Source organism: Shewanella psychrotolerans (assembly GCF_019457595.1).
GTDB lineage: Bacteria > Pseudomonadota > Gammaproteobacteria > Enterobacterales > Shewanellaceae > Shewanella > Shewanella psychrotolerans.
The window spans coordinates 1,211,104-1,441,789 of sequence record NZ_CP080419.1 but is presented as its reverse complement, the minus strand read 5'-3'; the positions used below and the strand labels follow the sequence as shown (position 1 = coordinate 1,441,789).

The 230,686-nt window shown below is 44.9% G+C and carries 207 protein-coding genes, 1 other RNA gene and 1 riboswitch (2 of these 209 running past the window's edge); of the genes, 77 read left to right on the top strand and 131 right to left on the bottom strand.

Features of this window, described 5'->3' with window-relative positions; translation table 11 throughout:
* Nucleotides 1–140 carry the final stretch of a 1,4-dihydroxy-2-naphthoate polyprenyltransferase gene (locus tag K0I62_RS06435; protein WP_220070659.1) on the top strand. 736 nt of this gene lie to the left of the window's left edge, so only the last 140 of its 876 coding nucleotides appear in the window; its start codon lies off the left edge, out of view; it ends in the stop codon at nucleotides 138–140.
* A 116-nt stretch (nucleotides 141–256) separates the two neighbouring features.
* On the opposite strand, the gene K0I62_RS06430 is transcribed toward K0I62_RS06435, so the two are convergent.
* A complete protein-coding gene (locus tag K0I62_RS06430) occupies nucleotides 257–805 on the bottom strand; it encodes an aldolase/citrate lyase/malate synthase family protein (protein WP_220070658.1) in 549 nt (182 codons plus the stop codon).
* Nucleotides 806–984: 179 nt separating this feature from the next.
* Here K0I62_RS06430 and K0I62_RS06425 point away from each other — a divergent pair, with 179 nt between their 5' ends.
* On the top strand, nucleotides 985–2,517 hold the full coding sequence (locus K0I62_RS06425; RefSeq protein WP_220070657.1) for a DUF3612 domain-containing protein: 1,533 nt from the start codon (nucleotides 985–987) through the stop codon (nucleotides 2,515–2,517).
* Nucleotides 2,518–2,584: 67 nt separating this feature from the next.
* On the opposite strand, the gene gnd is transcribed toward K0I62_RS06425, so the two are convergent.
* Nucleotides 2,585–4,126, bottom strand: coding sequence for an NADP-dependent phosphogluconate dehydrogenase (gene gnd, locus K0I62_RS06420; protein ID WP_220070656.1), 1,542 nt, complete (start codon nucleotides 4,124–4,126; stop codon nucleotides 2,585–2,587).
* 219 nt (nucleotides 4,127–4,345) lie between these two features.
* Nucleotides 4,346–4,900, bottom strand: a complete 555-nt coding sequence (locus K0I62_RS06415; RefSeq protein WP_220070655.1) for a MarR family winged helix-turn-helix transcriptional regulator — start codon at nucleotides 4,898–4,900, stop codon at nucleotides 4,346–4,348.
* Between the two features lie 140 nt (nucleotides 4,901–5,040).
* Between K0I62_RS06415 and K0I62_RS06410 the strand changes: the two genes are divergently transcribed.
* Complete coding sequence (locus K0I62_RS06410; RefSeq protein WP_220070654.1) at nucleotides 5,041–6,039, top strand: NADP-dependent oxidoreductase; 999 nt, start codon at nucleotides 5,041–5,043, stop codon at nucleotides 6,037–6,039.
* Between the two features lie 72 nt (nucleotides 6,040–6,111).
* On the opposite strand, the gene K0I62_RS06405 is transcribed toward K0I62_RS06410, so the two are convergent.
* Nucleotides 6,112–6,303, bottom strand: coding sequence for a DUF3185 family protein (locus K0I62_RS06405; RefSeq protein ID WP_220070653.1), 192 nt, complete (start codon nucleotides 6,301–6,303; stop codon nucleotides 6,112–6,114).
* A 696-nt stretch (nucleotides 6,304–6,999) separates the two neighbouring features.
* Between K0I62_RS06405 and K0I62_RS06400 the strand changes: the two genes are divergently transcribed.
* Nucleotides 7,000–8,628, top strand: a complete 1,629-nt coding sequence (locus tag K0I62_RS06400; RefSeq protein WP_220070652.1) for a HAMP domain-containing methyl-accepting chemotaxis protein — start codon at nucleotides 7,000–7,002, stop codon at nucleotides 8,626–8,628.
* Between the two features lie 382 nt (nucleotides 8,629–9,010).
* On the opposite strand, the gene K0I62_RS06395 is transcribed toward K0I62_RS06400, so the two are convergent.
* Nucleotides 9,011–9,958, bottom strand: a complete 948-nt coding sequence (locus K0I62_RS06395) for an aldo/keto reductase (protein ID WP_258405095.1) — start codon at nucleotides 9,956–9,958, stop codon at nucleotides 9,011–9,013.
* Between the two features lie 133 nt (nucleotides 9,959–10,091).
* Between K0I62_RS06395 and K0I62_RS06390 the strand changes: the two genes are divergently transcribed.
* Nucleotides 10,092–10,970 carry a LysR family transcriptional regulator gene (locus tag K0I62_RS06390; RefSeq protein WP_220070650.1) on the top strand — a complete coding sequence of 293 codons (879 nt, stop codon included), beginning with the start codon at nucleotides 10,092–10,094 and terminating at the stop codon, nucleotides 10,968–10,970.
* A gap of 113 nt (nucleotides 10,971–11,083) precedes the next feature.
* Here the strand turns inward: K0I62_RS06390 and K0I62_RS06385 are convergent, their stop codons facing one another.
* Complete coding sequence (locus tag K0I62_RS06385) at nucleotides 11,084–12,988, bottom strand: propionyl-CoA synthetase (protein WP_220070649.1); 1,905 nt, start codon at nucleotides 12,986–12,988, stop codon at nucleotides 11,084–11,086.
* 334 nt (nucleotides 12,989–13,322) lie between these two features.
* On the opposite strand from K0I62_RS06385, the gene K0I62_RS06380 reads away from it, so the two are divergent.
* The 8 genes from K0I62_RS06380 (at nucleotide 13,323) to K0I62_RS06345 (ending at nucleotide 22,025) form a co-directional block, all read left to right on the top strand.
* Nucleotides 13,323–13,721, top strand: a complete 399-nt coding sequence (locus tag K0I62_RS06380; protein WP_220070648.1) for a MerR family transcriptional regulator — start codon at nucleotides 13,323–13,325, stop codon at nucleotides 13,719–13,721.
* A 114-nt stretch (nucleotides 13,722–13,835) separates the two neighbouring features.
* Nucleotides 13,836–15,005: an isovaleryl-CoA dehydrogenase gene (locus tag K0I62_RS06375; RefSeq protein WP_220070647.1), complete on the top strand. Its 1,170-nt coding sequence runs from the start codon at nucleotides 13,836–13,838 to the stop codon at nucleotides 15,003–15,005.
* Between the two features lie 93 nt (nucleotides 15,006–15,098).
* Nucleotides 15,099–16,706, top strand: a complete 1,608-nt coding sequence (locus K0I62_RS06370) for a carboxyl transferase domain-containing protein (protein WP_220070646.1) — start codon at nucleotides 15,099–15,101, stop codon at nucleotides 16,704–16,706.
* Nucleotides 16,707–16,751: 45 nt separating this feature from the next.
* Nucleotides 16,752–17,582, top strand: coding sequence for an enoyl-CoA hydratase-related protein (locus K0I62_RS06365; RefSeq protein ID WP_220070645.1), 831 nt, complete (start codon nucleotides 16,752–16,754; stop codon nucleotides 17,580–17,582).
* Between the two features lie 55 nt (nucleotides 17,583–17,637).
* A complete protein-coding gene (locus K0I62_RS06360) occupies nucleotides 17,638–19,671 on the top strand; it encodes an acetyl/propionyl/methylcrotonyl-CoA carboxylase subunit alpha (protein WP_220070644.1) in 2,034 nt (677 codons plus the stop codon).
* Nucleotides 19,672–19,673: 2 nt separating this feature from the next.
* Nucleotides 19,674–20,582 carry a hydroxymethylglutaryl-CoA lyase gene (locus K0I62_RS06355; protein ID WP_220070643.1) on the top strand — a complete coding sequence of 303 codons (909 nt, stop codon included), beginning with the start codon at nucleotides 19,674–19,676 and terminating at the stop codon, nucleotides 20,580–20,582.
* 67 nt (nucleotides 20,583–20,649) lie between these two features.
* Nucleotides 20,650–21,357 (top strand): CoA transferase subunit A, encoded by a 708-nt coding sequence (locus K0I62_RS06350; RefSeq protein WP_220070642.1) that lies wholly within the window; start codon nucleotides 20,650–20,652, stop codon nucleotides 21,355–21,357.
* A gap of 11 nt (nucleotides 21,358–21,368) precedes the next feature.
* Complete coding sequence (locus K0I62_RS06345) at nucleotides 21,369–22,025, top strand: 3-oxoacid CoA-transferase subunit B (protein ID WP_220070641.1); 657 nt, start codon at nucleotides 21,369–21,371, stop codon at nucleotides 22,023–22,025.
* Nucleotides 22,026–22,146: 121 nt separating this feature from the next.
* Here the strand turns inward: K0I62_RS06345 and K0I62_RS06340 are convergent, their stop codons facing one another.
* Nucleotides 22,147–23,721, bottom strand: coding sequence for a methyl-accepting chemotaxis protein (locus K0I62_RS06340; RefSeq protein WP_220070640.1), 1,575 nt, complete (start codon nucleotides 23,719–23,721; stop codon nucleotides 22,147–22,149).
* Between the two features lie 498 nt (nucleotides 23,722–24,219).
* Here K0I62_RS06340 and K0I62_RS06335 point away from each other — a divergent pair, with 498 nt between their 5' ends.
* On the top strand, nucleotides 24,220–25,059 hold the full coding sequence (locus tag K0I62_RS06335) for a transporter substrate-binding domain-containing protein (protein ID WP_220070639.1): 840 nt from the start codon (nucleotides 24,220–24,222) through the stop codon (nucleotides 25,057–25,059).
* Nucleotides 25,060–25,268: 209 nt separating this feature from the next.
* Here K0I62_RS06335 and K0I62_RS06330 read toward each other — a convergent pair whose 3' ends face one another.
* From K0I62_RS06330 to K0I62_RS06320, 3 genes are all read right to left on the bottom strand, one after another.
* Nucleotides 25,269–26,234 carry a carbohydrate kinase family protein gene (locus K0I62_RS06330; protein WP_220070638.1) on the bottom strand — a complete coding sequence of 322 codons (966 nt, stop codon included), beginning with the start codon at nucleotides 26,232–26,234 and terminating at the stop codon, nucleotides 25,269–25,271.
* A 65-nt stretch (nucleotides 26,235–26,299) separates the two neighbouring features.
* Nucleotides 26,300–28,696 (bottom strand): TonB-dependent receptor domain-containing protein, encoded by a 2,397-nt coding sequence (locus K0I62_RS06325; RefSeq protein ID WP_220070637.1) that lies wholly within the window; start codon nucleotides 28,694–28,696, stop codon nucleotides 26,300–26,302.
* A 233-nt stretch (nucleotides 28,697–28,929) separates the two neighbouring features.
* Nucleotides 28,930–30,150: an MFS transporter gene (locus K0I62_RS06320; RefSeq protein ID WP_220070636.1), complete on the bottom strand. Its 1,221-nt coding sequence runs from the start codon at nucleotides 30,148–30,150 to the stop codon at nucleotides 28,930–28,932.
* A 312-nt stretch (nucleotides 30,151–30,462) separates the two neighbouring features.
* On the opposite strand from K0I62_RS06320, the gene gtfA reads away from it, so the two are divergent.
* Complete coding sequence (gene gtfA / locus K0I62_RS06315; protein WP_220070635.1) at nucleotides 30,463–31,929, top strand: sucrose phosphorylase; 1,467 nt, start codon at nucleotides 30,463–30,465, stop codon at nucleotides 31,927–31,929.
* Nucleotides 31,930–32,062: 133 nt separating this feature from the next.
* Here gtfA and K0I62_RS06310 read toward each other — a convergent pair whose 3' ends face one another.
* Both K0I62_RS06310 and K0I62_RS06305 read right to left on the bottom strand, forming a co-directional pair.
* Nucleotides 32,063–33,100, bottom strand: a complete 1,038-nt coding sequence (locus K0I62_RS06310) for a LacI family DNA-binding transcriptional regulator (protein WP_220070634.1) — start codon at nucleotides 33,098–33,100, stop codon at nucleotides 32,063–32,065.
* A gap of 70 nt (nucleotides 33,101–33,170) precedes the next feature.
* A complete protein-coding gene (locus tag K0I62_RS06305; protein WP_220071298.1) occupies nucleotides 33,171–33,749 on the bottom strand; it encodes a thymidine kinase in 579 nt (192 codons plus the stop codon).
* Nucleotides 33,750–33,984: 235 nt separating this feature from the next.
* Between K0I62_RS06305 and K0I62_RS06300 the strand changes: the two genes are divergently transcribed.
* Nucleotides 33,985–34,353 carry a tetratricopeptide repeat protein gene (locus K0I62_RS06300; protein ID WP_220070633.1) on the top strand — a complete coding sequence of 123 codons (369 nt, stop codon included), beginning with the start codon at nucleotides 33,985–33,987 and terminating at the stop codon, nucleotides 34,351–34,353.
* 405 nt (nucleotides 34,354–34,758) lie between these two features.
* Nucleotides 34,759–36,915, top strand: coding sequence for a M3 family metallopeptidase (locus K0I62_RS06295; RefSeq protein ID WP_220070632.1), 2,157 nt, complete (start codon nucleotides 34,759–34,761; stop codon nucleotides 36,913–36,915).
* 84 nt (nucleotides 36,916–36,999) lie between these two features.
* Here the strand turns inward: K0I62_RS06295 and K0I62_RS06290 are convergent, their stop codons facing one another.
* The 3 genes from K0I62_RS06290 to K0I62_RS06280 form a co-directional block, all read right to left on the bottom strand.
* Nucleotides 37,000–38,568: a Na+/H+ antiporter NhaC family protein gene (locus tag K0I62_RS06290; protein ID WP_220070631.1), complete on the bottom strand. Its 1,569-nt coding sequence runs from the start codon at nucleotides 38,566–38,568 to the stop codon at nucleotides 37,000–37,002.
* A 78-nt stretch (nucleotides 38,569–38,646) separates the two neighbouring features.
* Nucleotides 38,647–38,862, bottom strand: a riboswitch (Lysine riboswitch).
* A 148-nt stretch (nucleotides 38,863–39,010) separates the two neighbouring features.
* Entirely contained in the window at nucleotides 39,011–39,934 is a 924-nt protein-coding gene (locus tag K0I62_RS06285; RefSeq protein WP_220070630.1) for an electron transfer flavoprotein subunit alpha/FixB family protein, read from the bottom strand.
* Entirely contained in the window at nucleotides 39,934–40,683 is a 750-nt protein-coding gene (locus K0I62_RS06280) for an electron transfer flavoprotein subunit beta/FixA family protein (protein ID WP_220070629.1), read from the bottom strand. The genes K0I62_RS06285 and K0I62_RS06280 overlap by 1 nt, the downstream gene beginning before the upstream one ends.
* 309 nt (nucleotides 40,684–40,992) lie before the next feature.
* On the opposite strand from K0I62_RS06280, the gene K0I62_RS06275 reads away from it, so the two are divergent.
* The 6 genes from K0I62_RS06275 (at nucleotide 40,993) to K0I62_RS06250 (ending at nucleotide 47,867) form a co-directional block, all read left to right on the top strand.
* Complete coding sequence (locus K0I62_RS06275; protein WP_220070628.1) at nucleotides 40,993–41,388, top strand: H-NS histone family protein; 396 nt, start codon at nucleotides 40,993–40,995, stop codon at nucleotides 41,386–41,388.
* 223 nt (nucleotides 41,389–41,611) lie between these two features.
* Nucleotides 41,612–44,713 (top strand): amidohydrolase family protein, encoded by a 3,102-nt coding sequence (locus K0I62_RS06270; RefSeq protein ID WP_220070627.1) that lies wholly within the window; start codon nucleotides 41,612–41,614, stop codon nucleotides 44,711–44,713.
* A complete protein-coding gene (locus K0I62_RS06265; protein ID WP_220070626.1) occupies nucleotides 44,713–45,987 on the top strand; it encodes an amidohydrolase family protein in 1,275 nt (424 codons plus the stop codon). Before K0I62_RS06270 ends, K0I62_RS06265 begins: the two co-directional genes overlap by 1 nt.
* A 79-nt stretch (nucleotides 45,988–46,066) precedes the next feature.
* Complete coding sequence (rcsF, locus tag K0I62_RS06260; RefSeq protein WP_220070625.1) at nucleotides 46,067–46,453, top strand: Rcs stress response system protein RcsF; 387 nt, start codon at nucleotides 46,067–46,069, stop codon at nucleotides 46,451–46,453.
* A 32-nt stretch (nucleotides 46,454–46,485) separates the two neighbouring features.
* Nucleotides 46,486–47,250 (top strand): tRNA (N6-threonylcarbamoyladenosine(37)-N6)-methyltransferase TrmO, encoded by a 765-nt coding sequence (tsaA, locus tag K0I62_RS06255; protein ID WP_220070624.1) that lies wholly within the window; start codon nucleotides 46,486–46,488, stop codon nucleotides 47,248–47,250.
* 2 nt (nucleotides 47,251–47,252) lie between these two features.
* Nucleotides 47,253–47,867 carry an acyltransferase gene (locus K0I62_RS06250; protein WP_220070623.1) on the top strand — a complete coding sequence of 205 codons (615 nt, stop codon included), beginning with the start codon at nucleotides 47,253–47,255 and terminating at the stop codon, nucleotides 47,865–47,867.
* Nucleotides 47,868–47,894: 27 nt separating this feature from the next.
* On the opposite strand, the gene K0I62_RS06245 is transcribed toward K0I62_RS06250, so the two are convergent.
* A complete protein-coding gene (locus K0I62_RS06245) occupies nucleotides 47,895–48,146 on the bottom strand; it encodes a hypothetical protein (RefSeq protein ID WP_220070622.1) in 252 nt (83 codons plus the stop codon).
* Between the two features lie 214 nt (nucleotides 48,147–48,360).
* Between K0I62_RS06245 and K0I62_RS06240 the strand changes: the two genes are divergently transcribed.
* Both K0I62_RS06240 and K0I62_RS06235 read left to right on the top strand, forming a co-directional pair.
* Entirely contained in the window at nucleotides 48,361–49,947 is a 1,587-nt protein-coding gene (locus K0I62_RS06240; RefSeq protein ID WP_220070621.1) for a M28 family metallopeptidase, read from the top strand.
* 198 nt (nucleotides 49,948–50,145) lie between these two features.
* Complete coding sequence (locus K0I62_RS06235) at nucleotides 50,146–51,870, top strand: AMP-binding protein (protein ID WP_220070620.1); 1,725 nt, start codon at nucleotides 50,146–50,148, stop codon at nucleotides 51,868–51,870.
* A 93-nt stretch (nucleotides 51,871–51,963) separates the two neighbouring features.
* On the opposite strand, the gene K0I62_RS06230 is transcribed toward K0I62_RS06235, so the two are convergent.
* Entirely contained in the window at nucleotides 51,964–52,233 is a 270-nt protein-coding gene (locus K0I62_RS06230) for a hypothetical protein (protein WP_220070619.1), read from the bottom strand.
* Between the two features lie 229 nt (nucleotides 52,234–52,462).
* Here K0I62_RS06230 and K0I62_RS06225 point away from each other — a divergent pair, with 229 nt between their 5' ends.
* Nucleotides 52,463–54,172: a proline--tRNA ligase gene (locus K0I62_RS06225; protein WP_220070618.1), complete on the top strand. Its 1,710-nt coding sequence runs from the start codon at nucleotides 52,463–52,465 to the stop codon at nucleotides 54,170–54,172.
* Between the two features lie 475 nt (nucleotides 54,173–54,647).
* Here K0I62_RS06225 and K0I62_RS06220 read toward each other — a convergent pair whose 3' ends face one another.
* Nucleotides 54,648–55,670, bottom strand: coding sequence for a hypothetical protein (locus tag K0I62_RS06220; protein ID WP_220070617.1), 1,023 nt, complete (start codon nucleotides 55,668–55,670; stop codon nucleotides 54,648–54,650).
* A gap of 471 nt (nucleotides 55,671–56,141) precedes the next feature.
* On the opposite strand from K0I62_RS06220, the gene K0I62_RS06215 reads away from it, so the two are divergent.
* On the top strand, nucleotides 56,142–57,272 hold the full coding sequence (locus K0I62_RS06215) for a patatin-like phospholipase family protein (RefSeq protein ID WP_220070616.1): 1,131 nt from the start codon (nucleotides 56,142–56,144) through the stop codon (nucleotides 57,270–57,272).
* A 22-nt stretch (nucleotides 57,273–57,294) separates the two neighbouring features.
* Here the strand turns inward: K0I62_RS06215 and K0I62_RS06210 are convergent, their stop codons facing one another.
* The gene (locus tag K0I62_RS06210) at nucleotides 57,295–59,244 is read right to left on the bottom strand and encodes a monovalent cation:proton antiporter family protein (RefSeq protein ID WP_220070615.1); all 1,950 of its coding nucleotides are present in this window, start codon (nucleotides 59,242–59,244) and stop codon (nucleotides 57,295–57,297) included.
* A 391-nt stretch (nucleotides 59,245–59,635) separates the two neighbouring features.
* Here K0I62_RS06210 and dgcS point away from each other — a divergent pair, with 391 nt between their 5' ends.
* Nucleotides 59,636–60,520, top strand: a complete 885-nt coding sequence (gene dgcS, locus K0I62_RS06205) for a diguanylate cyclase DgcS (RefSeq protein WP_220070614.1) — start codon at nucleotides 59,636–59,638, stop codon at nucleotides 60,518–60,520.
* Nucleotides 60,521–60,804: 284 nt separating this feature from the next.
* Here dgcS and tilS read toward each other — a convergent pair whose 3' ends face one another.
* The 17 genes from tilS to rpsB form a co-directional block, all read right to left on the bottom strand.
* Nucleotides 60,805–62,184, bottom strand: coding sequence for a tRNA lysidine(34) synthetase TilS (tilS, locus tag K0I62_RS06200; protein WP_220070613.1), 1,380 nt, complete (start codon nucleotides 62,182–62,184; stop codon nucleotides 60,805–60,807).
* Nucleotides 62,185–65,658, bottom strand: a complete 3,474-nt coding sequence (gene dnaE / locus K0I62_RS06195; RefSeq protein ID WP_220070612.1) for a DNA polymerase III subunit alpha — start codon at nucleotides 65,656–65,658, stop codon at nucleotides 62,185–62,187. It lies immediately after the preceding gene.
* A gap of 121 nt (nucleotides 65,659–65,779) precedes the next feature.
* Entirely contained in the window at nucleotides 65,780–66,421 is a 642-nt protein-coding gene (gene rnhB, locus K0I62_RS06190; RefSeq protein ID WP_220070611.1) for a ribonuclease HII, read from the bottom strand.
* Between the two features lie 2 nt (nucleotides 66,422–66,423).
* The gene (gene lpxB, locus K0I62_RS06185; RefSeq protein ID WP_220070610.1) at nucleotides 66,424–67,569 is read right to left on the bottom strand and encodes a lipid-A-disaccharide synthase; all 1,146 of its coding nucleotides are present in this window, start codon (nucleotides 67,567–67,569) and stop codon (nucleotides 66,424–66,426) included.
* 85 nt (nucleotides 67,570–67,654) lie between these two features.
* Nucleotides 67,655–68,422, bottom strand: coding sequence for an acyl-ACP--UDP-N-acetylglucosamine O-acyltransferase (gene lpxA, locus K0I62_RS06180; protein ID WP_220070609.1), 768 nt, complete (start codon nucleotides 68,420–68,422; stop codon nucleotides 67,655–67,657).
* Nucleotides 68,419–68,880, bottom strand: coding sequence for a 3-hydroxyacyl-ACP dehydratase FabZ (fabZ, locus tag K0I62_RS06175; RefSeq protein WP_220070608.1), 462 nt, complete (start codon nucleotides 68,878–68,880; stop codon nucleotides 68,419–68,421). The genes lpxA and fabZ overlap by 4 nt, the downstream gene beginning before the upstream one ends.
* A gap of 29 nt (nucleotides 68,881–68,909) precedes the next feature.
* The gene (gene lpxD, locus K0I62_RS06170) at nucleotides 68,910–69,935 is read right to left on the bottom strand and encodes a UDP-3-O-(3-hydroxymyristoyl)glucosamine N-acyltransferase (protein ID WP_220070607.1); all 1,026 of its coding nucleotides are present in this window, start codon (nucleotides 69,933–69,935) and stop codon (nucleotides 68,910–68,912) included.
* A 6-nt stretch (nucleotides 69,936–69,941) separates the two neighbouring features.
* A complete protein-coding gene (locus K0I62_RS06165; protein WP_220071297.1) occupies nucleotides 69,942–70,436 on the bottom strand; it encodes an OmpH/Skp family outer membrane protein in 495 nt (164 codons plus the stop codon).
* A 68-nt stretch (nucleotides 70,437–70,504) separates the two neighbouring features.
* The gene (gene bamA, locus K0I62_RS06160; RefSeq protein ID WP_220070606.1) at nucleotides 70,505–72,988 is read right to left on the bottom strand and encodes an outer membrane protein assembly factor BamA; all 2,484 of its coding nucleotides are present in this window, start codon (nucleotides 72,986–72,988) and stop codon (nucleotides 70,505–70,507) included.
* A 31-nt stretch (nucleotides 72,989–73,019) separates the two neighbouring features.
* Nucleotides 73,020–74,381 carry a sigma E protease regulator RseP gene (rseP, locus tag K0I62_RS06155; protein ID WP_220070605.1) on the bottom strand — a complete coding sequence of 454 codons (1,362 nt, stop codon included), beginning with the start codon at nucleotides 74,379–74,381 and terminating at the stop codon, nucleotides 73,020–73,022.
* A gap of 9 nt (nucleotides 74,382–74,390) precedes the next feature.
* Complete coding sequence (gene ispC / locus K0I62_RS06150) at nucleotides 74,391–75,587, bottom strand: 1-deoxy-D-xylulose-5-phosphate reductoisomerase (RefSeq protein WP_220070604.1); 1,197 nt, start codon at nucleotides 75,585–75,587, stop codon at nucleotides 74,391–74,393.
* A gap of 2 nt (nucleotides 75,588–75,589) precedes the next feature.
* Nucleotides 75,590–76,447, bottom strand: a complete 858-nt coding sequence (locus K0I62_RS06145; RefSeq protein ID WP_220070603.1) for a phosphatidate cytidylyltransferase — start codon at nucleotides 76,445–76,447, stop codon at nucleotides 75,590–75,592.
* Between the two features lie 18 nt (nucleotides 76,448–76,465).
* A complete protein-coding gene (uppS, locus tag K0I62_RS06140) occupies nucleotides 76,466–77,260 on the bottom strand; it encodes a polyprenyl diphosphate synthase (RefSeq protein ID WP_220070602.1) in 795 nt (264 codons plus the stop codon).
* 81 nt (nucleotides 77,261–77,341) lie between these two features.
* Nucleotides 77,342–77,899 (bottom strand): ribosome recycling factor, encoded by a 558-nt coding sequence (gene frr, locus K0I62_RS06135; RefSeq protein ID WP_220063621.1) that lies wholly within the window; start codon nucleotides 77,897–77,899, stop codon nucleotides 77,342–77,344.
* A 47-nt stretch (nucleotides 77,900–77,946) separates the two neighbouring features.
* Complete coding sequence (gene pyrH / locus K0I62_RS06130) at nucleotides 77,947–78,693, bottom strand: UMP kinase (RefSeq protein ID WP_220070601.1); 747 nt, start codon at nucleotides 78,691–78,693, stop codon at nucleotides 77,947–77,949.
* A gap of 133 nt (nucleotides 78,694–78,826) precedes the next feature.
* Nucleotides 78,827–79,675, bottom strand: coding sequence for a translation elongation factor Ts (gene tsf, locus K0I62_RS06125; RefSeq protein ID WP_220070600.1), 849 nt, complete (start codon nucleotides 79,673–79,675; stop codon nucleotides 78,827–78,829).
* Between the two features lie 118 nt (nucleotides 79,676–79,793).
* The gene (rpsB, locus tag K0I62_RS06120) at nucleotides 79,794–80,522 is read right to left on the bottom strand and encodes a 30S ribosomal protein S2 (protein WP_220070599.1); all 729 of its coding nucleotides are present in this window, start codon (nucleotides 80,520–80,522) and stop codon (nucleotides 79,794–79,796) included.
* A 278-nt stretch (nucleotides 80,523–80,800) separates the two neighbouring features.
* Between rpsB and map the strand changes: the two genes are divergently transcribed.
* The 4 genes from map (at nucleotide 80,801) to K0I62_RS06100 (ending at nucleotide 85,973) form a co-directional block, all read left to right on the top strand.
* A complete protein-coding gene (map, locus tag K0I62_RS06115; protein WP_220063617.1) occupies nucleotides 80,801–81,598 on the top strand; it encodes a type I methionyl aminopeptidase in 798 nt (265 codons plus the stop codon).
* Nucleotides 81,599–81,676: 78 nt separating this feature from the next.
* Nucleotides 81,677–84,247: a bifunctional uridylyltransferase/uridylyl-removing protein GlnD gene (gene glnD / locus K0I62_RS06110; protein WP_220070598.1), complete on the top strand. Its 2,571-nt coding sequence runs from the start codon at nucleotides 81,677–81,679 to the stop codon at nucleotides 84,245–84,247.
* A gap of 43 nt (nucleotides 84,248–84,290) precedes the next feature.
* Nucleotides 84,291–85,115 (top strand): 2,3,4,5-tetrahydropyridine-2,6-dicarboxylate N-succinyltransferase, encoded by an 825-nt coding sequence (gene dapD, locus K0I62_RS06105; RefSeq protein WP_220070597.1) that lies wholly within the window; start codon nucleotides 84,291–84,293, stop codon nucleotides 85,113–85,115.
* Nucleotides 85,116–85,628: 513 nt separating this feature from the next.
* Nucleotides 85,629–85,973 (top strand): DUF3718 domain-containing protein, encoded by a 345-nt coding sequence (locus K0I62_RS06100; protein WP_220070596.1) that lies wholly within the window; start codon nucleotides 85,629–85,631, stop codon nucleotides 85,971–85,973.
* A gap of 128 nt (nucleotides 85,974–86,101) precedes the next feature.
* On the opposite strand, the gene purU is transcribed toward K0I62_RS06100, so the two are convergent.
* The 5 genes from purU to K0I62_RS06070 all read right to left on the bottom strand — a co-directional run bounded on the left by purU (nucleotide 86,102) and on the right by K0I62_RS06070 (nucleotide 91,061).
* Complete coding sequence (gene purU, locus K0I62_RS06095; protein WP_220070595.1) at nucleotides 86,102–86,935, bottom strand: formyltetrahydrofolate deformylase; 834 nt, start codon at nucleotides 86,933–86,935, stop codon at nucleotides 86,102–86,104.
* A gap of 28 nt (nucleotides 86,936–86,963) precedes the next feature.
* The gene (locus tag K0I62_RS06090; RefSeq protein ID WP_220070594.1) at nucleotides 86,964–88,436 is read right to left on the bottom strand and encodes a PTS transporter subunit EIIC; all 1,473 of its coding nucleotides are present in this window, start codon (nucleotides 88,434–88,436) and stop codon (nucleotides 86,964–86,966) included.
* Nucleotides 88,388–88,852, bottom strand: coding sequence for a flavodoxin (locus tag K0I62_RS06085; protein ID WP_220070593.1), 465 nt, complete (start codon nucleotides 88,850–88,852; stop codon nucleotides 88,388–88,390). The genes K0I62_RS06090 and K0I62_RS06085 overlap by 49 nt, the downstream gene beginning before the upstream one ends.
* Nucleotides 88,853–89,923: 1,071 nt before the next feature.
* Entirely contained in the window at nucleotides 89,924–90,754 is an 831-nt protein-coding gene (gene truC, locus K0I62_RS06075; protein ID WP_220070592.1) for a tRNA pseudouridine(65) synthase TruC, read from the bottom strand.
* Nucleotides 90,741–91,061, bottom strand: a complete 321-nt coding sequence (locus K0I62_RS06070) for a YqcC family protein (protein WP_220070591.1) — start codon at nucleotides 91,059–91,061, stop codon at nucleotides 90,741–90,743. The genes truC and K0I62_RS06070 overlap by 14 nt, the downstream gene beginning before the upstream one ends.
* Before the next feature lie 145 nt (nucleotides 91,062–91,206).
* Between K0I62_RS06070 and K0I62_RS06065 the strand changes: the two genes are divergently transcribed.
* Together K0I62_RS06065 and K0I62_RS06060 are read left to right on the top strand one after the other, a co-directional pair.
* Nucleotides 91,207–92,220, top strand: coding sequence for a DUF3549 family protein (locus K0I62_RS06065; RefSeq protein ID WP_220070590.1), 1,014 nt, complete (start codon nucleotides 91,207–91,209; stop codon nucleotides 92,218–92,220).
* Nucleotides 92,217–92,606, top strand: coding sequence for a DUF3301 domain-containing protein (locus K0I62_RS06060; RefSeq protein WP_220070589.1), 390 nt, complete (start codon nucleotides 92,217–92,219; stop codon nucleotides 92,604–92,606). Before K0I62_RS06065 ends, K0I62_RS06060 begins: the two co-directional genes overlap by 4 nt.
* Nucleotides 92,607–94,341: 1,735 nt before the next feature.
* Here the strand turns inward: K0I62_RS06060 and K0I62_RS06055 are convergent.
* Nucleotides 94,342–94,992, bottom strand: a complete 651-nt coding sequence (locus K0I62_RS06055; protein ID WP_220070588.1) for a GNAT family N-acetyltransferase — start codon at nucleotides 94,990–94,992, stop codon at nucleotides 94,342–94,344.
* 138 nt (nucleotides 94,993–95,130) lie between these two features.
* Between K0I62_RS06055 and K0I62_RS06050 the strand changes: the two genes are divergently transcribed.
* Nucleotides 95,131–95,361: a DUF2789 domain-containing protein gene (locus K0I62_RS06050; RefSeq protein WP_220070587.1), complete on the top strand. Its 231-nt coding sequence runs from the start codon at nucleotides 95,131–95,133 to the stop codon at nucleotides 95,359–95,361.
* A gap of 177 nt (nucleotides 95,362–95,538) precedes the next feature.
* Here K0I62_RS06050 and K0I62_RS06045 read toward each other — a convergent pair whose 3' ends face one another.
* A complete protein-coding gene (locus K0I62_RS06045; RefSeq protein ID WP_220070586.1) occupies nucleotides 95,539–95,910 on the bottom strand; it encodes a DUF3192 domain-containing protein in 372 nt (123 codons plus the stop codon).
* A 147-nt stretch (nucleotides 95,911–96,057) separates the two neighbouring features.
* On the opposite strand from K0I62_RS06045, the gene K0I62_RS06040 reads away from it, so the two are divergent.
* On the top strand, nucleotides 96,058–96,393 hold the full coding sequence (locus K0I62_RS06040; RefSeq protein WP_220070585.1) for a hypothetical protein: 336 nt from the start codon (nucleotides 96,058–96,060) through the stop codon (nucleotides 96,391–96,393).
* Nucleotides 96,393–97,166 (top strand): Zn-ribbon-containing protein, encoded by a 774-nt coding sequence (locus K0I62_RS06035; protein WP_220070584.1) that lies wholly within the window; start codon nucleotides 96,393–96,395, stop codon nucleotides 97,164–97,166. The genes K0I62_RS06040 and K0I62_RS06035 overlap by 1 nt, the downstream gene beginning before the upstream one ends.
* A 47-nt stretch (nucleotides 97,167–97,213) precedes the next feature.
* Here the strand turns inward: K0I62_RS06035 and syd are convergent, their stop codons facing one another.
* Nucleotides 97,214–97,879, bottom strand: a complete 666-nt coding sequence (syd, locus tag K0I62_RS06030) for a SecY-interacting protein (protein ID WP_220070583.1) — start codon at nucleotides 97,877–97,879, stop codon at nucleotides 97,214–97,216.
* A gap of 60 nt (nucleotides 97,880–97,939) precedes the next feature.
* On the opposite strand from syd, the gene queF reads away from it, so the two are divergent.
* Nucleotides 97,940–98,797: an NADPH-dependent 7-cyano-7-deazaguanine reductase QueF gene (queF, locus tag K0I62_RS06025; protein ID WP_220070582.1), complete on the top strand. Its 858-nt coding sequence runs from the start codon at nucleotides 97,940–97,942 to the stop codon at nucleotides 98,795–98,797.
* A 35-nt stretch (nucleotides 98,798–98,832) separates the two neighbouring features.
* On the opposite strand, the gene K0I62_RS19325 is transcribed toward queF, so the two are convergent.
* Both K0I62_RS19325 and K0I62_RS06015 read right to left on the bottom strand, forming a co-directional pair.
* On the bottom strand, nucleotides 98,833–99,687 hold the full coding sequence (locus K0I62_RS19325; RefSeq protein ID WP_220070581.1) for a 4'-phosphopantetheinyl transferase family protein: 855 nt from the start codon (nucleotides 99,685–99,687) through the stop codon (nucleotides 98,833–98,835).
* A gap of 217 nt (nucleotides 99,688–99,904) precedes the next feature.
* Complete coding sequence (locus K0I62_RS06015; protein WP_220070580.1) at nucleotides 99,905–100,258, bottom strand: RidA family protein; 354 nt, start codon at nucleotides 100,256–100,258, stop codon at nucleotides 99,905–99,907.
* Between the two features lie 171 nt (nucleotides 100,259–100,429).
* On the opposite strand from K0I62_RS06015, the gene K0I62_RS06010 reads away from it, so the two are divergent.
* Both K0I62_RS06010 and K0I62_RS06005 read left to right on the top strand, forming a co-directional pair.
* Nucleotides 100,430–101,008 (top strand): protein tyrosine phosphatase family protein, encoded by a 579-nt coding sequence (locus tag K0I62_RS06010; protein WP_220070579.1) that lies wholly within the window; start codon nucleotides 100,430–100,432, stop codon nucleotides 101,006–101,008.
* Between the two features lie 271 nt (nucleotides 101,009–101,279).
* Complete coding sequence (locus K0I62_RS06005) at nucleotides 101,280–102,134, top strand: PA4780 family RIO1-like protein kinase (RefSeq protein WP_220070578.1); 855 nt, start codon at nucleotides 101,280–101,282, stop codon at nucleotides 102,132–102,134.
* 68 nt (nucleotides 102,135–102,202) lie between these two features.
* Here the strand turns inward: K0I62_RS06005 and K0I62_RS06000 are convergent, their stop codons facing one another.
* On the bottom strand, nucleotides 102,203–103,501 hold the full coding sequence (locus K0I62_RS06000; protein ID WP_220070577.1) for a GGDEF domain-containing protein: 1,299 nt from the start codon (nucleotides 103,499–103,501) through the stop codon (nucleotides 102,203–102,205).
* A gap of 173 nt (nucleotides 103,502–103,674) precedes the next feature.
* Complete coding sequence (fusA, locus tag K0I62_RS05995) at nucleotides 103,675–105,723, bottom strand: elongation factor G (RefSeq protein WP_220070576.1); 2,049 nt, start codon at nucleotides 105,721–105,723, stop codon at nucleotides 103,675–103,677.
* A gap of 426 nt (nucleotides 105,724–106,149) precedes the next feature.
* On the opposite strand from fusA, the gene K0I62_RS05990 reads away from it, so the two are divergent.
* The 6 genes from K0I62_RS05990 to pfaD all read left to right on the top strand — a co-directional run bounded on the left by K0I62_RS05990 (nucleotide 106,150) and on the right by pfaD (nucleotide 125,230).
* On the top strand, nucleotides 106,150–106,446 hold the full coding sequence (locus K0I62_RS05990) for a hypothetical protein (protein WP_220070575.1): 297 nt from the start codon (nucleotides 106,150–106,152) through the stop codon (nucleotides 106,444–106,446).
* Between the two features lie 435 nt (nucleotides 106,447–106,881).
* The gene (locus K0I62_RS05985; RefSeq protein ID WP_220071296.1) at nucleotides 106,882–107,742 is read left to right on the top strand and encodes a transcriptional regulator; all 861 of its coding nucleotides are present in this window, start codon (nucleotides 106,882–106,884) and stop codon (nucleotides 107,740–107,742) included.
* The gene (locus K0I62_RS05980) at nucleotides 107,742–115,553 is read left to right on the top strand and encodes a type I polyketide synthase (protein WP_220070574.1); all 7,812 of its coding nucleotides are present in this window, start codon (nucleotides 107,742–107,744) and stop codon (nucleotides 115,551–115,553) included. Before K0I62_RS05985 ends, K0I62_RS05980 begins: the two co-directional genes overlap by 1 nt.
* Nucleotides 115,553–117,748, top strand: a complete 2,196-nt coding sequence (locus K0I62_RS05975; RefSeq protein ID WP_220070573.1) for a PfaB family protein — start codon at nucleotides 115,553–115,555, stop codon at nucleotides 117,746–117,748. Before K0I62_RS05980 ends, K0I62_RS05975 begins: the two co-directional genes overlap by 1 nt.
* Nucleotides 117,748–123,516: a hotdog fold thioesterase gene (locus K0I62_RS05970; RefSeq protein ID WP_220070572.1), complete on the top strand. Its 5,769-nt coding sequence runs from the start codon at nucleotides 117,748–117,750 to the stop codon at nucleotides 123,514–123,516. Before K0I62_RS05975 ends, K0I62_RS05970 begins: the two co-directional genes overlap by 1 nt.
* A 91-nt stretch (nucleotides 123,517–123,607) precedes the next feature.
* Nucleotides 123,608–125,230, top strand: a complete 1,623-nt coding sequence (gene pfaD, locus K0I62_RS05965; RefSeq protein WP_220070571.1) for an eicosapentaenoate synthase subunit PfaD — start codon at nucleotides 123,608–123,610, stop codon at nucleotides 125,228–125,230.
* Nucleotides 125,231–125,314: 84 nt separating this feature from the next.
* Here the strand turns inward: pfaD and K0I62_RS05960 are convergent, their stop codons facing one another.
* Nucleotides 125,315–127,615: a penicillin acylase family protein gene (locus K0I62_RS05960; protein ID WP_220070570.1), complete on the bottom strand. Its 2,301-nt coding sequence runs from the start codon at nucleotides 127,613–127,615 to the stop codon at nucleotides 125,315–125,317.
* Between the two features lie 121 nt (nucleotides 127,616–127,736).
* On the opposite strand from K0I62_RS05960, the gene K0I62_RS05955 reads away from it, so the two are divergent.
* Nucleotides 127,737–127,988, top strand: a complete 252-nt coding sequence (locus K0I62_RS05955) for a hypothetical protein (RefSeq protein ID WP_220070569.1) — start codon at nucleotides 127,737–127,739, stop codon at nucleotides 127,986–127,988.
* A 169-nt stretch (nucleotides 127,989–128,157) separates the two neighbouring features.
* On the opposite strand, the gene K0I62_RS05950 is transcribed toward K0I62_RS05955, so the two are convergent.
* A complete protein-coding gene (locus tag K0I62_RS05950) occupies nucleotides 128,158–128,745 on the bottom strand; it encodes a lipid-binding SYLF domain-containing protein (RefSeq protein WP_220070568.1) in 588 nt (195 codons plus the stop codon).
* A 340-nt stretch (nucleotides 128,746–129,085) separates the two neighbouring features.
* On the opposite strand from K0I62_RS05950, the gene K0I62_RS05945 reads away from it, so the two are divergent.
* A complete protein-coding gene (locus K0I62_RS05945) occupies nucleotides 129,086–129,883 on the top strand; it encodes a molybdate ABC transporter substrate-binding protein (protein WP_220070567.1) in 798 nt (265 codons plus the stop codon).
* A 222-nt stretch (nucleotides 129,884–130,105) separates the two neighbouring features.
* Here the strand turns inward: K0I62_RS05945 and K0I62_RS05940 are convergent, their stop codons facing one another.
* The 3 genes from K0I62_RS05940 to K0I62_RS05930 form a co-directional block, all read right to left on the bottom strand.
* Nucleotides 130,106–130,636 (bottom strand): outer membrane beta-barrel protein, encoded by a 531-nt coding sequence (locus K0I62_RS05940; protein ID WP_220070566.1) that lies wholly within the window; start codon nucleotides 130,634–130,636, stop codon nucleotides 130,106–130,108.
* A gap of 256 nt (nucleotides 130,637–130,892) precedes the next feature.
* A complete protein-coding gene (locus tag K0I62_RS05935) occupies nucleotides 130,893–131,645 on the bottom strand; it encodes a cytochrome b/b6 domain-containing protein (protein WP_220070565.1) in 753 nt (250 codons plus the stop codon).
* 138 nt (nucleotides 131,646–131,783) lie between these two features.
* Nucleotides 131,784–132,695 carry a choice-of-anchor H family protein gene (locus K0I62_RS05930; RefSeq protein ID WP_220070564.1) on the bottom strand — a complete coding sequence of 304 codons (912 nt, stop codon included), beginning with the start codon at nucleotides 132,693–132,695 and terminating at the stop codon, nucleotides 131,784–131,786.
* Between the two features lie 382 nt (nucleotides 132,696–133,077).
* On the opposite strand from K0I62_RS05930, the gene K0I62_RS05925 reads away from it, so the two are divergent.
* From K0I62_RS05925 to K0I62_RS05915, 3 genes are read left to right on the top strand one after another with little or no spacing between them, the layout of a single operon-like run.
* On the top strand, nucleotides 133,078–133,308 hold the full coding sequence (locus K0I62_RS05925; protein ID WP_258405094.1) for a PepSY domain-containing protein: 231 nt from the start codon (nucleotides 133,078–133,080) through the stop codon (nucleotides 133,306–133,308).
* 22 nt (nucleotides 133,309–133,330) lie between these two features.
* On the top strand, nucleotides 133,331–134,011 hold the full coding sequence (locus tag K0I62_RS05920) for a response regulator transcription factor (RefSeq protein WP_220070563.1): 681 nt from the start codon (nucleotides 133,331–133,333) through the stop codon (nucleotides 134,009–134,011).
* Nucleotide 134,012: 1 nt separating this feature from the next.
* Nucleotides 134,013–135,401, top strand: a complete 1,389-nt coding sequence (locus tag K0I62_RS05915) for an ATP-binding protein (protein WP_220070562.1) — start codon at nucleotides 134,013–134,015, stop codon at nucleotides 135,399–135,401.
* Nucleotides 135,402–135,750: 349 nt separating this feature from the next.
* Here the strand turns inward: K0I62_RS05915 and K0I62_RS05910 are convergent, their stop codons facing one another.
* The 9 genes from K0I62_RS05910 to rlmN all read right to left on the bottom strand — a co-directional run bounded on the left by K0I62_RS05910 (nucleotide 135,751) and on the right by rlmN (nucleotide 145,431).
* Nucleotides 135,751–136,059 (bottom strand): hypothetical protein, encoded by a 309-nt coding sequence (locus K0I62_RS05910; protein WP_220070561.1) that lies wholly within the window; start codon nucleotides 136,057–136,059, stop codon nucleotides 135,751–135,753.
* 512 nt (nucleotides 136,060–136,571) lie between these two features.
* A complete protein-coding gene (gene der / locus K0I62_RS05905) occupies nucleotides 136,572–138,041 on the bottom strand; it encodes a ribosome biogenesis GTPase Der (RefSeq protein WP_220061483.1) in 1,470 nt (489 codons plus the stop codon).
* A 94-nt stretch (nucleotides 138,042–138,135) separates the two neighbouring features.
* Nucleotides 138,136–139,323, bottom strand: a complete 1,188-nt coding sequence (bamB, locus tag K0I62_RS05900) for an outer membrane protein assembly factor BamB (protein WP_220070560.1) — start codon at nucleotides 139,321–139,323, stop codon at nucleotides 138,136–138,138.
* A gap of 9 nt (nucleotides 139,324–139,332) precedes the next feature.
* A complete protein-coding gene (locus K0I62_RS05895; protein WP_220070559.1) occupies nucleotides 139,333–139,956 on the bottom strand; it encodes a tetratricopeptide repeat protein in 624 nt (207 codons plus the stop codon).
* A 14-nt stretch (nucleotides 139,957–139,970) separates the two neighbouring features.
* The gene (gene hisS / locus K0I62_RS05890; protein ID WP_220070558.1) at nucleotides 139,971–141,242 is read right to left on the bottom strand and encodes a histidine--tRNA ligase; all 1,272 of its coding nucleotides are present in this window, start codon (nucleotides 141,240–141,242) and stop codon (nucleotides 139,971–139,973) included.
* 170 nt (nucleotides 141,243–141,412) lie between these two features.
* Complete coding sequence (gene ispG, locus K0I62_RS05885) at nucleotides 141,413–142,531, bottom strand: flavodoxin-dependent (E)-4-hydroxy-3-methylbut-2-enyl-diphosphate synthase (RefSeq protein ID WP_220070557.1); 1,119 nt, start codon at nucleotides 142,529–142,531, stop codon at nucleotides 141,413–141,415.
* Nucleotides 142,532–142,550: 19 nt separating this feature from the next.
* Nucleotides 142,551–143,489: a RodZ domain-containing protein gene (locus K0I62_RS05880; protein WP_220070556.1), complete on the bottom strand. Its 939-nt coding sequence runs from the start codon at nucleotides 143,487–143,489 to the stop codon at nucleotides 142,551–142,553.
* Nucleotides 143,489–144,277, bottom strand: a complete 789-nt coding sequence (gene pilW / locus K0I62_RS05875; protein ID WP_220070555.1) for a type IV pilus biogenesis/stability protein PilW — start codon at nucleotides 144,275–144,277, stop codon at nucleotides 143,489–143,491. The genes K0I62_RS05880 and pilW overlap by 1 nt, the downstream gene beginning before the upstream one ends.
* A 32-nt stretch (nucleotides 144,278–144,309) precedes the next feature.
* Complete coding sequence (gene rlmN / locus K0I62_RS05870; protein WP_220070554.1) at nucleotides 144,310–145,431, bottom strand: dual-specificity RNA methyltransferase RlmN; 1,122 nt, start codon at nucleotides 145,429–145,431, stop codon at nucleotides 144,310–144,312.
* 143 nt (nucleotides 145,432–145,574) lie between these two features.
* Here rlmN and K0I62_RS05865 point away from each other — a divergent pair, with 143 nt between their 5' ends.
* Nucleotides 145,575–146,681, top strand: coding sequence for a CNNM domain-containing protein (locus tag K0I62_RS05865; protein ID WP_220070553.1), 1,107 nt, complete (start codon nucleotides 145,575–145,577; stop codon nucleotides 146,679–146,681).
* Between the two features lie 155 nt (nucleotides 146,682–146,836).
* Nucleotides 146,837–148,573, top strand: coding sequence for a bifunctional metallophosphatase/5'-nucleotidase (locus tag K0I62_RS05860; RefSeq protein WP_220070552.1), 1,737 nt, complete (start codon nucleotides 146,837–146,839; stop codon nucleotides 148,571–148,573).
* A 21-nt stretch (nucleotides 148,574–148,594) separates the two neighbouring features.
* Here K0I62_RS05860 and K0I62_RS05855 read toward each other — a convergent pair whose 3' ends face one another.
* The 3 genes from K0I62_RS05855 to K0I62_RS05845 form a co-directional block, all read right to left on the bottom strand.
* On the bottom strand, nucleotides 148,595–149,095 hold the full coding sequence (locus K0I62_RS05855) for a GNAT family N-acetyltransferase (protein ID WP_220070551.1): 501 nt from the start codon (nucleotides 149,093–149,095) through the stop codon (nucleotides 148,595–148,597).
* 146 nt (nucleotides 149,096–149,241) lie between these two features.
* Nucleotides 149,242–149,544 carry an NrfJ gene (locus K0I62_RS05850; protein WP_220070550.1) on the bottom strand — a complete coding sequence of 101 codons (303 nt, stop codon included), beginning with the start codon at nucleotides 149,542–149,544 and terminating at the stop codon, nucleotides 149,242–149,244.
* 132 nt (nucleotides 149,545–149,676) lie between these two features.
* Nucleotides 149,677–149,895: a DUF3820 family protein gene (locus K0I62_RS05845; protein ID WP_220070549.1), complete on the bottom strand. Its 219-nt coding sequence runs from the start codon at nucleotides 149,893–149,895 to the stop codon at nucleotides 149,677–149,679.
* A gap of 481 nt (nucleotides 149,896–150,376) precedes the next feature.
* On the opposite strand from K0I62_RS05845, the gene K0I62_RS05840 reads away from it, so the two are divergent.
* From K0I62_RS05840 to K0I62_RS05825, 4 genes are all read left to right on the top strand, one after another.
* Nucleotides 150,377–151,120, top strand: a complete 744-nt coding sequence (locus tag K0I62_RS05840) for an AAA family ATPase (protein WP_220070548.1) — start codon at nucleotides 150,377–150,379, stop codon at nucleotides 151,118–151,120.
* A complete protein-coding gene (locus tag K0I62_RS05835) occupies nucleotides 151,080–151,505 on the top strand; it encodes a CopG family transcriptional regulator (protein ID WP_220070547.1) in 426 nt (141 codons plus the stop codon). The genes K0I62_RS05840 and K0I62_RS05835 overlap by 41 nt, the downstream gene beginning before the upstream one ends.
* A 185-nt stretch (nucleotides 151,506–151,690) precedes the next feature.
* Nucleotides 151,691–152,515 (top strand): M90 family metallopeptidase, encoded by an 825-nt coding sequence (locus K0I62_RS05830; protein ID WP_220070546.1) that lies wholly within the window; start codon nucleotides 151,691–151,693, stop codon nucleotides 152,513–152,515.
* A 21-nt stretch (nucleotides 152,516–152,536) separates the two neighbouring features.
* A complete protein-coding gene (locus K0I62_RS05825) occupies nucleotides 152,537–153,025 on the top strand; it encodes a nuclear transport factor 2 family protein (protein WP_220070545.1) in 489 nt (162 codons plus the stop codon).
* 35 nt (nucleotides 153,026–153,060) lie between these two features.
* Here K0I62_RS05825 and K0I62_RS05820 read toward each other — a convergent pair whose 3' ends face one another.
* The 6 genes from K0I62_RS05820 to K0I62_RS05795 all read right to left on the bottom strand — a co-directional run bounded on the left by K0I62_RS05820 (nucleotide 153,061) and on the right by K0I62_RS05795 (nucleotide 162,313).
* The gene (locus tag K0I62_RS05820) at nucleotides 153,061–154,524 is read right to left on the bottom strand and encodes an HDOD domain-containing protein (RefSeq protein ID WP_434086829.1); all 1,464 of its coding nucleotides are present in this window, start codon (nucleotides 154,522–154,524) and stop codon (nucleotides 153,061–153,063) included.
* A 416-nt stretch (nucleotides 154,525–154,940) separates the two neighbouring features.
* On the bottom strand, nucleotides 154,941–156,266 hold the full coding sequence (aceA, locus tag K0I62_RS05815) for an isocitrate lyase (protein ID WP_220070544.1): 1,326 nt from the start codon (nucleotides 156,264–156,266) through the stop codon (nucleotides 154,941–154,943).
* 130 nt (nucleotides 156,267–156,396) lie between these two features.
* Nucleotides 156,397–158,025, bottom strand: a complete 1,629-nt coding sequence (aceB, locus tag K0I62_RS05810) for a malate synthase A (RefSeq protein ID WP_220070543.1) — start codon at nucleotides 158,023–158,025, stop codon at nucleotides 156,397–156,399.
* Nucleotides 158,026–159,417: 1,392 nt separating this feature from the next.
* Entirely contained in the window at nucleotides 159,418–161,118 is a 1,701-nt protein-coding gene (locus tag K0I62_RS05805; RefSeq protein WP_220070542.1) for a GGDEF domain-containing protein, read from the bottom strand.
* A 76-nt stretch (nucleotides 161,119–161,194) separates the two neighbouring features.
* Complete coding sequence (locus tag K0I62_RS05800; RefSeq protein ID WP_220070541.1) at nucleotides 161,195–161,416, bottom strand: RNA-binding protein; 222 nt, start codon at nucleotides 161,414–161,416, stop codon at nucleotides 161,195–161,197.
* Between the two features lie 87 nt (nucleotides 161,417–161,503).
* Nucleotides 161,504–162,313: an SAM-dependent methyltransferase gene (locus tag K0I62_RS05795; protein ID WP_220070540.1), complete on the bottom strand. Its 810-nt coding sequence runs from the start codon at nucleotides 162,311–162,313 to the stop codon at nucleotides 161,504–161,506.
* A 430-nt stretch (nucleotides 162,314–162,743) separates the two neighbouring features.
* Here K0I62_RS05795 and K0I62_RS05790 point away from each other — a divergent pair, with 430 nt between their 5' ends.
* Nucleotides 162,744–163,235, top strand: coding sequence for an outer membrane protein assembly factor BamE (locus tag K0I62_RS05790; RefSeq protein ID WP_220070539.1), 492 nt, complete (start codon nucleotides 162,744–162,746; stop codon nucleotides 163,233–163,235).
* A 144-nt stretch (nucleotides 163,236–163,379) separates the two neighbouring features.
* On the opposite strand, the gene K0I62_RS05785 is transcribed toward K0I62_RS05790, so the two are convergent.
* Together K0I62_RS05785 and K0I62_RS05780 are read right to left on the bottom strand one after the other, a co-directional pair.
* The gene (locus K0I62_RS05785; RefSeq protein ID WP_220070538.1) at nucleotides 163,380–163,712 is read right to left on the bottom strand and encodes an RnfH family protein; all 333 of its coding nucleotides are present in this window, start codon (nucleotides 163,710–163,712) and stop codon (nucleotides 163,380–163,382) included.
* A gap of 24 nt (nucleotides 163,713–163,736) precedes the next feature.
* Nucleotides 163,737–164,171: an SRPBCC family protein gene (locus K0I62_RS05780; RefSeq protein ID WP_220070537.1), complete on the bottom strand. Its 435-nt coding sequence runs from the start codon at nucleotides 164,169–164,171 to the stop codon at nucleotides 163,737–163,739.
* A 206-nt stretch (nucleotides 164,172–164,377) separates the two neighbouring features.
* Between K0I62_RS05780 and smpB the strand changes: the two genes are divergently transcribed.
* Both smpB and ssrA read left to right on the top strand, forming a co-directional pair.
* Nucleotides 164,378–164,872 (top strand): SsrA-binding protein SmpB, encoded by a 495-nt coding sequence (gene smpB, locus K0I62_RS05775; RefSeq protein ID WP_220071293.1) that lies wholly within the window; start codon nucleotides 164,378–164,380, stop codon nucleotides 164,870–164,872.
* A gap of 116 nt (nucleotides 164,873–164,988) precedes the next feature.
* Nucleotides 164,989–165,344: a transfer-messenger RNA gene (gene ssrA / locus K0I62_RS05770) on the top strand.
* Between the two features lie 686 nt (nucleotides 165,345–166,030).
* Here the strand turns inward: ssrA and K0I62_RS05765 are convergent.
* The 25 genes from K0I62_RS05765 to K0I62_RS05645 all read right to left on the bottom strand — a co-directional run bounded on the left by K0I62_RS05765 (nucleotide 166,031) and on the right by K0I62_RS05645 (nucleotide 183,314).
* Nucleotides 166,031–166,228 (bottom strand): hypothetical protein, encoded by a 198-nt coding sequence (locus K0I62_RS05765; protein WP_220070536.1) that lies wholly within the window; start codon nucleotides 166,226–166,228, stop codon nucleotides 166,031–166,033.
* A gap of 1 nt (nucleotide 166,229) precedes the next feature.
* Nucleotides 166,230–166,955 (bottom strand): hypothetical protein, encoded by a 726-nt coding sequence (locus tag K0I62_RS19375; RefSeq protein WP_220071292.1) that lies wholly within the window; start codon nucleotides 166,953–166,955, stop codon nucleotides 166,230–166,232.
* A gap of 653 nt (nucleotides 166,956–167,608) precedes the next feature.
* Nucleotides 167,609–168,160: a baseplate complex protein gene (locus K0I62_RS05755; RefSeq protein ID WP_220070535.1), complete on the bottom strand. Its 552-nt coding sequence runs from the start codon at nucleotides 168,158–168,160 to the stop codon at nucleotides 167,609–167,611.
* 11 nt (nucleotides 168,161–168,171) lie between these two features.
* Nucleotides 168,172–168,543, bottom strand: a complete 372-nt coding sequence (locus K0I62_RS05750) for a hypothetical protein (RefSeq protein WP_220070534.1) — start codon at nucleotides 168,541–168,543, stop codon at nucleotides 168,172–168,174.
* Nucleotides 168,543–169,469, bottom strand: coding sequence for a hypothetical protein (locus K0I62_RS05745; RefSeq protein WP_220070533.1), 927 nt, complete (start codon nucleotides 169,467–169,469; stop codon nucleotides 168,543–168,545). The genes K0I62_RS05750 and K0I62_RS05745 overlap by 1 nt, the downstream gene beginning before the upstream one ends.
* Nucleotides 169,469–170,284 carry a phage tail-collar fiber domain-containing protein gene (locus K0I62_RS05740; RefSeq protein ID WP_220070532.1) on the bottom strand — a complete coding sequence of 272 codons (816 nt, stop codon included), beginning with the start codon at nucleotides 170,282–170,284 and terminating at the stop codon, nucleotides 169,469–169,471. The genes K0I62_RS05745 and K0I62_RS05740 overlap by 1 nt, the downstream gene beginning before the upstream one ends.
* The gene (locus K0I62_RS05735; RefSeq protein WP_220070531.1) at nucleotides 170,284–170,871 is read right to left on the bottom strand and encodes a phage tail protein; all 588 of its coding nucleotides are present in this window, start codon (nucleotides 170,869–170,871) and stop codon (nucleotides 170,284–170,286) included. Before K0I62_RS05735 ends, K0I62_RS05740 begins: the two co-directional genes overlap by 1 nt.
* The gene (locus K0I62_RS05730; RefSeq protein WP_220070530.1) at nucleotides 170,871–172,058 is read right to left on the bottom strand and encodes a baseplate J/gp47 family protein; all 1,188 of its coding nucleotides are present in this window, start codon (nucleotides 172,056–172,058) and stop codon (nucleotides 170,871–170,873) included. Before K0I62_RS05730 ends, K0I62_RS05735 begins: the two co-directional genes overlap by 1 nt.
* Nucleotides 172,039–172,383, bottom strand: a complete 345-nt coding sequence (locus K0I62_RS05725) for a DUF2590 family protein (RefSeq protein WP_220070529.1) — start codon at nucleotides 172,381–172,383, stop codon at nucleotides 172,039–172,041. Before K0I62_RS05725 ends, K0I62_RS05730 begins: the two co-directional genes overlap by 20 nt.
* Entirely contained in the window at nucleotides 172,380–174,617 is a 2,238-nt protein-coding gene (locus tag K0I62_RS05720; RefSeq protein ID WP_258405092.1) for a phage tail tape measure protein, read from the bottom strand. Before K0I62_RS05720 ends, K0I62_RS05725 begins: the two co-directional genes overlap by 4 nt.
* A gap of 13 nt (nucleotides 174,618–174,630) precedes the next feature.
* Nucleotides 174,631–174,777, bottom strand: a complete 147-nt coding sequence (locus K0I62_RS05715; RefSeq protein ID WP_220070528.1) for a DUF6890 family protein — start codon at nucleotides 174,775–174,777, stop codon at nucleotides 174,631–174,633.
* A gap of 41 nt (nucleotides 174,778–174,818) precedes the next feature.
* On the bottom strand, nucleotides 174,819–175,082 hold the full coding sequence (locus tag K0I62_RS05710) for a putative phage tail assembly chaperone (protein WP_220070527.1): 264 nt from the start codon (nucleotides 175,080–175,082) through the stop codon (nucleotides 174,819–174,821).
* Entirely contained in the window at nucleotides 175,079–175,339 is a 261-nt protein-coding gene (locus K0I62_RS05705) for a hypothetical protein (protein WP_220070526.1), read from the bottom strand. Before K0I62_RS05705 ends, K0I62_RS05710 begins: the two co-directional genes overlap by 4 nt.
* A complete protein-coding gene (locus K0I62_RS05700) occupies nucleotides 175,336–175,905 on the bottom strand; it encodes a hypothetical protein (RefSeq protein ID WP_220070525.1) in 570 nt (189 codons plus the stop codon). Before K0I62_RS05700 ends, K0I62_RS05705 begins: the two co-directional genes overlap by 4 nt.
* A complete protein-coding gene (locus tag K0I62_RS05695) occupies nucleotides 175,902–176,465 on the bottom strand; it encodes a pesticin C-terminus-like muramidase (RefSeq protein WP_220070524.1) in 564 nt (187 codons plus the stop codon). The genes K0I62_RS05700 and K0I62_RS05695 overlap by 4 nt, the downstream gene beginning before the upstream one ends.
* An 11-nt stretch (nucleotides 176,466–176,476) precedes the next feature.
* A complete protein-coding gene (locus K0I62_RS05690; protein WP_220070523.1) occupies nucleotides 176,477–176,677 on the bottom strand; it encodes a TraR/DksA C4-type zinc finger protein in 201 nt (66 codons plus the stop codon).
* 13 nt (nucleotides 176,678–176,690) lie between these two features.
* Nucleotides 176,691–177,140 carry a phage protein gene (locus K0I62_RS05685; protein ID WP_220070522.1) on the bottom strand — a complete coding sequence of 150 codons (450 nt, stop codon included), beginning with the start codon at nucleotides 177,138–177,140 and terminating at the stop codon, nucleotides 176,691–176,693.
* 30 nt (nucleotides 177,141–177,170) lie between these two features.
* The gene (locus K0I62_RS05680; RefSeq protein ID WP_220070521.1) at nucleotides 177,171–178,274 is read right to left on the bottom strand and encodes a DUF2586 domain-containing protein; all 1,104 of its coding nucleotides are present in this window, start codon (nucleotides 178,272–178,274) and stop codon (nucleotides 177,171–177,173) included.
* Nucleotides 178,275–178,276: 2 nt separating this feature from the next.
* On the bottom strand, nucleotides 178,277–178,936 hold the full coding sequence (locus K0I62_RS05675) for a phage virion morphogenesis family protein (protein WP_220070520.1): 660 nt from the start codon (nucleotides 178,934–178,936) through the stop codon (nucleotides 178,277–178,279).
* A complete protein-coding gene (locus K0I62_RS05670; RefSeq protein WP_220070519.1) occupies nucleotides 178,933–179,418 on the bottom strand; it encodes a phage tail protein in 486 nt (161 codons plus the stop codon). The genes K0I62_RS05675 and K0I62_RS05670 overlap by 4 nt, the downstream gene beginning before the upstream one ends.
* The gene (locus tag K0I62_RS05665; protein ID WP_258405091.1) at nucleotides 179,415–179,876 is read right to left on the bottom strand and encodes a head completion/stabilization protein; all 462 of its coding nucleotides are present in this window, start codon (nucleotides 179,874–179,876) and stop codon (nucleotides 179,415–179,417) included. Before K0I62_RS05665 ends, K0I62_RS05670 begins: the two co-directional genes overlap by 4 nt.
* Before the next feature lie 106 nt (nucleotides 179,877–179,982).
* Nucleotides 179,983–180,627, bottom strand: a complete 645-nt coding sequence (gene gpM, locus K0I62_RS05660; RefSeq protein WP_220071291.1) for a phage terminase small subunit — start codon at nucleotides 180,625–180,627, stop codon at nucleotides 179,983–179,985.
* Nucleotides 180,628–180,674: 47 nt separating this feature from the next.
* Entirely contained in the window at nucleotides 180,675–181,232 is a 558-nt protein-coding gene (locus K0I62_RS05655; protein WP_220070517.1) for a hypothetical protein, read from the bottom strand.
* Between the two features lie 109 nt (nucleotides 181,233–181,341).
* Entirely contained in the window at nucleotides 181,342–182,349 is a 1,008-nt protein-coding gene (locus tag K0I62_RS05650) for a phage major capsid protein, P2 family (RefSeq protein ID WP_220070516.1), read from the bottom strand.
* 62 nt (nucleotides 182,350–182,411) lie between these two features.
* Nucleotides 182,412–183,314 carry a GPO family capsid scaffolding protein gene (locus K0I62_RS05645; protein ID WP_220070515.1) on the bottom strand — a complete coding sequence of 301 codons (903 nt, stop codon included), beginning with the start codon at nucleotides 183,312–183,314 and terminating at the stop codon, nucleotides 182,412–182,414.
* A 201-nt stretch (nucleotides 183,315–183,515) separates the two neighbouring features.
* On the opposite strand from K0I62_RS05645, the gene K0I62_RS05640 reads away from it, so the two are divergent.
* Both K0I62_RS05640 and K0I62_RS05635 read left to right on the top strand, forming a co-directional pair.
* A complete protein-coding gene (locus K0I62_RS05640) occupies nucleotides 183,516–185,324 on the top strand; it encodes a terminase large subunit domain-containing protein (protein ID WP_220070514.1) in 1,809 nt (602 codons plus the stop codon).
* Entirely contained in the window at nucleotides 185,306–186,322 is a 1,017-nt protein-coding gene (locus tag K0I62_RS05635) for a phage portal protein (RefSeq protein WP_220070513.1), read from the top strand. The genes K0I62_RS05640 and K0I62_RS05635 overlap by 19 nt, the downstream gene beginning before the upstream one ends.
* Before the next feature lie 159 nt (nucleotides 186,323–186,481).
* Here K0I62_RS05635 and K0I62_RS05630 read toward each other — a convergent pair whose 3' ends face one another.
* Nucleotides 186,482–186,817: a hypothetical protein gene (locus K0I62_RS05630; RefSeq protein ID WP_220070512.1), complete on the bottom strand. Its 336-nt coding sequence runs from the start codon at nucleotides 186,815–186,817 to the stop codon at nucleotides 186,482–186,484.
* A gap of 90 nt (nucleotides 186,818–186,907) precedes the next feature.
* Nucleotides 186,908–187,954 (bottom strand): hypothetical protein, encoded by a 1,047-nt coding sequence (locus K0I62_RS05625; RefSeq protein ID WP_220070511.1) that lies wholly within the window; start codon nucleotides 187,952–187,954, stop codon nucleotides 186,908–186,910.
* Nucleotides 187,955–188,177: 223 nt separating this feature from the next.
* On the opposite strand from K0I62_RS05625, the gene K0I62_RS05620 reads away from it, so the two are divergent.
* Nucleotides 188,178–188,429, top strand: a complete 252-nt coding sequence (locus tag K0I62_RS05620) for an Ogr/Delta-like zinc finger protein (RefSeq protein ID WP_220070510.1) — start codon at nucleotides 188,178–188,180, stop codon at nucleotides 188,427–188,429.
* Here K0I62_RS05620 and K0I62_RS05615 read toward each other — a convergent pair.
* From K0I62_RS05615 to K0I62_RS05565, 11 genes are all read right to left on the bottom strand, one after another.
* Nucleotides 188,353–188,565 (bottom strand): hypothetical protein, encoded by a 213-nt coding sequence (locus K0I62_RS05615; RefSeq protein WP_220071471.1) that lies wholly within the window; start codon nucleotides 188,563–188,565, stop codon nucleotides 188,353–188,355. The genes K0I62_RS05620 and K0I62_RS05615 overlap by 77 nt on opposite strands.
* Nucleotides 188,566–188,786: 221 nt before the next feature.
* Nucleotides 188,787–189,047, bottom strand: a complete 261-nt coding sequence (locus K0I62_RS05610; protein WP_220070509.1) for a PapB/FocB family fimbrial expression transcriptional regulator — start codon at nucleotides 189,045–189,047, stop codon at nucleotides 188,787–188,789.
* Nucleotides 189,047–189,283 carry a hypothetical protein gene (locus K0I62_RS05605; RefSeq protein ID WP_220070508.1) on the bottom strand — a complete coding sequence of 79 codons (237 nt, stop codon included), beginning with the start codon at nucleotides 189,281–189,283 and terminating at the stop codon, nucleotides 189,047–189,049. Before K0I62_RS05605 ends, K0I62_RS05610 begins: the two co-directional genes overlap by 1 nt.
* Complete coding sequence (locus tag K0I62_RS05600; protein WP_220070507.1) at nucleotides 189,270–191,555, bottom strand: replication endonuclease; 2,286 nt, start codon at nucleotides 191,553–191,555, stop codon at nucleotides 189,270–189,272. Before K0I62_RS05600 ends, K0I62_RS05605 begins: the two co-directional genes overlap by 14 nt.
* On the bottom strand, nucleotides 191,555–191,812 hold the full coding sequence (locus K0I62_RS05595; protein ID WP_220070506.1) for a hypothetical protein: 258 nt from the start codon (nucleotides 191,810–191,812) through the stop codon (nucleotides 191,555–191,557). Before K0I62_RS05595 ends, K0I62_RS05600 begins: the two co-directional genes overlap by 1 nt.
* A complete protein-coding gene (locus tag K0I62_RS05590; protein ID WP_220070505.1) occupies nucleotides 191,809–192,009 on the bottom strand; it encodes a hypothetical protein in 201 nt (66 codons plus the stop codon). Before K0I62_RS05590 ends, K0I62_RS05595 begins: the two co-directional genes overlap by 4 nt.
* A complete protein-coding gene (locus tag K0I62_RS05585; protein ID WP_220070504.1) occupies nucleotides 192,006–192,326 on the bottom strand; it encodes a hypothetical protein in 321 nt (106 codons plus the stop codon). The genes K0I62_RS05590 and K0I62_RS05585 overlap by 4 nt, the downstream gene beginning before the upstream one ends.
* A 1-nt stretch (nucleotide 192,327) precedes the next feature.
* Complete coding sequence (locus K0I62_RS05580) at nucleotides 192,328–192,678, bottom strand: hypothetical protein (RefSeq protein WP_258405090.1); 351 nt, start codon at nucleotides 192,676–192,678, stop codon at nucleotides 192,328–192,330.
* Complete coding sequence (locus K0I62_RS05575) at nucleotides 192,675–193,145, bottom strand: hypothetical protein (RefSeq protein ID WP_220070503.1); 471 nt, start codon at nucleotides 193,143–193,145, stop codon at nucleotides 192,675–192,677. Before K0I62_RS05575 ends, K0I62_RS05580 begins: the two co-directional genes overlap by 4 nt.
* Nucleotides 193,146–193,196: 51 nt before the next feature.
* On the bottom strand, nucleotides 193,197–193,736 hold the full coding sequence (locus K0I62_RS05570) for a phage regulatory CII family protein (RefSeq protein WP_220070502.1): 540 nt from the start codon (nucleotides 193,734–193,736) through the stop codon (nucleotides 193,197–193,199).
* Nucleotides 193,737–193,799: 63 nt separating this feature from the next.
* The gene (locus K0I62_RS05565; protein ID WP_220070501.1) at nucleotides 193,800–194,006 is read right to left on the bottom strand and encodes a regulatory phage cox family protein; all 207 of its coding nucleotides are present in this window, start codon (nucleotides 194,004–194,006) and stop codon (nucleotides 193,800–193,802) included.
* Nucleotides 194,007–194,041: 35 nt separating this feature from the next.
* Between K0I62_RS05565 and K0I62_RS05560 the strand changes: the two genes are divergently transcribed.
* The 11 genes from K0I62_RS05560 (at nucleotide 194,042) to K0I62_RS05510 (ending at nucleotide 203,575) form a co-directional block, all read left to right on the top strand.
* Nucleotides 194,042–195,112: a helix-turn-helix domain-containing protein gene (locus K0I62_RS05560; protein WP_220070500.1), complete on the top strand. Its 1,071-nt coding sequence runs from the start codon at nucleotides 194,042–194,044 to the stop codon at nucleotides 195,110–195,112.
* A 64-nt stretch (nucleotides 195,113–195,176) separates the two neighbouring features.
* Nucleotides 195,177–196,151, top strand: a complete 975-nt coding sequence (locus tag K0I62_RS05555) for an FRG domain-containing protein (protein WP_220070499.1) — start codon at nucleotides 195,177–195,179, stop codon at nucleotides 196,149–196,151.
* Nucleotides 196,152–196,175: 24 nt separating this feature from the next.
* Nucleotides 196,176–196,820: a hypothetical protein gene (locus K0I62_RS05550; protein ID WP_220070498.1), complete on the top strand. Its 645-nt coding sequence runs from the start codon at nucleotides 196,176–196,178 to the stop codon at nucleotides 196,818–196,820.
* A 48-nt stretch (nucleotides 196,821–196,868) separates the two neighbouring features.
* Complete coding sequence (locus K0I62_RS05545) at nucleotides 196,869–197,756, top strand: DUF4747 family protein (protein ID WP_220070497.1); 888 nt, start codon at nucleotides 196,869–196,871, stop codon at nucleotides 197,754–197,756.
* A gap of 152 nt (nucleotides 197,757–197,908) precedes the next feature.
* Complete coding sequence (locus tag K0I62_RS05540) at nucleotides 197,909–198,346, top strand: hypothetical protein (protein ID WP_220070496.1); 438 nt, start codon at nucleotides 197,909–197,911, stop codon at nucleotides 198,344–198,346.
* Nucleotides 198,343–199,365, top strand: coding sequence for a phage integrase (locus K0I62_RS05535; RefSeq protein WP_220070495.1), 1,023 nt, complete (start codon nucleotides 198,343–198,345; stop codon nucleotides 199,363–199,365). The genes K0I62_RS05540 and K0I62_RS05535 overlap by 4 nt, the downstream gene beginning before the upstream one ends.
* Nucleotides 199,366–199,370: 5 nt before the next feature.
* A complete protein-coding gene (locus K0I62_RS05530) occupies nucleotides 199,371–199,991 on the top strand; it encodes a hypothetical protein (protein WP_220070494.1) in 621 nt (206 codons plus the stop codon).
* 334 nt (nucleotides 199,992–200,325) lie between these two features.
* Complete coding sequence (locus tag K0I62_RS05525) at nucleotides 200,326–201,573, top strand: integrase domain-containing protein (RefSeq protein ID WP_220070493.1); 1,248 nt, start codon at nucleotides 200,326–200,328, stop codon at nucleotides 201,571–201,573.
* A 59-nt stretch (nucleotides 201,574–201,632) separates the two neighbouring features.
* Nucleotides 201,633–202,391 carry a hypothetical protein gene (locus K0I62_RS05520; RefSeq protein WP_220070492.1) on the top strand — a complete coding sequence of 253 codons (759 nt, stop codon included), beginning with the start codon at nucleotides 201,633–201,635 and terminating at the stop codon, nucleotides 202,389–202,391.
* Nucleotides 202,392–202,500: 109 nt separating this feature from the next.
* Nucleotides 202,501–202,764 (top strand): helix-turn-helix transcriptional regulator, encoded by a 264-nt coding sequence (locus K0I62_RS05515; RefSeq protein WP_220070491.1) that lies wholly within the window; start codon nucleotides 202,501–202,503, stop codon nucleotides 202,762–202,764.
* Nucleotides 202,765–203,020: 256 nt separating this feature from the next.
* The gene (locus K0I62_RS05510; RefSeq protein WP_220070490.1) at nucleotides 203,021–203,575 is read left to right on the top strand and encodes a YagK/YfjJ domain-containing protein; all 555 of its coding nucleotides are present in this window, start codon (nucleotides 203,021–203,023) and stop codon (nucleotides 203,573–203,575) included.
* A 59-nt stretch (nucleotides 203,576–203,634) separates the two neighbouring features.
* Here K0I62_RS05510 and K0I62_RS05505 read toward each other — a convergent pair whose 3' ends face one another.
* From K0I62_RS05505 to K0I62_RS05490, 4 genes are read right to left on the bottom strand one after another with little or no spacing between them, the layout of a single operon-like run.
* Nucleotides 203,635–206,862, bottom strand: coding sequence for a type I restriction endonuclease subunit R (locus tag K0I62_RS05505; protein WP_220070489.1), 3,228 nt, complete (start codon nucleotides 206,860–206,862; stop codon nucleotides 203,635–203,637).
* Nucleotides 206,863–206,878: 16 nt separating this feature from the next.
* Nucleotides 206,879–207,808 (bottom strand): COG2958 family protein, encoded by a 930-nt coding sequence (locus K0I62_RS05500; RefSeq protein ID WP_220070488.1) that lies wholly within the window; start codon nucleotides 207,806–207,808, stop codon nucleotides 206,879–206,881.
* On the bottom strand, nucleotides 207,808–209,022 hold the full coding sequence (locus K0I62_RS05495; RefSeq protein ID WP_220070487.1) for a restriction endonuclease subunit S: 1,215 nt from the start codon (nucleotides 209,020–209,022) through the stop codon (nucleotides 207,808–207,810). The genes K0I62_RS05500 and K0I62_RS05495 overlap by 1 nt, the downstream gene beginning before the upstream one ends.
* On the bottom strand, nucleotides 209,012–210,715 hold the full coding sequence (locus tag K0I62_RS05490) for a class I SAM-dependent DNA methyltransferase (protein ID WP_220070486.1): 1,704 nt from the start codon (nucleotides 210,713–210,715) through the stop codon (nucleotides 209,012–209,014). Before K0I62_RS05490 ends, K0I62_RS05495 begins: the two co-directional genes overlap by 11 nt.
* Nucleotides 210,716–211,207: 492 nt before the next feature.
* On the opposite strand from K0I62_RS05490, the gene K0I62_RS05485 reads away from it, so the two are divergent.
* Nucleotides 211,208–211,600, top strand: coding sequence for a group I intron-associated PD-(D/E)XK endonuclease (locus K0I62_RS05485; protein WP_220070485.1), 393 nt, complete (start codon nucleotides 211,208–211,210; stop codon nucleotides 211,598–211,600).
* 324 nt (nucleotides 211,601–211,924) lie between these two features.
* On the opposite strand, the gene K0I62_RS05480 is transcribed toward K0I62_RS05485, so the two are convergent.
* From K0I62_RS05480 to K0I62_RS05465, 4 genes are read right to left on the bottom strand one after another with little or no spacing between them, the layout of a single operon-like run.
* The gene (locus K0I62_RS05480) at nucleotides 211,925–213,028 is read right to left on the bottom strand and encodes a 5-(carboxyamino)imidazole ribonucleotide synthase (protein ID WP_220070484.1); all 1,104 of its coding nucleotides are present in this window, start codon (nucleotides 213,026–213,028) and stop codon (nucleotides 211,925–211,927) included.
* Nucleotides 213,028–213,510 (bottom strand): 5-(carboxyamino)imidazole ribonucleotide mutase, encoded by a 483-nt coding sequence (gene purE, locus K0I62_RS05475; RefSeq protein ID WP_220070483.1) that lies wholly within the window; start codon nucleotides 213,508–213,510, stop codon nucleotides 213,028–213,030. Before purE (K0I62_RS05475) ends, K0I62_RS05480 begins: the two co-directional genes overlap by 1 nt.
* A gap of 9 nt (nucleotides 213,511–213,519) precedes the next feature.
* The gene (locus K0I62_RS05470; protein ID WP_220070482.1) at nucleotides 213,520–214,452 is read right to left on the bottom strand and encodes a sodium-dependent bicarbonate transport family permease; all 933 of its coding nucleotides are present in this window, start codon (nucleotides 214,450–214,452) and stop codon (nucleotides 213,520–213,522) included.
* A 1-nt stretch (nucleotide 214,453) separates the two neighbouring features.
* A complete protein-coding gene (locus tag K0I62_RS05465) occupies nucleotides 214,454–214,702 on the bottom strand; it encodes a hypothetical protein (RefSeq protein WP_220070481.1) in 249 nt (82 codons plus the stop codon).
* Between the two features lie 143 nt (nucleotides 214,703–214,845).
* On the opposite strand from K0I62_RS05465, the gene K0I62_RS05460 reads away from it, so the two are divergent.
* Nucleotides 214,846–215,787: a LysR family transcriptional regulator gene (locus K0I62_RS05460; RefSeq protein ID WP_220070480.1), complete on the top strand. Its 942-nt coding sequence runs from the start codon at nucleotides 214,846–214,848 to the stop codon at nucleotides 215,785–215,787.
* Between the two features lie 69 nt (nucleotides 215,788–215,856).
* On the opposite strand, the gene K0I62_RS05455 is transcribed toward K0I62_RS05460, so the two are convergent.
* The 4 genes from K0I62_RS05455 to hpf all read right to left on the bottom strand — a co-directional run bounded on the left by K0I62_RS05455 (nucleotide 215,857) and on the right by hpf (nucleotide 217,807).
* Nucleotides 215,857–216,252: a DoxX family protein gene (locus K0I62_RS05455; protein WP_434086828.1), complete on the bottom strand. Its 396-nt coding sequence runs from the start codon at nucleotides 216,250–216,252 to the stop codon at nucleotides 215,857–215,859.
* 41 nt (nucleotides 216,253–216,293) lie between these two features.
* Entirely contained in the window at nucleotides 216,294–216,716 is a 423-nt protein-coding gene (ohr, locus tag K0I62_RS05450) for an organic hydroperoxide reductase Ohr (protein WP_220070478.1), read from the bottom strand.
* Nucleotides 216,717–216,903: 187 nt separating this feature from the next.
* Entirely contained in the window at nucleotides 216,904–217,161 is a 258-nt protein-coding gene (locus K0I62_RS05445; protein ID WP_258405089.1) for a TIGR02450 family Trp-rich protein, read from the bottom strand.
* Nucleotides 217,162–217,450: 289 nt separating this feature from the next.
* Nucleotides 217,451–217,807: a ribosome hibernation-promoting factor, HPF/YfiA family gene (hpf, locus tag K0I62_RS05440; RefSeq protein ID WP_220070477.1), complete on the bottom strand. Its 357-nt coding sequence runs from the start codon at nucleotides 217,805–217,807 to the stop codon at nucleotides 217,451–217,453.
* Between the two features lie 439 nt (nucleotides 217,808–218,246).
* Here hpf and K0I62_RS05435 point away from each other — a divergent pair, with 439 nt between their 5' ends.
* On the top strand, nucleotides 218,247–218,753 hold the full coding sequence (locus K0I62_RS05435; protein WP_434086839.1) for an OsmC family protein: 507 nt from the start codon (nucleotides 218,247–218,249) through the stop codon (nucleotides 218,751–218,753).
* 392 nt (nucleotides 218,754–219,145) lie between these two features.
* Here the strand turns inward: K0I62_RS05435 and K0I62_RS05430 are convergent, their stop codons facing one another.
* The 8 genes from K0I62_RS05430 to K0I62_RS05395 all read right to left on the bottom strand — a co-directional run.
* The gene (locus K0I62_RS05430; protein ID WP_220070475.1) at nucleotides 219,146–222,448 is read right to left on the bottom strand and encodes a S41 family peptidase; all 3,303 of its coding nucleotides are present in this window, start codon (nucleotides 222,446–222,448) and stop codon (nucleotides 219,146–219,148) included.
* A gap of 309 nt (nucleotides 222,449–222,757) precedes the next feature.
* The gene (locus K0I62_RS05425; protein WP_220070474.1) at nucleotides 222,758–223,465 is read right to left on the bottom strand and encodes a hypothetical protein; all 708 of its coding nucleotides are present in this window, start codon (nucleotides 223,463–223,465) and stop codon (nucleotides 222,758–222,760) included.
* 4 nt (nucleotides 223,466–223,469) lie between these two features.
* Entirely contained in the window at nucleotides 223,470–224,012 is a 543-nt protein-coding gene (locus tag K0I62_RS05420) for a sigma-70 family RNA polymerase sigma factor (RefSeq protein ID WP_220071288.1), read from the bottom strand.
* Nucleotides 224,013–224,668: 656 nt separating this feature from the next.
* Nucleotides 224,669–225,178, bottom strand: a complete 510-nt coding sequence (purE, locus tag K0I62_RS05415) for a 5-(carboxyamino)imidazole ribonucleotide mutase (RefSeq protein ID WP_220070473.1) — start codon at nucleotides 225,176–225,178, stop codon at nucleotides 224,669–224,671.
* Nucleotides 225,179–225,819: 641 nt separating this feature from the next.
* Nucleotides 225,820–226,437, bottom strand: a complete 618-nt coding sequence (locus K0I62_RS05410) for a transglycosylase SLT domain-containing protein (protein ID WP_220070472.1) — start codon at nucleotides 226,435–226,437, stop codon at nucleotides 225,820–225,822.
* A gap of 474 nt (nucleotides 226,438–226,911) precedes the next feature.
* Nucleotides 226,912–227,340, bottom strand: coding sequence for a hypothetical protein (locus K0I62_RS05405; RefSeq protein ID WP_220070471.1), 429 nt, complete (start codon nucleotides 227,338–227,340; stop codon nucleotides 226,912–226,914).
* Nucleotides 227,337–228,926, bottom strand: coding sequence for a glutamate--cysteine ligase (gene gshA, locus K0I62_RS05400; RefSeq protein WP_434086827.1), 1,590 nt, complete (start codon nucleotides 228,924–228,926; stop codon nucleotides 227,337–227,339). Before gshA ends, K0I62_RS05405 begins: the two co-directional genes overlap by 4 nt.
* A 178-nt stretch (nucleotides 228,927–229,104) precedes the next feature.
* Nucleotides 229,105–230,686: the 3' portion of a M16 family metallopeptidase gene (locus K0I62_RS05395; protein WP_220070470.1), read on the bottom strand. The gene runs 1,253 nt beyond the window's last position; 1,582 of the gene's 2,835 nt are visible here — the last part of the coding sequence; its start codon lies off the right edge, out of view — the gene reads right to left on this strand; the stop codon is at nucleotides 229,105–229,107.

Below are 230,686 nucleotides of genomic sequence, written 5' to 3'. Positions count from 1 at the left end.
CGTTGATTTTAGCCAGAAAATTAAATAGCGAATTTAGCCAGAATTCAGGTGAAGCGTTAAATCCGTTACTCGGTCAAACGGCTAAACTGACGATTATTTTTAGCACTCTCTTTAGCATAGGCTTAGCCTTTAGCTATTAATGGCAAAGTACAAACCCGATAAATGAATTAGGCCTGTGTAATCACAGGCCTTTTACTACGCTTGTTTTACAGCAAAAATTAAGCAATCTTTAATTTCAGCAGTTAGCAATATGCCATCACAAGTCGTATTCGTTACCATCTTTAGAGGTAAATTGCTTATTACCTTTACCCGCTTGACCGCTGATGAGACTGGTCCAACTACACTGAGATGCTGCTTGATTGCTACTAACAATTGTCATCAGAGCAGCTTCAACTTGCACATCGTCAACCCCAGCAAGATCGTGACACCCGTTTTCACCACTTCGATCCAATGAGACCTCAACATGAAAACCGTTGTTTTTTAATACGATTGAACTTGGTTCACACTTATGACCCGTTAAGGCTACAAACTGTCTTGGTTGTGCAAGACCACTCTGGGTGCCATCGGCGAAAAATGCAAGAAGCTGTTTATAATAAATCACATAGCTGCAGACATCTTGATGACTACCATTACTGAGAGGGAAATATTGATCAAGAATTTGCTTGGCGTAAGCCATAGTGTCACAGCGGTGATTATCTTGATTTAATGCGTTGTTTCCATTCGTCAGTGTCATAGGCATTACCTGCTTGATGAAGTTGTAAATACTTTGGTCTAACTGATTAGTTTGTTCTGCTTGAATATTCATAGCTTCATCCTTCCAATAGTGATTTATCGCTAAAACTGGTGTTGACTGACTTGAGTGAAGAACACAGTTAACGGTTTCTCTCTTCACATCGACAATCAGTCCCGATTGCTTAATTTGTAGTCTAGCGCTTTTTTCTTTACAATTTCACAATAGAAATTTCACAATGTGAATTTTACAAAATGAAAACAAATACAAGCTTAATGAGAAAGTCACATTTTCTAGGCACTAAGATTAGAAACCTGAGAAAGCGTAATAACCTAACCATGGAAGATCTGTCTGCTCGCTGTGTGCGGGTAGATGCTGACTCTGCACCATCAGTTTCTTATCTATCTATGATAGAGCGAGGAAAACGAGTCCCCAGTGCAGGTATGCTCGCGGTGATTGCAGCCGTGTTTCAAAAAGAGGTTGATTGGTTTCTCGATGACGCACCAGAAGACCAAGCTATTACGCCAGTCAAAGGCTCTAGAGGCGGTATTAGCGGTATGGCATTAGAGCCAAGCTTTTTGTTTTCAAACGAAATATTACAAATTGCAATTCCTGAAATGTTGTCACAAACAGGCATTAGTGGTCGCCAATTTGCGCACCTTCTCATTCGTGCCCATCAGGAACATCATCAAAATCATTTCCCCGATCTTGAGAGAGCCGCTGAAGAGGTTGGGCTAAAACGGATGCCATTAAACCTTGATGATCTGCTAAGTATCGTCGATAGATTAGGGCTAAAAGTAAAATGGTTTAGCCGCGCCCCTAAAGAGATCCTCATCGAGGCTGGAGCAAGCGAACAGCACATCATCACCTCCTATTTCGAATTACCAAACAAAATTTGCCTTAATAAGCTATTAAAAAGTCACAATAATCGGCTTAAATATGATTTAGCAGTGCATATCGGTCATTGTGTTTTACACAACAAAGATGGATTAAAGAGCATCATGGTCGCGGGTCGTAGCCATGGCACCAGTTTAAGCGAAGACACATTCAATTCGCCGCCATCATCAACCGTTGATGCGCAAGACATTTTGCATGCTTGGCGTGATTTTGAATCAAGCTTTTTCGCTGGCGCATTACTTTGCCCCAAAGTTCCCTTTAGGCAGCTACTCGATCGCCATGGTTATGAAATCGATGTGGCTAAACTTGTCGGTGTGTCCCCTTCTGTCGCTATGCGCCGAATGACCGCAGTGTCCCCCTACAGCCATTGGCATTACTTCGATGCATACTCTCCAGGTAAACTTAAGGCAGTTTATCGTGGTAATGGTATCCCCTTACCTTGGGGCAATATGAGGCAAGTTGAAGATCCCTGTCAGCACTGGGCGGTGTTTAGGATGATCAATGCAGAATCGACAGGTTCATCGGCACAAATCTCAATTTTAGATGTCGCTACCGAGCCCAAAATCTACTGCTGTGAATCTATTCGCGTTAATGATCTCGCTGGGAATCCTCATGTATTGTGTGCCGGTATCGACCTCAACCCCGCCATCGAAGCCCAAGGCGGTGACGCTCAATCCATTGCCCATGAACTGAAAAAAGTCTGCGTTGATAATGGTGGCTCAGCAAACTTACCACTCAGCATTAAAACTGACATCAAGCGAGTAGCAAAAATCCTTAATATTAACTGGGTGGAGCGCGGTATCGACAACGAAGCTAGACTCATTTGCTCGCGCGGCTCTACCTGTCCGCGTAAACCTAGCTGTTACGAAAGCAGCACTTGCGGGGGCTAGCTTTAACAAAAAGACCGTCATCTAATTCAAGATGACGGCCTTTTTCTATTTTTTAACGTTGAAAAACTTAAAGCTTCTCTATCGTGCGCACGCTATGGCTCCAGTTAAGATGATACTTTTCACCCGCGGGGGCATCAACACGCTCAAAAGTATGCGCACCAAAGAAATCTCGCTGACCTTGCAACAGGTTAGCGGGCAAGGTTTCACTGCGATAACTGTCATAATACGCCAGCGCCGAACCGATACAGGGAACGGGGACGCCACTTAGAATGGCTTTAGCGACCGCTTGACGCCAATCTAACTGTTTAGACGACAAAGCGGAACTGAAACTTTCTGCCATGAGTAGATTAACCAGCTCATCCCCATTAGCTCGAGCCTCTTGATAAGCTTTGGTAATAGACTGCAAAAAAGTGGCGCGAATAATACAGCCCGCTCGCCAAATTTTAGCTATCTCAGCAAAATCGAGTTGCCATTTATTTTCAACGGCCGTCATCGCCATAAGTTGGAAACCTTGGGCATAACAAGCCACTTTAGCGCAGTAAAGGGCACTTTCTAGCTGATCGATAAACTCGCAACGCTCCGCATCCGTTAAGGCTGCAACACTTGGGCCTGCGAGTAATTGACTTAGCTGCTTACGCTGGCTCTTTTGGGTACTTACCGCGCGAGCATAAACCGCCTCGGCGATAGTTGGCGCAGGACAGCCAATTTGCAAACTGCTGACAGCAGTCCAAAGACCTGTTCCTTTTTGCCCAGCCTTATCGAGGATCATCTCAACTAATGGCTTGCCCGTAATGGGATCGGCTTGTGACAATACATCAGCACTGATCTCCATTAGATAGCTATTGAGGCTACCTCTATTCCAGCGCTCAAATACCTCGCTAATTTCAGCCGCTGTCATACCGCAGCCATCACTTAACAATTGATACGCTTCGCAAATTAGCTGCATATCGGCATATTCGATACCGTTGTGCACCATTTTGACATAGTGGCCAGCACCAGCAGGACCAATATAAGTGGTACAGGGCTCGCCCTCTTTTACCGAGTGACCAGGCGCTTGACGTTCAATGGGTAAGCCTGTCGTCGGGTCGACTTTAGCCGCGATAGCTTCCCATATCGGCTTAATTCTATCCCAAGCTTTTCGGTCACCGCTTGGCATTAACGATGGACCAAAACGCGCCCCCATCTCTCCGCCCGATACAGCGCAACTAAAAAAGACAAACTGCCCCGCATATTGAGCTTCTCGCGCTACTGTGTCAGTCCAAAGGCTATTACCAGTATCAATAACGATATCGTCAGATTCGATTCCTGCAGCTAACAGCGCACCACACACACCGTCGACAGGTGCGCCAGCTGGCACAGATAACACCAAAATACGCGGTTTAGAGAGACGAGATAACATTTCAGAAAGATTGCTACATCCTTCAATTCGTTGAGATTTACCTGTAAGACGTTCACTTTCCTCCTGCTTTAATAATCCATCTATCTTATGATTATCCAGGTCGAACGCAGCTACTTTATACTCATTATCAGCGATGTTAAGGGCGAGATTTTTCCCCATAACACCTAGGCCTATCACGCCAATATCGAGTAGGTTTGAATGATTTTGCATTAGATTTTCCCCACGGGAGTCTGTACCCATCATTTATTATTTTCACCCTTATTTATCGGCTTGAAAGCGATACAATCGCTTATGCCCAACGGGTATATTTGACAGGGTCGAATAGAGCGCGATTATACAAAACTTGATAAGTTAATGACTAGGAAATATCCCCACAGAACGGGCGCTCAAGCAAAAAGTGTGTTCTGTCATGGCTCGTAAGCGAAACATCTATCGATTAAGATCTATCGTCAGCGTTAAACACAGCTCTCGCAGCTTGTCTAGCTCTTGCTCGGAAACCGTGACCTTTTCAAGTAATTGCTGCCTTAATGCTAGCGCCTGTTGCTTTAAATCCATGCCCGCTTGAGTGACGTTAATAACCTTTTTACGCTCATCGTGTTTGTCGATATTACGCACGACTAATCCTTTAACTTCAAGACGCTTCACTATAGGCGTTAACGTGCCGAGATCTAAACGAGTTAGGCCAGATAAATCTGTCAAACTGGCCCCCTCTTGTAACCAGAGTGCTTGCATCACCAAATATTGTGGATAGGTTAAACCGCACTGCTCTAACAAAGGGCGATAAGCGCGAACCAAAGCGTTCGCCGCGGTATACAAGGCAAAACAGACATTGTCAGACAAACATTGAGTTAATGGCCTCTCAGGCAACTGCGTTATAGAATCCGACTGCTCAGAAGTAAAATCAACGCCATCACGGTTACCACTGCCAGAATACTCAACATCAGCTTTAGTTTCATATTGCTTATCAATCAAAATATTACCCATAAATCAGTCGATTAAGATTTTATACCTAGTTAATCTTCACAAAAACACATTTGCTTTGCGCACAAAGCATTTGCATTACTCAATATTAATAAGTAGAGTCTATCACAATTAGTTAGCGCGCAAAGTAAAAAGAGGTTTTTATGCAAACACAACAAATTACACTTAACTCTCGTCCAGAGGGTATGCCAACAACAGATAACTTTAGCTTAGATAACGCCCTACTCCCACCGCTCAAACAGGGCGAATTCTTGGTAAAAAATCTCTGGATGTCAGTCGACCCATATATGCGTGGCCGCATGATCGATAGAAAAAGCTATGTTAAACCTTTTGTACTAGGTGAAGTACTTGAAGGCGGTGCCATTGGTGAAATCATTGAATCTAACCATAATGATTTTCCTGTGGGCGCTAAAGTCAGCAGCATGAACGGTTGGCGAACTCACTATATCACTGACGGAAGCAATCATACTGTATTACCAGAAACCCCGCTGTGTGAATCACATTTCCTCGGTGTACTCGGCATGCCAGGTATGACGGCTTGGACAGGACTTAATCGTATTGCCGAACTCAAAGCCGGTGAAACCCTTTTTGTATCAGCAGCCTCTGGCGCGGTAGGCAGCGTTGTTTGTCAGCTTGGGCTATTAATGGGAGCAAAAGTAGTCGCCTCTGTAGGGTCAGATGAAAAAGCAGACGCACTAAGAGCGATGGGAATTGAGCAGGTCATCAACTATAAAACCACTGATAGCTTAAGCGCAGCATTATTAGCTGCAGCGCCAGATGGGATCGATGTTTACTTTGAAAATGTCGGCGGCGAACATCTGTTTGCAGCACTAAACAACATGAACGACCATGGCCGCATTGCCGTGTGTGGCATGATCTCTCAATATAATGACACTGCGCCCACACCAGGACCAAGCAACCTTGCTAACATTGTGATGAAAAAACTGAAAATTGAAGGTTTCATCGTAAGTGAGCATTGGCAACACTATGGCGAATTTTCTCAGCAGATGGGAAATTGGTTGGCAAACGGCCAGATAAAAGCTGAACAAACAGTTTATGAAGGTATTGAGCAAGCTCCCGATGCGTTTATCGGTCTATTTGAAGGTAAAAACCGCGGTAAAATGGTGGTAAAACTAGCCTAATCCCATTGATAAAAAAGTTAAATATAGAAAGCCGACTCATTGTCGGTTTTCTTACTTAACAAGATGTAAACGTTATTTTAATTTAAAGATCCCCAGCAGTATACATACACCACCACCGACCATCCCTGCCCATGCTTCAAATGGCGTATCACCGCTGAATGCTCGGCTGATCTGAGAGGTTGCCGCATCATAAATGTTATAACCCCACAAAGCCAAAGCGACTCCCACAACTAAAAACAAGATACCAATATATTTACTCGCCATAATCAATCTTCCACCTTTAATACTAGATAACTAAGTCGACTATACTGATAATCAAGTGCTTGAGCCAATCTATAATTCTGCGAGCATCTTCAGTTTTTCAACTAGTAAAAAATCGGGGGGATTCGATAGCCAATATCATTACTATTAGACAAGGTGACCAGCTACTTCCACTTTAATGGCATCTATAATATCTTTACCTCGTGACGAGTCGATATCTAACTCGCACCAACCATCGGTACTCATAAACTCAACCCTATGATATATGATTACAAAATCAGACTTAGCCGGAGAAAATTGACCGAGCAACCGAAAGATCCCCATCTTCGTATTAATCCGACTAATTGAAAATTTTTTCATAGCTCAGCCTAAATACAATAAACACAGAAACAACATAACACATAGGTTATTAATAAGTTTCTATAAAGCATAAATCGCCACTCGCTTAAACCTAAAAGACTCACGATAAATAGAAAGGCTGTTTTTATTCCCAGCCTCCCAGTTCTGTCGACCTTAATAACGCATCTAAGTAAGAGAGTAACAGGCATACTCCCCTTAGATGCCTACACAAAACTACTCGTAATCAACGCTAAGTTGAAAAAAATGATAAATTATCTACAAAAAGAGCATAAGGGTTATCAAGATACGCGCTATAGTTAATAAGTGTGGTCCTTTAGCAAGCTTTTTATGGAGAAGCGTATGAAGATTAAAGACTTAAGCGTCGTGAAAAAAATATGGCTAAGCTACTTGGTTGTATTCGTAGTATTTGCGGCGGTTGCCCTATTATTAGTATTGAGCCTATCGGCATTAAACCAGAATATCAGAATGCTTACGGAAAAAAGCCTGCCTTCTGTCGCAATATTAAAGGGAATACAAGTCGACATAACCAAGGTACGTAAAGATGAGTTCTCCTTACTCCCTAACAGCGATAACCCTAAAATAGGTGAATGGCTAAAAGACCTAGATAAGTGGCGCCAAGATGTCAAAGACGGTATAACCGCCTATGAATCATTGGATCTCAACCAGCAAGAGATACGCTCATTTAAGGTATTTAAGGATACTTGGAATCAATATATTCAAGAAACCAGCACCTATAACAGCCTGCTCGGTCAAGGTGACGCTGAAAAAGCCAATCAAGTCGTATTGTCGAGTTTTGGTACCTATTCCAAAGCCCTAAGTAGTCTAGATGATACCCTTGGACTCAATGATGAGCTCGTAAAACAAATAGGTATAGACGTTCACGATGAGGCACTATCGACACAATACAGTGCAGGCATTGGCGCTGTGGTGATTATTTTGGTCATCATGCTATCCTCGACACTGCTGTCTCGAGCAATATGTCGTCCCATAGACAGAGCATTGGATTTCGCTGCAAAGATAGCTAAAGGCCACCTAAACAATGCCATCGAAGATGAAGCTCTTACCCAAGATGAGCTTGGTACTCTGCTACGTGAACTCCTTACCATGCAGACTAACCTTCACTCATTGGTATCAGAAATTAATGAGTCGACTTTCCAGCTAACGGCAGCGGTCGAAGAGGTTAGTGCTATCTCAGCACAAAATGCCTCAAGCATGCAAAACCAGCAACTAGAGCTTAGTTCGGTCGCCTCCGCAATGACAGAGATGCAAGCAGCCGTTGGTGAAGTGGCGCAAAATACCGAAGCAGGAGCCACCTCTGCCTATTCGGCTACTGAGGTCGCCAAACAAGGTACGCTTACCCTACAACAGACAATAGCCGTCATTGAGCGGGTCTCGAAAACAATCCTAGAATCAGATGAATTGGCCCAAGAACTCGAAGCAAGTTCAAACAACATCAATATGGTCGTAGATGTGATCCGTGGCATCGCCGAACAAACAAATTTATTGGCACTGAATGCCGCTATTGAAGCAGCACGAGCAGGAGAACAGGGACGAGGCTTTGCCGTGGTCGCTGACGAAGTAAGGTCTTTAGCACAGCGCACCCAAGATTCGACCTCACAGATTGTCGATATCGTTAATCAACTACAGGAAAACAGTAGCAAAATTGGTATCTCTAGCCAAGAATGCCAAAAAGGCATTGCCCAATGTGTTGATCAGGTTAACGAAGCAGGTAGTCAAATCAGTGAAATTGAGCATTCGGTAGAGAATATCGCCCAGATGAGCACCCAAATCGCCACTGCCTGTAGCGAACAAAATGCGGTGTCTGAAGATCTCAATCGCAGCGTTGATCATATCAATAATGTATCGACCGAGATGGCCGAAGGCGCCTCACAAACGGCAATCGCCTGTCACGAGATAAGTAACTTAGCCCATAACCTTAAAGCAAGGATAGAAACCTTTAGATTATAACGCCTCACCAATGCTAAATGGTCTGAATCCCGTGTTTAGTAACAGATAAGATTTTAGAGATGAACTGTTGGAGATAAAGTAAGCCGAGATGAACTCTTCAATTCCTTGTTGTGTTCATCTCAAACCTCTCATTTAGTACATGACGAGTCATATTTACGTGTCAATAACCAGTTTAATGACACGTAAATACAATTAAGTCAGAAACATAATACTTATCAGTATAACAATGTGACCGCTCAGCGAGAGTATGACACATCAGAGACAAGGTGATTGATTACTTATCCTCGCTAACTGCGTCATGCATTACCTTGACTAAAGCAGTGCTTCTGTCGTGCACAAGTCACATGGAGCATATCCACCTTGTTCTATTTATCGGTACCAATCAACGATTACCACGCACCCATGGGCTGACCTCATTGTGGTAAAAGCTCGCTAATTGTTTATGCAGTTCGCTACTTAACGCTTGTTGGTTTGCATAAAGCACGTTTTGCGCAATCTGCTGAGGTTTACTCGCTCCTGTAATAATGGAGGTGATCTGTGGATAGTCGAGCAACCAACGAATTGCCCCTTGGGCAAGAGACATAGATTCAGGCAGTAAGCATTGTAATTGCTCTACCAACATTAGTGCCTTCTCGAGTGGAAGTCCCGCAAACGTTTCACCCACATGAAAAGCCGCGCCGTCACGGTTATAGTAGCGATGATCTTGAGTATCAAATTGACGCTGAGCCGTGACTGCACCGCTAAGTAAGCCACTTGCATAAGGAAGTCGCGCAATAATACCCACATTGTTTTTCGCCGCTAAGTCGAGTACTTCTGTCATTGCTTCTTGGCGAAATATATTAATGATCAGTTGTAAACTGGTGAGGTCTGCATCATCCAAACACAGTTTAGCCTCCAGCATTGACTCGACACTTGCCCCATAATGCTTAATTAAGCCTTGCTGCTTAAACTCTTTTAACCATTGAAAAACTTCCCCCTCTTTTAACACCTCGGTGGGAATACAATGCAGCTGTATTAGGTCGATACTGTCGACATTAAGACGCTGTAGACTGGCCTCAATGCTCTTTCTTACTCCCTGTTTTGTATATTGTGCAGGAAACAGCGATGCATCTCTGCCAACCTTAGTCGCAATGTAAATATCATCATGTTGAGCCGCAAACTTACCAATAAACTTTTCACTAATACCATCGCCATAGACATCGGCAGTATCAAAAAAGCGCACTCCACTTTCATAAGCCTGTTCCAAGATGTTTGTCGCTTGTTGTGCTTCGACAGGACCAAAGTCACCACCAAGTTGCCAACATCCCAGCCCAACTTCAGTTAAGCGCATATCACTTTTTCCAAGCCTTCTACTTTGCATAGCAAATTTCTCATAATGCGGATTGTTCGCTTGAGTTTACTCCCATTGTGTTGTTTGATAATCCACGAGTATTTGAAAACATTGTTCAGGAATTTTAACTAATATGCATTCAGGAATTATGGACTTTGTCGCAGTAGTCGAAGCGGGGAGTTTTACCGCTGCTGCAGAGCAGTTAAAGAGCTCTAAAGCCAGTGTAAGCCAGCGCATAAGCGACCTTGAGTCACACTTAGGAGTGCAACTATTATTTCGTTCGACCCGAAAACTAAGATTAACCGAAGCAGGTGAACACTATTATCAAAGTTGCAAAAGAGGAATTGAACAGTTTGAGCTCGGTGCATTAGCGGCTCAGCAGTTACAACACCATTTAAAAGGTAAGATAACGATTAACTCTGTTGGTGGTATCTTTGCTGAAAACTGGCTCGCTCCTGCAGTACTCGAGTTTCAGCAACAATATCCCAATATTGAGATTAATTTAGATCTATCCTCACAACGAGAAGATCTGTTGGTCAGTCCGTTCGATATTGTGATCCGCATGGGTGAACTACCAGATTCGAGTCTACAAGCCCGAGTACTGACTCATTTAGACAGCCATATCGTCGCCAGCCCCGACTACTTGAGTGCACACAAACCCATTAATCATCCAGAACAACTAAAGGCACATCAATGTTTAGTAGGCAGTGTCGTAAATTGGCAATTTGTCAAAAATAACCGTCGACTTACAGTGCCAGTATCTGGGGCCTTTCGCTGTGCAAATGGCCATATACTCAGACAGGCAGCACTTCGGGGGCTAGGATTAATTCGCAGCCATGATATGTATTTACGCGCAGACATCGCCCAAGGACGATTAACTCCAGTGTTAGCCGACTGGCAAGTACAAGGTCAACCTCTGTGGATGGTATTTCCTCCAGCGCGATTTAGATCCGAGCGAGTCAAAGCCATGGCCGATTGGCTAATTGACTATGCTAAGCGCCACGTTATCTAAATGTTTTTATTCAACGATTTAGAGAATCTATCTAGTCTAATTTTCAACCTTATATTGAAAGGATCGAACAAAAAAGGCCAGCAGGCCCTTTTAAAATAGAGATACATCAAGCCTTATACATGTGCATCGGCGTATCCCATGCGAGTCAAGGCGTTACGCACAAGTTCCAAGGTATATGGATCTTCAATCGTCGCAGGCATATTAAAACTCTGATTGTCGGCAATCTTGCGCATGGTGCCGCGTAAAATCTTACCTGAACGAGTCTTAGGCAACTTAGGAATCGCACTCACCAGCCTAAATGCCGCCACAGGACCTATCTGATCACGCACCAGGGCAATAAGCTCTTTATAAAGCTGCTCGTCAGTTAAGGTACACCCTTTTTTGAGCACCACAAGACCGAGTGGTACCTGTCCCTTGAGCTTGTCATCGACGCCAATCACCGCAGCTTCGGCCACCTCCTCGTGTTGACACAATACCTCTTCAAACCGTCCCGTCGATAGGCGGTGACCCGCAACATTAATGATGTCATCGATACGGCTCATGATGTAAAGATAGCCTTCATCATCCATATAACCTGCATCACCAGTAAGATAGAAACCAGGATACATAGAAAGATAGCTATCTTTATAACGCCCCTCATTTTGCCAAAGGGTCGCTAAGGTGCCCGGTGGCAATGGCAGTTTGATCACCACATTGCCCGTTTGATCGGCTGGCACTTGATCGCCCATCTCATCAACAACTTGCACGTCGTAGCCTGGTACCGCTAACGCTGGAGAGCCCGCCTTAACAGGCACTGGTGCAGTACCCATCATATTGGCCGCGACAGGCCAACCAGTTTCAGTCTGCCACCAATGGTCGATTATCGGTTTGTTTAGCTTCTGTTCGGCCCAATGTAAGGTATCTGGGTCGCATCGTTCACCCGCCAAGAACACGGTTTTTAAACAACTCAGGTCAACGTCTTGCAAGAAGTCGCCATCGGGATCATCACGCTTAATGGCTCGAATCGCTGTCGGTGCAGTAAAGAAACTCTTCACCTGATATTTAGCAATCGTACGCCAGAAAATACCGGGATCGGGCGTCCCCACAGGCTTACCCTCAAATAATAAGGTCGTCGCCCCCACCAGCAAGGGCCCATAAACGATGTAGGAGTGGCCCACCACCCAACCGACATCCGATGCGGCCCAAAAAACATCCCCAGTATTGATGTCGTAGATATTTTTCATCGACCAAGCGAGTGCTACGGCATGGCCGCCATTATCACGCACCACCCCTTTGGGTTGGCCTGTAGTGCCAGAGGTATAAAGCACATACAGGGGATCGGTTGCTTCCACTGTTTGGCAGTCGATATTGGGTGCATCAACCATGGCCGATTGCCAATCTACATCGCGACCTTCCATTAAATCTGCATGCAGTTGATGACGATTAAGGATAAGGCATTGGTCCACTTTGTGGGTCGCTTGGCTCAGTGCATCATCGAGCAAGGGTTTATAGGCCACCACGCCCGAAGGTTCGATACCACAAGATGCAGATAAGATCATTTTAGGCTTGGCATCATTGATACGAGTAGCCAACTCATTGGCAGCAAAACCACCAAATACCACAGAATGAATGGCGCCAATACGAGCACAAGCAAGCATGGCATAGGCCGTTTCAGGCACCATTGGCATATAGATGATCACTCTATCGCCTTTGCTCACCCCTTGACTTGCCATGTAGCCAGCAAGTCGACTCACCTGAGCTTGTAGCTCATGGTAACTAATACCATATTCGGTGTCGGTGATCGGACTGACATACTGAATCGCCACCTGATCACCGCGCCCAGCCTCTACATGCCGATCAACGGCGTTATAGCAAGTATTAAGCTGCGCGCCACTAAACCAGCGATACATGGGCGCATCCGCATCATCGAGCACAGTGTTAAATGGCTTCACCCAATTTATCGCTTGCGCGGCATCCGCCCAAAACTCATTTGGGTTCTCAATAGATTGTTGATGTAACTGCTTATGCACTGCCTTCATATGACCATCTCCAAATAATATATAACCGCGCTAAGTGCAACGGGTCGATACCCAAGGGCGCTTAGCCAGCCACATATCGGCTTCGTTTTCAACTTGTTTGCCAATTGCGCCATACCTTCCATTATGAGGAGCCGAAGATCTTTTCCCATTAGACCTTTGCCTAATCGTCACAAATGACGACTCTCTCGTACTCGTTTCCCTTTTTAATTGGCTGAGAGTCCTGCAATCAAACGCGGTTTTGCACTCAATGATGAGATTTGACCACCTAAAATCTTTACCTTAACGTAAACTTCATATATCGTTCTATCAATGCTAATTGTTAAGGTATTTTTTGATGAGCGACAAACACAGCCCAAAGACAACATATTCAATCAGTGATTTATCAAAAGAGTTTGATATCACCACCCGAAGTATTCGCTTCTATGAAGATCAGGGCCTGCTGAAACCCAAGCGTCGTGGGCAAACTCGCATCTACGGCCTTAAAGACAGGGTTCGTCTAAAACTGATATTACGTGGTAAACGATTAGGTTTCTCTCTCGCCGAAACTCGCCGTTTATTTGAACTGTACGATGCAGACAAAAACAGCAGCACTCAGTTGCATACCATGTTGGAGCTGGTCGATGAAAAGAAAGCGGCCCTACAACAGCAGATGGACGACATCAAGGTGGTATTGATGGAGCTTAACTCTGCCGAGCAGCAATGCCGTGCGGCGTTGGACCTGCAAAGCCAATAAGCACCAACTATGGTAAGCCATACAAAGTTGACATAAGTAAAAAACATTAAAAAAAACAACACCTAAACAATTTACATAAAATAATTATAAAAATCAGACCTGTAGGACATAACAATGACTCAACTCTACTCATCTCTTAATTTTGGTCTCGGTGAAGATGTCGATATGCTGCGTGATGCAGTGCAGAGTTTCGCCGCCAATGAAATTGCTCCTATCGCCGCTAAAGTCGACCAGGAAAATGCCTTCCCTAACGAGCTCTGGCCCGTGCTGGGTGACATGGGTCTATTAGGGGTTACCGTGCCAGAAGAGTACGGTGGCGCCAACATGGGTTACCTCGCACACGTAGTGGCGATGGAAGAGATTTCACGTGCATCTGCCTCTATTGGTCTTAGCTATGGCGCGCACTCTAACCTGTGTGTTAACCAAATTAATCGCAACGGCAACGCCGAGCAGAAGGCTAAATATCTGCCTAAACTGGTGAGCGGCGAGCATATTGGCGCCTTGGCCATGAGTGAGCCTAATGCGGGTTCTGATGTGGTTTCAATGAAACTACACGCACGCAAAGAGGGTGACCGTTATATTCTCAATGGTAACAAGATGTGGATCACTAATGGCCCAGATGCTAACACCTATGTGATCTACGCTAAAACTGACCTAGATAAGGGTCCCCACGGGATCACAGCGTTTATTGTCGAGCGCGGTAGCAAAGGCTTCAGTCAGGCACAGAAACTGGACAAACTCGGCATGCGCGGTTCAAACACCTGTGAATTGGTATTTGAAGATTGTGAAGTCCCAGAAGAAAACATCTTAGGCGGACTCAACAACGGCGTTAAAGTCCTCATGAGCGGCCTAGACTACGAGCGCGTAGTCTTGTCTGGCGGCCCACTTGGGATCATGACGGCCTGTATGGATATCGTGGTGCCCTACATCCACGAGCGTGAGCAGTTTGGTAAATCAATCGGCCAGTTTCAGCTAGTTCAGGGCAAGTTAGCTGACATGTATACCGGCATGAATGCGGCAAAATCTTATATCTATAACGTCGCTAAATCTTGCGACCGTGGTGAGACGACTCGCAAAGACGCCGCTGGCGCGATTCTCTACTCTGCCGAACTCGCTACCAAAATGGCACTCGATGCGATTCAGTTGCTCGGTGGTAACGGCTATGTCAACGAATATGCCACGGGTCGCCTTCTACGTGATGCCAAATTATATGAGATTGGCGCGGGCACTTCAGAAATTCGCCGTATGCTAATTGGCCGCGAGCTATTTAACGAATCTAAATAGTTAATCGCTTATTGATGGCCGAGCGTCGCTCGGCCTTTGATGAGTGTAAATGCCTCATCAGACACCATCAGAGTTTACAAAAGGAACATTGACGTGACGCAACTGAGTAGTCGAATCAATCCCCGAAGCGATGAGTTCAAAACCAAACATCAACAGATGGCCAGTGTAGTGGCCGATCTCAAGCTCAAACTCGCTGAAATTGAACAAGGTGGCGGCGCCGTCGCGATGGAACGTCACCTTGCTCGCGGCAAATTGTCGCCTCGCCAGCGCGTCGAGAAGCTACTCGACTCTGGATCACCGTTTTTAGAGATATCCCAATTTGCCGCCTACGAGGTGTATGACGATGTAGTGCCCGCAGCGGGGATCATCGCGGGTATTGGCCGGGTCAGTGGTGTCGAGTGTATGGTGATCGCCAACGATGCCACGGTTAAAGGCGGCACTTACTATCCTCTTACCGTCAAAAAGCATCTGCGCGCACAAGATATTGCAAAGCGTTGCCACCTGCCCTGTATCTACTTAGTCGATTCGGGTGGCGCCAATCTGCCGCGCCAAGATGAAGTATTCCCCGATCGCGACCATTTCGGGCGGATCTTCTATAACCAAGCACAGATGTCAGCATTAGGCATTCCTCAAATTGCGGTGGTCATGGGATTATGCACCGCAGGTGGCGCTTATGTGCCAGCGATGGCCGATGAGTCAATTATCGTCAAAGAGCAAGGCACCATCTTTTTAGCGGGTCCACCATTAGTTAAGGCAGCAACAGGTGAGGAAGTGTCTGCAGAAGAGCTTGGCGGCGCCGAAGTACACACCAAAATCTCTGGCGTTGCCGATCACTTGGCCCAAAACGATGAGCATGCCCTCGAGCTTGCCCGTAAAGCCGTGACACGCCTCAATCACAACAAGCAAATAGAAAGCCTATTAAGCCCAGCCAAACCACCTAAGTTTGATATTAATGAGCTTTACGGCATTGTCGGCACTGATCTGAAGAAGCCATTCGATGTCAAAGAGGTGATCGCCCGTATCGTCGATGACTCAGATTTCGATGAATTCAAAGCCAACTATGGCGCGACGCTGGTGTGCGGTTTTGCCCGTATTCATGGCTATCCCGTAGGGATCGTGGCCAACAACGGCATCTTATTCTCTGAGTCGGCGCAAAAAGGCGCCCACTTTATTGAACTCTGTTGTCAGCGCAAGATCCCGCTACTGTTCCTGCAAAATATCACTGGCTTTATGGTGGGTAAAAAATACGAGCATGAAGGCATAGCCAAACACGGCGCCAAGATGGTCACTGCGGTCTCTTGTGCCAACGTGCCTAAATTTACCGTGATTATTGGCGGCAGCTACGGCGCAGGTAACTATGGTATGTGCGGTCGAGCCTTTGAACCCACCATGATGTGGATGTGGCCAAATGCGCGCATCTCTGTGATGGGTGGTGAACAAGCCGCCGGCGTATTAGCTACGGTTCGACGCGATGGACTCACTCGTAAAGGCGTTGAGTGGTCAAGCGAGGATGAAGCGGCGTTTCGCGCGCCAATCGTCGAGCAATATGACAAAGAGGGTCACCCTTACCATGCCAGCGCTCGCCTTTGGGATGATGGCATTATCGATCCAGCCCAAACACGCGATGTTGTCGGCTTAGCTTTGTCTGCCGCCCTCAATGCCCCAGTTCAAGAAACCAAGTTTGGTGTGTTCCGCATGTAAGCGGCCATTAACTTCGATTTCTTAACTTAGGCAGAGGATGCAAACATGACCGACAAGACAACACTAGAAACTGATTTAAACAATAAGTTAGATAAAGATTTTCAATACCTCAGCTGCGCCTTAAATAATGGCGTAGGCGAGATGGTGCTTAACCGCGCCGACAAACATAACGCCTTCGATGAGGTGATGATTAGCGAGATTATAGCAGCATTAGACAGCTTTGCTCGCAATGACGATTGCCAAGTCTTAGTGCTCAAGGCCAATGGCAAAAACTTTAGCGCTGGCGCCGATCTTAACTGGATGCGCAAACAAGCCAAGATGGATTTTGAACAAAACTTGGCTGATGCCAATGAGCTCGCCACCTTGATGCATGCATTGGATAGGTTCCCTAAACCGACTATTGCGCTGGTACAAGGAGCGGCCTTTGGTGGCGCACTAGGCCTTATCTGTGCAAGCGATATAGCGATTGCCAACGAGCGCGCCAGTTTCTGTTTAAGCGAAGTCAAACTGGGGTTAATTCCCGCGGTGATCAGCCCTTACGTGGTACGTGCCATGGGGCAACGCGCCTCTCGCCGCTACATGCTCACCGCCGAACGCTTTAATGCAGAAACAGCGCTAAAGCTCAATGTTATCCATGAGATAGCTGACGATCTCGACGCTGCAGCTGCGCCCATTATCACCGCTCTGCTAAGCAATAGCCCACAAGGGATGGCATGGGTGAAAACCTTGTTGTCACACTTAGAAGATGGCGTTATCGATGACAACACATTGAGCTACACCAGTGAGCGCATCGCCCGTATTCGTGTATCAGATGAAGGTCAAGAGGGACTAAATGCCTTTTTCGATAAACGTAGCCCAGATTGGAAAGCGATATGAAAACCATGATGAATAATGACCCTATTGCCAAGCCAAGCGCGGGAGTACGCTAACCATGTTTACTAAACTACTGATTGCCAACCGCGGCGAAATTGCTTGTCGCATTATCAAGACAGCCAATGCTATGGGGGTTAAAACTGTCGCCCTCTATTCCGATGCAGATAAAGATGCGCGTCATGTGGCCATGGCCGATGAATCTTTCTACTTAGGCGACAGCGCGCCGAGTGAGTCCTATCTAAAAGGCGATCTTATCCTCGATATCGCCAAGCGTAGCGGCGCTCAGGCCGTTCATCCAGGTTACGGATTTTTGTCTGAAAATGCCGACTTTGCGCGTCAGTGTGAACAAGCAGGCATCGCCTTCGTTGGCCCTGGCGCCGACGCCATTGATGCTATGGGCAGCAAAAGCGCGGCCAAGATCATCATGGAAAAAGCCAATGTGCCATTAGTGCCAGGTTACCATGGTGACGATCAAAGCGATGCAACCTTACTTCAAGCCTCGAAAGAGATAGGCTTTCCGCAACTTATCAAGGCAGCCTATGGTGGCGGTGGTAAAGGGATGCGTATCGTTGAGTCAGAAAAGGAAGCGCTGGACGCGATAAACTCAGCCCGCCGAGAAGCAGCATCTTCTTTTGGTAACGATAAATTATTAATTGAGCGCTACTTAATACAGCCCCGTCATGTTGAAGTGCAAGTGTTTGCCGACACTCAAGGCAACTGTATCTACCTCTCCGACCGTGACTGCTCTATTCAACGTCGTCACCAAAAGGTGGTTGAGGAAGCCCCAGCACCCGGTCTCACCGACAGCCTTCGCCGCGCCATGGGTGAAGCTGCCGTTGCCGCCGCTAAAGCGATTGATTATGTTGGCGCCGGTACCGTCGAGTTTCTGCTCGATACCCACGCTACCGATGAGGCGAGCAGCTTCTATTTTATGGAGATGAATACTCGTCTTCAGGTTGAGCATCCCGTCACTGAGATGGTTACAGGCCAAGACTTAGTCAAATGGCAACTGATGGTCGCCAGCGGCAGTGAGTTACCGCTGAAACAAGATGAAGTGCGTATTCACGGTCACTCGTTTGAAGCACGGATCTACGCCGAAGATCCGCAAAATGCGTTTTTACCCGCTAGCGGAAAGCTGAACTTCCTGCGAGAGCCCGAGCAAAGCCGCTATGTGCGTATCGACTCAGGCATTCGTGAAAACGATGTGATCAGTAACTTTTACGACCCCATGATCGCAAAATTAATTGTATGGGACGAGTCTCGCCCAAGGGCGCTGCAACGCTTAGTGCACGCGCTTGAGTCTTATCAAATTAGCGGTCTGAAGCATAACATCGAGTTTTTAGCCAATATCGCAGAGCATCAAGCCTTCAGCGACGCCAACTTTAGCACAGATTTTATTGAGCGTTACGGCGACACCTTAATTGGTACTAACTTAGATGCAGAGAGTAGCAAAGAGCAAAATAGCGCCCTCGCCTTTGCCGCCCTATACCATCTTTGCGCGCAAAAAGAGCTGGCGAAACTCACTGCCACCAATAGTAATGATCCCTACTCACCTTGGGGCCAAGTCAGTGGTTTTAGGCTCAACCGCAGCGGCCTTCACCAGCTCACTTTGCTGGACGACCAACATCAAATACAGCACTTAATCCTAAGTCAGATCGGCGATAGCTACTATTTAAATCTTAACGATCAAACGCTGACACTAAGCGGTGAGCTAAAACAAGATCTGCTACACGCTGAAATTAACGGCCATAAGAGCAAGATCCCCGTGAGCCGAAAAGTTGATGATTTTACGCTGTTTTTACCTTCAGGCAGCTATCACTACCGCGCGATTCAAACTGAAATTTTTGAAGAGCAAGGCAGCAGCGAAGATAAGCTTAAAGCACCGATGAACGGTACTATCGTGACTCACCTTGTCGAGGTCGGCGATAAGGTTGAACAAGGACAAGGCTTAATGGTGATGGAAGCGATGAAGATGGAATACACCATCGAAGCCCCCTTTAATGGCACGGTTGCCGCCTTCTTCTTTGAACCAGGCGAGCTCGTCAGCGATGGCACATTGCTTGCCGATGTCACACCAGACGAGGAGGATTAATCATGTCCACTAGCCTTGGCAGATACCCAAGTCAGGTAAGCCTTTTCGAGGTTGGTGCTCGCGATGGTCTGCAAAATGAACAAGCAGTCACCACGGCTGACAAGCTTACCCTTATCGACCAATTAGGCATGGCCGGTCTAAAGCGCATCGAGGTGGGCAGCTTTGTGTCACCCAAGTGGGTGCCTCAGATGGCCGATTCGGCGGATATTTTTAAGCAGTTCAATAAACGCAGTGACGTAGTCTACAGCGCGCTTACGCCCAATTTAAAAGGGCTGGAACTTGCGCTTGACGCTGGCGCAGATGAAGTGGCTATCTTTGGCGCCGCATCTCAGAGCTTCAGCCAGCGTAATATCAACTGTTCAATAGAGGACTCTATCGAGCGCTTTATCCCAGTGATGCAGGCAGCTAAAGCCAAAAACATCGCTGTACGCGGGTATGTCTCTTGTGTTCTAGGCTGTCCCTATGAAGGTGATATTGCCGTAAGTGAAGTCGCTCGCGTGGCAGAACTTCTTTACAAAATGGGCTGCTATGAGATCTCTCTCGGTGACACTATCGGTGTTGGCACGCCGGTTAACGCCCGTAAAATGGTGGAGGCCGTCGCCCAGAAAGTCCCCGTAGATAAACTGGCACTGCATTTTCATGACACCTATGGCCAAGCACTGGCTAATATTCTTGCCTGTTTAGAAACAGGCGTGAGCGTTATCGACAGCTCGGTCGCAGGTCTGGGGGGCTGCCCTTATGCCAAAGGCGCATCGGGTAACTTAGCGACAGAAGATCTGGTTTACATGCTGCACGGTTTAGGCATAGAAACAGGCGTTGATTTACCGCGTTTAATAGAGGCGGGCAACACGATTAGCCGAGCACTTGGCCGAAAAAACGGCTCTAAAGTTGCTCTGGCGCTGACCGAGTAACCCATAAGCGCGACTAGAATAAATAGATGCTCGGCGCCGAGCCTAGCATCTCTCACAGGAGATAATAATGGCAGGACTCAATAAGCTGGTTGCCAGCTACGAAGAAGCATTACACGGCCTTGAAGACAATATGACCGTGATGGTCGGTGGATTTGGCTTGTGTGGTATTCCTGAAGGACTCATTGCCCAAATGGTTAAAATGGGCACGACTGGACTCACTGCGATTTCAAACAACGCCGGCGTCGACGACTTTGGTTTAGGCCTGCTACTCAAGAGCCGTCAGATCAGCACAATGATCGCCTCTTATGTCGGCGAAAATGCGACTTTTGAGCAGCAGATGCTCTCTGGCGAACTCAATGTTATCTTGACACCTCAAGGCACATTAGCGGAAAAAATTCGCGCGGGCGGTGCAGGTATCCCAGCATTCTTTACCGCCACAGGTTATGGCACGCCCGTCGCTGAAGGTAAAGAGACGCGCGAAATAGACGGCCGTCACTATGTATTAGAGCCAGCACTGAAAGCGGATTTTGCCTTAGTCCGCGCCTGGAAAGCAGATACTATGGGTAACTTGGTGTTCCGTAAAACGGCCGCTAACTTCAATCCTATGATGGCCACCGCGGGTAAAATTACCGTGGTAGAAGCCGAGCATATCGTAGAGCCAGGAGAACTCGACCCAGATCATATCCACACCCCAGGCATCTATGTCGATCGCGTGATCCAAGGCACGTTCGAGAAGCGTATCGAGCAACGTACCGTCAAAGCAGCCACGAAATAGGAGGAAACACCATGGCGTTATCAAGAGAACAACTGGCACAACGTGTTTCCCAAGAGTTACAAGATGGCTTTTACGTTAATTTAGGTATAGGCATTCCAACCCTTGTGGCTAACTATATTCCTGATGGGATGGAAGTGATGCTGCAATCGGAAAATGGATTGTTAGGCATGGGCGAATTCCCAACGGAAGAGACTATAGATGCCGATCTAATTAATGCGGGTAAACAAACGGTAACAGCGGTACCAGGCGCATCTTTTTTCTCATCGGCAGAGAGCTTTGCGATGATCCGTGGCGGTCATGTGGATCTAACCGTACTTGGCGCTTTTGAAGTCGATGTTAATGGCTCAATCGCCTCCTGGATGATCCCCGGTAAACTCGTTAAAGGCATGGGCGGCGCCATGGATTTAGTGGCTGGCGCCGACAATATCATCGTTACCATGATGCACGCCGACAAATATGGAAACTCAAAGTTACTGCCTAAATGCGAATTACCACTCACAGGTTATGGCTGTATCAAACGGGTATTAACCGATTTGGCTTTTGTCGAAATAAAAGATGGCGCGTTTCATCTGCTTGAGCGAGCGCCAGGGGTTAGCGTCGACGAGATCATTGCGAAAACCGCAGGTAAGCTAGTGGTGCCAGAGCATGTCCCAGAGATGGTGTTTTAAGATTTATCCAGTCTAAAATCCCTAAGCCGACTTCTGTTTAAGTAGGCTAAACTCGGAATAAGCAGCAAAACCACCCAATGACATATAATGTTTAGGGTGGTTTTTTTGCGTTAAAATTGGGTTAACGATTCGCTCTTTGTACCGCTTGCGTCCAAAACTGTCTGGCTAACTGCTTAGATTCAAGCGACTTAAACGAAGTGTTTTCGCCCAACTTCTTATCCGCTTCAGATTGCCCATAACCTTCACTGGCAAGTTCACTGATCATCTGCAGTGAATCACTCACCTCATTTGCGGCAGTCGTCTGCTCATTCATTGCATTTGCACTATGCTCAGTCATCGCGTTAATTCTATCGATAGTACAGACTAACCCAGCAAACACGGCTTCGGCTTCTTTAACTAACGCTACCGCTTGGGTCGCCTGACGTTGCCCTGCTGTTAATGTTCGTGCTGCATTCGCAGTGCTTTGCTGGAATTTATTTACGATTTCATCAATCTGACGGGTTGAATCACCCGTTCGAGCAGATAACTTTCTAACCTCATCGGCAACAACAGCAAATCCGCGCCCCGACTCTCCAGCCCTTGCTGCTTCAATAGCCGCATTTAAGGCTAAAAGATTAGTTTGCTCAGCAATATTGCTGATCACTTCAAGCACCTCATTAATCGCCACGCTATCTTGCTCGATCTCTTCAACAACGCTAGCAAAATTACCCACTTCTTGGTTAAGCGCATCGATAGCCTTAACGACGGAATCGAGTTGCTGATAACCTAGCGCTACCGCCTCCTGACTGCCCTCCACATCTTCAGCCACTCGCTTTATCTGTTGTCCAAGTTCATGAAAACTCGCAGTCATCTCTTCGACAGCCGCCGCTGCTTGGGCCGTTTGCTGACTCTGACGGTCAGCCCTTTGCGCCGCTGCGATGATAGAGTCTAGCAGCACCTCGCTGTCTTTTTCGATACTGTCAGACGAGTCCGTCATTCTGCCGACTACCCCAGCGATTTCAGCAGTAACATAATCCATCGCCACTAAAATATTGCCTATCTCATCATTTCGACCAGTATAGATGTGTCTTGCCACACCATCGTTACATATCGCAAGCGCCCTCTGATTTAGCTGAGACAAAGGACTCATCACTCTGTGCAAACCAAACCAAAGTGGGATAGCCACGGCTAATGCAAGCCATGGCGAATACAAAGAACAGGCCAAACTAACTAACATTGCCATTAATGAGAACAGCTTAATTCGGGTAATAAAACTGAAAGTCGCACCATCGATTTCGTGGCGTGATGTCCCTTGTTTCAAACTATTGTAGATATCAGTTGCTCGCTCAACTTGTACTTTATTGGCTCTGCGTCTTACTGATTGATACTCTTTTATTCGGCCGTTCTCCATCACTGGCGCAACATACGCATTAACCCAATAAAATCCGCCATCCTTACAGCGATTTTTGACAATCCCCATCCATGATTGTCCCTCTTTTAGGGTTTTCCAAAGCATGCCATAAGCTTCCTTAGGCATATCTGGGTGCCGAACAATATTATGGGGTTGAGCGATCAGTTCTTGTTGTTCAAAACCACAAATCCGACAAAAATCATCATTAGCATGGAGGATATTGCCCTTTAGATCGGTTGTCGACAATAGGATATCTTCGTCAGTAAGAAGCACCTCTTTGCTAGTAACAGGCTGATTATTACGCATTGATTTCAATAATTTATTAACACTAGGGTGACTGAATATTGACGCTTTCAAACCATCTTACCTTTGATCTAGCGCAACATTATTGTATCAACAACTGTTACAGCTGTTGATTTTTTGAGCCAGATCTCATAGGGAAGTAGCTAAGAAAACGCTAAATAAGCAAGCCAATATATTATTTTTCCCTAGAAATAGATTAGTTTTTTGTAGATTTATACTGCAATAAGCATTGTAATCGTACAGACTTTGATCATCGATTAAGTTAACATCTATCGAATATTCTGCTGGCATTCAACGTTATTGCAGTGCTTATCATCTTTTAAAGGAAAATGATGTGTTGCGCTTTACTACCTAAAAGTGCGACTTATGTTTTAAATAAAAATAATAAAACAGGGCAAATAGTGGCCTGCAGTACCAACTCACTGTAACTCACCACTGAATATATACATCCAACATCACGATAATCCGTCAAAAATGTTAAAGTAAATTTTGATAAATCACATGCATAAGAAAAAAATAAATTACGCGAAAGCGACTAAGTCCTACATAACTCTCTTTATATTATTTTTTATATATTCAAGTGCCGTGCGAGCAAAGACGGTCGTTAGCGAAAAATGGCAACCACAACACCTCACGAATGGGATTGCAACTGGGTTCCCGCCCTATCAATTTTCACAAAATAGTCAAGCAAGCGGATTTGATGCCGATGTCGCTCGCTTACTCATAGGCCGATTAAGCACCTCGTTTGATTTTAAGCAAGACCAATGGGACAACATAGTTAATGAGTTAAGGTTTAACAAAATAGATCTGATTGTTGGCATGGAAGTCAACGAAATAAGATCGCGTATATTCGATTTTTCGATACCATACTATTACCGTCATGATGAGATATTTGTGCTTGAGAAAAACCAGAATATCAATCAAATAGATGACTTAGAAAATCAAGTTATTGCAGGAGATCGACATTCATACATAGAGAGTTTATGGAAACAGCAAGGCACTCTTTATCATTATCGAATCATCTCAACTCAAAGCAAAGAAGATTCGATGCAACAGCTAAGTTCAGGTAAGGTTATGGCTGCAATAATGCCAAACGCGGTAGGTCTATATTTAGCAAAGCAGCTTAATATCAAGGTCAAAACCCTAGAGAACCTAGACTCAGGCACGCCAATTGCGATTGCTGTAAAGAAAGGCAATCAATCACTGCTAAATAGAACTAACAGCACTCTTAAACAGTTAATAATAGAAGGTGAAATAGACAAACTTTACCAGAAATGGTTTTCTGAATCCTTACCTGTAATCCACAAAGATACAGTGATACCCACCAGTATAAGAAAGTGATCGACTCAGCGTGTTTTTGGGCAACTCATTCAAGGCGAATGGATGATGGAATGCTTATTCCCTTGTGAGGCCATTCAACGCAGAAGCAGGATGCTAGAGCCGAGGAGCAATTAAAGACCTTGCCTCATCAGCGCTAACCTTTAGTGCTAAATCGTCGCTAAGCGATCATATCTTTATACTAGTGGGTATTAACACTTAGCCAAACCTAATCAAAGCTGAGCAACAAGCTCCAAATGAGGCAATGAAGGGAAAGCACCTTTTTGTGAACAAGTCAGCGCCCCACACCGAGCAGCGAAATCTATAGCGCTGCGCAAACAATCACTGCTTTCCAGTCGTTGCCTGATCGACAGATGCGCTAGATCAAACTTAATATCTTTTGCTATTGCATACAAAAAACCAGCAACAAAGCTATCGCCTGCGGCAGTAGTGTCAGTCACTTCGATAGTTGGTACCGCAACGGTAAATTGAGTGTGAGAGGTGACACATTGAACCTCTTTATCACCATTGGTCACTAAGATACACTCGACACCTAATTCAATACAGTAATGCCAATACTCCTCTAACGAAACGCCTCGATTGTCAGCCAAGTAGAGTGCCTCATCACGGCTCAATTTAAGCAAATGGGTATAGCGATAACAACGCTCGACCCTCATCGCCATTAGTTTAGTATCACTCCATAAGGATGGCCGTAAATTGACATCAAAACTGACCAGCTTAGATTTGCAGTAAGCTAACTGAATGCCATAAAACGTAGCAGCAACACTTTCATCATCGGTCATAGAGTTAGAGCAAAAATGGAAAATATCGATTTGATCCCAATCGACCATATCAAAATGCTCACTACGAAATAGCATATCTGCCGTACCATTTCGGTTAAAGCTAAAAGAACGCTCTCCTGCAGAATCTAAAGATACCAGTACTGTTGCTGTTGGCGCACCGTCAAAAGGTATCAAATAGTCGGTCGCGACACAGTACTGCGCTAAAGCCTCTTGCAACATAACACCGTATTCGTCGGTACTAATGCCACCAGCAAATAAGCTTCTACCGCCCAATTTAGCAAAACCTACCGCGACATTGGCTGGTGCACCGCCCGCAATAGGTTGATGCTGGCTTCCACGGGCATCAATAGGTAATAGATCAACCAAGACCTCTCCGAAACTGAGTAATGCTGTCATCTTGTATATCCAAAAAAAGAGCCCATTTTCATGGGCTAATAGCTGAAGGAAACTAACGAATGGTGTTAAAATTCATACTTAAGTGTGGCGGTGGTAGTTCGCCCATTAATGGTTCTAGCACGAATAATATTATTATCAGGAATCGACCCCTCTTCGGCTTCTGTTATCCCAACGGTATCAAAGAGATTATTGACATTAAGCGACACAGATAACCCATCGGTTAACTGATATAGCGCGAACGCATTAACCTGTGCATAACCATCAAAAGTCAGATCATTGTTATCTTGCGCGTACGCATCGGTCGTGCCAATAACATTGACGCCAACTGAGCCACTATCAAAGTTATAACGTCCCATTAAGGAGTAAATGAAGTCGGCTTGACGTCTTGGGGTGTTACCGACCACGTCAGGATTGAGTGCATCAGCAGCAATTTCTGCGTCGGTCCAGGTTACGTTGCCCTTAAAATCAAAATCACCCACATAGTAAGCAGATTCAAGCTCAATCCCTTTCGCTTCATACTTTCGGTCAAAAAACTTTTGACTGGTTGCTTCAAAGTTTTGCTCTTCAGTTTCAGAGTAAAACGCAGTAGCAAATAGCGATAAATTGTCATAACGATACTTAACACCCAGTTCATACTGATCGACTAAATCAACCGCATCTTCATCGGCAACGGAACCATCTGGCTGCACCTTACCAAACAGCAAGCGATCGGCATTAGCCCTACCACCACGGCTTAAGCGGGCAAATGTCGCTAAGTCATCAGAGATCTGATAGTTTGCACCAAGCGAGTAAGATAAGTATCCCCAGTCATAGTTAACCGGCTGTGGATTAGCATTATCAATTGAAGAGACGCTCTTTTCGGGCTCTGAAATAACCCCATCAAGATTCATATCCACTTCTGTTTGGGTATTGCCAGCATAGTAACCACTCGCGTCACCACTATCGTAACGCACGCTGGCATCAAGGGTGAAATCTCCCAATTTAGATGAACCAGCAATATAAGGTGCTTGGATTGTGTATTCAGTATCATAGTTTCGTTGACAACAATTCCCCCAATACGGCACACCATAACCATATAAACCGTTATCAGAGTAGGAAGTGCCATCGGCACCGACAACGTTTAGCAGCGCAGCATTATTGCCTTTCACTTCCATCATGTAAGAGTTCCACATCCAACTCATACTGATGTTTTGCAATGCGGTGTAATATCCCAAAGTGATACTTGAGTCATCAAAACTTTTAGTCAATTTGATGTCATTCACAATTGAGCCAAAATCATTCATGCTCACATCGAAGGTATGAATACGCATCGCGAGATCACCCTCAAACGCTTGTCCCGCTTTGGCTCCATTAGCATAAATTAACTGTGAACCAGCCCCACCAATACTCGATGCAATTGCACTATTATTGCCTACCTCTGCTGGAAACGGCGAGATAAAGTTGCCACTCACATCAGAGAAACGAAAACGGTTTTCTACCTCCCAATCGCTACCAAGATCAAATGATGCTTCTACCCCAAAAGAGTCCACGACAGGATTCATACCATCACGTATATCGCCGCGACGTCGTTCACCATCGGGACCTAGGCTAAGTGTAGAGAGAAAATATGCTGAATGAATCGTATCTGAACTGCTATTAAACCCGGCAATAGAACTGCCATCGGAATACATTGGCATAGGCAGATACCCAATGCTTCGATCATCTAAATGTTTGAAATATAAGCGCACATAACCAGAATCAAACTCTTTCGTTAAATTGGCTTTAATCTGGCCACCTTGGTTAGCGGTATATCCAGCCTGACGCGGACCTTCACCTGTACGAACGAAACCACCAATATGGAAACGCATGGTGTCGTTAATATCGGTACCAAATTCGAAATCGGTACGATACGTATCATAATCTAAACCGACAGTAGCAGAGACACTTCCCGAGTCTGAGTCACCTGTTTTACTGATAATATTGATAATTCCACCAGGTGCATTACTGGTAGCAGTGGATGCTGAGCCGCCTCGAATTGACTCTATCGTTTGCACTGTTGAATCGATGCGTAGAAAGATATCGGCATTACCAAATGCGATGTCACCAAACTGCAGAATCGGAAGCCCATCTTCCTGAATTTGCAAAAACTTAGCACCACCAGAGGCAACAGGTAAACCACGAACGGCAATGTTAGCATTGCCCTCACCACCGGATGATTCGATCTTCATCCCCGGAATGATACGAAACGCCTCGGCAGACGAACGCGGTGAGCTCACAGCAAGTTCATCAGGTGACAAACTACTAACCGAGACACTTGAATCCATGATTCGAGTTCCACGAGCAACCCCAGTCACGACGATCCGCTCTAGGCTATCTTGTTTAACCTCAGCTTGTTGCACATCAGCTTCAGCGGCCCACAGGTTTGCGCTAACTAATGCAGCGACTGTACTCATAACAAATTGACGTGATCTATTGTTTTTCATTGTTCTATCCCCAATCATCATTCGGTGTAGCCTCATTCCTTAAGACTGCCCCCCAATTATTTTTGCTTCAGGTGGTGTTGCTCACAATTGAACTTAATCAATTAAGTAACAAGTTAGCAACTTAATTGTAAATTGCAAGCGCATTTTTTAACCTGTATGCAACCTGCATTTACGAATTACAAACCAAGCGATTGTTTTTTTTAATAGAAAAATAAATATAGTCGAACAGCATTTTAATGCTCTCCTACCGCCAATAGATGCCCAGATGGATCTCTTAGCAAATTAAATGCCGCTAAAGCGCATAATAGAAAAGCAAAGCCCGTAGCAAGATAGAAACCATATTTTACATGGCCAAAGATATCACCAACGATCCCCATCAATAGCGGTCCAAGCGCCGCGGAAAGCGCTGTAAAAAACAGGATGACACCCGCAACTGAACCATGCTGAGAGATAGGAAAGCAACTGATTCCCTTAGAGTTTAATGTTGGATAAATCATCGACATAAATAACCCCGATAACGGCAATAACACGACAGCGGCATCGATACCAAAAGACATTGCACCTAAGTAACAAAGAGCAATAACTAAGCTAAACCAGAACATCACTTGCTGCCACGCGTATCGATTTAAAATCCATCCACCTAAAAATCGACCTAAGGCTCGTAACGTAAAAAAGATTGTCAACGCATAAGTGGCGACTAACGCGAAACTTCCCTCGTAATTGAGCAACAATGTAGGCATCCACACATAGATAGCGACTTCGGTGGCCACATATAGGCCGATCGCTAATGAATAGCCTAGCGCATAAGGGTTTTTCATCATTAAGAAGGTCCCAGCTAAACTGATCTCTTGCGAAGAAGTACACTGTAATTGGGGGTACTTTACCCGATACGCCAAGGCACATAAGATCAAGCAAAATATCCCTGCGCCAAAATAAAGGTATTTCCAAGAAACGCCGCTGATCAACAGATAACTGACAATAGCAGGCCCGACCATAGCGCCCACACCGAAGAAGCCTTCAACCGTGTTCATGGTGCTTGAATGCTGCTTCGCGTCGGCAGATATGTCGCCAATCAAGCCTAACGCTCCCGTTTTAAATATGCCGATCGAAGCGCCAACCAACGCCAGTAACAATAGGAAATAGTAAAATGACTCACCCAAAGCAAACATAAAGCAAGCCAGAGCAAATAACGATAACCCCAATAAAATGGTGACTTTCCGACCAAGTTTATCGGCAAGATAGCCAAGAAATAGCCCACTCATTGCGATAAAAATCATCGGCATATAATGAAACGCGCTAGCTTGAGACATAGTTAAATCAAATTGACTAATCAACTCTGGAATGATCACCCCAACCGCATCAGAGGTCATTGCGAACATAAAAAACATCAGATAAGTCAGTAACCTTATCTTCATGTGCCTATCATGATTTAGGTTATCTAATTCAATCGCCATACTGTTCACCTTTATTTTTATCGTATTTTCAGGGTAACTAACACTAGGGTGACTCCGCCATACAGGGCCAATCACACTCGAAAGCTTTGCCATTTTTAGGGTTAACTATTAATACAGACGTCAAATGTTGCATTAAAAACAAACTATAAAAGCCTATACCTCATAGTGATAACTCCTGATCACTGAACCATATTGCGGGTATCGCAACTCAAAAATTCAACAAACACCTTGAATAATGTTTCATTTTGGTTAAATATACAACTTAATCGATTAAGTTTTTTTTCAACACTCAGATTCAATGTGGGCCATAAAATGAAGAATAAAGTGCAATTGATCACCTATGTAGATCGAATCGCTAACTCTGGATTGGTAGGACTCAAACAGGTGCTAGATAACCAGTTATCAGAACGATTTAGTGGCGTTCACCTGTTACCATTCTACTTCCCCATTGACGGCAGTGACGCGGGATTTGATCCGATTGACCACGTAAAAGTCGATGAACGTCTAGGTAATTGGGACGATGTAAAACAGATAGGTGAAGCTTACGACATCATGGCAGACCTTATCGTGAACCACATGTCAGCGGAATCAAAAGAGTTTAAAGATGTGCTGGCAAAGGGAAAGAAGTCCGCCTATTGGGACCTGTTCTTGACCAAAGACAGTGTCTTTCCAAACGGCTTAAGTGATGAAGACCAAGCAAAAATATACCGACCACGTCCTGGAAGTTGCTTTAGTACTTATCGACTAGCAGACGGCAGTGAGGTAGAGTTTTGGACTACATTTACCGCCAATCAAATTGATATCAATGTCCACTCAAAGGCTGGACAAGACTACTTAAACAGAGTGCTGGCTCGCTTTCATGAGAGTAAAGTTAATCTGATCCGTTTAGACGCGGCAGGTTACGCCATTAAGAAACCTGGCACCAGTTGTTTTATGATAGAGGAGTCATTTGAGTTTGTTGATCAATTAGCCAAGCAAGCTAACCAGCTAGGCATGACAACCTTAGCGGAAATCCACTCCCATCACATGACACAAATCGATATAGCCAAACGAGTAGACATGGTTTATGACTTTGCCTTGCCGCCGTTGATATTGCACACCTTATTTAGTCAAGACGCAACCGCTCTTAGCTATTGGCTGTCGATTGCGCCACGTAATTGCATTACCGTTCTCGATACTCACGATGGCATAGGAATTATTGATGTCGGCCCGATTAATGGAAAACCTGGCCTGTTAAACACCGCTGAAATTGATAACTTAGTCAATACCATTCACGCCAATAGCAAGGGTGAAAGCCTGCAAGCGACTGGGGCAGCAGCAAGTAACGTCGATCTGTATCAGATAAACTGCACCTATTACGACGCCCTTGGCCAAAACGATATTGATTATCTCATTGCCAGAGCAATACAGTTTTTTGCACCAGGGATCCCCCAAGTTTATTACGCTGGTTTACTCGCCATTCCTAATGATATGGCGTTACTTAAAAGGACCCAAGTCGGCCGCGATATAAACCGTCCTTACCTCAATATCGACGATATCGATAGTGCGTTGCAAAAGCCTGTGGTTAAAGCACTTTGCAAGCTAATTTCACTACGAAATAACCAAAGTGCATTTAATGGCGAATTTTCGATGAGTGGTGATCAAAACAGTTTGCAACTTATTTGGACAGAAGGACTTAATAGTGCAAAATTGGCGGTAGATTTTACAACAAAAGATGCCGAAATAGAGATGAAACAAGACGGACAAGTAGACAGGCTATCACTGGCATCCCTCTTATAAAAATCCTTATAGCAACTGCGATAAAGAGGATATCGACAGCGGATGTGTTAGCGCATCCACTGTCGGATTAACATTAATAACTAATATTAACTCGTTGCCGCCCCTTGCCTACAGCAAATTGCGGGCGATTATTTTAACAGCTAGCACCACGCACAAGCTCATAATCAAGTATTTCAGCATGATGAGCATCATCAATAAACATCTGCGCCGCTTGGCGTCCCTTCTGCTCAGAATGCTGATAAACGGTAGTCAATGCAGGAACCATACGTTGAGCCTCTTCAATGCCATCGAAGCCGACCACTCGAATGTCTTCAGGTATTCTTAACCCCCTTTGTAAGGCTTCTCGCATCACCGCCAGTGCAATTAAATCACTCATACAGAGAAAAACATTAGGCCTCGGGTTGCTGCTCAGCGCCTCTTTGGCTCCAATAGTGGCAAAGTCAGATTTGCTCTCGGGAATATTCCATACTCGATCAGGGCTCAGAGAGATCTGCTTATCACTAATCGCATCGATATATCCTTGCAACCTTTGATGGGCTATTGAAGTATCAAGCTCCATCGCATCAGAATCAAAATCATAGACTCGGCAGGTAAGATGGGTATCAAGCAAACGTAAACCTAAAATCGCAACCCTATCTTCCGTCGATTGTATTGCGAGTGAAGCAACATCATATGCACCGCGGCGATTATCTATGCTTACCGATGCACTTCGATGAATATTAAAGTCCACAGTGACCACTTTCTTTTTTATCTGCTTAAGCTGATCAACCAACACGCCATTGCGTGGGCGGCCATAACAGATAAAACCGTCCACAAAATCACTTACACCATTAACACTTTCAGCACTTCCCGAAAACAGCAAAAGATTAATTTTATGCTGTTCAAGCACTTCAGCGACCCCTTTCATAAACTTACTTGCAACCGGATCTGACACCATGTAAGACACACTATCAGACAGTACCAGCGCAACAGTATCAAACTTACCACGGCGCAGTGATCTTGCGGCCTTATTGGGGCCCAAATACCCCAGTTCGGTACAGGCAGCTAAAATCTCGTTGCGACGCTTTTCAGACAACTGATCGGGACGATTAAAAGCATTAGAAACCGTCGCATTTGACACTCCCAGCTCTTGGGCGATACTTTTTAATGTCCAATGCTTAGATTCGGTCATAGGTTATTCCGTAATTAACACGCTTACATGAGATAAACTTTAATTTTAATGAGTAAGCTGGTCTCAATCGCTAATCCCACAGGAATTCGCGAAAGTGTTTACGACACACTGACTCATAACTTTCGTTACCGCCAATGGCGACCTGTTCACCCTCTTTCATCGGCTTACCTTCACCATCTAGGCGCACCACCATGTTCGCCTTACGACCACAGTGACAAATGGTTTTTAGTTCGACTAACTTATCTGCCCATGCAAGCAGATATTGGCTACCACTAAAGAGTTCGCCTTGGAAATCGGTTTTTAAGCCGTAACACAGCACAGGGATATCTAAAATATCCACCACATAGGTCAACTGCTTTACCTGCTCTTTACTGAGAAACTGCGATTCGTCGATTAAGATGCAATGCAGCGTTTGTTGTTTGCAAACATCAGCGATCATTTCGACAAGATTATCATCACTACTAAAGACCTGAGCTTCAGTCTCTATGCCGATACGTGACGCTACTTTTCCTACGCCATAACGATCATCGATGGATGCCGTCATCACTAGCGTGTTCATACCGCGTTCACGGTAGTTATATGAAGATTGTAACAGCGAGGTCGATTTGCCTGCATTCATCGCCGAATAATAAAAATAGAGCTGCGCCAAGGTCAATATTCCTTTGATTATTTTTCTCAATAAATTCTAACATTATCTTTGTCCATTTAGCAGCGTCAAAAATGCCATGAATCCCCAGTGAGACCGAATTTAGTCAATTTTGAGTAACCGATCAAAAAGACCCGTCGAATTTGAAGTTTAGACAGGCTTAAAACTCCCTATGTCTATTGATAGAGAAAGGATGTAAGGCACAAAAAATTGAGATAGTAAACTAAAGCTAATTAACTTGTTAGCGGTTATCTTTAGGCATTTAGAGCAAGATGCTCAAGCAGAATCAATCTATCTTTATGGCCTATCGGTAAAGCCCAATAATCTAAACTTACTTTTTAACTATCAGGTGTTATTGACTAGAAATGACCGATACATAGGAGCCGATCTGCTGCACAACCGCATCGATAATGCAAAAGATCCCAGTCCATTTCGCTGGGTCACATTAGGAAATGAGCATTACGAAAACAAAGGTTATCGCCGAGCCTTAAAATATTACAATAAAGCGATCGAGCTTGCCCATACATACCTCAAGGTTATGCAGGTAAAGCAAAAACACTGTACTTACTCGGTGACCAACATCAAACTAAAGAAGCCCTTACGCTAGCATTGGAAAAGGTACATCAACCTGAACTTGAAAGACTCTACCAAGCTAAGTTAGCCGTGTTGTCACAACATTAAGCCTACCAGTGTAGGAAGTTTGACCCTAATTCAACAGTGCTCTTCACTCGTTGCCTCATAAGCGCTAAATTCTCGCTGAGCGATCACGAATTGGTATACCCGACTTAGCCTTTTACTTTCAAGCTTAACCTACCATTAAAATCGCTAATAAAATTGATTTAAGATAACCTTAAAAGTTAGAGTACAACTGTTCTTTCCTCAGAATATTAACTAATTTCAGCCTGATTTAAGTCACAAAAGATAAAGTGACACCTAACGTGTCTGCTAACCTATCTGCTAACTTGTTTACGATAAAAAATAACAAACATCAAAAGAAGGAAGTTGTTGTAACATGAAATTAAACCTTATCGCACTGGCCGTTGCTGGTACACTATCCACAACCCTACTGTTAACAGGGTGCCAATCGACGACACCCAAAGGCGAAAACACACAACAAATGTCAGTAGATCCAATTGCTGCAAATCCGCTGTTTATCGCAAGCTCACTGCAATATCAAGCGCCTAATTTTAACATCATCAAAGATGAACATTTTCAGCCCGCATTAGAACAAGGCATCAAAGAGCACTACCAACAGGTTCTCGCGATCGCCAACAACCAGGATGCTCCAACGTTTGCTAACACCATAGTGGCAATGGAAACCAGCGGCGAAATGCTCACACGCGCCTCTCAGGTGTTCTACAACCTAACAGGCTCTAACAGCAATGCAGCCCTGCGCAAGATCCAAGGCGAAATGGCGCCAAAAATGGCGGCGCACTCAGACAACATCCACCTCAATGGCAAGCTGTTCTCACGTATCGACAGTCTGTACCAGCAGAGGGACAGCCTAGGACTGACTAACGAAGAGGTTCGCCTCATTGAGGTCTATCATCAACGTTTCGTCATGGCGGGCGCCAAGCTAACCGAAGATCAAAAAGCGCAAATCCGCGTATTAAACGAAGAGCAATCTAAACTCACTAACGAGTTTAGCCAGCGCCTATTGAGACTCACCAAAGAGATCGCCGTTGTGGTCGACAATGTCGATGAGCTAAAAGGATTGTCAGACAGTGATATTCGCGCAGCCAAGGCCGATGCCAAGGCTGCAGGCCATGAAGGCAAGTACCTGCTCAACATCACCAACACCACACGTCAGCCTGTACTGGCCAAACTGGAAAATCGCGAACTGCGTCAAAAGGTATGGCAAGCTTCTGCCACCCGTGGCATGAGTGGTGAAAACGAAACGGCTTCATTGGTTTCTCGTCTGGCACAACTGCGCGCAGAACGAGCTAAACTACTGGGCTATGACAGCTGGGCCGACTACCGCCTAACGCCGCAGATGGCAAAGACGCCTGAAGCCGTTTATCAGATGTTTGGTTCTATGGTGCCAGCGGTTGTGGCTAACACCCAAAAAGAAGCCGATGATATTCAGGCGATGATCAACAAAACCGGTGGTGACTTCACACTAGCGCCATGGGACTGGGCTTTTTATGCCGAGAAAGTGCGTAAAGAAAAGTTCGATCTAGACGCCGCCGCCATCAAGCCTTACTTCGAATTTGAGCGCGTACTTAAAGATGGCGTCTTCTTTACCCTAGAACGTCTCTATGGCGTCACGCTTAAGCCACGTCCAGATCTGCCTGTCTACCATGAAGATGTGAAGGCCTACGAGATGTTTGACGCCGACGGCACTTCAATGGCGATTTTCTACGCCGACTACTTTGCCCGTGAAGGCAAGCGCGGCGGTGCCTGGATGAGTTCTTTCGTCACTCAATCTAAATTGCTGAACCAAAAGCCAGTAGTGGTCAACGTGATGAACATCAAGAAGGCCCCTGAGGGTGAGCCCACCTTCGTCAGCTACGATGAAGTCACCACCATGTTCCATGAGATGGGTCACGGTACCCATGGCATGTTCTCTAAGGTGACCTACCCTAGCCTGGCAGGTACCGCTGTATCTCGTGACTTTGTTGAGTTCCCGTCGACCTTCGAAGAGGACTGGGCTGCGCACCCTGACGTACTGGCCAACTATGCTAAGCATTATCAAACCGGTGAAGTGATCCCTGAAGCACTGCTGCAGAAGCTGCTCAAATCACGTAGCTTCAACCAGGGCTTCGATACCTTGGAATATATGGCCGCAGCGCTGGTTGACCTTGAATGGCACTCACTGAGCGCCGATACACCGCTACAGGATGTGGCAGATTTCGAAGCTAAGGCGCTGGAAAAGCACGGCATTAATATCGCCGCCGTACCACCACGCTATAAGTCGACCTACTTTGCCCACGCCTTCCCAGGCGGCTATTCGGCCAGTTACTACGCTTATATGTGGAGTGAGATCCTGGCGGCAGACGCCTTTGCCTATGTGCAAACACAGGGTGGTCTAAACCGCGAGATCGGTATGAAGTATCGCAAGACAATACGTGAAGTGGGTAACAGCGTCCCGCCGATGGAAGCTTACAAGGCTTTTCGTGGCCAAGAACCAACCACTGATGCGCTGCTTAAACGTCGCGGATTAAACTAAACGAAGCTTGTGCTTGTGAAGCAACAAAAAATGCCGCTAACTTAGCGGCATTTTTATTATCTAATACCAATTAGTATAAAGATATTAGCTAACCGGTTGGTTTGCCTTGTGGCGCAATATAAAAATACTAATCACAAACAGTACGCTACAAGTCGCTAAGCCAGCGGCAAGTGATTCGGTAAACCCAAGCACGGTATAACCACCTAAACTTATACCTGCAACAATCAGTGCATAAGGTAACTGAGTCAATACATGGTCAATGTGGTGACAGTTAGCCCCTGTTGAAGACAAAATGGTGGTATCCGATATGGGTGAACAATGATCACCAAATACCGCACCGGCTAATACAGCCGCGAGCATAGGTAGCATCATATTGGTATGAGTGCCCATTGCCATGTCTGCCGCGATCGGTAACATAATACCAAAGGTGCCCCAACTGGTGCCTGTAGAAAACGCGGTTAATCCCGCTAACACGAATAACACCGCAGGTAATAATGCAAATGGAATATTACCCGTTGCTAGGCTCGCCATATATTTACCCGTTTCCATCTGACCAATTACGCCAGCAATGGTCCAGGCAAACAATAAAATATAAATAGCAGGTAACATTGAACGCGCACCCGCAACAATACCTTTTAAGACCAGAGCCTTATCTAAGCCTTGGCTTATCACCAAAACTAACGTCGATGCTAGCCCGATAACCGCACCAAAGAAAAGTGACGATGCGACATCGGTTTTCTCAAACGCCCCAATCACACTAAAGGGCAGACTGTCGGCGGCCAGCGCATCGGCACCACTGCTAATCATGAAATAGATGGTGGCAAACACCAACACAGTAATAGGCAAAAATAGGCCTATTATTCTACCCGAATCGGCTTCAGGCAGATCGCTATTCGCCCCAGGAGGTAAGCCTTTTGACTCATCATACAGATTACCTTTTTGTGCATTAAGTTCATGCTGACGCATAGGGCCCACATCCAGTCCCATAAACGCAACACAAAGCAGTAAGAGTAAGGCAAAAATGGCGTAGAAGTTCATGGGGATCATCTGAATAAACACACTCAAATGACCCGTATCTGTAAAGCCGTGAGTCGTTAAGATACCGCCGATCAGGGCAATAATATATGCGCCCCAACTCGAAACCGGTGAGATAACACAGATAGGCGCGGCGGTTGAATCCAGTAAATAAGCTAACTTACTACGAGAGATATAATACCTATCGGTCAGAGGGCGCGCGACACTCCCCACCACTAGGCTATTAAAATAGTCATCGATAAACACCACACAGCCTAAAAACATCGTCAGCAGTTTTGCATCTCGCTTATTGCGAATATGCTGACGCGCCCAATCGGCAAAGGCTTTGGCTGCACCGCTAACGGTAATAAGCGCAGTGATCATTCCAAGTAAAATAAGGAAGCCTAACAGATAGACGTTCCAACTATTTAAAGCGCCATCATCCCAGAACAATCCAACCACCTTCTGACCCAGATACTGGCCAGTCCCCGTGATTGAATAATCGGTAATAAAGATTGCGCCTAATAGGATCCCGACCCCTAAAGACAGTAATACTCGGCGAGTAAAAATCGCCAGCAGAATTGCCACCACAGGAGGTAGCAAAGAAAGCGCCGAATCGGCGTAACTCAAAGTTGTCATTATTTTATATCGTCTTCGTTAAAATACGAATGGAGGGCAACTGAACTGGTGGGATATAGTCATAGATATTACACCTGTCCTATCAGTAGCGCTCCATAGTGATACCATGCGTCAGTATACATTCTTTTTATCTTCCAGATAAAAAGCACTATGGCAGTGCTGCCTCTATTCGATAACAGCCCCAGCAGCAAGTCTTGATGAACTTTACCACTTCGGCATCAAATCCTTTCATGTTCACTTATCGGCATCACCCTAATGAACACTACTTATATGTAATGCACCTCTACGTCTCAGGACGTCAACCAATTTCACTATCGGTTAACGTGACGCACATAAAAACACAAGCGGCTTAAAGGATGCTACCTCAAAGCCGCTCGATGTGACCCACGTCACACTAAGTTTCAAGCAAACACCAAAGTGCTCACCAACTGTTTACATTTTACTAAAGAAGTTCAAGTAACTTAGGTACGGCTTCAAACAGATCAGCCTCTAAGCCATAATCCGCAACTTGAAAGATCGGGGCTTCTGGATCTTTGTTAATTGCCACGATAACTTTAGAGTCTTTCATACCCGCCAAGTGTTGAATTGCACCCGAAATACCAACGGCAATATACAGATCTGGGGCAACAATCTTACCAGTTTGACCCACCTGCAAATCATTTGGCACGTAGCCCGCGTCAACTGCTGCGCGAGATGCACCCAAAGCACCGCCCAATTTGTCGGCTAGCTGCTCAAGGATCGCAAAATTGTCAGCACTGCCTAACGCACGGCCACCAGAAACAACAACAGAAGCGGCACCTAAGTCTGGGCGCTCAGATTCAGTCAAGGTTTGCGATACAAACTCAACATTACTGGTAAACACGCCATCGATGTTTTGCACACCTGCCGCACCATCATTGGCGACAGAGTCAAATGCACTGCAACGCACTGTCATCACTTTTATAGGATCTAAACTCTGTACCGTTGCCATTGCGCTACCAGCATAAATTGGGCGAACGAAGGTATCTTCGCTAACGACTTCAACCACTTCTGATAACTGAGCAACATCAAGCAGCGCTGCAACGCGAGGCATCACATCTTTACCCAAGCTAGAAGCTGGCGCCAAGATATGTTGGTAATCACTGGCGATAGACACCACTAAGGCTCCCAGGTTTTCCGCAATGCCATTAGCGTAAGCCGCATTGTCGGCAACCAATACAGTTCGTACACCACTAAGTTGTTTAGCCGCTTCGACTGCCGCCGCGCAGTTTTCGCCAGCAACTAATAGATCAACATCACCACCAATCGCTTGACCGCAAGCGACCACTTTTGCGGTATCTAGCTTTAGACTCGCATTATCATGTTCTGCAATTACTAGAATAGCCATTAGATCACCTTCGCTTCATTTTTTAGCTTTTCAACCAGCTCCTCAACAGAAGCCACCATCACGCCAGCCTCACGCTGAGCTGGCGGAGTAACTTTAAGCACATTTTGGTGCTGCTTAAGTGTCACGCCTAGGCTATCGATAGTCACGGTATCAAGTGGCTTACGTTTCGCTTTCATGATGTTAGGTAATTTTGCATATCGAGGTTCGTTCAAACGCAGATCGGTCGTAATAATCGCAGGTAGTGGTACCTTTAAGGTTTGCAAACCGCCATCAATTTCACGAGTCACTAATACGGTATCGCCTTCGACCTTCACTTCAGAAGCAAACGTTGCTTGAGGCATACCGGCAATCGCTGCCAACATTTGACCCGTCTGATTGTTATCACCATCGATAGATTGCTTACCCAGCATGATTAGCTGAGCCTGCTCGTTGGCTTGAATCGCATTAAGGATCTTTGCAATAGAAAGCGGCGCGAGCTCTTCATCGGTTTCCACATGAATACCACGGTCAGCACCTAATGCCATTGCTGTACGCAATTGTTCTTGGGAGGCTTTTGGGCCGATAGTTGCCACTACTATCTCAGTAACAATACCTGCTTCTTTCAAACGTACCGCTTCTTCTACAGCAATCTCACAAAATGGATTTATCGCCATCTTAAGATTTGCGGTATCGACGCTAGTATTGTCAGCATTTACCCTGACCTTCACATTTGCATCGACGACGCGTTTAACTGGCACCAATACTTTCATAAGGCTTCCTTCTTACGTCTTTATTCTGGATAAAAATAGTGCATAGCAAAACTATCACAAACTAGTGCCACTTTACGTTCTGTTTACGTTAACGTCAACAACAAGTGAGCGGAAGTTATCTTAGAATCTAAAAGTAACAAAATTAGGCTTTATCTAGTGACGAGAATGCAACCTATTTGTTATTTGAAAATATAAAATTACATCATATATCGAAATAATTATTTAATTCATTTGATAAAGAAGTTATTAGTTTCTATTATTAATCGCGTATTCATATTTACTATATATTCTCACTAGGAAATTATTAAAATGAGCGAATTTCTAGATATTCTGACCCATGGTCGTCGTTTTAAAGCTGCGGTTAAAGAGTTATCAGTTGATGACTTAAAAGAGTTAGCAGTCAAACTTGAAAAAATTATCACTGAAAAAGTTAAGCAAGCCGAAGAAGAAAATGCGGCAATGGCAGAACGTAACGCAAAAATTGAAGAGATCCGCCAACAAATGGAAGCCGTTGGTTTATCAGTTGATGATTTAGGTGTTGTTGCAACTAAATCTGTACCAAAGAAAAAGCGCGCACCTCGCCCACCTAAATATAAAATTGAAGTTGATGGAGAAACCATCACTTGGACAGGTCAAGGTCGCACTCCAACAGTATTTAAAAATGAATTAGATAAAGGCCGTAGCCTAGAAGAATTTCTCATCTAAAATGCTTTAGATAAAATGAGTGCAAGCTAAATAGCTTTCCTAACGAATATTGATGAAGCCAACTTTTTTAGTTGGCTTTTTTTAGGATTAACACAGCAAGTTAACCGCAACAATAAGACCTGCAACACATTACCACCAATACCAGTTACATCGCTTGGCAATTGTTCACAAATTAGGATAATCTTGAGCAATCCCAATAGTTCAGCTCAAAATCAACAAACCTATGTGTATTCATTCTAAATCGGCAACCGCTTGTATTGCTATGGCAACACTGGTCATCTTCAGCGCCGAAGCAAACTCACAACTTACTGATAATACCCCCAAAATTACAGCCTTAACCAATGCGACATTAATGGTTGAACCAGGGGACATCCTTAAGCAAGCTACGCTGTTAATTGAAAATAGCAAAATAAAATCAATTATTACTAATGAGCAAATACCTGACGATGCCTATGTTATTGATATGACAGGCAAGGTGATTTACCCAGGCTTTATTGATCCCTACACAGACTATGCAATTGAATTTAAATATGATCAACCAAAGGTCGCTCCGCCAATATATGAAATTAAGCGCATGGGCGGTAACGCTGAAAATGGCGCAATTCATGCTGAAAAAGAGTGGTTTAACTATGTTTACCCCAATGAAGACTCGGCAAAAACATGGTTAACCAATGGTTTTACTAGTGTGCAGACAGGAATGTTAGATGGAATATTTAGAGGACGAGCCGCCACGGTTTCTCTAGCACCATTAAAGGCCAACGATATCATTTATCGCGCGAAATCAAATCATCTATTAGCGTTCGATAAAGGCAGTTCTATTCAAGATTATCCCAGCTCCCTTATGGGAAGTATGGCGCTAATACGTCAAACACTCGCCGATGCCAAATGGTATAACGCCAACATTGATAAATCCTTGGATAAGACATCGGTCGATAATATTGAGTTTAATATCGCCCTTGAACGTTTGGAGAATATTGAACAAGAATCAACGCTTTTTGAAACCAAAGATTTAAATAGCCTTTTAAGGGCTGCAAGCTTGCTGAAAGAAAATCAGCTATCAGGAAGTCTATTAGGTAACGGAAGAGAATATGCTCGAATCGATGAAGTTAGAGCGTCAGGTTTTAGTATTATTTTACCACTTAACTTTCCTGCTGCGCCCAATGTCAAAGATGATGGCGAAGAACGTAATATCACTTTAGCGGAACTTCGTCACTGGGAACGTGCGCCAACCAATCCTTATGCATTAGAAATCGCCAAAATCCCCTTTGCTTTAACAATGCATGGAATAAAATCTGACGCTTTTTGGCCTAGGTTAAAACAGGCTATTAATGCCGGACTCAGCAAACAAACCGCGCTAGCAGCATTAACAACCGAAGCCGCTGAAATAGCTGGGATCAGTGATATTAGTGGTCGTCTCAAAGCTGGCTATATGGCTGATCTCGTCATCGCAGATGGTGATCTATTTGAGTCAGGTAAAATTGAAAGTATCTGGTTACAGGGACAAGAAAACCAGTTGATCCCCAGAGATACGCATTGGCTAACAAGTAATTACCAACTCACGCTGGGCGAGTTAACTTTAGATTTAACGGTGACACAAGGCGATAAACTGTCGGGTATATTAAGTAGCGGCGAACAAGAGATCACATTAAATGCGTTAACATATGCCAATCAGCGATTGACCTTTACCGCTGATCTCAGTGAGGCCGGTTATCCTGGCATCAATCGTTTTACCTTATGGTTCGATGATCAAGGTATTCATGGGCGTATGTTAGACAAAGACAATAGCCAACATCTGCTAGCCGGTGTCGCGATTGAAAGTGAGCAAGAGGTAAAGATTAAACCTGATCGTCCAATAAAACAGCTTGTCTCTAAACTGACTCAACCAAACGTTGCCTACGGTGTGATCAGTCAACCCGACACAGAGAAAATCCACCTTAAAAACGCCACTATCTGGACCTCGGCGGAACAAGGGATCATAGAAAATAGTGACTTACTCATCAGCCGCGGAAAAATTGAAAAGATAGGCAAGAATATCAATACTCCCTCTGGCTACCAAGTCATAGATGCAACAGGCAAACATATCACCGCTGGCATTATAGATGAACATTCCCATATCGCCCTCAATGGCGGTACGAATGAAGGCTCCGACGCCGTCACCTCTGAAGTTCGTATCGGTGATGTGCTTAATCCAGAGGATATTGCTATTTATCGGGCCCTTGCTGGCGGCGTAACCACTGCGCAGTTACTCCACGGCAGCGCTAACCCAATCGGCGGCCAAGCGCAGGTGATAAAAATGCGTTGGGGGGAAAATGCTGAAGGGATTAAATTCCAACAAGCCCCCGCAAGCATAAAGTTTGCTTTAGGCGAAAACGTCAAGCAGAGCAATTGGGGAGATAATTTCACTCGTCGCTTCCCCCAAAGCCGGATGGGCGTTAAATCACTATTTGAAGAGGCTTTCAACGAGGCTATCGCCTATGAAAAAGCGTTAACAGCCTACGATAATTTACGTTTCAGTGAGAGACGACGTCAGCTTGCACCGAAACCTAACTACCGCTTACAAGCCATAAGTGAAGTCATCAACGGACAACGTGATATCCATATTCACTCTTATGTGCAATCGGAGATCTTGATGTTTATCCGTCTAGCGGAAGCTTATGATTTTAAAGTCAGTACCTTCACCCATGTGTTAGAAGGCTATAAAGTTGCAGACGAAATAGCCAAACATGGCGCTTATGCATCTACATTCTCAGATTGGTGGGCTTATAAATTCGAGGTGTATGATGCCATTCCACAAAATACTTGCCTGATGCACAATAAAGGGGTACTCACCAGCATCAACTCGGATGACTATGAGATGCAGCGCCGCCTGAATCAAGAAGCCGCTAAATCAGTAATGTACTGCGATATGAACCAAGTAGATGCGTGGAACATGGTGACCATTAATCCAGCGAAGCAGCTTGGGATCGACGACTATGTTGGTTCAATTGAGCCGGGCAAACAAGCCGATATCGTGCTCTGGGATCACTCGCCTCTTTCTGTATATGCAAAAGTCGACAGCACCTGGATTGAGGGAAGACGCTATTTCGACAGGGCAAAAGATAAAGCAATGCAGTCTGATATCACAGCCGAACGAGCCGCACTGATCCAAGCTATCTTGACCAGCGACAAGCCCGCTGTTCCAGGCGAAACACCAATAATAGACAATGAACCGCAGTGGCACTGTGATACCCAATATGATGTTTGGCGACAGCGTTCCCACGCTCAAAAATCCAACAAAAACAATAGCCACGCACAATACCGCAGTTTACTTGGGGAGGCTAACTAATGAGATATTTCGTTCAAACTTTAGCCATCGGCCTAAGCCTAATTAGCACCTCACTATTGGCTCATGACATGGTGCCGGCAGCGCCACAAAACCAAGCCATTGTGATCAGTAATGCAACCGTACACACGGTCACTAATGGAGTCCTCGCCAGCACAGATGTTCGAATTGAAGCGGGGAACATTGTCGAAATAGGTAGCCAACTCGCAACCGAAGATGCCCAAGTCATCGATGCAACGGGCAAACATCTTTATCCAGGATTAATTGCATTAAACACCAGTATCGGCCTCGTCGAGGTTGAGATGATGCGCCCAAGTAATGACAGCTATGAAGTGGGTCAAAGTAACCCACAACTACTGGCTGTTAGTGCATTTAATCCCGATTCAGAGATCATTCCAACGGTGCGCGTCAACGGTATCACCCATGCTCAAGTGGTGCCTCAAGGAAACGCACTCGCGGGTCAATCCTCATTAGTCTCATTAGATAGTTGGACGATAGAAGATGCATTAGTTGTCACTCCAAAGCAGTTCCATCTCTACTGGCCCACTCAGGGGCGTTTAGCCATTGATGATGAAAAACGTCAGCAGCAACTTAAGCAATACCATCAACAACTAGAGTCAATTAAATCAGCACTGCAAGATGGTTATCGCTACTATCTCGCCGCTAATGCCAACAAAATCGACAAAATTGATAATCGCTGGCAGGCGATGCTGCCGCTCTATCAAGGGCAAGGGCAACTCTTTATCCATGCCGATAGCAGTGAGCAGATTGAACAAGCGATTGCGATCACCACGCCGTATCGCTTTAAGCTGGTAATCGTAGGCGGTTATGACGCTTGGCGCGTTGCAGAGCAGCTTAATGAAATTGGCGCATCGGTGATCTACCCCCATACCTTAAGCTTGCCGATGCGAAAAGATGAGCCAATAGAGATGAGCTTTAAAGTGCCTAATTTACTCAAACAAGCAGGACTACCATTCGCCCTTGGCTTTAGCTCCGACTGGAACGCGCGTAATCTTCCCTTTGCAGCAGGTCAAGCGGCGGCCTATGGGTTAAGCCAAGATGAGGCGCTTAAAAGTATCACCTTAGATGCGGCGAAAATCCTTGGCATCGATGATATGGGCGCGATAGCGGTCGGTTATAAAGCTAACATCTTACTTTCATCCGGTGACATCCTAGATCCACTATCGAGTAAAATCGAAGCCGTGTTTATTGATGGCCGCCAAATAGATCTCAATAATCGTCAACAACAACTTTATCAAAAGTACCTAAAGCGTTAGAATTTCTATTCTAAACAGTCCAATATTGGTCATCACCTGATGACCAATATTACTGCCCAACTCAAAACAGGCCCATACCATGAAAAAGACAACCCTTGCCATCACAGTGCTACTGCTAAGTGGTTGTGCCGGCGACTACGCTTTTAATAGCAACTTAAGCGGACAAGCCATAGATGACTACTTTAAAGTGGGTGACGTTGTTTTATATCAACAGGGTATGCAGCCATCGACAACCTATGAAGTAAAAGGCTTAGTCGAAGGTGAATCTTGCCAAGAACGTGCCAATGACGTGCCCGCCTCGATTGCAGATGCACGCACTATTGCTCGCCGAGCCGCCGCTCAAAAAGGCGCAAACGGTCTCATCGTTAAACAGTGCGTTATGCTTGAAGAAGCCACTAAAGCCTGCGTAACACGAGCATTATGCGTTGGCCAAGCCATACTGACGCCAACTTTAGATGCGAAGTAAATACGCTACCCTACGTTAATTGAGCCCTTTGCATGACCTTTACCAGCGAAATTCAAGCGGTGGCTATTTGCCGCACCCCATATAAACAAAAATTTGGTATTCCTCGCCAACCCGGACTAGTGACCGCTGCCCGTGGCTTTGTTGAGTTACAAGCGCCCTTTAATCATATCGATACCGTACGAGGTTTAGAGCAATACTCTCATATCTGGCTGTTATTTAGTTTTCATGAAAATCTAGCTCAGGGCTGGAAAACCACTGTCAGACCACCTCGCCTAGGCGGTAATGAAAAACTCGGCGTATTTGCCACCCGCTCCACCTTTCGCCCGAATGGCATTGGTCAATCGGTAGTCAAGCTCCATGGGATCCACCAGCAAAAAGGCAAAGTCGTATTAGAAATATCAGCGATGGATCTGCTCGATGGCACCCCAATTATCGATATCAAACCTTACATTCCTTTCTCCGATGCCATTCGTCATGCTGAAGGCGGTATCGCTCATGACGCGCCCGTGCTCGCTAACGTCATTTTTTTTGATGATGTAAAGCAGCAACTGACAAATTATGAGCAGAACCACTATCCCAATTTGCAGCAGATCATTGAAGGGGTGCTGGCTCAAGACCCAAGACCTGCTTATAAGAAAGCGAAAGTCGATCCCAAACAGTATCAGGTCGCGCTCTATGATTTAGATATCCTTTGGCGAGTAATTGAAGGGGAAATTGTGGTTGAAGCTATTCGTCCTTCGACGCTGACAACAACTGCCGATACTGAATCTGATTCGAATGCGGGTGCGAATAGTTAATTATGACCGAGCACATCGATTACCAAGCGCAGCATAAACAGCGCCTCGCCTATATGCCTTGGCTCTACTTCTCCTTAAAGCCAAAGCATTTAAGCTGGGCCAAACCTTGGCAAGATGAAATTCAGCGCCAGTTGATGGCACTAGAAACCGTGTCCATCGGAAACAATTGTTTTATCGCCGAGCAGGCGCATCTATTTGCCGAGCCAGGGCGCGACATCATTATTGGTGATCAATGTATGCTCGCCGCTGACAGTTTTTTGCATGGTCCTATCGTGCTAGGTAATGAAGTGGCGATTAATCACGGCTGCTCATTAGATGGTGGCAGTGGAAAAATTGTTATTGGCGATCAGACCCGTATCGCCAACAATGTCACCATCTACGCCTTTAATCATGGCATGTCGCCTAACAGCCCCATCTATCAACAAAAGTCGAATTCACAAGGTATCACTATCGGTAAGGATGTGTGGATTGGTGCCCAGGCAGGGATTGTCGATGGCGTCACTATTGGCGACTACGCCGTAATTGGCATGGGAGCCATAGTCACCAAAGATGTGCCCGACTATGGCATTGTTGCTGGTAATCCTGCAACCTTAATTGGCGACAGAAGAGACAAGTAATAATCAGAAAACATTATCAAAAACATGTTAGTCACGCTCGATAGCGGCGGAACCTTGAATCACCATATTGATTAGCCCCGCGTTCACATCATCGCGATTAACTTGGTTATCGTGATTGCTCGCCCGAGATCCACTATTTCGCACCATACCGTTATAAAATGCTTGATCAAAACTGTTGTCATTGGCGCAGCCTGTCAATATAAAACTGACCACGAAAAATATAGCCGCAATTGTCCCTAAACGCTGCATTGCTATCCCCCTTATCGTCATTGCTTCCATTGACGGTTAATCTTGTTCTGTGAGGTTTTGGTTCGACACATGCACTGACACCTATCGATAATAGAAACAATACCAGCATTGTGCCAAAGGCTATTGCCAGTAAGCTTGCTCAACACATATTCACCATTACTATCAAAGCGAATAGCAGTTACAATGCATTAAAAAATCACACATAAAGCAATTAAACAATAATAATCATTGAAGGAAGTCGCCTGTGAATACCTCTCGCTTATTAGGGCTACTCGGCGTGTTACTCTTGCCCGCCGCCCATGCCGCCCCATTTAATTTTGACCAGCAAAGCTATCGCCAAGATGTTCAAACCCTTGCCAGCGATGAATTTGAAGGGCGTGGCCCTCTATCTCATGGTGAAAAGTTGACCGTGGATTACCTTGAGAAAGCCTATAAATCGATGGGACTCGCACCCGGCTTTGGTGACAGTTACCGCCAGAGCGTGCCAATAGCCAAGATCAGCGCCGATCAATCCATGGAGCTGAAAATTGGCGATATGGTGTTTCACAATGGTGATGAATTTACCGCTCGCACAGAACAGGTCCAGCCTAAGGTTTCCTTGAAAGATAACGATGTCGTGTTTGTCGGTTATGGCATCAATGCGCCCGAGTATCACTGGAACGATTACGCCAATATCGACGTAAAAGGCAAGACGGTAATACTACTGGTGAACGACCCGGGGTTTGCTACTCAAGATCCTCAAGTGTTTAAAGGTAACGCCATGACCTACTACGGCCGCTGGACCTATAAATATGAGGAAGCCGCTCGTCAAGGTGCTAAGGCGGTGTTTATTGTCCATGAAACCGCCCCTGCGGCCTATGGTTGGAATGTGGTGCAAAACAGTAATACTAACGCCAAATACACCCTGGTCGATGACAACAAAAACAGCTCACATATCGGTGTCATGGGTTGGGTACAGCATAAAGTGGCGCAAAAAATATTTAACGCTGCCGGACTGGATTATGATCAGCTCAAACTGACTGCGGCAAAGCCGGGCTTTAAATCCATGGCACTTAATCTCAAAGCCAATCTTAAAATAGATAACACTATTGAACTGGCGACCTCCTACAACGTTGCAGGCCTGCTACCTGGCACCACTCAAGCTGATGAATGGTTAGTGATGCATGCTCACTGGGATCATTTAGGTAAAACGAGTCATAATGGTGAAACTCGGATCTACAACGGCGCAGTCGACAATGCCTCTGGTGTCGCAGGCGTATTGCAACTTGCGCGTCACTTCAAAGGGCTAAAAGGTGATGATGCGCCAAAACGTTCTATGCTATTTTCCGCCTTTACTGCCGAAGAAACGGGACTGATTGGGGCGCAATATTTTGCTGAGCACCCTCCCGTTCCAACGAAACAATTGGTGTCATTTTTAAATATCGATGGCATGAATGTCGGCAAAGGGGTCGATTATATTTTACGCTATGGGGAAGGCGTCTCTGAGCTTGAAAGCTACTTAGACAAAGCAGCAAAAGCACAAGGTCGCAGGGTTAAGGCCGATCCGCGTCCACAAAATGGCTTAATGTTCCGCTCAGATCATTTTGCGCTCGCCAAGCAAGGCGTACCTGGCTTAATGTTCATGAGCCTAGGTGATACCGACCCCGACTATATCGCCCATAAATATCATCAAGGTGCCGATGACTACGATCCCAACTGGGATCTTGGCGGCGTATCACAAGATTTAGCCCTTATAAGTGATATTTTGACTCAGCTGGCGAACAACGATGACTGGCCAAAATGGCTCGAAGCGTCAGATTTTAAGAAACGCCGAGCCCAAGACGGCTTATAGGATAGACTAAATAAAAGGAGACTAAGGTCTCCTTTTTTACTTTTATAACAACAGCTTTTCGCAATAATACTCATCAACACGGCAATATTCCGACCTTAGTTCTTTAGTCTATAAATGCCAATCTTCACTTGTGAGACCTCATTGGCTTTGGGTAGTGTGGTATCCATCACGGTAAAACATCTAACGCATGGAGGCTTTATGTCTGCTGTAACGACATATCCAACTGAAAACCATTTCCCCCTATCGCTAAGTCAATATAACGGGCAAACCAGTGAACCTTTAATTGAGCAAAGCATTGGTGCTTATCTCGATGAGATGGCCAATAATAATCCCGATAAGCTTGCTGTTGTCATGCATCACCAAGGTATTCGCTGGAGCTATCAAGAGTATCAAAGCCAAATCGATCAACTGGCGTCAGGATTATTGGCGATTGGCATCAAGTCAGGTGATCGCGTCGGGATCTGGTCTCCCAATAATATTGAATGGTGCCTAACCCAGTTCGCCACCGCTAAAATTGGCGCCATCATGGTGTGCATCAACCCAGCCTATCGACCCGAAGAGTTAGAGTATGCGCTAAACAATGTTGGTTGCCGCGCGATTATCTGTGCTGAAAAGTTTAAATCCAGCAACTACTTACAAATGCTGTATGAGTTAGTCCCCGAACTACACAGCGCTCTTCCTGGGCAATTGTCATCTGCCGCATTGCCCTCACTAGAATTTGTTATTCGTATGGGTGATGAGGTGTCTCCTGGGATGCTCAATTTTAATGATCTAAAGCGACCCTTGAGCGATGCCGACAAACTTGCGCTAAACGCGATTGCCGATGGTCTATCTCCCTTCGATGCCATCAATATTCAATTGACCTCTGGTACTACGGGCAACCCAAAAGGTGCGACGCTGAGCCACCATAACATCCTTAATAACGGCCTGTTGGTCGCTAACGCCATGCAACTCAGCGCTGACGACAGACTGTGTATTCCAGTACCCTTGTATCACTGTTTTGGCATGGTGTTAGGCAACCTGTCATGCATCAGTAAAGGCGCCGCGGCGATATACCCAAGCGACGCTTTCGACCCGCTAACCACCTTACAAGTCGTCGAGGCCGAAAAATGCACCGCGTTACATGGGGTACCGACCATGTTTATTGCGCAGTTAGAACATCCACGCTTTAGTGAATTTGACCTAAGTACCCTGCGCACCGGCGTCATGGCCGGCGCAACCTGTCCAGAAGAGGTGATGCGCCGCGTACAAACCCAGATGTACATGGAGCAAGTGCTCATTGGTTACGGGCAAACCGAATGTAGCCCTATTAACAACATGACCGAAATTGATTCATCGGTTGAAAAGCGGGTGACAACCGTTGGCAGAGCGCTAGCCCATACACAAGTCAAAATCGTCGATGAATTTGGTGACATACTGCCAGTGGGTCAACCTGGCGAAGTGTGCAGCCGTGGTTACTGTGTGATGCAGTGCTACTGGAATGATGCTGAAAAAACATCAGCCACTATCGACAGCGAAGGCTGGTTACATTCAGGCGATATTGGCGAGATGGACAGCGAAGGCTATGTCAAAATCGTCGGCCGTATCAAAGATATGATCATTCGTGGTGGCGAGAATATCTATCCACGCGAGATCGAAGAGAAGCTTTACACCCACCCAGATGTGCAAGATGCGGCAGTGTTTGGGGTACAGAGTGAAAAATATGGTGAAGAGGTTTGTGTGTGGATTAAAGTCCAACCACTAGCGGAGATAGATGAACAGGAAATTCGCCATTTCCTCACTGAGAAAATAGCCTATTTCAAAGTGCCAAGGTATATCAAATTTGTCGAACAATACCCGATGACTGTCACGGGAAAGATTCAAAAATTTAAGATGCGCGAACTGATGTATCAAGAGCTATATGAAGATATTAACAGTGCTTGAGCCATTAATCATCTGATGTGGTAACGTAAAAAATAGCCAGTACGCTAACATATTGGCTATTTTTCTAGGCGCTATTCGTTTTTCAACATGATGTTAGCGCAACCACTGCTCACCCACTTTTTCAATACGCTTCTCATTACGGCTTATAGAATACCCCGCTGCAAGGTAAGCATCGACACATTCATCATACTCGGCATTTGACATCTTGTTGCTAAACCCTAAGTCGCGCCAATGGGTCTCACAAAATACGGCATCATCCTGAGCATTGGTCAAGGTGGTTTTTAAGTGCGTCGATTGATACCGAGGAAACAACACCAACAGGGCAATAGTAATCGCTAACACAACTAAAACTTTTACTTTCATTTCTCTCCTTTTTATACTTAATACTCTATGTTTGATAGAAGGATAACAGTAACGTATCCCTCTCGAACAGCCCCATGATAGCTGTCAGTATTTATGTTCATCAGACTCCCTGCTTGCGAAGCAAGCGTCATAAATTAACCGAGTAATAACCGTGTCAACAAACTAGGTGACATCAACATTCAGGGTGCTAAAATGTCGGCCTATTTCATAACATAACTGGATATTGGGAATGCGAGTTAGCAAGTACCTGCTGTCAACACAAAAAGAGACCCCAGCAAACGCTGAGGTGGTTAGTCATCAATTAATGCTACGCGCGGGTATGATCCGTCGTAACGCATCAGGTCTTTACAGCTGGTTGCCGACAGGCTTACGTGTTCTGCGTAAGGTCGAAGCCATCGTTCGTGAAGAGATGAACAATGCAGGTGCTGTTGAGATCTTAATGCCCATGGTTCAACCGGCAGATTTATGGGTTGAAACTGGCCGTTGGGAAAAATTTGGCCCTGAGCTGCTACGTTTCCAAGACAGACATAACCGCGACTTCGTACTGGGCCCGACCCATGAAGAAGTGATCACAGATATCATTCGTAAAGAGGTTAACTCATACAAACAGTTGCCGCTGAACCTATATCAGATCCAGACAAAATTCCGCGACGAAGTCCGTCCACGTTTCGGCGTAATGCGCTCACGTGAGTTCTTGATGAAAGATGCCTACTCTTTCCATTTAGATCAAGAAACCATGGATGAAACCTACGAGGCGATGTACACCGCCTATAGCAACATCCTAGGTCGCATGGGTCTGGCTTTCCGCCCTGTTCTTGCAGATACAGGTTCTATCGGTGGCAGCATGTCACATGAGTTCCACGTATTAGCCAACAGCGGTGAAGACTTAATTGCTTACTCAACTGAAAGTGATTACGCCGCTAACATCGAAAAAGCAGAAGCACCAATTCCAACTGAGCCTCGCGGCGCTGCAACAGTTGAAATGAGCATTATCGATACGCCGAATGCTAAGACCATTGAAGAGCTCGTTTCACAGCACGGCATCGCTATCGAAAAAACCGTTAAGACCATTATCGTTAAAGGTGCAACCGAAGAAGCACCTTTAGTTGCGGTGATTATTCGTGGCGACCATGAGCTTAACGAAGTTAAAGTTGAAAAGCTTGACGCTGTATTAGCCCCATTTGAAATGGCAGACGAAGCGGATATCCGCAAAGCACTAGGCGCAGGCCCAGGCTCATTAGGTCCTGTCGGTCTAACGATCCCTGTCTATGTTGACCATAGCGTTAACATCATGAGTGACTTTGCCGCAGGTGCTAACCAAGATGGTAAACACTATGTGGGTATCAACTGGGTACGCGATCTACCAGAAGCACAAGTTGCCGACCTACGTAACGTTATCGAAGGTGAAGCTAGCCCATGTGGTAAAGGGACTATTGGACTGCTGCGCGGTATCGAAGTGGGTCATATCTTCCAGCTAGGAACCAACTACTCAGAATCGATGGGCGCTAACGTACTTGACGAAAACGGCAAGTCAAAAACCCTACTAATGGGTTGTTACGGTGTGGGCGTGAGCCGTATCGTGGCAGCGGCTATTGAGCAAAATAACGATGATCGCGGTATCATCTGGCCAGATGCGATTGCGCCGTTCAAGGTCGGTATCTTGCCGATGAACATGCACAAATCTCACCGCGTTAAGGATATGGCTGAGCAGCTATATAAAGACCTTAACGATGCGGGTATCGAAGTGCTGTTTGACGACCGTAAAGAGCGTCCAGGCGTGATGTTTGCCGATATGGAGCTTATCGGTCTGCCACACGTTATCGTCATTGGCGATCGCAACATCGACGGCGGCGTATTCGAATATAAGAATCGCCGTACGGGTGAAAAGCAAGATATTCCATTCGATCAGATCATCGACTTTATCAAGTCAGCCAAATAAGACTTAATCGAGACTAAAGACGCCCAGCTCATGCTGGGCGTTTTTTTATAAATGAACCGTTTAACGAGCGACAAATTGCTACTGCAACCTCTTATCATTATCTTAATCAACTCGCCACAGATTCGCTAACAGTTAACTCTGTCATTGTTTAGCCATTGCTTTGCTAAAACTCGCCTTTAGGCGTGTTTTTTACCGGCCTACTTCTGCGTTGAATGGCCTAACAAGCATTCCATTATCCATTCGTCTGAATAAGTTGCCAAAAAGACGCTGAGTAGATCGCTTTCTTATACAAATAGGTATTAACCCAAGGCGTTAGTCGCGAAATACCAAAGATTCCCTATATCTTAATTGGCATGCAACCTAGGTTAATCGTGATCTCTTTGGTCATCGTATTTAGTGCAGGGGCACATCCATTACAAGAGAGCTTAGAGAATAGTTTACGTCATCAACAATGACTGGCCTGATTTACGCTTATTTATAGTCCACGTTGACGGTTCAACTGTTCTTTACGCGCCTTAAAGTAGCTTTTACTCGGCTGAATCCATTGTGCTTGCGGTAAAGGCGCAGACCATTGTAGAACGTCTTCAGACCAGGGTCTTAATGCCGCTAAGCGTAAGAACAAACTGGAAAAAAGATATGGAACCTGCCACCAAAACAATAGATGAAACAAGTAATAACACCCCATGGTCAACCAGGATTGACTGTAATCGCGCAGATTAATGTGTAGCCAGCGTTTATGTTGATTGTTTTTAAAACGTTGCCACAAGGCGCTGCGCTGGCTTCGGAAGCTTTGCATATCAGGCACGGGCTGATCGGGCATCAACCAGCTGGCTTGAGGTTCATCCATAAACCGACGAATAGCTTCCCAATGTTCCAAAGCGAAGCCGACTATCAAGAAACCTTCGCCCTGATAAAAACAGTGTAGCGTTTTGTCCTGTTCATTATATTCGGCTAGGCGCAGGCCATAGTCACCCACTTTAATCGGTATTCCAGACGCACTAGCACCATGTAAAACACCGCTATGAACATAAGCCACCAGCGATTCCCACGCGACATAGCGAACGCTTTTACAGCCCGAAGGACGATAACATAACGCTCGTCGTTGACGGTTAAAACGAATGCAAGGGCGTTGTCGACGGCGAATAATCCGCCAAAGAAATATTAGCCCTGAAACCAGAATAACCCCTGATAATGGAAGCAGAATGAATAACAGATCCAGCCGATCGATATCGCCATCCTGCAATCCAACACCAGTAAATATAACCAAGAAAATATACAAGATAGCAATAGCCGAGCGAGCCTGAAAGGGGACATCTCTATCGACATGACCAAAGCCAATATCCATAGTCACATCATCCTGACGCAGAATCAGATTCGCTGGTAATAAAGGCTCACTGGGTATTGAGATCACAGGTTGTGGTGCTAAAAAGAATCCCGAATGCCCATCCAGAATAACCTTGTTACCTGCACATGGGGCAGATGTTAAATGAAAAATCATACAACCACTAGTGGTTAATAAAAAGACCCCATTTTGACCTTCTTACGTCAGTTTTTCCAGTATTAACCGAGGTTTATAAGCAGATATCAATCGATCTTATGAGTCGGTTTTCAGTAAAAATGAGCTAAAATAGTGGGTGTTATACTCGTCTTTGCCCTACCCCCGCTAATGTTCTTTCCTTAGCGCCTGCAATTTGCAGGCGCTTTTTATACCTAAACCGTTAAGCATGACAAACGACCAAACTAATAGAGATAGCAAGCAGCGGTACAGAAGAGTGATAGACACGTTAACGGCTTGTGACTTTCGCTAAGCAAAAATTTACCTTACTAGCTTGAACATCAATCTGCGGTCACATATTCTAAATTTATAACGCTGGTTAACCATTAATAGCAATCAGCATAAGGGGCCACAGGTCCTAACATGAGTAAACAACAGCGTATTAACACCAAAGTAGAAGCATAAGGGGCAAACTTGCCAGATAAAAAAGCGTTAGTTTTAGGCGGTGGTGGCGCGCGCGCGGCCTATCAAGTTGGCGTGCTGAAAGCGATAGTGCAATTCTATCCTCGAAATCATGGCATACCTTTCAAAATTATCTGCGGCACCTCCGCTGGCGCCATCAATGGTACTTCAATCGCTACCCACGCCTCCTGCTTTCATCTTGGGGTACGTAAACTCGAGTGGGTTTGGCGTCACTTTAATACCCATAAAATCTATCGAGCATCTTTCTCGGGGGTTTTATCACACCTAGCTAAAATGGCGTTAATGGGTTTACAAGATGAGAAGATAAACCCTGACGCCGGCAGTTTATTCGATAATGAGCCATTGCGTGAACTGCTAAATCAACTAATTAACTTTGCTCGTATTGACAGAAATATTGGTAACGGTGCGCTTCATGCACTCAGTATCGATACATCATGCTATAACTCATCACGCTCGGTATCTTTTTTTCAGGCCAATCGAGATATTGATGAGTGGGTTCGCTCAAGACGAGGGGGACAACGAACTCACCTTAACACCGAACATCTGCTCGCTAGCGCTGCCATACCATTAGTGTTCCCTTCGATAAAACTCAATCGAGGTTATTACGGTGATGGTTCAGTGCATCAGTTAGCGCCCCTGAGCTGCCCTATTCACTTAGGAGCAGAAAAAATCATGGTGATTAACTTAGAGAGCCCACATAAGCAGATACATCAAGAGTTGGAGCATCATCCTAAAACCGCAACCATTGCGGGCCATCTACTCGATACCATATTTTCAGACACGCTAAATAGCGACTTAGAACGCCTACAGCGTATCAATAGCACCTTGAAATTGATTCCAGAAGAGGCTCGCCAGCATGCGACTCTCAAGACCATCGACACTTTGGTCATAAAACCCAGTGAAGACTTGAGCCTGATAGCCGCTCAGCACTATCATGATATGCCGATGGCGGTACGAGCACTGCTACGACTTATCGGGATCAATCAACAATCGGATTCGAGTATCGTCTCCTATCTGTTATTCGAACAATCTTACTGCAGCGCATTAATTAATCTTGGCTATCAGGATGCGATGTGCCAAATAGATGAGATTAAAGCTTTTTTCGATATTGATACCAATTAATATAACATCCAGCTTAAACTGACTAACCTTGCAATAAAAAATGCTCCGCTTTCTCTATGCGTCGCGGCTTGCCCAAAATAATTAAAATATCGCCAGGTCTAATTAGCCAATCGAGATCAGGGCTCTCAACCTCTGCACCTGCACGCCTTACCGCGCGAAGCTCCACCCTAAGTCTTTCCCACGGAATATCGGCCAATGTTAAGCCAACCACTTGCGCGCCTTTAGGCAAGGCCACCGCATGAAGTAACTCTAAGGTAAAGTCGGTCTCTTCACCTGAAAAAAAACCATGCAGATACTGATAATGGTTACGCCTTTCATACTCTAAACGCTTTAAAATACGGTTCAGCGGCACACCACATTGATACAACACTTGAGACACAAGCATTAAACTGCCCTCTAAAGATTCGGGGATCACTTGACTCGCGCCAGCCACCTCAAGCTCCTCAATGCCTTCGTCATCACGGGTTCTAACCAGAATCTTTGCCTCTGGCGCTAATTGACGACAAAGCGGCAACACTTCCTCCAATACCCGAGCACCGTCAAATGTTAAGACGATTAACTTCGCGTCCTTTATTTGCGCCTGTTTTAATATGGCTCGCTTAGACACATCGCCAAAATAGACAGGTTCACCAGCACGACGCGCCTCAGAAACCCGGGTCGGGTCAAGATCTAACACTAAATATGGAATTGCCTCTGTTTTCATAAAGCGAGCGATAGTTTGGCCGACGCGACCATAACCTAAAATCAGCACGAGATCGTTGGCATGCTCAATAGTTGGGATCTGCTCAGATTCAGCTTGCTGGGACGATTTAACCCCGTGTAGGCGGCGCGCAATATCGACACTGTGCTTGACTAGCCAAGGCGCAACGGCCATAGATAACACCGCTACCACCACCAGCTTCGTGCTCAAGGTAATATCGAGCAGCTGATAATTAACAGCTAAGGCTAATACCACAAAACTAAACTCACCCACCTGTGCCAGACTAATCGCACTGGATACTGAGGTCCTAAAAGACTCTTTCGCTGTTCGAAGCAACCCAAAAACAATCAATGCTTTAGCAAGGATAACCGCGACAACTAACAGTAACACCTGCCACCAGAATGTAATGACCAAACTGAAGTCGAGTAACATGCCAATGGAGATAAAAAACAGCCCCATTAACAGATCTCGAAACGGACGAATATCCGCTTCAAGCTGTCGCTTATATTGGCTCTCGCCTAATAGCATCCCGGCCATAAACGCACCGAGAGCCATCGATAACCCAATCCATTGAGTAAAAGCCCCTGTCACCAGCGCAACAACTAATGTCGATAACACAAACAGTTCATTTGAACGCGAGCGAGCAACTTCATCGAACAGCTTAGGCAGTGCCCATTTACCAAAAGCCATCAATACAATAAATGCTAGTAAGCCCTCACCGATCGCCCAAAGGATTTGATGCCAACTAAGCACCTCGCCATCTGATGCTAATAACGGCATTAAAATGAGCAGCGGCACGACGGCTAGATCTTGGAATAAGAGCACACTGACTGACAACTCGCCATGTCGTCTTCGAAGCCATCCACGTTCATTAAGTAACTTGAGGACAATCGCTGTAGATGAAAGTGCCACTGCCGCCCCAACCACAATCGCCTCATTCAGATTAAGCCCTAAGAGCATGCAGATACACATGGTCAGTACCACGGTGACAAAAACCTGAGCACTGCCTAAACCAAATACAGTACGACGCATCGCCCATAAACGCGGTAAAGAGAATTCTAATCCGAGGGAGAACATCAACAGCACCACGCCTAACTCAGCAACTGAGTGGATCTGTTGTTGACTAAACCAATTGAAAACAGAGGGACCGCTTATTACGCCCGTTACCAGATAAGCTAAAATCGCAGGCAACCCTGCCCGCTTAAATAAGGCTATCGATACTATGGCAATGACTAACATCAACAATATTTTAATCAGAAAGCTATGTTCCATTAGGGCTCCATTTTCGGTGTTGATCGTTATAGCCTTGGCCGTTCCTATTTTCAGCGATTCCTGTACCAGCGATTTTAATTGCAGCAATGCTAAAACTTAACATTTGAGTATGTCCTACCTTATGCGCAAAGCCTCTGCATGGAATAACGAAAATGCTTTGCACACCTAACTCTGCATAACTTACTCAACACGACCTTCCCAACATAATCATCAAAAACAGACCACTTCCGTCATGTTTAAGTCCATCGTCAAAAAGCTGACAGGTTAGAAGACCAATGTAACAAAGTGATTAACTAAATGACAAATATAGATAAATCCCCCATTAAATATTAGGCATGATATTTGCTTTATACAAGCTATCACTAGTCCGATTTATTGTGGAGTAAACACTATGGACTTTGCTTTAGCGACAGAATTTTCGCCTAGCGAATTTCGATATCAACCAGAATACCGTCACTCCGGTAACGGCTCGCCAAACTTGATAACCATAATTCAGCAGCTACATGAAAGCTTAGATCCACGGACGGTATTTGCCTGCTTCGGCAAGATAATGGGACAGCATTTGCCTGTCCTAGGCATAAAACTGCACTTTAAAGAGTATCAGCTAAGCTGGGGCTCTGAGCAAGGTTTGGTTGTGAAGCAAAATGTCTCACTTGACGGCAACAAGGCATGTTTACATTATCGATTAAGTTCGCCAATGTTAACTTCACAAGCCGAACTACTTTACCAATTACAAGGGCTGCTACTACGTCCGCTCATCAATGCGATAGAGTATGAATTGATGGCACAGCAGGCGATGTATGACGCATTAACGCAATTAGGTAACCGTCATTATTATATTGAGAATCTTAAGCAATCACTGGCGCGAGTACAACGTCATGGAGAGGCATTATCCTTAGTTGTCTTAGATCTTGATAATTTTAAGCTGCTAAATGATAAACATGGACACCTTGTTGGCGACGATGTATTAAGCGTTTTTGCGCAAACTCTTAATCGAGCCATTAGAGAAAGCGATCAGGCATTCAGAATTGGTGGCGATGAATTCACCGTGATTATCCAAGGGGATGCAAAGGCTGCCAGCATCATGTGTGAACGAGTACTGAACATGATCGACAGTAATTCACTGTTAAATAAGTTTAAGGTACAAACGAGTCTAGGCGTTGCCCAGTGGCAAAAGGGAGATAGCGCATCCGATCTCTATCTACGGGCAGATAAGGCGCTCTATTCAGCTAAAGCTGCGGGACGTCGCTGCTATAGAATCAATGAGCAAAACTAACTAACTTAAACTCAGAGAATCTAAGCTCAGAAAACCTAAACTCAGAGTAACTTATCTAAGGTGATGAGAGAACTTATCCTAGATGATGAAAAAAAGCATAGCTACATCTTGAGCGGCGGGCTTTAGATTCGCTAATTAAAATCTGACATAAAAGTTTTTCAATTGCTAATAGATAGGACGCCAGAATAGGTAAAAAAGCATGGGTACGTGCATGCGCTTATCTTTACTAGCCACACGCGATTGACCACCGCCAGATCTACAACAGCCAAACCCACACAGGCAACTCACTCAACGCTCTTGATCATTTCAAATCGAAGGCCGACATCGGTGCCTAGTGCGATAAAACGTTTCTCAACCCAGTAACCAACCGCTGCAACTAACTTATCATTGAAATAGATCAGCGGAACTTGATCCCTTAGCCAAGGCGGCACCGCAAGCTCCTGCCAGAGTTTTTTTAATTCGCGGCCCTTATCACGAAAATGGGGATGACAACGTATAGCACCTGACGCGCCAAAACGAATACTCACCAGCTCGTTTGATTGTGGCAATCGCAGCCGAACCCCTTCATCACAAATGCTCGCATTAAGCTTGATGTTGTTTGCGATTTCCCAACCTTGTGACCCGTTATCGCTAATAGCGATCTCTTTAGGCATCAACTTAGGAGACGGTTGATATTTATCAATATAAAGATGATGTCGAAAACGGCGCAACACCATAGATTTAAGCCTTATTTCGACTTTAGCATCCTCTTTCGCCAGCAATAACTGAGACAAAATCTGTTTTAACTGTACCGATGATGGCATCGCAAACCCTAAAGAGTCAATAAACCCCCGTAGTAACTGCGCACGCCATAACTCACTGTGCTGCGCCAACAAGCGTAAATCTAATACTGGCTTAGCCAAATTCGGTATTTTTACTATCATGCCAGGTAAGCGAGCGCCCACCTCGTCATCAATCAGCGCTTGCTGCTCGGCGCAAAGTTGTGCGCTGCGAGAAACTGTTGCCGCAATGGCGGGCCAGCGCGCTTTTAACGCAGGTATGACATCGAGGCGTAAAAAGTTTCTATCGAAACGATTATCTTGATTACTCTCATCTTCAATATGCGCAATATGATGAAGCTTAGCGTATTCTTCTATCTCTTGGCGCTGCACGTCCAATAACGGCCTCACTAAATAAGCATGCTCAGCAAACACCTGCAATTGGCCCATCGCCGCTAATCCCTTAGGACCGAGACCACGCTTAAGTGCCAATAACAAGGTTTCCAGTTGATCATCTTGATGATGCGCGGTCAGTAGCAGATCGCCTGCCGATAACTCTTGGGTTAACGCGGCATATCGCGCATCTCGAGCCGCTGCCTCTATACTGACTCTAGGCCCTGATTCAACCTTTACCTGTTTTACCTTAATCGGTAAACCATATTGATCCGCCATCAACTCACAATGCTTCGCCCACTGAGCCGCATTAGCACTTAAACCATGATGTACATGGACGAGCAGATAATTAAGCTCTGGATGTGATTGAGCAAACTCAGCCAATCCCGCTGCCAACACTTGTGAATCAACGCCGCCACTGTAGGCAAGCACTAACTTAGTCTCAGGCGCTGGCCCAAGTTGCTCTATCAAGGCGGCGATTTTAGTTGCGGGAGAAAATGATGGAGTTTCCATTTAGAACACTATCCTAACCTTATCAGAACCCGTTAACGTCTCCAGAGCCAACATTAGCTCATCGGTGGGGTTAACCCGCCACTCATCACCAAGCTTAAATTGTGCCTTAGCCTGAGGCTGTGCATAGTTAATAATCACTGGTACTGAGCCCTGCTTCCACGGCAATAGGGCTTGTTCAAAATGGGCTAACCACTGAGTGTCAATGGCGTTAGATTCAACATCGATCTCTACCGCTTGAGCAAAGTGACTCCTTGCCTCACCCATATCGATAATATTACGCGCCGTCATACGATTACCGCCAGAGAAGTCATCGAAACTGACCTCTCCTTCAATAATCAAAATGCGGTCCTTTTCTAACAGGTGGCCAAACTTTTCAAACGCTTCGGTAAACAGCATCACCTCTAAACGGGCACTCTTATCATCTAACGTCACCAGCCCCATTTTTGAGCCACGCTTGGTCATCATCACTCGCGTAGCGACAACAAGTCCTGCGGCTTTCATGGTTTTACCCCGCTCGGTAGGATGCACGTCTTTCAAACGACCCGAAGTGTAGTGCTTCAACTCTTTAAGATATTGATTTATCGGATGACCCGTGAGGTATAAACCTAAGGTTTCACGCTCGCCTTCTAGCCAAATTTTATCAGGCCAAGGCGTACATTCGACAAACTGCTGCTTGCTATCTTCAGGTTCACTGTTGAGCAAGCCAAACATATCATGTTGACCAATAGCCTCGGCTTTTGCATGCTGATCTGCGGCGCGAATAGCCTCTGGCAGGGTGGCCATCATCGAGGCGCGATGTGGACCTAATGTATCTAAAGCGCCTGCGCAGATAAGCTTTTCAATTACCCGCTTATTCAGCTTTTTCAAATCGATACGAGCACAGAAATCAAATAGGTCTTTAAAAGGTCCATCTTGACGCGCTTTTAAAATTGAATCGACTGGCCCTTCCCCTACGCCCTTAATCGCACCGATGCCATACACAATCCTTTGGTCATCATCGACGGTAAACCTAAATAAGCCCTTATTCACATCGGGTGGTAACAGAGGTAGGCCCATGCGGTCGCACTCATCAACGAGTGTCACAATTTTATCTGTGTTATCCATATCGGCAGACATTACCGCTGCCATAAATTGCGATGGATAGTGGGTTTTAAGCCACAAAGTTTGGTAAGAAACCAACGCGTAAGCAGCGGAGTGAGACTTGTTAAAACCGTAGCCGGCGAACTTTTCCACCAAATCGAAGATCTTCATCGACAGCTCGCCATCGACACCATTATTGATGGCACCCTCTTTGAAAATACTACGCTGCTTCGCCATCTCCTCAGGCTTTTTCTTACCCATAGCACGACGCAGCATATCCGCGCCGCCGAGGGTATAGCCAGAAAGTACCTGAGCAATCTGCATCACCTGTTCTTGGTACAAGATAATGCCGTAAGTTGGTTCAAGGAGCGTTTTTAACGACTCATGTTGATATTGAGAGTCAGGGTATGACACCTCTTCACGCCCATGCTTACGCTCGATAAAGTTATCTACCATGCCAGACTGCAATGGGCCGGGTCTAAACAGCGCAACCAGTGCGATCATATCTTCGAAGCAATCGGGCTGAAGACGTTTAATCAGATCTTTCATACCGCGGGATTCGAGCTGGAATACCGCGGTGGTTTCGTAACGTTGCAACAGTCTAAATGAGGCGGGGTCGTCGAGCGGAATCGCTTCAATTCTAACTGGCTCTTTACCCTCTTTCTCTAGGCGCGGATTAATCATCTGCAACGCCCAGTCAATAATGGTTAATGTTCTCAGTCCTAAGAAGTCGAACTTAACCAGACCCGCGGTTTCCACATCATTTTTATCAAACTGGGTGACCGGATTATGACCTTCGGAGTCACAATAAAGTGGCGCGAAATCAGTGATCACCGTGGGCGCGATCACCACACCACCCGCATGTTTACCCGCGTTACGCGTCACACCTTCTAAGATGCGGCACATATCGATGAGATCTTTGACTTCTTCATCGGCATGATAAGCCTCAGGAAGCGCTGGCTCTGCCTCAAAGGCTTTAGCTAGCGTCATCCCCGGCTCTGCGGGGATCATTTTCGAAATTCGGTCAACAAAACCATAGGGATGACCGAGCACACGGCCAACATCTCGTACCACCGCTTTCGCTGCCATGGTACCGAAAGTTATGATCTGTGATACCGCATCGCGGCCATAAAGCTCGGCCACGTGATCGATCACCTCGTCACGGCGGTCCATACAAAAATCGACGTCGAAATCGGGCATGGATACCCGTTCAGGGTTCAAGAAACGTTCGAATAGTAGGTCAAACTCTAGCGGATCAAGATCGGTAATTTTAAGCGCGTAAGCCACTAACGAGCCAGCCCCCGAACCACGACCTGGACCAATAGGGATACCGTTATCTTTACCCCATTGAATAAACTCCATTACGATAAGGAAGTAACCGGGAAAACCCATGTTATTAATCACGGTCAATTCGACATCTAGCCGCTCATCATACTCGCTGCGGCGCGCAATACGCTCTTGCTCATCGGGGAACAAAAACTCAAGACGCTCTTCAAGCCCCTTCTTAGAGGCTTCTACAAGAAAGTCTTCGATTGAAAGCTCACCCGTGGGGAAGTTAGGCAGGAAATACTCTCCGAGCCTAACCGTGACGTTACAACGTTTAGCGATCTCAACCGTGTTGATAATCGCTTCAGGAATATCCTCAAACAGTTCACACATCTCATCTTGCGAGCGAAAATACTGCTGCTCACTATAGGTTTTCGGGCGACGAGGATCGGCCAGAGTATAACCATCGGAAATCGCTACGCGGATCTCATGTGCTTCAAACTGCTCGGGTTGAATAAACACCACTTGGTTAGTGGCAACGACAGGGAGTCCTTTTTGAGTCGCCAACTCTACCGCCATATGCAGGTAACGCTCTTCATCGGCACGGCCAGTACGAATTAACTCAAGATAATATCGCTCGGGGAAATGGGTTTGATAAAACTCAATCAAAGAGTCAACCTGCCCAGTATTCCCTTTTAACAGCGCCTTGCCTACATCACCATCTTTGGCGCCAGAGAGCAAAATGAGCCCTTCACTATACTTAATCAACCACTCTTGATCTATGACCGCGCGGTCTCGAATATGACCACGTAAATAGGCATCACTGATCAGCAAAGTCAGATTTTTATAACCTTCGTTATTCATGGCGAGCACTGTGATTGAACAGAACTCATCTTCAAATCCTGGCACCAGCATCGAAAAATCAGTGCCAATAATTGGCTTTATCCCCGCTCCATGGCATCCGCTATAAAACTTAACCAAACCACACAGGTTGGTCTTGTCGGTCAAGGCAAGCGCTGCCATTTCAAGTTCGCTGGCTTTAGCAAGAATAGGCTTCACTTTCGCGAGGCCATCAGACATAGAAAAATCACTGTGAACGCGCAGATGCACGAAACGAGGTTCAGACATAGTTGATAGTATCTTTTATTATTTGGGCGGGCGGATATCGCCCTTTGAGAATAACAGATTGAGATTAACAGACTCACGCTTACCAAGCTAGCCCAGCCGGTGCGGGGCTAGCAATAAGCAATTATTGCGCTTCTAAACGCTCTTTTACTGGCCGAAAACTCTTACGATGTTCGTTCAATACGCCGTGTTGCTCTAGGGCTTCGAAATGCGCTTTTGTCGGGTAACCTTTGTGCTTAGCAAAGCCAAACTGCGGGTAACGCGCATCCAGCTCATCCATCTCTTTATCACGTATCACTTTAGCGATGATCGATGCGGCACTTATACCCGCGATCAAGCCATCCCCCTTGATAACCGCATGGCTTTCAACACCGCCTTCAATACAACCCGGTACGCCAAAATCTGGCACCCGATTGCCATCGACTAATATGCGTTCAGGTCGCGCGCGAAGACCCGCCACCGCACGCTGCATTGCCAACATTGTCGCATGCAAGATATTAAGCTCATCAATCTCGTTAGGCGTTGCGCGGCCTACCGACACATCAAGTGCCTTCTCGTAGATCTCATCAAATAGCGCTAAGCGCTTCTTCTCTGACAGCTTTTTAGAATCATTTAAACCTAATATCGGGTTTTGAGGATCGAGCACCACCGCCGCTGTGACCACATCGCCGACTAACGGGCCGCGGCCCACTTCATCTACACCGGCATAATAACCGCTGCACAATACTGTCACTTGCTCTGGAGTAATATGTTTAAACGTCGCCATCTTTATCTCTTCTCCACCAAGGTCATCACAGCTTCTGCCGCTCGCTGACTTGCATTACACCGCAATTGCTCATGCATAGCGGTGAACGTTGTCATCAGTGGACGATGATCGCTGTCTAACTGGGCAGAAACCGCCTCAGCGATCTTATCTGGTGTGCAATCAACTTGAATGAGTTCAGGAATAATATCTTCCCCGGCTAATAGATTAGGTAGAGAGTATCTTTCTATCTGCATCATCCGCTTAGCAATCTTATAAGTGATCGGACTCACTCTGTAAGCGACAACCATTGGCCTTTTTACCAACATCGCCTCGAGGGTCGCAGTGCCAGATGCCAGCAAAATAGCATCGGCTGCCGCCATCACAACTCGAGATTGCCCTTCGACGAGGTGGATCTCTAGGTCGGGGGCAAACGCTTTTAACGCCTCCTCAAATTGAACTCGGCGCTGAGCATTGACTAAGGGGGTAACAAATTTAAGATCGGGATAATCTTGATGCAGTATTTTTACCGCTTTAACGAAAGGCTCTGCTAGTTGCTTTAGCTCTCCGCCACGAGAGCCAGGCAACACGGCCAAGTATTCAGCCTCAGGTTCTAGACCTAATACGGCGCGCGCCGCGCCTTTATCGCTCACCATAGGAATATCATCGGCGAGGGTATGACCAACAAACGTGCATGGTACATTATATTTATCGTAAAACGCCTTCTCAAAGGGTAATAACGACAATACCATATTGGTTGCTTTCGCTATTTTGAAGATACGCTTAGGACGCCATGCCCATACAGAGGGGCTAACATAATGTACGGTTTTAATGCCGCGCAGCTTTAGTTTTAACTCTAAACCAATATTAAAATCGGGAGCGTCGATACCAATAAAGCAATCAGGATTTAGCGCCGAGATCTCATCAATCAGGGTCTTACGCACTTTGAGTAATCTAGGCAAACGCGACAACACCTCAACAATCCCCATTACCGCCAACTCCTCAAAGGAAAATAGCGACTCAAACCCCAAGGCATCCATCTGTGGGCCGCCGATCCCAATAAATCTGGCATCAGGATATTGCTGCTTCAGGGCGCGGATCAATCCAGCGCCAAGGATATCGCCGGAAAGCTCACCAGCGACCATGGCAAATATTTTTTGTTGTTCACTCATATCTAGATTCTTTGTGCATTATTAGGTTTTCATCTTCATAAAAAAAAAGCCCGTATAAACGAGCTTTTCTTTTAAAGGCATATAGTTAGCGAATGATGCCTCGGCCAGAGTTGACCACAAAATCCATTAGCAGTTTGACCTGCTCATCTTGTACGTCTTCACCTAATTCCGCAACAGCTTCATCGATGGTTAATCCTTTACGATAGAGCGTCTTATAAGCTCGGCGTACCGCGATCTGGCTCTCTTTAGAGAAACCACGACGCTTAAGCCCTTCACTGTTAAGTCCGCGAGGTATCGCAGGTTGACCAGAAGCCATCACAAATGGTGGTACATCTTGCAGTATCAAGGAGTAACCCGCTGTAAATGCATGGGCACCAATATGAACAAACTGATGTACTCCAGTCATACCACCTAAAATCGCCCAGTCACCCACATGTACGTGGCCAGCGATAGAGGCGTTATTGGCCATGATGACGTTATTACCCACCACACAATCATGAGCGATATGGACATAGGCCATAAACAGATTGTTAGAACCAATGATGGTCTCACCCTTATCTTGGGTGGTGCCACGATGAATCGTTACCGACTCTCGGATCACATTGTTATCACCTATGATAAGACGTGTTGCCTCGCCAGCATACTTCTTATCTTGGCAATCTTCACCCACAGAGGCGAACTGGAAAATGCGATTCCCTTTGCCAATAACCGTAGGTCCTTTGACCACAACATGGGAGCTAAGGTGACAGTCGTCACCAATCTCGACATCAGCACCAATATAAGTCCACGGACCTATGGTGACATTATTGCCTATCTTGGCATCTGGATGTACAAACGCTAACTTATCGATCACTTGCTAATCTCTCTACGGGCACACATGATTTCAGCTGAACAAACTAGTTCACCATCCACCTTGGCTTCACCGGTAAACACCCCAATCCCGCGGCGTTCTTTAATCATTTTTACTTCAAAATGAAGTTGATCACCAGGTTCGACAACACGTTTGAAACGCGCCTTATCAATACCGGCAAAATAATATAGAGCATCATTTGAAGGCGCATCGCTCATCGTCTTAAATGCTAACAAGCCAGTCGCCTGAGCCATCGCCTCAAGGATCAATACACCAGGCATCACAGGCTGTACAGGGAAATGACCTTGAAAAAACGGCTCATTAATGGTCACATTTTTGATCGCATGCAGTGTTTCGCCTGGCGTAAAGTCTAGAACTCTATCGATCAATAAAAACGGATATCTGTGAGGTAGAAACTTCAGGATCTCTTTGATATCCATTGTGTTTAATTGATTTGACACTCAATAACTTCCTTAGCTGCCAAAGGCAGTTAATCATCTGATTTAACGTTTTTTTCAAGCTTTTTAACGCGCTGGAATAACTCGTCTAGCTGTCTAAATCTAACCGTATTTCGGCGCCAGACTTTGTTTTCCATCGCGACGGTAGCCGAAGAGTATACACCAGGCTCCCTGATAACACTCGTGACGTTTGTTCCACCCGAGACATGGGTACCATCTGCAATAGATAAATGCCCAGCAACAGCGCTATTACCGCCTACAATGCAATACTTACCAATTGTGACACTACCAGCAATGATTGAACCACCAGCCAATGCACTATTAGCCCCAATCACCACGTTATGGGCAATCTGTACTTGATTGTCAATAATCACACCATCATGGATTTCGGTATGGTCTATAGCGCCTCTATCTATGCTAGTACAAGCACCGACTTCGACATTATTACCAATACGTACGCCACCCGTTTGGGGGATTTTGATCCATTGACCACGCTCATTAGCATAACCAAAACCGTCGGAACCTATCACGCTACCCGAATGGATGATACAGCTCTGACCTAGGTGAACGTCATGATAGAGGGTGACATTGGCCCATAAAATTGTACCTGAACCGATAATAGAATCTTGCCCTATTACACAACCAGGACCAATCTGGACATTTTCCCCAATAATAACATTTGGACCAACTACCACATTAGCACCTATTGCTATGCCTTCTCCCAACATAGCCGAAGGATCAATTACCGCACTAGGATGGACTGATTCAGCCGCTTTTGGGGTTGAGTCCAGTAACTGGGCAACCCTAGCAAAACCAACATAAGGATCCTTAAGTACGATGGCGTTACCCTCAAAGCCTTCGGCACTCTTAGGCGACAACAACACTGCAGAAGCGAAAGTGCCTTCGAGTTGGCTTTGGTATTTAGGATTGGCTAAAAAAGAGATCTCACCGACCTGTGCATTTTCTAGCGTGGCAACACGGTTAATTTTAACCGTGTCATCACCTTGTACTTCGGCATTTAAGTGAGTGGCAATCTCTCTCAATGTGTAGCTTGTCATCGATCGTTAGCCTTTACTCAACGCTTCAACAACTTTGCTGCTGATATCTGAAGCAGGTTTAACGTAAATAACAGCACCGCGCTGAAGCACTACGTCATATTGCTCTTTCTCAGCAATTGCGCTAATCGCTTTTTGAACTTTAACTAGCAACTTGTTTTGCTCTTCACCGTTACGACGACGCATATCTTCATCAAGAGCCTTACCTTTAAGCTGTAATTCGGCTTTGATTGATTCCATCTTACGTAACATTTCAGTCTTTTGAGTTTCGCTCATCAACGCTGCATCACGTTGCTGAGTTTCAAGCATAGTGCGCAACTCGTCTTGCATCTTTTGCACACTGGCAACACGGTCACCAAATTCCGTTTTAAGGGTTTTGCTCACTTCTTCACGCTGAGGTAATTGTTCAAATACCGCTTGCATATCAACAACCGCAATTTTCTCAGCTTGCGCAGCAATTGGTGCACCTAAAAGAACCAAAACCATCATTGCGCGATTAAACATCTTATTCAAAATAAACTCCTTATTGTCAGCAAAACCTGCCGAATATTTTTATTTAAATTAGCTCTACTTTAGAAAGTTTTACCAATGTTGAACGAGAAGATTTCGGTATCGTCATCTTCATATTCTTTGATTGGCCATGCAAGACTAAATACCATAGGTCCCATAGGCGACAACCATTGTACACTCATACCCGCAGACGCACGGATACGACCTGGATCTGAGTAATCTTCTAGCTTAGCAAACTGCTCTGCTGGCAAGAATTTATATGAGTCATAGTCAAACTCGGTATCCCAAACGTTACCAGCATCAACAAAGAAACTGGTCCGTACTGAGTTGCTATAAGCCTCATCCAAAAACGGGGTCGGTACAATCACTTCTATCGTCGCTGTCGCAATAGCATTACCACCAATAGAGCGTCCATCGCTTACCGTTACACGATTAGGATCGCCTGGAAGCAAACAGCCATCACCCGACGGATCTGGTGAACAAGGTTCACTACCACGATATAAGTAGAATGAACGCGGACCGACTGAATTAGATTTAAAGCCACGTAGTGAGCTGCTACCACCAGAGTAATAGTTTTCCCAGAAGGGCAGAATTTGGTCATTTCTATCAAATTGGCCATAACCATTACCATAACCTAAACGGGCTTTAGTCAAGAATACAAAGCTGTGACTTCGGGTAATTGGCCAGTAAAAACTGGTATCGAAATCAGTCTTAAAATATTGTAGATCAGACCCAGGTACAGTCATCTTACCGCTTAAACGTTGTGATGAACCATTTGTTGGGAAAGTGCCTCGGTTTAGGGTACTGCGATACCAACCAAGATTTAGCTCGAAGTTATCGAATGCGAGATCGGCTTCTGGATCATTTATATCACGGTAAATGTTATAGAAACGCAAGGCCTGTTCATAACCTGAAATCTCAGAGATTTCGTTATGACGATAGCCTAAACCGCCGTTAATACGATTGTATTCATTGATCGGGAAACCCGAATTCAATGTAACACCATAAGAGCTATTCTTATAACGTTCTAAGTTAGCCTCATTTGCATCAAACTCACTCCAGAAAAGGCTTCCACCCAAGCTGACACCATCTTTAGTAAAATAAGGATCGGTATAAGAAATATTAACGTTTTTAGAGTATTTATTGGTATTGAGGTTTATTCCAGCCTGATTGCCTGTACCTAGGAAGTTACTTTGTTGAACACCAAACTGCAGGCTAAGACCCGATTCAGTACCATAACCAACACCCGCGTTAAATGAGCCAGAAGGCTGCTCTTTCACGTTAAAAGCAACATCGACAAGATCGTCAGTGCCTGGCACTTGAACTGTTTGAGTATCAACCGTTTCAAAATACCCTAAACGATTAAGACGTGCTTTTGATTGCTCAACTTGCGCTGAATTTAACCAGGCACCTTCCATCTGGCGGAGCTCTCGGCGCAGCACTTCATCTTTGGTGACTTGGTTACCAGTGAAGTTAATACTGCGAACATAAACCCGCTTACCCGGTTTAATATTAACGTTGAGTGTGACCTCTTTGGTCTCATCGTCAATTTCAGGAAAAGTCTTCACTTCTGGGTAGGCATAACCGAAACGACCAAGATATTTACCATACATCTCTTCGGTAAAAGTGACATCTCCGCCGTTGTAAGTATCGCCGACCTTAATAGGTAAAATCGCCTGCATCACCTCTTCGCGCCCCATCAGATCACCAGTAAGGTTAACGTCTTTCACCTTATACTGCTCACCTTCATTGACGTTAATTGTGATATAGAGTCCTTTGCGATCTGGCGTCATCGCCACCTGAGTCGAAGTGACATCGAATCGAATATAACCACGATTATGATAAAAGGTTTTGATTGTCTCAAGATCTGCTTGCAGCTTTTGCTTCTGGTAACGACGCTCACCAAAGAGATCCCACCAAGCGACATAATCTTTAAGTTCAAGCATTCCGATCAACTCGGCATCGGTAAATACGGTATTACCGACCACATTGATTTGATGGATCTCTGCCGCTAAACCTTCAGTGAACTTAAATTTAAGTTCGACACGATTACGGGGTAGATTTATCACCTGCGCTTCAACTTTGGCGCCGTATTTACCAACACCATAATAGAAATCTTGTAGGCTTTTTTCGATGCCGCTAAGCATGGTGCGATCCAAAGACTCACCGACTTTAACGCCACTACCATCAAGACTTTCTTGTAACTGCTCATCCTTAATATCTTTGTTACCCTCGAAAGAGACCACGCTGATAGTTGGACGTTCTTTTACGGTCACCACAAGCACACTTCCGTCTCGGGCGACTTCAATATGTTCAAAGTTAGTCGACGAATATAAGCTCTTGATCGCTTGTTGCAAACGCGTTTCGTCGACGGTATCTCCCACTTTAATAGGAATATTCAACAAGGCGGCACCAAGCGCAACACGTTGCAAGCCTTGCACTTGTATGTCGGTAACTTCAAATGGCTGGAATGTCTCTGCCCAACCGTTCCCTGATAAAGACGCACCGACTAATAACATCGAGGCAAAAATTTTATTCAATCTCATAGAGCACTTCTAATTATGTGTGTGTCCTTGCTCAGAGTCGGGAAAAATCATTGAAAAGGGCGATACTCATCAACATTAGCAGCATAGCTGCCCCAAATCTGAATCCAATTTCCTGTACCTTTTCTGGTACAGGCCTGCCTGTGATCACTTCGATGAAGTAATATAACAGATGCCCACCATCTAGCACGGGTAAAGGCAATAAATTAATAATGCCTAAATTCACGCTAATTAATGCTAGGAATCCTAAAAAATAAACTAACCCATAGTTAGCACTACTTCCCGCACCTTGTGCAATGGAAATAGGACCACTGAGATTCTTCACCGACACATCGCCAGTAAACAATTTGCCAATCATCTTAATGCTGACTGACACAAGTTGCCACGTTTTATCTGCAGCAACCACAAAAGATTCACCAAAGCCATACTCTAACTGAAGACGCATCTCTTCAGGCCAAGGAGCTTGATTTGGCGCCACACCAATAACGCCTTCGACACTGCCATCATCTAACGTACGCGCTTTGGGTGTAACGCTTAGCTTAAGCTGTTCACCGTTTCGCTTTACAGTGATGCTAACGGTTTTATTGGCCGAGGCTTTTATCTGCTCAACAAAGCTATCCCAATCGCGATAGGAACTGCCGTTGATAGCGATTATGGTATCGCCAACTTTTACGCCAGCCGCATGCGCTGCACCGTCATCACTAACTAAACCTAACGTCGGTGAGATCTCGGGGCGATAAATATCTAAACCTAATGAGGTGATTGGTGATTGCTTTTCCGGGTCAAACTGCCATTGGCGAGTATCGAGCAGGTAAGTACGCTCTTCACCCATCACGCCTGATAATGGTGCCAAAGTCATCGAGATTTGCTCGTCACCAATATGACCAACTAAGGCATAAGTGACCTCCTCCCAATTGCGTACACTTTGGTCGCCGATAGCAATAACCTGCATCGGCTTATTAACTTTGATGATCTCTGCGGGGGTATCGACTTGGGTCGATTCAATTACCGGTTTTAACGACGGCACGCCGATGAGATACATGATATAAAGCGCAAAAATAGCAAAGATGAAGTTTGCCATGGGGCCAGCGCCGACAATGGCGATACGTTGCCATACCGACTTTCGATTAAAGGCTTGCGACTTCAACGCTTCAGGCACATCATCAACACGCTCATCGAGCATCTTAACATAGCCACCGAGCGGGATAACAGCTAAGACATACTCGGTCCCATCGGCACCCACCTTGCGCCAGATAGCTTTGCCAAAACCGATCGAGAAGCGCTCGACCTTAACGCCGCAACGTCTAGCAACCCAAAAGTGTCCATATTCGTGCGCAGTGATCAACACACCTAAGGCAATGACAAAGGAACCTAGGTTCCATAAAAAATCCAGCATTACACTCCTCTATAACGATTGCGTGCGCTTAACATATTCAGCAGCAACAATTCGTGTTTGGCGATCAAGCGCCAAAATATCTTCAATCGTATTTAAACTCTGTTTAACCACCCTAAATAAACAGAACTCGTTAATTTTTGCTATATCAGTAAAACGAATTTTACCCTCAAGAAACGCCTCAACGGAAATTTCATTGGCAGCATTAAGCACAGTCGTCGCTTCTTGCCCTTGTTCACAGGCTTCAATTGCTAATGCAAGACAGGGAAAACGTTCAAAGTCAGGTTCAAGAAAGCTTAACTGTCCGACTTTGAAAAAATCTAAAGGTTCAACACCAGCCAAAATTCTTTGTGGATAGGCCATGCAATGAGCAATAGGGGTGCGCATATCCGGGTTCCCCATCTGGGCCAGCACACTACCATCTTTATATTGCACCATAGAGTGAATCACGCTTTGCGGATGCACCACAACCTTTAATTGTGCTTTAGTCGCATTAAACAACCAGCGCGCCTCGATATACTCAAGTCCCTTATTCATCATGCTGGCGGAATCGACCGAAATCTTACGACCCATAGACCAGTTGGGATGCTTGCATGCCTGATCGGGTGTCATCTGACTCAGGGTATCGAGATCCGAGGTGAGAAAAGGTCCACCTGACCCCGTAAGTAAAATATGGGAAATACCGGCCGAAGTGAGATCGCACACACCAACAGATTGCTGTACAGTTTCTGGCAGACACTGGAAAATGGCGTTGTGCTCGCTATCGACTGGCAACACGGTTGCCCCAGAAGCTTGCATGGCGTCGATAAACAATCGCCCTGACATCACCAGTGATTCTTTGTTAGCGAGCAGTACCCTTTTCCCCGCCTTGACCGCCGCTAGCGTAGAAGGTAAACCTGCTGCACCGACAATTGCTGCCATCACGGTATCGACCTCTGGCAAAGCCACTATGCTTGCCAGTTCATCCTCACCCGATGAAACAGTTATTGCCATATGCGCTGGTAAACGACGCTGCAATTCGGCGGCCGCTTGAGGGTCGACCATATGGGCTATCGATGGATTGTGTTTAAGACACAAATCAAGCATTTTATCAACACTGCGGTGCGCTACCAAGGTATGCACCGAATAGTCTTGAGGATTTTGCTCGATAACACTCAGGGTACTAGCACCAATGGAACCTGTGGCTCCTAGAATCACCATTCTTTGCATGGTTACATCCAAAATGCGATATAAAGTAGCGTAAACACCGGTAGCGCAGCGGTTAGACTATCGATACGGTCTAATACACCACCATGACCAGGTAAAATAGTCCCAGAATCTTTAATCTCTGCAACACGTTTGAACATACTTTCAGACAGGTCGCCCACCGCAGAAACAAAGGCAACAAATAGCGTAACAGCGATTATTAAGCCCACTTCTTGCTCTGGCGAAACATACATAATGCCAGCGACAACAATCATAGTGGTTAATAGGCCGCCCACTAGACCCTCAATGGTTTTCGCAGGACTGACATTAGGCATTAGCTTGTGTTTACCTAACGCTTTACCTGCAAAATAAGCGCCTGAATCGGTGGCCCATACTGTTAACATCACCAAGAAAACTAACGTGCCACCATAATAAGGACTCGCTTCACTGCTTAAGGCTTTTAGTGCAATAAGTGCCGTAAAACAAGGGATTAATGTCAACTGCCCAAACATGGACTTAAACATGTGACTTTTGCCCCACAAGGCGGAGCTTTTCGGGAAAGAGAGCACGAGTAATAATGAAATGGCCCACCAAATGGCGCCAATCAGCATTATGGCCATAAATATGGGATGTAAGCTACCATTCAACCAAACTTGCTCCGTCGGCACTAACATATTCAGTGCAACAAGCAGTATCCCAATCGTTAAGGTAAAACTCCACTGAGTAATATTACAGCGCTTATCAATAATGCGCCCCCACTCTTTGCCTGCGATTAAAAAGACCGCAACCAACGCCCATGAAAAATACTCCACAGGGAAAAAGAATATGGCTCCCATAACCAAGGGGATTAACCATACTGCTGTTATTATTCTATGTTTTAGCAAAACCTTCCCTCTTATTATTTAGCATTCAGCCTGTAATGTCTCAATTTGAGATCCCGTTAACCCAAAACGGCGCTGGCGTGTAGCAAATACGGCTACCGCATCTTTAAAGGTTTGCTCATCGAAATCGGGCCAAAGTACATCAGTAAATACTAACTCTGCATAGGCTGCCTGCCAGAGGACAAAGTTACTGATGCGGTAATCTCCACCCGTTCGGATCATTAAATCAACTTCCGGCTGATTTTGCATGCATAAATGCTGACTTAACGCCTCCTCAGTGAACTGACTGCTGTTCATTTCACCAGATTCAACCTTTTTGGCTAAGGTTTGTGCCGCTTGGATAATGTCCCAACGACCACCATAGTTGGCTGCAACGTTCAAAATCAAACCATCATTATCGGCGGTTTTCGCCATTGCGGAGGCAATTTGCTTTTGCAAACGCACTGAAAAACGGCTGATATCACCAATGATGTTAAGACGAACGCCGTTTTTGTGCAGCAGTTTGAGTTCTCTTTGCAACACAGTAAAAAATAGCTCCATCAACAAACTGACTTCTTTGTCGGGTCTACGCCAATTCTCACTTGAAAATGCAAACAATGTCAGTGAGCCTATCCCCATCTCTCGAGCCGTGCTTACGGCACGTCTAACAGCCTTAACCCCAGCTTTGTGTCCAATGACACGAGGCTTACCTTGAGTCTGAGCCCAGCGCCCATTCCCATCCATGATGATCGCAACGTGCTTAGGGGTAGACTGCTTTACTAGCTCTGAGAGTGTTTCATTTGAAAACTCAGTGCCAGTTTGAGGTTCGATCGACATCTATTACAACCCTTTAAAATAGCAAACGCCGTGTAGTATACCCCTACACGGCGTGTTAACTCTAGTGACTAAGCTGGGAGATTAGACTTCCATCAACTCAGCTTCTTTTGCAGCCAAAATCTCGTCAATCATTTTAACGTGAGCATCAGTAAACTTTTGAATCTCGTCTTCACTGCGACGTACATCATCTTCTGTACACTCTTTGTCTTTCTCTAATGCTTTTACATCTGAGTTCGCATCACGACGTACGTTACGTACTGCGATACGACCATTTTCAGCCTCAGCGCGAACAACTTTGATTAAGTCTTTACGGCGTTCTTCAGTTAAGGCTGGTAGCGGAATACGGATAGTTGTACCTGCTGACATTGGATTAAGACCAAGATCTGAACTCATAATCGCTTTTTCTACCACAGGAATTAGCGTCGAATCAAATACCGTTACAGCCAGTGTTCTTGAATCTTCAATTGACACATTACCCACTTGCTTAAGCGGCGTCATTGAGCCGTAATAAGACACCTTGATTGAATCAAGTAGACTTGGGTGAGCACGGCCTGTACGCACTTTAGCCATTTGAGTCTTAGTCGCTTCTACACATTTACCCATGCGAAGTTTCGCATCTGCTTTGATCTCATTAATCACGTTTAATATCCTTTTGGGTTACTAAGTTTTCGTTAGTACAAACAAATTTATTCGGCTGATTTTGCGCGGCTACTCTTGATCATCGTGCCTTCATGGTCGCCCATAATAACACGGCGCAGCGCACCAGGCTTATTCATATTAAATACTAAAATTGGCATATCGTGGTCTCTTGCAAGTGTAAATGCAGCAAGATCCATTACTTTTAATTCTTTATCGAGTACTTCGTCATAACCCATTTCGTCATATTTGACAGCCTCAGGGTTCTTCACAGGGTCGTCTGAATAGACGCCATCGACTTTGGTACCTTTAAGTACAACTTCGGCTTCGATTTCAATCCCACGTAAACACGCTGCTGAATCTGTGGTGCAAAATGGATTACCTGTACCCGCAGCAAAAATTACCACACGACCTGATTTAAGCAAACTAATCGCTTCAGCCCAATTGTAATCGTCACAGACGCCTTTTAAGGGAATTGCTGACATCAGACGAGCATTGACATAAGCACGGTGCAATGCATCTCGCATCGCCAACCCATTCATAACTGTTGCTAACATGCCCATATGGTCGCCAACAACGCGGTTCATACCTGCTTTAGCTAATCCTTCACCGCGGAAAAGGTTACCACCACCAATCACAACACCTACTTGGATACCAAGTTCAACCAACTCTTTAACCTCTTGTGCCATACGATCAAGCACTTTGGGGTCGATGCCAAAGCCTTCTTCGCCCATTAAGGCTTCGCCACTCAATTTGAGAAGAATACGTCGAAAAGCAGGTTTTGGATTTGTGCTCATAGTTATTTATCCTGATAAATGCCGATGGGTAACTTGCCAATTATATCGGAAAAAATGCGTGTTGCGGCAATCTAATTGACATAACAAAACCGCAGCGATTGCTGCGGTTTTGGGTGTATCTAAAAAGCGGCGATTACGCCTTAGAAGCAGCGATTTGCGCTGCAACTTCAGCAGCGAAATCTTCTTCTTTCTTCTGGATACCTTCACCAACTTCTAAACGAATGAAGTTAGAAACCGAAGCGCCTTTCTCTTTAAGAACTTCGCCAACAGTTTTCTTAGGTTCCATGATGAATGCTTGACCAGTAAGAGAAACCTCACCAGTAAACTTCTTCATACGACCAGCAACCATCTTCTCAGCGATCTCTTGAGGCTTGCCTTCGTTCATTGCGATTTCGATTTGAACGGCTTTCTCTTTCTCAACAACATCAGCTGGAACGTCTTCTGGGTTAACGTATTCAGGCTTAGAAGCAGCAACGTGCATTGCAATGTGCTTAAGGGTTTCTTCGTCAGCTTCACCAGTTACAACAACACCGATACGTTCACCGTGACGGTAAACAGCAAGCTTATCGCCATCGATATATTCAACGCGACGAACATTGATGTTTTCACCGATTTTAGCAACTAGTGCAACACGAGTTTCTTCAAACTGTGCTTTCAAATCTTCGATAGTGACTTTAGATGCAGCAGCAACATCTAGAACAGCGTTAGCAAATCCTAAGAAGTTTCCGTCTTTAGCAACGAAGTCAGTTTGACAGTTAACTTCTAAAAGTGCAGCGAAACCATCGCCTTGCTTGATAAGGATTGTGCCGTCAGCAGCGATGTTACCCGCTTTTTTAGCAGCCTTAGCAGCACCACTCTTACGCATATTTTCAATCGCTAGCTCAATGTCACCATTGGTTTCAGTTAGCGCTTTTTTACAATCCATCATGCCAGCGCCAGTGCGCTCACGTAGTTCTTTAACTTGGGCAGCAGTAATTGCCATTGTTAAATCCTCTATAGAAATCTCTACAAATCAAATGTGAAAAAACAGGGGCCTTAAGGCCCCTGTTCACCAATCATACTTATTGGTTAATAAGGGCGATGAAATTCATCTCGCCTTATTATTCAGCTTCTACGAAACCGTCTTGCTCAGCTTGAACAGCTAGGTCTTGACCACGACCTTCTTTAGCAGCTGCAGCAACTGACTCAGTGTACAGACGGATAGAACGCATAGCATCATCGTTACCAGGAACGATGTAGTTGATGCCGTCTGGAGAAGAGTTAGTATCAACAACAGCAACAACTGGAATACCAAGGTTGTTAGCTTCTTTAATCGCGATGTGTTCATGGTCAGCACCGATAACGAAGATAACGTCAGGTAGGCCGCCCATGTTCTTGATACCACCAAGAGACTTCTCTAGCTTCTCAAGCTCACGAGTACGCATAAGCGCTTCTTTCTTAGTTAGCTTGTCGAAAGTACCGTCGACAGACTGGCTTTCAAGATCTTTAAGACGCTTGATTGATTGACGAACTGTTTTCCAGTTAGTCAACATACCGCCTAACCAGCGGTTATCAACGTAGTACTGATCACAAGAAATTGCTGCTTCTTTGATAGCTTCGCTTGCAGCGCGCTTAGTACCTACGAAAAGCACTTTACCTTTCTTAGATGCTACGTTGCTGATAAACGCTAATGCTTCATTGAACATAGGCACAGTGTGCTCTAGGTTAATGATGTGAACACCGTTGCGAGCGCCGAAGATGAATGGCTTCATCTTTGGGTTCCAGTAACGAGTTTGGTGACCGAAGTGAACACCGGCTTGAAGCATGTCGCGCATTGAAACTGTAGTCATTTTATTACCTTAAAATTAGGGGTTAGACCTCCACGCATCCCATATCTCCGACCTAAATAGGCACCCCGGAGAACGTGTCGATACGTGTGTGATTTAGTATTTAGTAATTGCCATGTATAATGGCTGCCACATCCGCTCTTAAATCTAATGTCAGACGACAAAGTAGGTAAGAGTCAAACGTAACGGCGCGCTTTATACCATAATACCAGCGCAAACACAAATTTTTAGCGTAGCAAACGCGCCCAAAATGCAGCTACCAAAACCCAAGAGACAGCTTAATGAGTATAGTGATTAAAACAGCCGAAGAGATTGAAAAAATGCGCGCCGCAGGTAAATTGGCCGCTGACGTACTAGAGATGATAGCCCCTTATGTAAAGGCTGGCGTAACGACTAACGAACTCAACGATATTTGCGCTAAGTACACAGAAGAACAAGGCGCAATTTCTGCCCCGCTCGATTATCACGGCTTCCCTAAATCTATTTGTACCTCTATTAACGAAGTCATTTGTCACGGCATTCCGAGCGACAGAGCATTAAAAGACGGTGACATTATTAATCTCGATATTACTGTCATTAAAGACGGCTATCATGGCGATACCTCTAAGATGTTCTTAATTGGTGATGTTAGCGCTAAAGACAAGCGCCTCTGCCGCATCGCTCAAGAAAGTCTTTACGAAGCCATCAAAAAAGTGCGCCCAGGGATGAAACTAGGAGAAATTGGTACCATCATCGAGAAATATGTTAAAGGTAAGAAAACTGGCTTAGAAAAATACAGTATTGTTACTGACTATTGCGGCCACGGTATTGGCGCGGGTTTCCATGAAGAACCTCAGGTCATGCATTATAAGAATAATGATAAAACCCTATTGCGCCCAGGTATGTGTTTTACCATCGAACCCATGATAAATGCAGGTCGCCACACCAGTGTATTAGACAAAGATGATAACTGGACGGTCACCACTTCTGATGGGAAAAACTCCGCCCAATGGGAACATACTTTATTAATCACACCTACTGGTGTTGAAGTATTAACCCTACGCGAAGAAGAGGATTTTCCGCGTATCATCAACCATTAACTGCCTACATTCTGTGTTGCGGTAACTCAAGATAGCAAGTATTAATACTTGCTATCTTTATCAGATTTAAGGACAACAATGAACACAGCGCTAACAGCAAAGACCGCCTTAAAACAACAAAACCAAGAACTATTAGAGCGATTTAGCGCTGGAGAATCGGTAACCGAGCTGGTAAGTCAGCGTTGCCGATTTGTCGATGAACTGCTCATTAAGCAATGGCAATTACATCAACTCACTGAGCACCCTATCGCCCTCATTGCCGTAGGCGGTTACGGCCGTGGTGAGTTGCATCCTCAATCTGATGTCGATCTTTTATTTCTTATCGATGGCAAGCTATCTAAAGCAGGAGAAGTCGCTCTAGGAAACTATATTGCGTTTCTTTGGGATGCAGGCTTAGAAGTGGGTCATAGTGTTCGAACCTTAAATGAAACCCTAGCGCTTGGTCTTAACGATATTACCATAGCGACCAATTTACTCGAAGCACGGTTATTAAGTGGTCAGCAAACCCTGTTTAATCAACTTTATGATGGTGTACGAGAAGCTAATTTCTGGCCTGCTAGCGAGTTCTTTGTCGCTAAACGCGACGAGCAATTTGCTAGGCATGCAAAAGCCAGCGCGTTCGATCTCGAGCCTAATATAAAATCATGTCCAGGTGGCTTAAGAGATATCCAAACGATTACTTGGGTTGCCATGCGCTATTTTGCTGCTAGCTGCGCAGAAGAGCTTCTCAGCCACGGTTTTTTAGAAAAAAATGAGTTAGATGAACTGCTAGAGTGTCAAGATTATCTTTGGCGTCTGCGCTTTGCGTTGCACCTGATCTCTGGACGTGATGAAAACCGTTTACTGTTCGATCTTCAGCGCCAAGTCGCGGAACTGCTTGGTTACAAGGATGAGACCCAGCTAGCAGTTGAACAAATGATGAAACGCTACTATCGCACCGTGCGCCGAGTGATGGAATTAAACCAGATGCTATTGCAACTGTTTAAACGAGCGACACTTGGGCATACCAAAGCGTTAGAAATTAAAAAGATTGACGAAAACTATCAACGCCGCGGTATCTTTATCGAACTGCTAACACCGGATCTTTTTGATGATCCAGCTGAATTAATGGGTCTATTCTTGCAAGTCGCACGCAACTCAAATGTTAAAGCGATTTATGCGCCTACCCTACGCAGCCTGCGCCGCGCTCGACGCTCACAAACACAACCTTTGATGGAAAATGAGCGTTGTCGAGCGGTATTTCTCCAAATCTTACGTCATCCACGTGGCATAGCATCGCTATCATTAATGCATAGCCACGGTATGTTATCCGCTTATATACCCGCTTGGCGCAATATTGAAGGTCAAATGCAGTTTGATCTATTTCATGCCTATACCGTTGACGAGCATACCCACAGATTACTGCTCAATATTGATCGCTTCTCTCAATCGGAGCAAAAAGAGGAATTTCCATTAGGCGCAGTATTAATAAATCAACTTCCCAAAAAAGGGCTATTGGTACTGGCTGCTATTTTTCATGACATTGGCAAGGGACGCGGCGGCGATCACAGCAAGCTTGGTGCGGTAGATGCACAGGCGTTTTGCGATCTGCATGGCTTAAATAAACACGACGGTCGTCTAGTCAGTTGGTTAGTGGAAAATCACTTGGTGATGTCGGTTACGGCTCAGCGCCGCGATATTTCAGATCCTGACATCGTTGCCGAATTCGCCGATAAAGTGCGTGATGCGGTGCACCTGAGTTATCTTTACTGCCTAACCGTGGCCGATATCTGCGCAACCAACGAGAAAACTTGGAATAACTGGAAAGGCTCGCTATTACGCGATCTGTACTTTTCAACCCAACGGGTCCTCGCAAGGGGCAAGGAAAAACCTGTAGATATTAGAGCCAGAGTGAGAGAGCACCAAGCTAAAGCGAAAAAGGAGCTATTAAGACGCGGCATCAAAGAGAAGAGTCTAGACCTATTATGGCAGCGTTTTAAAGCTGACTACTTCCTTCGCCATCAGCCCAATCAAATTGCTTGGCATGCTGAAGCGATACTCAAACATAAGCATGACGAACCACTGGTATTGATCTCTAAGCATACAACTCGAGGCGGAACAGAAATTTTTGTTTATAGTCCAGATAAACCTAAGTTATTCGCCACGGTTATGGCAGTACTGGATAACAAGAATATAAATGTTCATGATGCCAGTATCATGAACTCAAAGGATGGTTATGCACTGGATTCTTTTGTCATTTTGGAGCAAGATGGCAACCCGGTTTCGCAAATATCTCGAATACAAGGATTGAAAAAAGCGGTCATCAAAGCATTAAATAGCGATACCGCGAAACTGCCTAAATTTAAAAAGCTACCTAGGCAGATGAAACCTTTTAGAGTTCGCACCCAAGTCAGTTTTTTGCCTACACGTAAGCAAAAAACCACCATGATGGAATTAATCGCATTAGACAGCCCAGGACTACTGGCTAAAGTCGGTGATATTTTCTATCGTTGTCAGGTGTCGCTGTTAGGCGCGAAAATTACCACTATTGGTGAACGAGCCGAAGATTTTTTCATGTTGCAAACGACAGACGGACAACAATTAGATCAAGTTCAACAAGATGAGCTTAGTGCAGCGCTAATCCAAGCGCTATCTGAGCCTAGTAATTAAGATTTAATCAGCATTCATATTTAATGATAATTGGGAGATATTAATGGAGGCTTTACGCCAACGTATTGAGGCAGCTTTTGAAGCTCGCGCAGACATTACACCTAACACAGTCGATGCGGCGATTCGTGCCGACGTAGAGCAAGTCATCAACATGTTAGACAGAGGCGAAGCTCGCGTCGCCGAAAAAATTGATGGCCAGTGGCACGTGCATCAATGGCTAAAGAAAGCCGTTCTGCTCTCTTTCCGTATCTTCGACAACGAAGTCGTCGATGGCGCTGAAACCAAATACTTTGACAAAGTGCCAATGAAGTTTGCCGATTATGATGAAGCACGCTTTAAAGAGGAAGCCATCCGCGTTGTACCACCAGCTGCAGTACGTAAGGGCTCTTACATTGGTAAAAATACCGTATTAATGCCTTCATATGTCAACCTAGGTGCTTATGTTGATGAAGGCACTATGGTTGATACTTGGGCGACCGTAGGCTCTTGCGCTCAAATAGGTAAGAATGTTCACCTATCTGGCGGTGTTGGCATTGGCGGCGTACTAGAGCCGCTACAAGCAGGCCCAACCATTATCGAAGATAACTGCTTTATTGGAGCTCGCTCTGAAATCGTTGAAGGTGTTGTGGTTGAAGAAGGCAGTGTTATCTCTATGGGCGTTTATATCGGCCAAAGTACCCGTATTTTCGACCGTGAAACCGGAGAGGTACATTACGGACGCGTTCCTGCTGGCTCTGTAGTGGTATCAGGAAACCTACCTTCAAAATGTGGCACTTATAGTTTATACGCTGCGATTATTGTTAAGAAGGTTGATGCTAAGACTCGTGGTAAAGTGGGTATCAATGAACTATTACGTATCGTTGACTAACTAACTCGAAAGATATAAAAAGCCAAGCTACCGAGCTTGGCTTTTTTAATGATGCAACTTCGCATCACCATAGATCTGAGCATTAACAAAGGTTTTGCAGGTTACACAACCCAGCGCTTTCTTTTCACATATTACAATCAAATACTTTTATTTTTCTAATTCAAGCAAAAGGTTATCATTTTTTAAGATCATCTTATACCAATCCCCTTTGATGGCAAAACAACGTCTCACCCAGTATAACCAGTCACTCTACAAGGCATAATAAACAGGCCGAACACTTCACCATATCGCCATTATGCAACATCAATCACGACTAACAAGTGACTTCACCGACGTTATCACACCACCTAAATGGAAATGCATCTCAGTTCATACATATATTGTTACCTTCAGACACACACTGATCCACTCATCACATTGAGATACATTTCGCGACAAAACACTAACAGCTTTTTAGCAAAATAGGCGCTTTACTATTACTCGATCCCAATGAAACAATGCTAGGAGCATCAAATGAAAAAGTTACTATCAATTGCTGTAATCGCATTAGCACCTTTCGCTTTTTCTACTCAAGCCGCAATGACGCCTCATATGGAAAAAACATTGATTGCCGTTTGCAAGGCCGGAGCCAGTAATAATCTAGTTAAGTTCAATGGCACAATGAAAGAATACCGCATTAATAAGCAGCGGGTATTTCCACGCCTTGTATGTAACGCTCAAAGCTTCCATCAGTTTGCCCTTAGTCAAGGCGCTGATCGCACAGCACGTAAAATAGCCCCTTATGCAACGGGTACTGTAACGATTAAAGATATAGCGATGATTTATGGAGAGGACCAAATTTTGGCGGTAAATTATTAACCTCATGTTTCTCTTTTCTACCATCGAAACACCCACATATAAAAAGAGCCTATCGGCTCTTTTTATATATCATATTTAAAAACCTAGTATTCATTTTAAAACACAGTTTGCATCACTAACATCTAAGGTTAAAAAACGACAGTTTTATTACCATAAACAATGACATCTTCCTGTAAAACGAGTTGCAAAGCCTTACTCAACACGCTCTTTTCAACATCTCGCCCACACTTAGCCAGCTCTTCGGCACTGTAACTATGATCCACAGGAATAACATCCTGCTTAATAATCGGTCCTTCATCGAGGCAATTGTTAACAAAATGAGCTGTAGCCCCAATAATTTTTACGCCGCGTTCCCACGCTTGGCGATAAGGAGCCGCACCGATAAACGCGGGTAAAAAAGAGTGGTGAATATTAATAATGCGATTAGGATACCGCTCAACAAATTCTGGTGTTAACACTCGCATATATTTAGCGAGCACAAGATAATCAGGATTGAACTTGGCAATGATGTCCATCATTACGTGCTCATGTTCATGACGAGTCAATCCCTCATGGGAGACCTCATAAAATGGAATATCAAACTTGTCAGCAAGCGGTTTTAACGTATCGTAATTACCAATAATTGCAGCAATCTCGACATCTAATCCGCCATAATAGGCTTTCATTAACAGGTCGCCTAAACAATGCGCTTCTTTAGTCACCATCACAACGATACGTTTTGTACCTTTACTGACGAGTCTCCGATGACGCTGTGCAGGCAGAACCTTATCGATATCGGCTAATAAACGCTCATCATCAAAGCGCCCTTCAAGTTCAGTGCGCATAAAGAATCGCCCCTGAGAATTATCGACAAACTCACTGTTTTTAATGATATTTAATCCGTGAGCATAACAGACGCCCGTTAACTTTGTGATTAACCCTGGCTCATCAGCACAGTCTGTAATTAACACTTTTCGTTGCATTAGTTCCTACCCTAGACTTCCCAAAAGATCACAGTTTGTGCCTATCTAAATACCGTTGTAATAAACGCCGAATACGTTCAGCCTTAGTTCCATAAACAATTTGTACACCATTGCCAAGCACCACAACACCTTTTGCATCCAAGCGGTTCAGCAGGCTTTTATCCACAAGAGAAGCGTGTTTGAGGCTTATTCTTAAACGCGTTAAACAAGCCGTCAACTCGTTAATGTTATCCTTACCGCCAACGGCTTTGATAATCGAGATAATGCCGACGGTGTTTATTCCATCGTCACTAACCCTGCCGGGAGTCTTCAAATTAAACGCTAAAATTGAAGCCCTAAAAAGCAGATAATAGATAACCGCAGTTAGCGGCCCTAAAATCCAAAACCATTCTACATTTCTGGACTGACCCATCAATAGACTAAAATCAACTAAACCATGCGAAAACACAACACTATGATGGATATCGAGCGAAATAGCGACGGCATATGCCAACCCAGTTAACATGGCATGCACAATAAATAATAATGGTGCGACAAACATAAATGCAAATTCCACCGGTTCAGTCACCCCCGTTAACCAACATGCAGACGCTGCAGACAACATAATTCCCGCCACTCTATTTCGCTCACTTTTATCAGCACATCGCCATATTGCTAAGGCGGCTGCAGGTAGGCCCCACATTTTAATCAAGTAGCCACCAGCGAGATTTCCCGCTTGAGGATCGCCAGCTAAATAGCGAGCAACTTCGCCTCTAAACACCTCAGTATCTGTAACATATTGACCCATTTCAAGATAAAATGGCGCGTTCCAAATGTGATGTAAACCAAGCGGAATCAACAATCGTTCAACGGTGCCATAAAGGGCAAATGCAAATGCAGGCTCTTGGTAAACGGCCCAGTTAGAGACTTGCTCAATCCAAATTGATAGCGGTGGCCAAACAAGTAAAAACAGATAAGCAAGCAAGATAGAGAGCGGCAACATAAGCAACGGGGCACTGCGATGCCCTTCAAAGAAAGAAAACACGGCTGGTAACCGAATTCGCTCACTTTGACTCACAGCAATACAGGTTATTACTCCTACTAATATGCCCCCAGCAATACCTGTATCTATAGTCTCGGCGCCTAGAATAGTTTGGGTTTGAATATGATGTATCTTGATCAATGCCGACAAACTTGAAAAGAAGACGCCGTAGCCAAAAACGGCACTAAAAGCCGCAATACCTTGATCACGACAAAACCCAATGGCCACCGTCACGGCAAACAACATCGGCATCATAGAAAAAATCAAGTTGCCGATGGTCAGCATCAGAATAGACGCGTTCTCTGAGATATACGGGACCGGATTGGTCGCTAAACCAATCATGACTCCTGCAGCGGGTAAAATAGCAATAGGAAGTAGCAGCGATTGACTTAATCGCTGCGCAAACTTAAACCACTGACTACTGAGTTGACCTAATCGGCCGGGCTTAGAGCGATGAGTTTGTTCCATTCTATTAACCATGCCTTAGCTTCAACTTCTGGCTCCATTGTTTCGCAAGCATCTATTTTTAACAATTCGCCGATCCTTTTCGCACCAAGTTCACTGAAGAGCTCATCGAATCTAATTCCTGCATTACAAAATGTCTCATAGCTAGAATCCCCCAACGCGATAACACCATACTCTAACTTAGGTAGATAGGGCGCCTCACTTCTAAGTGTTTCAAACCAAATGTTAATGTCATCGGGAATATCACCCTGCCCAGTAGTAGAGGTCACTATAAGTAATAATTCATCCTGCGGTGGAACAAAACCTGTTAGGGAGTCAGAGGTCATCAATGCCACTTTGCGACCTTCAGCAATTAGCTGCTCTTGCACCGTTTCCGCAACAAACTGCGCATTACCATAAACAGTTCCAAAAACTAGATTCACTTTTCTCATGTTTTACTTAGCCCTCCGCCCATTATTTACATATAATTTAAACATACTTTATTGAAAGCTTGATAGCTACACTAGGTTATTGAGTTTCAAGGATCAATTAGATGCGACATTCCAGCCGACAGAAACATCTAAAACATGTTCAGCGTAGTGCTCACATTCGACGTATGTGTTATTTCAGAACGGTTCATGCTTTAGAGCAAGACCTCTCCACCACAAAAAATATCAACAAGCAGTATATATCAGCGATAAAAGTGGCTAAATAGTCTTTAAGGGCTACTGAACTTTCGAGCTTATTATCTATTCAAATGCAATGATATCTGCGCAATGCTTGAGTAATGGTTATTGACACAGCACACTATGCCTATCGTTTTGGTGGATTGGTCAGATATGCGTGAAGGGCGCGAGTTCATTGCCCTTAGAGCCTCTATCGCCATTAAGGGACGTTCAATTACGCTCTATGAGCGAACGTTTCCCATGTGACCAATCTAACAATGGAGGCTATGCCGCCCAAGAAATTGGTCAATCTTTACCAAAAATGAATGCAGATAAAAGAGACTTTTAAGGACTTAAAACAGTCCATCTTACGGATTTGGTTTACGCCACAACCGAAGCCGTAATGCAGCAAGAATGGATACTCTGCTAATGATAGCCTTGCTGGTGCCATTGGCGTTTTGGTGGGTAGGATTCTTTGGTAAAGCACTGTAATTGCAACGACATTTTCAGGCTAATGTGCTATCGACAATGCGCACAGGGAAAGAGCAGATCCGACGGTGACACCGATACCCTATGTCAGTCGATGACCTACTCAATGCCGTTAGGAGGTTGGCAGAATTATCTCTCATTTACGGCTGTTGGGGGATGAATTATGAGGGGATCCTACAGCGCTGAGCGGTCACATCTTTATACTGATTGGCATAACTGACTTAAATAAAAGTTCAATAGCTCTTTATAAGATTAGGATAAATGGTAGGCCAAATGATGCTAATTAAATTGAATAGTTGTAGGGCGATAGCTTACTTAATATAAAACAGTGATTCGCCCTAGCAAAAATTGAGAAGCGCGATAGGATTGTCAGCAGATCAGTTGACTAGCATTTATATCTAACGCTTCATCCCCCCATCCAAACTCCCCGAATAAAGTATGCCATTCTTGCTCTAAGTCAGTTTCAACACTGATACGTAATCCAGTTCTAGGATGGTTAAAACTAAGTTTCTTCGCAATTAACCACAAACGATTAATACCAAATTGTTCTCTAATAAACCGATTCTGTTTACCATCGCCATGGGTCGTATCACCTATAATAGGATGACGTAGGTGCGCCATATGACGACGTAATTGATGTTTACGCCCTGTATGTGGCGTAAGCTTTACTAAGCAATAACGGCTAGTCGCATACCTTCCTGATGGATAGGGAATTTCGCAATTGAGCAACGGCTGATAACTTGTTTGCGCTTCCTGGGCCGCTTTATTCGGATCGACATGTTTATCGCCTAACTCATCAAACTCTTGCTTCAGCGGATAATCGAGTATATCTCCCTGTAAAATATTACCACGCACAATTGCAAGATACTGTTTTTCAACTTCTTTAGCTGCAAACTGCTCACACAGTACATTGGCCATCTCACCGCTTTTAGCAAACAATAATACCCCTGATGTAGGTCTATCTAATCGATGGACCGGAAATACATGACAACCCACTTTGTCCCGGGTCATTTGCATTGCAAAAAATCGCTCTCTCCTCGCAAGGTAACTGCGATGAACCAGCAGACCTGCGGGCTTATGAATAACCACAACATCTTCATCTTCAAACAGGATTTGAATTTCTGGCGCTTGTTCTTCAGCTAAGTCAATAGCTTGATTCTCATCAGCAAGCTGTTCATGCAATGCTTTATCTTGGTTCACTCAAACACTCATCTAATTGGTTAATAAGGGATATTAATCTGCACATCTCGGCACGATGATGCCACAGATGCTCAGCCATTGGTGCCAACGCTATGTTACTGGGTAGTGGAGCTCTCTGATCAATGATCACACTCATTTTGGGTATAAAAATAGATTGTAGCCAATGCTCAAACGGCATCGACTCACAGGCAAAAGGAGTGGTATCGGCTAAAGCTTCAACTGATGGAGGTTCATTCGCCCACAATCCCAAGGATTTTAACTCCAACTCAATTAACGCTAACTGTTTTTCAGTAAAAAGGTACAACATGACACTTTCCTGACATGAATATCGATGCAAAGTTGCGCGGGCTAATCGATATATCAGCTAATTTTCGGCAAATTATACCATCTCAATAGAGTTCTCCCTATAATAGCGCCCATTGAAATCTGTCTCTTATCCTAACGGTATCCTTATGACTGAAATCACCACTCTCACCCAATTTTTAACCACGGCAAACACCCAATTCGAAATCTATGATTTAGGACGGCGCGTACAACATATCGATAGGATAACATTTTCTCAAATAGAACAACTGACTACGCCCTATCCTTCACCAATCCAAGGTCATGCTCAATTTGCCGTAGTATTTTGGGATGCATCTGAACAGCATTATATCTGGTTCCTAAAGCTTCCTTTGGATGAAAGAGGCCTGTTATCTCCAGCGCCAAGAACCCAGTTTATTAGAATGGTATTAGAAGCGCTAGGCAGCGATCCCAGTCAACCTATGTCAGAAGCACAGCAAGACAGACTAGCCAATCACCCATTTGCCTTCAAACCTGCAGCAGAAAAACTGGCATTATTTAATGCCTTGGTCAGAAAACAGTTAGGTAAAGCAGCTTCACCACAATATGAATTTGCATACCAATATTTATCAGGACAACTGGAAAGTAATCGCTGGCAAGATGTTGGCCTTCAAGGTATTGCAGATATTTGTGCCAGAGCCGACGAGCTTGATCATAATGCCCATATCGAGCACGCATTCGACAACTGCGCAATTGAAGTTCAGATTGCACTATGCCAACAACTAGAACATTTATCGATCTCACCAGAATTAGCCGAACGTCTGTTGGAAAAGCTGTATGCTGCACCGAGCGAACACAAGCTCTATTTTATGCGCGCATTGGCGTCTCAACCACAGTACTCTAAAAAAGCTATCCAATATTTAGCTCAAATTAACACCTTAGATATTGAGGCGCTCATCACTATTGCTGGACGTAACTGGACAGCGCTAAAGGATGATCAAACTCGCACTCTTTACCTCGATGCATTAGCAAAACAAAATCAACACTTCTTTAACCAGATCTTTGCTGATATCGTAGCAATTCCAGCTATTAGAACCGAGTTACTTATAGAGCTCAGAAATCCTAATCGCAGTGCAGCCCTCTCTACCGCCATAGGCGGGCTTTTTAAGGTAACCAAAGCATGATGACAGATTTTTTATTGATTGCAGGGTTGGTGATCATCGTCGCCTTCTTCTGGCAGTTGCGACAAATGGCTGAGCTAAGCCGTGTTTTTGCCACTAGCGAGTGTAAAAAACAACGGGTTCAGCTATTAGCGATTGCCATGGAGTCTGCACGCCCCAGCATAGGAGGAACCAGTGGCCTGACATGGAAAGCGAAGTTTCTATTAGAATTTAGCACTGACGGCATCAATCAATATAAAGCATCTATTTGGATGCATGGCAAAAAAATCCAGAAAATTCAATGGCCAATTTTTCCTGAACCTGAATGGCTAGAAGCACCTGAGTCCACGGGGAAATTTGGTGGCGGCTGTGGCAGCCGAGGCGGCTGTAATAGCGGTGGTTGCAAATAGTTGTAGGGCTGTAAAGTAAGAATATAATTCCACTGAAATAGCTGATATAGAAAAAGCGCGGCTCAGTAAAGAGTCGCGCTTCCTATCTTTCCGCTAAGCTATCCTGCTATAACTGTGCTCCCTGCACCATCCTTGCGAAGATTATGCTCCATGCATCATCCCTGTTTCCATTTTTCCTTGTACCTAAGTACATTCCTTTGACTTGATAATCCTTTTACCAAGTTTGCTTCATCCATAAAGCATGTCCAAATTCTTCCCTGTGATTCCTTTCTATACACTCCGTGTATACCACCATCCTGGGCAGCAAAATGTCATCCTTGAAGATTTGGCCTTCCTTAGTCACCCAGTACTCATCCTGAGTACACTATCCTAGTAAGCTCCCTGTATGTTAACCATCCTAGTTAACATTTCAATCGTCCTGACTAATTTATCCTTAATCATTCATCCTTGAACATAATTAATTCTACTTTAAAGGCAACAACTTGATAGCATCATATCTACAAGTTTTATCTCTATATAACTTGGCTGATGAAGTTAAAGTTTATAACAACTTGTTTCAATAGAGTTTTATTTAATTATGCAGAGATATCAAACTTCATTACCGACTCATATCTCACGGTAATGTGAGAGATCTCTCACTCGCAGCCAATGCATTTACCTTAATGAGCCTACACACCGATAATGACCTTAGACTCACTTAAAAGGCAAAACAGCCCTATATTCGCTAGCTGCTTTACATGATGCTATGTGAGCTTGCTCATCGATTGCGCACTAAACGCCACGATTTTTACCGCATATAGTCTGTCTATTATTGGCAAATTTAGCGCCAGCAACGCCAGCCAGCTCTCTGGATAAGGGGTTTATGTATACATATTTCAAGACAGGACAACACAAAAGAAAAAGGCGCACTTAAAAGTGCGCCTTCATGTACTCTTTGTTAGCCTTCCTGCTATCGATATGCTCCTTGCTTCATCCTTAATGCTCTAGCATCCTGCCAGTCCAATCAATCCTTATAACATCCTAGTCAATCATCCATGCTCAGTAATCCACTTTACTGATATCCCAAATCCTTAAGGGCTTCACGCGTCATGCGTGGTATTCCATACCTTTTGCTTGAGCTTCAATCTATTTATTTACTTCCCTGACTGCAACAAAACCTGCTGCTAGAGTCAATCCTTACTCTGTCCATCACCCTTTAGATATATGACTATCCATAGTCACTAGCTAAGGTCAAACTCAAACCCAATCCATATCGTAAATCTATTATATGTGAACGCTAATAATAATAATGCCCCCAAACCAAACTACAGCAGAGCTGCTGAAGGTTTTGATTAACATAAAAAACTTTAAGAGCTTGTTATATATAAAAAATAACCTTAAAAACGATTAAACCTACATTGTAAAACAGTGCATAACTCACATCAATGTGAGAGATCTCTTACATTTAATCCAGCAATTTGTGAGATAGCTCATTATCAATGTGAATAATTGCATATTCATTTGGTCCGTGATCAAGAGCAATATGGAAGAGATAATACAAGCTTTGTTTAGCGACGTGACTCCTTCAACTTAACCCGCCATTTATCTCGGGCTCACCATTTACTTTGTTAAATAACCCAATTTATAGATTACTAGGCAGCCAATAAACAGTGCAGTGAAGAGTGTCACCATCGATTAGGTAAATTGATGTTGAGAAAGATATAAAGGATAAAAATCCCAAAAGTGATTACACTTTTTACTCACTATCACTACTCCGATAAAAAAGAAGTTCACCTTCGACACTTCCTATACTGAGCTTTTCAATTGCAGTAAATCCGAACTTTGAAAAGAGATGAGCGTGATTTTCTTGAGTAACATATACACCTATCCCATCAAGCTTAAGCTGTTCATCACACCAACTTGTCACCGCCCGAACTAAGCGACTCCCTAAGCCTTTATGTTGTTCAATGGGAGTCAGGGCAATAAACTGTAAAATACCACATTGTGTACTAGGAAGATGTTCCAATATCGAGGCTTCTTTTTTCATCAATGTTTGAGTTGAATGCCATCCTGTACTCATTAGCATTTTGAGACGCCAATGCCAATAACGAGCCTCTCCTAAAGGAACTTGTTGAGTAACAATGCATGCTAGGCCTATGAGTCGTTGATCATCAAACAAGCCAATGAGTGCCTGCTCTTCTCGCCACAATGTATGCAACTCTTCTCGAATTGCTCCTCTCAACTTCTGCTCATATTGTGCCTTGTCCCCGTTATTGAGGGCCGCGATGAAAAAGGGATCATCATGATATGCATTGTATAAAATTGAAGCGGCAACTCGTAGATCTTCAGCGGTTAAGTATACGGCTTTTAAGTTATCTTCTATGGTTTGTGGTGCCGTGGTATTCATCACAGGTTTCCTTGTTTGCGATCAACATTGTCCAATGTAACAAGGTTGTAATAAAGTGCAAACTTTAATCAGTTCGATAATTTTAAAAAAAAATAGCATACTTATTTGTATTCGGTGGTAAAAAACAAGGTGAAATTTATGGATATGAATCAACCAGACTTAACTTCCCTGTTCGATCAACTGGGACTACCCAGCAGTCAGCAAGATATAGAGACTTTTATTAGTCAACACCGTATCAAAGCATCCATTCATCTGATTGAAGCTGATTTTTGGAATGATGCGCAAAAGAACTTCCTCAAAGAAGCATTAAGTGACGATGCTTCATGGGCTGAAATCGTCGATCAGTTAGATGCTCAACTAAGGGATTAATACTGACTAAGCTTCAATACACTGTTATGTAAAACCAAATCCCGTAAGTGTTGAGTCTTTATACGACAAAGAAAAAGCAATGATATTCTGTTCAAAAAATATCATTGCTGATTCATCTACAAAAAAGGAAATCCAGCTAAATTCTGCATCTCTAAGCACATCGACATCGAAGTGGGATTACATGCTGTGATAGGCTTTTTCACCCCAACCAACGACTGCATTGTTTGCCAGTACAATCGGAGTGCACTCATCTTTAGTTGTTGTGCCATCACCTTTAGTCCGTTGAGTTCGGTAATACAAGACAGAAATCTCTTTATCTTGCTTGATGTAAGCTTCGTTAAAGTCTGCGGTCCCCATCAATGTCATCACTTGATCTCGGCTCATCCCTATACTTAATTTTGCTAAATTCGCACGATTCTGATCTTGTATTCGCTCCCAAGAATTAGCGTTATCCCAATTCCCCTCACCATCGCCAATATTTAAAACACAACCCGAGAGTGCAACGCTTGTGGCCCCTAAAAGCACCAAACTTAGTAATTTTGTTTTCACTTTAACTTCCTGTTTATCTATTATAACCAGACTCGTACAAAGCAAGGCATATGCCAAAAAACTAAGCTATTGATTTATAAAAATTAATCTCATCCTGAGTGTTTACCTAGTGTCAACATCGCTAAAATTTAAGGAATTTCACTACCTATGACTCCCATTGAACAGGTTCTCGCTGCGGCAAAAGCCATTGCCACTTCAGGAAAATCACCCAGCCTCGCACTGATAAAGTCAAAAGTGGGTAATAGCATTCCAATGCCACTTTTAGTACAAGGATTACAACGTTTTAAAGCGCTATCAAAAGCAGAAATTGAACTGTTAACCTTTGAAAATCAACAGCCCAACAGCGAAAAAATCGCTGAGAAGCAGGGTGTTTCGCTGGAAAACTTGCAACAACAAGTGCACACATTACAGCAACAGCAGCAAATATTAGTTGCTCGAATCGATGCGCTAGAAGCATCGCTAAAAAATAGAGATCGCCCTTAATGCATGTCGTAGAATTAAGATTTGAATGCTTTGACAACACGACAATTACGGCAGCAGAGCAAGCTATTAATGGTTTACTTGAAGCCTATCGCGCTAACGGCCAAGTGCTTGGCCGAGAATTTGCGGTCGCATTTAACGATGGTGAGTTTCGCGTACGTCTGCTGATGCCAGAAAAAAGCAGCCTCGCTAAGCGCTATAACAGCCCTTGGGTGGAACATGCACTGAGTCAATTGACCGAAGCAAAGTTGCTCCATCCCCGTGAAAAATATATTGGACAAGATATTAATTCTGAAGTGAGTAGTACAGAGACGCCTAGCTGGCAACTACTTTATACCAGTTACGTGCATATGTGCTCTCCACTGCGTAACGGTGATACCCTACAACCTATCCCTCTGTACCAAATCCCGGCAACATTTAATGGCGACCATAAACGCATCATAAAATGGCAGACAGAATGGCAAGCCTGCGATGAACTGCAAATGGCAGCGGCAACTAAAGCGGAATTTGCCGCATTAGAGGAACTAACGAGCTGTGTCAGCGACCTCTTCAGACGAGGATGGGATCTACGCGGACGAGTTGAGTATCTGACTAAGATCCCAACTTACTATTATCTATATCGAGTTGGCGGCGAAAGCTTTGCTACGGAAAAACAACGTGCCTGTCCTCGTTGCGGTAATACCCAGTGGCTTCTTGATGAACCGCTACTGGATATGTTTCACTTTAAGTGCGATAACTGCAGAATTGTGTCTAATATCTCTTGGGATCACTTATGATCCCAAGCGCATTGCATATCGCCTCATAAATACTTACACATAAAGGCTTACAGTTCGTTCTTGCCGCGTAAATTACGCCACATTATCTTTATTCGCTGCCAGATCCCAGGATGATCAAGTTCTGGCATCGTTTCTTCCATATTTTTTACTGGTGGACAGACTCTCGGTGTTAAAGCAGCGATAAACTCATTTAAGCTATTAGCTAACTTCTCGTGAGGCACTTGACCGGGGATCTCGATCCAAACGCTGCCGTCACTATTATCGACAACCAACATCTGATCGCTCTCATGAAGCACACCAATAAACCAAGTCGGACTTTGCTTGAGCTTTTGCTTCATCATCAGATGGCCAATCAAGTTTTGCTGCAAGTACTCAAAATCGTTCTGATTCCAAACTTGCAATAACTCTCCCTCACCCTTAGCTGAATCAAACATCAAAGGCGCGGCAAAATAATGACCATAGAAATCATTAATACAGGGATGTAATGTCATATCTAAAGCATGATTGATATTATCAAAACTCCCAGAGGTTTCGCGCCGAATCGGTTGCCATTGCAGGGCAAGATCATGATCGCTAACCTTGCCCTTGTCATCATCTATTAAGCAATCGGAACCCTCACCGTGAGGATAATATCTAGGCCGTTCACCTAACCTTTCCATATAGCTTTGGAGGTAAACCTCAAAAAAATTATCTAACGCAGGTAAAGAAGACACTTAGCAGCTACCCAAATTTTAAGTATAATATCCCTCTATTTTGACATGGAAAACAGATCGATGACACCAGTTCATGACCCATACAGCAATGCTCCAGCCTTAGCAGAATTAACCTTAGGTAAATCTACTGGTTATCAAGAGCATTATGATGCATCGCTATTACAAGGGGTACCGAGAAAGCTTAATCGTGATGCGATTAACTTAGACGCAGAACTTCCTTTCCATGGGGCTGATATTTGGACAGGATATGAGTTATCTTGGCTCAATGCTAAAGGGAAGCCTATGGTTGCAATCGCCGAGTTTTCCTTAGATGTCAACAGCCTAAATCTTATTGAATCGAAATCATTTAAGCTTTATTTAAATACTTTTAACCAAACTAAATTCGAATCAATCGAGCAAGTACAACAAACTTTAAGCAAGGATTTATCAGCTTGTGCACAGGGTGAAGTGCAGGTAAAAGTTATCGAGCCGAAACAGTTTAGCCATCAACGCGTTGTTGAACTCCCCGGTACCTGCATAGACGATTTAGATATCGAAGTCGATGATTACCATTTTACTAGCGATTATCTCATCGATAGCACTGATGACAAGGTCGTTGTCGCTGAAACTTTGACATCTAACCTACTAAAATCTAACTGCTTAATCACCTCTCAGCCAGATTGGGGTAGCGTAATGGTTCGCTATCAAGGTCCTAAAATAGATCGTGAAAAGTTACTGCGTTATTTAATCTCATTCCGTCAACATAATGAATTTCATGAGCAGTGTGTCGAGCGTATTTTCGTTGACCTCAAACAATTTTGCCATTGCGCTAAACTCACCGTTTATGCACGTTATACCCGTCGAGGCGGTTTAGATATCAACCCTTATCGTAGTGATTTCGAAAATCCACCCGAGAATCATCGTCTCGCTCGGCAGTAAGTTATAAACCTAAGCCCGCATTCAGCTGCGGGCTTTTACCACTTGTTAACTAATTGCTCAACGGTTACTTTATTTGCCACTATTTGCAACGACGCTTTAGATTCAACGCTTACCGCAAAGCGATACTCATCGTCCATATGGCCTAAAACCACTTTCCATTCATCGGCTTGCTTTTTACCCTTTTTATCATGTAAATGGAGCGATATATGGCGGTTTAGTTCTGCGAAAGGCTCGCCGTCCATCTTTATCCGCTCTGCATGGTTACTTTGTTGGTTTTGAGTCCTAAGGGTATTAAATGTAAAACTAAACGATTTAAGCGATAACGCTAACCCCAGTCCCTTCGCTTTAATATATGACTCTTTAAGTGCCCACAGATCGAAAAACCGCGCTCTCTGCTCCCTTTCAGGCAAAGCAAGCAGACTAAGGGTTTCATCATCGGTAAAATAATGATTCAAAATAGCGTAAATATTAGTGCTTGCTCGCAGCCGCTCAATATCTACACCCAGTTGCAGCTCCCGATCACTTTGAGTGATCGCCACCAGCAAATAATCACCGCTGTGACTAATATTAAATTGCAATGGATAGCGAGCAAAACAGGCCTCAGATAATACTGGCTTACCCTTTTCAAGGTAATCAAATTGCCATTCATTAGGATGTATGTTGCCTTCCGCCCCTTGTGCATAAAGTGACAAAACACCACGAAGATAACTTCTGACTAATAGTCCTTTAGCACGAGCATCTGGCTGTAAAAATCGGTCGGCTTTTGTTTCTTCATCAACGGGGAGCCAAGATCGTAATCCCTGGAGTTGCTGTTCACTAAGCTGCTGAGCGATCAATGGACAGAAATAGAGAGTGACAGGCAAGGAGTGAGACACGCAAGATGAAGCCATAGTTGAAATAATGCTCTAGAAATAGTGTGCTAAGTATAACGTTAAAGATAAATAAAAACTCTGCTTTAACAAGGCGTAACGCTTGAAACTAAGATGATATAAATATCGTCAAGACACTGACTCATTAATCATGCCATGAACCCTACTCAATAACGACTCGACAACTGGCCACGACAAATAACGATTGCAACAAGTTAAATATAAAATAAACATAGAACTAAATTGGATTAGTGGCCGCGACAAATGCAATTTCCACTAAATACTCAGGATCAGCCAGTTCAGCTTTAATACATGCACGACTTGGCGCACATCCTTGCGGTAACCATGCATCCCAAAGGGCATTAAAGGTGGCTAAATTTGCAAAGTCAGTAATATAAATCGTCGCAGACAGTAACCGAGAATGATCACTATTGAACGCAGCTAATGTGGCCTCTGCCTGCGTAAAAATTTGACTAACCTGCCCGGCCATATCTAACTCGGTGTCTGCTGCAATTTCGACAAAATGTGCAATACCATTGTAAACCGTGGCATCTGACCAGCGAGTCGTCGGATTAAGACGTTCAATTTTCATATTCTTTCCTCAAAAAGTATCCTCAAAAGAAGCTATTGTACTCGATTAGACTCTGTTGAATATCTTATAGCACTCATTGCCAAGTAAGACGCAATATGTAACGCTAAATCGCAACGGTAGCGATAGCTAAAGCGAACAATCAGCACAGAATAATAAGTCAAGGATATAAGCATGCCATCGCACATCTATTTAAGAAAACGATTAACGTCGTTTGTCACCAGCTTAACCATACTATTAGGCAGTGCTACATCTGCTCATGCAGCTATTACCCCAACATCCTTATCCAATATTAAGGCAATAAGATTTAATAGTGACACAGTGATCACCTCAGGGCTGCCAACCACGAATCAATTTGATGAATTAGAACAAGCTGGCGTCGATTTGGTGATAAACCTCATTCCAAATGACAACCCAAATGGACATAAAAATGAGGCTCAGCTTGTCGCTGATGCACAGATGCAATACGCGCATATTTCAGTAGACTGGCAACAACCCACCCTTGCAGATGTTGAGCAGTTTTTTACGATAATGGATGCCAATAAAGATAAGGATATTTTGGTTCATTGCGCTGCCAACTACCGCGCATCAGCATTCTATTATCTCTATGAAGCAACTAAATTAAATCATCCAGAAAATCAATCTATTACAATGTCACCTTGGGGAGACCTTGAAAGTAGCTTAACCGAATACCCACAATGGCAAAGCTTGATAGAAAAGGTTAAAAATAAATACCTAACTAGCACCGAATAGAAACTCCGCTTAACGAGTAATCAAAGCACGATTAGTTAATGTCAGCTTTGATTGTGTTAATTTAATTAGTAGTGATTTACGCTACGAAAATTCAAAGTCGTTTATCCTCGCGATATCAAGAGAAAATCAATATCAGTCATGAGTGACGATTAACATGTTTTAATAACATTAAACGCGTAAAAGTAGCTAGAACCACTTAAATTACCCCTAGTTCACGTTATTTAGTCTTCAAGAGGTACCATCCGGTCTTGAAGTAAGGTATAACGGCGCAATGAAAACGCCTAAACGCATACAACCACTGGTTGACGATGGTCTCGTCGATGAAGTGATTAGCCAATTAATGAGTGGTAAAGAAGCTACTGTCTACATCGTACGTTGTGGGACAGAGATCCGCTGCGCCAAAGTATACAAAGAAGCGACAAAACGAAGCTTCAAAAAGGCCGCGCAATATCAAGAAGGTAGAAAGAGCCGAAATAGTCGTCGTAGCCGAGCAATGGAAAAAGGTTCAAGCTACGGTCGCGAACAACAGGAGCAAGCTTGGCAAAATGCCGAGGTCGATGCGCTTTATAAATGTGCCGCGGCCGATATCAGAGTTCCCACCCCCTTTGGTTGTTTCGATGGCGTACTGTTAATGGAACTTATCACCGATGCTAACGGTGATGTGGCACCACGGCTCAATGACGTAATGTTAACCCCTGAGCAAGCGCTCGCCGATCACGAAGTGATGATGAGTTATATCACACGTATGTTGTGTGCCGGCATTGTCCATGGTGATCTGTCTGAATTTAACGTGTTACTCGACGATAATGGCCCGGTGATCATCGATCTCCCTCAAGCCGTCGATGCATCGGCTAACAATAATGCAAAAGCAATGCTCGAGCGTGATGTGAATAATATGACCCATTACTACTCACAATTTGCGCCAGCACTTGCGCAAACCAAATACGCTAAAGAGATGTGGGCGTTATACGAAAAAGCTAAACTCACCCCAAATACTAAGTTAACCGGTGAATTCATGGACGATACTCACAGTGCCGATGTCAATTCGGTACTAGAAGAGATCCAAGCAGCGCTCGAAGAGGAGCAAGAAAAACGCGAACGGATCAGTGAAGCCAACGAGCTATAACTCTATAAACATGAAGATAAGTGCCGTTTAGGCCCAACGAAGAATAATAAAGATGGCGCTTTGTTGGTTTACATGAATGGCGATGCCTCTCGCGCTGCACATTTCCCCTGATGTTTAACTTGATACATCGCATTATCAGCAGTGTGTATTAAGGCTTCAAAACTGTCCCCATGCTCAGGGTAATAGGCAATGCCGATACTGACGCTCACCACAACAGTCTCACGAGCACCATTAATCGTGATAGGTTGCTGAACCTTCGCCACCATCTCCTCTGCTATTCGACAAATTTCTTGGCGCTGATTGATACTATCGAGCCATACAACAAATTCATCACCACCAATACGCACCACTTGCCCTTTTCCCTGTGCGATAGCACTAAGTCGATTAGCTATATTGGTTAACACCTGATTGCCCGCTTCATGACCAAAGTTATCATTAACTTGCTTAAATCCGTCTAAATCAAGATATAACACAGCCAGTAACGACTGATTTTTCTTAGCGGTCTCAACCAATTCAGTTTCCTTAGCCAACAAATAGTGCAGCGATGGAATGCCGGTTACCGCATCATAGTGTGCCAATTGACGTAATTGCTCTTGAGCCTGCCGCGCTTGGTCAAGCGCTTCATGCAGGGGCGATACATCATATTCAGACATCAACAACAGAAAATCTCCTGTTAATGGATGGCGAGTGATACGCAAATCCAACGTATGTTTACGTATGCCAGCGGATGTCATCACCTTACAGGTCCACTGCCCACCTTGCTGCTCAATTGCGGTCTCTAGTACCTGCTTACCTTCATCCGGATCAAGAAAGCGACTAGAAAAGAAACTATGGTTGTCAGCGAAGTCTGTTCGAGAAAGATGTTTATAGGCTTCTGTCGCCGCAGGATTTTCAACTATCGGCTCACCCTCAAATGTAAAACTAGTCACTAACACACTGGTATAGCGCATCGCCTCCACCAGCAACAAATTCTCAGGTGTATCACCAAGATTAACCTCTTCATTCACATAGGCAATAATCGCACGGTGTTTATCAGGGCCAACCAACACAGCACGATGACGCATATAAAGTGTTTTGGGTTTACCATTTGGATAAGTGGTCCATGGATCAATAGTTAAACCGTTTTGAGCCGCCAACTCAAAGGTTTGTGCGGTGCGATCTTTCGCCCCTTGGGTATCCCCAGAGAGATCCTTATTGATAAGTTGTTCTAATTTATCCAGCCCCCAAAAAGCTAATGCGGCTGAGTTGCCCCACCACCAGCCATGTTTATCGAGATCAAAAATCCACACGACATCAGGGATGAGTTCATACAGCACTAATTCAGAATGATCCCGAATATGAATTAAATGAGAATAGTTTATCGTCATAAGATCAATCTTCATCCATCAAAAGTCATAAACACTACTAACAGTGCTCACAATAAAATAGAGTTCTATCTTTTGTTATAACACAAGTTTTATATCAAACTTAAACCTATAATAGATGAAAATAAAAGGAGAGCGACTGCTCTCCTTCTGCTCTATGTAACAAATATTACCTCTTACTCACGCTTGGCCTCTGCCATCAATTCCTGTTGTACGTTGTCTGGCACCACATTATAGCGACTAAACGTCATCGCAAACTGACCATCGCCACCAGTAAGTGATTTAAGTCTAGTGGAGTAATCATCCACTGTCGCTAAGGGCGCTTCGACCTCAACCTCTACCTTGCCATTCGCTTGCGCTTGAGTACCACAAATAATACCGCGATTAGCACTGATATCACCTGTAATATCCCCTACATGCTCTTGAGCAACGGTAACCGTCATCTCAACGATAGGTTCTAAGATCACTGCATGAGCTTGATGAACGGCATCTAAAAAGGCTTTCTTACCCGCCATCACGAAAGCGATCTCTTTTGAATCCACGCTATGATGCTTACCATCAAGCAATGACACCCTCACATCCTGCATCGGATAACCCGCCAAGGCGCCGCATCCCATAGCTTCCCTAACCCCCTTCTCCACCGCAGGAATATACTGACTGGGCACCGAACCGCCTACCACTTTACTCACAAATTCAAAACCCGTTCCCCGCGGCAATGGCTCGACCGTTAGCTCAACTTCACCAAATTGCCCCGAACCGCCCGACTGTTTCTTATGCCGATAGCGCGCAGTCGCCGCAGCGGTAATCGTTTCACGGTAAGCCACAGCAGGCACGTCGGTATCCATATCGACATTAAATAGATCGTGCGCTTTCTCAAGCGCAATCTGTAGATGAAGATCACCTTGGCCCTGCAAAATAGTTTGTCCTTCAGCTTCGTTTTTAGCTATGTGTAAACTGGGATCTTCCACTACCAACTTGTTCAGTACCTCTGCGATTTTCTGCTCGTCACCACGACGCTTAGCCGAAACGGCCAAACCAAAAATAGGTTGTGGCAGGTTAAGCTCCGGCAGACAAAACTCATCTTCATCATGACTATCATGCAGCACGGCACCAACAGTAAGTTCATCGACTTTAGAGACCGCACATATATCTCCAGGAATAGCCGAGGTGACAGGTAACTGTTTACCTCCTTGTAATTTAAACAAACTACTCACTTTAAACGGTTTTCGTCCATCACCAATAAAGAGCTTCATTCCCAATTGAACCGTGCCTTGGTGCACTCTAAACACCCCCATCCGACCAAAGAAGGGATCAATCGCAACTCGAAATACATGAGCCAGTACATGATCATCAGCAGCTTGTGTAACATCAACAGGTGTGGCTTTGTCGCCAAATTCTTTTAAAAACTGTGGTGGATTAGCTTCGAGTGGATTAGGACATAACTTAATAATCAGCTCGAGCAACTCTGTAATGCCCACCTCTGTTTCAGCACTAGTAAAACAGATAGGCACTAAATGCCCCATCCGCAATGCCGTTTCTAAAGGCGCATGTAATTGATCTGCTGTAAGCAACTCTCCTTGCTCTAAATACAGCGCCATCAAATTATCGTCTTCTTCCAACACTGTGTCGACCAACTCATCATGAGCGCTGGCGATATCATGAAGCAGCACATCCGCTTGCAGTTGAGGCTGAGGATGAAGATAGCAGTCAATCACACCATCTAGTTTTCTGTTAGGTAAATTCACAGGTAAACAACGATGACCAAATTTAGTTTGAATATCATCGAGTAATGCCGGCAACATGTTAGCGTTACCGTCAATATGATTAACCGCAATAAGCACCACTTTACCTTGGGCTCTTGCCGCCTCGAAAGCACGCTGAGTTATCGTCTCAATACCCGTTGTAGCATTAATGACTAACAGCACTGTTTCCACTCCTGGCAGCGGCAGCAACGCTCTACCAAAAAAGTCAGGCAGGCCAGGGGTATCGATAAAGTTAATGTGGTGGTTGTCGAAGTCGAGATTGAGAAAGGAAGGTTCAAGGCTATGGCGATGGTCTTTTTCTTGGGCAGTGAAATCAGCATGATTTGTGCCCTTGTCCACCCTGCCTTTTTGAGTGATAGCCTTACCTTTGAACAACAATGCCTCAAGCAGTGAAGATTTACCCGATCCAGTGTGTCCAAGTACCGCCAGATTCCTTATCTGTTCGGTCATAAACTCAGCCATATTGGCCTCCTTGTTTTCATGTTATCTAACTAGATAGCAGCACTAGGATTTGGCTTTATCGCGAACAAAATCGTCATTGCTGCAAATAAAAAAGGTGAGTTATCGGTTTATTAATAACCAGTATAGGCGCGTAAAGAGCTGCAGCTTTTGATCAAGATCACGGATTCACCAACCACCTTATTACCTGAAATGGTTTAAATCTAACGCGCTAATCTCATTGAAAAAATGAATGGATACTGAGACCAGAAGTATTTTGGGCGGCTCTCGACGATGTTTAGTGATTGACCGCTAGGTTTTGGTTGTCAATTTGTTCCAAATATGTAACCGTTAATACTGGCTCTGACAAGATACAACCAATGCGTAAACATCAAGAGCGCGCATCATTTTGACGGAACAATACTAATAAGATTATTTAAGGAGAACCATGTGTCTATAAAATCAATTGACGTTGTTAAAGCGGTAGGAATAACTTTATTTCTGCTGACCATCAGCGCCTGCAGCAGCACAGATAACAAACCGATGACTGAAGAGCAGCTTGCATTAAAAGCAAAAAATCAACAAAAACTTGCCGATGCGGGCTATGAATGTAGGAAACAAAAAGTAACAGGTTCGAGTATCAAGGTAAAGGTGTGTGATACACGCAAGCAACGCGAAGACCGCCAAAATTCAGATAGAGAGGCGATTAACGATATTATCCGCCAAACACCCCCAGCAAAAAGGTAATTAATCTCTGGACACGTCTTAATCCAAGTTCAGATTAATTCAAAATAAACCAGTAAGGTAAAGATAGTCAAACACTTATCTTTACCTTTTATTGAGAAGAAAATCTACTCTTCAGCTATAACATCGTCACCAGATTCCGACTCGATCTTGCTCGCTTTTATCTATCTAACCCTTATTGTAAATGAAGAAAGTTCAAATCAACTTTCAAGCACTACCCATTCTAATATAGCGCACACTTGTACGCTAAAACTGGTCTAAACAGGTGCTTTTAAGTCCCAGGAGATTGTGTTGACCTCAAACCTAATGTAGTCTGCTGTGCAAATAGCGATTCAATCACTGAGAAATACCGCCAGTTCTCTGAGTCTTCAGCTCAAAAACAGCGACATGAACCACGGTAAAGTCCCAGTAGATTATTTATGGAAACTTGCACTATCTATGGTTGAGCCTCAGAGTATTAATGCTCGTGAAAACAGTGACAAGCCGGATGACTGTACGCAAAATGTCACCGGGGTTAGGCATAAAAATGCCACCACGACTCCCGAGATGCGTCGATTCATTCAAGGATCCGACCTTCCTATCAGCCAACTCGCTAGAGTCCTCAACATCAGTGAAGCTACGGTACGTAAATGGCGTAAGCGCGATTCAATCGATAATTGTCCCAATACACCTCACCATCTCAATACCACTTTAACGCCGATGCAAGAATATGTAGTGGTCGGCTTACGCTATCAATTAAAGATGCCGCTCGACCGGTTATTAGAGGTCACTCAGCAGTTTATTAACCCCAACGTATCGCGCTCAGGACTCGCTCGCTGCCTTAAACGCTACGGTGTTTCACGTATCAACGATATAGAACGTCCCGATGTACCTGAACATTATTTTAACCAGTTGCCGATAGCCCAAAACAGCCATATCGCAACCTATACACTCAACCCAGAAACACTCGCTAAGACCCTAGCGTTGCCAGAGGCCGATGGAGACTCAGTCGTCCAAGTCGCTTCACTAACCATTCCACCCAAACTAACCGATTCAACCCCAAGCTCTGTGCTTCTCGGTATCGATCCCCACAGTGATTGGATCTATCTAGACATTTATCAAGATGGAAACACCCAAGCCACAAGACGCTACATAGCGCATGTGCTGCAACATGGGCCGTTTCATCTACGCAAGTTACTGGTACGTAATTACCACACTTTTTTACAGCGATTTCCTGGTGCAAAAATGACACACATCACACCAAACGCTGAAACTCACAACAAGACGCCTGACATTCAGGCGACCACTGGAGACTCATAATGAGCCAGACATCTAAACAAGCCGCCGAACAGCGTGACTCTCGCTTAAACAAGCGCCTTAAAGATATGCCTATCGCCATCGTTGGCATGGCCAGCATCTTTGCCAACTCTCGCTACCTGAATAAATTTTGGGACTTAATCAGTGAGAAAATCGACGCCATTACTGAGGTACCAGACACCCATTGGGATAGCGACGATTACTATGATGCCGACAAAACCAAAGCCGACAAGAGTTACTGTAAACGTGGCGGTTTTATGCCAGAAGTTAACTTCAACCCAATGGAATTTGGCCTGCCGCCCAACATCCTCGAGCTGACCGATACCTCACAGCTACTGTCGCTCATCGTCGCCAAAGAAGTATTGGCCGATGCCAATCTACCGGCGGACTATGACCGTGATAAAATCGGTATCACTTTAGGGGTCGGCGGTGGTCAGAAAATCAGCCAAAGCCTTAACGCTCGCCTGCAATATCCTGTACTAAAAAAAGTATTTAAAAGCAGCGGGATCAGCGACGCAGACAGCGAAATGCTGATTAAAAAGTTCCAAGACCAGTATATCCATTGGGAAGAGAACTCATTTCCAGGCTCTCTAGGTAACGTAATTGCCGGTCGTATTGCCAACCGTTTCGACCTTGGTGGCATGAACTGTGTTGTCGATGCGGCATGTGCGGGCTCGTTAGCCGCTATGCGTATGGCACTGAGTGAACTCGTTGAAGGTCGCTCAGAGATGATGATCACAGGTGGTGTGTGTACCGATAACTCGCCGTCGATGTACATGAGCTTCTCAAAGACACCAGCCTTTACCACCAATGAAACCATTCAGCCATTTGATGTCGATTCTAAAGGAATGATGATTGGTGAAGGCATTGGCATGATAGCGCTTAAGCGTCTTGAGGATGCCGAGCGCGATGGCGATCGTATCTACTCGGTCATTAAAGGTATCGGCTCATCATCAGATGGTAAATTTAAATCTATCTATGCGCCGCGCCCAGAAGGTCAAGCTAAAGCCCTAAAACGCGCCTATGACGATGCAGGCTTTGCGCCCCACACTCTTGGGCTTATCGAAGCGCACGGTACTGGCACGGCCGCCGGTGACGCTGCCGAATTTAGGGGCTTAAGCTCAGTTTTTGCAGAAGGTAACGACAACAAACAGCATATTGCGTTAGGGTCGGTAAAATCACAAATCGGTCACACAAAATCAACCGCTGGAACCGCTGGACTAATTAAGGCGGCGTTAGCGCTTCACCACAAGGTGTTGCCAGCGACCATCAACGTCAGCGAGCCAAATCCAAAACTGGATATCGAAAACTCGCCGTTTTACTTAAACACAGAAACTCGCCCTTGGCTGCCGCGCCCAGATGGTACGCCACGCCGTGCAGGGATCAGCTCATTTGGTTTTGGCGGCACTAACTTCCACTTCGTACTGGAAGAGTACAACAGCGAACATGCACGCACCGATAACAAGCAGAGCCAATACCGTCAGCGCAGCGTTGCCCAGAGTTTCCTCTTCAGTGGCGCAACGAAAGCAGAACTCGTAGCCAGCCTCAATAGCGCCCTCAGCGCGGCCAACAATGGCACTCGCTTAACCGACATCGCCAGCGGTCATGGCGTTCGCAAACTGGATGCGAATGCACCGCGTCTCGGGTTGGTTGCTAGCAACAATGACGAACTCATCAAGCTGATTAATCAAGCGCTGACTAAACTACAAAATAGTGACGAGGCTCACTGGTCACTGCCAGGTGGCATCAACTACCGTGAAGCAGCAATGACAGAGGGAAAAGTGGCCGCGCTCTTTGCTGGCCAAGGCTCCCAGTACCTCAATATGGGCCGTGAACTTGCTTGCCACTTCCCAGAGATACGCCAGCAATTTGTGCACGCAGACAGGGTGTTTGACGCCAACAACAAGACGCCATTGTCTCAGATTGTTTACCCTATCCCAGTATTTAACAGCGCAGATCAAAAAGCCCAAGCAGAGCTATTGACCAACACCGCCAACGCGCAAAGTGCCATTGGTGCGCTTTCTATGGGTCAATACGCCCTATTCACCGCCGCAGGTTTTGAAGCGGACATGGTCGCTGGCCACAGCTTTGGTGAACTCAGTGCATTATGCGCCGCTGGAGTGATCAGCATTGACGATTATTACAAGCTCACCTTCGCCCGCGGCGATGCAATGGCAACTAAGCTAGATGATGACGTTGATACTGGTGCTATGTATGCCATCATTACTAACACTGCCAACGATCTTGAATTACTTGAATCGACTATCAGCCAATTCGATGGCGTCAAAGTGGCGAACTACAACTCGCCAACTCAACTCGTAATTGCAGGACCTACCAGCGCAACGTCTGAGGCTGCAAAAGCGTTAAGCGATCTCGGATTCAAAGCCATCGCACTGCCGGTTTCAGGCGCCTTCCATACGCCACTGGTCGGCCATGCTCAAGCTCCGTTTGCTAAGGCTATCGATGCGGCTAAGTTTACTAAGCCACAACGTCCTATCTACGCTAATGCCACCGGCCAACAGTATCAGTCAGCAGCCAAGACCATTAAGAGTGAGCTTAAGCAACACATGCTGCAATCGGTGCGTTTTAGCGAGCAATTACAAGCCATGTATGACGCAGGAGCCCGTATATTTGTCGAGTTTGGACCAAAGAACATCTTACAAAAGCTGGTTGAGAGCACCCTTAGCGACAAGATGAGCGAACTGTGCACAGTCAGCATAAACCCAAATCCAAAGGGCGATAGCGATCTGCAACTGCGTCAAGCCGCATTGCAGCTCGCGGTGGCGGGCGTTGCACTAGAAAACCTCGATCCATATGCGGCACCAATCGCGGCCGAAGAAAAACCATCACCAATGAACATCAAGCTGACGGCGGCCAACCATATTAGCCCAGTAACTCGCGCGAAAATGGCCAAATCGTTACAAACAGGTGCGATCTCAAGTCAAATCGTTGAAGTCGAAAAAATTGTAGAAGTTGAGAAGATTGTGGAAGTAGAGAAAGTTGTGGAAAAAGTCGTAGAAAAGGTCGTTGCGGTAAACCATTCCCCTGTAAACAATGCTCCTGCATCAGCTGTAGCACCAACAGATGCTGTGGCGACGCCTACGGCAACACCTGTGAATAGCGATGCCCTAAGCCAGTTCTTTGCAGCCCAAAGCCAAGCGGCAGCGCTGCATCAACAGTTCCTATCTATTCCACAGCAATATGGTGAAACCTTCACCACACTGATGACGGCACAAGCACAGATGGCCGCATCAGGTGTCGCTATCCCTGAGAGCCTGCAGCGCTCTATGGAGCAGTTCCACCAGCACCAGGCACAAACACTGCAAAGCCATACTCAGTTCCTCGAACTGCAAGCGCAGAGCAATACCACCGCACTTGACCTATTGAGTCATGGTGCAATCGCTCTCAATCAGCCAACATCAGTTGATGCACAAATTCAGCCAGCTCCTGCTAGTACTACGGCACCAGTGATTAATCCCCCCACAGCTCCGACTGTTAGCACTGCACCACAGGTTACTGCTGCAGTTGCACCAAAAGTGGTAGCTTCAGTGGTTAGCACGCCTGCGGCCTCGGCGGCCGTTGCTGCGCCAGACGCTATAAAGCCTGTTGTTATTACGCCAGTTGTTGCAAGCCCAGTCGCTGTCCCAGCGCCAAGCAACGCACTTTCTGCTGACAAAGTGCAAGCGACCATGATGTCAGTTGTGGCTGAAAAGACCGGTTACCCAACCGAGATGCTTGAACTTGAGATGGATATGGAAGCTGATTTAGGCATCGACTCTATCAAGCGCGTTGAAATTTTAGGCACAGTGCAAGATGAACTACCAGACCTGCCAGAACTTAGTCCAGAAGACTTAGCCGAGTGTCGCACCTTAGGCGAAATTGTTAGCTATATGAATAGCAAACTGCCAGCTGTTGGTAGTGCCCCCGTTACAACAAGCACGCCTGTTCCAAGCAGTCTGACTAACGAGCAAGTGCACAACACCATGATGAATGTCGTGGCCGAAAAAACTGGTTACCCGACAGAGATGCTTGAACTTGAAATGGATATGGAGGCCGATTTAGGCATCGATTCGATCAAGCGCGTTGAAATTTTAGGCACAGTGCAAGATGAGCTACCAGGCCTGCCAGAACTCAGTCCAGAAGATTTAGCCGAGTGTCGCACCTTAGGCGAAATTGTTGCTTACATGAACAGTAAGCTGCCAGCCGTTGGCAGTGCCCCCGTTACAACAAGCGCGCCTGTTCAAAGCGGTCTAACCAACGAGCAAGTACATAGTACCATGATGTCAGTTGTGGCTGAAAAGACCGGTTACCCAACCGAGATGCTTGAACTTGAGATGGATATGGAGGCTGATTTAGGCATCGACTCTATCAAGCGCGTTGAAATTTTAGGCACAGTGCAAGATGAACTACCAGACCTGCCTGAGCTTAATCCTGAAGATTTAGCCGAGTGTCGCACCTTAGGCGAAATTGTTAGCTATATGAACAGCAAACTGCCAGCTGTTGGCAGTGCGCCAATTGCCGCGAATGCGCCGGCGGCCCTCACACCGGCCACGACTGCAGAACTTGTTCAAAGCAATCTGACTAACGAGCAAGTGCACAACACCATGATGAATGTGGTGGCCGAAAAAACTGGTTACCCGACAGAGATGCTTGAACTTGAAATGGATATGGAGGCCGATTTAGGCATCGACTCTATCAAGCGCGTTGAAATTTTAGGCACAGTGCAAGATGAGCTACCAGACCTGCCTGAGCTTAATCCTGAAGACTTAGCCGAGTGTCGCACCTTAGGTGAAATCGTTAGCTATATGAACAGCAAACTACCAGCAGTGACCAATGCGCCTGTTGCCGAAAATGCACCAGCTGCCCTAACTCCAGCCACGACTGCAGCGTCTGTTCCAAGCGCTCTGACTAACGAGCAAGTGCACAACACCATGATGAGTGTGGTGGCCGATAAAACCGGTTACCCGACAGAGATGCTCGCCCTCGAGATGGATATGGAAGCCGATTTAGGCATCGATTCGATCAAGCGCGTTGAAATTTTAGGCACAGTGCAAGATGAGCTACCAGACCTGCCTGAGCTTAATCCTGAAGATTTAGCCGAGTGTCGCACCTTAGGCGAAATTGTTAGTTATATGAATAGTAAACTACCCGCTGAAGGCTCTATGAACAGCAAGCTCGGCGCTTCATCATCAGCCGCTGCGCCTGTAACGGCAGAGCCCTTAAATGATAGGCCTGCTGCGCTCTCAAGCGAGCCCAGTGTTGAACTGCCACCTCACAGCGAGGTAGCGCTAAAAAAGCTTGATGCGGCGGAGTTAGTTAACAACTGTTTCGCCGCTAACGCTCACATTGTGATCAACGATGATGGTCACAACGCAGGTGTGCTAGCCGAGAAGCTAGTTAAACAGGGCTTACAGGTGGCCGTTGTGCGTTTGCCGGAAGGTCAACCACAGTCACCGCTAAACAGTGATATCAAAAGCTTTCAAGCTGACAGTGCCGATGAAATAGGTATTGCTGCCGTGATCAATCAGATTGAACAGCAGTTAGGCGCTATCGGCGGCTTTGTTCACTTGCACCCGCAAGAGGCACAAGCTACAGATAATAACGGCGTACAGCTTAGCGACGACAGCTTCAATCACTTGAGCCAGGCCTTCCTATGGGCCAAATTGTTGCAACCTAAATTAACCCAAGACACGGGTGCCCGACGTGCGTTCATCAGCGTCAGTCGCATCGACGGTGGCTTCGGTTATTTAGACCTTGAACAGTTAAAAACCGCAGAGCTTAACCAAGCCGCACTGGCTGGGCTCACCAAGACCTTAAGCCACGAGTGGCCAAGCGTATTTTGCCGTGCATTAGATATCGCACCAGCGCTGGATGCAAGCCGCTTAAGTGATGCCATCGCCAACGAGCTGTTTGATAGCAATGCAAGATTGAACGAAGTGGGGTTAAGCCTCAATGAGCAAGGTCAACTGCAGCGCACAGCCTTAATTGCAGGCGATGCGAGCATTAAAACAGCAAAGAGTGAGCTAAATAGCGCAGATAAAATACTGGTGACCGGGGGAGCAAAAGGCGTAACCTTTGAATGTGCCCTAGCCCTAGCTAAGCGTTGTCAGTCGCACTTTATCTTGGCGGGTCGTAGCCAACATGTGCCCCTCAATAATCTGCCCAGCTGGGCACAAGGTAAAGCGGCAAGCGAACTCAAATCAGCCGCGATTGCCCACATTATTGCCTCGGGTGAGAAACCAACGCCTAAGCAGGTAGATGCATTAGTGTGGCCAGTACAGAGCAGCCTAGAGATCAATGCGGCACTGGATGCGTTTAACGCAGTAGGTGCAAGCGCCGAGTACATCAGCATGGATGTGAGCAATACTGACTCGGTTAACAGCGCACTGAGCGCTATCACTCAGATAACGCCAATCACAGGCCTTATCCATGGTGCTGGCGTCTTGGCTGACAAACATATCCAAGACAAAACCTTAGATGAACTGGCACGGGTTTATGGCACCAAAGTCAGCGGCCTGAAGGCACTGCTTTCTGTCATCGATACCAGCCAGCTAAAACAGGTTGCCATGTTCTCCTCGGCGGCAGGTTTCTACGGCAATACTGGCCAAAGCGACTACGCCATGTCGAACGACATTCTTAATAAGGCGGCACTGCAACTCTCAGCCAAACACCCAAATGCTAAAGTGATGAGCTTTAACTGGGGACCTTGGGATGGCGGCATGGTTACCCCAGCGCTGAAGAAGATGTTTACTGACCGTGGAGTGTATGTGATCCCACTCCAAGCAGGCGCGGAGCTATTTGCGACCCAACTGCTAAAAGAGACTGGTGTGCAGCTGCTAGTGGGCACAGATATGCAAGGCAACAGCAAAAGTGACACCACCGCTAAGGAAGCGACTGTAAAAAAGCCTAATGCGGGTGAGGTGCAAGTTGCACAGCGCCCGCAGCGCGACGTCACCGCACTGACTGAAGTGACACTTAAGCGAGTGCTAAAACCTGATGCATTGACCTTTATTCAAGATCACCGCATTGGTGGCAATCCCGTATTGCCAACGGTTTGTGCTATCCAATGGATGCGCGAAGCGGCGCTTGAGCAGTATAGGCTAACGCTCATGGTGCAAGACTACAAGTTACTCAAAGGCATAGTGTTCGACTCAAGCGAGAGCCAAACCTTAATGATGCGCTTAACCCCACAATATGAAGCGGGAGCATTCAAAGGTATTAAGGCGTTAATCAGCTGTGAAGGACGGCCTCAGTATCAGGCACTATTAGTTAAAGCAGGCGACGTGCAACATAGCACTAAGCAGTTTGATGAGCTCAGCCAAGTCGTGCCAGTAACTGATAAATCCAGACTTTACAGCGACGGCACCCTGTTCCATGGTCCGCGTTTACAAGGCTTAGATAAGGTGCTGCGCTTTAATGAACACGGCTTAGTGGTTAGCTGCCAACTGCCTCATGTGGCCAAGCAAGATTGTGGCGACTTTACCCCAAGCTTAACGGCTAACGGGTGTCAGCCTTTTGCTGAAGATCTACTGCTGCAGGCGATGCTAGTTTGGGCAAGGCTAACCTATGGCGCTGCCAGTCTTCCCTCGACCATTGGCGAGTTTGTCAGTGTGTTACCGATGGACTTTGGCGACCAAGGTTATATCGAGCTCACCGTCCTTAAAACCAGCAGCCGACAGTTGGTTGCCGATGTGGCGCTGTATCATCAAAATGGCCAATTAAGCTGCATAATGAATTCGGCAAAAGTGACCATAAGCAAAGCACTTAACGGCGCTTTTGTTAACGACCAAAACATTAAAGAGGATCATGCATAGTGACACTCAATAATGGGACGCTCAATAAAGGAAGCGCAACGCAAAGCGATCGCAAGCTAGACCAAGATGAGGCGACGCCACTGCGCGTCGCCGTGCTCGTGATTAATATGGCAGACACAATGCCTACCGAACTAAGCAATGAACCTATCTTGGTGATTGAGCTTGACCGATTCACAACAAATCTTGAGATGGCGCTAGACCTTGTGGCCGCTGGTGAAGTGGTCAGCATTCAGGCACCGCACAGTAGTTTGGTACTGATGCCCGCACTTGTGGCCGCGCAGCGAAAGCTGCATCCACACGCGTACCTCGCTGGGGTGCAATATGCCAAAACAGCTGAAGCGGCATCGAGCCTCGCACTAAAACAGGCTAAGCGTGATCTAAGCGCGGTAAACTGTCAGCGCAGTATTGTCATTGGTAATGAACAAGTGAGTCATCTAGAGGTCGATCGCAATCAACTTGCATTTGACGGGCTTTGCCAACTGATCACCGATATCGCGCAGCGCACCATTACTCGAGACGATAACTCACGCCACTATTGGTTTACAGCGCGTTATCAGGCACGTGTAGCTACTCTAAATCTGCAATTTAACCCAGAAGATAATGCAATCCCTCATGCAAGCATTGTACTAACCCAAGGTACGGGTCGATTAAAAGCAAGATCCTTACTCAAGGCTCAGCGGCTATTCTTCTTAATCTCTGGCACCAGCGAAGCCGAGCTAAATCAAGGCTTATGGGCGTTAGCCGCTAAGCTAGATAGTATTAAAATGATGACTGATGATTCAAAAATCAGCTTATCTTTACTGGCGTTAATGCAGCAAAATTTACATGAGTTTGAAATCAGTACCAGTCCACGTTTTGCGCTCACGTTGCAAGCCTCTAGTATCGAGTCTCTCATGCAAGAGATTGCCAGTATGAGTGATGCGCTAAGCCAAGTGTTTAAAGAGAAAGGGCAATACAAAACCCCAGCCGGAAGCTTTTTTACGGCCGCGCCACTTGGACAACAACATCTCGCCTTTGTTTATCCTGGTGTCGGCACTGTCTATCACGACATGCTCAGCGAACTGCATCACTATTTCCCTGCGCTCTATGCTCGCTTAGAGCAGCAAGGCGACCTCAAAGCCATGTTACAAGCAGATGCGATCTATCATAGCGATAAACAGATCACAGAGCAGATGGCGCTGGGCGATATGGCGATTGCAGGCGTAGGTGCGAGTTATCTGCTGAGCAAACTATTAATGGATGAGTTTGATGTTAAGCCACAATACGCACTAGGTTATTCCATGGGCGAAGCCTCTATGTGGGCTAGTCTTGATGTATGGCAGCAGCCTCATCTCTTGATCGACAAAACCAAAAGCGATCCGCTATTTACGTCCGTCATCTCAGGCGACCTCAGTGCAGTGCGCAGCGCTTGGGGACTGACCGATAGCGATGTGATTCATTGGAACAGCTTTCTGGTGCGCTGCACTCCCGAGTCGATTCGTCCAATGCTTAAGCAATATCCACGTGTTTACCTAGCCATCACTCAAGGCGACACCTGCGTGATTGCAGGCTGTGAGCATAGCTGCCAGGAGCTACTAAAAGCTTTGGGGAAACGCGGGATTGCGGCCAATCGCGTAACGGCAATGCACACGATGCCGGCACTCAGCCAGCATGACAATGTGGTCGCTTTTTATGAGCAAAATATTGTTCCAGAAGCGGTGAGTCACCCAGTCACATTTATCAGCGCCTCCGATACAGGCAAAGGTATCGATAGGGGCGTTGGCGATGAGCAGGGGCAATTGAATCCAAAGCTGATAGCAACCTCGATTGCCGATACCTTCTGCAATAGCTTAGATTTTACCGCCCTGATCCAGAGTGCAACGCGCCAAGGCGCACGGCTATTTGTCGAAATAGGTGCCGATCGCCAAAACTGCACCCTCATCGACAAAATACTAAAAAGCAGTGACAGTGAAAAACTCATCGATAATCTGTTATCACCGTCGGCAAACCATACATCTCAGTACTGCACCGTACCGCTAAACGCCAAAGGGAGCAGCGATATCGCGACTCTGCTTAAGGCAATCGGACAGTTGATCAGTCATCGAGTCCCCGTCAGCCTGACCGTGCTGCAGCTGGGACTAAAGCGTCAATTAGCACTGCAAGAGCAGCTAACGACAACTGATGCGGCAAATACCTTATTAAAAGGGGAAGCATAATGCCTTCAAATGAAGCGCCTTCTCAACCATGTAAAATAGCGATAGTCGGGTTAGCCACCCTGTATCCCGACGCCAAAACGCCGGATCAATTTTGGCAAAACTTACTCGACAAGCGCGACTCTCGTACCACATTGAGTGATGCAAAACTCGGTGCTAATAGCAGCGACTATCAAGGTGTACAGGGCCAATCAGATCGCTTCTACTGCGACAACGGTGGCTATATTGAAGACTTTATCTTCGATGCGAACGGCTATCGTATCGGGGCTGAGCGGCTCATGGGACTCGATGACAGTTTCAAATGGGCACTCGATACCAGCCGTAACGCGCTACTCGATGCAGGCGTAGCGATGGACTCGCCGCTACTAGAGCGCACAGGCATCATCATGGGCGCACTGTCATTCCCAACCGCAAAATCGAATGAGCTGTTTCTGCCGCTTTATCACAATGCGGTAGAGAAAGCCTTGCAGACCAAGTTAGATAGCCAAAATTTTCGCCTGCATCCCTTTAATGCGCAAACCCCACACACACCATCAATCGACTGTGCTAACGGGGCGATAGCCCATAACGCTTCTAAGGTGGTCGCCGATGCACTGGGCCTAGGTCGCGTGCAGCTCAGCCTAGATGCCGCCTGTGCCAGCTCAGTCTATTCCCTTAAGTTAGCCTGTGATTACCTTGCAACGGGTAAGGCCGATCTCATGTTAGCGGGCGCCGTTTCAGGCGCGGACCCTTTCTTTATCAATATGGGGTTCTCGATTTTTCACGCCTACCCAGATCATGGATTCTCAGCCCCCTTTGATAAAAACAGCAAAGGCTTGTTTGCTGGTGAAGGAGCTGGGGTTCTGGCACTTAAACGACTCGACGATGCAGAGCGCGACGGCGATAAGATCTACGCAGTGGTCAGCGGGATCGGTCTGTCTAACGATGGCAAAGGGCAGTTTGTATTAAGCCCAAATAGCAAAGGCCAAGTAAAGGCCTTCGAACGCGCCTATCGCAGCAGCGACATAGCGCCAGAAAACATCGAAGTGATCGAATGTCACGCCACTGGCACGCCACTAGGTGACAAGGTTGAACTTGCCTCGATGGAGCAGTTTTTTGCACCACGTCTCAATGGCTCAGCCGCACCGATTATTGGCTCGGCCAAATCCAACTTAGGCCACCTACTTACTGCCGCAGGTATGCCTGGGATCATGAAGATGATCTTCGCCATGCGCCAAGGTGTATTGCCGCCCAGTATTAATATTAGCGAGGCCATTGGCTCGCCAAATGGCCTATTTGGTGCTCATACTTTGCCAAATAAAGTCACACCTTGGCCAGTAAAAACGGGCAACCATGAACGGCTTGCAGGTGTGTCGGTATTTGGCTTTGGTGGCTGTAATGCTCACCTATTACTAGAGTCTTACACCGCTAAACAGCCAAGAGCTGGAAGCGCACCTTTACAGGCGTGTAGCAACGGCTCAACTCCCGCATTTGCCATTAGCGGTATCGCCAGCCACATTGGGCCGCTTAGCACCATTAATCAACTCGATGCGACCTTACAACAAGGTCAACATGCGTTTATCGACCTCCCCAGCAAACGCTGGAAAGGGCTCGACAAGCACCCTGAACTATTAGCTAAATTTGGCATCCATGCCATTCCACAAGGGGCTTATGTTGACAGTTTTGAGCTGGACTTTTTACGCTTTAAACTGCCGCCCAATGAAGATGATCGCTTGATCTGTCAGCAACTCATGTTGATGAAGGTGACCGACGAAGCCATTCGCGATGCCAAGCTAAAGCCGGGCCAAAAAGTGGCCGTGCTGGTCGCTATGGAGACAGAGCTTGAACTGCATCAGTTCCGCGGCCGCGTCAACCTGCATACTCAATTGAAACAAAGCCTCAATGCCATGGGTGTGACACTTACAGACAGTGAGTATCAATCCCTTGAAACGATCGCGATGGACAGTGTCCTCGATGCAGCCAAGCTTAACCAGTACACCAGCTTTATCGGCAACATCATGGCGTCGCGCATCGCCTCACTCTGGGACTTTAATGGCCCAGCTTTCACCATCTCAGCGGGTGAGCAGTCGGTGAGCCGTGCCCTCGATGTGGCCGAAAATATGATGGTGCAAGAACAGCTCGATGCCGTAGTGATTGCCGCGGTCGACTTGTCCGGCAGCATTGAGCAGGTGATGCTTAAAAATGCCGTAAGCCCTATGGCAGCACCACCAAGTGATACAGGCTGGAAACTGGCTGAAGGTGCGGGCGCGCTAGTGCTTGAACCGCTTAGCCATGCAAGTCAGAGTTACGCCACCATTGAAAGCATAAACTTTGGTGCCACCAGCGCGGTTAGCCGCGTCGCCGATGAGTTACTGACACTTACAGGCACCCATGGCGCACAAATCAGTCTAGTTGAGCAGAATATTGCCCCAGGCAGCACGTTGACATGCGACCAATTACAGCAGGCCCTCCCCTTAACCCAAGCGCGTTTTGAGCAGGGTCAACAACGGCTTGGACACAGCTTTGCCGCCGCAGGTATGACGAGTCTAATCTATGGCCTGCTGCGCCTCAATCAACAACACAATCAACAAGATGAGCAAGATACAAGCCAGCATGCTGTAATTGCGAACGTGAGCGAAAATCAGTGTGCCCTCACCCACCTAAGTCAAAATGCTGCCCAGCGCACAGCACTGAGTCAGCGACTGGCTCATACCTTAGGCACCCATGCCGAGCGCAGCTTAGTCAAAGAGGTCTATTTAGGTGGACGAGATATCGTGGGTCATATCATTAACACCCCGATACCAGACCTAGACACTATCAAAGCAAAAGTTGCCCAAGGTCATTTAGCGCCAACCACTTCACGTGCGCCGCAACTGATCAGCTACCCACAGCCCGTTGCGACGTCGGCGGCAGATGCCCAAACGCCAACACAGGCCCACATTGCTAAAGCAATAGGTACCCAGAATATAATGACAAGCAAAACACCCCGCGCATTCGATGCGAGCCAATTAGAACTGTCACAAGGCGAATTAGCCGCGTTTCAGCATAACCAACAGCTCGCGCAGCAGGCGCACCTGGCTTTTCTCAAAAGCCGTGAAACAGGCCTTAAAGTGGCTGACCAACTACTCAAGCAGCAGCTTGCGCAAGCCTCGGGCGCGCCACAGTCGACTAAAATTCAACATCAAGTTCAGCATGTGGCCCCCCAAGCAGTGCTGATGCCACAGCATGACAAGGTAGAACCCTACCAAGCCCCAGTACCAGCACACAAACCATGCATCTGGGATTACCATGATCTTGTTGAATATGCTGAAGGCGATATCGCCAAAGTATTTGGCCCAGAATACGCCCCAATCGACAACTACTCTCGTCGTGTCCGCCTGCCGACCACCGACTACCTGTTAGTGTCGAGGGTGACTAAACTCGACGCCAACATAAATGAGTACAAGCCAAGTTCAATGACTACCGAATACGACATCCCAGAAGATGCGCCTTACTTGGTCGATGGCCAAATTCCATGGGCGGTGGCAGTTGAATCAGGTCAATGTGACTTAATGTTAATCAGCTACTTAGGCATTGATTTTGAGAACAAGGGAGAGCGAGTCTATCGTCTACTCGACTGCACCCTCACCTTCTTAGGCGATCTGCCACGGGGCGGTGACACATTAAGATATGATATTAAGATCAACCACTACGCCCGTAACGGCGATACTCTGTTGTTTTTCTTCTCTTATGAGTGTTTCGTTGGCGATACCATGATCCTCAAGATGGATGGTGGCTGTGCAGGCTTCTTCACCGATGCAGAGCTGGCCGATGGCAAAGGCGTCATCCGCACAGAAGATGAAATAAAGGCCCGTAACAGCGCAACTAAGCTACGCTTTAATCCGTTACTGGATTGCCCTCAAACTCAGTTCGATTACGGCGCGATCCACAAGCTATTATCGGCCGATATTGAAGGCTGTTTCGGTCCATCACATGCAGGTCCAGCTCAACCGTCACTGTGTTTTGCTTCAGAGAAGTTCCTGATGATCGAGCACGTCAGTAAAGTCGACAGAACAGGGGGGACATGGGGACTTGGGTTAATTGAAGGTCATAAGCAACTGGAACCAAATCACTGGTACTTCCCTTGTCACTTCAAGGACGACCAAGTAATGGCAGGCTCTTTGATGGCCGAAGGCTGTGGTCAGTTATTGCAGTTCTATATGCTGCACGTAGGCATGCACACCCAGACGAAAAATGGTCGTTTCCAACCACTTGAAAATGCCTCACAAAAGGTACGTTGTCGTGGTCAGGTTACTCCGCAATCGGCCCAGCTCACCTACCGTATGGAAGTGACCGAAATTGGCTTCAGCCCACGTCCTTATGCCAAAGCCAACATAGACATTCTGCTCAATGGCAAAGTGGTAGTGGATTTCCAAAACCTCGGGGTGATGATCAAAGAAGAAGATGAGTGCACCCGCTATAGCGCCCCATTAACGCTTAGCAACACAGTGCCTGCAGAGTCAGCAAGTGCTAAAAGGAGCTATCAAGGCGCATCAGTTAACGCACCGCTCATGGCGCAAATTCCTGATTTGGGCGCCGCGCCAAACAAAGGCGTGATCCCGCTGGCCCATGTAGAGGCCCCCATCACACCCGATTACCCCAATCGCGTGCCTGATACCGTACCATTTACGCCCTACCATCTATTTGAATTTGCCACAGGTAATATCGAAAACTGCTTTGGTCCTGAGTTTTCAATTTATCGCGGTATGATCCCGCCACGTACGCCCTGCGGCGATTTGCAGTTAACCACCCGCGTAGTGGAAGTTAATGGTAAACGGGGGGAATTTAAAAAGCCGTCAAGCTGTATTGCCGAATATGAAGTGCCAACCGATGCCTGGTATTTCGATAAAAATAGCCACCATGCTGTCATGCCGTATTCGGTGCTAATGGAGATCTCCTTGCAGCCTAATGGCTTCATCTCAGGTTACATGGGCACCACATTGGGCTTCCCAGGTCTTGAGCTATTTTTCCGCAACTTAGATGGTAGTGGCGAGCTGCTGCGCGATGTTGACCTGCGCGGCAAAACCATAGTTAACGACTCTCGCCTACTGTCGACGGTGATGGCTGGCACCAACATCATTCAAAGCTTTAGCTTTGAGTTGAGCACCGACGGCGAGCCCTTCTATCGCGGCACAGCGGTATTTGGCTACTTCAAAGGTGACGCGCTTAAAGATCAGCTGGGCTTAGACAATGGCAAAGTCACTCAGCCTTGGCATGTAGCCAAAGGCATTAGTGCCGACACAAAAGTGAACCTACTCGATAAAGCGGGCCGTCACTTTAATGCGCCAGCCGACCAGCCTCACTATCGCCTTGCTGGCGGTCAGCTTAACTTTATCGACAGTGTAGAAATTGTCGATAACGGTGGCACCGAAGGTTTAGGTTACCTCTACGCTGAGCGCACTATCGATCCTAGTGATTGGTTCTTCCAGTTCCACTTCCACCAAGATCCTGTGATGCCAGGTTCATTAGGCGTTGAAGCCATTATCGAAACCATGCAAACTTACGCCATCAGCAAGGATTTGGGCGCTGGGTTTAAAAACCCTAAGTTTGGCCAAATTTTGTCAAACATTAAGTGGAAATATCGCGGTCAGATCAACCCTCTCAATAAGCAGATGTCGATGGATGTCAGTATTACCTCGATTAAAGATGAAGGTGGTAAGAAGGTGATCACAGGTAACGCGAGCCTGAGTAAAGACGGTTTACGTATCTACGAAGTCACCGACATAGCCATCTGTATCGAAGAAGCCTTGTAAAAAATAGATCACTTGAGATATTTGGATACCTGCCAAAACCTCAAGTTAGACAATCGAATAAAGCATAAAAAATAATAAGGGTCTTATTTAAATGAATCCCACGACAACTAGCGACAAATTATCGCCATGGCCTTGGCAAGTAAATGATGCAGATATCTGTTTTGATACGCATGCTATGGCGGCAAAGCTGAAAGATTTCAGCCGCGCCTGCTATGTCATCAATGACAGCGATAAAGGGGTGGGCATCGCGACGCAAGCCAACCTGATGACCACCAATAACACTCAAGGTCATCCCGTTAGTGCCTTCACTCCAGCACTGGGTACCGAAAGCCTTGGCGACAGTAATTTCCGCCGCGTTCACGGTGTAAAATATGCTTACTATGCGGGTGCGATGGCCAACGGCATCTCCTCAGAAGAGCTGGTTATCGCCTTAGGTAAAGCGGGGATTCTGTGCTCATTTGGCGCAGCGGGGCTCATCCCAAGCCGCGTAGAAGCCGCCATTAACCGCATTCAAGCCGCGCTGCCCAATGGCCCCTACATGTTTAACCTTATTCATAGTCCAAGCGAACCCGCACTAGAGCGTGGCAGCGTCGAACTATTTCTTAAGCATAAGGTACGCACCGTTGAAGCATCGGCCTTCTTAGGCCTCACGCCGCAAATTGTTTACTACCGTGCAGCGGGTCTGAGTCGTGACGCCCTTGGCAACATCGTTATCGGCAACAAGGTGATCGCCAAAGTGAGCCGCACCGAAGTAGCTGAAAAGTTCATGATGCCTGCGCCCGTGAAGATGCTACAAAAACTCGTGGATGAGGGTTTGATCAGTGTCGATCAGATGGAGATGGCCCAGCAGATCCCCATGGCTGACGATATCACCGCCGAAGCCGATTCTGGCGGCCATACCGATAACCGTCCTTTGGTTACGCTATTGCCAACGATTTTAGCGCTAAAAGACGAGATCCAAGCCAAGTACCAATATCCAACGCCACTTCGCGTGGGTTGTGGCGGTGGTGTGGGCACCCCAGATGCGGCGCTCGCGACCTTTAATATGGGCGCGGCCTATATCGTTACTGGTTCAATCAACCAAGCCTGTGTCGAAGCCGGAGCCAGTGAGCATACCCGCAAACTGCTTGCCACCACAGAGATGGCAGATGTCACCATGGCACCAGCCGCCGACATGTTTGAGATGGGCGTAAAGCTTCAGGTGGTTAAGCGTGGCACCCTATTCCCAATGCGCGCTAACAAGCTGTATGAGATCTACACACGTTATGACGCCATTGAGTCAATTCCTGCCGATGAGCGTGAAAAGCTTGAAAAGCAAGTCTTCCGCTCAAGCCTCGATGATATCTGGGCAGGCACAGTCGCCCACTTTAACGAGCGCGATCCTAAGCAGATTGAGCGCGCCGAAGGTAACCCAAAACGCAAGATGGCACTGATTTTCCGCTGGTATTTGGGGCTATCGAGCCGCTGGTCAAACTCAGGTGAAGTCGGCCGTGAAATGGATTACCAGATCTGGGCAGGTCCAGCACTTGGCGCCTTTAACCAGTGGGCAAAGGGCAGCTATTTAGATGACTACCAAAAACGTAATGCGGTAGATTTGGCCAAGCACTTGATGTACGGCGCCGCTTACCTTAATCGCATCAATAGCATTATCGCCCAAGGCGTAAAACTGCCAGGTGAATTACTGCGCTGGAAACCCGTTGAACGCATGGCCTAAAGTGCGACGTGCATAACGCTAGTTCGATAGAGAGTAAAAACCAGCTTAGGCTCGTTTTTTACTCTCTAGCACTCTGTATCTTTGTTAGTTTACTGGTTGCAGCACTAAACGCGCCTGAATCGCTGCAGGCAATAAAGGCGTAGCGACTTGATCGGCATACTCATCAAACCCTGCATGGTAATAAGGCGATAGCGGATGCCCAGATTGCCCGCCAGGAATGGTGAGAACAGCTTGAGACTCAAGTCCTGGTTGCACAATAAAACGCTGCGAAGCGCCAAAGCTTGAACTCTGCACGGCTGGCATAAAGGTATCGCCAAAACCCGCCACCTTAGGCATATCGAGCAACGCACTCAACAGCGGCATCTGCTTGCTAAAAGGATGCCGAATATGCAAGGTATTGACCCTGCCCCATGCCAGATCTTGATAGTTAGCAGAGTCACTATATGTCTCTAATAAGCGTTCGGTTGAATCCACATAATTTGCTATGACAAACTCATCCCAAGAGGCATATTCCGATGCCAACCAGCTTTGCGGTTGCTCACTTAACAGCTGCCATATGGCGGGTTCTAGATAACGCTTTAAGACCGACAAGCTAAGCTCATGTTGTTGAAGCACACTTTCAACCGGCGAAAACGCTGCATCGATAAGCCGATTTCTGAACGATTTAACCAAGGTGAAACCAACAGAATCACTACAGGCACACTCTTTCCACTGTCTAAGATACTGAATATCTATAGCAAATCGTTGAGGTTGGGACATTAACGCATTAACAAGATGCTCCTGCCAGGGCCGGTAAAAATGCGCCTGATTATCGAGCTGAATGCGATAGAAATCAGCCTCGTCAAACTGTTTCTGCTGTTGTAATCGGTCGCGGATCTGAGCACTTCTTGCCCCAAGCGCGTAGCCGCCATCCCCAAAACGCAAAGCATCCTTAGTTGACATTACCCGAGCGTTTGCACTCCAAAGCAGGCCATTGTCTGGGTTATATTCTCTAGGCAATTGAGATTCATCCTGATGCCAATTAACCGCTTGTACCTCGGCCGAAGGTTGCGCTACATCAGCAGGATTGGTTCTAGCAGGTATCGCTCCTGCGGGTTGCCAACCGACATTCCCCTTATCATCGACAATCAATAGATTTTGCACTGGGACGCCAAATGTTTTAGCCAACTCAAGCCCTTGCTCTGCGCTGCTAATGGTTTCTAACCCCATTAATTCCATATCAACGGCATAATCTTGATGCGCAACCCAAGAAAGTGCGTATTGCTTTTCGCCATAGGTCTTAACTGGGCCAAAACGTGACATAGAGATCGGATAATCCACAACAGAATCGGGCAGACGAATCATTTCCTCTTCTATCGTTAGCGGCTCACTATCATCTATTGCGATCCAATCGGCAGTGTCGATATAAGCATTGGTAAAGCCCCAGGCAATCTTACCATTTGACCCCACAACAATTGCAGGAGCCCCAGGCAGAGACACACCTGTAACTTGTACATTTTGACCGACTGCATCAGGATAATTAAGCTGGGATCGATACCAAATAATCGGCACCGCAAATAAGAGATGCATATCATTGGATAACATGGCGCTGCCTGACTCGGTATGCTCGCCTGTGACCGCCCAGTTGTTGCTGCCAACCTCTTCAAGATCTGCAATCTCAACATCAAATCGATGAGCGAGCATGTTCGGTTCTATCGCTGGCATAGGTGGGGGATCTGAGGGAAATAGGCTGTTATCCAGCGCCGCCTGATAATTGGACGTCTGAGTAATAAACAGCCGCATCGGCTGACCAAATAGACGCTCGACCATAGTCAGGGTTATATCTCGATTGATGGTATTACCTTGAAGATCTAAATACATGCTATAAATAACAAGCAGGCTATCAGCAGGTTGCCACGGTTTCGGTGACGTTCCAGTTAAGACATATTCAAAAGATTTTAACCTCTGCTCAGCAATCGCCTGATTTACACCATCGCTGTAACGTGCAAGCAACTGCTGCTGAGCCGTCGGCAACTGAGCAAGGATCTGTTCAGCTCTTTTTCGCAACTGATGAAATCGATGACGCTTATCAAACTTTATTGCAGCAGGTCCGAAGATCTCAGCTAGCTCACCAGCCGAATTACGCCGCAATAGATCCATCTGGAAGAAGCGGTCTTGCCCATGGGCAAAACCCAGTGCAAAAGCCACATCTTGGCGGTTTTCTCCACGAATGACAGCAGTGCCCAAGCGATCTCTTTTGATCGTGACAGGCGCGACTATCTGGCGAACCTTTAGCTCTCCAGAAAGTTGCGGCAAACTAAGATGTAGACCGACATAAATGGCGGCTATCACTAAAAATAAGGCAGTAAGCAATCCGAGCGTTATAATTTTTATTATTTTAATCATAGAGTAACGCCAATATCCTTTTCACTTACGTTACTATATCTAAGTTAAGCAGATGTTAGAAATTCTTTTTTTAAAGGCACTCTATCATTTATTAAGCCGTCATTAAGAGCAAACCGTTATTATGGCAAAACCGAATAAGAAAGGGCCCACTAGGACTGTTGAGATCCTCTGTGGTCAGTGTAAAACTAAGTTATTTAAATACCGTAAAGATGGAAAGGGAGCATTGGTTAAATGCTTTAAAGAACGTATCGTCGAAGACTACACCCAAGTCGCCTGTATTTGCCCAAATTGTCAGCAGCGTTTTGCCAGAGAAACCTTGGTCAGAGGCGTCCCTGCTTTTAAAATCATTGGCGGAAAAGCGGTGTTGAAGTGAATCACTCTGTTTAATTTATTACAGAAAACCGAGTGCGCAATCCAATAGCTCCCCTTAAGGCTAATTCAAGGCTTTCAGATTTTTTAACTTTCGCTTTATGGGCTTGAGGATCATAGCTCAAGCCCAATAACGTCACTTAACAAAAGTGCGTTCTAACGCTTAATAGGCCCTAGTCGGCATTCTGCATAAAATCTTCACTAAAGTCGGTTTTCCAATACTTATATCCTTGTACCGTTGCCTGAGCCGCTGCACCCATCAAGTTAACTTGGTAGGTTTTTACACCATCGATATCAACAGATTGATTCACCGAAGCTTGCTCCCCGTTATCGTCATACTTTGCGCTGGCTTCAGCTTGCGCCTGCCCCTCGTAGCCAGACTCTTTAAAACGTTTTACCGCCCCCGCCTTCATAAATGCTTGGACAAATGCCACCTGCTTCCAGCCGATCCCAGCACCAACACCACCTGTCGCAAAACGATAGTATGACGTTTTGCCCTTTTCAGTAAGCACACAAACACCGCCGCCAGTAGATAATGCAAATAGATAACTATTACTGCCAGTGCAAACCACATGAGCCAATGCCCCAGCAACTGCCGGCCTTGCACCTGGATGCTCTTTATAAATTTCCTGCAACGCATCTTGAGTCGCTTTACGCGCGTTAGCTTTCTTTACTTCAGGTGTATTACCTGTTGCACAACCCGCCAATAATGTTGGAAACAATAGCGCTACAAGCACCTTTTTTGTCGAAAATGTAAACATACCTACTCTCTATTAACTGTGTCGCAAAAAACGACAAGCAAAAATAACCTATTGAAATAAAATAAATTTAGCCAACCACGCAATATAATTGATTGACAATATTATGCAACTTATCGTTTTTAATATGAGAATTTTGTGCATATTTGAGCTTGTTAATGACATCGAATAAATAAGCAAATCTAATCGTTCAATCCATTTGCCATTGCGACATTTTGTCTATCACAATCATTAATTTCGCGATCCTTACAGCAAGTTATTCATCTCATCAATAAAGGCTATTGTCGCTTAACAAGAACTAAGGTTTGATAGTTACCAATATTAGTAACAGGAATTATTGAGCATGAAACATAAATGGATTTTAAGCCCTCTGTTGCTCGCGGTATTTAGCGGCAACATTTCAGCCCGAGAAGCGCCCATTGAGTTTAGAGCCGCAGGCAGCTTGAAAGCCGCCATGACGGATATCGTCAATACATACCAACACAGTAACAAGATTGATGTTTCTACCCAATTTGCCCCCTCGGGGTTGTTGCGTAAACGAATTGAAGGCGGTGAGAAGGTTGACCTATTTGCATCAGCAAATATGAAACACCCAACCGCTTTGAACAACGCAGGTCTCAGCAGTGCAGTGGTGATGTTTGCCCGCAATAAGCTTTGTGCCTTAGCCCAACCAGAAGTAAGCGTAACACCTGCGACCTTACTTGAGCAGATGCTAAATGACACCATTCGGTTAGGCACTTCGACTCCCAAAGCCGATCCCGCCGGCGATTACGCTTGGAAAGTCTTTGAACGCGCGCAGCAGATTCAACCTAATGCTTTTAAACTACTCAGTGACAAAGCCCTACAATTAACTGGCGGCCCAACCAGCGCTAAGGCACCAGATGGAAGTAATCCGTATGCTTGGGTGATGGAAAACAAACAAGCAGATATCTTCCTAACCTACTGTACTAATGCGGTATTGGCCAAAAAACAGGTATCCAAACTGCAGATAATTGCACTACCCGATAATCTCAGCGTCGGTGCAAATTATGGCTTAACAGCGATCAAAGGTGCCAGACCTCAAGCAAATGAGTTAGCCGAGTTTATTATTTCGCCGCAAGGCCAAGCCATTCTCGCTAAGTACGGCTTCGACGCACCGTGATGGCTAATAAAAAAATGTCCCATCCTGATTTTATTGAACCAGTAGCGTTTGCTGCTGATCTTTTTTGTGTACTTGATTTGGCGTTTTCATCCCTCAAGTTTAAGTGCGGTCTAATCTCATTCGCTTTTATCTCACCACAAAAAATGCAGCCTGTTGGCTGCATTTTTAAACGAATAGATTTTTGGGCTTGATAAAATAACTCGCTATCGCGAAAACTCGACACTAGAACTGATAATGTATCCCTAAATAAACATTACCAAGATCGCTATCGACGGTTTCTTCTAGCCCGCTGGCATCTAAATCGGTATAAACCATTTCATAAGCGATTCGCACATTGACCTTGTTACTAAAAGCCATATTAAAACCAGCGCCCCACAACCAACCAATACCATCATAATCCAAATCGGCTTCAACCTTAGTGGATGCTGCACCAGCCTTAATAAACATCGAATAGGTATCATTAAAATAATGATGAAACTTAGCAGCAAGCGAGATGTAATTAGCCTTCACGTCACCATTATCAACGTAATTATCTGTCATCATATAAGCAGCTTCTAGCGCAAAATTCTTACTTGTATAATAACCAGCATATACACCATAACTTATTGCATCCTCGTCAAACTCACCCGCCTTTAACTGTGAGTTACCCGCCATAGCACCAAGATAATAACCTTTGATGTCAGCAACTGCCGATACAGGATTTGATGTCAAAGCGCCGAGCAATGTAAGTGTAAGTATCAGAGTTCGCTTCATTATTCCCCCAATGGGATATTAACAAGTACCTAACATACTAGACTAAAAATAATGAGAAATTAAGTCTTTAACGTATTAATTGTGGACCTTTTTTGTCTAACCCGATTATTGATATTTAAACCAATAAACGGTTATTTGGCTCGCCCGCTAAACTCGGACTTAATCACGTATAAAAAATTGGATACAACCTATGCTGTACCCAACTAATTAAACTAAAACAGTGCCTTTTCTTTTGATTTTTTAAGCTCAAACAATGCTAGTCTTCAGGCGGTCGATTCAAGCGTTTTTTACCCGATATCATTGCCGAAACCAAACCGGGTTGGTGCTTTATCTCAGCAACTATCACACCAGCAATATGAACTAAAATAATTAAAATCAATAAATAAACGCTATAGACATGCACTTCGCCAGCCAGAGATTTAAATGGTTTTATCTGCGCCACTTTTTGATTATCAACACCTGTCTCATCATAAGGCTTTAACGAAGCGCCATCGACACCGTTCGCCGCAATATAGTCACTAACCAGTCCACCAAGTGGCGGATAATAAATATCGGTTCCCGCACGAATAAGGCCCGTAAACATAATCGTAACCAACAGCACCATCATTGCGAATACTGCTAAATTGCCCACGGGATTGTGATGCAGATATTGCGGTGATGCTCCCTGCTTCAATTTCGCTTTATAAGCTAATACCGCTGAAAAATTTGGCAGCATTTTAGATAAACGGGCGCTATTTGAACCAATGCAGCCCCACACTAATCTAACGACCAAGTTAACAGCAAATAGGTAACCGACAACAACATGAAGCTCCTTAAGCTTAACCTTTGCTTCTAAACCACTAATCCCCAATTCACCTTTAAACAGCATAATGGCACCAATAAAAATTAGCGCCATGACACACGATACATTTATCCAATGAAACAATCGTGTAGGTCGATCCCACACTCGATAGACTTTGACTTGTTCACAACTTACTTGTTCACGACTTGCATCTTGATCCTGCGCCATATTGCCCCCTGCATATAAAGAATATCCCCCCTAATATACGCTCATATATGACAATTTTTTGTGAAATATCATTTACCTTGCAAAAAGATTATTAAGAAAAGAATAACGAAAGCTTCACTGGGCTATGTTTCATCACTATTAGTGACGAAACTTAGCCGTCACTCGCCTAGTGATGGCAACCATAAACAGAATTAGCATCCCCAATATTGATGTCACGCCCCCCGCAGTCACTTCAATAACCTCTTCATAAAAATCGCGATCGGCACTTTCTAAGGGTAAACCATAAAGCTCGTCGAGATCATCGCTGCTAACCGTTGCCACAATGTCGCTGTAACCGACCTCATATAGATCGATCAAAACATCATAGTGATCAGTTGGGTAACCTGCATGTAAGGTCGTCAACACCTCAAAATCATCATCACTCACATCATCAACAATGGTGAATACATCAGTCGTATGATAGAGCTCCCACGGGCCGCCGTTTCGACTCAAATAAAGATCAGCGTAGACATCAGCGCGCTCACCCACATAAAAGCTATGTACATCGGCATCAAATGTCACACTAAAGGTGCGGAAAAAGCCATCGTAGTCAATATCTTCAAACAAACGACTACTCGCCTCATAGATAGAGAATTCATGATAAATGCCCGCATTCAAACGCTGGGATGCCGAGCGAAGTTTCTCGGTTTTATCCCCCCCAGATTGACGCTCAGCAATCACTTGCTCGCGGGTCTTTCGTTTATCAGGAGTCAACTGAACCAGCTTAAGTTGCTCTGCAGCTAACTGCTGAGCTGCGTTCATTGGCTGCGCGGTGCGGCTAAACGGCTGCTGTTCGTCGCTCAAGCCTTGCACAATACTTACCGATACAGAGCTCATCGTATCTGTACTTTCTGCAACGGTATTTTCAACAGCGGTATTGTCGGCCGCAACCGCAAGGGGCGAACTCAAGCCAAGCAGTAAAACACTCGGTAAGATCCTTAGATTAAGCAGCGATATTGTTGATTTAAACGCCGCGACTGCGTTTTGAGTAAGCTGAGTGATTGTTTGCATAATCAATCTCCATTTTGAACTGTTATCTTATCGTTGCATCTATTAAAACCCGCCCAAAATGAACATAAGCTGAACGATAAAATATCGTAAATTCAGCATGATGATGTAAAAAGACCATTCAGCTAATATTCATTTTCATTTGGGGATAATAAAGGGTAAGCATCATTTTACGAATGCAAAAGCCATAGAAGGGATAGCGATATGACAGGAGTAAAATAAAACCTAAGTAGGTTGATATGTTTCTTATTTTTATAGGATCTTTTACACTGAGCAGACAATAGGAATACAGGTACTTTTGATGAGAATTGCACTGATATTGATAGCATCATTTTGCTTTTTGCTTCCCTCTTATGGGAATGCATCAAGCTATGGGTTATCGACGATGGCAAGTAGCATGTTAATCGCTGCTCAAAAAAACCAACCCAATCTCAGAGTCAAAAACCGTCAACAAGCGACCCAAATGGTTAAAAGCCAATACGGTGGTAAAGTGCTCAGTGTTCAATCAACTAAGGTCAATGGCAATCCTGGATATCGCGCTAAGCTGCTAAGCGCTGATGGTGTCGTTTTTTATGTATCAATTGACGCCGTAAGCGGGCAAATGAGTAGACGTTAAACTGATATCTAAGGAAAAACAAATGCGATTACTACTGGTTGAAGATGATTTAGCGCTACAAGAAAACTTAAAACAACATCTGCTTGATGCCAATTACACCTTAGATGTGGCCTGTGATGGTGAAGAGGGATTATTTCAAGGAGTAGAATACAGCTATGACGCAGCTATTATTGATGTGGGTCTACCGAAACTAGATGGCATTGCACTCATTAGCCAATTGCGTGCTCACGGTATTGAGTACCCCATTTTAATCCTAACCGCACGAGACAGTTGGCAAGATAAAGTCGAAGGACTAGATGCCGGAGCCGATGACTATCTCACTAAACCTTTTCATCCTGAAGAGTTAATCGCGCGCCTCAAAGCACTTATTCGTCGCTCAGCTGGAAAATCGAGTCCACTCATTCAAAACGGTTTATTCAGCCTCAATACCAGCAGCCATGAAATCAAAGCTGGAGAGCTGCAGATTAATTTAAGTGGCTCAGAATACAAGCTATTTGAGTATTTCATGCTCCACATTGGTGAAGTGAAATCCAAAAGTGTGCTTATTGAGCATATTTATGATCAAGATTTCGATTTAGATTCAAATGTCATCGAAGTATTTATTCGCCGTTTACGTAAAAAACTCGATCCTGATAATAAACATGGCTTAATCGAAACCTTAAGAGGCCAAGGGTATCGTATGCGACAACTGGCTAACGATTAAGATGTCGATGAAGATGGTTAACCAACCCACGAAGCTATTCAACTCACTTAGCACCCGCTTAATGCTAAGTGCCATGCTGCTTATTGTGGTGCTATTGCCCATCATAGGTCTCGCGCTTAACAACGCCTTTAAACAACAGGTAATGATTAATATTCAAGATCAACTCAGTGCCTACTTATATTCAGTGCTAGCGGTGACTGACATGGAAGATGGCGAACTGCTAATGCCTGAGCGCCTATTAGAAAACCAATTTAATGTCATCAACTCGGGGCTATATGCGTTAGTATCCGAGCAAGTAAGTAAGGCCTCTAGCAGCAAAGTGATATGGGCATCTAACTCATTTTTAGGTCTAAGTGAGCCACCGCGGTTACCTAATCCTGACGTAGGAAGTGGTGACTTTAGTCAAATCGACATCGATGGTAAAACCCATCTTATCTACAGTTTTAGCGTTCGTTTTGCAGTCGCAACTCAAACCCCATCAGATACGCCTATTACCGTGCATATCATTAAAGATTTTGCCACGGTCTCGGAACAACAACAGGCTTTCAGTCAACACCTTTGGAGTTGGTTATTGTTGCTGATGTTAGTGCTTCTCACCATTCAAATCGCTTGGTTACGCTGGACATTAAAACCCCTTGCTCGCTTTAAATTAGAATTACAATCAGTGCAGCGAGGAGAGTCATACCAATTAACGGGTCAATATCCGACAGAATTACAAGCCGTAGCCAAACAACTAAATACCTTGTTGATCACCGAACAACGTCAGCGCAGCCGCTATCGTAATGCACTCTCTGATTTAGCTCACAGCCTGAAAACCCCCTTGGCGGTCATCCAGAGCCAAAAAGAGTTAAGCAAAACCTCTATCGAGCAAGTAGAACAGATCAACCGCACCATAGGCCACCAGCTAAAACGTGCTCAAAGTGCGGCTGGTAGTGCATGGCACTTAGGGGTAAAGATTAAAGATACATCTGACAAGCTGCTACGTACACTCGCCAAAATCCACTCAGGAATTAGCCTCGACTATAGTACTCCTCCTAATGAGTTAACGGTTTTTTATGGCGATCAAAGTGATTTAACAGAGATGCTAGGCAATCTGCTAGATAACGCTTGTAAAGCAGCCAAAGCTAAAGTGACCCTGAGCATTAACGAATCCAACGACAAACTCATTATTTGCATCGAAGATGATGGCTTAGGGGTTAATCCTGAGTTACGGCAGTCGATACTCGAGCGAGGCACACGCACCGACACCTATGAAAAGGGCCATGGTATTGGTCTCGCAATTGTACGGGATCTTGTAGAAAGCTACCAAGGGGAACTGGCAATCGATCAATCTGACGCACTTGGTGGCGCGCGCTTCCAAATAAGCTTTACGCAGCAAAGTGAGCTCTAAAAATAACAAAGTGAGTTAAAGCCGCTAAAACTGCACTAGTAAAGATGTATCACATAGACCAGCAGCCTAACACCGAGTCATCAATCGCTTTAATTTAGCCCTTACTAGGAAAATTTTTAGTACAAATAAAGCAAACCTTCGCATAAAGGGGCTGGCATCTTCTACTCGGATTAATAGGAATGGAGCTCTGTATATAGAACGAACTGACGGGAGCCTACGTGTATTGTGTCCCGCTGACTTGGTTTGTTAGGTGATTTCATCGTAACAGAAACCCGGGCCGGCGGCTCCATCATGTGTAATAGGCGAGTGTAATAGGCGAGTGTTATCGCTGAGCGATAACATCTTTATACTAATTGGTTCCGCAAGGAGATGACTTATCTTTGCGATACGCGCTCTTCGCAATCTTCTCTATTGCATCGAGTCTTCGGTTGATATGTGAAAACCCTAAACCCAGCCACACTATAATGGACGAAATTAATGTGCCTTGAGCGCCATCAGTCACAAAGGGCATTAGCGTTAAAACGACGGCAAAAGCCAACAACACTTTATGCCAAGTAGGCAATTTACCAGCCACTTTTTGCCATAACTCCTGATGTTTGACCTGCTCGATATAGTCTGCACCACTGTTAAATTGCAGTTGTTCACGACGACTTTCCATGTGTCCACCTTATTATCCAATAATATCTATAAGTACACTAATTACTTCAAAAACTAATCACTTAGAGACTAATCACTTAAAAACTAATCACTTAAAAACTAATCACTTAAAAACTAATCACTTAAAAACTAATCACTTAAAAACTAATCACTTAAAACAGTAAGCAACTTAAAACAGTAAGCAACTTAAAACAGTAAGCAACTTAAAACAGTAAGCAACTTAAAACAGTAAGCAACTTAAAACAGTAAGCAACTTAAAATAGTAAGCAACTTAAAATAGTAAGCAACTTAAAATAGTAAGCAACTTAAAATAGTAAGCAACTAGTGTATTAGCCCATCGGGGCCCGTGGCAAGTCATTCGTCATCAAGGTCCATTCAACTAAATATTAAAACGCAAAGTTATCTCAATTCAAATACTCAAGACAAATAATTAAGGTAAATAATTAACCCGCAATCAACAAAAAGACCAGCTATAGCAGCTGGCCTTCGGTGAAATAATGCTAAATGATTAGACTACTTTTTACTGTCTTTAATGTGACTCATCATTCGCTTACGACGACGCTCTTGGCTCACGGTCAGCTTCTTGCTGTTCATGCCCTCAAACGGGTTGCCCCCCTCTTGGAAACGCACTTGAATAGGCGTGCCCATCACTTTGAGTGAACGACGATAGTAGTTCATCATAAAGCGCTTGTATGAATCTGGCAGCTTCTTAACCTGATTACCGTGCACCACAACGATTGGTGGATTATAACCACCCGCATGGGCATATTTAAGCTTAACGCGACGACCATTAACCAAAGGTGGCTGGTGATCATCTTGTGCCATCTGCATGATACGAGTCAGCATTGAGGTACTGACGCGGCGCGTTGCACTCTCGTACGCTTCTTGCACAGATTCAAATAAGTGTCCAACGCCAGTGCCATGTAGCGCCGAGATAAAGTGAATACGAGCAAAGTCGATGAAACCTAAACGGCGGTCGAGCTCGCTCTTAACTCTGTCTTTGATCTCTTGATCGATACCATCCCACTTGTTTACTGCAATAACCAAGGCTCGACCTGCGTTAAGGGCAAAGCCCAATAGTCCTAAGTCTTGCTCGGCGATACCTTCACGGGCATCGACGATAAGTAGCACGACGTTAGCATCTTCTACCGCTTTCAAGGTTTTGATCACCGAGAACTTCTCGACGGTCTCATGCACCTTACTACGACGACGGACACCGGCAGTGTCGATGATCACATATTCTTGGCCATCACGTTCAAGCGGAATATAGATACTGTCACGAGTGGTCCCCGGCTCATCGTAAACAACAACCCGTTCTTCACCTAAAATCCGGTTAGTTAAGGTTGATTTACCAACGTTTGGCTTACCAATAATGGCCAACTTAATCGGCAAGTCTTGCAGACGCTTTTGTTCAGCTTCTGCTTCCTCTTCGGTATATTCACGCTCTTCTTCTGGCTCTTGCTCGTCACCATCGCGAGTTAGACCTAGTGCTTCGGCATATGGCGCTAACGCATACTCGATCATGTTGGTCACGCCACGGCCTTGAGACGCCGCCATTTGGTAGACTTCACCTAAGCCTAGCGCCCAAAATTCACCGCACGCAGAATCAGCATCGATACCATCGACCTTGTTGGCAACAACAAACGTGGTTTTTTCACGACGGCGCAGATGCGCAGCAATCGCTTCATCAGCCGACGTTAAACCCGCACGAGCATCAGTTAAAAACAGCACGACGTCCGCTTCTTCGATAGCCGCAAGCGATTGCTCTGCCATACGGGTTTCGATGCCCTCTTCTGTACCGTCGATACCGCCAGTATCAACCACAATAAACTCATAACCCGATAGGTGAGCGCGGCCGTACTTACGATCCCGAGTCAGTCCAGGGTAGTCTGCTACCAAGGCATCTCTGGTGCGCGTAAGACGATTGAACAGGGTCGACTTACCTACGTTTGGTCGGCCAACTAGGGCCACAACTGGAATCATTTTCTTGCCTCTAATCTACAAATCTTTTTGAAAATCTTAAATAAAAAGCCCCCAGAACTAACGTCCAGGGGCCTTTAAAACTGTAAAGCTCGCCTTATGGAAGCGTTATTCTAGCAACCTTACCACCACGCGTCTGTACATAGATTTTATCATCTATTACTAGCGGCTGGCTAAATAAACCTGAACTATCCACTTCGACACGGCCAACAATTTTACCATTAGTACGATCGATAAAGTGTAAATAACCTTCAAAGTCACCAACAACGAGGTAATCTTTGAACACGGCAGGCGATGTCAGATCGCGGTTACCCAACTCAATGTTAGACCAGTTTTCTAAGCCATTACGTTTATCTACTGAGTAGATACGACTATGATCATCAACCACAAACAGGCTTAACCCTGACGAGACTAACTCATTAAAGCTTGAATACTTACGGCTCCAAACGATACGTCCACTGCGCAGCTCCATCGACACTAAGTTACCATTGTAACTTACCGCATATAGGTTTTCTCCGCTAACGAGGGGCTTCATATCGACATCAGCCATACGAGTAAACTCGTTACCGCCTTTAGGAGTGTAAATCGGTTGTTCCCATGCAGCTTGACCGTTATTTTTTACGATAACTGCCACTTTCCCATCAGCGGTACCGACGAAAAACCCGCCCGCTTCATAGGCCGCAGCCCCCGTTCCACGCAAGGTCAAAGTGGGAAGTTTGCTCTCGTAAGTCCACAGCTTTTCACCATCATCAACATTAAATGCCTCAAGGGTTCCAGAGCTAGTGCTAACCACAACCACATCTTCGCCCACTGTTGGCGCCGACAATAACTCACCACCCGCAACAACGTCCCAGATAGGCTCACCGGTTTCAGCGTTTAACGCAGCAAAAAAGCCACTCTCACCACCAACGAATACTTTATCTCTAGCAGCGGTAACACCTGCGGCTAAACGTGCACCATGATTTTTGGCAAGAGGTCTGTCTCTAAAAGAGTCACTAATATCGGTATCCCAAACCTGTTCGCCAGTCTCTTCGTTAAACGCAATTATTTGCCCATAACGATCAACAACAAAAAGTTTTCCGTACCTCACAGCAGGTCGAAGAGCTGAGTAATAGTCACCGACACCATGGCCGATATTGGCACTCCAACTTACTTCAGGGAATACGCTAGCCTCGATCTCTGGTAATGGACTTACGGGTTCCTCTTCAATATCATTTGAAGCACACGCAGACAATAAGCCAATGCTTAACCCGCATGTGAGTAACGTTTTGCACCAAGACTTCATGGGCTATCCTTATGCCTTATTCAGGTTATCAAGCTTCATTTGAAGCGCTGGGCTCGACGCTGCGCCACCATTATCTATAGCAGCTTTGTAGGCACTCTTCGCTTTATCTGATTCGCCTTGACGTACTAGAAAATCACCTTTTAGTTCGTCACGTTGCACCGAAAATTCTGGTGCAGAGACTTGGTCTAAAGTGGCAATAGCGGTAGCAAACTGCCCTTGCTCTGCTTGCACTCGAGCCAATCGAAGCGTTGCAACGGCGACGAGTCCTTCATCGACATTATCGGCAACCACTTGTTTCAGTGACTGCTCAGCTTTAGCTAAATCGCCCGCTTCGACAGCCGCTTTCGCCACGATCAGTTCAAGTAGTGCTTGATAGCCTTTTTGACTTTGGTAGTCTTTGGCAAAACTATCAGCCGCAGCAAGCATAGTCGAATCCGATTTAACTGAATTGCTGACCGCTTGAAAGGTTTCTGACGCTTCTTCCGCCTGAGCCACCTTATAATCTGAATAATAGTTCCAGCTATATAGACCGCCTAAACCAACAACGGCCCCGATGACAATCGAGCTGCCATAGTCTTTCCAGAACTGTTTGATAGCATCAACTTGTTGTTCTTCTGTGCTATAAATTTCCACTTTAATCTTCCCCTTTAAATCAGCTCTGCAATGTAAGTCGCTAACGAATCACGCGCAACTAATTGTTGTTCTTTGTCTTCACGCAGATATTTAACCGCCACTTGATTATTAGCAAGTTCATTCTCACCAATCACAATCGCAACGAGGGCACCGCTTTTATCGGCACGTTTCATCTGCTTCTTAACGTTACCACCGCCACAATGACTCATGACTTTAAGGCCTGCAATCTCTCTCAATTGCTGCGCAACCTTTATCGCTTCAACTCGGCAGTTATCGCCCATCGCGGTAACATACACGTCAACAGCGCCGCGGACGTCATCGGTCAGCTCAAGCGTTTCTAACATCAAAACGATACGCTCTAACCCCATAGCAAACCCGACAGCTGGCGTATCCTTACCACCTAACTGGCCTACTAGTCCATCATAACGACCACCAGCAAGCACGGTACCTTGGGCACCTAAACTATCTGTAACCCATTCAAATACTGTGCGATTATAGTAATCTAAACCACGCACTAAGCGTGGGTTAATGGTGTATTTGATACCAACTGCGTCAAGTAGTTCACATAAATGTGAAAAATGCGCCTTGCTCTCTTCGCCAAGGTAATCCATCAGCTCGGGGGCGTCGGCTAATAATGCTTGTACATCTGGATTTTTAGTATCTAGCACACGCAGCGGATTGGTGTACATACGGCGCTGGCTATCTTCATCGAGCTGCTCTTTGTACTGCTCGAGAAAAGCAATTAATGCATCACGATATACTGCTCGTTCTGCTGCATCGCCAAGAGTATTAAGCTCAAGCTTAACATGCTCGCTAATGCCTAATTTCTGCCACAGACGCGCCGACATCATCAATACTTCAGCATCAACATCTGCGGTTCCAATGCCATACACCTCAACACCGAATTGATTAAACTGACGGTAACGTCCCTTCTGTGGACGTTCGTGACGGAACATAGGTCCCATGTACCACAAACGCTGCTCTTGGTTATACAACAAGCCGTGCTCGTTGCCTGCGCGAACCGTAGAAGCCGTGCCTTCTGGACGTAACGTGAGATAGTCGCCATTACGATCGGCGAAGGTATACATCTCTTTTTCAACGATGTCAGTGACTTCGCCAATTGAACGCTTGAACAGATCGGTACTTTCAACAATCGGCGTTCTAATCTCGCTGTATCCATAAGCCGCTACGGTATCTCGTAGTACAGCTTCTAGTTTCTGCCATAAAGGACTTTGTGTTGGCAGAATGTCGTTCATTCCGCGTATCGCTTGGATCTGTTTTGCCACTGTTAACTCGTCCGAAATTAGCTATAAAAATAAAAAAGCGCCCCGCATTATAGGCGCATCAATAATAAACGCAAAACTGACGATAAACGTCAGTGACCTAGGACACAACCTCAATCTTTTACAGGGTTGCGACCCAGGAGTTTAATCACTTCAGGCTCACGCTAACAGTCTTACGACTGAGTCACGTCAGTCGCTGGAATACGGGCATTAATCGTTGCCACTTTTGCACGTATTTTTGCTTCTAATTGATCAACGATATGCTCGTTATCGAAACGCTCTTTCTGACGCACACCATTGTCAAAATATCCACTCTTACGGTTACCACCAGTAAGGCCTATATCAGACACTAACGCTTCACCAGGACCGTTAACAACACAGCCGATAATCGACACATCCATCGGCGTAACAACATCCTCTAGACGTTGCTCAAGCGCATTAACCGTAGCGATGACATCAAACTCTTGACGAGAACAGGAAGGACAAGCGATAAAATTAATGCCACGAGATCGAATACGCAGTGACTTTAAAATATCGAAGCCAACTTTAATCTCTTCAACTGGATCGGCAGCTAATGAGATTCTGAGAGTATCACCAATCCCTTCAGCCAATAACATACCTAGGCCGACAGCGGATTTAACCGACCCTGCTCTGGCACCACCGGCTTCGGTGATCCCAAGGTGTAGCGGTTGTTTAATCTGTTTGGCGAGTAATCGATAGGATTCGACTGCTAAAAATACATCAGAGGCTTTAACGCTGACCTTAAACTGGTCAAAGTTTAGCCTATCTAAAATATCCACATGACGCATGGCAGACTCGAGCAGCGCTTCTGGCGTCGGCTCTTTGTACTTGTCCATGAGATCTTTCTCTAATGAACCGCCATTGACCCCAATACGAATAGGAATATTCTTATCTCTAGCACATTCAACAACGCTGCGGATCCGCTCTTCGTTGCCGATATTACCAGGGTTAATGCGCAAACAATCGACACCATATTCAGCCACTTTTAGGGCAATACGGTAATCGAAGTGAATATCGGCAATCAGCGGGATATTAGTCTGCTGCTTAATCAACTTAAATGCTTCGGCCGCATCCATAGTCGGTACCGATACTCTAACTAAATCGGCACCGACTTTTTCTAATGCACGGATCTGGGCGACGGTGGCCTCAACATCGGTAGTACGAGTATTGGTCATCGACTGCACAGCAATAGGGGCGCCATCACCAATAGGTACATTACCCACATAAATTCGTGTCGATGGACGTCTAATGATTGGAGACTCGTTGTACATCTTAATTTACTCTTCTACTTCAAAGATTGGTGGAGCTCGTTAGTGTTAGCCGAGCAACTCTACCCTTTGGGTATTTTGTCAAATCGACACTTTCACCATTGATACTCAATTCGAGGGACTGTGGCGCACCGAGTATAATGTTAAACGGCTCTTGGCCAACAACATTAAGCTCACTTCCCGCAACTTTAAGCCCATCAACCAGCGTATTCCCTAGCGCGTCGGTCAATTTAATCCAGCAATCACCAGCTAGTTTCATCGCTACAGCAGAACCGTTGCCCTCACTAGCATCACTTTCTGAGGATGGATTAGTCGCTGTAGGTTGCTCATCAACAGTATTGGCTGAACTCTCTTGTGCTTGGTTCAATCCGCTACTCTCGGTGAGGACTTGAAGCTCAACCCCAGTCTCAGCTTCTAACGACCCCTCTGCTGGCTCAGTAGATTTATCGAACAAGGCTGGGCGGGCTTCATCAGTTTCAATTTCTGCCACTTCTTCGACAGTCAGTTTTGACAAATCAACGCCAGACATCATCTCTGATTTTTGCAGCCACCAAACAACCAACAATGCTAACAGGGTAAAAATGATGAAATAGGTCACCATCATTAACCAACCATCTCTGGCCTGACGTGTCGTTTTACGTGAAAAACTTTGCATAGTTGGCGAGTCAGCTACAGGAAAATACTGAGCCAACGCCGCGTTAACGACCTCTTTATCGAGGCTAACGATACGGGCATAGTTCTTAACGTAACCTTTGACATACGTTGCTGAAGCAATATTTGAATAATCATCGGCTTCGATGTCAGACACAATAGACGGCCGCAAATGCAACTGCTCAGCGATCTGTTCGATACTTAAGCCTTGTGTTTCGCGAGCCTCTTTAAGCAATGCTCCCAATTTGGGGGCTGCTTCCTTTATATTTTCTGCATCATCCTTGAGCATCTCAGTTTGATTATCAGTCATTAGTGCATACTTGCTCTATACTGCTTAGCCTCATAGGAAGCGGGAAATTTAGCCAGTAGTAATATACCAAATTTTCTTACTGCTTCCGAATCATTGAGGCCTTGCTCAATTTTAATTCCTAGCGCTAAACTTTGCGCCGACTCTGGCACGACTCGATGATAACGCGCTAACCCTTTTTTCGCTTCTGAATATCGACCAAGTTCCAGATCAATTTCAGCTAATTCTAATAGCGAGGTACCGCGGCGTGGATCGTAGTTCAATGCCATTTCAAAATAACGTTGTGCCTTTGGCAGATCTCCCGATTTTCGGGTACATACACCTAAGTTTTCATAACTCGATGCCGAACTGGTGTATTTGGGCATTTTAACCGCTTTGAGAAACATCTCTTCTGCTTGCTTATATTTCTCTTGCTGGCATAAAAATACGCCAAAGTTATTCATTGAATCTCCAGTGGCGTCACGGGTGTTAATGGCATCACGATAAGACTTCTCAGTCAACTCTAGTTCGCCAACTGATTGATAATAATAGGCTAGCGCAATATGCACATCTTCAAGATTTGGAGCAAATTCGAGCGCTTTATCCAAATTATATTTGGCTTGCTCACTATTACCTTTACGTAGGTAAGTCAGCCCCAACTGAACACGCTGACGCGCTGCGGCGGCATTATCAAATACTTTCTCAGTCACAGGGACATCTGTGCCGCTATAGGTTCGTTCTGTAACACAGCCTGACATCACCATAGATGTCAGGATGATCAATATCGAAATTTTTGGCTTTTTGAGCTTCATTAGCAAGCCTATCTTTTTGCAGATACAATAAGTTAGTTTATTGTGACTGAAATCTGACTATCTTGCATGCGTTTTTTCGCTAAACGTTTAGTTCTATCTCTAATATCCCCCGCAAGCTGTCCACACGCTGCGTCGATATCGTCTCCGCGCGTCTTGCGTACGATAACGGTTAAGCCATATTCCATTAGCACTTTAGAAAACCTGTCAATACGTGAATTCGATGAACGACCATAAGGTGAGCCTGGATACGGATTAAACGGAATTAAGTTAATCTTACACGGGGTATCTTTCATTAGCTTAGCAAGCTCATGGGCTTGATCTGTGCTGTCGTTAATATGATCTAACATCACATATTCAACGGTGACACGGCCGCGGTTAGCGTTTGACTTAGCTAAATAACGACGAATAGCCGCTAAAAAGTCTTCCAAAGGGTACTTTTTATTAACGGGTACTAATACATCACGCAATTCATCATTTGGCGCATGAATACTCACCGCCAAGGCCACATCTAAATTATCACCCAAGATATCGAGTGCTGGCACAACCCCCGAAGTCGATACCGTAACGCGACGTTTCGATAGGCTAAAACCAAAATCGTCGAGCATGATATCGATAGCAGGCATGACATTTTTAAGGTTAAGTAGTGGCTCACCCATTCCCATCATAACGACGTTTGAAATTGGACGTTCGCCAGTCTCTTTTTGAAACCCTAGGAAATGAGAAACGCGCCAGATCTGACCGACAATTTCAGATACAGTTAGGTTACGGTTAAAGCCTTGCTGAGCCGTCGAGCAGAAAGTACACTCCAGCGCACAGCCCACTTGCGAAGATACACACAGCGTCGCTCTATCTTCCTCTGGAATATAAACCGTTTCAACCTCTTGGCCATTGCCAACGTTAATCGCAAACTTAATGGTGCCATCGGTTGATTTTTGATAACTAGAAATTTCAGGAGCAACGATTTCGCAGCGCTCGGCAAGTTTTGCCCGTAGCGCTTTATTGATATTCGTCATCTGTTCGAAGTCACTTTCGCCAAAATGATACAACCATTTCATCAATTGATCAGCACGAAATGGCTTTTCACCCATCTCGGAAAACAATGCTCTTAATCCTTTACGATCAAGATCCAATAAATTGATCTTCTTTCCACTCATTTCGACTAACCTCAAACCAAACCTGCCACAGGGCGGCGAATTATACAGATACCAGCAAATTTTAGCCAGCAACGAAATAGACTATGATAGAATTGCGGCCGAGCTAATGTTGGCTCGTTACTCGGAGTTATTTTACCTCCCCCATGATAACCCTTATTGTTATTATCTTTTTCGCTATTGGGATCTCGTTTCTCTGTAGCGTGTTCGAAGCAGTGCTTCTATCTGTAACACCTAGTTATATTGCTACTTTAAAAGAGGAAAATCCTGCGGCAGCGGAGCGTTTAAACCGACAAAAGGCTAACGTTGAATCGCCACTGGTATCGATTTTAACACTTAATACCATAGCACACACAGTGGGTGCTGCGGTGGCTGGCGCACAAGCAGCTAAAGTGTTTGGCGATGAGATGTTAGGTGTCTTTTCTGGTGTATTAACCTTCTTAATTCTATTCTTTTCAGAAATTATTCCAAAAACATTAGGCGCGAACTATTGGCGTACATTGGCACCAAGCGTATCGCTAGTACTCGTGTGGATGGAACGCCTGACCAAACCATTAATTTGGATGTCTCAACAAGTTACTCAATTAATGGGAAAAGGTGATGATGGATCTTATATTCGCCAAGAGATGAGTGCCATGGCGAAAATCGGACACGAATCGGGCGAACTCGATGAACAAGAGTCAAAGATTTTGACTCAAATGTTGTCAGTTAAAGAGATGCCAGTTACAGCGATAATGACTCCCAGAACCGTCATGTTCAGTTTAAATGCCGAGTTGACCCAGCAAGAGTTCTCAAAGCAACATCAAAAATGTCCATTTACTCGAATTCCTATTTTCGAAGAAGACAGAGATAACATTATTGGTTATATCAACCGCAATGCGATTTTGCTTGCAGAGCGCAAGACGCCTGAAGCGTCCATATCTGTGCTAAAGCGGAACTTACTTATCGTGCCAGAAACAGCAAAAATATTGCCGTTATTCGAACTGATGATTAAACGTAGTACTAAAATTGCGATGATCGTAGATGAATATGGCAGTAACCAAGGCATTGTTACGCTTGAAGATATTATTGAGTCTTTACTAGGGCTTGAGATTGTCGATAGCAACGATCCTGTGACAGATATGCAGCAGCTGGCTCGTAAACTGTGGCAAAGGCGCATGACTCATAAAGGCATTCGCCTCTCTGATGACGGTGCCGATGGCAGTAACGATCACCTTGGTGATGACAAGCCTCAAGACATAGTCATAAAGTAAATAATCACCAACTGATCGCGATAAAGTAATTGATAATAAATCAATTACTGAGTTTACGGTAAACATCAGAACCAAGACTCAAAGGGAAGCTAATGCTTCCCTTTTTCATTTAGGCCAATTGCGCTATAATCCTTTCCCCCACAAAAGAGGCCTACATGACAGTTAGATATACCCTAAAGCTTGCGCATATTAACGACACCCATTCACATTTTGACCCATCGCGGGTGCAATTTCTGCTAACCCAAGACAATAAGCAATATGAAGTTTATTCTCAAAGCGGCGGCTATGCGCGCATCGGATATCAAGTTGAACTTGCAAGGCAAAAGGCCAATCAGGCACAGCAAAGTTTTCTGTTCCTCCATGGCGGCGATAGTTTTCAGGGAACCCTCTACTTTAGTCAGTTTAAAGGTGTAGCCAACGCCGATCTGCTAAATCGATTAAAGCCAGATGCGATGGTACTGGGTAATCACGAAATTGATGCTGGAAATGAGCCAGTTAAAAATTTCTTGGACAACATCCAATTTCCTTTGTTAGCAGGCAATATGGATCTCAGTCAAGAAGAGCTCAGCAAAAATGCGCCCCTGTCTAAGCATCCACGTTTGTATGACTATGATCATCTAACCCAAACGGCAAAAGTGCTATTAAAGCCGATTGGCGATAAACAATTGGCCATTATTGGCATCACCCTAGATCAGATGAAAGAGATCGCACGCCCCGACGACGACACCCTGTTTGCCAATGCGATAGAAACCACGGCCAATACCGTTGCGTTACTCCATCAGCAGGGAATAAAGCATATTGTCTTGCTGAGTCATCTTGGTTTCGATAAGGACAAGCAGTTAGCTACTGAAGTCGATGGCATTAGCCTTATCATTGGCGGTCATTCACATACGCTACAGGGTGATTTTAAACAACTTGGGATTAACGCTCTTCCTTATGGTGCATCGGTTAATAACACACCTATTATTCATGCTGGGAAATATGCTGAAACCTTAGGGCTTTGTGATATCGAATTTGATCGAGAAGGACATGTTATCTCCCTTGTGGGCGGTAACTATTTCATGCTTGATAGGCATTTATTAATTGAGTCTGATGAACAAATTGCAGCCGATGATTACCAACAGCTAATGAACAAACTATCCGCGCATCCCTTTATATTATGGGATGAAGAGGACGAATCAATTACCGAAGTGATTCAATCTAAATATCATCCAGCACTCACAGCACTTGAACATCAAATACTGGGATTTATTCCCAAAAATCTAGTTCACACTCGGTTACCAAGCAAAGCCTTACCCCATGGCAGTGAGATAGCCCCCTGGGTATGCAAGAGTATCTATCACGAAACTCAGCGAATAACAGATCAGGTTGATTTCGTTCTTCACAACGCTGGGGGCGTTAGGCAATCATTAAACAAAGGCGCCGTTACTATGGCCGATGTGTTAGGTCGTCTACTTCCTTTTGCATTGCCGCTGGTGAAATATCGTATTCAAGGTAAATATCTTTGTCAGGCTATCGAATCGGCGATTAACTCTGCCACTAACAACAGTATTACGGGCACAGGGGCTGGAAGTTTTCCCTACACCTATGGATTACGCTACTACTATGATGGTCGTAAAGAGAAAGGCTCTCGTGTAGTAAAGCTAGAAGTTTTAGTGTATCAAGATGCCGTAGAGTGCTGGCAACAGATTGATACTGTGGCTTTTTACTATGGCGTTTCATCGGCGTATACCGCGTCTGGTAAAGAGGGATATCAGGCATTACTCAATGCTGAGTGGCAAGAAGAGATCACAGAGCTAACGCTTCCAGAAGCCTTTATTCGTTTCATGTCTCGTGAACAGGGGCTTAATGGTCAATTAACTCCACATGTCGAATATACCAGCCACCTTTAAGTAAACGGTTAAGTTAATCGATTAGGCCAGTTGTTTCGACAAGTAGAAGGCGAGAAAAATTTCACCACACTTCTCTTGGTACCGATTGTGGTGAAATTTGAACCCCTGGGATAAAAATAGCCGTTTAGATAATTTTGACGCATCAACACTCAAGCGCGAAACAGTAGAATCTTTAGCCCATTGTTCTAATGTTTGATATAACGCGCTTGCAACTCCTTCACCCTGACGTTCTGGCAAGACGTAGAGGCTATCGATATAACCTCTGCTGTTAAAGTGGGTTTCCACATTGATAAAACCAAGACACAAATAGTCATCGCCCACCTGCAGCGCAGTATCAATCATTATCCATGCTTTGCTGCGACTCAGACGTTTATTCCAGTGATAAGCAGAACGCGGTGCTTTAGACCAGGCCTGTTTTTGCTCGGCTGAATATAATGTTTCATCAATTTCTTGCACTGCTAAGTGATAAAGCTTACTGACTTGCAATGCGTATGCTGGCACATATGGGATAACTTTATACATTAAATCACTCTATACATTGAATACCTCTACTAAGAAGAGATAAGCCATGAGTATTGTATTAACAAAAAAATAGCGCTGATAATCGATTATCAGCGCTATTTAACCAACGAATACCTGTCAGCATTAGTGTTTGTCTATATGACGTTTTACTTCTTATCGATACGACCCACAAACAACAACTCATCAAATGTGCGGTTTAATGTTTTGCTAGTAAAGTCATTCATCCACATTTGCTCTTGGACAACAACAACATCACCTTTTACCACTTCAACTTGAGGGCCTGCAGCCCAAAAGGTTTTATCTGACTCTTTAATCTGTACGTAGGTGTAACCACCCGCATTCATGGTATCTACCACCTGGCCTTCATGTACAACACCAGCAGCCCACGCACTAGAGATCCCGAGAGCTAAGGTGGCAGCAGCTGCCAAGCGAACAAGTTTAGCTATCATTGTTATTCCTTATATATTCAACGTTACTTAAACATTAAACCACGAGCTTAGTAATAAATCTCTACCGAACTAGGGGAATTAGCTTGGTAATGCTGGAGATTTAGATCAAGCTCTCATTCCCACCAATAAACATTACTCTCTGGGAACTATTAATGGTTTTAGCATTCCCTCAAGCCCATTGAGCTTAATCTCATACATCAAGGCCAACTGTTGACCTAATTTACCTTCAGGGAACCCTTCACTATGAAACCACACTAAATAAGGTTCTGGTAATTCGATTAACTTACGTCCTGCATACTTACCAAATGGCATTTTTTGATTAATCGCCTCAATGAGCAACTTATCATCCATCACTTCTATTCCTGTTCATTCGAATGAGGGTTATTGAAACATAAAGTAAAACCTAAACCTAGCGATGCTCATCAGCCGATCAAGATCACATTTCTATATATTAAATTAACCATAAAATTTAAAAATTCATAACCCAAAGAAATAAGGGTAAATCTAAAGTATGAAAATAACAGCTAAGCGGTGATAAAAAACGCTCTAAATACTGAGAAAAAGCAACAACAACCAACTGATTATTAACGGATATATAACAAACGAATCCTATCATTCTGCCACAGTGTCAAGTTTCTGCCAAACAAGGGTTTTAGTCAAGAAAATGACAAGCGCCATTAGCTAAAAAAACGTCAAAATTCATACAGTTGACCGATTGTAAAGAAACACCTAAATTGAATCTTAAGCTAACATTTGGCAAACCTAAAGCTCCTAATGCCAAAGCTATCGAACAACAAACATCGGCAATCTCTGACAGTCGAGAGGAAAAATAATGATCATACTAGTTGGCGGTGAAAAAGGTGGTAGTGGCAAAAGTTGCCTCGCACAAAATATCGCGGTGTTTCTCACCGTTGAATGCGGTGCATCAGTCATTATGGTTGACTGTGATCCACAACGGACCACCTCAGACTGGATCCAAGCGCGCAACAATAATAGCGAATTAGCTAGCATCAATTGCGTGCAACTCTACGGTAAGATCCGTAACGACTTACTTAGCTTAGAACAGCACTACGACTTTGTACTGGTCGACTGTGGTGGGCAAGATAACCTTGCACTACGTGCAACAATGTCTGTAGCTTCTCACGTGTTGATGCCCCTCAGACCTAAGCGACGCGATCTCAAGACCGTTAGCCATATGGATGATATCGTCGCAACATGTATGATGATCAACCCTAAAATGCGAGCATCATTTGTTATCACTCAATGTCCTAGCTTACCTAATCAAGTCAATCGCATTATAGAAGCGAAGGAAGTATGTAAAACATACGATATCAATGTTCTCGATGCGATCACCTATAGCCGAAACATCTACGATGACAGCGAAGAATCAGGTCTTTCCGTTATGGAAACTCAGCCTAAAGGAAAGGCGGCTGAAGAGATCCGCAGCATCGCCTGTGAAATGCTTCAAGCGAGTAGTGCAACAGAAATTCGTAACCGTCTTGCCGAACAACAGATGAACCAGCTAAGGGGTGGATATGGGACTGGCCGATCTCAAGAAAAACTCTACGCAGTCTAGTAGCACGGTAGCGTGCAGACAACTGCAGATGTCATTAAACGAGTTAATCGACGACTTTATAGATGACGCCACCCATTATGCTGAGGGGAAACCTGAACAAGTTAAAAAATTGGCACAAGTTATTGAACTTGAAACCAGATTTAATGGTTGCGCCAACGCTAAGGAGTCATTGTTAACGCAGCCGATAAAGGTGTTTCCAAAAGGAGATGCGCCTTATCGCAAAGCAACATTTACACTCAGCGAATCGGCGATTGCCCATTTAGCGGAGTTAGCCAGTGGTTGTGATATTGCAAAATCTAAATTAATTCGATTTTTAATTGAGCACCATTACTCATTAACAGAGTCTGAAAGACAACAAATAGAACAATCTATTTCAGTCGATTAAACCGTGTTCCCCCCACCCTTTTCTGGCAGCAGATTTCTCCCAACAGTTAACTCTGGGCTGCCAGCTTTTTTTTCAAGCACATCACCACATCTTCTGAGTTTCGTATTTGCGTTATTCTTCAGCTTCCGTACGTTGAAAAGTCAATATAGAGCCGCATATTAATAATATAAAATAGGGAGAATTACATGCTGGCTATTTTCATTATATTGATACTCAGCGCTACCGCTATTAGCTATATCTGGTTTAAGCCAGCCTATATCAAACGCAAACGCCAGCTAATCACAAAAATGCCTTTCCCCAGTGAATGGCGTGCAATATTGAAGCGGAGAATGCCCTATTTTCGCTTTCTTCCTACCGATCTCCAATTACAGTTAAAACAGCATATCAAGGTGTTCATTGCTGAAAAGCAGTTCATTGGATGCCAAGGGATCATCATCGACGATGAGATGCGAGTCACCATTGCCGCGCAAGCCTGTTTGTTATTGCTTAATAGAGAAACTGACTACTACCCCAAACTCAAACAGATATTGGTCTATCCAAGCCTATTTATTGCGAATCATCAGCAACATGACACTAATGGTGTGATCTGGGAAAAACAAAATATTCTATCTGGGGAATCTTGGGAATTTGGTAAGGTGATACTCTCTTGGCATACTGCTGTAGAGGATGCTGCGCAACCTTTTGATGGCCATAATGTGGTTATACATGAGTTTGCACATCAGCTCGACCAAGAAGATGGATACTCAAATGGAGCCCCCATCTTGGCAAGTTCACAAGACTATGCTCAATGGTCGTCGATCATGGCGAAAGAATATGCAAGCTTGCAATATAAAGCCAATCATCAAGAGTTTTCCATCTTCAATTATTATGGCGCCACTAATCCAGCAGAGTTTTTTGCAGTGGTAACAGAGACCTTTTTTGAGAAGCCAATAGAATTTAGCCAACTACACCCCATCTTATACCAACAGATGAGTCACTTTTTTAAACTAGATCCAGTAAACTGGCATTAATCCCCCTTAACTGGAATACATATGTTTAATCATTTTACTCGCACTCATTTAGGTCAATTACTTAAGCTTAATCTGTTCTGCATAATATTGTTATTTTCAGCGCCAAACCAAGCCGATGATAATAAACAAGCTGCCGTGGTACTTGATAACCTGCATCAGTTTGCAGCCAAGGCCGATTGGGATAACTATTTTTCTCTGTACACTGATGATGCCATTTTTATTGGCACAGACGCGAGCGAGTATTGGAATATGACACAATTTTCGCAATATGCTCGTCCAACTAAGGGATGGAGTTACGCCTTAATAGAGCGAAAGATGGTGCGCCATGATGACGTAATAGTGTTTGATGAGTTGCTTGATAGCCAATCTTACGGCGTCAGTCGTGGAACAGGAACCTTACTGCTAACAGCCAGCGGTTGGAAGATAGCGCAGTATCACTTAAGTTTCCCTATTCCTAACAAGATAGCTAAGAAAATCACCAATCAAATTAAAGCGAGTAGCAATAACTAATTCGATTATACCCTAACCTCTGTCCAGCTCTCACATTAATGACCAACTGACGCTGATAAGCACACATTGGTGAGTTGGGAAAAGTGGGTAAACAGCTCAAAATCATCGCTGGAAATCGCTCTATCTGAACAGTGCCTATCGGCATAAAGCAGACCTATCACTTTATTGTCGATAATCAATGGCGCCAACATGAAGCCTGTTTTTGACGTATGTTCAACAAGCTCCTTGTCCATGTATAAACGCCATTTATCCGACATGGGGTGATCAATAAACAAGGCTTTCCTAAGCTCAATACTTTCTGAAAATACAGTTTTCGAGAGATGAAGCTCCACGATAAACTCATTTTTCATGACATCGGTATTATCGCCAATGACAACCCTAGGCTGTAACCTTTTTCGATTTGGCGACAATAACATCACTGCGCAGCGATCCATCCCAATCCCGTTTAACACACCATCAATGGTGACAGTGATCACTTCATTGAAATTTGCTTTTGAGATAGCGCAATCGGTTAATTCACGCAATTTTTTTAGCTGCTGCGTTACATTAGGTTCTCTAACTACAACTTTATTAGTATCTTCTTCATAGGCTAACGTGAGTAGCTCTGTGCTTGGTAAAAACTCCACTAACACCTTAGCGCCATAACTGATAGCAAGTTTTTTAGTCGCATAGCTACACCGTATCATCTGCCCTTTAAACTCATCAACTTCGATGCCTAACATATCTGCGGCTTGCTTAATTCGATGATTTAATGCAACAGGATCGCTCGGCTCTGCCACCATCATTTCACTGATCTTATTGGCCAGAAAAATAGAACGAATCTCAGGAGTACGCTCATCCGGATTAGATAATGACTTAACTAACACCTCCCCCAAGCCCCAACTACGAGCAATCCCTACTGATAGTTGGGCAAACGATGTGCCCAAATATTCTCGAACAATGGCATTTGCCTCTTTACTGTCACTATCCGATAAACGATGATCCAATTGCTCAGTTATATCTCCGCCCATACTCCAAAATGCGCTTTCGCCAATGTGGTACAACAATGCGGCAATAAAAACTTCTTCTTGCAACTCTTCATCATGATCTTTCAGCATCATTTTAGCCAACATAGCCGCTTGAAACGCCCGCCCCATTAGTGTCAATAAGCGATGATAAACAGGTTCGGATAGGCCTTTATTTTCGAGCAAACTACTCAATAGTTTGGCGGTAATGCAGATATTACGAATGGTGTCGAAGCCCAGTACAACAGCGGCCCGACTGACAGTGGTCACGAGTGACGTACCTTTATTATATATAGCGCTATTTGCAACCCTTAAAATACGCGATGTTAATGCATTATCATGCATCACACTGCGCCCTAAAATAGCCAGGGATGACACATCATCTTTAGCTAATTTCTCTAGAGATTTAACTGTCGAGCATAACGCCGGCATCTCTTGTTCGCTGATTCGCTTGGTCCAGTAATCTGCACCTTTTACTTGATTTGCAGCCTTCAAATGTTTATCTACTCTCTAATATTTGTTGTTATTTCATCATTGTTTTTCAGGCAGTTTATTGATTATTTTTATTATATCGTCAAAAACTGCCCCCTATTTCATGAAGTATAGGCACAAAAAACTTATAACATAACAGTTACATCTGTAGCTATGGATAAATAGATTCATTTTCGACATATCAATGACATGATTGGATTAACAATGATGTCACTAGCACCATTTATACCATATCGACCTAAAATCCATATTGTTGAGATTAAGAGCAAAAAAATGCGGCCCAAGGTCGGCCGCCAACACAAGCAAGTTTGATAATCAATTTTGAAGGGAATAAAAACCTCGCACTGCACGTAGGACGCAGTGCGAGGAACAACCGCTGCAAACGCAGCAAGTCGAAAGGGTTAACTCAAGTAATACTGTTAAAACTGATCTTCTTCTGTTGAACCTGTAAGCGCTGTGACAGAAGACTGACCACCTTGAATAACATTGGTTACCTTATCGAAGTAACCTGTACCTACTTCTTGCTGATGCGCTACGAAGGTATAACCTTTCTTCGCTGCGGCGAACTCAACTTCTTGAACTTTCTCGACATAATGCTTCATACCTTCGCCACGAGCGTAGTCATAAGCAAGGTCAAACATGTTGTACCACATGTTATGAATACCCGCCAAAGTGATGAACTGGTACTTATAACCCATGTCTGAAAGCTCTTGTTGGAATTTAGCAATCGTTGCATCATCCAAGTTTTTCTTCCAGTTAAACGAAGGAGAACAGTTATAAGCAAGCAACTGATTCGGGTACTGAGCGTGAATGGCTTCAGCAAAACGACGCGCTTCATCAAGATCTGGTTTAGCCGTTTCACACCAGATAAGGTCTGCATAAGGAGCATATGCTAGACCACGAGAGATCGCCTGGTCGATACCAGCATTGACACGATAGAACCCCTCAGATGTGCGCTCACCCGTTACAAAGTCACCATCATATGGATCACAATCTGAAGTCAGAAGGTCAGCAGCATTAGCATCGGTACGCGCAATAACCAGGGTTTCAACACCGCTAACATCGGCAGCTAGACGCGCTGAAACTAACTTTTGCACCGCTTCTTGAGTCGGTACAAGCACTTTACCGCCCATGTGACCGCACTTCTTAACTGACGCGAGCTGATCTTCAAAGTGAACACCTGCAGCACCCGCATCAATCATGTTTTTCATCAATTCATAAGCGTTTAACACGCCACCAAACCCCGCTTCTGCATCGGCAACGATTGGCAAGAAGTAATCTGTGTATCCTTCATCGCCTGGATCTATTTCGTTGCTCCACTGAATTTGATCGGCGCGGCGGAAAGAGTTGTTAATACGTTGTACAACTGAAGGCACTGAGTTTGCGGGATAGAGAGACTGATCTGGGTACATGGTACCAGCAAGGTTAGCATCAGCCGCTACTTGCCATCCTGAAAGATAAATGGCCTCGATACCGGCTTTTGCCTGCTGGACAGCTTGACCACCTGTCAATGCACCTAGCGAATTTACATAGCCTTTCTTAGCGCCACCATTGACGAGTTCCCATAGTTTCGCTGCACCACGACTCGCAATCGTATTCTCTGGCACAATAGAACCTCGTAAGGCGACTACGTCTTCCGCCGTGTAAGGACGACGAACACCTTCCCAGCGTGGGTTTTCAGCCCAATCTTTCTTGATCGCATCAATCTGTTGTTGACGTGAAACCTGTGTAGTTGCCTTAGTCATAATCATCTCCATCTGTATGTTAGGATTCAGTGCCAATCAATACAGCTTAATTCCAAAGGCGCTAAATATTGCTATTGAGAGGTAGTTTTTACCTCAAAAATCAATTAAATAAGTGTATTAAAATTTATCGCTATTCCGATTTAGTGAGAATTTCGTAGCCAGGTAAGGTTAAAAAATCCACCAATTCATCCGACGTTGTGATCTCTTCAAGTAACACCGCGGCCTGAGTGTAGCTTCCACGAGTGAACCTATCTGGCCCTACTTCGAGTTTCACATTAGCGAGCTCTTCTACCAGCATCTCTTTAAACAATGCCTTGGTTACTAACTTACCGTTAGATAGCTTTTGCTCGTGCTGTATCCACTGCCAAATTGAGGTCCTAGAGATCTCCGCAGTCGCCGCATCTTCCATCAAACCATAGATAGGTACACAGCCATTGCCGTTGATCCAAGCCTCGATGTATTGCAAAGCAATACGAATGTTGAGCCTCATACCTGCTTCGGTTCTCTCGCCTTCACAGGGCATAAGCAAATCACTGGCTAAAATAGGAGCGTCGACGTCACGAGTAATATGCAGTTGGTTAACATGGTCCTCACCGATATACTCGTTGAAAATCCCCATGGCGGTGTCAGCCAAACCAGGATGCGCCACCCAAGTACCGTCATGACCGTTACGCGCCTCTAACTCTTTATCACCACGTACTTTGGTTAACACGGCTTCATTTTGTTCAGCATCCTTAGCAGGAATAAAGGCGGCCATTCCCCCCATGGCTAAAGCACCACGTTTATGACACGTCTTAATAAGTAGGCGTGAATAAGCGCTTAGGAATGGCTTGTCCATAGTTACCGCTTGTCTATCGGGTAAAATACGATCGCTATTCTTCTTTAATGTCTTGATATAGCTAAAGATATAATCCCAACGCCCACAATTGAGGGCAACAATATTTGAGCGAAGTTCATACAGAATCTCTTCCATTTCAAACACTGCAGGCAAGGTTTCGATGAGACAGGTACACTTAATCGTACCCGGCGCTATGCAGAAGCGCTCTTCAACGAAGGCAAACACTTTCGCCCACCAGCGCGCCTCAACATGGCTCTCTAGTTTAGGAATATAAAAATAAGGTCCACTGCTCTTTGCCAGTAATTGACGATAGTTATGATAGAAATAGAGGCAGAAATCGAATAACGCACCGGGGATCGGCTCACCGTCAAACTCAACATGTTTCTCTAATAGGTGTAAACCACGTACCCGAGCGATCAGTACGGCGGGATCTTCATTTAGCGCATAATGCTTTCCCGTCTCGGGAGCGGTGAACTCAATTTCACCACGTACCGCGTCACGAAGGTTAACCTGACCTTCGACCACCTTCTGCCAGCTAGGTGAAAGTGAATCCTCAAAATCAGCCATAAACACTTTGACGTTGGCATTCAGCGCGTTAATGATCATCTTGCGGTCCACAGGCCCTGTGATTTCAACTCGCCTATCTTGAAGATCACTTGGAATACCACGGATCTGCCATTCGCCGTCACGAATCGCTCTCGTTTGTGGTAAGAAGTCTGGTAGCTGTCCTGCATCGATAAGCTCTTGTTTAGCCTTGCGGCTAGCTAACAAAGATGGCACTTCCTTAGCAAACTCTCTACAAAGCACTTCGAGAAGATTTAACGCCCCTTCATTAAGCACAACTTCCTGTCCAGGAATATGTTCACCTGTTAGGTGAATGGATGCCTCGGTTAAGTCTTTATTTAATACTGGTTCAGTCATCCTGATATCTCCCAAGTGCATAACGTTAAAATAGATGTATTTAATTAGTGCCAGCTGTCTATGCGCACAGACATTTGGTAAACAGACATTTGGTACACAAACATTTGCTAGAAGCTCTTCGATTAAAACCATAACTTGGCAATCATTTGGTTTTGACTCCGGGGCTATTTGCCAATAAACCACGTTGAACGCCAGCTATGTAAATACATTATTAAAAAACCATCAAATGTACTTTCAAATGTATGTTTTGAACAAAACCTACTAACAAAAGGTTGTATTTGCAACAGTTCGGCCAAACCAGAAAATAGATAAAAAACAAATTAACTGAATAATGAATTGGTCTTACCAAACATAAAAACCTAACCCAAACCATTATTAAATAACCATATTTTAAAACACCAACAATACCTTCAACCTCACCACTAACAAGTTGTCAGACAAATTTACCAACAACCAACAGTTGTAAATCATTACGTAATTAAAATACGTGACGTACAATAATGTTTACAACAAATTCGTATTGAGTTCATACAAATAAAATTGACATCCGTTTTGATTAACGCTGAAGGAAAGCGGTATAAAACTAGTGAAATCAATGTCATGAGAAATAAACAAACAGAGCAAAAATCAAACAGGTGTTTTATTTTAACGTTGACGTCAAGGTAGTTACTAGCTGCACAATATCGGTGCAACATAACGGTAACGTTTGTCGATCAACATCACAAAAAACATTGGTTAAGGATAAAAATAATTAGAAAAAAACAACTTTTATAGATAATTATTGAAGCTGAAGACCTTCTGATATCAATCATTATAAGAAGGCCTTCTACTCAGTGCATTTTTTGCCGACTAATTAAAGACGAATTAAAGACGAATTCCTTATGAGGTCATTCAATACAAAAGTAGAAAGGTAACGGTAGTGGCCAAACAAAACACGCCTAACAGGTGAATTTTAGCACTTTTGATGCCGTGTTAACGAGTTTGCCCCTAGAGCAAGTATGCGCTTCGCTCGTTGCAAACAACGAGGCCTTGCATGTTCTCGACAGACTTAAGATATTCCCTTAATCCTGGAGGTCTGGTGTTGTGAATGTCTTTAATGCACGACTCTATGGATATAGAAGGTAGGACGAAGCGCGACTGAAGGGATTTAAGAGCTAGGGTAACACATAGAGCGATTACCTAGGATGCTAGAGCCGAGGAGCGACCTTGCCTTATCAGCACAAACCCTTAGCGCTAAATCACCGCTTAGCAACCACATCTTTATATTGATTGGTATAACACCAGGATGGCAGATTCATCGCGAGTTAAAATGAATAAAAGGAGTTGTGAAACAGCAATAACAAACATCGGCTTGAAAAACAAAATGCCAATCAAGCCTTCAGGAATCAAAGGCTAAGAAGCAGCACTAATCACCATGTCAGCTTGATACTCTACCACGCGATTACGACCACTGTGTTTAGCCTGATACATAGCGATATCGGCACGTTTCATCATGGGGTCTAAACTAAGATCATTTTCCATACTCGTACACACACCAAAACTCGCTGTAATATGAAGCTCACTATAATGGGGCTTTGTCGGTATATTATCGATGGTAACGCGACATTCCTCAGCTAAGTGAAGTGCATCTTCTGCAGTCGTATTTGGCAAAAATATACAAAACTCCTCACCGCCCATACGAACAAATAGATCTCGGCTCCTCAATAATGGGGTGACGGCTTCAACAACCCGTTTTAAAGCCCAATCTCCAGCACTATGGCCCAAAGTATCATTAATGACTTTAAAATGGTCGAGATCAAACATGATAACGCTAAACACACCTCGGTGTGCGAGCACGTCAATAAACAAGTTTTCGGCAAAATCTTGGCCTGTACCGCGATTAAGAATGCCTGTCAGCTGATCCAACTGAGAGATCCGCTTATACTTACGCTGCTGAATGAACATTGTCATCCCAAAAATAACAAAACCGACTGAGCATCCAAGCAAAATCATTAAGGCTAAACTCTCATTATAGCGCTCTAGCTCTACCACTTTTTGTTGAGCGGTATATAACGCCCTATCTTGATTAAGCATCTTAATCTCACGGGTCTTTTCGGCATTCTCAAATTTCGCCATCTGGTAGGCATAAGCCTTCGCTTTGGTTTCATCAATTAAGCTATCACTTATTTTTATATAGTCAGCTAAATAATCATAGGCTTGTTTAAAATTTTGACGCTTTTCAAACGCAACAGACATGACTTTTGTTGCCCGCATCTTGGCTTCTAAATTACTTGGGTCATTTGGCAGAGATATCACCATTTGCGCATAATTGATGGCACTATCCAGATCGGATAGAGATAAGTAGGTTTCGGCGAGCAAAGAATTTACGTCGTTAAGCTCGAGTTGAAATTGAAACTGTTGATATTGAGCGAGTGCTGACAAGAGATAATTCTTGGCAATATCAAATTTCCCTAGCTTAAGAGCCGAATCCCCCATCCCCTTATCAGACATAGCAACGATAAGTGGAATATTGTGTTCTGAACAATATGACTTGGTTGTTTCAAACTCTTGCTCGGCTTGCTGGTAATGAGCTAACTTGAGCGACGAAGCCGCCAATAATATTTTGGCATAGCACTGCTCTTTAGTTGATACGCCTCGACTAAACTCTAATGAGAGAGAAGCATAACGTTTAACTTCATCAAACACTTCAAGATCAAGATATAGATTAGCCAGCCTTAAATATGAGGTCATCTTGATGGTAACATCATCGATCTCCTCTATTCGGCTCAAATTCTTAGACATGGCTTCTAGCGCACCTTGATAATTTTTAAGCGCTATCAAAGATGTCGCTTGATATAGGTAGATAGAGTTAAGCAGGCTGGGAGAGTGGCTCAACTCCTCCGCCTCCACGAGCAAACGATAAGCCTTATCATACATACCGTTAAATAACTCTTTATTACTTTTTAAAGTAAGAAATCTTGCCTGCTGATCTCTTGTTAAATCTCCAACATTTTCTTGCAAATATTGTATTAATTCAGAGGATTTTGATGGCTCTGCAATTAAGGAAGCTTTTAGCTCATCGAGAATTGATTCAAAATCGGTTTCAGCAGCCATAACGGCACCACTAACGAATGCTAGCAATAAACCACAAATGACCGTTCTGAAATAATGCATGTTAATAGATAAGTTATTATTTACTGTCGTTTGGATTAGTAATAAGCAGATACGCTTTGGCATCAGTCGTATCACCAGACAATAACTTTAGTTTATCCATATCACCAGACATCACCGCCTGGATCTCTTGTTCATTAAGTCCATTGGCTTTCATTACACCTTCTGGATCTTGTTTATACGCTTCCATTAATACCGCATCAGATCCTAACTTTTCAAAAAAATCACTTAATTTAGACATATCATTCTCCATTTTTATGGTTTAACTCTAGTTGTATTACAACACTCTGACCACTGTTGATAGCAATCACTGCCGATTTATACCAGATCATCCTAAATCAGCTTCGGTTATCCCAAGCTTTGCTAAAACATCACGATTTACCATCAATGGTTTTGACGGTGGAATAAGCAAGGTGGTAATGGCTGACAAGTTAGCAAACGGAAGTTCCTTTAAGGGTAATCTATCTATCCGCGGTGACTGTATCGGCAGGTTAGGCGCTTCATAAAGGATTATTTCATGATCAAGGGGATACCACTGATTGAGCAGTTCAACTAACACCTGTAATCGGTCTGAATTGGTGTGAAATTCGGTTAAGGTATGCTCCCCTGCAATCCCGATTTGCCACAGTAATAAATGAGTGGTTGGATCGGGCGTATGGCTATAGAACATAAACTGGCTTGCCTCAAAGCTCTGATGGCCCGAGTTACCAGGGTCGATCCCCACATCAGCCCAAAGACAAGCTTCAGCAGAGATACCAGGTTCCATCTTAGCGCTATAGCCCTCATTTTGTGCACGCCTAATAGCAAAATGAGATACACAAGCAAACACCCCAGGATGACCATACAACGCGCAAACGACTTTTTTATTCGCTCGCACCTCTTTCAAAATGGCTTCAACCATCTGTTCATAAGTGTCACGGCGATTTTTAATCTCACCAGGCTGAGCGTAATAACACTGCAAAGAACGCACATCGCCATTGAGCTTTTTAAGCCAACTGAGCGCAAAACCATCGGGAACCAGTGAAAACACGACATCAGCATGCTCGATATAACTCTTACTAATAACACTAATTTGGCCTGCTAAATTAAGACCAGTCCCGACACAAACTAAGCAACCTAAGCCACTTGCTTTACTCATAACAGATCATACCTAATAATTATCAACACAGTCCCCGCGAAAATTCCTTTTTAGGTTCATTAAGAGCATCCTATAAACCATATATAGGATACATAAGCTAATCGCATAGATATGCTTAGCATAATGTTTCGACACTAACTTATCACAAATTTTAAAATTGCAAATACATACAATCAATTAGTCATCATTATTTTGAACTAAAGTGATATATCTGTATAAATCACTACCGATTAATCATTTACCTGATGGAACCTTCTTTGCTTTTTCCCTGTCTCAATACGCACAATATCAATTCAACCACCATTTATCTTTTTGCCCTCTATATTGCGATTAACGCACGGCTCTGCCGATAAAATCACGATAGCGCTTGTCAGCATAGGGATCGCTTGGGTATTATGGCCGACAGATTTTTAGGGAAGTAGCGCATTCAATGAGCATAAAAAAACATAGTATTACTCTATTAGGCGCGGCTGCGCTTTCGCTTTCACTTAGTGCTTGTAGTGTTTTTGATTGGCTTATTTACAAGCCTGATATACCACAAGGCAACTACATGGAAACGCAGCAAGTTGAAAAACTCCGCGTTGAAATGACCAAAGAACAGGTCGAATACATCTTAGGCCGTCCTGTATTACGAGACAGTTTTGCCGACAATACTTGGTACTATATCTATCACTATAAAAGTGGCCGCGATGCTAGCATTATTCACAAAGAGCTAATCCTGCACTTTAATAGTGATAAGCTGACTAAAGTGGATGGTGACTACGAACTATCAGCAGAATTTAACACCCCACTCGACCAAAGTAGTTTGCCAGAACTAGGTACCATAGCGAATGAGAAAGGTGACGTAGTCCCGCTCAATCCAGAGGTACGTCCGGATACTAAGCCACTGGTTGAAGAGAAAAAGACACAAGAGTTCGAATAACTCAATAAAAAACAAATAAAAAGGCTGAAGTGTAAACTTCAGCCTTTTTATTATCAAAATTTTCAACACTCAGAACTGATTAATCAAGCTCTAGGTTTTAAGCTCGCTACGGTCGTTCCCATGACAATGTAAAGAGTATTAAGATTAACTTACTCGACCACCCGTAGTTTTATTGGCACGTCCTTCATCTTTGGCCTTTTCAGCCCGTTTACGACGAACATCTTTAGGATCGGCAATTAACGGACGATAAATCTCAACCCTTTGACCTGGTTGTAACACCTCATCATGCTTTACTGCACGACTAAAAATGCCAAGTTTAATATTATCCAGATCGATCTCAGGGAAAAAACGATTCATCTCACTTTGCTTCACCGCTTCAATACAGGTCGTCCCTGGTTCAACCGTTACCGAAATTCGTTTTTGCTGAGTAGGCAAAGCATAAATCACTTCAACGGTAAAATGTTCTTGTTCAATCATGACGATATCGCTTCCCTACACAAACTAAGATTGATAGATAACTTTTGCGCGGCTAGTAAATGCCGATACCATAGAAGACATCAACTCTTTAAACACCTTTCCAAAGGCCATTTCGACTAAAGCACTTGAAAACTCAAAGTTAAGTTCAAAATCAACTTTACAGGCATCTTCGGTCAACTCCGTAAATATCCATCGCCCATGGAGATGTTTAAAGGGACCATTTTCAAGCTCAAGCTCAATACACTTTCCTGGAACAACCTGATTACGAGTGGTAAATGTTTTGCTAATGCCCGCTTTGGATACATCCACAGAAGCCAGCATGGTCTTGCCATCAAACTCAAGCACTTTGCCACCGACACAACCGGGTAAGAATTCTTTATAAGACTCGACATCATTAACAAGTTCATACATTTGCATCGCACTAAAACGAACTAACACACTGCGTGATATTTGTGGCATCTGTTTGTTTAACCTAAATCGCTGTGAGAATAATCTAAGACTCTATTGAGGGATTTTAACATGCCCAACCCAACGGGTCACCTTTAAGCCCCGAACCTCAACCATGAATAAAAAAGCATCAAATCGACAACTAAACGCCACAAAAAAGCGAAATAATGTCGCTAGCCAATTCCAAATTGGTTAACCGCGCGTATAATAGCTCGCCTATGGCTAAGAAAAATGCAAAAAAATCAAAGAACCCACCAGCGACGATAGCGCGTAATAAACGTGCCACCTTCGATTATAAATTTGAAGATAAATTCGAAGCTGGGTTATCCCTCATGGGATGGGAAGTGAAATCGATCCGAGTCGGTAAAGTTAACCTGTCTGAGAGCTATGTGTTCTTGCGTAACGGTGAAGCTTATCTATTTGGTTGTACTATCACACCGCTCAACACCGCATCGACCCATGTAGTGTGTGACCCTATGCGCGACAGAAAGCTGCTGCTTAATCGCAAAGAGCTCGACAAGCTGCAAGGCTTGGTCGACCGTCAAGGTTACTCTATTGTGCCCATCTCAATGTACTGGCGCAAAGGCGCTTGGGTTAAAATTGAGATCGGTTTGGGTAAAGGTAAGAAAGAACACGATAAGCGCGACGATACCAAAGAGCGCGAGTGGAAGATTGAAAAATCTCGTACCATGAAGAAAGCCGTTCAACAGTAATAGACATAAACTTGCTGTTTAAATAGGTAAAATGGTCGGATAACGAACAATCAATTGTAACAACATGATTTATCCTTGGTGTTAAAGGATTTCACGAGTTACAATCACATTGTACTGGGGGCGATTCTGGATTCGACAAGATTCACGAAACCCTAGGAGCATGCCGAGGGGCGGTTGGCCTCGTAAAAAGCCGCACAGTTATAGTTGCAAACGACGATAACTACGCTCTAGCAGCTTAGGCTAGCTAGCCATCTTGCTCACGTTTCTCAAATGGGCAGAGTAATAAGATGGTCACCTTTACATTTGATAGCGAGGGAACCACGTTCAGGGGTGAACCGCGAAACAGTACTGAACTCGCCAATTGCAATCCTGTCTTTCGGAGTGTACTTGGTTAACCAAAAGAGAGACTAAGCATGTAGCGCCGAGGATGTAGGCTTTTTGGACGCGGGTTCGAGCCCCGCCGCCTCCACCAACAAAACCAAGGTTAGCAATAACCTTCAAAAGGCCGCTAAACCCCTACCAGACGGGTTTAGCGGCTTTTTTGTATCTGACGAACACAACCTAATTAAGTAATTACTTAACCTTAATTTTGATACCTATGTCCACAATTTGCCCACACAACTAAGATTTTTGACCACAACTAGTCACTTGTCGCTTTGTTGTTTCGCAAGTAAATCATTTAAATTTCATTTCAGTTTTATTTTGGCGTAACTCACTGTTTTAAATCATTTCGATCATTACCCATAATTACTACGCAGCGCATGAAAACCTCACGTAAACGAGACAAAACCCAGCAATCATGCGGCTTTGGTGGTTCCGTATGCTCTCACAGCTCCTTTATGGAACTGTAAAACACTGAAAAAAACTTCGATCTTTTCAGATCTTCGATCTCACAAAAGCCCTAGACGTGGCGCTGGTTGCGCCTATGAACTGCAATAATCTAAAACTGAAAAAAAATTAAGGTATAAAGCGCGCAGGAGGGTGAGGAAGAGTGCGGTTTTCGTGGCGCGGATTCTGTGTGAGGCTGATTTACGTGGTTGAAACTCGTGTGAGTTATTTGGTGGCTTAAGTTGGCTTATCGAGTAAAGATAGATTTGGCTATACTGCAGTTAATAAAAAACCCAGCGCTTGGGCTGGGCTTGGTTGTTTATGCTTGGGTTAAGTGATCTTATACGTACCGGACGAACTACCGCTTGTTACAACGACTTGGCCATTGCTGGTTATCTCGTCTATGACGGCGTTGGCTATGGCTTCGGCCATCTTTGCGGCGTAAGCGTGTTGCCCTGTGGTAGTGAATCCTTGCGCTTGTAGGTTGGCGACTATCTTACTTTTTAATGATGCTTTGCTTAATGCCATGTTATTTGCCTGCGGTTACGGTTGATGAACCATCACCATGTGGTCCACCAGTGAAGTGGCATATGTGGGCGCAAGTCACCACTGCTGACCCACCGTTTAGTTTGATGGTGTCAGCATCTTCGGTGATGTTTTTGGCTTTTATGCTTAGGTCTTTAGTAATGAGTATGGTCATTTTGCCTAACACTTCTGTTAATTGGTCTTCCAACACTTTAATGCGCTGGTTCAGGCATTCAATTGAATCGTCTTTATCTGTAACTCTTGCTGTGTTGCCCTGCTCATCAATGTGTTGATAAACCCCTTCGCGCACTTGAGTGCGTGTTTCGCCCTCTTTGATTGCTGGCAAATCCCAGCCGAACGGGAGTACACAACGCACAAAGGGTTTGTCGGGTCTGCCGTACGCAAAGCCGATTTCAACAATGGCGCCAATCGAGGGAGGTTCTAACCTGCCAGCTAAATGGCCTGCACCTGGTAGTGGTAATGGTACGGCTTCTAATGCGGGTGATTCAGTTTCGTTACCGTCTTCGTCTAGCAGCTGCACATCAACGGCGTAACGTGGATAGAAAGGATTACTTGCGCGTTCTCCGTCTTCAGCTGGCAGTTCTGGTAAAGCTGTTACTTTGCCCCACACTGGCAAATGATAGGCGGCTGACAATTCAGGGAATATGTTGGTGATACGACGCTTTTCGCTTTGTTCGTCGGCGGTGGTGGCAACCCACGTTAATGTCATGGTGTCACCAGCCAATTCGACTTGTTTCACTCGGTTACCATTCACTATTGCACCTGGGCGCATGGCTGGCATCGCCACGAGTTGCCAACTGTTACCAAACTGCTTTTGGCTGAAACTTTGGTCAATCTCTAACGGTTTTGACGGCCAACGGCTATCTTGATAGCTGCCAATAAAGATTTGGCCATCGACTTGTTGGTACCATACGCAATCTTTAATGCTAAATGCTGCGCCAAGGCTTGCCAATAACTGATAGCCTGTTCCTTGGCTAGTGAAGTTAGGCACTTTAACATCGAGATAATTAGCATTATCTGGGAGCACAAAACTTAAGCCGGTATCGATGGCTAGTTGTTTGATCACCTGGCGAAAGGTAGCGTGTCTAATGTTTATCGGCCAACGCTCTGCCAATATACTCGACAGCTCGCGGATCACGATGCGGTTCATGCCCATACTGCTCGGAGTAACCTTAGTGACATAACCACTAAAATAGCGTTTTAGCTGGTTATTATAACCAATATCAAATGCAGCAATTTGACCGCGTTTTACCTCGCCTTGCACTTCAAATGCGCCTCGGCCAGCCGATGATAACTCCAGCACAACACGGTGATTGGTTGTTGCTAATATGTCCGTGCCAACCGTTAAACGTTTGGTTAGTTTCATGCTGGTTCACCGATAATATTGTCGATACCCGTTAAAAATTTCTCCATTGATGACACTTCCACTTGCGGAGGAGCTTTAGCGATAGCGGCTGTAGGGATAACGCTAGCGGTTTGCTCTGTACTCTGCCCAACAGCGGCGGCAGTTTGTACTTGGCGCTGCTCGGCAACTTCTGGAATACTCAAATACTCACGCAAGTTAAAGCTGACATTCCACGCCATCAATGTTGAGTGCTCAGGTGCTGTTATCTGACCAAAAAACCTCACCTGTCTTATTTTTACTGTGCGGGCTAAGTCTGAGCCAATACGCCTAATAACTCGATTACCAGCCTCATCTTTGGCGAGGGCTAATTCAAACAAACGCGATAATTGAGCTCTGTCTGTAAATGGGATCAAGCCAGTTACTTTAAGCTCTTTGGCCTTGTCTCCCTGTTCGCTGCTTGCCGTACTTGATGTTTGCCCTGACATGTCCAAATCAGCCAGTTGCATCGATAGCTCAACCTTGCAGCTTTTCAAATTGATGAGTTCACCATCTAACGCAATTTGGCTCATGTCATTGGCTCCTAAGCGACCTTCCGCAGCACATCAATTTTTACAGGCAAAATAGTAAAGGTATTGGGTGGCAAATCGATATTGGCTTCTTCATCGGTATATCTGTATTGCCCTGAAGTGGGGAAGTTCAGCCTGGCTTCAAACTTACCGTCTACTACGCTGACACCGAACAGGGTTAGTTTTCCATCACTGCGACGAATAGGCATCGAAAACGCTCTATCCGGCACAGCCACGGTGCCCGAAATAGTTAAATTCGTCAGCTCATAACAGGTGATTTTGGTAAAATCTCTTGAGTGCATCAAAGCGCCAGTGACTGAGGTTATAAGAATATCTATTGCTGTTTTTTCTTTTGATTCTGTTTGATTTTGGAATAGTAAAGTCATTACTTAATCCTCACATAATAGTTGAGACCTTCGTGAGCCGTAGCAATCGCACCATAACCGTTATCAGTATTATAAAGCCTTTGATTAACCGCAAAACCCACAACATCAATCACCTCACTTACTGTGCTAGTTGTCGTGAATTCATGCTGATAAAGGTAATTGGAATTACCAACAGATGTTCGGGCAGAAGGTAAAGAGTACGTTTCTTCTAGTATGAATATTCTATTTGCCCTATCAATGGAGAAAGCTTGCAAACGGTATCTATTTAATTGTCCCGATGTGCCTTGCTCCCTAGACGCGATATACATTTTCCCTCCTTCCTCGTAAAAAAAGGAGATATCACTGGTAGGGTGACCATAATATTCAACGCCATCTAGGAACATTTTCCCAGAGTACGTGAACCACGCTTTAGTCGAGTTACTATCAACAGCAATTAAACTTGCCGCTCCTGCTCGATTTGGGTAGTTATAGCTATCTACTTCGCTTAATGTGACAGTGTCATATGTTTTAACAGGGTCATTTGTGGCTGATATAAGTGCCGCGATATAACCAGTGGCTTGCCCTTCTTGCGAACATCCCAACCGAGTAATTCCATATGTCGTATTTATGGTCCGTCCTGTCGCAACTAATGTGATGGCATCGTACTCTCTGATGATATTCATTGATGAGCTAAGAACCCCCCAAATCATACCGTCCAAGCGTACGGCCATTTTTAAGTTACTTAAAACCAAGTTATATTCAAAAGTCTTAACATACTTACTAATCGTAGCGTCTGGATAACTTGCTATATCAGTTTCAACGACTCCTGTTTTTAACCATACCGCACCATCTTCTGTTGTCACAATTGGAGCAGTTGAAAAAAACAATCCCAGACTGTTAATATAATTTGCGCGACCGCCACCGCCTAACTGACTTAAATCGCCCATTAGTAACCACCTTTATATTTAATTCGACCTGGTGCGACACATTCAAAGCACATAACCCCACACTTACCTGCGGGCAACCAATTTTTGATATCTGCGGTTCCGTCCGGTAACTCGATGGCCTTAGTGCCATTAATATCGATACGCCCTAACTTATTCATCTTCTGAACTTCAACTAAGTCACCCACTTTGAGCTTGTCAGAATCAATGAGCACTGTGTTGCTTTCCCCTGAGTCAAAAACCACTATTTCGAGTTTTGCCAAGCCGGTGCAGGTATAGGCATCGGGGTTTAATGACAACAGGTGACGAGTTCGCTCCTCGAGTAATGTCACCCTCTGATTTAACGCACTCATATCGGTTGAAAAATCAAACATCCAGCTTTCAGCCGATACCACCACGGGGGTGGCGTTCGCTATGCCTAAGTGCTCTATCACCATGTTGCGTGTTAATACGTTACCCGCAGTTTGGCCTTGGGTTTTAAGCTTTTGGGTCAGCGGCACATAGGCAAACATCACCAATTGATCACCATCATCGGGGTCTGTATACACTAAGCCAATCCAATTAAACTCAAAATCCCCCACATCAGTCAGCATCATCTGACTGTATGTAACTCGGTTTTCATCGATGATCCCCGCCTTGGTTGGCGCTCGCTCAAACACCACATTTTCAGGCGCAGGCATCGGCTCATCGGCTGGTTCGGGGTCTGTGTGGTCAAGCTCTGGTATATTAGCAAACACAAACTTGGTGATATTGAGTTTCGGGCCGCTACCCACGGCGGCAGCGATCAGGCTTTGGCCTGTGGTGGTTAGTCGTGCCATTAATTGGCCCTCGCGATTAATGTTTGATAATCGTTATTACATTCTGTTACTGCCAAATAAAGCGAGCTTGCTTTATTGGCAACAAACTCATAGCGGCGGCAAGTGCGGCCATAATCTTGAATAATGGTGCCAAGCAGTGCGGCGCTAGCGACTTTGGTGTCGTCTAGCTCAATAGAAATAATGTCCCAATCTCTATTCACTTGGCGTTCATCAATACTGAGAACGGGCACACCAAGGCGGCTCATAATATTAATAAACCCTTGGGTGCTGCCTGCGTCTTTGGCATTGATAAAGGCATAAGCTACACGCTTGCGATACAGCCACAAAGGCTCGTCCCTAAATTGAGTAATTCGACGCTCCCACGCAAGTAGCGACAACATATCAACAGAGCACGTTAAAGGGTCTTTCTGCGTTAACGGCCAAACAAACCAGCTACGCATACGTTGCCAGAACGACTGCATGCCATTCCCCAACATCGCCGGCTCTTGTGGTTCGTCGGTAGTTGATAATGTTTCGCCATCCATCCACCACGGCAGCGTTAACTTTGGTAACGTCGGGCTGTTGCTCGTTTCTTGGTCATTGGTCATCAAGCCACCCCGCGGTTAGTGATGATCAGGCTGTTAATTCGTGGCAGTTCAAGGCCAATCACAATATCGTTATTAGCCCAACGCACACTCTTGAGGTTCGGCAGATCTCTATGCAGCTCGCCATTCAGCACTGAAAAGGCAAATACGCTCTGTGGCTTAGTGCGGGTTAACAGACTATGCATATCCGATTCACGAAATGCAGCGCGAACGCGCGACTCTATTTCCCCCTGCAATGTCGCTATCTCATCGACACTCAAGTTGGCGGCATGCCAAAATTCGAGGGAAAGATCTACTGGCGCGGCAGCAATTGCCATGGCGCGAAGATCATCCCCATGGCCATGATTACCTTGGGTGCTAATGTAATTATTTATATCATCAATCATTGATTGCGGTGTTTCGCCAACGCCCATCATCACATGGCAATTTGCAGTACCAGGGCCCCGTGGCGCTTCGTGCTCAAAATAAAGCCAATCACTGCGAATACCTGCAAAACTTGAGATCGCTGCGCGATACACAGCGTCAATATGATAATTGCCTACGCTGCTAAATTGGTCGCGAATACGCAGCGCCAGCTCGTCGTCTGTCTCTTTGTCTGCGCCAGTTTGCGTAATCCATTCACCGACGTTAGTGACCGAATCAATGCCCGTTATTGCGATTGGCAGCACATGATAGTATCCAGCCCCTAGGTTATGTCCTGCGCCAGCTACATCAGCCTCACATAACACCTTAGCGCTAAGCGTTCCTGCAGGAATGATGGTATCGGCTAACACTAAAAGCCGATAAATTGCCCCTAGGCTTTTATCTGTTTGTACGACTGTCCCAGCCTCAACGACAACATCTGAATTGATATCGGTTTTAGTAAAACCGATATTGCCCTGTGTTTTAACTGCTGGCTTTCGCTCTAAACCCACATCCCATGCTTTTAACTCTAAATAAAATTCAGTCGCCGTAGCGGCGAACATCGCGGGCAACACATGATTTGCCAACAGCGTTTTGATCAGCCACAACACTGGCGTCACCACACACGCAGAAAACAGCCGCCAAAACGGACTCATGGCACTGTCATTACTGATTATCGAATTTGCAGCGACAACATCGGCATCAAGCAATGCCGCCACCCCTTCTTTAGTCGTCGGCACCCCTTCATTTTCTAACACTTTTTCAAAATCAACTTGTGGGCGCGGCATAATCTACCTCTGTATTTATGAGTCCAAACTCAAACGTTATTGCATTAATGGTTATATACGCTGGGTTACTGGTATCGAGTTTGATAGTGCCTGGCACTAAGCGAGTGTCGGTTTCGATCAACAACTCCATTTCTGTATAGACATCGGCGCGCAATGGTATGCTGCGCTGAGCCAACAACTTAGTCACTAATCCAGACTCCATCAGCATGTGCTTAACGTCTTGAGCAATACTGGCTCGCGTATTGGTCAAATGAGGCTGATCACCCACATCAAGGGACAGTGCACCGCCAACGATTAACAGATCGCTATATTTTTCCGTTGTCATCCCGTCATCATCTCCTGCTGATCTGCAATTTCGGCCAAACTAAAGTTTTGTGGTGGGTTATGAATAATCACATCACCAAAGTTAATTTGTTTTGTTTGTTCCGCTGTTGATGTGCGTTGTGACTGCGCGGCAGCGCTTAGGCTTTTATCAACATTCGGCTTTATCATCTGTCCCAACTTGACATTATGAAGAGGCTTAACGTTGATCTGTTGAGCTAAGGCTTCTGGCGGATACGGCGCTGGCATGTTGCGCTGCATATCGATTGATTGCCTTATCGGCTCAGGAACATAAGGCGCTGGCTTTACCAACTGCAAGTGCTGCTGCTGGGTTACGGCTTCTGGCTGATACGGCGCAGGCATATTGCGCTGCATATCGATTGATTGTCTTATCGGCTCAGGAACATAAGTCGCTGGCTTTACCAGCTGCAAGTGCTGTTGCTGGGTTACGGCTTCTGGTTGATACGGCGCAGGCATATTGCGCTGCATATCGATTGATTGTTTAACGTAACTGGAATTAGCAGGCTCATTTGAATAGATGTAGCTAACTGCGTCGTTCGCCACTGGTTGTTGCTGCATCCATTTCGGTACTGATTGAGCGTTGTGATTTTTCAATACATCAGGCATCGCTGCCGCGAGCTCTGCTTTGTCAACATCCCCCATAGTTGGTATTAAATCGATTTCTACACCTGGGATATAGTTCAACTTGTCGATATACCAATTTAGGTAATCAATAAACATGCCTTTGAGTGATTGCCATGCGTTGCTAAATACACTCACCAAGCTTTGAACCCATTCCCAGTTGCTTATGGTCGCAACTAAGTCGTCCCAGTAGTAAACCAGTGCGCCCACTGCTGCGATGGCTAACACAACTGCACCCACGATCATCCCAATCGGGTTGGCATACATGGCTATATTGACCGCCAACATAACAGCGCGCAGCGATGCTAGGCCAGATGTGAGCATGGCATTAATACCAGCCCACGCCATAGCGCCAACACCATAAGCTGTCATTGCCATTTTACCCATTCCCATCATCACGGTGAATGCACCGCCTGCCGCGACAAGGCCGAGAATGGCAATGGCGGCATACCCCATCACTCGCGTTAGATTAGGAAATTTTTGAGTAAACCACAGCACATCTTTGCCCATGTCAGCAATCCAGCCAACAAATTGATTAAAGGCGGGCAATACAGCGCTACCGAAGGCGGCGCGGATCACATACCAACTTTGGCTTAGACGTTCGCTTTGATCGGTCATGGCGGCGGCCATCTCTTCGGCCTTGGTCATGCCTTTGACCTTGCCTAATGTGTCAATGGATGCACCTAAGCCATCAATATCAGCCATGAGTAGTTTGACTGTTGCGACCGCCTCTTGAGAACCAAACGCTTTAGCGAGTGCATCGCCCTCAGCCACATCTAACGTGTCGCCGTACTTACCTTTAATTTGGTTAAGAATGTCAACCATTGGCAGCATGGCACCGTGTGAGTCGGTAAAGCTTAGGTTTAGCGCGTCTTGCGCTTTACCTACCCCTGCTAAAAACGCCTTATATTTAGTACCCGCCTCGCTGCCAGACATGGTTGATTGCAAGGTGCCTAAAATTGCCATCTGTTCACTCATGGCAATCCCAGCACTGGTTGCTTGTGCACCAATACTGGTAAAGGCGCTCGACATTTCAGAACCCTTAGTTTTAAAGGCTTGCACTGCGGTGGCGGTCATGCCTGTGACTTGCTCTACCCACGCGCCCTTACCCATGTCATTGGCTTGATTTTTAAAGATGCCATACATGGTCCCCATGTAATTGGTAATAGTGGCAGCGTCGGCTTTAGTTGCTGCGGCGAGTACGTTACTCGATAACGTGAACTGCGACAGATCAGCATCACTTAACCCTGCAATAGCTGATTGAATATCGTAGCTTGAGCTAACAAACTCGGTTGCCGACTTGCCATACTTAAGCGCGTATTCGTAAGAGGTATCTGTCAGCTGTTTTAAAGCTGAGTCGCGCACACCGAGTGATTTCACCTCACCCAGCACGCGATCCATTTCAATGGCTGGCATCAGCGCGTTTTGCAACGCATAACCACTGGCCGCAATGCCACCAATGCCAGAGGCCATTTGCATGGTTCCGGCTTGGTAGTTAGACGCAAGACCATTAAATTGCTTGCTGATCTTGGCGATCGGCTTAGTAATTTGGTCTACAAGTCCAACGGTGAACATTAACGGTGCAGGTAAGCTCATTACGCCTCACTTATCATTTACCGCTAAAAGCGCGGTTTACGCCGTTAGCGGTGATAGCTTCTAATGACTCAAAGTGGTTTTTGTGCAACCACATTGCGCGTGCCATTGACAGTTCGCTGTCATCTTCATTCGGTAACCAATGCCGCCGTAGTGTTAGCATTTGGTCTAACTGATTGCCCTCAATTGCGGCAACCAGTGCCGTTATTTTTTTACGCTGATTTCAATCGACGGCGCGAATTCCTGCGTTAATAAGCCAGCAATCTGCATCGATGCGCCCGGAGATGTATCTAAGATGCCGCGCAATGCTTCTTTGCTATCAGCTTCAACCGTGCGCATCACCAGGTTATGTGCTGGCGCGACCTTGTTGTCTGGCATGATCTCGTTCAGGTAGCCGTTGTAATCTTCGGTTGTCATGGTGAAACCGATAGATGTACCTGCGATAAGTAGTGCGATATTCTTTTTCATGCTGCATTCCTGTTGTTGTTAATTAGTTCTTTGATTTGGTCAAAACCTTGATTCATGCTGCGCTCCATGCGGTCGCCCAAGTCCTTTACATCATCTTTGGTGGCATAGGTTTCAGCTACATGGGTTTGATGCTTGCTTAGCTCTTTGGCTGTTACCTTGTGGGCGTTAAACAGGCTCACCAATAACGGCACTAACACGGTAAGCACTAAACTGATAAAGGCGATGGCGACCATTAGCCAAGTGGCGATTTCTGTCATTTTCGATTACCTATTAGGTTAAGCATGCCCGACAGCACTGATTGCGGTGGTGTGTTAGATACCGCTTGATACTTCTGCTGTTTTTCTTTGGTGCGCATACCGAAATATGAGCGCAGTAATGCGGTTGGTGTGCCCAATATGGCGACAATTAGCGGCCAGTTGTCACCCAGTGCTATCACGGTTTCGTTGTCACTGTTGTACACGGCAACCGCTAAGATGGAGACCAGCACGATCACAGAGAACGCGACAATTTTTGCCATCATCATGGCGATAGCCGGTCTGGTTGAATTACCCGTTTTATCGACATCGCCCAAGGCTTGGATCACATTGGTATGCTCTTTAATGGCGGTGATTTCGACATCAAACTCTTTGGTTAACACCTGTGCTTGCACGTCTGCAGGCAAACTGGCAACAGCATGCTGAATATCGGTTCCTGTTGCTGCGTCCCCCAATTTTTTATCATCGGGTAAAAAAGCATTCACAGCAGTTAAAATGGCAGCGCCACCGGGGATCACGTCGGCCAGTATCGATGTGCCGACTTTGCCTAATATGCTGAGTAAGTTCATGCGGTCACCATTTCTAAATAGTTAGCTTCACGATGACGACGACTGGTGTAACGGTCGCCAAAATCGCGCAACTCAACGCTGACTTGTTCCCAGTCCTGTGCGGTTACCGCTCGCCAGAACTTAGGGCAACGCTTGCTTAGGTCACCATATTGAAATGCTACCGAGGCAATCACAGTTTGCTGCTGTTCTGTCAGTTGATAAAACGGCAAGTCTGACGATCGGTTGTATCTATGCTGCAGCTGTTCGAGTAATTGGCTTTTTACACACAGGTCAATAACATCGGCTTCATCGCTGCTAATGGCTAGCGGTGCAATCGATAGCGCTGCAACCGCCTGCTGTTTAATCAAGCCGCAGTAAATCGACAGCTTCTTAACCAATGATTGTGGCAGTAGTTTTTTCAGGTCTTCTGGCGAACGCTGACCAATATCAAAGCCAGTAGCGATAGTTACGCCAGACTTCGAGTGGTCAGGATCAGGCACATAACCAGTTAGGGTTGGGCCACCCTCTAAACCTGAAATAAAACCAAAGTTAACCTTGGTGTTTACTGGACTACTTTTCATTACTGCCTCTCTTACTGGCGTTCTTTTAACGTTTGGCACTCAACGCATAGCTGAACACCTGGCACGTATTCGCGGCGTTTTACGGGTATCTCGTCGCCACAATCAATGCAATCCGTTGCGCTTGGCCGACTCGGCGTTAGCGTGGTTCGCTTGGCTAAAAAAGCATTTTCTAGCCGTGCTTGTTCAATGCCTGCTCTGTCGGCGTCATCCATTCGCTATCACTTCCTATTGCACGATATGTTCAATTTCGTCAGGGCGCAGATATGGCACACCGTCGATATGGACAAAATCAGGGCTGGTGACATCAAACGGGATTTTGAACATGCTGGCGCTGCCGCCTTTTTTGTCGATATCCAAAATATCACTCAACTTAATGCGGCATCCAAAGGCTTCAACTTTTACCTCGTCTTGCGATGTTTTGCCGTAAAACATAATGTCGAAAACTGGCAGGCCACGCCAAGAGCCTGCTTTCTTTGCCTCGGTGCTGATCAGTTTAAAGTTGCTGGCGTTCACATTAAGCTCGCCATTTGCTGATACGTCACCGTCGACTGCGCCATCTGGCACACCGCTGGTTTGCGATACAGCGCTGTTGTCGCTAATAGTTAGTGTTGCAGTGTCAACTTGGACCATGATGTCACCCAAGTTGACGTTAAAATTCATTCCAGATAAGCGCATGTTGGCGGCTCCTAATTATTGCGACTTAAGTTAATTGCTTAGGTCAAGCATGATGTTAACGGTGATTTCTTTAGGGCTGTTATATGGGCGCACCACCATGTAGATCACCACGCTCTTGTTGGTGGGCCACACTATGGTGATGTCGCCATCTTTTGGCGGTGTGATATCACCTGGGAACTGAATACCTAAAATGGTGTAGCTCTTGCTCATATTGCGCAGCGGCTTCATAAAGTAAGCTTTGTTTCGCTCAATGCTGTTAGGCGTCGAGTTAAGGCGGCGGTCAGCAATACGGTGAATTGCTAAAATGCGCACTTCACGGCTGGCTTTGTGCACAACACGTAGGTTTTCAATGTATTGATAGTCACCGCCAGCGGCGTCTAGGGTTGAACCATCGCCCCAATAAATACCTTCAAAATCGGGGTACCACTGCGGCACACTTAAGCGCGCTTTCGCTAAGGTGTTAAGCGTTGCCAGTTCTAGCGGTTTTTCTGCACTATCAACCGGTGCAGTGCCTAACCCCATTACGCTGCCAGTTGCCACACGCATTGGGCTATCAGCAATACTTACCGCTTTATTCGCTAAGCGACCAGCGAGAACGCCCACGTTATTAGCGTGCAGCTGCGGCACGGGTACGATTAAGTGATTGGCTAAACCATCAACTAATGCGACGCTTGCCGCTTCATACGCTGCCCATGTTTGGGTTGCTTCATCGATACCGGGCAACGCCACTAAGCCCGATACAAAGCGGCCTAACTTGGCTTGTAAGCTAAATAGGTGATCGTGCTTGGCACTGATTTCTGTTGCTGCGGTTGTGACGTCACAAAACACGACCGTTTCAAAACTCTGCACTTCGTTGGCGCGATCAATCGCTTCTAGTTCATCTTCACCATCGGCGAGCGGGTAAACGGCGGCAGTCCAGTTTGGCCCTGCATTTAGCTGCGCGGCGATCACTTGCTTGCGCAGGGCGCTATCAGCAAATGCATCTTCAAGATCAGTCTGTGCATTAACGCTAAACAGTTGGCTTTCTTCTTCTGCGTCACCTGCGCGACCGACAAACAAGAAATGGCATTCGATGGCGTTAATATCACCTTGCCCCAAATTCAAATTGTTAACTTGTACTTTACCTAGTGCCATGGTTAGCCTCGCTTGCTGTTGATATCGTCAATGATTTTTACTAATTCGCGCTGCACGTTATCAGTGCTGTCGCCTAAAAATGGCCGCGCTTTAACTGGGATTGGCCAACGGGTTTTACTGGGTTTATCGCGCAGCACTTTTAAGATAAAACCTGCTTTACCTTGGCTTAGGTTGGTAGTGATCTCGCTAATGGTGGCGCGGCGATAACCCTTGCCCTTGGCCTTTTTGGTCTTATAGCCATTAGCAATTAATGCCTTGGCTTGGCTGCGCGTCGCTGGCTCGTTGTAGTCTGGTTTTCCATGAATGCGGGCCATTCTGCTGGCACTCATTGATTCTATGCCCCCCTCTTGGTGCAAGGCCGCAATTCGCCCTGTTTGGGCAGCTTTATGTTTCAGCTCTAATCGGTTGGCACTTTTTACATAAGGCTCAAGTGTGCGGCCCATGCGTTTAAGCATCTTGGCCTTGCGACCATCAGCCCTAGTGGCAAACTTGTGGCCATCTACCGTTGTCTGCTGGCGAATGCGTTTACGTGCTAATGTACGTTCGTGTCGGCCTAGCGTTTTTAATACGCGCACCCTTTTGTTGCTTGGCATCGCCAGAAATGTCAGCTGATGCTTAACGCTGAGCGCCTGTTTTTTGTTGGGGGTGATAACTAGGCTCATGCATCCCCCTGAACACTGACAACCGTGTCGACGGTTTCAGCAATATAGAGTGGGGCTTGAGTTACGCGGTATCTTGCGCCGTTAAATAGCACAGGGCCGTTCACGTCTGGCACTAACTCGATGTCGTCAAGCAGCTCAACTTCAATCAATACCGTGGTGGTGTCTGCGCTCTCTTCGTCGATATCAATTTGCGGATCGGCGAGTTGGGGTTCATCACGCGACCAACCGCTATCGATCAGATAAGCGGCGACCATCGCCAGTAGGCTGTAGGGGTTAACTTTTCGGTGGGGAAATTTTTCAATGGCAATCACCGCGCTATGCTTCCATTTAGCGACTTGGTAGCTGTTAGCGCCTAAGTCTTCACCGCTTAAGATCAAGGTGCCACGCTCTTGCCATGCGTCGATATTGTTAGCTTTAACAATGGGTGAAAGACTAGCGAGTAAGAACTCGGTTAGCTGTTGCAGCTGCGTTTTAGTTGTCATAGCGAATGCACCCCTGCGCGGCCAAGACCGAGTAACAGCCGAATAGACCGAGTTGATTGCGCTAAAATGGCATCTTGCTGCATTGGGTCTTGCGCCTTGTTGTTGCCTGCCTCTTTTTGGTCGACAGCCGAAAAATAGCCCAGCAAATCGGCATGGGAACGAGCATAAACAGCCCCGCGATAAATGCTGACTTGCTGCTCGCTGAATTCAGGAACCAGGTTAATACCTAGGGCGAATGGGACATCCTTGTCAGTTTCACTATTGGAGATAATGAACTGGGTTAGCTGTTGCTGCACTTCGGCAACACTGCGATTGAGTGAGTCAGCGATCACCGCTTCTTCGAAAGTTTCAGGTATACGGCGATGCTGGCGAAACTCGCCAGTTGAGAGCGCAGGCCAACCGCTATCAGTATCGATAGCGATGCTTGCTTGTGCTGCTGCCTCAAATCCAAAACTCATCACATTCGCCTTTCACGTTAATTGGGTTCAGTGCGGTTAGCGTCGACGTGGTTATTAACAGTCACCTGTTAAACACTCGGCTAGCGCACTGGAGGGTTGGGAGTCGTTACTTTGATCCGCTTTCTTGTGAGCCATAGGCCTCTAGTGCGCGAATCCGCATTTCAATCTGATTTCTAACGGTTTTAACTTGCGCATGCCTGTGTAAAGAGGCCGCTTTTTCAAGTAAGCCGTCAGCCTGTTGTAACCTGGCGATGTCGCCCACTTGTGTTGGTTTAACGTCGCCATTAGTGGTGCGCAATAATGCCAAGCCCGCGAACTTGTAAAACTTGGCGGTAACCGGCTCTGGCAGTTTCCAATCGTTAACCACGCGCTTAAACACACGGCTAAAATAGGGCTCAATGCTGTGGCCATTTTCTGCTTGCAGCGTTGCCCAATCGAATACAGTGTCAGCAATAAACCCTGGCCACTGGCGGCGAATGCTGCCCGCCATAGGTTGCCCAAGTTCGATAGCTTTGAATGCGTGGCTGATGGCTTGGTCAAGATCGCCAATGTCAAACAGCCAAACAGTGCAATAAGCAAAAATAGGGTTGTCATTAACATGCTGCTTTCCTTTGTCATCGGCATTGAGTGCCGCTAAATACTCTGTGACGATGGGTAGCCATTTAGGCAATAGCACGTCACGCTTATGGGCGACTTTGTCGGCCCGTCTTGCAAAGCCTTTGAGGCGTTTTAAGTCGGCCTCTAACTCTATGAGTTGTAAATGCAGACTTGGGGCGTGAGTGGCATCGCCCGTTAGTCTTACTTTTTCGAGCTCTTTTTGGCCTTGCCTTTCTTCGCGCCAGGCGAGGATTTTTGCCCCGCCGACGGCTTTTTTATCTCTTCTGCCGCTTCTTTGATATCAGCTGCTGCACTGGTGATATCTTCGGCGCTGTAGGCTAGCTCGCTTGATGTGTCGCTTAGGTCGCTGGTTGCGCTTTCTAGCTTTTCTGCGGCATCAGTAACGGTGCAAGCCGCTTCGCTGGCGTTGTCTGCTGCGATGGCTACCGTGTCGGCGGTTTCTTGCAATTCGGTGATGGTGTCGATATTGCCGTCTTCGTCGGTGGTGACTTCTGAAGTAATGGTTTTATCTTCACTAGATGCAGAATCAAAAGTGACTGTCGCTTCAATAAAACGGGCTTTTTGCTCAACCGCTGCACGGCCTTTTGCTAACGCCTCTGATTGCTCGCAGCCCAGTAAAGCGGCCAGTAGCGCTAGCGCTTCATTCTCAGGCGCTGGCGTATCAGCATCGGTGTCTTGGTGAGCATGTTTAGCTTTGGCCGCTTCACGACGCTTTTTAAAATTGGCGATAGCACTCATGGCGTGATCCTTTGGTTTATGACTTATTATTTAGAGTCGTTGGTTACGGTTAACATCTACTTGAGCGTTAATAAGGCGCTCGGCATTGAGCGCCTTATAAGTGCTTTACTTAAGGCTTGGCACCAATAGTGATGGCACTCTCATCAACGGCGGCATAGGCAAGGTACTGACCAATTGCATAGCCTTCGTTACGCCAGTATTTGTCTTCATACTGCTTGCGGTCTTCTACGTTTTCAGACTTACGCTGCATAGTGCCGCGCTGAGTGTAGATGTGCAGGTTCGACAGCATAGTGACCACGATGCGTTTACCAGGAAAGAACGGCGGTGTGTAAGCACGTAAACCACCAATGGTTTTATCCATCTGCTGTGCGGCCACTTTCTCGCTTGGCTTGTCTGCAAGGTTCATCATGTGAGTTTGCGCGGCGGCGATTAGGTCGCTACCCACTAGCACCACGAGACGCGGATCATTACGCAGCTTTGGATGAATGAGCGTATTGCGTAGCTCGGTGACGATGGCATCTAGCGTGGTGTAGTCACCCGCACCTGCTGGGTCAAAGAAGATAGGATCAGTCATGATTTGGTCTGGCGCATTATCGGTTACCAACTTATGCCAGCCTTTGTTTACGTCCTGACCTAGTGGATTCGCATCAGGATCAGACGTTGCCGCAGCAGAAGTACCATTGAAGCCAACACGCAACATATCGAGGGCAAAACGCTGAGTGGCGTTGTCCTTCATGAGCTTCATAAATTCGTTTTGGCTACCACTGTTAGCCCAAACAGACAGCAATGCCCACGTAACCGCCGAACATGAATCAGTTTCGGTTAGCTCGTAGGTATTACCATCAACACCTTGCTGTGATGTAAATCGACCACCTGCCTTGCGACCCGTCGCAATATCATAGCCACCCACATCAACAACCTGGCCTTTAAGCTGGTCCACTTGCATAGTGCTGATCATGCCAAGGAACTCGACCGACTCAAGCAGTGAAGCACGCAGCTTTGTCTCCATTGGATTAGTGACGGCAAACTGTTGAGTTGCATCTTCTACACCGTAGGCCGTAGCCATAGCAGTGTTATATCTCGCTAAAAATCCGCGGGCGGTTTGATTTAATTGCATGCTGTTATCTCGCTATATTCGTAAATTGATAGAACTCAGTTAATGCATCTGCTTAAGCGGCATTACACTAAATCGATTGTTTCGCCCGTGCCTGCTGGGTCTGGCTCTTGGTCGTCTACTTCTGCACTTAACTTATTGAACTTGGTTTCCATTGCGCCCAGCTTTTCAGTCAAACCAGTAAGCGTGTCGGTTAGCGCGCTGAATTGCTCAGCGGTGACACCTGTGGCTGCTTTATCGTCGACTTTCTTGTCGGCGTCCGATTCGACTTTTACGTCGTCTTTTTTGTCGGCTTCTGGCTTTTTACCAAAGGTTTCAACTTTGGTTTCTAGTTCCGTTAGCTTGGTGCCAAAAGTGTCAAACTTGCCCATTAGGGCGTCGAATTGCTCTTTGTTCATGGGTTCTTCCTCGGTAGGGCTGGTTGCCGCGGTCGGCTGAGTAAAGTAATCGCGTAGCAGGGCAAACAAACCCTTATCCGTTGGCTTTGCTTGTTCGGTAATGAAGTCGCTTTGGTGCAACTCTTCTAGTTGGCTGTATTCGTGGTCGTGCTGGTTTTCACCAGCAGAAAACTTAAGGCGAGTAGTGCCAGTTGAGGCTGGCGAATCGGTGACGGCAATGCCCTGCAGGTACGCTTTGCCTGTGCCTTTGTAATCAATATTTGGCTCAATCGACATAAACAGTTTTTGGCCGTCTTTGTTGGCGTCTAGCAGGTAATCGTTAGCGGTCAGTTTGACGTATAGGCGCAGCTTGCCACCTGTTGTGGCTTTTTTAACTTCGTCTACTGTTCCCCAGTTTTTACCCTCGAACGGGCCCCAAGATGAGCGGAAGTGTTCAGGCCAGATCATGGCGGTGTATTCATCTGTTGAATACTGTTCGGCCATATCTTCAATCCACTGTTTGGTGATAGTGCGACCGTCGACTGTTGCGCCCTCGGTTGCTGCGATAACCCATCCAGTTTGTTTGCTCATATTGTTAGCCACTTGCCGCATTATTGATTGATATTGCAGGCAGCATAGCCAGATGAAATGGCTCTCGCACTGGGTTTGATTAGGGTGAATTCGGATTTTATGGGTTATCCGAAATTGGCCGAACTTAAGTCCGTTATAGGCTTGCAGCGAATGAATACACTGCCCTTAGTTTTTAATAATTGTGGGTACTGACCTCAAGCAATGGCTTATTCTCCCGAAATACGCGAGGCCGCTAAACGGCTGTATTTACGCCACTGGACCCCCGACGAGATCCGCAGCGAGTTGGACTTACCCAACACCCGCGTGATCTACTTTTGGGCAGAGAAATATTGTTGGCGTGACTTGCTGCGCGAGGAAAAAGTCGACGAGGCGATAGCACGTCGCATTGTGGTATTGACCGATGTTGCCGACAAAACGGGCAACCAGATAAAAGAGCTCGACATGCTGATTGAAAAGCATGTGAAGCTGAAAAAGCAGCGGGTGATTAATGAAGGCCATAGCTTTGGCCCTGCTAATACTAAAGGCGACAAAAGTAATAAAGGCGGCAGTAAAAACAGTCGCAACGGCGATCAGCAAAATGATGGCGCACCCACCAGTAAGCGCAAAGGCCGCAAGCGCAAGAATGATGTTAGCCACTTAACTGAGGATGATTTTAAAGCCTGGTATGCGTCACTGTTTGAATACCAAAAAGTGATGCACGAAAACCTAGGCCAACGCATTCGCAATATTCTTAAGTCACGGCAGATTGGTGCGACCTATTACTTTGCTGGTGAGGCGTTTGAACAAGCGGTACTCACTGGCGATCCGCAAATATTCTTATCCGCTTCACGCTCACAAGCTGAGGTATTCCGCACTTACATTGTGCAAATTGCGCAGCAGTTTTTTGAGATTGAGTTAACCGGTAACCCCATTGTATTGCATACCGCCCACGGTGATGCCGAACTGCGGTTTTTAAGTACCAATAGCAAAACCGCACAGAGTTACCACGGCCATGTTTATATTGATGAGTACTTCTGGATCGGCAAGTTCGATGTACTCAATAAACTGGCCTCGGCCATGGCAACCCACAAGAACTGGCGCAAAACCTACTTTTCAACCCCATCGACCAAGGCGCACCCCGCTTATACCTTTTGGACGGGCGACCACTGGCGACAAGGCAAGCCCGACCGTGAAGAGGTCGAATTCCCCACCTTTGACCAAATGCGCGACGGTGGCCGCTTGTGCCCCGATAAACAATGGCGCTTTGTGGTTACCATTGAGGATGCCGTTGCGGGTGGTTGCGAGCTGTTCGACATCGAGGAGCTACGCGACGAATACAACGACGATGACTTTAAAAACCTGTTTATGTGCATCTTTGTCGATGATGCCGACAGCATATTTAAGTTTAGTGACCTCGAAAAATGTATGGTCGAGGCGGCGCGCTGGCAAGATCACAAACCCAAAGATCAACGCCCATTTGGTAACCGTGAGGTGTGGCTTGGTTATGACCCATCACGTACCCGCGACAACGCCACATTAGTGGTGGTTGCACCAGGTGAAAAGAAGGGTGAGAAATTCCGCGTACTCGAAAAGCACTATTGGCGCGGGATGAACTTTGCGCACCATGTGAGCGAAATCCAAAAAATTTATGCGCGTTACAACGTGACTTATATCGGCGTTGATACTACGGGCATTGGCGCTGGGGTGTTTGACTCAATCAGCACGCTATTCCCTCGCGAGGCTACGGCGATACATTACAGCGTATCGAGTAAAACCCGCTTAGTGCTCAAAATGATTGACGTAATTGAAAGCGGTCGCATTGAGTGGGACGCATCACACAAAGACATTGCGATGAGCTGCTTATCGATACGCCGCACAACTACCGACACTGGCGGGGCTATTACATTCAAAGCCAGCCGCGACAACACCACAGGTCATGCAGATGTGTTTTTTGCTATCGCGCATGCAGTCATTAACGAACCCCTCAACTTTGCACACAAAAGGAAATCACAATGGGCCCTGCAACATTAGACGCCGCCAACGACGATGTGATAGAAGAGAAGAAAAAAAGCATCGTCACTTTTGGGCTAACTGCCGAGCCCGTTGTCGCCGATACCTGGCTAACCGATTATGACTCGCTGTATTACAACGACAATGATCAGTATTGGGAGCCACCTGTCGATCGGCATCTACTCGCCAACCTCACCCGCCGCAACGCCCAGCACGGCGGCATAGTGCAAAGCCGTGCCAATATGGCAACTAGCCGTTTTGTCTCTGGCAGCATGACAGCCGAGCAAATTGGCGCCAGCTTTTTAAACTTGGTGCAGTTTGGTGATGTGGCACTACTTAAGATCCGCAATGGGTTTAGACAAGTAGTGCGCTTGTTTCCGCTGCCCAGTTATCGCACCCGTGTGGGTAAAGATGGCGGCGCTGTGGTACTTGAGCGTAACAACCAGTTAAAGCGCTATAAAGCAAAAGATGTGGTATGGGTGCGCCAATATGATCCGGTGCAACAAATTTACGGATGCCCCGATTACTTAGGCGGTTTGCAAGCGGCGCTACTCAATGAAGACGCGACCAAATTTAGACGTAAATATTACCTAAACGGCGCTCATATGGGCTTTATTATGTACGCCACCGACCCGAACCTTGACCCCGATGTTGAAGACGAAATCAAAGAGAAAATTCAGGATTCTAAGGGCGTGGGTAATTTCCGTTCGTTGTTTGTGAACATTCCCAACGGTAAAGAAAAAGGCCTACAGATCATCCCCGTGGGTAATTTTGAAAGTAAAGACGAGTTTATGAACGTCAAGAACGTGTCGGCACAAGACGTGTTAAACGCCCATCGTTTCCCACCTGGCTTGTCTGGCATCATCCCCGCTAACACTGCAGGCCTTGGTGACCCTGAAAAATATGATGGTGTTTACTTTAAAAATGAAACTAAGCCGCTGATCAACAGGCTAGTGAGCGCGGTTAACCAAGATGCCGAGATCGGCGGTCGGCTAGGACTGGTGTTTGATTTGGGGTGAAGGTCGTAGTGTAGCTATAAAGCTACACTATTCCATGCATTTTGGTAACGCCTTGTTAAGGGACTTATAATATTCGGCTAAACTTGTGTAGCAAAGCGAAACCGAATCAAACTTTAGCAGTCAAGTTTGAAAAGCTTGTTAAGTGAATGATTACACAGACTAACAATAACAACGAGACTTAGGCTTCTTACAGCTAAAACACGTATTGCCTTGTTTGATTTCTTCTTGAGCTAAAGCCTCTTCACAATTTGAGCATTTATGAGGAACAAACAAACCTTTCAGCTCATCTTCTTTAACCTGTACACCACATTCTACACATACATGAACCCATATATGTCCATTAGAATAACCGCCACACCTTTCACACCTTAAAGTTGCTTCAGATAAAAAATCAGGTTTATCTTTTACAGGATAAACCCCATGATATCCTTCGCCGTATTCTTGAATTTCTTTAATACATAAAATTGAGGGACAGCGTGTTTCTGACTTCTCCATAAAAACTCCTTGTTCAACTTAATACACTTAACGCCCGCATTTGCGGCTGGTTGGAGCGCAGCGGAGAACCAGTCCGACAACATGCGCTTGTTAGCCTTTAAAATCTGGATTAGGTTGCATTATGAATTGCCATAGTGGCAAGTTATTCCCTTTGTATTTATCAGGAATTTCAACAGTAAATACACTTGGTTCCAGATTTGTATCAAGTGCTATGACACTCTTTTCGTATACAGTTTGTTCCCCGTATGAAGAACTTATCATCGAGCTTAGTTCGCCAATCATGGAAAACACTTGCTCCTCTGGAGGGAAATCTGGCGAGTAAGTGAACCTTACGCCCAAAAATTCATCCTCTTCAAATATGCCCTCAGCATCATTCTCACTCCAAGTTCCGAACCTCATAAGATAGAAGGCTATCGACTTTTCTAAATCATCTGTAATTTCTCGATCAGAGCTATATATCTTTACATCACCAATAATAAAGTTAACCTCTCCATCTTCGTTGACTTTCGCTTTTTTAGAGCGATCAGCAACTAGCTCAATCGAAAGGTCTGGCTCCGTACCAATAGTACGATCACCTAATAGTGACATCTCATTTTTCGCTATCGCATTTATAAAGTCTGTTACATATCGTTTTTTTTGCTCGATGAGAGATTCTTTACGCAAGAGGAACCACTTATTCTGCCGTGAAAAATAAATTGCAAACAATAGAGGTGTACCATGCAATTCAGCGTAATTCTCAACCTTTTTGAGGTAATCCTTTTTTAAAGGATAAGGTGATTTAATATTTGGGTAATGGCAGTTTTTAACTTCAACAAAATACTGACTTCCGTCATTGAGTATTAGCTTGTAATCTGGGGCCTGAATATCCTGCTCTGTAGTAAATGCTTCCCCACTGTCCTCTTGCTTTATTAGGCGACAATTTCCTAATGCGCCGGCAACATGAGCGAAAAGCGATTCGACTCGTTTTCCGTGGAGAAGGTTAGGGTTATTTTGAGACGTCTTCAGTGAACGTCCAATGCGCTCAATGAAATCATTCGCATCTTCTTCAACACTTAGCTTGTATCCATGCTCACGCCCCAAAGCGGTAAAAAGATCTATTACCTCAAACTTCTCTGGGTTCCGCTTAATTCGTTTCAAAATATCTCCGATTTATGAAGAGAGGCTAACATCTGATTATACGGCCCTTGCAAGCTATGCTACCTTGCAAGGTAATAGCCTACGATAGCCAACTAAAAGGCACATAACATTGATCTGTAGACCATTTTTGTCAACATAAAAAGTAACTTCAATAATTTAATACTGTTTAAAAAAACAGTATTATGACGTAAACTACGCAGATTAAAACGATTGGGAGATCGGCATGCGAGTAATGTGTTCAGAGTGCGGCAGTAAGGCGATTATAGGTAAAACTAACCGCCTAAGTCTGGCTCATGCCGATTTGTATTGTTCATGCACTAACCCTGAGTGTGGCCATACGTTTGTCGCAAACCTCTCTTTTAGCCACACCCTGAGCCCCAGTGCAAAATCGGCCAGTGCTATTGTGTCAGAGCTTGCTCGGGCTCTTTCTCCTGTCCAGCGTCAACAATTGCAACAGGAACTAAACCTGTTGTGACATGCAACTGCCGATAAATCGCTAATACATCCGCGATTATCGCATTACAAACATCCTTATCAGCCTCTGTATCTAGGTTAGGAAACAGGCCGTTTAATAGGTCTACTTTCAGGTACAGCATAGATTCATCAGTCATTTTTCTAATTCCATAATTGGCACACCAACTGCGGTGCCTAACCTATTATTCACATATACAGAATCGCGCAACCACGTTTCTTGCTAATAGCAAGAAACTGATTTAACAAGCTCTATTAGCGATGAATGAATGCTGAAATAGTGTTTTCAGTGAAAACATTTTTAGCTAGTTGCGCGTTCTTAAAGTTGTGATAAGGGACAATTAACACCGCTTAACTAGGGTTAATTTGTTGCTTTAGTGGTTTGATATTGCAGCGCAAGATCCGCCACTTGATTTAACTTTGCCAATGCTTGGCTAAACTTTCGCTGGTCGACTTGATAACGCCAGTAAGCGCGTTTAGCGGGTAGGCCATCAACTAGATGCGCCATAATCGCATCGACTTTGTTTGGGCTAGTAATGCGCGTGAGTTTCAACAGTACGGCCATGCTTTCGCGGTTTTCATGGCCCTGCACCAGCACTGGTAGTGGTTTAGGTTTTTTCATTATGCGACCTTCCCCCTTTTTTCACGGCGCTGGCTAACGATGTTATTCAATACAACGCGGCATTTTTGACGCTCGTCTTCTGGCAATTTCGCCAGCCATTGGCGCACGGCATCACGATTTAAGCTGTCTAGTTTTAGCTTGCAGCGGTGGTAACGGTCTAAGTGTTGTTGCTTGTCGGCGTTGAATGCCTGAAAACGGGCGCGTTCGCTGGCATCCATCATGTTAGAAAGGCTCATCGTCGTGATCCTCGTCGTCGGTTTTGTGGTGGTAACTAAACGCGCTGGCGTATTGCTCGGCATTTTGCACATCGAGTACCTGGCGCAATTGTTCAAGTGCACGCTTGGCAATATCGGGGTCCATGGTGCTTACCCAGTTTTCGACATCGGCCTTGGTATCGAGCAAGCGCCATGCTTGTTCGCGCAGCTGCTGGTCTATCATCTTGTTGCGCTGGCGCTGAATAGCATCGAACTGGCTATCGAGGGCGGTATCACTCCAATCGCCATTGAGATGATCATTCGGCATTGCCTTGCTGACGATAAGCATGCCGTCACGCAAGCGAATGTATGTATGAGAGTCATTGACCACAACATCAACAACAGCCCCCGCACGTAGGCGTTTAAGATCACTGCAGTCGAGGCCGAGTTTGTTAGCCTCGGCGATAAGTTGGCGATCTTTTAATGGGACATTTGCGATCCTTTCATTAGTTTTGATCGACTGCGTACAGTTATTGTCAGAACTCCAAGGTGCGCGGCTGTCGCCGCTTTTAGAAGCAAGATCAAAAGCCACATCAAAAGCGGCCTCATCGGCTGACGGTTGCGGTGTTTGGTAGTTAGGCTGGCGAATCTTCCAACCCTCTAAACGAGTCTGCACCGCATTAGCGCACGACATCACGCCCATGATTTTGCTGATGTCTTCACCGTATAAGTTGGCCTCGTGGTTAATGACTTTTGACAACTGAATAGGTCGGTCGACACGTTTGCACAGTGTGCCGCCCATAGCCTCGACATAGCGCTGCCAATTGCTGCTGTCTGCCGCATTACGGGCAAGCTCTATCACATCATCAAAGCTAATAGCTTCACGTAGTCGGCGCAGTTCGCGCCACACCGTGACTGATGGCCCACCAATTTGCTGAAACTGTCTAATGTTCCAAGTGCTGGCCCATGCCGCCACACCCTCGGCGCCATGTTTACCGCTGCTTTCGGCTTCATAGTCGTCATCGACATAAGCGCCATCAATGTTTTTAGCAACATATTTGGCAATGTAACCAGTAGCGCTGCCCTTAGCTGGATCAATTGTTTTAAAGTCAAAGCGCGATCGGTAGCTGTTGTGGCGCTGGCCGCGCTTTCCCTTTGGCGGTGCCAATTCATCTTTGTGATGTTGTAAGGCATATTTGCGCATGATCGAACGCGCATGACGCAGTTGGTCAGGGCGAAAAAATAGCACCATGTGCCAATGCGGTGTGCCGTCGTGATGTGGCTCGACCACACGAAAGCCGAACATTTCTATTTCTTCACGGGCTAGCTTTGAGCGAGTTTTTGCCCACTGGTGGCACAAATAGGCTTGAGTGTCTTTAGGATTAGTGCCTTGATATCGCTTGTTTGAATAGCTTGGGCCTTTCTTGCTTTTCACATAACTGTGATATCGGCTTGGGGCGGTCCAAGTATAAAACTCAGCGATAAAGCCTTGCTCAATGGCGAGGTCTTCAAAGCCGCGCATCCGTACCATCAATTCAGCGCGGCGCACTTCTGGATTAGCGACAGAGGCGGCAACGGCATCGGCAAGGGATATCTCTAAACCGTGGGTTTCGTTAACCACGGTCATTTCGTTAAGCCACGCCTTTGCGGCGGCTTTACGGTTTTTAAACTCTTTTAATGCATGGGTCGACACATATGGCGACACGCCAGCGCGCACTTTTCCTGTCACAATGGCCGCATGTTCTTTATATTGGCGATAAGCTTTGTCGAGTTTACGCAGCCACCATGCATCATCGACTAAACGCGCCAGTGCTGCGGCGATAGTGTTGTACATGCGTGGGTCGTGGTCGAACACCCCGCTGGCTTTCTTTTCGTCATACTTGTTAAACGATGGCAATACTGGGCAAAAACCCCACTGATCAGCAGGTTGTTTTACTGCTTCTAACATCTCTTTTGCGTCGGCCTGTTTGCCGCCATAGGTCAAATTATTGAGAATACTGGCAGAGCGGTCGGCCCACTCTTTTGCTACAGCGGCGCGGCGCACTTCGGTATTGATATGCCATAGCGGCAAGGGGAATTGGCGCAACATGGCGCGAGTGGATTTGATGCGGTTACGCAGCCAGATGTTAGCGCTGCGGCCACGACCATGGGCGCGATGTTTACGCACGTACTCTTTAAACAGGCTGGCAGCAATATCATCTGGCAAGCCGTCTAACTGTTTTTGTGACCACTTAAGATCCGCTTGCTGATGTGGCGCCGAAAAAATAGCCGAGAAATTAATCCCGGCTTGGCGTTCGATTTGTTGAAGATCCATTAAATCGCCTCGAACCCATGATAGGTTCGCGCCCTATCAAGCGTTCGACGAATACCTTTAGCCAAAGTGGTCAAGTCATTGCCAAGCGCTTGCCAATATAGGCAATCTAGCGCACCTGAGTACTTAGCGATATTCACCAGATTGGTGTTATCAATCAGGTTATCGTTGTCGATTAAGATTTGAATCTCTTGCGCCAACGACTGCTTATTACTGCGAAAGTGCTTTAACAAATGATGAAAGGCCGCACTCTTACTCATAGCGCCCCCAATTCATTTAGGCTGATACCAAGATCACGCGCCATTTGAAAATCTTCTATTCTGCGGCGTCGTGCGAGTTCGCGCCTGTCAGCGTCGGTGATTTTTTTAGGACGGGTTAAGGTGCCATTAGTGCGGTTTAAAAACGCCGTGCGAATGGCAAAGTTTTGCGAGTTGATGCTATCGGTTAACTGGCTCATGCTGCCGCCCTCGCTCTGTAGAGTTCCTGCACGTCATTCATGGCGCGGTTTAGCGAGCTGCATAAACAGGCAAGTTGAACATCGTTAAGCACGAAAACAGCGACGCGCTCTAAGCCTTGTCCCATGCCGAGATACACATCGGTGCAGTGCTTTAACCCAAGTTCTAGCGCGTTGGCGTGACGCGAATACACATCGGCCATCAGCTTGCGCATGGCAAGGTGTTGCGGGTTGCTTAAATCAAATGTTGGTGAAGTTACGGGCCCAAATTCAGGCGAGATTGCTGACGGCGCATTGGCCGCTGTGATTGAATGAGTCATATCAAGCCGCCTGTTGAATTTGGTTAACGTGGATATTATTGCGAATGGCAACTAAACGAATGTTCAGCGTCTCAGCCAAAGCAGGGCAGGTGACCTCAGCAATGGCTTTGAGTGATTCAAGTGCGGTTTCTACCATCTCGCGATCGGCTGGGGTTTCAAATGATAATGACGCAATGACGCGGTTGGCCTCTTGCGCTATCGCTTGTTCGACTGTTATGCTTTGCTTTGTCATATTGATGCCTTTAATAGTTGATTTGACGTTGGCCATAACCGCTGCAACGGTTGTGGCTTTTTCATTTATAAAACTGAGTTTTCTAGCACTGTTGTTTCTGTTTACCTGAATTCCGTTCACTGCTTTACCCCTTCGACTTCTAGCGCCAGCGCCCTGGCTAATTCGCTGACATCGGCCATTTGGTTATCAATCTCACTGCCATCGGTCCCCTTTGGCGGCAATGACTTAACTCGCTTGGGTTTTGGCTGACTTAAAAACTGATCACGCGCTAATGACAAACTGCCAAACACTTTAGCGAGATCTGTTAGCGCAATAATCGATTTACGCACCGCGTCGCGGTCGGCTAGTGAAAGAGTGAGTAATGGTTTATTAATAAATTCAGACGGTTTAAGTCGGGCAGCAAACAAGATCATTGCTTTTTGCTGGGGTGCTAATTTGTCGTACTGGCTAGCTGCACTGCTTCGCCCAAGCATGTTACGCATTGCTGCAATAGCAACCGCACCAGCTGGCGCATGTTCATTCGCGGCGTTGGTAATATCTTGCTGAGACATCGGTGTCGATGCCGTTGATTTAATAGCAATAGACATACATTTCCCCTAAAAATTAACGTGTCGTTATGTTTATATGTGGCGCTTTGCTTACATCAAACCCGGCATTGGCATTGCTTGCAGCGCATCGCTAGCTACCGTCAATACTGGAATAGCTTGAAATTTTTGCTCAACGTCATGCACAAAAATGGCAAGTTCTGCCATCACATACGTGGCGCGTTTTACCGTTTCGTGCCGCATACGCTCAGTCACTCGCTTGGTGACTTTGGCGTCTAGCGCTAACGCACCTAACTGGGCTGTATTAGCGTTGATATCGAGCGCTCTATCAGTCAAAGCTCGGCGTTCACTATTGTTTAAATCGTCAAGGCATACCGATGGAACGCAATTAAGGTCCAGTAACACCCCGTCGACAATGCAGCGGTTGCCCGATGCCTTTGAGATTCTTATCAACTCGTGCACCGTGAGCTGGTGCGGCTGGTCAAGCAACAGCTTGTTGCGCAGCATTTGGCTACTTCTGATTTTTGCCGATGCGGCAACATCCTTTAACTTTTCTGAGTCTGCAAACTGGCGCAGCGCACCCGCTAAATGCGGCTGGTCGCTGGCCTTGTGTACCTGGTCATTTGCATACATGGCGGCAAAACTCCATTTTGCTAATCTTCAATTGAAGAGAAAAGGTGACAATTTGAGTAATGCTTAATTGGGTGTGGCGTTGGCTGCCGCTTCGTTGGCGAGCGCCAACATATTGATAAGGGGCTTATCTTTCGGTCTGTTTTTTGGGCGAGTTGGTAAGCGACCCTCTTTTGCCATAGCGCGAATGGTATTCAATGGAATGCCTGAAACCCGCGCAAACTCTTCATATGAAACATATGGGCTTGCAATTTGATATGCGAATGGGCTCATAAGTGGTAACCTCTCTTTAAGTGCGCTCATTGTTGATGGCAGTCGGTGGTGAGCGATATTTACGTTTCGAAAGGATTATTGATCACTTGTTAAGACATATCAATACAAATGACGAAGAAATTCGTAAAAAATTAAAAAAAACCTTACTTGTTGATGGTGGAAAGCCTTTTGTAGAAAGACTTGTGCACATTTTCGGCTTGCGTAGCAAAGTGGAGTTATCGACTTGTATTGGCGTTTCTACTGGCTCAATTGCCACTTGGCAGACGCGAAAAACACTGCCATTTGAATTAGTGGTAAGGCTGCATTTAGCCACTGGAATTTCTGTTGAGTATTTATTATTTGAAGAGTTGAAAGGCGATTTGAATGTCATGCAATACTTGCCAGATCCCACAGAACAGCCAAACTTTGCCAACATCAAGCATAATCTTGGACACTTCCATTATTCGCTATCACAACCTGCAAAATATGATGGCGGTGCAGTATTGATTGATCGCTTGCTGTCGCTTTTTAAACTGCCAAGTAAGGTTGCATTAGCGGAGTTAATTGGCACAAGTGAAGGCACTATTTATGTGTGGCACACCAGAAAAACTACTCCGCACGAACTGCTGTGTCGTGTTCATTTGGCTACAGGCGTTTCCATGCACTACTTGTGCTTTGGTAAAGAGTGGAATGATGTTGTTGCTTCTAAGCAATATACCGAACAATTGTATGCCGATTTACTTGCCGGGAAAGTTCGTACTTATCAAGCTAGTGAAGATCCTGGAAGCGTTTTGCCTGTGAAATACATTAGGGTTGTGAACGGTAAAGCCAATATTGTCATGAATAATTATTCGCTAAACCCTACACTAGCTGATGAATCTGGAATCTCAGCTGAAGACGGTTTAGTGATCCGCAATGAAGGGGTCACTTACTTTATCGACAAAAGCCAAACCGATGTAGTCAAAGGCCAATATTTAATTGATGTAAATAGCTTTATGCAAATTGTCGAACTCAGACTATTACCGGACGGCAAGGTGTACGTTATCGACGGTGAAGACAAATACCCAATAAACCCAGACACCACCAAAGTAATTGGTAAAGTCGTCTCGGTATTAAAAAAAGTGTAGCCACATCCTAACAACATCGGCTAAAGCCGTTATATTTATCGACACATGATACAAGGAAGTAAATATGTCTGAACCAGCACCAATAGCTCATTGCCTGCAAGATGTGCTTACTATCGCAGAAGAGCTCACTAATGGAATACAGGGCTGTTGGTATAGAGGTCACAGCGACACAGCTTATGAACTGATCCCGAGCGTTTTTCGTCGCTCAGGCAAAAATCAGGATGGCCCATACTATGATGAAACAAAGTTACTCGAAGAGTTTGTTCGGCGCCATCCTCAAGCCAAACACGAGCATAGTAATACCCTAGAGTTGCTGACCTATGCTCAGCACTATGGCTTGCCAACAAGACTACTTGACTGGACAGAAAGTCTATTAGTTGCACTATATTTTTGCTGTGAAAATAATGATGTAGATGGAAAGCTTTACATATTGAACACTGAACGCGTTTCGATACACCTCGAATGGCAAACTTTGTACGCAAACCTTGCATCCTCAGCAAGCGTATTCGACTCTTTCGATAGCGTCATAAAATATCTTCAAATTTTGGAGAAAAAAGAGCCAGCCATTTTTGAAGGCCAACTTTTCATTAACGATAAACCACTGAAAGAACTAAAAAAAATCGTTGGGTTTGAAAGGTTTTGCTTTATTAACAATATGCGATCTAACGGAAAGTGTTTAGACATAGACCCCACCGGGATCGCCTTACTTTCTGACCCTCTAAGCAACTACTTCCCTTATCGCCCCCCAATGATTAATAAGCGATTAGTAGCCCAAAAAGGACTGTTTACACTTCATGGTGGAAAGATTGAAAACGACCAGCATTTTATCAAGCCGCTCAGTATTGAAAAGTTACAGCTAAGTAATCAACAAGCCGTCAATAGTTCATCTAAAAAAGCGTATTTGACTGAAATAATCATAAGCTCTGATGCAAAAGATAAAATATTGAATCAACTGAACGTGTGTGGCATTAACAAAGCAACATTGTTCCCTGAACTAGAGGTTCAAACGGAGCATATAAAAAACCTCTGTAAGTTTTAACTATCTGAATCAAGGATGATAATCATGACAGACAAAAAGCAAAATCAAATAGCCGATATGGAAGCCAAACTGGCACACCTAAAAGCGAACCACGTCGACAGCCCTGCTCAAGCCAAAGCCCGACGATTAATCAAACCCCTATTTATCTCTATCGGGGTCATCTTCGCTTTAATATTCATCGCCCTTATTTTTTCTGCTGGCAACGAACACAAGCCAGAAGTGGAAACCGCATCAAGCTCCTCCGCACCTGTAAAACAAACACTAGAAACTAATGACGCTAAAAAATGGCAAGCCTACCAAGGCGTATCCGACTGCGAACTGGCTTACCAAATCTACAGCGACTACGCACCGATCATCTCTAGCTTGGAGAGATTCGTATCGAACAACCCAGACTTAACCCATCAACAAGTTGTGCAGTGGAAACAGTCAACCAAGTTTGATGAAAGTATTAACGCGATAGACGAAAAATACCCAGCCTACTACAAGGTTTCGATGCCCAACTCGCTATTGGCACACGGCTTTAGCTTCAGCGCTGGGCAATACTGGCGCGACATTTTTTCGGCCACTCGCAACGGCATGCCCTTAGTTAGCGAACAAACCACCTTGATGCAAGATGACCTGCGTTTACTCAAAGCAAACTGCAACATCGAATTCGGATCTTATTTTTGAAATAACACTACATGCAAAATATTAACATTTAAAGATAAAGGTAAAGAAATGACTGAAAAAAAGTTAGTTGTTGGTGCGATAAATATCACGATTCAGCCTCATTCACCCGATATGTATTTAAAGCTATTTCGTGATGTATACAAATTAAAGTCACCAATAAAAATCTCTGGTGATCAGTACGCTTTATTGAGTAGCTTACATAAAGTGAAAAGTGGTCAGAAAGAACCTGGGCCAATAACTGGAGATATATACCGCTTCACTTCTATCGATTCTGACTCACCTTGGTTTAACCTAGATACTGGTGATTTTGCTGATGATTCCTTAATGGATGATATAAAAATACCTGACAATTTAAAGCCAAACGGGGCTAGATTTTCGTATATTTTTTATCCTGAAGAGCACTTTTTATTCTATGAAGGTTACTATAACGGTAAATCGTTCGGTCCTCAAAGTGCTGAAAAATTTATAAAATCACTGTTGAATCGTGAGAGCATTGTCGCTAAATACGGAAAGGTTGATGTAACACATATTCCATCAACAGATAAATTGAATGATGCCCTAAAAATTCCAACTAAAGAGCGTATCGATATGGTTATCACACGACCAAATGCAGATACTTTTAGTAAAACTCAGAGAAGGGTTATGAAACGTATGAATGCCATAAATGTCGAAACTCATGAGCAATCATTTAAAGCCATAGATGGACAGTCAATCAAACTAGATTCTGATCTAACAACAATGGCAAAAATTGCTGCTAACAACGGAATGGTTTCTATTAAAGGTAAAGATATAAATTCAAAGCCTATTGAATACTCAACTACATCTCACCCATTCTTATCTAAAATTTATTACAACTCTAAAGTTCAAGACTCGTTTTCTGCTTTAGTTGATCTTACACTATCGCTGAAAGATGAGATAACCAAGTGGTTTAAATGATGAATGACAACATACTGGTAATTTACTGGCGGTCATACGGCGGATTCAAGGCTCTATTCTCGAGTCCGTTTCTCTGGGCGTCTATTATCTTATCTTTGATGCTGTACCCTCATTGGTCAAAGCCAAATTGGTGGGAAGATGTTCTGTCAATAATGCCAAATTTATTAGGATTTTCGCTTGGCGGTTTTGCCATGTGGATTGCCGTTGGCGATGATAATTTTAGAAAGCTGATTAGTGGTGAGGATGGTGATGGGGAGCCATCACCATACATGGAAGTAAATGCTGCATTTGTTCATTTTGTAGTACTACAGATGTTAGCAATATTTTGTTCCTTATTTGCAAAGGCATATTACTTTCCACTCCCCCAGGGACACTGGATTTTAGTGATGTTTGGTGAAAGCTTTTTCTGGCTGTGTTTACTGGGTAACTTTATAAGTTATATTATTTTTATTTATGCTCTGCTATCTGCAGTTGCGGCAACTTTTGCTCTATTACATGTTACCTCTTGGTATGATGCTGCCAGGACAGATGAATTAGCAGCTAAACCTAAAGAGGAAACTAACGTCTCAAATAATGATCATCAGAAATGACCATCTCGAACCTAAAGAACGGTAGCGATAAACCTTGGAAGCTCGATATGCGTTTGGCAGGTCGAGATAGTAAACGGATCCGCAAAAACTTTGCCACCAAAGGCGAGGCCCTGGCTTATCAAAATTACATGCTCAACACCGTCAAAGATAAACCTTGGCTGGGTGAGAAGGTCGACAATCGGCGACTGTCTGAGTTGATCAAGCGCTGGCACGAGTTACACGGCCAACAGCTCACTAAGCCAGAGCAGCGACTGCGCAAGCTTGAAATGGTGTGCTGCGGCATGGGGGATCCAATTGCCAGTAAGATCACGGTGAACGACTTTGCCAATTACCGGCAGATGCGCCTCGATGGTGAGATAGAAGATACCATCGGCCGTAAGCAGCCGGTTAAGCCCAACACGGTCAACCATGAGCAAGCCTATCTTAACGCGGTGTTTTCTGAGCTGAAACGCTTAGGCGAATGGCCCCACCCTAACCCGCTTGAAGGTCTGCCCCAGTTCAAAATTGAGGACACCGAACTGGCGTTCCTCTACCCTGAAGAGATCCCCATCGTCTTGGAAGAATGCGCGAATGCCGAGTATGAGCATCTAACCACCATTGTGCTCATCTGCCTGGCGACGGGTTGCCGCTGGTCAGAGGCCGAGGGCTTAAGCGGTAGCCAGATAGCACACAATCGCATCACCTTTGTAAAAACCAAGGGTAAGAAAAACCGCACTGTGCCGATAGCCAAAGAGTTGGCCGACAGGATCCCCCGGGCAAGAGGCAAGTTATTCAGGCCATGCCGCAAAGCGTTCGAGCGCGCCATCAAACGCACAAAGCTACAATTCCCAGACGGCCAGATGACTCACATATTACGCCACACATTCGCCAGCCATTTTATGATGAACGGCGGCAATATTCTGGTACTAAAACAGATACTCGGCCACGCAGATATTAAAGACACCATGCGATACGCCCACTTCGCCCCCGATCACCTGGACGACGCAATCACCAAAAACCCGATAGCAGGATTATTATAATAACTATGAAATTCACTAGTAACACCTTAATTGGTCTTGTCATTTTAATATTCGCTTTACTCATTCCATACTTTGCTACGTTTAATAGTTTCTCATTTTCTACCGACTCAAAGGACTGGGCTAACTTTGGTACTTATATAGGCGGCACATTAGGTCCAATTGGGGCGTTCTTAGCATTTTGGGGATTGATGGCACAAAATAATCTGAACAAACAAAACTTTGAACATCGATATTTAATTGAAAAAATTGAAAGAATTCATAAAGAAATTTATTCCACTCTAGAGAATACTAAAGCAATGAGAAGGGATGTGGTTCCCCCACAAATGGTTTGCTTAGCTGATATTCTAGTTTCTAGAAGAATGGATTCTAAGGAATTAATACCATTCAATAAGCATGCTCCTGAAGCTCATAGATGTAAAGATGGTGGTCACGATGAAAAATCATATAGTCGTACAACCTTACTTGTAGCTCAAGTTTTGTTACTGCAAAGATACCTAAACGAATTAAACCAACAAACTCCAAATAGTCTTGAAATAAAATTTTGCAATGAAAAATATGCTCCTTTACTAAAGCAATTAAAGAAAAAGCATTGGATCGATTTTGAAGTATTTTTACCGTCTACATAAATGCCCACAAATTGCCCACGCAGCCAGACCACAGCAACAAAAATGGATTAACATACATCTTTTAACTTATTGAAATTAATATAACTTGTTGATTTCACTACCCCACCACTAGAATGTAGGCTTTTTGGACGCGGGTTCGAGCCCCGCCGCCTCCACCAATAACAGAAACGAAGACGTCCTAGGACGTCTTTTTTTCTGCCTTTAAAAACATAAAATCAATAACTTACAAAAACACCTTCTTTCAGCAAGGACTTTTTCAGTCCAATAATATCCGGTTGCAATAGATACATCGGCGGGTACACTGAAGGTACACACACTCTACGGTGTACCTAATATGGCTAAGCAGACTACCCAATTAAGTGACACAGAAGTTAAGAACGCGAAACCTCGAGATAAGGAATATCACCTATTCGATGGTCATGGTTTAAGATTGCGCATTAAACCGAACGGCTCGAAACTTTGGCTTTTCAACTACGCCCACCCTCTTACTAAGAAACGTAATAATTTAGGCCTAGGCTCCTATCCCACTGTGTCGCTTGCTCTTGCACGAAAAAAAGCCGTTTCAGCCAGAGAATTGCTAGCTGAAGATATAGATCCAAAAGCTCATCGCGAAGACCAAATAGCTAAAAAAGCAGCCATCATTGAGCACACACTTATCAATGTCGCCAAAGATTGGATGGAGTGTAAAAAAGAAGCTGTAACTGAAAAACATGCAGCGAAGACTTGGAGTTCTCTCGAACTGCATATTTTTCCCGACTTAGGCAAAATCCCAATTAGCCAAATTACTGCGCCGAAAGTCATTACAATCCTTCGGACGATAGAAGCCAAAGGACATTTAGATACAGTGAAACGCTTATGCCAGCGCCTGAATGAAATAATGGTTTTTGCAGTAAACACAGGCTTGATCCACGCGAACCCATTAAGTGGTATAAAAGCCGTATTTAAGCAGCCGAAGAAAAATCACCTATCGGCGATGCAGCCTCATGAACTACCCGAGCTAATGCAAGCCATAGCAAACGCGAGTATTCAAAGGTTAACTAGGCTGTTACTTGAATGGCAACTTCATACCATGACCAGGCCTAACGAAGCCGCTAGCGCAAGGTGGGATGAAATTGACATGGAAAATCGGCTTTGGACTATTCCAGCCAGCAAAATGAAAATGCGCCGTGCTCATCAAATCCCACTAACCGATGAAACCATTAGGTTACTTGAAATACTCAGACCAATAAGTGGACATCGCGAATATTTATTCCCAGCAAGCCGAAACCCTAAAACCCATTACAGCGAGCAAACAGCAAATGCTTCTTTGATTCGTATGCAACTCAAAGGTCGCACAACCGCGCACGGTTTTAGGTCACTAGCGAGTACAACGCTTAACGAACAAGGTTTCGATCCTGATGTTATAGAGGCCGCGCTAGCGCACACCGACAAAAATCAGGTTCGCAGTGCTTATAATCGCAGCGTTTATTTGGAAAGAAGAAGAGTCATGATGGCTTGGTGGAGTGAACATATTATTCAAGCTGCCAACGGTAACTTTAGTCTTTCGCATAACAACAAAAACTTAAAGTTAGTTGGCAAATAGTGAGACATTCAATATTTCGAAATACACAAAAGTAACAAAGAGATAGCTTAGGAAGAGCAATGACGAATAGAGCAAAGTTAAAAAACAGTTCAATTCATGCAACTGACCGCGATACTTTACATCAATATGGCTTCAATGACGCCGAAATTGACCGCTTACGCTCATGGGTAATGTCTAACCCATGGTCAATAAATGAAGTAAATGACGCATTTGAAAAAGTAAGTAACATCAAAAAAAGTATTGATAAAATAAAAAAAGTACTTACAAATCTTACCAGCTCAGCACCAGCAATAACCTTAGAATTAAACCATCTCAAAAATCAATTTAACGATTCATCAAAACCGAGCCTTATTGAAGGCTTTCCATATATAGAAAGCTCTACACCTCCTGATCCTAGTCTTGCAGAACAGCAACTGCTAGAAAACTTAAGTAGCCTAGACTTAGCACTAGAACACTACCTTGAAACAATTAAACAACCGATGTTCATTCAGTACCACGACTGTTTAATGGAGGTCATACAAACAACAGGTAAAGAACGAATCCTATCTGGATTACGCAGTATTTGGGCTCAAAAACACCCGGAAGATCAACACAGTGCAAGTCAGTGTTTTTTAAACTTTGTAGCTATTTTATTTATGAGTACTTCCGACAACGAAGCTACAATCCTCGCACCAGAAAACGTCAAGAGTTGGTGGAATGAGTGTCAGAAAGCCAACTTAAAAACAGGTAAAAAGCTGAAATACCCAGTATTAATTATGATTGATGAAGACGGAAATAAAACATATTTATCCTCCCCACCTGAAACCACAGACAAATAGCAAGTATAAAACTGTAATTTTTTTCTGCGGTTTTATACCTGCTCAAAACTAACTTACTTGGCATGATGATTCCGAAGTAAATCAATAACGCTCATTAAGGAGTTTAATCATGTCTGAAGTCAAAAGAATTGTTCGCAAGAACGAAGCTAAGCTTATGCTAGGAATAAGCAAAAGCACGTTACACGAACGAATTAATGCAGGACTTATTCCGCCACCTTTCAGGTTATCAGGAAGAGCCGTTGGTTGGTTCGAAGATGAAATTCAACACATCCTCTTAGCTTTAGCTGCAGGTCAAACTGATAGCGAGCTTACACTGATAGTTAAAAAGTTAACCCTGCAACGTAAAGAAGTTTGGGCATCTTTAAGGCTATAACGCTATACATATTGCTAAAAGCAGTCAGCCAGAGTCTTTGACATGGATGTCATATTATCGCTATTCGGACACTAGCGGCTGTTCTCAAGCACTTCAATAGGTATTTAACCCCTCAGTTTGAAAAATCAAATAGCTAAAAGCCACACAGCAATGGGCTTCTAGCGATAGATGAACATCGGCCAACTTGGGGATATTAATAATATCTGCTTTAAACCTCATAACTCATTTAACGCAGTCATAATATGGAAACAGGTCAATGTTCATTACTTATGCTGATTATTATCACTATGCAGGCAATGATTGGAAAATTAATAACAAGCCCTCAGGTTGTGCTCTCAATATAATCAGCTCTCTTTTCAAACTCATATTTAATTATCAAGCTGACCATTACCGCATATTAGCTATTCGCTACGACTTACATCAACCAAGCTACGTTGATAACAACAAACGAATGACAGTATTTTTTAGAAGATTAAACAAACAGCTCAATGCAAAATATGCAGGGGTTGATATGAAATACGCATGGGTACGAGAACAAGCAGCAGCAGATTCCCCCCACTTTCACATCTTGTTATTACTCAACGGTCAGGTAGTTAATCATCCTCATAAGGTATCTCAAGTGTGTAAGCGGATTTGGAGCGATATGAGTGGAACCATTTATTACCCAAAAAATATGTACTACCTAGTAACTAGAAATGATCTCACAAGACTAGAACAGTTGCTGTTTAGAGTAAGTTATTTTGCTAAAGGAAAAGACAAGGATAAACGAGCAGCCCAAACCAAAAGCTTTGGTTGTTCACGTTCACTTTAAATCATAAATATCTTTGAATAATCAAGGAGCTTTCAAGGGGCTTTGTCTCGAATAAAAAATCATGCTGCATGCCATCTATCAGCCAATACTTCCGCTTGCTCCAAAACAAGCTTAATAGCGGCTTCTGCAGCATCAGGTGGATATTTCCAGCGACGAAGCAATCGACGCACAAGGTTGCGCATCCGTGCTCGTACACTATCGCGTTTTTGCCAGTCTACAGTAGCGGACTTACGCAGTTGGTGAGTGAGTTCAATAGCTAGTTGGCGTAGGTTATCGTCACCTAGGGTGCGGACAGAAGCTTCGTTGGTGACCAATGCACGGTAAAACGCTATTTCATCAGTAGATAGGTTGAGCTTATCCATCATCTCAGCGTCTACCTGCATCTCTTTAGCCCACTGGATCAGCTCTTCAATTACCTGCGCGGTTTCAATGTTGCGATTATGGTATTTCTGCAAAGTCGACATAATACGGTCGGAATATTTCTTCTCCTGTACCACATCGTTTTTCATTCTTGCTTTCACTTCGTCGCGCAGGAGTTTTTCTAGCAGTTCGACTGCTAAATTCTTCTCTTTCATATTGGCAACATCTTCCAAAAACTCAGGAGAGAGCAAGCCAATATTCGGTTTATCTAAACCAACCGTTTTAAAGATATCGTCCACACCATCTGCCACCACTGCATTATTTAAGATCTGGCGTAAGGCAGAATTGCGCTGTTCATCGCTGCGTTTTTTATCCACTGTTGAGTGCTTTAAAAATGCGGTTTTGATTGCGCTATAGAAGGCAATCTCATCGCGATAGCCATTCACTTCGTCCAACGTGCTGCACAGAGAGAAGGCTTTCATCAATGCTGCCATGACATCAAGAAAACGCCGTTTACCATCACGAGCTTCTTCACCTTTGCTGTTGCGGTGTGAGAGACCAGATATATGGTTCACGGCTCCCGGAAGCAATTGCAATGGTTTGGTTTCAAAATCCGGACGATAGTTGAACGTGTGGCCATCAACTGGCGTGGCAAACATACCGCGAACGATATCAACCTTTTCCATCAGCACAGAAAATGCCTCAGCAGTATCAACGGTTGGTTGCCCTTTACCTTGGCTATTGGTGTAGGTTTTGAGTGCGTTTTTAAGTTCATTGGCAATACCAATATAGTCGACAACTAAACCTCCGGGCTTATCCTTAAACACACGGTTCACACGCGCTATCGCCTGCATCAGGTTATGGCCTTTCATTGGCTTATCGATATACATAGTATGACAACAAGGCGCATCAAAACCTGTTAGCCACATATCACGGACAATGACTAATTGCAGTTCATCACTGGTGTCTTTATAACGTTTCTCGAAAAGCTTCTTGGTCTTCTTATCATGGATATGAGGCTGCATTTTGGCTTTGTCGGCGGCGCTGCCTGTCATGACAATTTTAATTGCACCCTTGTTTGGATCTTCGCTATGCCATTCGGGTTTGATAGCTACAATGGCATCGTATAAATCCACACAAATCTCGCGACTCATGGCAACAATCATTGCCTTGCCCGGAAAGGTTTCACAACGAGTGGTAAAGTGCTCAACCAGATCTTGCGCAACCTGCTGGATTCTTGGCTCCGCACCGACAAGCTTTTCTAGTGCAGACCACTGCGATTTTATTTTCTCGCGACTTTCAGTTTCTTCATCTTCGCCAATTTCTTCTTCAACCTGATCGTTAAGTGCTTCGATTTCATCTTGATTAATATCGAGCTTGGCTAAGCGAGATTCGTAATAAATCGGCACAGTTGCGCCATCATCGACCGCATCTTGAATATCGTAAATAGAGACATAATCACCAAACACACCGCGAGTATCTTTATCATCCATCGATATCGGTGTACCCGTGAAACCAATAAAGGCCGCATTTGGTAGCGCGTCACGCATATACTTTGAGTAGCCATAGACATAACGCTGATCAATCACATTGCCATCCTCGTCTTTGACATCAACAAGACGAGCTTTGTTGCCATACTGACTGCGGTGGGCCTCATCTGAAACAACTACTATATTCGAGCGCTCAGAAAGGATCGGATGTGCCATTTCTTCATCGAGCAACGCAAACTTTTGTACGGTTGTGAAGATAATGCCACCGGACTGACGATTAAGAAGTAAATCGCGTAATGAATCACGATCTTCAGCCTGTTGAGGGATTTGCTTCAATGTTTCTTGCGCCATGGTGAAGGTGTTAAATAGCTGGCCGTCTAAGTCATTACGGTCAGTCACCACCACTAAGGTTGGGTTATTCATCTCTGGTTGTTGCAGCAATTTACTCGCGTAGCAGACCATCGAAATGCTCTTTCCACTGCCTTGTGTATGCCAAACCACGCCAGCTTTTTTACTTCCGGGCACCACGGTATTGGCGTAATTTGCCTGTAGCTCAGTAACTTGGTCAGACGTAGTGGCAGCCGTGACGGTTGCCTTAACAGCAGCTCGGACGGCATGGAATTGGTGATATCCCGCGATTTTTTTGATGATCTTGTCGCCATCATTTTCGAACAATACGAAGTAGCGAATGTAATCGAGCAGCAATTCTGGTTTAAAGAAGCCACGCACCATGGTCTCTAATTGAAATTCGAGTAGTGGCTTATCGTCTTCACTCTCTATCGTCTTCCAAGGCAAGAAGCGCTCTTTGTTCGCGGTAAGCGAACCGACTCGCGCTGTCCAACCATCAGAAATGACCAACGCCTCGTTGAACACAAAGAGGTCTGCGATTTCTTCTTTGTAAGTTTGAATTTGATTGTAAGCATTCCAAATGTCGGCGTGATCATCGGCGGGGTTTTTCAGTTCGATGACCGCCATCGGCAATCCATTGATAAAAACAATCACATCTGGTCTACGATTGACTTTGGTGCCCGTAATGGTGAACTGATTGACCACTAAGAATTCGTTATTCTCGCGGTCATCAAAGTCAATTAATCGAACATGAGTATGCTTGGTTACCCATTGGTCGTGCTCCATTACCGAGTATTCAACAGGCACACCTTCGATTAAATATTGGTGAAAAGCTTTGTTGTTTTTGATCAGGATTGGCGTTAGCGGTGTGGCAACGGTTTTCGCCACTTCGGTTAAGGTTTCACTCGGTACATTAGGGTTCAACGTTTCCAATGCAGACACTAACCGCGCCTTTAGCGTGACTTGCTGATAGTTTTCACGCTCGGGTGTGTCACCATCCGGTGCGATGTCATAGCCATTTTGGTATTGGTAGCCTAGCTCTTTAAACCAATCGAGGCATTGTTGTTCTAGTTGGTCTTCAGTAATCATTAAGCCTTTATCCTTATTATTTATTCCATGCGCTCTTAATCAACCGTCCGGTTTGGTTATAAATGCCAACCTGCTCAATGTAATGGTGGAAATCCCTATTTTCAGAGACGATTCGGTTTGCAGATTGCCAATCCACGTTGACTCTCTCTTGAGCTGGAATGAGTATTTGGCTATCAAACAAAGATTCAGTATCCAGAATCAGCACGCCAATCCCGTGCAAGCTCGACAACATTTGCAGCTCACCTTCAACATCGCTATTTAAACCTGTAGCAACAAGGTAGCCGAAATTGGCCCAACTCGAATTCGATACGGCTTGGAAAAAATATTTTCGTACATTGCCTTTGGTAAGATGTTTCTTCACTTCAAAAGACCAAAGTCGAACCGAGCTGTGATTCCCACTGCGCACACAGCTTCTCACAATTTCATCCCAGCCTTGGTCGAGTGGTTCAAGAGCAACAATGTCTGGATGAAGCCAGTGATTGCCACCGTTTCCATGAGAATTTTTAGATTTTTTCTCATCAATGCGTTGGCAGTAAAGCCCGAGATCCTTGCTAAGATATTCAATTAACATTGGATAGAGGTCGTGCTCGCTGAAACTTTGAGATACTAGAGGAGTGTCGACTTCCGGCTCTTCCAGTTCTTCATGGCTGTCATCAACAGAAACTAAGTCGGGATTCTCGTCCCAATAGTAAATACGTGGACGTGGCTTATCGCGAGTCGCTACGTTAGCACACGCTTTTTGAGCGGCACGGGTTCGTTGACCACCGACTTCTGCCGCCAACTGGGCGATCAACTTTTCATCGGTATCATAACGAGGATTGGTTTGCTTTTCGGCTATTTCTTCTGGGTAACGAAGCACAAACTCTTTTGCTAAATCCCGAGCAGTAAACTTTTTGTCGGGGTTCGCTTTCAGCGTTTCAATAATCATTTCTACTCGGGTCGTCATTAGCTTACCTCAGCCATTTCCTCGGTTTGCCCTAACTCGATTTCGCCGGAAAGCAATTTAGGAAGAAGAGTATCGCGTAACTCTGAAAGAGACTTATTTTGTTCATTATTAGCGACCATTTTTTCAAATAGAGGAGTAACAATCTCTTCAAACTTCGCCAATACATCAGAGTCTGGATGACACACATTTGTTGAGTGTACAAAGTTACGATTTAGACTCGGTACTGCCGAACCAGAGTTTAAGGACTTTAGATCTAATGAACGAAGTAAGTGGTAAGCATAATATGGTCCACATGCTCTAAACTCTCGAACATAAAGCGTTGTATTTAGTGGCCAATACTTATCAAGAGAGAGATATACATTACCGATCACGCCACTTCGCCCAGTTATGATACCCGGAGGCTCCATTTTGAACTCATTGTGGGTACCATGATAACCGCCCGCAGCATAGACAGGATATTCCCCGTCTTGGCGTTTAGATTTTGGTAAGTCGAACCCCCTATGGAGTTCAAACAGCTTTGATAATTCGCCAACACCCCAACCTTCAGGGATCAACCCTAGCTCAGACTCAACTAGCTTTTCGGGGAATAGCGAGGCAGTAGCCGCATCCATGCCCTCCGGTTGTTCACCATTCATCTTGGCTTTTACTGGGTCGAAATCGACAAACCATGACTTGAAGATGGCTTGCGCCATTTGTTCTAGGGTTTGGTTGGTTTGTGCATTGTTAACGATTTTATCATCAAGACTCGCCCCAATGATGGCGATCTGGTTCTCGATTTCATCACCAAACCTTGGAATATCGAGATTATTGATCGCCTTTAGGCTCAACGTTTTCTGGGTAGAGCCGACTACAGAGAACTCTATTTGATCTTTTACAACCTTAGAGTTCAAAACGAGGTACAAGTAATCGGGATTTATGTTCTTTGGCTTGATAGCAGACGTATTTTGACCCAAACAGAAATTGATATCTTTTACTTGTGCGGTAATGCCATAACTACCAACACGAGTGATGATGATATCGTTAACTTCGGGATTGTAACGCTTAGAAAACTCATTAAAGACCTCATCAGAAACTTTAAAGGTATTTGAAAGGTTCAGCTCACCATACTTGACGTCTGTACAGCGAACCATTGGCTTACCGATGTCAGAATACTTTGGGGTTTTGTGCAACGAGTCAATGACATCGCAAATATCTCCCAGTTTTTCAAAGCTCATAACCCAACCCCGCTAGGTTCTTCTTGATCTCGGCTTCTAGCATTGCTGACTCAGCAAACTGTTCGCTCAACTTAGCGGTTAGCGTTGCCATCTTCTCACCGAATGGAACACCATCATCTAGCTCTTCAGCAGCGCCAACATAACGCCCCGGAGTGAGTACAAAGTCGTGTTTCTTAATGTCTTCCAAGGTTGCAGATTTGCAGAAGCCTGCTTGGTCTTCATAAGCCACGCCGTTAACTTCGTCGCCTGTTTTCCAAGCGTGGTACAGGTCAGCGACTTTCTGGATATCATCACGAGTGAAATCACGCAGAACGCGGTCTTTCATATATCCAAGGTTACGAGCATCAATAAATAGTACTTCGCCTTTACGATCACGCAGCTTACGTCCTGACTTATCGGTAAGAGCCTTTTTGTTTTTGGTTAAGAACCAGATACAAGCAGGGATCTGCGTGTTAGTAAACAGTTGTCCGGGAAGCGCGACCATACACTCCACCAAATCGTTCTCGACTAAGGCCGCACGAATTTCGCCTTCATTGTTGGTGGTTGAACTCATCGAACCATTGGCAAGTAACAACGCTTGAGAACCATCAGGTGCAAGGTGATAAAGCATATGCTGCATCCAAGCAAAGTTCGCATTACCTGAAGGAGGTGTGCCGTATACCCAGCGCGGATCGTTATCATCGACACCTGTATTCCACTCTTTCATATTGAAAGGCGGGTTCGCCATGATGAAATCAGCACGTAAATCTGGGTGTTGGTCATTGGTATAGGTACTGGCAGGCTCCTTACCGAAATCATAATCCAGACCACGGATCGCCATGTTCATCGCAGCTAGTTGCCATGTGGTATAGTTGTATTCCTGACCGTAAATCGAGATTCTTTGTTTTTGCGTCAGCGGGTCAATCTCTTTTTGGTTAGCGCGACGTTCAATAAATTTCTCAGATTGCACAAAGAAGCCACCACTACCCATTGCAGGGTCATACACACGGCCTTCAAACGGTTCAATCATCTCAACAATCAGCGAAACGATTGATGCAGGCGTGTAGAACTGACCGCCTTTCTTACCTTCAGCAAGCGCAAATTGGCCTAAGAAGTATTCGTAAATATGACCAAGAATATCTTTGCTGTTAAGCGACTTATGATTGAACGGGATGGTCGCGATTAGGTTAATCAGCTCATTAAGTTTTGACTGATCAATTTTTAGAGCGGCATAGTGCTTGTTGAGTACACCTTTTAGCTTCTGGTTGTCGCGCTCAATCCCCTCCAATGCATTATCAATCAGGTGACCAACAGACGTGATTTTCTTCGTCTTACCATCAATAACCAAATCGGCACCGCCAATAACCATCGGGCCATTGTCTTGCAGGAACTTCCAACGAGATTCTGTCGGCAACCAAAACACGTTTTTCTCTTTGTAGTAATCGCGCTGTTCCAGCTCAATCTCGATTTCTTGTTCAAGTTCTTCAGCCGTATAACCTTCAGGATCGAGGAAGTACTCGTGATCAGGGTTAGCAAAGTCTTGTTTTAGTTCCTCTTGGCGAAGCGTGAAGGCGTCAGACACGTATTTAACGAATATTAAGCCAAGCACCGCATGTTTGTATTGAGAGGCATCGAGTGACGCACGGAGTTTGTCTGCGGCTGTCCAGAGCTTGCTTTCCAGCTCTTTGAGGTATAGTTGTTCGTGTTGATTCATAATAAGTTGCTTAAACGAAAGAAATTACAAATCATCTTATCATCCAATTCCGAAATGTCTTTGATTTAAATTGCGGATATTAATGAAATAATCTCGACTTTATTCAAATATTAATTGCTTATCTTAACCCAAAGGATTTAAGGCGACCGTCTAAAGAACAAACGATAATGTATGAGCTTGGACTTGCGCATACTTGCGCGGAACTCATGCTAAGTAGAGTTGAATAGATTTTGAGTTAGAGTAGTTACAAGCAATTGACAAAGGGTTAAGCAATAACTAGGTTATATCTGAACGCGATTCACCAGTGTGATACTGAATTGGCATTTATGGAGAGTATGGGCTGAGCCCGAAATCCAAGCTTGGCCGCTTTGCCATGAACTACATTCCATAAGGAGTAGTTGTGAATCCTGATTGAAAGCATCCGTAACGGAGCTTTCGGCCATAGTCATGCAGCCAATAGCAGACAAATGGCATAAATTCAGGATCATAATTATGCCTATCAAACAAACTCAGGCTAAACCCGAAACCGCTAAGTTCTACAAAAGCCTCTCTTATGAAACGCTTGCAGCCTCATGGTTCCAAATGGATGGCTGGGAAGTGTTTTTACCCATGGCCGATCATGGCAGTAAGACTGATTTGGTTATCTCTGATGGAACACAATTTTATCGAATCCAGGTGAAGTCTCTCGATACCCATGAGGAAAACGTCATCGTCCAGTCTCAATGGGATGGGGCCGATATCGATTATGTGCTGTATTTTTCAAGATATGGTCAATGGGGTTACATCACTCACCCATTTACAGGTAAGGTTAAACTGAATCGAAAAGGTCATCTGCGCTTCCATCAGCATCCTAAAAATTTTAATGCGATGTTCGCACGTATATAGAACAATTCCGATGCAACTAAAACTTTAGGTACACCAATAGGTACACATTTTATTTCAATAACCACTAAAAAAGTTAAATATCAATAAAATAAAAAGCTAATTCAGGTGACGCCGCCCCAACAAAACCAAGGTTAGCAATAACCTTCAAAAGGCCGCTAAACCCCTACCAGACGGGTTTAGCGGCTTTTTTGTATCTAGATTTCTTCACCGAATGCTCTATCAGACTAATCGATCATACTGCTACAAGATCATTAGCCCGCATGTAACATGTTACCTAATCGCGACATGCAGACTAACTAGCCATTAACAGGTAATTGATTTCAATCAGTAAATATGGTTTTCTGCCAGATCCATCTGCTGGTCGAGCGAAACATGATCAGCAGCGGTAAAATTGATGTGACCTAATTTGCGGTTAGGCTTAGCTTCCTTGTTATACCAATGCAAACTTGAACTGGCACTTAGGCTTTTCAGCGGTGGCATTGCCACCCCAAGCAGGTTCAACATGCCTGTTTTACTGGTTAACGTCGTCGATCCAAGAGGTAAGCCAGCAACGGCGCGAATGTGATTTTCAAACTGGCACGTTGTAGCGCCCATTTGCGTCCAATGGCCACTGTTGTGAACCCGCGGCGCTAACTCATTAACCAGCAATTGCTCACCGACAACAAATAACTCCATCGCCAGCACACCAACATAGTTTTCAGCTTCTAACAAGCGGCGCATATGTTGCTGAGCAATCATCTCCATCTCTGGACTTATATCCTTAGCAGGTGCCACTGAGCGAATTAGAATGCCTTTGCGATGCACATTTTCAGTCAACGGATAGAAGCGAATTTCACCATCATGACCACGCGCACCAATGAGTGACACCTCTTTGTCGAAGGGGATCCATTGCTCTACTAAGTAATTACCAAAGTTATCGCCTAGGCTATCGGCACCCGCGAGGGTATTGAGAGTATCATGGTCTTTGACTACCCACTGATTTTTGCCATCATACCCTTCATCGAGCGACTTTATCACCATCGGCAGCCCAAGGGTTGCAGCGCTTTGAGCTAGGTCAACTTGATAGGTAAAAGGCGCACAAGGAATATCTAACTTGGCCAGTAACTGCTTCTCTTTGATACGGCTTTTACACTGGGCGATGCTGGCAGCACTGGGGCGAACGCTACAATAGGCTTCCAGTTGCTGCACTAACTCCAGATCTACTTGCTCTTTTTCCACCGTGATCACGTCCGGTTTACCAAGGGCTTGATAGAGCGCTTCAATGCTCTGCCCTCGCTGCCACGGTGCAATGATCCCTAAGCCTTCGACACAGCTAAGGTCGGTATTTGCGCCGCCATCGGCAACAAAACTAAATTTAAGTCCTAGCGGTAATCCGGCGAGAGCCATCATTCTGGCTAACTGACCGCAACCTATAATGCCAATACGCATTACTCAACCTCCACAGGGACGCTCGCTGTTTGACTCGCTCGCCAATCACAAAGACGCTGAGTCAGGTCTATGTCTTTAAGCGCTAGAATCTGCGCCGCCATCAAGCCTGCGTTAAACGCTCCAGCCTCACCAATAGCCTGAGTTGCTACCGCAACGCCTTTTGGCATCTGCACAATAGAAAGTAAACTATCCATGCCCTTTAATGCTTTACTTTGCACAGGTACCGCAATCACAGGTAGATGAGTCATAGCGGCCGTCATACCAGGTAAGTGCGCTGCTCCGCCTGCACCAGCAATAATCACCTCAACGCCCTCCTCTGCTGCACCATGGCTAAACTCAACTAAACGCTCAGGTGTGCGATGCGCCGACACAACTTGCGCGCTATAGGCAATCTCTAACGCATCCAACACTGTGGTAGCATTTTTCATGGTTAGCCAATCACTTTGCGAACCCATAATGATAGCGACTTTAGCTTGATTCATATTTGCCTCTTAATTTGTTAACCAATAAGTGAACAGTGCATAGGTAGGTATTCCTACTAACACATTGAACGGAAATGTAATTGCTAAGGAGTATGTAATAGATAAACTGTGATTTGCATTAGGGATAGCCACTCGCATTGCGGCAGGGACGGCAATATACGACGCACTTCCTCCGAGCACTGCCAGCAAGGTCGCGCCGCCACTCGACAGCCCCATCTGTATTCCTAACAAACAACCAAGCAGACCACCGATGAGCGGCATTGCGACGCCAAACGCCAACATGAAATTGCCCATCTGTTTAAGATCTTTGATACGACTCGCTGCGACCATGCCCATCTCTAGTAGGAAGAGCGCCAACACACCGCGGAACAAGTCGATAAACAGCGGTTTTACTGAGCCAATTTGATCGGCCCCCCAGTAGCCTATAAGCAAAGCACCAACCAGCAGTACCATACTTTGGTTACAAAAAACCTCATGGAGTAACACGCGCCACTTCACTTTATCGCCCGTTTTCTTGGCTAAGCCAATCCCCATGGCAATAGCGGGAACTTCGAGTAGCACCACAAATAGCGGAAAATAGGCTTCATAGGCGATATTCTGCGACTCTAAAAATGCAACAGCAACGGCATAGGTACCGATACTCACCGAGCCATAATGGGCAGCAATGGAGGCGCTGTCTTCACGATTGAGTTGACCGATGAAACGTAGGATAGGAAAAGCGATAAGTGGTATCACAAGCCCCAATAAGATAACGAAAGCTGACTGAGGTAATAATTTAGGGGCGCCATATTCAGCGAGCGCCACGCCACCTTTTAAGCCGATCGCAATTAATAAAAATAGCGTAAGACTTTGATACAGCGCTTTAGGAAACTGCATATTGGCTTTCACTAAGGTGGCGAAGGCCCCCAAAATGAAAAATGCGATAGTGATATCCATCTGCATTTTAGGCTTCCTTCACTTTCAGCTGTTTTGCCAATTTAGCGGTAGATTTCAAGGTTTGCTGAGTCTTATGCAGACTAGCGGCTAGAGATAAGCCTGCTAAAGAAAGAATACTCGCGCCAACCATCATTAAGCTCGCACCGCTATGCCCCTGATACATTGCCGTTGCCCCGATAAGCGTCACGACAAGGCCTGTGAATAGACTGAATAAAGATTGCTTATCTTGCAGTGCAACACGCATAAATCGTTTCATAATGCCCTCGTTAATTAAGCGGGTAAGCCAAGCCGTAAAACAATAGGGCGATTCTGTCAAAAAACATTCATATATAAAAATAGATATTTTTATGGTTATATATAGATAAAAATCTATACATAAATATCGGGAGGTGGCATTCGATGTCGCTAAGATTACAAGCACACCTTGGCACGCTCAGACAGATGGAAATTCTACTCGCCGTCTATGATAGTGGCAGTGTCGGCGGCGCAGCAGAGATACTCCATTTAACGCAACCAACTATCTCGATGCAGCTCAAAAAATTAGCCGATGTCATTGGCTTGCCCTTGTATAACATCGTTGGCAGAAAAGTGGTGTTCACCGAAGCAGGGCTGGAAGTGGTAAAAACAGCCACAGAGGTACTCGACAGTTTTTCTAAGCTTGAAATGGCACTGTCTGATATGGGGGAACTCAAGTCTGGAACCTTACGCCTTGCAGTAGTCACCACCTCAAAATACTTTATTCCTCACCTGCTTGGCCCTTTTTGCGAACGCTACCCTAATGTGGCAGTGCAACTCAATGTAGGCAATCGCCAGCAGATCATTGAGCGACTGAAACAAGGTATCGATGATTTCTATGTGTTTAGCCACCCACCTGGAGATATTAATACCGACAGTATAGAGTTTTTCAATAATCCACTGGTTGCCATTGCCAATGAAAACCACCCATTAGTCCAGCAAGATGGTGTGTCTTTAGCTGAGCTATGCAATGCACCGTTTCTGATGCGTGAAAATGGTTCTGGCACCCGTTTGGCGATTGAAAACTTCATCGAAAAGCAAGGTGTTAAACTAAATGTAAAAATGACTATAGAGAGCAATGAAGCGATTAAACACTCGGTGATGTCGGGCTTAGGAGTGAGTATTCTATCGGCACATACTTTAGCATTTGGGGGAAATACAGGATTGGCTCAACTGAAGGTAAAAGAGCTACCAATTAATTCTAACTGGTATTTTCTATGGCTAAAGTCAAAGCGTCCATCAGCGATCGCACAGGCATTTTTAACTCATGTGGAGAGCGATGGTCGTCAAATGTTGCTGGCAGAGCTGAGCAAACATAAATTATAAAAGCCCCTTATAGCACTTGCTAAAGGGGCTTGGTTAAGTGAGAAAATATCGCTATTGGTAGCTCAAAAGCTACTCGGTATCCGATTTGCTGCCACTATGTCCAGCTAACACCAGTAACCCAGCTAAAATACCTAGATTTTTGACAAAATTTTGCATTTCATGGGCGCCTTCAACGCCACTGAAGTTCCAAAAATCATGCAAGCTAAAGTTAATGACAAGAACGAGTGCGGCCAGCAACAATGACACGATATAAGTATATCGATTGAGGATCAGTGCGATAGCCGCTGCGATCTGAAATACTCCAGCAGCAGCTAACAACACAGGGATCATAATCATATTGTGCTTTTCCATTAAAGCGACATGCATATCCCAGCTTACAAACTTCATTACACCCGGTAACAAAAAGTATAAAGCAAGTAACACTCGTCCTATCGTTATAAACACTGGCGCGATGTTCTGATTCAAGCTCATTCTCCAAAATATGATCTTATGATTAACGAGTTAGCTTAGATAACTTGATTGTTTACAGTCAGGCTAACATCAATGTTATTACGTACAGCGTTTGAATATGGGCACACTTGATGCGCGCTCTTAACTAACTCGATCGCTTGTTCCTGAGGCAGCTCTAACGCCACACTTAATGCTACCGTTAATGCAAACCCGCCTTCTGCACGAACGCCAATCCCTACTGTCGCGGTTACTGGTGCAGTCGTTAACGCCACTTTTGCTTCTCTGGCTACATGCAAAATCGCATTTGAAAAACAGGCGCTATATCCAGCAGCAAAAAGCTGTTCAGGGTTAGTCGCTTCGCCACTGCCGCCCATCTCTTTAGGATAGCTCAGCATTACCGATAGCTTTCCATCATCTGTTGACACTTGGCCGTTACGTCCTGCACTCGCTGTCGCTGTTGTTTGATAAAGTGATTTCATAGCATTCTCCAACATAATAAAAATGAATAATAAAAGTTGCACACAACTTAATTACCCCTATTTATACCACAAAATATGAATTACACAACTAAATTGCGTGCAATTTAAATTATTGGCAACCGATTATGGTAATAGCTAAAACAGATTCAACCGATATTTCGGTCACGTAAATTAATGCCAGCACAGCTTATCGCCAGCCGATCCGCCAGATATTGCTGTCTCGTAAGCTTCGCCAATCGATTGAATATTGGTTACGATTGATCACCGCCTCAATAATGCAAAGGACTACATTATTCTGCTCATCAAATTCAACTTCGACTACAGTAAAATGCTTCTCTTTATTGATAGGAATAACTTTGCTCCACTTACTCTGAAGCAACTTTTTGGGGCTAAAGTTTTTTGAGCTAATAGTATTCATACCAATAGGTACGTTAGCAATTGCCATAGCGATCACATCATTGAAAACATGCTTATCTATAGCCTCATCATAAACGTTCTTGGCCCCATATCAGCAAATTCGCAATGTGATTTACTCAGTTGCACACCAAGGAGAAGATAAAAAATAAGTAAAAAAATTTGCGCATTAGCATTCATTAGGCTCATTCAGGCTGTTGAGCAAATATAAAAAATCCCCACCAGAATACTGGTAGGGATTATCTTTCATCTGCAAGCTCGTTCAAGTGCTCTTAAACGATCGGCATTAACCTTTTAAGCAGATTTTTTATCTAATCATACTATAACAGTTTCATCTCTTGGATGATCTCATGAGCGATTTCTGGAGTGGTACTCACAGGCTTCTCATGGAGATCGGCTTTTAAATGACCTTTTCTGTGCTTAAGCGCCGCATCAAGCTTCTTGGCTGCAGTCGCAATAGCCGGATACATAACATCACCAGTACCTGATGCAGAGATTCGGCTACCTTCGTAATTGGTTCTCAGCTCGACTTGATACTCCCCGTGCTCTTTTGAAATGATAATGTCGAGTGAAATTAGGGTTGGAAAATGTGTGGCGATCTTGGAAAACTTTTGATTCACGTGCTCTTTTATTGAATCAGTAATATCAACGTGGTGACCAGAAAGATTTATTTTCATAGGTTTTCCTTTTAAGAATTACTTCAATAATGAACTTGGGGCAGATAGAAGAAAAAACAAGAGACTAATACGCTTTTTTTTCATTTGACGCTTATTAAGCATGGGTCAAAACCAAGTAAATATCCATTCAGTGTTCTATTAATATGTACCCTTGATACACCTTAAAAGCAAGGGAGTTTGTTTAGATAATCCCAACAAACTCGCTGCGATGCCGATAATTCAGTCAAACTAAACAAAAATTAATCATAACTGGATTTATGCAACATCATAAAAAGGTTTGTAGCATCACTAACTACGCCCAATTTTCAATCACAAGGTGAGTTATTATTCACTCACGAGTTGGTAAACTAGCATAAAGAACCGAACATGAGGCGCTAGAATGCCATCACTTTTTACTCATTCCTCTAACCCACAACACGTTACCACACAGTCTAATCCAATAGCGCATCGCGAAAATCGGGGGGATTTACATCAATCATTCTCTCTTAAATTAGCGTGGATTAGGAACGCTGAAGAAGCACAGAGTCAAGATCACATCATCGAATTTGGCAGTGGCCAAATCATTAAAGCTTCAGCCGCGCCACAATATATGGGATCGCAAGATAAAATAAATCCAGAGGAGAGTTTGTTAGCCGCTATCAGCGCCTGCCATATGCTAAGTTTTCTCACCGTAGCGAGAAAAATGCGTCTTGAAGTCATTAGCTACAGCGATAACACCACGGCAAAGCTTGGTAAAAACAGGGATAACCGTATCGCTATTACTCACATTACGATGGCACCACAAGTCTCATTTAAGTCATGTGACACCGTAAGCGAAGCGCGTTTGGCGAAGATGCATCATATCGCACACAATAACTGTTTTATCGCTAATTCGTTATCTAGCGACGTACAAATAGATATGCACAACTCATCTGCGACAATCCCGACTGATAACAAGCTGATCTGATGTCGAACTAAGCATCTGTTTGCTATGTTCAATAACCACTAGCTATAGATAATAAATAGATTGTTAGCTAATACCAATCAGTATAAAGAGGTGATCGCTCAGCGACGATTTAGCACTAAAGGTTAGCGCTGATGAGGCAAGGTATTTAATTGCTCCTCGGTGCTAGCATCCTCGGTAACCGGGCCATGTATTACTCTACCTCCTAATATCCATAGAGTCGTGCATTAAAGACATTCACCTTGACCAAAGCAGATTCGATAAATCATCTCATCATCCTGATTAGGGATATATAGATTCGAGTGATAAACAGCAATTAAAACGGAGACTATCAACCTGGGAACTGCTTGGTCGATAGTCTCCTAAAAAGAGATTACACAGCAAAGTATAAAACGCTATTTAATATCTTGCGCCATCCCAGAAACAGGCATAGGTTCAGCCTGCAGTGGATTTATCGGCTGCTCAACTAACTCTTGTTTCAAGTAGCTAATCGCCTTTTGTAACTGTGCATCGTTACCCTTGAATGTGGCTAGTGGTAAGTTGTCCACCTCAATATCAGGGCTAATACCCCGACCTTCCACTATCCATCGGCCATCCATTGCATACTGCGGATACTCAGCAACACGCGCCATACCTTTATCTGTCAACGAATTACGGCCAGACAACCACACGCCAGCACCCGCGGTCTGTTTGCCAATTAATGGCGCAATCCCAAGAGCCTTAATCCCCGCAGAGAAAGTTTCACCATCAGAATAGGTCAGCTGATCGGTCAACACGACAATGTGACCACGGAACGTTTGCTGCATATTCGTGTTAGGCGTACCTTGAGTTGGCTTCCAGAACATCCAAGTGCGGCGCAATAGTTTTTCGATGATCCAACTATCGATATTCCCACCGCGATTTCGGCGCACATCGATAATCAACCCCTTCTTATCGATGTTGGCATAAAACTCACGAGCAAAACTTGCGATGTCGCCAGAGCCCATGGCATAGAGATGCAGATAGCCAATATCGCCCTTGCTATCTTCGCTAACTTCTTGGGCGTTATGATTAACCCAATCTAAATAACGTAACTTAGCATTAGTGCTATTTGATATTGGTACGACGATGGTTTTTATCGTTTGCTGTTTACGTTTTAATGTCAGCAGCACCTGCTTCTGAGTTTGATTACGTAAGTAATGCGCAACATCTGCGACCGAGTTAACCGGCTTGCCATTTATCGCGACAATAATATCACCAACAACAGCATCGACATCGACTCGGCCAAGCGGAGAAGCATGACTGGGTAACTCGGCATCATTTTGATAAATATGAGCAATACGAACCCCCTGCTTGGTCTGCTCTAATCGCCCTCCCAGATTAGCCCCTTTGGGCGTGTCATTGTCGACGGGAAAATCGCCACCACGCACCTGAGAATGAAGCGAATCGAGCTCACCCATCATCTGTTTGAAAATGTCATTTAGCTCGTGACGATCCGTTAATCGCGCTAACAACGGCTGATACTTAGCTTTAGTTGCGTTCCAATCCAATCCACGCATATTTTTATCGAAGAAAGAATCTCGGTGCATCAACCAAGCATCTTCAAACATCTGCTGCCACTCTTGCTGTGGTGAAATCGCCAACTGCCATTGTTCTGTTTGCACTCGCGCCTGGCTCACATCTTTGGGCAGCGACTCTCCAGCATCAACAATCAACATCTCCTGTCCATTGTTACTGGCTCTGCGGATAAACAGTTTACTGTCATCGGCTGAGAGTCCATAGGCTTGAACATCATCGGCAAACGTGTCGATTTTAGGATTTAGTGAATCAAATTTAATCCATTTTAGCGACGGGTTAATGCCAGCAGTTGCCGAATGAGACAATAAGTAAAGTCCTTTTGATGTCACTTGCAGATCGCTGTAATTACCCGATGCTATCGGCACTTGCCATAGGCGCTGATTGAGACCATCCCAGTCAACAGTCACCTCTTTTGTATCATCACTCTTGTCATCATCCCCTTGATCACTCTTACGGGTTAATTCTGTCGGTTTACTAAAAGGAAATTCAGCCGATTGCGTCAGTGCTAACGCAAATACTTGTCCGCGATTATCAAATACGGGCCCAAGATTGCGATCTCCCCAAGGAGAAGTCGGTGTGGCGTTAAATGAGCGGTTAGAGATAAAGTAAAGCCATTTGCCGTCATCACTAAATGTTGGCGAAAATGACTCATATTTATCGCTAGTTAAACTTTGCGCTTTGCCAGCAGCTAATGAGTATAAAACCACTTGAGGACGTAATTTACCCTGCTCATCTTTAGTTACCGCAATCAATTGACTGTCATTAGACCAAACCACGTCGCTATATGGCCCTAGACCTTGGCCATTTGTGATGATCTTACTATTGTTGCCCTTTTTTAGGTCAAGTAACCACAAGTTACCCTCATAATCATCATGGGCGATATAGCGGCCATTAGGCGACAAATGCAGCCCCATACGTAAGCTATTACCATCTTTTGTTAATTGCTTAGCTTGATTGCTGCCATCAGCAGCATAACGCCAGATCTCTTGTTCACCAGACGCATCACTGATCCCATATACCCACTGACTATCGGGGCTCATGACCGCATTACGGACTCGATTGTCACCAGACAATGCCAGTTCAACTAGCCGCGAACCATCACTTCCAGCAATCGCAACATGGCTGCGAGCGGTAATCACCACCTTGTCACCAGATGGTGAAAACTGCGTATCAGTGGCATATTTCATTGGTTGGTTAACCCAATGTTCACGACGCTCAGCAAAATCAGACGTCAAATGAATATCGAGCGTTTGTGTCTCGTTAGATGCGATATCGTACAACTTAATATCGGCACCTTGTTGGAATACGATGCGACCAGCATCGATTCGCGCGCCACGAACCTGCCACTCGGTGAACTGAGTATGCTGACGTAGGTCATGACCATTAGTATCCATCGACCAGATATTGTCGTTACCGCTTGCATCACTAACAAAGTACAGGCGTTTTTTCGACAGCATAGGTTGACGAACGGAACCTTGATGGTTAGCCGTTAGCTCAATAGCTTCTTCATCGCTGCCTAATTTATAGCGCCACAGTTCGCCTTTTGCGCCACCACGGTAAACTTTTGCGTTATCGCCCGTGGTTTGCAATCCAAACCGAGTAAAAAATAGATTTTCACCGGCATCATCGATCACCCCTTCAATTGCATCGGCTAAAGGTAAATCTGTGGTAGTTAAACTCGCCGGGTCGATACTGCGTAATACCCAATAATTGGCAGGACCAAATGCATTGTCGGTGGCATAAAGAATTTGCCCATCAGCGGTCCAGCCTTGAACTCGCACACGACTATTTTCAAAGCTTACACGCTTAGCGACGCCGCCTTGAATTGGGATGACGTAAACTTCACTCGCACCGTCATAATCAGCTACATAAGCTACATATTTACCATCTTTAGAGATAACAGCACCGAGCTCTTCAGCAGGTAAACTGGTTAAGCGACGGGCATAAGGATCATTCAGTGCTTGAGTCCACAAGTCGCCTTCGGCGGTAAAAACGAGGGTGTTGTCTTGAATCGCTGGAGCGCGGTAATAACCTTGGTTATTGATTTCTTGGGGAACGATGCTTGGGTCGGCAAGAGCTGAAGCTATATTTAAAGTGCCTAGTGCGAAAGCACAGCTGGCAAACAAGTGGCTAAGTTTCATATTTGGCTCAATGAGTTGCAATAAATTATTCTTATTAAAGGCAACAAGGTAGCAAACTTTTTATAAATCTACAGTAATTTATCGCCAAAGAAGTATTAGCAAATGTGTACAAGGATAACGGGGAAAAATTGGCACTAACGACGGGAGAAATGAACAATAGTATAAAAGAGACCCAAAAGTTTTGATGATGAAATACAAAAATAACTTCATCATCAAAAATGTATGAAATCCATCAGTTTGAAACTCGCCATCCTCAACAATGAAGACTGCAACTCTCTAACTGCTAAGTCATCCGCTTAACACCGCGCGCTACTTTGGTTGAATATGTAATTCAACACTCTCGGTTAACGTCTTCCATTGTTGATGTTGTGGATGGTCAACTTGAGATAATTGTGGCCGCTCTTTGTCTATACGGGCAAGTAAAATTGCGGCTTGCTGCCACTGCTGAGTATCAACTAATTGAGCTAGATGATTAATGGCTTGTTGATCAGATATTACCGCCTTAATCTGAGATCTAGCTTGGCTCATCGAAGTCGTATTTTCAGTAACCACATCATCAGCCAAGTGCTGACGCACCAACGATTGCGAGTCGCGCTTTAGCGTTGCACTATTTTCTGATTTCACACCGCTAGATAGATTATCTTCCGAGCGAAATTGAGCCCTCTCAGCAGGCTTCATTTCTAAGGCTTGTGGCTTGACTTCCGGTGCCATCATTTTTGAACTTATTTGCGGTAGTGGCTGGCCACCATCCATAATCACCACATCAGTATTATTAGGATTGAGTAATAACAAGCTCACCACCAACATCACCGAAGCCGCAGAGGAGATAGACCAACGATACTGACGCCAAAAGTCAGCCTTGGGCTTGATAACTTTGGGGCTTTTTGGCTCAATCGCGCATTTAGCCCTGTTTAATATCTGCTCATCAAGCGCCTTGCTGGGCTGCTCTGTCGCTTGAATTTGATAGAGTCGCTTAAGCTCCTCATCAAATAACGGTTCGTGAGTGTTGTCTTTCATACTGCTACTCCTGCCATTTACTATTTACACACTCTTTAAGAGCGCGATTAGCATAGCGGATACGACTTTTAGTCGCTTCTAAACCCACGTCAGCTATCTCACTGATCGCGCCCGCGGTAAATCCCATTTCCACACTGAGTAAAAAGGCTTCCTTCTGAACATGGGGCAACAAAGCAATACACTGTTTTAATATCTTCGCCTTAATATCATCCAAGGCGAGCCGATCAGGTGAATCTTGATCGCTTGGTAATATGCTCTGTGCATCAACATTCTCACCATAGTCATCCGTAAAGGATTCTACAGGTTTTAACGCTCTGACATGGTCAATGAGCAAGTTATGGGCAATTCGATATAACCAGGTGGTGAATTTTGCACTACTTTGGTAACCCGCGGCCGCTTTGATCACCCTGCCCCAAGTTTCTTGGTATAGATCTTCGGCCAATTGTTGATCACCAATTTGCCTTAAAAAATAGCGATACAAAGCACCTTTATGTTTAAGGTAAAGTTGTTCAAAAGCACGATGATCACCTTGCCGGTATTGATGCATCAAACTTTGGTCGACATCCTCAACCAATTCATTTGCCGATAAGTTGCTCACGGCTTGCTCCCTAATCCCTCATTAAGAGGTAACGGCGTATTAATGATGATCCAAAGTCTGCACGGAGAAACTAAGTTTGTCTATGCTTGATAGATAAGTCCATAAATTCAATGATATGAATTAATGCCATTACATATAAAATATGAACGATCACTTTTTAATACCAATTAGGATAAGCGACAGATACGCATCTTTAAGTACTAACGGAAAAACAACTGAAAAGGGTTAAAAGATATCAGTAAAGAATGCAGCTTTGACAAGACAACGTAAATATCCCTATCGACTCTGCTAAATTATGCCTGATTTAGCAGTTTACAAAGCATTTCGAGTAAAGCTCAAGGTAACACTGAATCTAAAATGGACATGTTTAAATGAGCTTATAAGCCGTGTATCGCAGAGATACGATAGCGAGCCTCCATGGACCCAATCCTTTGAAAACAAGTCAGTGTACTCATAAGCCATTAAACATAGCCTACAGCATAACTTCCATTCATTTTATTTCGGGCAAAGTCTCATCGCTCACAACCACCAACTGAAGTAGATGGTTATAGGCAAAAAAACGCCACCAAGTGTTAACTTAGCGGCGTTTCAAATCAGGTGAGCAATTATAAACTAGCTAATTTCTCTTGAAGTTTTGCATCTTTAGCTTGAACTGCTTCTGCCGATTTAGCACGTTCTTCCTTAACTGCAGCCGCTAGCGCATCATCGCCTACAGCTAGCATTTGCGCCGCTAAATAACCCGCATTCTTAGCACCAGCACTACCAATAGCCACTGTCGCAACTGGCACGCCGCCAGGCATCATCACCGTTGACAATAGTGCATCATGACCTTGCAGCGGACCACAATCAACTGGCACACCAATGACAGGACGAGTTGTAATACCAGCAACGGCGCCCGCTAGGTGAGCGGCTAGACCCGCTGCACAAATGAACACTTTACAGCCGCGAGCTTCAGCGTCAGTAACATACGCATGAGTCGCCGCAGGTGTACGATGTGCTGAAGTGACTTTAGCTTCAAATTGGATACCGAAGGTTTTGAGTACATCCAGGGTGGCTTGCATCGTTGGTAAATCAGAATCAGATCCCATTAATACTGCAACAAATGGCTTAGTCATCTTTTATCCTTTTTGTAGGGTATGGCTATTATTTTGCGCGCATTATAGTCATTTTATCGGTCTTAGAACAGTGCTCAGATATCGATAACTTAACCACCAACAACTAAAGCATATAAAACATAATGTTATGACGCTGAATTGTGTTTTCATTCGTTCGCATAAGCAAACAGGTCAAGCCCAAATCACCTATCACGAGCAGATCTAGTAACCCGATTAGCATGATATATTCGCCCTAATATCAATATTCAAATTTTAGACTGATTTATCGCAATCACAGCTTAAGTTGACCAAGGCATTTTACGAAATAGTAGAAACTAAAAAAGGCTGTAATATCTTTACAGCCTTTAATACCAATTAGTATAAAGATGTGATCGCTCAGCGAGAATTTAGCGCTTATGAGGCAAGGCAACGAGTGAAGAGCATAGTTGTTCTACGGTCAAACTCGTTAACACAGCATCGAAAGCGCTAAAACTCGCCTGTTAGGCGTGTTTTTGGCTTCCTACTTCTGCGTTGAACGGCCTCACAAGGGAGTGACCATTCCACCGTCCATTCGCCTTGAATTAGTTGCCAAAAAACACGCTGAGTAGATCACTTTCTTATACTGATTGGTATAATTAGCCGAACACCATCATCAAATAGCGTTATCCAAAAAATAATCGCCATAACCAAGACGAATCGAGATCCTCCTGACAGGTACGATATTGGGCAGCATAGCGCTTAGCGCGGCTATCGACTTTATCTGCCACTTTTATCAACCACTGCTTTTGGCGATAGGTTTTTCGTTTATATCCACCCCACCCTTCATGATAGTTAAGATATTGATTACGAGCATCCCATTTAGAGACACCATTAATTTTATGGGTTTTATATACAAACCATCCCATAAAATCCATTGCATCATCAAAATCACTTCGGCTCGACCATGAGTTGCCGGTTTCTCTCACGTAATCATCCCAAGTCATGGTTTTAGCTTGAGCATAGCCATAGGCATCGCTAGCTCGACCAATCGGGATAAAGCCTAAAAAATATTCCATCGGCGGCGCGGCGTTATGTTTAAAGGAGCTTTCTTGATACATCATCGCTAACGGAACGTGTACTGGAACGCCCCATTTTTCTCTTGTATTAACCGCAGCCTTGTACCAATCTCGGTTTTCCTGATAGATAGCACAGAGATTTTCAGGATCTTTTGGAGGCGAAGTTGCGCACCCACTAACCATGATGGTCAGCATAGCAAACAACAGTGTGACAAGATGTTTCATATTGAGTTATACCGAAAAATTAACCGAATCAAAGCGCTAGTGTCACATCGAAATCTAGGATAATCAATAAAATTAGCCAAAGGATTTGATCATAAAACATGCATGCCGACTTGTTTATTTAGCTAAATTACAACAAAAGCAGGTAAGCAAGCTAATACTCCCCATTAGCATAAGAGGTGATCGCTCAGCGACGATTTAGCGCTAAAGGTTAGCGCTGATGAAGCAAGGTCTTTCATTGCTCCTCGGTCACAGAAGTATTGGTTTCCATACCTCCTATATCCATAGGGTCGCGCATTAAAGACATTCACAACATCTGACCACTAAGGATAGAGGGAATGTCTTAAGTATGTCGGGAACATACAAAACCTGATTGTTTGCAACGAGTGAAGCGTTTAGGGCATCTCTCGGTTAACGAACTAAGGACTACATACTGATAAGAAACAGTTTGCGAGCTTGATTATTTGTGTCTACTTATCATTGGCTGTGATGGAGAAACTCGCATTGATGAGACTCTTGGCTCCAAATAACAGGTTGCCAATAATCGGTATCTAAACCACGATAGATTTTATCTTGGTTAAATTTCGCCGCGAGGTGATAACGTTGATCGGCTCTAACATCTATGGATAGCGTCTTGGTTTGACGAGCGGCTAACTTTACTTTTAAGCGCGGTGAATCAATAAGTTCAGCCACCGTAAACTCATATTGACCTGGTGGTAACTGATAATTAGGTCGAGAGATCACCGCCTTGCCATTTAAATGAGTCACCACTACCCGATACAAACCATTTTCATTGTCTGGCATCAAATAACCTGAAACCGTACCGCAGGTATTAGTCTTATCTGGCTCAGAAGCACAGCCAGATAAGATAAATAATATACTCAACAATACTTTAGTTACGCTCATCCAACATGCTCGATTTCTGCTGGAACTTTGGCAAAGTAATCGAACAGATACTGCTCGAAACTTACCTTAGACTCGGCTTCCATTTGCGCTTGAACTTGCCATGATTTTTCAGCCGCGCGAACATAATCTTGCTCAACTTCAGGTGATAAGGGATAGTCCAGCAACTGTTGATAATAACGCTCGGCGAGCTCCTTAACCCAATAGCTATGGTCAATTTGGCTCGATAATAACTCACCCAAGATCTTACCCGATAGCGTTTGAGATGGATCGTCAACTGCCGCTCGCCAATGAGCAAGCGCTTGCTGATAATCTTGCTGCTCACCATCAAGTAGCTTAGCCACTGAACTCAACTCATCAAAAAGTTCGTTTAACCATGTGTTCATCGATACTGAATCACCGTCGCGATTCAAACTTAATCCCGGTTTACGTCCTTCAATGATAACAGCATTAAGGTTCTGGCTAATTTCTCGCTCACCTTGAGGATCGGTTTTTGCTGATGGACTGAGCAAGCAGTGTAATAAAAATAGATCGAGAAAACGAACCTGATCAGCATCGATACCAAGCGGACTAAATGGGTTAACATCTAATGCCCGAACCTCAATATATTCGACCCCAGCTCGCGCTAACGCTTCAGATGGTTTTTCACCGCTGAGACCAACTCGTTTAGCACGAATGGGTGAGTAAAATTCGTTTTCAATTTGCAGCACATTCGCATTAAGCTGACGATATTCGCCATCGACCTTGACCCCGATCTGTTCAAAATGGGTTGAAGGCATGTTAATCGCAGCGTTTATTCCTTCGAGATACTCAGCAAGGGAGTTATAGCTGATATTTAAGCGCTCTTGCTCTTTATTGGTATACCCCAAATCGCTCATACGAAGCGATGTGGCATAGGGAAGATAAAGCGTCCCCTTACCTAGCTTTTCAAACGCTAAATCGGTTTTTTGATCCTTAATAAATGAACCACAAAGTGCAGGTGACGCGCCAAAAAGATAGGGTAATACCCATACTAGACGACGATAGTTGCGGATCAAACCAAAATAGGATTCAGAGATAAAATCACAACGACTTAGGCGTTTATCGGACGCTTGATATAAACGATCCCATAATGAATCAGACACCGAAAAGTTAAAGTGCACACCAGAGATGATCTGCATCTGCGCGCCGTAACGGTAAGTTAATCCCTTGCGATATAAACGCTTTAATTGTCCCGTATTAGAACTGCCATAGTCAGCGATCGGAATATCGGCCACATCACCGACATAACAAGGCATGCTCACTGGCCACAACTGCTGTTTACCTAAGTTACGTACGGTAAACGCATGGGTCTGAGTCAAATCAGTCAATAAAGTATCAATATTTTGATGCACTGGCGTAATAAACTCTAACAACGACTCACTGTAGTCTGTGGTGATGCGCGAATTCGTTAGCGCGGCACCTAAACTTTGTGGATGTTTGTCCGTTGCAAGATGTCCCGATGGTTCGATACGCAATGCTTCACGCTCAATTCCTCGTAACATCCCATTTAGTGCATCTCGTCCCTGCTCATCATTAAGTAGGTCAATAACTTCATTGAAAGAGTTCAATATCTGTGTCTCTCATTGCTTTTGTGTGATCATTTACAGGCTAGACCTGTAAAAAGCTGCATTGCTTTCACCATCACCACAAAATAGCCCTTGGACTAGATATATGGCAAGGAAAAAAATAAAGCGGCGATCCATATAAAGAATCACCGCTAGGTCTATATTGGGGCTAAGTCGTCAATTACAACTGTAAAGTTTTCACAGGATAGCCCAAGGTTTTAATGTCTGCTTCTATTTTCGCTTTATCGCCAACAATTAACATTACCATTTCGTTAAGATTAAGCTCACTGCTCGCCAAGCGATTAAGCTCCTCTTTCGAGATACTGTTAATGATCTTCGATTGGGCCGTCGTAAAGTTAGCATCGAGTCCAAAACGTTGAATGCGACGCATAAACCCGGCCTTTTGATAAGGCGTTTCATAGTCTAACGCCTGCGCTTGAGAGATAGAGTTTCGCATAAAGGCTAACTCCTTATCAGTAATGCCATTTGCCTGATAATCTTTTAGCTCTTTTACAAATTCAACTAAGGCTTGAGCTGTGACATCACTGCGCACACTAGCCGATGCTTCGAAAACTCCCGTTTCGCTGCCGCCATTAAAGTAACTTCTTGCACCATAGGTATAACCTTTATCCTCACGTAGATTAAGATTAATACGGCTATTAAACGCCCCGCCTAACGGGTAGTTCATCAGATAAGATTTAAAGTAATCTCCCGTAGCGTCATAGGGCATAGAGCGCTTACCAATTTTAATGACTGACTGAGCGGCATCTGGTTTGTCAATTATGTATACCGTGCCAGTCTCTAATGTAGGCAACTTAGCTAGAACGGGGACCTGACTTGCCTCACCTTGCCACTGGGATAACCCCTTTAACTTGGCAAGCATCTGAGTTTGATTAAGATCGCTGACCGCAATGACCTGCGCATTACCAGCACGATATTGCTGCTGATAAAAGGCTTTAACATCATCAAGCGTTAATCCAGACACGCTCTCAAATGAACCTTGAGTACTCACACCTAATGGATTATCTAGGCCAAATAGCAACGCATCGAAACCACTATCGGCAATATAGTTTGGATCTGACTGCATATGTTGCAAGCTCTGCAGATGCTGCTGCTTAACACGTTCAAAATCTGCTGCATTAAAGCCTGGTTTAAATAGCTTCTCTTGCACGATATCCAATGTCTCATCGATATGAGATGTCAGCGCCGACACTTTGATATAACTCTGATAAGTACTCGCGCCAAAACTAACCGAACTGCCTAACATCTCTAACGCTTGGGCAAGCTCTTCGGTACTATGAAGCGCTGTAGACTCATTGAGCAACGAAGCCGTTAAGCTCGCAAGTCCGGCTTGTTCCACATCGACGAGACGATGACCACCATTAAGGTAAATTAACAACTCCACTGTTGGCGTCTCGGTACTTGTGGTGCCCATCACCTCAATACCGTTAGCCAGCTTTGTGGTCCATAAACTGGGAACCGTGATGACAGGGGCCGCTTGGGCGCTAGGCATTACACTGCGATCGAATGAAGCGCTAGCAACTTTAACCTCTTCAATGCCTGATACCGCGGTTTGTGCGACTTGCGGTGCCGGCGCAAGGTAATTATCTTCATGGGCGATTAACTGTTTTTGCCCTTCAGGTACGACGCTCATAACAACCATAGGCTTATCTTTAATATAAGTATTAAAGACGCGCATAACATCTTCCTTGGTGACATTGGCATAACGATTAAGATCATAAGCTATCATGTCAGGATTACCG

Bases quoted from the DNA above. Each gene is read 5' to 3' on its own strand.
- K0I62_RS06005 (WP_220070578.1), top strand. From the start codon at position 101,280: ATGAAAACGCCTAAACGCATACAACCACTGGTTGACGATGGTCTCGTC.
- K0I62_RS05865 (WP_220070553.1), top strand. From the start codon at position 145,575: ATGATAACCCTTATTGTTATTATCTTTTTCGCTATTGGGATCTCGTTT.
- K0I62_RS06015 (WP_220070580.1), bottom strand. From the start codon at position 100,258: ATGAAAATTGAACGTCTTAATCCGACGACTCGCTGGTCAGATGCCACG.
- purE (WP_220070483.1), bottom strand. From the start codon at position 213,510: ATGAATCAAGCTAAAGTCGCTATCATTATGGGTTCGCAAAGTGATTGG.
- purE (WP_220070473.1), bottom strand. From the start codon at position 225,178: ATGACTAAGCCATTTGTTGCAGTATTAATGGGATCTGATTCTGATTTA.
- K0I62_RS06425 (WP_220070657.1), top strand. From the start codon at position 985: ATGAAAACAAATACAAGCTTAATGAGAAAGTCACATTTTCTAGGCACT.
- K0I62_RS06000 (WP_220070577.1), bottom strand. From the start codon at position 103,501: ATGACGATAAACTATTCTCATTTAATTCATATTCGGGATCATTCTGAA.
- K0I62_RS05950 (WP_220070568.1), bottom strand. From the start codon at position 128,745: ATGTTTACATTTTCGACAAAAAAGGTGCTTGTAGCGCTATTGTTTCCA.
- K0I62_RS05465 (WP_220070481.1), bottom strand. From the start codon at position 214,702: ATGAAACGATTTATGCGTGTTGCACTGCAAGATAAGCAATCTTTATTC.
- hpf (WP_220070477.1), bottom strand. From the start codon at position 217,807: ATGAAAATAAATCTTTCTGGTCACCACGTTGATATTACTGATTCAATA.
- K0I62_RS05425 (WP_220070474.1), bottom strand. From the start codon at position 223,465: ATGAAAGACAACACTCACGAACCGTTATTTGATGAGGAGCTTAAGCGA.
- K0I62_RS06360 (WP_220070644.1), top strand. From the start codon at position 17,638: ATGTTTACTAAACTACTGATTGCCAACCGCGGCGAAATTGCTTGTCGC.
- K0I62_RS05830 (WP_220070546.1), top strand. From the start codon at position 151,691: ATGCTGGCTATTTTCATTATATTGATACTCAGCGCTACCGCTATTAGC.
- K0I62_RS06430 (WP_220070658.1), bottom strand. From the start codon at position 805: ATGAATATTCAAGCAGAACAAACTAATCAGTTAGACCAAAGTATTTAC.
- K0I62_RS05715 (WP_220070528.1), bottom strand. From the start codon at position 174,777: ATGCTAACACTACGGCGGCATTGGTTACCGAATGAAGATGACAGCGAA.
- K0I62_RS05670 (WP_220070519.1), bottom strand. From the start codon at position 179,418: ATGACAACTAAAACGCAGCTGCAACAGCTAACCGAGTTCTTACTCGCT.
- K0I62_RS05955 (WP_220070569.1), top strand. From the start codon at position 127,737: ATGGCAAAACCGAATAAGAAAGGGCCCACTAGGACTGTTGAGATCCTC.
- K0I62_RS06100 (WP_220070596.1), top strand. From the start codon at position 85,629: ATGAAAAAGTTACTATCAATTGCTGTAATCGCATTAGCACCTTTCGCT.
- K0I62_RS05485 (WP_220070485.1), top strand. From the start codon at position 211,208: ATGCCTATCAAACAAACTCAGGCTAAACCCGAAACCGCTAAGTTCTAC.
- K0I62_RS06210 (WP_220070615.1), bottom strand. From the start codon at position 59,244: ATGGAACATAGCTTTCTGATTAAAATATTGTTGATGTTAGTCATTGCC.
- queF (WP_220070582.1), top strand. From the start codon at position 97,940: ATGACACCAGTTCATGACCCATACAGCAATGCTCCAGCCTTAGCAGAA.
- K0I62_RS05755 (WP_220070535.1), bottom strand. From the start codon at position 168,160: ATGAGCCAAATTGCGTTAGATGGTGAACTCATCAATTTGAAAAGCTGC.
- lpxD (WP_220070607.1), bottom strand. From the start codon at position 69,935: ATGACAAGCTACACATTGAGAGAGATTGCCACTCACTTAAATGCCGAA.
- K0I62_RS06340 (WP_220070640.1), bottom strand. From the start codon at position 23,721: ATGCGTAATAATCAGCCTGTTACTAGCAAAGAGGTGCTTCTTACTGAC.
- tsaA (WP_220070624.1), top strand. From the start codon at position 46,486: ATGACCTTTACCAGCGAAATTCAAGCGGTGGCTATTTGCCGCACCCCA.
- ohr (WP_220070478.1), bottom strand. From the start codon at position 216,716: ATGAAATCACTTTATCAAACAACAGCGACAGCGAGTGCAGGACGTAAC.
- K0I62_RS06400 (WP_220070652.1), top strand. From the start codon at position 7,000: ATGAAGATTAAAGACTTAAGCGTCGTGAAAAAAATATGGCTAAGCTAC.
- rpsB (WP_220070599.1), bottom strand. From the start codon at position 80,522: ATGACTACAGTTTCAATGCGCGACATGCTTCAAGCCGGTGTTCACTTC.
- K0I62_RS06275 (WP_220070628.1), top strand. From the start codon at position 40,993: ATGAGCGAATTTCTAGATATTCTGACCCATGGTCGTCGTTTTAAAGCT.
- K0I62_RS05545 (WP_220070497.1), top strand. From the start codon at position 196,869: ATGACTGAAAAAAAGTTAGTTGTTGGTGCGATAAATATCACGATTCAG.
- K0I62_RS05960 (WP_220070570.1), bottom strand. From the start codon at position 127,615: ATGATTAAAATAATAAAAATTATAACGCTCGGATTGCTTACTGCCTTA.
- K0I62_RS05605 (WP_220070508.1), bottom strand. From the start codon at position 189,283: ATGAGCCTTTCTAACATGATGGATGCCAGCGAACGCGCCCGTTTTCAG.
- K0I62_RS05610 (WP_220070509.1), bottom strand. From the start codon at position 189,047: ATGAAAAAACCTAAACCACTACCAGTGCTGGTGCAGGGCCATGAAAAC.
- K0I62_RS05480 (WP_220070484.1), bottom strand. From the start codon at position 213,028: ATGCGTATTGGCATTATAGGTTGCGGTCAGTTAGCCAGAATGATGGCT.
- K0I62_RS05490 (WP_220070486.1), bottom strand. From the start codon at position 210,715: ATGAATCAACACGAACAACTATACCTCAAAGAGCTGGAAAGCAAGCTC.
- K0I62_RS05925 (WP_258405094.1), top strand. From the start codon at position 133,078: ATGGCAAGTAGCATGTTAATCGCTGCTCAAAAAAACCAACCCAATCTC.
- rseP (WP_220070605.1), bottom strand. From the start codon at position 74,381: ATGCTGGATTTTTTATGGAACCTAGGTTCCTTTGTCATTGCCTTAGGT.
- K0I62_RS06375 (WP_220070647.1), top strand. From the start codon at position 13,836: ATGACTCAACTCTACTCATCTCTTAATTTTGGTCTCGGTGAAGATGTC.
- K0I62_RS06250 (WP_220070623.1), top strand. From the start codon at position 47,253: ATGACCGAGCACATCGATTACCAAGCGCAGCATAAACAGCGCCTCGCC.
- K0I62_RS05515 (WP_220070491.1), top strand. From the start codon at position 202,501: ATGTCTGAAGTCAAAAGAATTGTTCGCAAGAACGAAGCTAAGCTTATG.
- K0I62_RS05910 (WP_220070561.1), bottom strand. From the start codon at position 136,059: ATGGAAAGTCGTCGTGAACAACTGCAATTTAACAGTGGTGCAGACTAT.
- K0I62_RS06035 (WP_220070584.1), top strand. From the start codon at position 96,393: ATGCATGTCGTAGAATTAAGATTTGAATGCTTTGACAACACGACAATT.
- K0I62_RS05690 (WP_220070523.1), bottom strand. From the start codon at position 176,677: ATGGATGACGCCGACAGAGCAGGCATTGAACAAGCACGGCTAGAAAAT.
- pfaD (WP_220070571.1), top strand. From the start codon at position 123,608: ATGAATCCCACGACAACTAGCGACAAATTATCGCCATGGCCTTGGCAA.
- K0I62_RS06040 (WP_220070585.1), top strand. From the start codon at position 96,058: ATGACTCCCATTGAACAGGTTCTCGCTGCGGCAAAAGCCATTGCCACT.
- K0I62_RS05685 (WP_220070522.1), bottom strand. From the start codon at position 177,140: ATGCGCTTATCTGGAATGAATTTTAACGTCAACTTGGGTGACATCATG.
- K0I62_RS06060 (WP_220070589.1), top strand. From the start codon at position 92,217: ATGATGACAGATTTTTTATTGATTGCAGGGTTGGTGATCATCGTCGCC.
- K0I62_RS05710 (WP_220070527.1), bottom strand. From the start codon at position 175,082: ATGAAAAAGAATATCGCACTACTTATCGCAGGTACATCTATCGGTTTC.
- K0I62_RS06410 (WP_220070654.1), top strand. From the start codon at position 5,041: ATGCAAACACAACAAATTACACTTAACTCTCGTCCAGAGGGTATGCCA.
- K0I62_RS05575 (WP_220070503.1), bottom strand. From the start codon at position 193,145: ATGTCTATTGCTATTAAATCAACGGCATCGACACCGATGTCTCAGCAA.
- tilS (WP_220070613.1), bottom strand. From the start codon at position 62,184: ATGGAAACTCCATCATTTTCTCCCGCAACTAAAATCGCCGCCTTGATA.
- K0I62_RS06010 (WP_220070579.1), top strand. From the start codon at position 100,430: ATGCCATCGCACATCTATTTAAGAAAACGATTAACGTCGTTTGTCACC.
- aceB (WP_220070543.1), bottom strand. From the start codon at position 158,025: ATGACTGAACCAGTATTAAATAAAGACTTAACCGAGGCATCCATTCAC.
- K0I62_RS05640 (WP_220070514.1), top strand. From the start codon at position 183,516: ATGGCTTATTCTCCCGAAATACGCGAGGCCGCTAAACGGCTGTATTTA.
- K0I62_RS05980 (WP_220070574.1), top strand. From the start codon at position 107,742: ATGAGCCAGACATCTAAACAAGCCGCCGAACAGCGTGACTCTCGCTTA.
- K0I62_RS05945 (WP_220070567.1), top strand. From the start codon at position 129,086: ATGAAACATAAATGGATTTTAAGCCCTCTGTTGCTCGCGGTATTTAGC.
- rnhB (WP_220070611.1), bottom strand. From the start codon at position 66,421: ATGGCGACGTTTAAACATATTACTCCAGAGCAAGTGACAGTATTGTGC.
- K0I62_RS05470 (WP_220070482.1), bottom strand. From the start codon at position 214,452: ATGCAGATGGATATCACTATCGCATTTTTCATTTTGGGGGCCTTCGCC.
- K0I62_RS06235 (WP_220070620.1), top strand. From the start codon at position 50,146: ATGTCTGCTGTAACGACATATCCAACTGAAAACCATTTCCCCCTATCG.
- dapD (WP_220070597.1), top strand. From the start codon at position 84,291: ATGGAGGCTTTACGCCAACGTATTGAGGCAGCTTTTGAAGCTCGCGCA.
- K0I62_RS05525 (WP_220070493.1), top strand. From the start codon at position 200,326: ATGGCTAAGCAGACTACCCAATTAAGTGACACAGAAGTTAAGAACGCG.
- K0I62_RS06245 (WP_220070622.1), bottom strand. From the start codon at position 48,146: ATGGAAGCAATGACGATAAGGGGGATAGCAATGCAGCGTTTAGGGACA.
- der (WP_220061483.1), bottom strand. From the start codon at position 138,041: ATGATTCCAGTTGTGGCCCTAGTTGGCCGACCAAACGTAGGTAAGTCG.
- K0I62_RS06415 (WP_220070655.1), bottom strand. From the start codon at position 4,900: ATGGGTAATATTTTGATTGATAAGCAATATGAAACTAAAGCTGATGTT.
- K0I62_RS05675 (WP_220070520.1), bottom strand. From the start codon at position 178,936: ATGAGCCTAGTTATCACCCCCAACAAAAAACAGGCGCTCAGCGTTAAG.
- ispG (WP_220070557.1), bottom strand. From the start codon at position 142,531: ATGTACAACGAGTCTCCAATCATTAGACGTCCATCGACACGAATTTAT.
- K0I62_RS05765 (WP_220070536.1), bottom strand. From the start codon at position 166,228: ATGGCATTAAGCAAAGCATCATTAAAAAGTAAGATAGTCGCCAACCTA.
- smpB (WP_220071293.1), top strand. From the start codon at position 164,378: ATGGCTAAGAAAAATGCAAAAAAATCAAAGAACCCACCAGCGACGATA.
- K0I62_RS05600 (WP_220070507.1), bottom strand. From the start codon at position 191,555: ATGGATCTTCAACAAATCGAACGCCAAGCCGGGATTAATTTCTCGGCT.
- K0I62_RS05735 (WP_220070531.1), bottom strand. From the start codon at position 170,871: ATGACCAATGACCAAGAAACGAGCAACAGCCCGACGTTACCAAAGTTA.
- K0I62_RS05460 (WP_220070480.1), top strand. From the start codon at position 214,846: ATGTCGCTAAGATTACAAGCACACCTTGGCACGCTCAGACAGATGGAA.
- K0I62_RS05790 (WP_220070539.1), top strand. From the start codon at position 162,744: ATGAGCATAAAAAAACATAGTATTACTCTATTAGGCGCGGCTGCGCTT.
- K0I62_RS06380 (WP_220070648.1), top strand. From the start codon at position 13,323: ATGAGCGACAAACACAGCCCAAAGACAACATATTCAATCAGTGATTTA.
- K0I62_RS06230 (WP_220070619.1), bottom strand. From the start codon at position 52,233: ATGAAAGTAAAAGTTTTAGTTGTGTTAGCGATTACTATTGCCCTGTTG.
- K0I62_RS06050 (WP_220070587.1), top strand. From the start codon at position 95,131: ATGGATATGAATCAACCAGACTTAACTTCCCTGTTCGATCAACTGGGA.
- K0I62_RS05740 (WP_220070532.1), bottom strand. From the start codon at position 170,284: ATGGCACGACTAACCACCACAGGCCAAAGCCTGATCGCTGCCGCCGTG.
- dgcS (WP_220070614.1), top strand. From the start codon at position 59,636: ATGGACTTTGCTTTAGCGACAGAATTTTCGCCTAGCGAATTTCGATAT.
- K0I62_RS06225 (WP_220070618.1), top strand. From the start codon at position 52,463: ATGCGAGTTAGCAAGTACCTGCTGTCAACACAAAAAGAGACCCCAGCA.
- K0I62_RS19325 (WP_220070581.1), bottom strand. From the start codon at position 99,687: ATGGCTTCATCTTGCGTGTCTCACTCCTTGCCTGTCACTCTCTATTTC.
- K0I62_RS06085 (WP_220070593.1), bottom strand. From the start codon at position 88,852: ATGAGAAAAGTGAATCTAGTTTTTGGAACTGTTTATGGTAATGCGCAG.
- K0I62_RS06355 (WP_220070643.1), top strand. From the start codon at position 19,674: ATGTCCACTAGCCTTGGCAGATACCCAAGTCAGGTAAGCCTTTTCGAG.
- K0I62_RS05780 (WP_220070537.1), bottom strand. From the start codon at position 164,171: ATGCCACAAATATCACGCAGTGTGTTAGTTCGTTTTAGTGCGATGCAA.
- map (WP_220063617.1), top strand. From the start codon at position 80,801: ATGAGTATAGTGATTAAAACAGCCGAAGAGATTGAAAAAATGCGCGCC.
- K0I62_RS05785 (WP_220070538.1), bottom strand. From the start codon at position 163,712: ATGATTGAACAAGAACATTTTACCGTTGAAGTGATTTATGCTTTGCCT.
- K0I62_RS05540 (WP_220070496.1), top strand. From the start codon at position 197,909: ATGCCAAATTTATTAGGATTTTCGCTTGGCGGTTTTGCCATGTGGATT.
- K0I62_RS05725 (WP_220070529.1), bottom strand. From the start codon at position 172,383: ATGACAACGGAAAAATATAGCGATCTGTTAATCGTTGGCGGTGCACTG.
- K0I62_RS05430 (WP_220070475.1), bottom strand. From the start codon at position 222,448: ATGAAACTTAGCCACTTGTTTGCCAGCTGTGCTTTCGCACTAGGCACT.
- K0I62_RS19375 (WP_220071292.1), bottom strand. From the start codon at position 166,955: ATGACATTAACGTGGGTTGCCACCACCGCCGACGAACAAAGCGAAAAG.
- K0I62_RS06065 (WP_220070590.1), top strand. From the start codon at position 91,207: ATGACTGAAATCACCACTCTCACCCAATTTTTAACCACGGCAAACACC.
- rcsF (WP_220070625.1), top strand. From the start codon at position 46,067: ATGAAAAAGACAACCCTTGCCATCACAGTGCTACTGCTAAGTGGTTGT.
- gnd (WP_220070656.1), bottom strand. From the start codon at position 4,126: ATGCAAAATCATTCAAACCTACTCGATATTGGCGTGATAGGCCTAGGT.
- K0I62_RS05550 (WP_220070498.1), top strand. From the start codon at position 196,176: ATGACAGACAAAAAGCAAAATCAAATAGCCGATATGGAAGCCAAACTG.
- K0I62_RS05405 (WP_220070471.1), bottom strand. From the start codon at position 227,340: ATGAGCGTAACTAAAGTATTGTTGAGTATATTATTTATCTTATCTGGC.
- K0I62_RS06350 (WP_220070642.1), top strand. From the start codon at position 20,650: ATGGCAGGACTCAATAAGCTGGTTGCCAGCTACGAAGAAGCATTACAC.
- pilW (WP_220070555.1), bottom strand. From the start codon at position 144,277: ATGAAGCTCAAAAAGCCAAAAATTTCGATATTGATCATCCTGACATCT.
- lpxB (WP_220070610.1), bottom strand. From the start codon at position 67,569: ATGAGTGAACAACAAAAAATATTTGCCATGGTCGCTGGTGAGCTTTCC.
- K0I62_RS05805 (WP_220070542.1), bottom strand. From the start codon at position 161,118: ATGGCTGCTGAAACCGATTTTGAATCAATTCTCGATGAGCTAAAAGCT.
- K0I62_RS05935 (WP_220070565.1), bottom strand. From the start codon at position 131,645: ATGGCGCAGGATCAAGATGCAAGTCGTGAACAAGTAAGTTGTGAACAA.
- K0I62_RS06090 (WP_220070594.1), bottom strand. From the start codon at position 88,436: ATGGTTAATAGAATGGAACAAACTCATCGCTCTAAGCCCGGCCGATTA.
- K0I62_RS05705 (WP_220070526.1), bottom strand. From the start codon at position 175,339: ATGACAGAAATCGCCACTTGGCTAATGGTCGCCATCGCCTTTATCAGT.
- K0I62_RS06335 (WP_220070639.1), top strand. From the start codon at position 24,220: ATGCATAAGAAAAAAATAAATTACGCGAAAGCGACTAAGTCCTACATA.
- K0I62_RS05700 (WP_220070525.1), bottom strand. From the start codon at position 175,905: ATGAACTTACTCAGCATATTAGGCAAAGTCGGCACATCGATACTGGCC.
- K0I62_RS06330 (WP_220070638.1), bottom strand. From the start codon at position 26,234: ATGACAGCATTACTCAGTTTCGGAGAGGTCTTGGTTGATCTATTACCT.
- K0I62_RS06285 (WP_220070630.1), bottom strand. From the start codon at position 39,934: ATGGCTATTCTAGTAATTGCAGAACATGATAATGCGAGTCTAAAGCTA.
- K0I62_RS05495 (WP_220070487.1), bottom strand. From the start codon at position 209,022: ATGAGCTTTGAAAAACTGGGAGATATTTGCGATGTCATTGACTCGTTG.
- K0I62_RS05745 (WP_220070533.1), bottom strand. From the start codon at position 169,469: ATGGGCGATTTAAGTCAGTTAGGCGGTGGCGGTCGCGCAAATTATATT.
- K0I62_RS06055 (WP_220070588.1), bottom strand. From the start codon at position 94,992: ATGAATACCACGGCACCACAAACCATAGAAGATAACTTAAAAGCCGTA.
- K0I62_RS05650 (WP_220070516.1), bottom strand. From the start codon at position 182,349: ATGCAATTAAATCAAACCGCCCGCGGATTTTTAGCGAGATATAACACT.
- K0I62_RS05510 (WP_220070490.1), top strand. From the start codon at position 203,021: ATGTTCATTACTTATGCTGATTATTATCACTATGCAGGCAATGATTGG.
- K0I62_RS05665 (WP_258405091.1), bottom strand. From the start codon at position 179,876: ATGAGTTTTGGATTTGAGGCAGCAGCACAAGCAAGCATCGCTATCGAT.
- K0I62_RS05635 (WP_220070513.1), top strand. From the start codon at position 185,306: ATGGGCCCTGCAACATTAGACGCCGCCAACGACGATGTGATAGAAGAG.
- K0I62_RS06345 (WP_220070641.1), top strand. From the start codon at position 21,369: ATGGCGTTATCAAGAGAACAACTGGCACAACGTGTTTCCCAAGAGTTA.
- bamA (WP_220070606.1), bottom strand. From the start codon at position 72,988: ATGAGATTGAATAAAATTTTTGCCTCGATGTTATTAGTCGGTGCGTCT.
- K0I62_RS06310 (WP_220070634.1), bottom strand. From the start codon at position 33,100: ATGACCGAATCTAAGCATTGGACATTAAAAAGTATCGCCCAAGAGCTG.
- K0I62_RS05940 (WP_220070566.1), bottom strand. From the start codon at position 130,636: ATGAAGCGAACTCTGATACTTACACTTACATTGCTCGGCGCTTTGACA.
- K0I62_RS05800 (WP_220070541.1), bottom strand. From the start codon at position 161,416: ATGTCTAAATTAAGTGATTTTTTTGAAAAGTTAGGATCTGATGCGGTA.
- aceA (WP_220070544.1), bottom strand. From the start codon at position 156,266: ATGACTAAGGCAACTACACAGGTTTCACGTCAACAACAGATTGATGCG.
- rlmN (WP_220070554.1), bottom strand. From the start codon at position 145,431: ATGAGTGGAAAGAAGATCAATTTATTGGATCTTGATCGTAAAGGATTA.
- tsf (WP_220070600.1), bottom strand. From the start codon at position 79,675: ATGGCAATTACTGCTGCCCAAGTTAAAGAACTACGTGAGCGCACTGGC.
- K0I62_RS05825 (WP_220070545.1), top strand. From the start codon at position 152,537: ATGTTTAATCATTTTACTCGCACTCATTTAGGTCAATTACTTAAGCTT.
- K0I62_RS06290 (WP_220070631.1), bottom strand. From the start codon at position 38,568: ATGACAACTTTGAGTTACGCCGATTCGGCGCTTTCTTTGCTACCTCCT.
- K0I62_RS05850 (WP_220070550.1), bottom strand. From the start codon at position 149,544: ATGATAGCTAAACTTGTTCGCTTGGCAGCTGCTGCCACCTTAGCTCTC.
- K0I62_RS05560 (WP_220070500.1), top strand. From the start codon at position 194,042: ATGGCAGTCGGTGGTGAGCGATATTTACGTTTCGAAAGGATTATTGAT.
- K0I62_RS06220 (WP_220070617.1), bottom strand. From the start codon at position 55,670: ATGATTTTTCATTTAACATCTGCCCCATGTGCAGGTAACAAGGTTATT.
- K0I62_RS05645 (WP_220070515.1), bottom strand. From the start codon at position 183,314: ATGAGCAAACAAACTGGATGGGTTATCGCAGCAACCGAGGGCGCAACA.
- K0I62_RS05530 (WP_220070494.1), top strand. From the start codon at position 199,371: ATGAAATTCACTAGTAACACCTTAATTGGTCTTGTCATTTTAATATTC.
- K0I62_RS06295 (WP_220070632.1), top strand. From the start codon at position 34,759: ATGAAATTAAACCTTATCGCACTGGCCGTTGCTGGTACACTATCCACA.
- K0I62_RS05570 (WP_220070502.1), bottom strand. From the start codon at position 193,736: ATGTATGCAAATGACCAGGTACACAAGGCCAGCGACCAGCCGCATTTA.
- gtfA (WP_220070635.1), top strand. From the start codon at position 30,463: ATGAAGAATAAAGTGCAATTGATCACCTATGTAGATCGAATCGCTAAC.
- K0I62_RS05655 (WP_220070517.1), bottom strand. From the start codon at position 181,232: ATGAGTGCTATCGCCAATTTTAAAAAGCGTCGTGAAGCGGCCAAAGCT.
- K0I62_RS06405 (WP_220070653.1), bottom strand. From the start codon at position 6,303: ATGGCGAGTAAATATATTGGTATCTTGTTTTTAGTTGTGGGAGTCGCT.
- K0I62_RS05835 (WP_220070547.1), top strand. From the start codon at position 151,080: ATGGGACTGGCCGATCTCAAGAAAAACTCTACGCAGTCTAGTAGCACG.
- K0I62_RS06320 (WP_220070636.1), bottom strand. From the start codon at position 30,150: ATGGCGATTGAATTAGATAACCTAAATCATGATAGGCACATGAAGATA.
- K0I62_RS05500 (WP_220070488.1), bottom strand. From the start codon at position 207,808: ATGACGACCCGAGTAGAAATGATTATTGAAACGCTGAAAGCGAACCCC.
- K0I62_RS05730 (WP_220070530.1), bottom strand. From the start codon at position 172,058: ATGCCGCGCCCACAAGTTGATTTTGAAAAAGTGTTAGAAAATGAAGGG.
- K0I62_RS06325 (WP_220070637.1), bottom strand. From the start codon at position 28,696: ATGAAAAACAATAGATCACGTCAATTTGTTATGAGTACAGTCGCTGCA.
- K0I62_RS05505 (WP_220070489.1), bottom strand. From the start codon at position 206,862: ATGATTACTGAAGACCAACTAGAACAACAATGCCTCGATTGGTTTAAA.
- K0I62_RS05445 (WP_258405089.1), bottom strand. From the start codon at position 217,161: ATGGCAATTGCTAACGTACCTATTGGTATGAATACTATTAGCTCAAAA.
- K0I62_RS05855 (WP_220070551.1), bottom strand. From the start codon at position 149,095: ATGTATAAAGTTATCCCATATGTGCCAGCATACGCATTGCAAGTCAGT.
- K0I62_RS06385 (WP_220070649.1), bottom strand. From the start codon at position 12,988: ATGAAGGCAGTGCATAAGCAGTTACATCAACAATCTATTGAGAACCCA.
- K0I62_RS05985 (WP_220071296.1), top strand. From the start codon at position 106,882: ATGGTTGAGCCTCAGAGTATTAATGCTCGTGAAAACAGTGACAAGCCG.
- K0I62_RS05920 (WP_220070563.1), top strand. From the start codon at position 133,331: ATGCGATTACTACTGGTTGAAGATGATTTAGCGCTACAAGAAAACTTA.
- K0I62_RS05590 (WP_220070505.1), bottom strand. From the start codon at position 192,009: ATGAGCCAGTTAACCGATAGCATCAACTCGCAAAACTTTGCCATTCGC.
- K0I62_RS05970 (WP_220070572.1), top strand. From the start codon at position 117,748: ATGCCTTCAAATGAAGCGCCTTCTCAACCATGTAAAATAGCGATAGTC.
- K0I62_RS06070 (WP_220070591.1), bottom strand. From the start codon at position 91,061: ATGTTGTACCTTTTTACTGAAAAACAGTTAGCGTTAATTGAGTTGGAG.
- K0I62_RS05845 (WP_220070549.1), bottom strand. From the start codon at position 149,895: ATGGATGATAAGTTGCTCATTGAGGCGATTAATCAAAAAATGCCATTT.
- K0I62_RS05840 (WP_220070548.1), top strand. From the start codon at position 150,377: ATGATCATACTAGTTGGCGGTGAAAAAGGTGGTAGTGGCAAAAGTTGC.
- purU (WP_220070595.1), bottom strand. From the start codon at position 86,935: ATGCAACGAAAAGTGTTAATTACAGACTGTGCTGATGAGCCAGGGTTA.
- uppS (WP_220070602.1), bottom strand. From the start codon at position 77,260: ATGTCGATCGAACCTCAAACTGGCACTGAGTTTTCAAATGAAACACTC.
- glnD (WP_220070598.1), top strand. From the start codon at position 81,677: ATGAACACAGCGCTAACAGCAAAGACCGCCTTAAAACAACAAAACCAA.
- K0I62_RS05680 (WP_220070521.1), bottom strand. From the start codon at position 178,274: ATGGCACTAGGTAAAGTACAAGTTAACAATTTGAATTTGGGGCAAGGT.
- K0I62_RS05520 (WP_220070492.1), top strand. From the start codon at position 201,633: ATGACGAATAGAGCAAAGTTAAAAAACAGTTCAATTCATGCAACTGAC.
- K0I62_RS06280 (WP_220070629.1), bottom strand. From the start codon at position 40,683: ATGAAAGTATTGGTGCCAGTTAAACGCGTCGTCGATGCAAATGTGAAG.
- K0I62_RS05535 (WP_220070495.1), top strand. From the start codon at position 198,343: ATGACCATCTCGAACCTAAAGAACGGTAGCGATAAACCTTGGAAGCTC.
- K0I62_RS05720 (WP_258405092.1), bottom strand. From the start codon at position 174,617: ATGAGCTTACCTGCACCGTTAATGTTCACCGTTGGACTTGTAGACCAA.
- K0I62_RS05860 (WP_220070552.1), top strand. From the start codon at position 146,837: ATGACAGTTAGATATACCCTAAAGCTTGCGCATATTAACGACACCCAT.
- K0I62_RS05615 (WP_220071471.1), bottom strand. From the start codon at position 188,565: ATGACTGATGAATCTATGCTGTACCTGAAAGTAGACCTATTAAACGGC.
- K0I62_RS05915 (WP_220070562.1), top strand. From the start codon at position 134,013: ATGTCGATGAAGATGGTTAACCAACCCACGAAGCTATTCAACTCACTT.
- pyrH (WP_220070601.1), bottom strand. From the start codon at position 78,693: ATGAGCACAAATCCAAAACCTGCTTTTCGACGTATTCTTCTCAAATTG.
- ispC (WP_220070604.1), bottom strand. From the start codon at position 75,587: ATGCAAAGAATGGTGATTCTAGGAGCCACAGGTTCCATTGGTGCTAGT.
- K0I62_RS06165 (WP_220071297.1), bottom strand. From the start codon at position 70,436: ATGTTTAATCGCGCAATGATGGTTTTGGTTCTTTTAGGTGCACCAATT.
- fusA (WP_220070576.1), bottom strand. From the start codon at position 105,723: ATGGCTGAGTTTATGACCGAACAGATAAGGAATCTGGCGGTACTTGGA.
- K0I62_RS05880 (WP_220070556.1), bottom strand. From the start codon at position 143,489: ATGACTGATAATCAAACTGAGATGCTCAAGGATGATGCAGAAAATATA.
- K0I62_RS06395 (WP_258405095.1), bottom strand. From the start codon at position 9,958: ATGCGCTTAACTGAAGTTGGGCTGGGATGTTGGCAACTTGGTGGTGAC.
- K0I62_RS05795 (WP_220070540.1), bottom strand. From the start codon at position 162,313: ATGAGTAAAGCAAGTGGCTTAGGTTGCTTAGTTTGTGTCGGGACTGGT.
- K0I62_RS05555 (WP_220070499.1), top strand. From the start codon at position 195,177: ATGTCTGAACCAGCACCAATAGCTCATTGCCTGCAAGATGTGCTTACT.
- K0I62_RS06365 (WP_220070645.1), top strand. From the start codon at position 16,752: ATGACCGACAAGACAACACTAGAAACTGATTTAAACAATAAGTTAGAT.
- K0I62_RS05630 (WP_220070512.1), bottom strand. From the start codon at position 186,817: ATGGAGAAGTCAGAAACACGCTGTCCCTCAATTTTATGTATTAAAGAA.
- K0I62_RS05420 (WP_220071288.1), bottom strand. From the start codon at position 224,012: ATGCATCAATACCGGCAAGGTGATCATCGTGCTTTTGAACAACTTTAC.
- K0I62_RS05565 (WP_220070501.1), bottom strand. From the start codon at position 194,006: ATGAGCCCATTCGCATATCAAATTGCAAGCCCATATGTTTCATATGAA.
- bamB (WP_220070560.1), bottom strand. From the start codon at position 139,323: ATGAAGTCTTGGTGCAAAACGTTACTCACATGCGGGTTAAGCATTGGC.
- K0I62_RS05930 (WP_220070564.1), bottom strand. From the start codon at position 132,695: ATGCAAACAATCACTCAGCTTACTCAAAACGCAGTCGCGGCGTTTAAA.
- K0I62_RS05750 (WP_220070534.1), bottom strand. From the start codon at position 168,543: ATGACTTTACTATTCCAAAATCAAACAGAATCAAAAGAAAAAACAGCA.
- K0I62_RS05595 (WP_220070506.1), bottom strand. From the start codon at position 191,812: ATGAGTAAGAGTGCGGCCTTTCATCATTTGTTAAAGCACTTTCGCAGT.
- K0I62_RS05620 (WP_220070510.1), top strand. From the start codon at position 188,178: ATGCGAGTAATGTGTTCAGAGTGCGGCAGTAAGGCGATTATAGGTAAA.
- dnaE (WP_220070612.1), bottom strand. From the start codon at position 65,658: ATGTCTGAACCTCGTTTCGTGCATCTGCGCGTTCACAGTGATTTTTCT.
- K0I62_RS05695 (WP_220070524.1), bottom strand. From the start codon at position 176,465: ATGAAAAGTAGTCCAGTAAACACCAAGGTTAACTTTGGTTTTATTTCA.
- K0I62_RS06270 (WP_220070627.1), top strand. From the start codon at position 41,612: ATGTGTATTCATTCTAAATCGGCAACCGCTTGTATTGCTATGGCAACA.
- K0I62_RS06265 (WP_220070626.1), top strand. From the start codon at position 44,713: ATGAGATATTTCGTTCAAACTTTAGCCATCGGCCTAAGCCTAATTAGC.
- K0I62_RS06390 (WP_220070650.1), top strand. From the start codon at position 10,092: ATGCATTCAGGAATTATGGACTTTGTCGCAGTAGTCGAAGCGGGGAGT.
- K0I62_RS05585 (WP_220070504.1), bottom strand. From the start codon at position 192,326: ATGACTCATTCAATCACAGCGGCCAATGCGCCGTCAGCAATCTCGCCT.
- K0I62_RS05410 (WP_220070472.1), bottom strand. From the start codon at position 226,437: ATGAAACATCTTGTCACACTGTTGTTTGCTATGCTGACCATCATGGTT.